This is a genomic window from Sphingomonas sp. TDK1 (assembly GCF_001650735.1).
In the GTDB taxonomy this organism is placed as follows: domain Bacteria; phylum Pseudomonadota; class Alphaproteobacteria; order Sphingomonadales; family Sphingomonadaceae; genus Sphingomonas.
Genome location: NZ_LXVY01000048.1, coordinates 1 through 225,766 on the forward strand (window position 1 = coordinate 1; position 225,766 = coordinate 225,766).

Annotated in this window: 215 protein-coding genes, 6 tRNA genes, 3 other RNA genes, 1 pseudogene and 2 other annotated features (1 of these 227 cut by a window edge); of the genes and pseudogenes, 93 read left to right on the forward strand and 132 right to left on the reverse strand. The window is 66.2% G+C overall.

What is annotated here, in order from left to right:
* Positions 1-221 precede the first annotated feature (221 nt).
* Positions 222-920: a thiamine phosphate synthase gene (gene thiE, locus A7X12_RS22905; RefSeq protein WP_064313768.1), complete on the reverse strand. Its 699-nt coding sequence runs from the start codon at positions 918-920 to the stop codon at positions 222-224.
* A 149-nt stretch (positions 921-1,069) separates the two neighbouring features.
* Complete coding sequence (locus A7X12_RS22910; protein WP_064313769.1) at positions 1,070-1,987, reverse strand: class I fructose-bisphosphate aldolase; 918 nt, start codon at positions 1,985-1,987, stop codon at positions 1,070-1,072.
* A 227-nt stretch (positions 1,988-2,214) separates the two neighbouring features.
* On the opposite strand from A7X12_RS22910, the gene A7X12_RS22915 reads away from it, so the two are divergent.
* Positions 2,215-2,721: a TlpA family protein disulfide reductase gene (locus A7X12_RS22915; protein ID WP_064313770.1), complete on the forward strand. Its 507-nt coding sequence runs from the start codon at positions 2,215-2,217 to the stop codon at positions 2,719-2,721.
* A gap of 148 nt (positions 2,722-2,869) precedes the next feature.
* Here the strand turns inward: A7X12_RS22915 and A7X12_RS22920 are convergent, their stop codons facing one another.
* The 3 genes from A7X12_RS22920 to tkt form a co-directional block, all read right to left on the reverse strand.
* Positions 2,870-4,060 (reverse strand): phosphoglycerate kinase, encoded by a 1,191-nt coding sequence (locus tag A7X12_RS22920; protein ID WP_064314093.1) that lies wholly within the window; start codon positions 4,058-4,060, stop codon positions 2,870-2,872.
* Positions 4,061-4,272: 212 nt separating this feature from the next.
* Complete coding sequence (gap, locus tag A7X12_RS22925; protein ID WP_064313771.1) at positions 4,273-5,277, reverse strand: type I glyceraldehyde-3-phosphate dehydrogenase; 1,005 nt, start codon at positions 5,275-5,277, stop codon at positions 4,273-4,275.
* Entirely contained in the window at positions 5,274-7,241 is a 1,968-nt protein-coding gene (gene tkt / locus A7X12_RS22930) for a transketolase (RefSeq protein WP_064313772.1), read from the reverse strand. The genes gap and tkt overlap by 4 nt, the downstream gene beginning before the upstream one ends.
* On the opposite strand from tkt, the gene A7X12_RS26520 reads away from it, so the two are divergent.
* The 5 genes from A7X12_RS26520 (at position 7,232) to A7X12_RS22955 (ending at position 8,880) form a co-directional block, all read left to right on the forward strand.
* Positions 7,232-7,597, forward strand: coding sequence for a hypothetical protein (locus A7X12_RS26520; RefSeq protein WP_232318661.1), 366 nt, complete (start codon positions 7,232-7,234; stop codon positions 7,595-7,597). The genes tkt and A7X12_RS26520 overlap by 10 nt on opposite strands.
* The gene (locus A7X12_RS22940; protein WP_064313773.1) at positions 7,597-7,926 is read left to right on the forward strand and encodes a cell division protein ZapA; all 330 of its coding nucleotides are present in this window, start codon (positions 7,597-7,599) and stop codon (positions 7,924-7,926) included. Before A7X12_RS26520 ends, A7X12_RS22940 begins: the two co-directional genes overlap by 1 nt.
* A 12-nt stretch (positions 7,927-7,938) precedes the next feature.
* Positions 7,939-8,098: non-coding RNA, 6S RNA (gene ssrS, locus A7X12_RS22945), on the forward strand.
* A gap of 21 nt (positions 8,099-8,119) precedes the next feature.
* Positions 8,120-8,674 carry a 5-formyltetrahydrofolate cyclo-ligase gene (locus tag A7X12_RS22950; protein ID WP_064313774.1) on the forward strand — a complete coding sequence of 185 codons (555 nt, stop codon included), beginning with the start codon at positions 8,120-8,122 and terminating at the stop codon, positions 8,672-8,674.
* Positions 8,671-8,880, forward strand: a complete 210-nt coding sequence (locus tag A7X12_RS22955; RefSeq protein WP_064313775.1) for a DUF2842 domain-containing protein — start codon at positions 8,671-8,673, stop codon at positions 8,878-8,880. Before A7X12_RS22950 ends, A7X12_RS22955 begins: the two co-directional genes overlap by 4 nt.
* 190 nt (positions 8,881-9,070) lie before the next feature.
* Here the strand turns inward: A7X12_RS22955 and A7X12_RS22960 are convergent, their stop codons facing one another.
* The 4 genes from A7X12_RS22960 to A7X12_RS22975 form a co-directional block, all read right to left on the reverse strand.
* Complete coding sequence (locus A7X12_RS22960; RefSeq protein WP_064313776.1) at positions 9,071-10,738, reverse strand: M28 family metallopeptidase; 1,668 nt, start codon at positions 10,736-10,738, stop codon at positions 9,071-9,073.
* Positions 10,739-10,821: 83 nt separating this feature from the next.
* A tRNA-Asp gene (locus A7X12_RS22965) sits at positions 10,822-10,898 on the reverse strand.
* A 70-nt stretch (positions 10,899-10,968) separates the two neighbouring features.
* A tRNA-Asp gene (locus A7X12_RS22970) sits at positions 10,969-11,045 on the reverse strand.
* Positions 11,046-11,091: 46 nt separating this feature from the next.
* A complete protein-coding gene (locus A7X12_RS22975) occupies positions 11,092-12,312 on the reverse strand; it encodes an AI-2E family transporter (RefSeq protein ID WP_443029321.1) in 1,221 nt (406 codons plus the stop codon).
* Positions 12,313-12,441: 129 nt separating this feature from the next.
* Here A7X12_RS22975 and A7X12_RS22980 point away from each other — a divergent pair, with 129 nt between their 5' ends.
* The 4 genes from A7X12_RS22980 to A7X12_RS22995 all read left to right on the forward strand — a co-directional run bounded on the left by A7X12_RS22980 (position 12,442) and on the right by A7X12_RS22995 (position 16,943).
* Positions 12,442-13,908 carry an FGGY family carbohydrate kinase gene (locus A7X12_RS22980; protein WP_064313778.1) on the forward strand — a complete coding sequence of 489 codons (1,467 nt, stop codon included), beginning with the start codon at positions 12,442-12,444 and terminating at the stop codon, positions 13,906-13,908.
* An 11-nt stretch (positions 13,909-13,919) separates the two neighbouring features.
* On the forward strand, positions 13,920-14,654 hold the full coding sequence (locus tag A7X12_RS22985) for a carbon-nitrogen hydrolase family protein (RefSeq protein ID WP_064313779.1): 735 nt from the start codon (positions 13,920-13,922) through the stop codon (positions 14,652-14,654).
* Between the two features lie 120 nt (positions 14,655-14,774).
* The gene (locus tag A7X12_RS25755) at positions 14,775-15,248 is read left to right on the forward strand and encodes a hypothetical protein (RefSeq protein ID WP_157105699.1); all 474 of its coding nucleotides are present in this window, start codon (positions 14,775-14,777) and stop codon (positions 15,246-15,248) included.
* A 466-nt stretch (positions 15,249-15,714) separates the two neighbouring features.
* A protein-coding gene (locus tag A7X12_RS22995; RefSeq protein ID WP_157105700.1) for an IS3 family transposase occupies positions 15,715-16,943 on the forward strand; the annotation gives its coding sequence in 2 pieces (ribosomal slippage) (positions 15,715-16,003 and positions 16,003-16,943; 1,230 coding nt in all).
* Positions 15,996-16,112: a sequence feature (AL1L pseudoknot), on the forward strand. Its footprint overlaps the gene before it by 117 nt.
* A 534-nt stretch (positions 16,944-17,477) precedes the next feature.
* Here A7X12_RS22995 and A7X12_RS23000 read toward each other — a convergent pair.
* The 3 genes from A7X12_RS23000 to A7X12_RS23010 form a co-directional block, all read right to left on the reverse strand.
* Entirely contained in the window at positions 17,478-18,308 is an 831-nt protein-coding gene (locus A7X12_RS23000; RefSeq protein ID WP_064313781.1) for a 23S rRNA (adenine(2030)-N(6))-methyltransferase RlmJ, read from the reverse strand.
* A 221-nt stretch (positions 18,309-18,529) separates the two neighbouring features.
* Positions 18,530-19,111 carry a pseudouridine synthase gene (locus A7X12_RS23005; protein ID WP_064314095.1) on the reverse strand — a complete coding sequence of 194 codons (582 nt, stop codon included), beginning with the start codon at positions 19,109-19,111 and terminating at the stop codon, positions 18,530-18,532.
* Between the two features lie 224 nt (positions 19,112-19,335).
* Positions 19,336-22,035, reverse strand: a complete 2,700-nt coding sequence (locus tag A7X12_RS23010; RefSeq protein ID WP_064313782.1) for a TonB-dependent receptor — start codon at positions 22,033-22,035, stop codon at positions 19,336-19,338.
* Positions 22,036-22,267: 232 nt separating this feature from the next.
* Here A7X12_RS23010 and A7X12_RS23015 point away from each other — a divergent pair, with 232 nt between their 5' ends.
* Complete coding sequence (locus A7X12_RS23015; protein WP_064314096.1) at positions 22,268-23,002, forward strand: DeoR/GlpR family DNA-binding transcription regulator; 735 nt, start codon at positions 22,268-22,270, stop codon at positions 23,000-23,002.
* Positions 23,003-23,118: 116 nt separating this feature from the next.
* Here A7X12_RS23015 and A7X12_RS23020 read toward each other — a convergent pair whose 3' ends face one another.
* Positions 23,119-24,867 (reverse strand): class I adenylate-forming enzyme family protein, encoded by a 1,749-nt coding sequence (locus A7X12_RS23020; protein WP_232318662.1) that lies wholly within the window; start codon positions 24,865-24,867, stop codon positions 23,119-23,121.
* A gap of 158 nt (positions 24,868-25,025) precedes the next feature.
* Between A7X12_RS23020 and A7X12_RS23025 the strand changes: the two genes are divergently transcribed.
* The 6 genes from A7X12_RS23025 to A7X12_RS23050 all read left to right on the forward strand — a co-directional run bounded on the left by A7X12_RS23025 (position 25,026) and on the right by A7X12_RS23050 (position 32,517).
* Entirely contained in the window at positions 25,026-26,249 is a 1,224-nt protein-coding gene (locus tag A7X12_RS23025) for a serine hydrolase domain-containing protein (RefSeq protein WP_157105701.1), read from the forward strand.
* A 56-nt stretch (positions 26,250-26,305) separates the two neighbouring features.
* A complete protein-coding gene (locus A7X12_RS23030) occupies positions 26,306-28,330 on the forward strand; it encodes a 3-hydroxyacyl-CoA dehydrogenase NAD-binding domain-containing protein (protein ID WP_064313785.1) in 2,025 nt (674 codons plus the stop codon).
* A 91-nt stretch (positions 28,331-28,421) separates the two neighbouring features.
* On the forward strand, positions 28,422-29,606 hold the full coding sequence (locus tag A7X12_RS23035; RefSeq protein ID WP_443029322.1) for an acyl-CoA dehydrogenase family protein: 1,185 nt from the start codon (positions 28,422-28,424) through the stop codon (positions 29,604-29,606).
* Between the two features lie 163 nt (positions 29,607-29,769).
* A complete protein-coding gene (locus tag A7X12_RS23040; RefSeq protein ID WP_064313787.1) occupies positions 29,770-30,894 on the forward strand; it encodes an acyl-CoA dehydrogenase family protein in 1,125 nt (374 codons plus the stop codon).
* On the forward strand, positions 30,894-31,781 hold the full coding sequence (locus tag A7X12_RS23045) for an acyl-CoA thioesterase (RefSeq protein ID WP_064313788.1): 888 nt from the start codon (positions 30,894-30,896) through the stop codon (positions 31,779-31,781). Before A7X12_RS23040 ends, A7X12_RS23045 begins: the two co-directional genes overlap by 1 nt.
* A 94-nt stretch (positions 31,782-31,875) precedes the next feature.
* Positions 31,876-32,517, forward strand: a complete 642-nt coding sequence (locus A7X12_RS23050; RefSeq protein ID WP_064313789.1) for a CAP domain-containing protein — start codon at positions 31,876-31,878, stop codon at positions 32,515-32,517.
* 5 nt (positions 32,518-32,522) lie between these two features.
* Here the strand turns inward: A7X12_RS23050 and mutL are convergent, their stop codons facing one another.
* Positions 32,523-34,364 carry a DNA mismatch repair endonuclease MutL gene (gene mutL, locus A7X12_RS23055; RefSeq protein WP_064313790.1) on the reverse strand — a complete coding sequence of 614 codons (1,842 nt, stop codon included), beginning with the start codon at positions 34,362-34,364 and terminating at the stop codon, positions 32,523-32,525.
* Between the two features lie 151 nt (positions 34,365-34,515).
* On the opposite strand from mutL, the gene A7X12_RS23060 reads away from it, so the two are divergent.
* From A7X12_RS23060 to A7X12_RS23090, 7 genes are all read left to right on the forward strand, one after another.
* Positions 34,516-35,556, forward strand: a complete 1,041-nt coding sequence (locus tag A7X12_RS23060) for a rod shape-determining protein (RefSeq protein WP_064313791.1) — start codon at positions 34,516-34,518, stop codon at positions 35,554-35,556.
* Between the two features lie 16 nt (positions 35,557-35,572).
* Positions 35,573-36,472, forward strand: a complete 900-nt coding sequence (gene mreC / locus A7X12_RS23065; protein ID WP_064313792.1) for a rod shape-determining protein MreC — start codon at positions 35,573-35,575, stop codon at positions 36,470-36,472.
* A complete protein-coding gene (gene mreD, locus A7X12_RS23070; RefSeq protein ID WP_064313793.1) occupies positions 36,472-36,981 on the forward strand; it encodes a rod shape-determining protein MreD in 510 nt (169 codons plus the stop codon). The genes mreC and mreD overlap by 1 nt, the downstream gene beginning before the upstream one ends.
* 3 nt (positions 36,982-36,984) lie before the next feature.
* Positions 36,985-39,012, forward strand: coding sequence for a penicillin-binding protein 2 (gene mrdA, locus A7X12_RS23075; protein ID WP_064313794.1), 2,028 nt, complete (start codon positions 36,985-36,987; stop codon positions 39,010-39,012).
* Positions 39,012-40,130: a rod shape-determining protein RodA gene (gene rodA / locus A7X12_RS23080; RefSeq protein WP_064313795.1), complete on the forward strand. Its 1,119-nt coding sequence runs from the start codon at positions 39,012-39,014 to the stop codon at positions 40,128-40,130. Before mrdA ends, rodA begins: the two co-directional genes overlap by 1 nt.
* Positions 40,131-40,229: 99 nt before the next feature.
* Positions 40,230-40,305, forward strand: a tRNA-Lys gene (locus A7X12_RS23085).
* 30 nt (positions 40,306-40,335) lie between these two features.
* Positions 40,336-40,411, forward strand: a tRNA-Lys gene (locus tag A7X12_RS23090).
* 30 nt (positions 40,412-40,441) lie between these two features.
* On the opposite strand, the gene A7X12_RS23095 is transcribed toward A7X12_RS23090, so the two are convergent.
* Entirely contained in the window at positions 40,442-41,317 is an 876-nt protein-coding gene (locus A7X12_RS23095; protein WP_064313796.1) for a LysR family transcriptional regulator, read from the reverse strand.
* Positions 41,318-41,425: 108 nt separating this feature from the next.
* On the opposite strand from A7X12_RS23095, the gene A7X12_RS23100 reads away from it, so the two are divergent.
* The gene (locus A7X12_RS23100) at positions 41,426-43,531 is read left to right on the forward strand and encodes a malate synthase G (RefSeq protein ID WP_064313797.1); all 2,106 of its coding nucleotides are present in this window, start codon (positions 41,426-41,428) and stop codon (positions 43,529-43,531) included.
* Positions 43,532-43,664: 133 nt separating this feature from the next.
* Here the strand turns inward: A7X12_RS23100 and A7X12_RS23105 are convergent.
* A tRNA-Ser gene (locus A7X12_RS23105) sits at positions 43,665-43,754 on the reverse strand.
* Positions 43,755-43,971: 217 nt separating this feature from the next.
* Here A7X12_RS23105 and hspQ point away from each other — a divergent pair.
* From hspQ to A7X12_RS23130, 5 genes are all read left to right on the forward strand, one after another.
* On the forward strand, positions 43,972-44,352 hold the full coding sequence (gene hspQ / locus A7X12_RS23110; RefSeq protein WP_064313798.1) for a heat shock protein HspQ: 381 nt from the start codon (positions 43,972-43,974) through the stop codon (positions 44,350-44,352).
* A 136-nt stretch (positions 44,353-44,488) separates the two neighbouring features.
* Positions 44,489-44,794, forward strand: a complete 306-nt coding sequence (gene rplU, locus A7X12_RS23115) for a 50S ribosomal protein L21 (protein WP_064313799.1) — start codon at positions 44,489-44,491, stop codon at positions 44,792-44,794.
* 30 nt (positions 44,795-44,824) lie between these two features.
* Positions 44,825-45,094, forward strand: a complete 270-nt coding sequence (gene rpmA / locus A7X12_RS23120) for a 50S ribosomal protein L27 (RefSeq protein WP_064313800.1) — start codon at positions 44,825-44,827, stop codon at positions 45,092-45,094.
* 174 nt (positions 45,095-45,268) lie between these two features.
* Positions 45,269-45,814: a GNAT family N-acetyltransferase gene (locus A7X12_RS23125; RefSeq protein ID WP_064313801.1), complete on the forward strand. Its 546-nt coding sequence runs from the start codon at positions 45,269-45,271 to the stop codon at positions 45,812-45,814.
* A gap of 99 nt (positions 45,815-45,913) precedes the next feature.
* Positions 45,914-46,501 (forward strand): TetR/AcrR family transcriptional regulator, encoded by a 588-nt coding sequence (locus A7X12_RS23130; RefSeq protein WP_232318663.1) that lies wholly within the window; start codon positions 45,914-45,916, stop codon positions 46,499-46,501.
* Positions 46,502-46,523: 22 nt separating this feature from the next.
* Here A7X12_RS23130 and A7X12_RS23135 read toward each other — a convergent pair whose 3' ends face one another.
* The 8 genes from A7X12_RS23135 to obgE form a co-directional block, all read right to left on the reverse strand.
* Positions 46,524-48,020, reverse strand: coding sequence for a SulP family inorganic anion transporter (locus A7X12_RS23135; RefSeq protein ID WP_064313802.1), 1,497 nt, complete (start codon positions 48,018-48,020; stop codon positions 46,524-46,526).
* 57 nt (positions 48,021-48,077) lie between these two features.
* Positions 48,078-48,133 (reverse strand) — a sequence feature (sul1 is cis-regulatory element that is thought to sense ions involved in sulfur or methionine metabolism; They are found in Alphaproteobacteria).
* A gap of 49 nt (positions 48,134-48,182) precedes the next feature.
* Entirely contained in the window at positions 48,183-50,147 is a 1,965-nt protein-coding gene (locus tag A7X12_RS23140) for an ATP-binding protein (RefSeq protein ID WP_064313803.1), read from the reverse strand.
* A 44-nt stretch (positions 50,148-50,191) separates the two neighbouring features.
* Positions 50,192-51,394 (reverse strand): serine palmitoyltransferase, encoded by a 1,203-nt coding sequence (gene spt / locus A7X12_RS23145; RefSeq protein ID WP_084445998.1) that lies wholly within the window; start codon positions 51,392-51,394, stop codon positions 50,192-50,194.
* 5 nt (positions 51,395-51,399) lie between these two features.
* A complete protein-coding gene (locus tag A7X12_RS23150; protein ID WP_010545906.1) occupies positions 51,400-51,642 on the reverse strand; it encodes an acyl carrier protein in 243 nt (80 codons plus the stop codon).
* 100 nt (positions 51,643-51,742) lie between these two features.
* Positions 51,743-52,648 (reverse strand): NAD-dependent epimerase/dehydratase family protein, encoded by a 906-nt coding sequence (locus tag A7X12_RS23155; protein ID WP_064313804.1) that lies wholly within the window; start codon positions 52,646-52,648, stop codon positions 51,743-51,745.
* Entirely contained in the window at positions 52,645-53,790 is a 1,146-nt protein-coding gene (gene proB, locus A7X12_RS23160; RefSeq protein WP_064314099.1) for a glutamate 5-kinase, read from the reverse strand. Before proB ends, A7X12_RS23155 begins: the two co-directional genes overlap by 4 nt.
* 42 nt (positions 53,791-53,832) lie before the next feature.
* Positions 53,833-54,573, reverse strand: a complete 741-nt coding sequence (locus A7X12_RS23165) for a suppressor of fused domain protein (RefSeq protein ID WP_064313805.1) — start codon at positions 54,571-54,573, stop codon at positions 53,833-53,835.
* Between the two features lie 51 nt (positions 54,574-54,624).
* A complete protein-coding gene (gene obgE, locus A7X12_RS23170; protein WP_064313806.1) occupies positions 54,625-55,680 on the reverse strand; it encodes a GTPase ObgE in 1,056 nt (351 codons plus the stop codon).
* 189 nt (positions 55,681-55,869) lie between these two features.
* On the opposite strand from obgE, the gene lptF reads away from it, so the two are divergent.
* From lptF to A7X12_RS23185, 3 genes are read left to right on the forward strand one after another with little or no spacing between them, the layout of a single operon-like run.
* Positions 55,870-57,084 carry an LPS export ABC transporter permease LptF gene (gene lptF, locus A7X12_RS23175; RefSeq protein WP_198162158.1) on the forward strand — a complete coding sequence of 405 codons (1,215 nt, stop codon included), beginning with the start codon at positions 55,870-55,872 and terminating at the stop codon, positions 57,082-57,084.
* On the forward strand, positions 57,081-58,178 hold the full coding sequence (gene lptG, locus A7X12_RS23180) for an LPS export ABC transporter permease LptG (RefSeq protein ID WP_064313807.1): 1,098 nt from the start codon (positions 57,081-57,083) through the stop codon (positions 58,176-58,178). Before lptF ends, lptG begins: the two co-directional genes overlap by 4 nt.
* Positions 58,179-58,216: 38 nt before the next feature.
* On the forward strand, positions 58,217-59,311 hold the full coding sequence (locus A7X12_RS23185) for a hypothetical protein (RefSeq protein WP_157105702.1): 1,095 nt from the start codon (positions 58,217-58,219) through the stop codon (positions 59,309-59,311).
* A 6-nt stretch (positions 59,312-59,317) separates the two neighbouring features.
* On the opposite strand, the gene A7X12_RS23190 is transcribed toward A7X12_RS23185, so the two are convergent.
* Together A7X12_RS23190 and A7X12_RS23195 are read right to left on the reverse strand one after the other, a co-directional pair.
* A complete protein-coding gene (locus A7X12_RS23190) occupies positions 59,318-60,109 on the reverse strand; it encodes a polysaccharide deacetylase family protein (protein ID WP_064313809.1) in 792 nt (263 codons plus the stop codon).
* Between the two features lie 121 nt (positions 60,110-60,230).
* Positions 60,231-61,337: a fatty acid desaturase family protein gene (locus tag A7X12_RS23195; RefSeq protein ID WP_064313810.1), complete on the reverse strand. Its 1,107-nt coding sequence runs from the start codon at positions 61,335-61,337 to the stop codon at positions 60,231-60,233.
* Between the two features lie 151 nt (positions 61,338-61,488).
* Between A7X12_RS23195 and A7X12_RS23200 the strand changes: the two genes are divergently transcribed.
* Positions 61,489-62,646 carry a hypothetical protein gene (locus A7X12_RS23200; RefSeq protein WP_064313811.1) on the forward strand — a complete coding sequence of 386 codons (1,158 nt, stop codon included), beginning with the start codon at positions 61,489-61,491 and terminating at the stop codon, positions 62,644-62,646.
* Between the two features lie 49 nt (positions 62,647-62,695).
* On the opposite strand, the gene A7X12_RS23205 is transcribed toward A7X12_RS23200, so the two are convergent.
* From A7X12_RS23205 to A7X12_RS23240, 8 genes are all read right to left on the reverse strand, one after another.
* Complete coding sequence (locus A7X12_RS23205; RefSeq protein WP_064313812.1) at positions 62,696-62,959, reverse strand: hypothetical protein; 264 nt, start codon at positions 62,957-62,959, stop codon at positions 62,696-62,698.
* 95 nt (positions 62,960-63,054) lie between these two features.
* A complete protein-coding gene (locus tag A7X12_RS23210) occupies positions 63,055-63,336 on the reverse strand; it encodes a hypothetical protein (protein ID WP_064313813.1) in 282 nt (93 codons plus the stop codon).
* 218 nt (positions 63,337-63,554) lie between these two features.
* Positions 63,555-64,325: an exodeoxyribonuclease III gene (gene xth, locus A7X12_RS23215; RefSeq protein ID WP_064313814.1), complete on the reverse strand. Its 771-nt coding sequence runs from the start codon at positions 64,323-64,325 to the stop codon at positions 63,555-63,557.
* A gap of 9 nt (positions 64,326-64,334) precedes the next feature.
* A complete protein-coding gene (gene erpA, locus A7X12_RS23220) occupies positions 64,335-64,679 on the reverse strand; it encodes an iron-sulfur cluster insertion protein ErpA (RefSeq protein ID WP_064313815.1) in 345 nt (114 codons plus the stop codon).
* Positions 64,680-64,719: 40 nt separating this feature from the next.
* The gene (locus A7X12_RS23225; RefSeq protein WP_064313816.1) at positions 64,720-65,898 is read right to left on the reverse strand and encodes a M23 family metallopeptidase; all 1,179 of its coding nucleotides are present in this window, start codon (positions 65,896-65,898) and stop codon (positions 64,720-64,722) included.
* 122 nt (positions 65,899-66,020) lie between these two features.
* The gene (locus tag A7X12_RS23230) at positions 66,021-66,824 is read right to left on the reverse strand and encodes a ferritin-like domain-containing protein (protein WP_198162159.1); all 804 of its coding nucleotides are present in this window, start codon (positions 66,822-66,824) and stop codon (positions 66,021-66,023) included.
* A complete protein-coding gene (locus A7X12_RS23235) occupies positions 66,821-67,291 on the reverse strand; it encodes a peroxiredoxin (RefSeq protein ID WP_064313817.1) in 471 nt (156 codons plus the stop codon). Before A7X12_RS23235 ends, A7X12_RS23230 begins: the two co-directional genes overlap by 4 nt.
* On the reverse strand, positions 67,288-69,978 hold the full coding sequence (locus A7X12_RS23240) for a bifunctional [glutamine synthetase] adenylyltransferase/[glutamine synthetase]-adenylyl-L-tyrosine phosphorylase (RefSeq protein ID WP_064313818.1): 2,691 nt from the start codon (positions 69,976-69,978) through the stop codon (positions 67,288-67,290). The genes A7X12_RS23235 and A7X12_RS23240 overlap by 4 nt, the downstream gene beginning before the upstream one ends.
* Before the next feature lie 131 nt (positions 69,979-70,109).
* Here A7X12_RS23240 and A7X12_RS25760 point away from each other — a divergent pair, with 131 nt between their 5' ends.
* Positions 70,110-70,262, forward strand: a complete 153-nt coding sequence (locus A7X12_RS25760) for a hypothetical protein (protein WP_157105703.1) — start codon at positions 70,110-70,112, stop codon at positions 70,260-70,262.
* A gap of 3 nt (positions 70,263-70,265) precedes the next feature.
* On the opposite strand, the gene A7X12_RS23245 is transcribed toward A7X12_RS25760, so the two are convergent.
* From A7X12_RS23245 to A7X12_RS23255, 3 genes are read right to left on the reverse strand one after another with little or no spacing between them, the layout of a single operon-like run.
* Positions 70,266-70,601, reverse strand: coding sequence for a 2Fe-2S iron-sulfur cluster-binding protein (locus A7X12_RS23245; protein WP_064313819.1), 336 nt, complete (start codon positions 70,599-70,601; stop codon positions 70,266-70,268).
* Positions 70,598-71,680: a cysteine desulfurase family protein gene (locus tag A7X12_RS23250; protein ID WP_064313820.1), complete on the reverse strand. Its 1,083-nt coding sequence runs from the start codon at positions 71,678-71,680 to the stop codon at positions 70,598-70,600. The genes A7X12_RS23245 and A7X12_RS23250 overlap by 4 nt, the downstream gene beginning before the upstream one ends.
* Entirely contained in the window at positions 71,677-72,753 is a 1,077-nt protein-coding gene (locus A7X12_RS23255; RefSeq protein WP_157105704.1) for a cysteine desulfurase family protein, read from the reverse strand. Before A7X12_RS23255 ends, A7X12_RS23250 begins: the two co-directional genes overlap by 4 nt.
* A 92-nt stretch (positions 72,754-72,845) precedes the next feature.
* Between A7X12_RS23255 and A7X12_RS23260 the strand changes: the two genes are divergently transcribed.
* Complete coding sequence (locus A7X12_RS23260; protein WP_064313821.1) at positions 72,846-73,502, forward strand: alpha/beta hydrolase; 657 nt, start codon at positions 72,846-72,848, stop codon at positions 73,500-73,502.
* Positions 73,503-73,537: 35 nt separating this feature from the next.
* Here the strand turns inward: A7X12_RS23260 and A7X12_RS23265 are convergent, their stop codons facing one another.
* The 3 genes from A7X12_RS23265 to A7X12_RS23275 are packed head-to-tail and all read right to left on the reverse strand — an operon-like array spanning position 73,538 to position 74,860.
* On the reverse strand, positions 73,538-73,726 hold the full coding sequence (locus A7X12_RS23265) for a hypothetical protein (RefSeq protein ID WP_064313822.1): 189 nt from the start codon (positions 73,724-73,726) through the stop codon (positions 73,538-73,540).
* Complete coding sequence (locus A7X12_RS23270; RefSeq protein WP_064313823.1) at positions 73,708-73,920, reverse strand: hypothetical protein; 213 nt, start codon at positions 73,918-73,920, stop codon at positions 73,708-73,710. Before A7X12_RS23270 ends, A7X12_RS23265 begins: the two co-directional genes overlap by 19 nt.
* Positions 73,892-74,860, reverse strand: coding sequence for a threonine ammonia-lyase (locus A7X12_RS23275; RefSeq protein ID WP_064313824.1), 969 nt, complete (start codon positions 74,858-74,860; stop codon positions 73,892-73,894). Before A7X12_RS23275 ends, A7X12_RS23270 begins: the two co-directional genes overlap by 29 nt.
* 154 nt (positions 74,861-75,014) lie before the next feature.
* On the opposite strand from A7X12_RS23275, the gene A7X12_RS23280 reads away from it, so the two are divergent.
* Both A7X12_RS23280 and A7X12_RS23285 read left to right on the forward strand, forming a co-directional pair.
* A complete protein-coding gene (locus A7X12_RS23280) occupies positions 75,015-76,241 on the forward strand; it encodes a type III PLP-dependent enzyme (RefSeq protein WP_064313825.1) in 1,227 nt (408 codons plus the stop codon).
* A 185-nt stretch (positions 76,242-76,426) separates the two neighbouring features.
* Positions 76,427-77,506 carry a 1,9-bis(guanidino)-5-aza-nonane synthase gene (locus A7X12_RS23285; RefSeq protein WP_064313826.1) on the forward strand — a complete coding sequence of 360 codons (1,080 nt, stop codon included), beginning with the start codon at positions 76,427-76,429 and terminating at the stop codon, positions 77,504-77,506.
* A gap of 299 nt (positions 77,507-77,805) precedes the next feature.
* Here the strand turns inward: A7X12_RS23285 and A7X12_RS23290 are convergent, their stop codons facing one another.
* Positions 77,806-78,582, reverse strand: a complete 777-nt coding sequence (locus A7X12_RS23290) for an SDR family oxidoreductase (RefSeq protein ID WP_064313827.1) — start codon at positions 78,580-78,582, stop codon at positions 77,806-77,808.
* Between the two features lie 102 nt (positions 78,583-78,684).
* Here A7X12_RS23290 and A7X12_RS23295 point away from each other — a divergent pair, with 102 nt between their 5' ends.
* Complete coding sequence (locus tag A7X12_RS23295) at positions 78,685-79,086, forward strand: winged helix-turn-helix transcriptional regulator (RefSeq protein ID WP_064313828.1); 402 nt, start codon at positions 78,685-78,687, stop codon at positions 79,084-79,086.
* Positions 79,087-79,190: 104 nt separating this feature from the next.
* On the opposite strand, the gene A7X12_RS26065 is transcribed toward A7X12_RS23295, so the two are convergent.
* Positions 79,191-80,498: an extracellular catalytic domain type 2 short-chain-length polyhydroxyalkanoate depolymerase gene (locus A7X12_RS26065; protein WP_443029320.1), complete on the reverse strand. Its 1,308-nt coding sequence runs from the start codon at positions 80,496-80,498 to the stop codon at positions 79,191-79,193.
* On the opposite strand from A7X12_RS26065, the gene A7X12_RS23305 reads away from it, so the two are divergent.
* Positions 80,400-81,275 carry an alpha/beta hydrolase family protein gene (locus A7X12_RS23305; RefSeq protein WP_198162160.1) on the forward strand — a complete coding sequence of 292 codons (876 nt, stop codon included), beginning with the start codon at positions 80,400-80,402 and terminating at the stop codon, positions 81,273-81,275. The genes A7X12_RS26065 and A7X12_RS23305 overlap by 99 nt on opposite strands.
* Positions 81,276-81,341: 66 nt before the next feature.
* On the opposite strand, the gene pspF is transcribed toward A7X12_RS23305, so the two are convergent.
* Complete coding sequence (gene pspF, locus A7X12_RS23310) at positions 81,342-82,391, reverse strand: phage shock protein operon transcriptional activator (RefSeq protein WP_064313830.1); 1,050 nt, start codon at positions 82,389-82,391, stop codon at positions 81,342-81,344.
* Between the two features lie 403 nt (positions 82,392-82,794).
* Here pspF and pspA point away from each other — a divergent pair, with 403 nt between their 5' ends.
* The 9 genes from pspA (at position 82,795) to A7X12_RS23355 (ending at position 86,359) form a co-directional block, all read left to right on the forward strand.
* Positions 82,795-83,463 carry a phage shock protein PspA gene (gene pspA, locus A7X12_RS23315; protein WP_064313831.1) on the forward strand — a complete coding sequence of 223 codons (669 nt, stop codon included), beginning with the start codon at positions 82,795-82,797 and terminating at the stop codon, positions 83,461-83,463.
* A gap of 3 nt (positions 83,464-83,466) precedes the next feature.
* Positions 83,467-83,739: an envelope stress response membrane protein PspB gene (pspB, locus tag A7X12_RS23320; protein WP_064313832.1), complete on the forward strand. Its 273-nt coding sequence runs from the start codon at positions 83,467-83,469 to the stop codon at positions 83,737-83,739.
* A gap of 1 nt (position 83,740) precedes the next feature.
* Positions 83,741-84,112, forward strand: coding sequence for an envelope stress response membrane protein PspC (pspC, locus tag A7X12_RS23325; RefSeq protein WP_064313833.1), 372 nt, complete (start codon positions 83,741-83,743; stop codon positions 84,110-84,112).
* Between the two features lie 29 nt (positions 84,113-84,141).
* Positions 84,142-84,432, forward strand: coding sequence for a hypothetical protein (locus A7X12_RS23330; protein WP_064313834.1), 291 nt, complete (start codon positions 84,142-84,144; stop codon positions 84,430-84,432).
* A gap of 17 nt (positions 84,433-84,449) precedes the next feature.
* Positions 84,450-84,779 carry a hypothetical protein gene (locus tag A7X12_RS23335; protein ID WP_064313835.1) on the forward strand — a complete coding sequence of 110 codons (330 nt, stop codon included), beginning with the start codon at positions 84,450-84,452 and terminating at the stop codon, positions 84,777-84,779.
* A gap of 14 nt (positions 84,780-84,793) precedes the next feature.
* Positions 84,794-85,060 carry a hypothetical protein gene (locus A7X12_RS23340; RefSeq protein ID WP_064313836.1) on the forward strand — a complete coding sequence of 89 codons (267 nt, stop codon included), beginning with the start codon at positions 84,794-84,796 and terminating at the stop codon, positions 85,058-85,060.
* Between the two features lie 196 nt (positions 85,061-85,256).
* Positions 85,257-85,532, forward strand: a complete 276-nt coding sequence (locus A7X12_RS23345) for a hypothetical protein (RefSeq protein ID WP_064313837.1) — start codon at positions 85,257-85,259, stop codon at positions 85,530-85,532.
* A 24-nt stretch (positions 85,533-85,556) separates the two neighbouring features.
* The gene (locus A7X12_RS23350) at positions 85,557-85,805 is read left to right on the forward strand and encodes a hypothetical protein (protein ID WP_064313838.1); all 249 of its coding nucleotides are present in this window, start codon (positions 85,557-85,559) and stop codon (positions 85,803-85,805) included.
* 149 nt (positions 85,806-85,954) lie between these two features.
* Positions 85,955-86,359 (forward strand): SufE family protein, encoded by a 405-nt coding sequence (locus tag A7X12_RS23355; RefSeq protein WP_064313839.1) that lies wholly within the window; start codon positions 85,955-85,957, stop codon positions 86,357-86,359.
* A 109-nt stretch (positions 86,360-86,468) separates the two neighbouring features.
* Here the strand turns inward: A7X12_RS23355 and A7X12_RS23360 are convergent, their stop codons facing one another.
* The 12 genes from A7X12_RS23360 to A7X12_RS25775 form a co-directional block, all read right to left on the reverse strand.
* Positions 86,469-86,768 (reverse strand): hypothetical protein, encoded by a 300-nt coding sequence (locus A7X12_RS23360; protein ID WP_064313840.1) that lies wholly within the window; start codon positions 86,766-86,768, stop codon positions 86,469-86,471.
* Positions 86,765-87,301, reverse strand: coding sequence for a J domain-containing protein (locus tag A7X12_RS23365; protein WP_064313841.1), 537 nt, complete (start codon positions 87,299-87,301; stop codon positions 86,765-86,767). The genes A7X12_RS23360 and A7X12_RS23365 overlap by 4 nt, the downstream gene beginning before the upstream one ends.
* 58 nt (positions 87,302-87,359) lie before the next feature.
* An RNA gene (rnpB, locus tag A7X12_RS23370) (RNase P RNA component class A) lies at positions 87,360-87,740 on the reverse strand.
* A gap of 41 nt (positions 87,741-87,781) precedes the next feature.
* Positions 87,782-88,297: a hypothetical protein gene (locus tag A7X12_RS26525; protein WP_084446010.1), complete on the reverse strand. Its 516-nt coding sequence runs from the start codon at positions 88,295-88,297 to the stop codon at positions 87,782-87,784.
* 133 nt (positions 88,298-88,430) lie between these two features.
* Positions 88,431-89,132 (reverse strand): N-acetylmuramoyl-L-alanine amidase, encoded by a 702-nt coding sequence (locus A7X12_RS23380; RefSeq protein ID WP_064313843.1) that lies wholly within the window; start codon positions 89,130-89,132, stop codon positions 88,431-88,433.
* Positions 89,133-89,173: 41 nt separating this feature from the next.
* On the reverse strand, positions 89,174-90,025 hold the full coding sequence (locus A7X12_RS23385) for a CheR family methyltransferase (RefSeq protein ID WP_232318664.1): 852 nt from the start codon (positions 90,023-90,025) through the stop codon (positions 89,174-89,176).
* Positions 90,022-91,113, reverse strand: a complete 1,092-nt coding sequence (gene cheB, locus A7X12_RS23390; RefSeq protein WP_084446013.1) for a chemotaxis-specific protein-glutamate methyltransferase CheB — start codon at positions 91,111-91,113, stop codon at positions 90,022-90,024. Before cheB ends, A7X12_RS23385 begins: the two co-directional genes overlap by 4 nt.
* A 25-nt stretch (positions 91,114-91,138) precedes the next feature.
* Entirely contained in the window at positions 91,139-91,504 is a 366-nt protein-coding gene (locus A7X12_RS23395; RefSeq protein WP_064313844.1) for a response regulator, read from the reverse strand.
* Positions 91,505-91,580: 76 nt separating this feature from the next.
* On the reverse strand, positions 91,581-92,009 hold the full coding sequence (locus A7X12_RS23400; protein ID WP_064313845.1) for a chemotaxis protein CheW: 429 nt from the start codon (positions 92,007-92,009) through the stop codon (positions 91,581-91,583).
* A complete protein-coding gene (locus A7X12_RS23405; RefSeq protein ID WP_064313846.1) occupies positions 92,009-94,327 on the reverse strand; it encodes a chemotaxis protein CheA in 2,319 nt (772 codons plus the stop codon). The genes A7X12_RS23400 and A7X12_RS23405 overlap by 1 nt, the downstream gene beginning before the upstream one ends.
* A gap of 76 nt (positions 94,328-94,403) precedes the next feature.
* Positions 94,404-95,048: a histidine phosphotransferase family protein gene (locus A7X12_RS23410; protein ID WP_064313847.1), complete on the reverse strand. Its 645-nt coding sequence runs from the start codon at positions 95,046-95,048 to the stop codon at positions 94,404-94,406.
* Between the two features lie 266 nt (positions 95,049-95,314).
* Positions 95,315-95,458: a lmo0937 family membrane protein gene (locus A7X12_RS25775; RefSeq protein ID WP_121078233.1), complete on the reverse strand. Its 144-nt coding sequence runs from the start codon at positions 95,456-95,458 to the stop codon at positions 95,315-95,317.
* A gap of 133 nt (positions 95,459-95,591) precedes the next feature.
* Between A7X12_RS25775 and A7X12_RS23415 the strand changes: the two genes are divergently transcribed.
* Positions 95,592-96,245, forward strand: a complete 654-nt coding sequence (locus A7X12_RS23415) for a DsbA family oxidoreductase (protein ID WP_064314106.1) — start codon at positions 95,592-95,594, stop codon at positions 96,243-96,245.
* Between the two features lie 99 nt (positions 96,246-96,344).
* A complete protein-coding gene (locus tag A7X12_RS23420) occupies positions 96,345-97,226 on the forward strand; it encodes a hypothetical protein (protein WP_064313848.1) in 882 nt (293 codons plus the stop codon).
* 16 nt (positions 97,227-97,242) lie between these two features.
* Here A7X12_RS23420 and A7X12_RS23425 read toward each other — a convergent pair whose 3' ends face one another.
* Positions 97,243-97,644 carry a Mov34/MPN/PAD-1 family protein gene (locus A7X12_RS23425; protein ID WP_064314107.1) on the reverse strand — a complete coding sequence of 134 codons (402 nt, stop codon included), beginning with the start codon at positions 97,642-97,644 and terminating at the stop codon, positions 97,243-97,245.
* An 18-nt stretch (positions 97,645-97,662) separates the two neighbouring features.
* Between A7X12_RS23425 and A7X12_RS23430 the strand changes: the two genes are divergently transcribed.
* The 4 genes from A7X12_RS23430 to A7X12_RS23445 all read left to right on the forward strand — a co-directional run bounded on the left by A7X12_RS23430 (position 97,663) and on the right by A7X12_RS23445 (position 100,791).
* Positions 97,663-98,619 carry an RluA family pseudouridine synthase gene (locus tag A7X12_RS23430; protein WP_064313849.1) on the forward strand — a complete coding sequence of 319 codons (957 nt, stop codon included), beginning with the start codon at positions 97,663-97,665 and terminating at the stop codon, positions 98,617-98,619.
* Between the two features lie 59 nt (positions 98,620-98,678).
* Positions 98,679-99,584, forward strand: a complete 906-nt coding sequence (rpoH, locus tag A7X12_RS23435; RefSeq protein ID WP_064313850.1) for an RNA polymerase sigma factor RpoH — start codon at positions 98,679-98,681, stop codon at positions 99,582-99,584.
* Between the two features lie 62 nt (positions 99,585-99,646).
* On the forward strand, positions 99,647-100,390 hold the full coding sequence (mtgA, locus tag A7X12_RS23440; protein WP_084446019.1) for a monofunctional biosynthetic peptidoglycan transglycosylase: 744 nt from the start codon (positions 99,647-99,649) through the stop codon (positions 100,388-100,390).
* Positions 100,387-100,791 (forward strand): NUDIX hydrolase, encoded by a 405-nt coding sequence (locus A7X12_RS23445; protein ID WP_198162170.1) that lies wholly within the window; start codon positions 100,387-100,389, stop codon positions 100,789-100,791. The genes mtgA and A7X12_RS23445 overlap by 4 nt, the downstream gene beginning before the upstream one ends.
* Here the strand turns inward: A7X12_RS23445 and A7X12_RS23450 are convergent.
* From A7X12_RS23450 to A7X12_RS23475, 7 genes are all read right to left on the reverse strand, one after another.
* Complete coding sequence (locus A7X12_RS23450; protein WP_064313852.1) at positions 100,781-101,041, reverse strand: hypothetical protein; 261 nt, start codon at positions 101,039-101,041, stop codon at positions 100,781-100,783. The two genes, A7X12_RS23445 and A7X12_RS23450, sit on opposite strands and share 11 nt — an antisense overlap.
* 71 nt (positions 101,042-101,112) lie before the next feature.
* Positions 101,113-101,436, reverse strand: a complete 324-nt coding sequence (locus A7X12_RS23455; RefSeq protein ID WP_064313853.1) for a YbaB/EbfC family nucleoid-associated protein — start codon at positions 101,434-101,436, stop codon at positions 101,113-101,115.
* A complete protein-coding gene (locus tag A7X12_RS23460) occupies positions 101,433-103,091 on the reverse strand; it encodes a DNA polymerase III subunit gamma/tau (protein WP_064313854.1) in 1,659 nt (552 codons plus the stop codon). The genes A7X12_RS23455 and A7X12_RS23460 overlap by 4 nt, the downstream gene beginning before the upstream one ends.
* A gap of 73 nt (positions 103,092-103,164) precedes the next feature.
* Positions 103,165-103,262: signal recognition particle sRNA small type (gene ffs, locus A7X12_RS23465), an RNA gene on the reverse strand.
* A gap of 76 nt (positions 103,263-103,338) precedes the next feature.
* On the reverse strand, positions 103,339-103,467 hold the full coding sequence (locus tag A7X12_RS26660; protein WP_269747843.1) for a hypothetical protein: 129 nt from the start codon (positions 103,465-103,467) through the stop codon (positions 103,339-103,341).
* Positions 103,468-103,561: 94 nt separating this feature from the next.
* Positions 103,562-104,212 (reverse strand): sigma-70 family RNA polymerase sigma factor, encoded by a 651-nt coding sequence (locus A7X12_RS23470; RefSeq protein WP_064313855.1) that lies wholly within the window; start codon positions 104,210-104,212, stop codon positions 103,562-103,564.
* Between the two features lie 297 nt (positions 104,213-104,509).
* Complete coding sequence (locus A7X12_RS23475) at positions 104,510-105,307, reverse strand: response regulator (RefSeq protein WP_064313856.1); 798 nt, start codon at positions 105,305-105,307, stop codon at positions 104,510-104,512.
* A gap of 272 nt (positions 105,308-105,579) precedes the next feature.
* On the opposite strand from A7X12_RS23475, the gene A7X12_RS26530 reads away from it, so the two are divergent.
* From A7X12_RS26530 to A7X12_RS23485, 3 genes are all read left to right on the forward strand, one after another.
* Complete coding sequence (locus tag A7X12_RS26530) at positions 105,580-105,750, forward strand: NepR family anti-sigma factor (protein WP_232318687.1); 171 nt, start codon at positions 105,580-105,582, stop codon at positions 105,748-105,750.
* Between the two features lie 12 nt (positions 105,751-105,762).
* Complete coding sequence (locus A7X12_RS23480; RefSeq protein WP_064313857.1) at positions 105,763-107,331, forward strand: sensor histidine kinase; 1,569 nt, start codon at positions 105,763-105,765, stop codon at positions 107,329-107,331.
* Between the two features lie 265 nt (positions 107,332-107,596).
* Positions 107,597-107,731 (forward strand): entericidin A/B family lipoprotein, encoded by a 135-nt coding sequence (locus A7X12_RS23485; protein ID WP_064313858.1) that lies wholly within the window; start codon positions 107,597-107,599, stop codon positions 107,729-107,731.
* Positions 107,732-107,844: 113 nt separating this feature from the next.
* Here A7X12_RS23485 and tatC read toward each other — a convergent pair whose 3' ends face one another.
* From tatC to A7X12_RS23550, 13 genes are all read right to left on the reverse strand, one after another.
* A complete protein-coding gene (tatC, locus tag A7X12_RS23490; RefSeq protein ID WP_064313859.1) occupies positions 107,845-108,627 on the reverse strand; it encodes a twin-arginine translocase subunit TatC in 783 nt (260 codons plus the stop codon).
* Complete coding sequence (gene tatB, locus A7X12_RS23495; protein ID WP_064313860.1) at positions 108,624-109,085, reverse strand: Sec-independent protein translocase protein TatB; 462 nt, start codon at positions 109,083-109,085, stop codon at positions 108,624-108,626. The genes tatC and tatB overlap by 4 nt, the downstream gene beginning before the upstream one ends.
* Before the next feature lie 98 nt (positions 109,086-109,183).
* Complete coding sequence (locus A7X12_RS23500) at positions 109,184-109,420, reverse strand: twin-arginine translocase TatA/TatE family subunit (protein ID WP_064313861.1); 237 nt, start codon at positions 109,418-109,420, stop codon at positions 109,184-109,186.
* 106 nt (positions 109,421-109,526) lie between these two features.
* A complete protein-coding gene (gene scpB / locus A7X12_RS23505; protein WP_157105707.1) occupies positions 109,527-110,126 on the reverse strand; it encodes an SMC-Scp complex subunit ScpB in 600 nt (199 codons plus the stop codon).
* Complete coding sequence (locus A7X12_RS23510; protein ID WP_064313862.1) at positions 110,123-110,857, reverse strand: segregation and condensation protein A; 735 nt, start codon at positions 110,855-110,857, stop codon at positions 110,123-110,125. Before A7X12_RS23510 ends, scpB begins: the two co-directional genes overlap by 4 nt.
* Before the next feature lie 154 nt (positions 110,858-111,011).
* Complete coding sequence (gene nagZ / locus A7X12_RS23515; protein ID WP_064313863.1) at positions 111,012-112,016, reverse strand: beta-N-acetylhexosaminidase; 1,005 nt, start codon at positions 112,014-112,016, stop codon at positions 111,012-111,014.
* 42 nt (positions 112,017-112,058) lie between these two features.
* Positions 112,059-112,772 (reverse strand): SPOR domain-containing protein, encoded by a 714-nt coding sequence (locus A7X12_RS23520; protein WP_064313864.1) that lies wholly within the window; start codon positions 112,770-112,772, stop codon positions 112,059-112,061.
* A 5-nt stretch (positions 112,773-112,777) separates the two neighbouring features.
* Positions 112,778-114,502, reverse strand: coding sequence for an arginine--tRNA ligase (argS, locus tag A7X12_RS23525; RefSeq protein ID WP_064313865.1), 1,725 nt, complete (start codon positions 114,500-114,502; stop codon positions 112,778-112,780).
* 240 nt (positions 114,503-114,742) lie between these two features.
* The gene (locus A7X12_RS23530; protein ID WP_232318665.1) at positions 114,743-115,228 is read right to left on the reverse strand and encodes a hypothetical protein; all 486 of its coding nucleotides are present in this window, start codon (positions 115,226-115,228) and stop codon (positions 114,743-114,745) included.
* Complete coding sequence (locus A7X12_RS23535) at positions 115,197-115,613, reverse strand: hypothetical protein (RefSeq protein ID WP_064314111.1); 417 nt, start codon at positions 115,611-115,613, stop codon at positions 115,197-115,199. The genes A7X12_RS23530 and A7X12_RS23535 overlap by 32 nt, the downstream gene beginning before the upstream one ends.
* Entirely contained in the window at positions 115,603-116,664 is a 1,062-nt protein-coding gene (locus A7X12_RS26665; RefSeq protein WP_332308579.1) for a DNA/RNA non-specific endonuclease, read from the reverse strand. The genes A7X12_RS23535 and A7X12_RS26665 overlap by 11 nt, the downstream gene beginning before the upstream one ends.
* A 109-nt stretch (positions 116,665-116,773) precedes the next feature.
* Complete coding sequence (locus tag A7X12_RS23545; RefSeq protein WP_198162162.1) at positions 116,774-117,928, reverse strand: DUF1501 domain-containing protein; 1,155 nt, start codon at positions 117,926-117,928, stop codon at positions 116,774-116,776.
* A gap of 4 nt (positions 117,929-117,932) precedes the next feature.
* Positions 117,933-119,438 (reverse strand): DUF1800 domain-containing protein, encoded by a 1,506-nt coding sequence (locus A7X12_RS23550; protein ID WP_084446024.1) that lies wholly within the window; start codon positions 119,436-119,438, stop codon positions 117,933-117,935.
* Between the two features lie 239 nt (positions 119,439-119,677).
* Here A7X12_RS23550 and A7X12_RS23555 point away from each other — a divergent pair, with 239 nt between their 5' ends.
* On the forward strand, positions 119,678-119,962 hold the full coding sequence (locus tag A7X12_RS23555; RefSeq protein WP_064313867.1) for a hypothetical protein: 285 nt from the start codon (positions 119,678-119,680) through the stop codon (positions 119,960-119,962).
* 90 nt (positions 119,963-120,052) lie between these two features.
* Here A7X12_RS23555 and A7X12_RS23560 read toward each other — a convergent pair whose 3' ends face one another.
* On the reverse strand, positions 120,053-120,331 hold the full coding sequence (locus A7X12_RS23560; protein ID WP_064313868.1) for a hypothetical protein: 279 nt from the start codon (positions 120,329-120,331) through the stop codon (positions 120,053-120,055).
* Positions 120,332-120,573: 242 nt separating this feature from the next.
* On the opposite strand from A7X12_RS23560, the gene A7X12_RS23565 reads away from it, so the two are divergent.
* The gene (locus A7X12_RS23565; RefSeq protein ID WP_064313869.1) at positions 120,574-121,389 is read left to right on the forward strand and encodes a TorF family putative porin; all 816 of its coding nucleotides are present in this window, start codon (positions 120,574-120,576) and stop codon (positions 121,387-121,389) included.
* Between the two features lie 96 nt (positions 121,390-121,485).
* Positions 121,486-122,400, forward strand: coding sequence for a hypothetical protein (locus A7X12_RS23570; protein WP_064313870.1), 915 nt, complete (start codon positions 121,486-121,488; stop codon positions 122,398-122,400).
* Positions 122,401-122,434: 34 nt separating this feature from the next.
* Here A7X12_RS23570 and A7X12_RS23575 read toward each other — a convergent pair whose 3' ends face one another.
* The 21 genes from A7X12_RS23575 to A7X12_RS23675 form a co-directional block, all read right to left on the reverse strand.
* A complete protein-coding gene (locus tag A7X12_RS23575) occupies positions 122,435-123,601 on the reverse strand; it encodes a deoxyguanosinetriphosphate triphosphohydrolase (protein ID WP_084446027.1) in 1,167 nt (388 codons plus the stop codon).
* A gap of 38 nt (positions 123,602-123,639) precedes the next feature.
* Positions 123,640-125,469 carry an SPOR domain-containing protein gene (locus tag A7X12_RS23580; RefSeq protein WP_064313872.1) on the reverse strand — a complete coding sequence of 610 codons (1,830 nt, stop codon included), beginning with the start codon at positions 125,467-125,469 and terminating at the stop codon, positions 123,640-123,642.
* A gap of 83 nt (positions 125,470-125,552) precedes the next feature.
* Complete coding sequence (gene ftsZ / locus A7X12_RS23585) at positions 125,553-127,031, reverse strand: cell division protein FtsZ (protein WP_064313873.1); 1,479 nt, start codon at positions 127,029-127,031, stop codon at positions 125,553-125,555.
* A gap of 113 nt (positions 127,032-127,144) precedes the next feature.
* Positions 127,145-128,407, reverse strand: coding sequence for a cell division protein FtsA (gene ftsA / locus A7X12_RS23590; RefSeq protein ID WP_064313874.1), 1,263 nt, complete (start codon positions 128,405-128,407; stop codon positions 127,145-127,147).
* Complete coding sequence (locus A7X12_RS23595; RefSeq protein ID WP_064313875.1) at positions 128,407-129,375, reverse strand: cell division protein FtsQ/DivIB; 969 nt, start codon at positions 129,373-129,375, stop codon at positions 128,407-128,409. Before A7X12_RS23595 ends, ftsA begins: the two co-directional genes overlap by 1 nt.
* Positions 129,372-130,286, reverse strand: coding sequence for a D-alanine--D-alanine ligase (locus tag A7X12_RS23600; protein WP_064313876.1), 915 nt, complete (start codon positions 130,284-130,286; stop codon positions 129,372-129,374). The genes A7X12_RS23595 and A7X12_RS23600 overlap by 4 nt, the downstream gene beginning before the upstream one ends.
* A gap of 139 nt (positions 130,287-130,425) precedes the next feature.
* Positions 130,426-131,313 carry a UDP-N-acetylmuramate dehydrogenase gene (gene murB / locus A7X12_RS23605; protein WP_198162164.1) on the reverse strand — a complete coding sequence of 296 codons (888 nt, stop codon included), beginning with the start codon at positions 131,311-131,313 and terminating at the stop codon, positions 130,426-130,428.
* 133 nt (positions 131,314-131,446) lie between these two features.
* Positions 131,447-132,859: a UDP-N-acetylmuramate--L-alanine ligase gene (murC, locus tag A7X12_RS23610; RefSeq protein ID WP_064313877.1), complete on the reverse strand. Its 1,413-nt coding sequence runs from the start codon at positions 132,857-132,859 to the stop codon at positions 131,447-131,449.
* A gap of 12 nt (positions 132,860-132,871) precedes the next feature.
* On the reverse strand, positions 132,872-134,023 hold the full coding sequence (gene murG, locus A7X12_RS23615; RefSeq protein WP_064313878.1) for an undecaprenyldiphospho-muramoylpentapeptide beta-N-acetylglucosaminyltransferase: 1,152 nt from the start codon (positions 134,021-134,023) through the stop codon (positions 132,872-132,874).
* On the reverse strand, positions 134,020-135,252 hold the full coding sequence (locus A7X12_RS23620) for an FtsW/RodA/SpoVE family cell cycle protein (RefSeq protein WP_064313879.1): 1,233 nt from the start codon (positions 135,250-135,252) through the stop codon (positions 134,020-134,022). Before A7X12_RS23620 ends, murG begins: the two co-directional genes overlap by 4 nt.
* Positions 135,249-136,646 carry a UDP-N-acetylmuramoyl-L-alanine--D-glutamate ligase gene (gene murD / locus A7X12_RS23625; RefSeq protein WP_084446030.1) on the reverse strand — a complete coding sequence of 466 codons (1,398 nt, stop codon included), beginning with the start codon at positions 136,644-136,646 and terminating at the stop codon, positions 135,249-135,251. Before murD ends, A7X12_RS23620 begins: the two co-directional genes overlap by 4 nt.
* Positions 136,643-137,716, reverse strand: a complete 1,074-nt coding sequence (gene mraY / locus A7X12_RS23630) for a phospho-N-acetylmuramoyl-pentapeptide-transferase (protein WP_064313881.1) — start codon at positions 137,714-137,716, stop codon at positions 136,643-136,645. The genes murD and mraY overlap by 4 nt, the downstream gene beginning before the upstream one ends.
* Positions 137,704-139,089 (reverse strand): UDP-N-acetylmuramoyl-tripeptide--D-alanyl-D-alanine ligase, encoded by a 1,386-nt coding sequence (locus A7X12_RS23635; protein ID WP_064314115.1) that lies wholly within the window; start codon positions 139,087-139,089, stop codon positions 137,704-137,706. Before A7X12_RS23635 ends, mraY begins: the two co-directional genes overlap by 13 nt.
* 11 nt (positions 139,090-139,100) lie before the next feature.
* Complete coding sequence (locus A7X12_RS23640) at positions 139,101-140,516, reverse strand: UDP-N-acetylmuramoyl-L-alanyl-D-glutamate--2,6-diaminopimelate ligase (RefSeq protein WP_064313882.1); 1,416 nt, start codon at positions 140,514-140,516, stop codon at positions 139,101-139,103.
* Positions 140,513-142,216 carry a peptidoglycan D,D-transpeptidase FtsI family protein gene (locus A7X12_RS23645; RefSeq protein ID WP_064313883.1) on the reverse strand — a complete coding sequence of 568 codons (1,704 nt, stop codon included), beginning with the start codon at positions 142,214-142,216 and terminating at the stop codon, positions 140,513-140,515. Before A7X12_RS23645 ends, A7X12_RS23640 begins: the two co-directional genes overlap by 4 nt.
* Positions 142,213-142,908 carry a hypothetical protein gene (locus tag A7X12_RS23650; protein WP_064313884.1) on the reverse strand — a complete coding sequence of 232 codons (696 nt, stop codon included), beginning with the start codon at positions 142,906-142,908 and terminating at the stop codon, positions 142,213-142,215. The genes A7X12_RS23645 and A7X12_RS23650 overlap by 4 nt, the downstream gene beginning before the upstream one ends.
* On the reverse strand, positions 142,908-143,855 hold the full coding sequence (rsmH, locus tag A7X12_RS23655; protein WP_084446033.1) for a 16S rRNA (cytosine(1402)-N(4))-methyltransferase RsmH: 948 nt from the start codon (positions 143,853-143,855) through the stop codon (positions 142,908-142,910). The genes A7X12_RS23650 and rsmH overlap by 1 nt, the downstream gene beginning before the upstream one ends.
* Positions 143,852-144,334, reverse strand: coding sequence for a division/cell wall cluster transcriptional repressor MraZ (locus A7X12_RS23660; protein WP_064313886.1), 483 nt, complete (start codon positions 144,332-144,334; stop codon positions 143,852-143,854). The genes rsmH and A7X12_RS23660 overlap by 4 nt, the downstream gene beginning before the upstream one ends.
* Before the next feature lie 482 nt (positions 144,335-144,816).
* Positions 144,817-145,107 carry a hypothetical protein gene (locus A7X12_RS23665; protein ID WP_084446105.1) on the reverse strand — a complete coding sequence of 97 codons (291 nt, stop codon included), beginning with the start codon at positions 145,105-145,107 and terminating at the stop codon, positions 144,817-144,819.
* Between the two features lie 85 nt (positions 145,108-145,192).
* A complete protein-coding gene (locus A7X12_RS23670) occupies positions 145,193-146,185 on the reverse strand; it encodes a cysteine synthase A (protein WP_064313888.1) in 993 nt (330 codons plus the stop codon).
* A gap of 46 nt (positions 146,186-146,231) precedes the next feature.
* Entirely contained in the window at positions 146,232-146,561 is a 330-nt protein-coding gene (locus tag A7X12_RS23675; protein WP_064313889.1) for a DUF962 domain-containing protein, read from the reverse strand.
* Between the two features lie 80 nt (positions 146,562-146,641).
* Between A7X12_RS23675 and A7X12_RS23680 the strand changes: the two genes are divergently transcribed.
* Complete coding sequence (locus tag A7X12_RS23680) at positions 146,642-147,130, forward strand: hypothetical protein (protein ID WP_064313890.1); 489 nt, start codon at positions 146,642-146,644, stop codon at positions 147,128-147,130.
* Positions 147,131-147,181: 51 nt separating this feature from the next.
* Here the strand turns inward: A7X12_RS23680 and hcp are convergent, their stop codons facing one another.
* On the reverse strand, positions 147,182-148,822 hold the full coding sequence (hcp, locus tag A7X12_RS23685) for a hydroxylamine reductase (RefSeq protein WP_064313891.1): 1,641 nt from the start codon (positions 148,820-148,822) through the stop codon (positions 147,182-147,184).
* 132 nt (positions 148,823-148,954) lie between these two features.
* Between hcp and A7X12_RS23690 the strand changes: the two genes are divergently transcribed.
* Positions 148,955-149,401, forward strand: a complete 447-nt coding sequence (locus A7X12_RS23690; RefSeq protein WP_064313892.1) for an RrF2 family transcriptional regulator — start codon at positions 148,955-148,957, stop codon at positions 149,399-149,401.
* 25 nt (positions 149,402-149,426) lie between these two features.
* On the opposite strand, the gene A7X12_RS23695 is transcribed toward A7X12_RS23690, so the two are convergent.
* Together A7X12_RS23695 and A7X12_RS26080 are read right to left on the reverse strand one after the other, a co-directional pair.
* Positions 149,427-150,092: a DUF6624 domain-containing protein gene (locus tag A7X12_RS23695; protein WP_064313893.1), complete on the reverse strand. Its 666-nt coding sequence runs from the start codon at positions 150,090-150,092 to the stop codon at positions 149,427-149,429.
* Positions 150,089-150,655 (reverse strand): PEPxxWA-CTERM sorting domain-containing protein, encoded by a 567-nt coding sequence (locus A7X12_RS26080; RefSeq protein WP_232318666.1) that lies wholly within the window; start codon positions 150,653-150,655, stop codon positions 150,089-150,091. Before A7X12_RS26080 ends, A7X12_RS23695 begins: the two co-directional genes overlap by 4 nt.
* Before the next feature lie 336 nt (positions 150,656-150,991).
* On the opposite strand from A7X12_RS26080, the gene A7X12_RS23705 reads away from it, so the two are divergent.
* On the forward strand, positions 150,992-151,525 hold the full coding sequence (locus tag A7X12_RS23705; protein ID WP_064313895.1) for a DNA-deoxyinosine glycosylase: 534 nt from the start codon (positions 150,992-150,994) through the stop codon (positions 151,523-151,525).
* 95 nt (positions 151,526-151,620) lie between these two features.
* On the forward strand, positions 151,621-152,952 hold the full coding sequence (locus A7X12_RS23710) for a sensor histidine kinase (RefSeq protein WP_064313896.1): 1,332 nt from the start codon (positions 151,621-151,623) through the stop codon (positions 152,950-152,952).
* On the opposite strand, the gene A7X12_RS23715 is transcribed toward A7X12_RS23710, so the two are convergent.
* A complete protein-coding gene (locus A7X12_RS23715; RefSeq protein WP_064313897.1) occupies positions 152,949-153,455 on the reverse strand; it encodes a hypothetical protein in 507 nt (168 codons plus the stop codon). The genes A7X12_RS23710 and A7X12_RS23715 overlap by 4 nt on opposite strands.
* A gap of 219 nt (positions 153,456-153,674) precedes the next feature.
* Here A7X12_RS23715 and A7X12_RS23720 point away from each other — a divergent pair, with 219 nt between their 5' ends.
* The 3 genes from A7X12_RS23720 (at position 153,675) to aat (ending at position 155,618) form a co-directional block, all read left to right on the forward strand.
* Positions 153,675-154,064, forward strand: coding sequence for a hypothetical protein (locus A7X12_RS23720; RefSeq protein ID WP_064313898.1), 390 nt, complete (start codon positions 153,675-153,677; stop codon positions 154,062-154,064).
* Between the two features lie 79 nt (positions 154,065-154,143).
* Complete coding sequence (locus tag A7X12_RS23725; protein ID WP_064313899.1) at positions 154,144-154,881, forward strand: ParA family protein; 738 nt, start codon at positions 154,144-154,146, stop codon at positions 154,879-154,881.
* On the forward strand, positions 154,881-155,618 hold the full coding sequence (aat, locus tag A7X12_RS23730; protein ID WP_064313900.1) for a leucyl/phenylalanyl-tRNA--protein transferase: 738 nt from the start codon (positions 154,881-154,883) through the stop codon (positions 155,616-155,618). The genes A7X12_RS23725 and aat overlap by 1 nt, the downstream gene beginning before the upstream one ends.
* A 35-nt stretch (positions 155,619-155,653) precedes the next feature.
* Here aat and A7X12_RS26840 read toward each other — a convergent pair.
* The 4 genes and pseudogenes from A7X12_RS26840 to A7X12_RS23750 form a co-directional block, all read right to left on the reverse strand.
* Positions 155,654-156,079: pseudogene (locus A7X12_RS26840) on the reverse strand (DUF2155 domain-containing protein); the annotation flags it as partial.
* Positions 156,076-156,468 carry an NADH:ubiquinone oxidoreductase subunit NDUFA12 gene (locus A7X12_RS23740; RefSeq protein WP_064313902.1) on the reverse strand — a complete coding sequence of 131 codons (393 nt, stop codon included), beginning with the start codon at positions 156,466-156,468 and terminating at the stop codon, positions 156,076-156,078. The pseudogene A7X12_RS26840 and the gene A7X12_RS23740, both read right to left, overlap by 4 nt.
* A 51-nt stretch (positions 156,469-156,519) precedes the next feature.
* Positions 156,520-157,104 (reverse strand): cold-shock protein, encoded by a 585-nt coding sequence (locus tag A7X12_RS23745; RefSeq protein WP_064313903.1) that lies wholly within the window; start codon positions 157,102-157,104, stop codon positions 156,520-156,522.
* 66 nt (positions 157,105-157,170) lie between these two features.
* On the reverse strand, positions 157,171-157,713 hold the full coding sequence (locus A7X12_RS23750; protein WP_084446039.1) for a regulatory protein RecX: 543 nt from the start codon (positions 157,711-157,713) through the stop codon (positions 157,171-157,173).
* Between the two features lie 140 nt (positions 157,714-157,853).
* Here A7X12_RS23750 and A7X12_RS23755 point away from each other — a divergent pair, with 140 nt between their 5' ends.
* The 3 genes from A7X12_RS23755 to A7X12_RS23765 all read left to right on the forward strand — a co-directional run bounded on the left by A7X12_RS23755 (position 157,854) and on the right by A7X12_RS23765 (position 162,366).
* The gene (locus A7X12_RS23755) at positions 157,854-159,620 is read left to right on the forward strand and encodes a fatty acyl-AMP ligase (RefSeq protein WP_064313905.1); all 1,767 of its coding nucleotides are present in this window, start codon (positions 157,854-157,856) and stop codon (positions 159,618-159,620) included.
* 226 nt (positions 159,621-159,846) lie between these two features.
* Positions 159,847-162,126 carry a putative bifunctional diguanylate cyclase/phosphodiesterase gene (locus A7X12_RS23760; RefSeq protein WP_084446042.1) on the forward strand — a complete coding sequence of 760 codons (2,280 nt, stop codon included), beginning with the start codon at positions 159,847-159,849 and terminating at the stop codon, positions 162,124-162,126.
* Positions 162,127-162,289: 163 nt separating this feature from the next.
* Positions 162,290-162,366: transfer RNA gene (locus tag A7X12_RS23765), tRNA-Trp, on the forward strand.
* Between the two features lie 36 nt (positions 162,367-162,402).
* Here A7X12_RS23765 and A7X12_RS23770 read toward each other — a convergent pair.
* A complete protein-coding gene (locus tag A7X12_RS23770; protein WP_064313907.1) occupies positions 162,403-164,340 on the reverse strand; it encodes a glycoside hydrolase family 127 protein in 1,938 nt (645 codons plus the stop codon).
* A gap of 138 nt (positions 164,341-164,478) precedes the next feature.
* Here A7X12_RS23770 and A7X12_RS23775 point away from each other — a divergent pair, with 138 nt between their 5' ends.
* The 5 genes from A7X12_RS23775 (at position 164,479) to A7X12_RS23795 (ending at position 168,588) form a co-directional block, all read left to right on the forward strand.
* On the forward strand, positions 164,479-165,108 hold the full coding sequence (locus A7X12_RS23775; protein WP_064313908.1) for a DedA family protein: 630 nt from the start codon (positions 164,479-164,481) through the stop codon (positions 165,106-165,108).
* 214 nt (positions 165,109-165,322) lie between these two features.
* Positions 165,323-165,520, forward strand: a complete 198-nt coding sequence (gene secE / locus A7X12_RS23780; RefSeq protein WP_064313909.1) for a preprotein translocase subunit SecE — start codon at positions 165,323-165,325, stop codon at positions 165,518-165,520.
* A gap of 16 nt (positions 165,521-165,536) precedes the next feature.
* Positions 165,537-166,076 carry a transcription termination/antitermination protein NusG gene (gene nusG / locus A7X12_RS23785; protein ID WP_064313910.1) on the forward strand — a complete coding sequence of 180 codons (540 nt, stop codon included), beginning with the start codon at positions 165,537-165,539 and terminating at the stop codon, positions 166,074-166,076.
* Positions 166,077-166,386: 310 nt separating this feature from the next.
* A complete protein-coding gene (locus tag A7X12_RS23790; protein ID WP_064313911.1) occupies positions 166,387-166,995 on the forward strand; it encodes a TIGR02594 family protein in 609 nt (202 codons plus the stop codon).
* Between the two features lie 114 nt (positions 166,996-167,109).
* Positions 167,110-168,588, forward strand: a complete 1,479-nt coding sequence (locus tag A7X12_RS23795) for a hypothetical protein (protein WP_064313912.1) — start codon at positions 167,110-167,112, stop codon at positions 168,586-168,588.
* Between the two features lie 108 nt (positions 168,589-168,696).
* On the opposite strand, the gene A7X12_RS23800 is transcribed toward A7X12_RS23795, so the two are convergent.
* Together A7X12_RS23800 and A7X12_RS23805 are read right to left on the reverse strand one after the other, a co-directional pair.
* A complete protein-coding gene (locus tag A7X12_RS23800) occupies positions 168,697-169,305 on the reverse strand; it encodes a general stress protein (protein WP_064313913.1) in 609 nt (202 codons plus the stop codon).
* A gap of 27 nt (positions 169,306-169,332) precedes the next feature.
* Positions 169,333-169,644 (reverse strand): hypothetical protein, encoded by a 312-nt coding sequence (locus tag A7X12_RS23805; protein WP_064314116.1) that lies wholly within the window; start codon positions 169,642-169,644, stop codon positions 169,333-169,335.
* 172 nt (positions 169,645-169,816) lie between these two features.
* On the opposite strand from A7X12_RS23805, the gene A7X12_RS23810 reads away from it, so the two are divergent.
* The gene (locus A7X12_RS23810; RefSeq protein WP_064313914.1) at positions 169,817-170,902 is read left to right on the forward strand and encodes an AI-2E family transporter; all 1,086 of its coding nucleotides are present in this window, start codon (positions 169,817-169,819) and stop codon (positions 170,900-170,902) included.
* Between the two features lie 90 nt (positions 170,903-170,992).
* Here A7X12_RS23810 and A7X12_RS23815 read toward each other — a convergent pair whose 3' ends face one another.
* On the reverse strand, positions 170,993-172,162 hold the full coding sequence (locus A7X12_RS23815) for a hypothetical protein (RefSeq protein ID WP_157105708.1): 1,170 nt from the start codon (positions 172,160-172,162) through the stop codon (positions 170,993-170,995).
* Between the two features lie 512 nt (positions 172,163-172,674).
* Between A7X12_RS23815 and rplK the strand changes: the two genes are divergently transcribed.
* From rplK to A7X12_RS23835, 4 genes are all read left to right on the forward strand, one after another.
* Complete coding sequence (gene rplK, locus A7X12_RS23820; RefSeq protein ID WP_064313916.1) at positions 172,675-173,106, forward strand: 50S ribosomal protein L11; 432 nt, start codon at positions 172,675-172,677, stop codon at positions 173,104-173,106.
* Between the two features lie 4 nt (positions 173,107-173,110).
* Positions 173,111-173,803, forward strand: a complete 693-nt coding sequence (rplA, locus tag A7X12_RS23825; RefSeq protein ID WP_064313917.1) for a 50S ribosomal protein L1 — start codon at positions 173,111-173,113, stop codon at positions 173,801-173,803.
* 320 nt (positions 173,804-174,123) lie between these two features.
* A complete protein-coding gene (locus A7X12_RS23830; protein WP_064313918.1) occupies positions 174,124-176,763 on the forward strand; it encodes a TonB-dependent receptor in 2,640 nt (879 codons plus the stop codon).
* 228 nt (positions 176,764-176,991) lie between these two features.
* Positions 176,992-177,705: a hypothetical protein gene (locus A7X12_RS23835; protein ID WP_157105709.1), complete on the forward strand. Its 714-nt coding sequence runs from the start codon at positions 176,992-176,994 to the stop codon at positions 177,703-177,705.
* 45 nt (positions 177,706-177,750) lie between these two features.
* Here the strand turns inward: A7X12_RS23835 and A7X12_RS23840 are convergent, their stop codons facing one another.
* The 6 genes from A7X12_RS23840 to A7X12_RS23860 form a co-directional block, all read right to left on the reverse strand.
* On the reverse strand, positions 177,751-180,537 hold the full coding sequence (locus A7X12_RS23840; RefSeq protein ID WP_443029323.1) for a TonB-dependent receptor domain-containing protein: 2,787 nt from the start codon (positions 180,535-180,537) through the stop codon (positions 177,751-177,753).
* A gap of 212 nt (positions 180,538-180,749) precedes the next feature.
* On the reverse strand, positions 180,750-180,986 hold the full coding sequence (locus A7X12_RS23845) for a hypothetical protein (RefSeq protein WP_064313921.1): 237 nt from the start codon (positions 180,984-180,986) through the stop codon (positions 180,750-180,752).
* A 10-nt stretch (positions 180,987-180,996) separates the two neighbouring features.
* Positions 180,997-182,010 carry an inorganic phosphate transporter gene (locus A7X12_RS23850; protein WP_064313922.1) on the reverse strand — a complete coding sequence of 338 codons (1,014 nt, stop codon included), beginning with the start codon at positions 182,008-182,010 and terminating at the stop codon, positions 180,997-180,999.
* Positions 182,011-182,018: 8 nt separating this feature from the next.
* Positions 182,019-183,119, reverse strand: a complete 1,101-nt coding sequence (locus A7X12_RS23855; RefSeq protein WP_198162165.1) for a DUF47 family protein — start codon at positions 183,117-183,119, stop codon at positions 182,019-182,021.
* A 177-nt stretch (positions 183,120-183,296) separates the two neighbouring features.
* Positions 183,297-184,493 carry a hypothetical protein gene (locus tag A7X12_RS25325; protein WP_084446050.1) on the reverse strand — a complete coding sequence of 399 codons (1,197 nt, stop codon included), beginning with the start codon at positions 184,491-184,493 and terminating at the stop codon, positions 183,297-183,299.
* A complete protein-coding gene (locus A7X12_RS23860; protein WP_064313923.1) occupies positions 184,490-185,743 on the reverse strand; it encodes a hypothetical protein in 1,254 nt (417 codons plus the stop codon). Before A7X12_RS23860 ends, A7X12_RS25325 begins: the two co-directional genes overlap by 4 nt.
* 564 nt (positions 185,744-186,307) lie before the next feature.
* Here A7X12_RS23860 and rplJ point away from each other — a divergent pair.
* Complete coding sequence (rplJ, locus tag A7X12_RS23865) at positions 186,308-186,823, forward strand: 50S ribosomal protein L10 (RefSeq protein WP_064314118.1); 516 nt, start codon at positions 186,308-186,310, stop codon at positions 186,821-186,823.
* Between the two features lie 59 nt (positions 186,824-186,882).
* On the forward strand, positions 186,883-187,260 hold the full coding sequence (rplL, locus tag A7X12_RS23870; protein ID WP_064313924.1) for a 50S ribosomal protein L7/L12: 378 nt from the start codon (positions 186,883-186,885) through the stop codon (positions 187,258-187,260).
* A gap of 84 nt (positions 187,261-187,344) precedes the next feature.
* On the opposite strand, the gene A7X12_RS23875 is transcribed toward rplL, so the two are convergent.
* From A7X12_RS23875 to A7X12_RS23905, 7 genes are all read right to left on the reverse strand, one after another.
* Positions 187,345-188,397: a hypothetical protein gene (locus A7X12_RS23875; RefSeq protein ID WP_064313925.1), complete on the reverse strand. Its 1,053-nt coding sequence runs from the start codon at positions 188,395-188,397 to the stop codon at positions 187,345-187,347.
* Positions 188,398-188,521: 124 nt separating this feature from the next.
* Positions 188,522-189,043: a hypothetical protein gene (locus A7X12_RS23880; RefSeq protein WP_064313926.1), complete on the reverse strand. Its 522-nt coding sequence runs from the start codon at positions 189,041-189,043 to the stop codon at positions 188,522-188,524.
* A gap of 119 nt (positions 189,044-189,162) precedes the next feature.
* Positions 189,163-189,714 carry a hypothetical protein gene (locus A7X12_RS23885; protein WP_064313927.1) on the reverse strand — a complete coding sequence of 184 codons (552 nt, stop codon included), beginning with the start codon at positions 189,712-189,714 and terminating at the stop codon, positions 189,163-189,165.
* Between the two features lie 189 nt (positions 189,715-189,903).
* Positions 189,904-191,811 carry a CocE/NonD family hydrolase gene (locus A7X12_RS23890; RefSeq protein WP_064313928.1) on the reverse strand — a complete coding sequence of 636 codons (1,908 nt, stop codon included), beginning with the start codon at positions 191,809-191,811 and terminating at the stop codon, positions 189,904-189,906.
* Positions 191,812-191,934: 123 nt separating this feature from the next.
* A complete protein-coding gene (locus A7X12_RS23895) occupies positions 191,935-193,278 on the reverse strand; it encodes a hypothetical protein (RefSeq protein WP_157105710.1) in 1,344 nt (447 codons plus the stop codon).
* 212 nt (positions 193,279-193,490) lie between these two features.
* On the reverse strand, positions 193,491-195,785 hold the full coding sequence (locus A7X12_RS23900; RefSeq protein ID WP_064313930.1) for a TonB-dependent receptor: 2,295 nt from the start codon (positions 195,783-195,785) through the stop codon (positions 193,491-193,493).
* A gap of 109 nt (positions 195,786-195,894) precedes the next feature.
* Positions 195,895-196,989, reverse strand: coding sequence for an acyltransferase family protein (locus tag A7X12_RS23905; RefSeq protein ID WP_064313931.1), 1,095 nt, complete (start codon positions 196,987-196,989; stop codon positions 195,895-195,897).
* Between the two features lie 489 nt (positions 196,990-197,478).
* On the opposite strand from A7X12_RS23905, the gene rpoB reads away from it, so the two are divergent.
* Together rpoB and rpoC are read left to right on the forward strand one after the other, a co-directional pair.
* Positions 197,479-201,633, forward strand: coding sequence for a DNA-directed RNA polymerase subunit beta (gene rpoB / locus A7X12_RS23910; protein WP_064313932.1), 4,155 nt, complete (start codon positions 197,479-197,481; stop codon positions 201,631-201,633).
* Positions 201,634-201,746: 113 nt separating this feature from the next.
* Entirely contained in the window at positions 201,747-206,030 is a 4,284-nt protein-coding gene (gene rpoC / locus A7X12_RS23915; protein WP_064313933.1) for a DNA-directed RNA polymerase subunit beta', read from the forward strand.
* Positions 206,031-206,134: 104 nt separating this feature from the next.
* Here the strand turns inward: rpoC and A7X12_RS23920 are convergent, their stop codons facing one another.
* Positions 206,135-207,220, reverse strand: coding sequence for a carbohydrate porin (locus A7X12_RS23920; RefSeq protein WP_232318667.1), 1,086 nt, complete (start codon positions 207,218-207,220; stop codon positions 206,135-206,137).
* A 195-nt stretch (positions 207,221-207,415) separates the two neighbouring features.
* On the opposite strand from A7X12_RS23920, the gene A7X12_RS23925 reads away from it, so the two are divergent.
* Positions 207,416-209,203, forward strand: a complete 1,788-nt coding sequence (locus tag A7X12_RS23925) for a methyl-accepting chemotaxis protein (protein WP_232318668.1) — start codon at positions 207,416-207,418, stop codon at positions 209,201-209,203.
* Here A7X12_RS23925 and A7X12_RS23930 read toward each other — a convergent pair.
* The 3 genes from A7X12_RS23930 to modA are packed head-to-tail and all read right to left on the reverse strand — an operon-like array spanning position 209,200 to position 211,280.
* Positions 209,200-209,814: an ATP-binding cassette domain-containing protein gene (locus A7X12_RS23930; RefSeq protein ID WP_064313934.1), complete on the reverse strand. Its 615-nt coding sequence runs from the start codon at positions 209,812-209,814 to the stop codon at positions 209,200-209,202. The two genes, A7X12_RS23925 and A7X12_RS23930, sit on opposite strands and share 4 nt — an antisense overlap.
* Positions 209,804-210,493 (reverse strand): molybdate ABC transporter permease subunit, encoded by a 690-nt coding sequence (gene modB, locus A7X12_RS23935; RefSeq protein ID WP_064313935.1) that lies wholly within the window; start codon positions 210,491-210,493, stop codon positions 209,804-209,806. Before modB ends, A7X12_RS23930 begins: the two co-directional genes overlap by 11 nt.
* Before the next feature lie 10 nt (positions 210,494-210,503).
* Positions 210,504-211,280 (reverse strand): molybdate ABC transporter substrate-binding protein, encoded by a 777-nt coding sequence (gene modA / locus A7X12_RS23940; RefSeq protein ID WP_064313936.1) that lies wholly within the window; start codon positions 211,278-211,280, stop codon positions 210,504-210,506.
* A 248-nt stretch (positions 211,281-211,528) separates the two neighbouring features.
* On the opposite strand from modA, the gene A7X12_RS23945 reads away from it, so the two are divergent.
* From A7X12_RS23945 to A7X12_RS23955, 3 genes are read left to right on the forward strand one after another with little or no spacing between them, the layout of a single operon-like run.
* The gene (locus A7X12_RS23945; protein ID WP_064313937.1) at positions 211,529-212,293 is read left to right on the forward strand and encodes a hypothetical protein; all 765 of its coding nucleotides are present in this window, start codon (positions 211,529-211,531) and stop codon (positions 212,291-212,293) included.
* On the forward strand, positions 212,290-213,489 hold the full coding sequence (locus A7X12_RS23950) for a M48 family metallopeptidase (protein ID WP_084446056.1): 1,200 nt from the start codon (positions 212,290-212,292) through the stop codon (positions 213,487-213,489). Before A7X12_RS23945 ends, A7X12_RS23950 begins: the two co-directional genes overlap by 4 nt.
* Positions 213,486-214,082 (forward strand): hypothetical protein, encoded by a 597-nt coding sequence (locus A7X12_RS23955; RefSeq protein WP_064313938.1) that lies wholly within the window; start codon positions 213,486-213,488, stop codon positions 214,080-214,082. The genes A7X12_RS23950 and A7X12_RS23955 overlap by 4 nt, the downstream gene beginning before the upstream one ends.
* Before the next feature lie 22 nt (positions 214,083-214,104).
* On the opposite strand, the gene A7X12_RS23960 is transcribed toward A7X12_RS23955, so the two are convergent.
* Both A7X12_RS23960 and A7X12_RS23965 read right to left on the reverse strand, forming a co-directional pair.
* Positions 214,105-215,148 (reverse strand): glycosyltransferase family 2 protein, encoded by a 1,044-nt coding sequence (locus A7X12_RS23960; RefSeq protein ID WP_232318669.1) that lies wholly within the window; start codon positions 215,146-215,148, stop codon positions 214,105-214,107.
* Positions 215,145-217,655 carry a DegT/DnrJ/EryC1/StrS family aminotransferase gene (locus A7X12_RS23965; RefSeq protein WP_064314122.1) on the reverse strand — a complete coding sequence of 837 codons (2,511 nt, stop codon included), beginning with the start codon at positions 217,653-217,655 and terminating at the stop codon, positions 215,145-215,147. Before A7X12_RS23965 ends, A7X12_RS23960 begins: the two co-directional genes overlap by 4 nt.
* 347 nt (positions 217,656-218,002) lie before the next feature.
* Between A7X12_RS23965 and A7X12_RS23970 the strand changes: the two genes are divergently transcribed.
* On the forward strand, positions 218,003-220,477 hold the full coding sequence (locus A7X12_RS23970; protein WP_064313939.1) for a TonB-dependent receptor domain-containing protein: 2,475 nt from the start codon (positions 218,003-218,005) through the stop codon (positions 220,475-220,477).
* Between the two features lie 63 nt (positions 220,478-220,540).
* Here A7X12_RS23970 and A7X12_RS23975 read toward each other — a convergent pair whose 3' ends face one another.
* The 3 genes from A7X12_RS23975 to A7X12_RS23985 form a co-directional block, all read right to left on the reverse strand.
* The gene (locus tag A7X12_RS23975; protein ID WP_064313940.1) at positions 220,541-221,305 is read right to left on the reverse strand and encodes a hypothetical protein; all 765 of its coding nucleotides are present in this window, start codon (positions 221,303-221,305) and stop codon (positions 220,541-220,543) included.
* An 89-nt stretch (positions 221,306-221,394) separates the two neighbouring features.
* Positions 221,395-221,712 (reverse strand): hypothetical protein, encoded by a 318-nt coding sequence (locus A7X12_RS23980; RefSeq protein ID WP_198162173.1) that lies wholly within the window; start codon positions 221,710-221,712, stop codon positions 221,395-221,397.
* A 151-nt stretch (positions 221,713-221,863) separates the two neighbouring features.
* Positions 221,864-222,490, reverse strand: coding sequence for a hypothetical protein (locus A7X12_RS23985; protein ID WP_157105711.1), 627 nt, complete (start codon positions 222,488-222,490; stop codon positions 221,864-221,866).
* Between the two features lie 361 nt (positions 222,491-222,851).
* On the opposite strand from A7X12_RS23985, the gene A7X12_RS23990 reads away from it, so the two are divergent.
* From A7X12_RS23990 to A7X12_RS26670, 3 genes are all read left to right on the forward strand, one after another.
* Positions 222,852-223,622, forward strand: coding sequence for a bacteriorhodopsin-like (locus A7X12_RS23990; RefSeq protein WP_064313942.1), 771 nt, complete (start codon positions 222,852-222,854; stop codon positions 223,620-223,622).
* Between the two features lie 6 nt (positions 223,623-223,628).
* Positions 223,629-224,558 (forward strand): beta-carotene 15,15'-dioxygenase, Brp/Blh family, encoded by a 930-nt coding sequence (locus A7X12_RS23995; protein WP_157105712.1) that lies wholly within the window; start codon positions 223,629-223,631, stop codon positions 224,556-224,558.
* Between the two features lie 191 nt (positions 224,559-224,749).
* Positions 224,750-225,766 carry the 5' portion of a transferrin-binding protein-like solute binding protein gene (locus A7X12_RS26670; RefSeq protein WP_157105713.1) on the forward strand. Its footprint extends 798 nt past the window's final position, so 1,017 of the gene's 1,815 nt are visible here — the first part of the coding sequence; its start codon is at positions 224,750-224,752; its stop codon lies beyond the right edge, outside the window.

Here is a 225,766-nt window from a genome sequence, read left to right on the forward strand (position 1 = left end):
TCGGTGACCGTCGCTGCGTTCCGTTGAAGAGCACCGCGTCGGTGGAGTGGCTTCTATGCGGGAGCTTCCCACCCGTCAACGAGAAAATGAAACTTTCTGTCTTTTTCGTGACAGCGGCCCGGAAAATGGCGGAAATTCGTGGGTTTTGATCGTAGAGGACCGCGGCGGGAATGACCGTTTGATGACCATTCCCGCCGAATCAGCGGCAAATCTCGCCAGAATCAGCCCTGCATCCCCTGAATCGCAGCGAAGGCACGCACCGCTTCGGCTTCATCCCTGCCCCAGACGGCATGGCTGACCGCAAGGAAGTCCGCACCCGCCTGCACCAGCGGGCTTGCATTGGCCGGGGTGATGCCGCCGATCGCCACGCAGGGAATCTCGAACAGCGCCGACCACCAGGACAGGATCACCGGCTCCGGGCGATGCTCGGTCGTCTTGGTGCTGGTCGGATAGAAGGCGCCGAACGCGACATAGTCGGCCCCCGCTTCCCCGGCTTCCATCGCGAGGTGCCGGCTGTCGTGGCAGGTCACGCCGATCTGGACGTTGGGCCCGAGGATCACGCGCGCCTCGCGGGCGTCGCCATCCCCCTGCCCCAGATGCACGCCGTCCGCACCGAGACGCTTGGCGAGACTGACGCTGTCGTTGACGAGGAAGGCGACCTCGGCATCCGCGCAGATGCGCTGCAATGGCTCGGCGAGCTTGGCGGCCTGGTGCTGGTCGACATCCTTTACCCGGAACTGGAAGGCGGCAACGGGGCCGGCATCCAGAGCGCGGCGCAAGCGATCGGCAAAGCCGCCGGTCACGTCGAGCGGCGAGATCAGATAGAGCTGGCAGGGCGGGCGACGATCGTCACGGACGAATTTCTCGGCAAAGCCTTCGAGGTTCGCTTCGTCTTCGAGATCATCGAAGGGGTCGGACATGGAATACTCCGCTGCTGAATGTGGGCGGAACTCTACCGCCTTTGCCGGCGGGCCTTCCACCCCCTGTCCTCCGGGGTCAAGCAGCGGGTGCAGCCGTTATACGGCGGCGCCGTGCGGGACGAACCCCGCCAGCGCCGCCGGGGCAGGTTTCAGGCTTCCTCGCCCTTGTAGATCGCGACCAGCTTGTCGAGCATCGCCAGCGCTTCGGCGCGCGGCCGCTGGAAGGTGTTGCGGCCGATGATTGAACCTTGCCCCCCGCCGGCGAGAATGTCGCGGGCGTCCTGGTACACGGCATCGGCGCCCTTGGCGGCCCCGCCCGAGAAGACGACGATGCGGCGGCCGGCGAAGCAGCTCTGCACGACATGGCGCACCCGATCGCCCTGGTTCGACCAGTCGGTGCCCTCATAGAGCTTCTTGGCCTCGGCCTGTTCGATATTGGCGCTGGGCAGCTTCACCTTGATGATGTGCGCGCCGAGCAGCGCCGCCATGTGCGCGGCATAGGCACCGACGTCGAGCGCCAGTTCGCCGTCCTTGGTCAGCTTGCCGCCGCGCGGATAGGACCAGATCACCGTCGCGATACCGACAGAGGCGGCCTGAGCGCGCATTTCCTTGATCTCTTCCATCATCTCGAACACGCCGTCGGCGCCGGGATAGATGGTGAAACCGATCGCCGAGCAGCCGAGGCGCAGCGCGTCGTCGACGCCACCGGTCACCGCCTGGTCGATGCCCGTCGCCCAGCTGTTCGAGCTGTTCACCTTGAGGATCGTCGGGATCTGGCCGGCGAAGGTGTCGGCACCCGCTTCGATCATGCCAAGCGGTGCGGCATAGGCCGAGAGACCGGCGTCGATCGCAAGCTGGAAATGGTAGTGCGGATCATAGGCGTCAGGGTTCACCGCGAAACTACGCGCCGGGCCATGTTCGAAACCCTGATCGACCGGCAGGATGATCAGCTTGCCGGTGCCGCCGAGCTTGCCCTGCATCAGGATGCGCGCGAGGTTCGCCTTCACGCCCGGATTGTCGGAGCCGTAATTGTCGAGGATCGCTTTGACGGCCGGTGTGATGCCCATGATGTCCCTCTGAATGGTGATACCGAGGGGTCCGTATCGCGCCCCTTCCCTTACGAAAAGGCTGACAACGTTGCCGAGTTGCTGCGGAGCAAAACTATTTCCGCAGCTGCGTAACAGCTCCGTTACCTGCCGAGCGATTGGTATCCCATTGGTAGGATGGCAGGCCCTGATTGACGCGCTGTGCGGCGGCAGTAGCCTGCGGACGGGGCAATAAGGGGGATCGACTCGTGTGGAATAGACGTCGCGTGCTGCAGGGGAGTGCAGCACTGCTATTGCCGGCGGGCCCGGCGCTCGCGGGTCCGCGCCCGAAGCTGGGCGAAGCCGCGCCCGAAGCCGAGCTGACGCTGCTCGACGGGAGCAAGGTGAAGCTGTCCGACATGCGCGGCGATGTCGTGGTGTTCAACATCTGGGCGACGTGGTGCGCACCGTGCCGCCGCGAACTACCGCTGTTGGACACCTATTACGCGATCAACCGCCGACATGGCATGCGGGTCTATGCGCTGAGCACCGAGGACTCGGTACCGCTCTATAAACTGAAGCCGCTGTTCGAGAAGCTGACGATCCAGCCGACGAAGAAGATCAGGGGGCCGTACGGCGCGATCGATGGCGCGGTGCCCTCCAACTATGTGATCGATCGCGCAGGGGTGCTGCGCTACGCCAAGGCCGCGGCGTTCGATCTCGACGACCTGAACCGCGAACTGGTGCCGCTGCTGCGGGAACCGCGACCGGCTTGAGAGCGATCTGATCCTCCCCCGCCAGGGGGAGGTGGCGCCGTAGGCGACGGAGGGGGGGGAGGTCGGCGACCAACTGGCAGGCGTGCCTCCTCCCCCTCCGTCAGGCTGCGCCTGACACCTCCCCCTAAGCGGGGGAGGATTTGGCTGGTCAGCGCGCCAGTGCGGCGACGCCGGGTAGTTCCTTGCCTTCCATCCATTCGAGGAAGGCGCCGCCGGCGGTCGAGACGAAGCTGAACTCACCGCCCACGCCTGCCTGATTCAGCGCGGCCACCGTGTCGCCGCCGCCGGCGACCGAGACGAGCTGGCCTTCCTTGGTAAGCGCGGCCGCGGTGCGGGCGAGCGAGACGGTCGCCGCATCGAACGGCGGGATCTCGAACGCGCCAAGCGGACCGTTCCAAACCAGCGTCTTGCAGGTCTTTAGCACATCAGCGAGCGCCTCGGTGGCGGCGGGGCCGACATCGAGGATCATCTCGTCCGCGGCGACTTCATGGACGTTGACCGTGCGGACCGGCGGGTTGGCGCGGAACTCCTTGGCCACCACCACGTCGTACGGCAGGTGGACGGTGCAGCCTGCGGCATCAGCGGCGTCCAGGATCTCCTCGGCGGTGCCGGTCAGGTCATGCTCGCACAGGCTCTTGCCGACATCGACGCCGCGCGCGGCGAGGAAGGTATTGGCCATGCCGCCGCCGATAATCAGGTGATCGACCTTGGCGACAAGGTGCTTGAGCACGTCGAGCTTGGTCGAAACCTTGGCACCGCCGACCACCGCGGCGACCGGATGCTCGGGCGTACCGAGCGCTTTTTCGAGCGCGTCGAGCTCGGCTTCCATCTGGCGACCGGCGAAAGCGGGAAGCTTGTGCGCGAGGCCTTCGGTCGAGGCATGCGCTCGGTGCGCGGCCGAGAAGGCGTCGTTGACATAGAGGTCACCGAGCGACGCGAAGCGATCGACCACGGCGGGATCGTTCTTCTCTTCCCCACCGAAGAAGCGGGTGTTTTCGAGGAGCGCGATGTCGCCGTCGTTGAGCGTCGCGACCGACGCAGCATCGCCTTCCCAGTCGATATAGCGGACGGGGCGGCCGAGCACCTGCTCGAACGGCTTGACGACCTGCGCGAGCGACAGTTCGGCGCTGGGATTGCCCTTGGGCCGACCGAAATGCGCGAGAACGAGAACCTTGGCGCCCTTGTCTGCGAGTTCGGCAACCGTCTGGATCGCGGCGCGCAGACGCGTATCGTCGGTCACCTTGCCGTCGGCCATCGGCACGTTGAGGTCCTCGCGGACCAGCACCCGCTTGCCGGTGATATCGCCCATGTCGTCGAGCGTCTTGAAAGTGCGCGCCATGCTGAACCCCTCGCGTTTGAATTGCGGCGCGAGCGGCATCCTGATGGCAGAGCGCTCGCAACCTGCGCCCCCCTCCCGCTAGCGGGAGGGGTCGGGGGAGGCGCTGATCCTCGGGCCGATCGCCCGTGCAGCCGTCCTCCCCTCCCCTAATCCCTCCCGCTAGCGGGAGGGATATTTAGAAGCGCCCTCCGCTTACGCGAAGGGCCTTTAGATCAGAACCCCGCCATCACGGTCGCGGTGTCGACCATGCGGTTGGAGAAGCCCCATTCATTGTCGTACCAGCTCACCACGCGGACCAGCTTGCCGTCGATCACCGCGGTTTCCAGGCTGTCGACGGTCGACGAGGCCGGGGTGTGCACGATGTCTGCCGATACGATCGGATCGGCGGTGTAGACCAGCACGCCCTTGAGCGGACCACTCTCCGACGCAGCCTTCAGCACCGCGTTGACTTCCTCGACCGAGGTGTCCCGCTTCGGCATGAAGGTGAGGTCGACGAGGCTGCCGTCCGGCACCGGCACGCGGACGGCCGAACCGTCGAGCTTGCCCTTGAGCTCCGGCAGCACTTCGCCAACGGCGCGAGCGGCACCCGTCGTGGTCGGGATGATCGACATGGCAGCGGCGCGCGCACGGCGCAGGTCCGGGTGGATCTGGTCGAGGATCTTCTGGTCGTTGGTATAGGCGTGGACCGTGGTCATCAGGCCGCGCTCGATGCCGATCGCGTCGTTGAGGACCTTGGCGACCGGCGCCAGGCAGTTGGTTGTGCACGATGCGTTGGAGACGATCGTGTGCTCGGCGGTCAGCTTGTCGTGATTCACGCCGTAGACGACGGTAAGGTCGACATTCTTGCCCGGCGCCGAAATCAGCACCTTCTTGGCGCCGGCGTCGATGTGCTTCTGGGCCGATGCGCGATCGGTGAAGAAGCCGGTGCACTCCAGCACGATGTCGACGCCGTTCTCGGCATGCGGCAGGTTGGCCGGGTCGCGCTCGGCGGTCACCTTGATGCGCTTGCCGTCGACGACGATGTCGTTGCCGTCCGCTTCGACCGTGCCCGGATACTTGCCGTGGACGCTGTCACGCGAGAACAGCCAAGCGTTCGACTTGGCGTCCGAGAGGTCGTTGATCGTGACCAGCTCAAGGCCGCTTTCCGGGCGCTCGAGGATCGCACGTGCCACCAGACGGCCGATACGTCCGAAACCGTTGATCGCAACCTTCGTCATGCCTGTTCTCCGTTCAGCTTAGCGAGGATCTGCGGAACGATGGCGTCCGCAGTGAGTCCGAAATGTTCGTAGAGCTTTAGATAGGGGCCCGAGGCGCCGAAGCTATCGACACCGAAGCGCAAACCATCGTTTCCGGTATAGCGCTCCCACCCGAAGGTGGTGCCCGCCTCGATCGACACCTTGAGCGCATCCGTCGGGAGGATGTCGCGCTTGTAGCTGGCATCCTGCGCATCGAAACGCTCGAAACACGGTACTGAGACGACGTCGGCGCCGATGCCCTGGGCTTCCAAGGCCTCACGCACGGCAACCGCGATCTCGACTTCCGAGCCAGTGGCATACAGCACCACCTTGCGGGGCGCTTCCGCCTCCAGCAGCGCATAGGCACCACGCGCCGAACGGTTCTCGGCCGCTTCGGTGCGCAACTGCGGCAGGTTCTGGCGGCTGAGCGCGATCAGTGCGGGGCCGTCGGTCTTGGCGAGCGCGGCTTCCCAGGCCTCGGCCGTTTCGACGACGTCGCACGGGCGCCACACATCGAGATTGGGGATGACACGCAGGCTCATCAGATGCTCGACCGGCTGGTGCGTGGGGCCATCTTCGCCGAGACCGATGGAATCATGCGTCATCACATAGACGACGCGAGCATGCTGGAGCGCGGAGAGGCGGATCGCGGCGCGGGCGTAGTCGGCGAAGACCAGGAAGGTGCCCCCGTAGGGGATCACGCCGCCGTGCAGCGCCATGCCGTTCATCGCCGCGGCCATGCCGAATTCGCGGATACCGTAATTGAGGTAGCGGCCGCCGTAATTGTCGGCGTCGAGCCGCTGCAGCCCCTTGGTCAGCGTGTTGTTCGAGCCGGTGAGATCGGCCGAGCCGCCGATCGTCTCGTCGAGGATCGCGTTGACCGCCTCCAGCGCCAGCTCGGACGCCTTGCGGGTGGCGACCTTCTGCGGGTTGGCGAGCAGGCTCTGGACATGCGGCTCGAGCAGGTTCGGCTGCACGTCGCCGCGGCGTTCCCAGCCGAGACGATCCGGGTGGGCTGCGAGGCGCTCGGCCCAGGCGGCGTGCGGCGCGGCGCCACGGGCACCGGCGGCGAGCCAGGCGTCGCGGATGTCCTGCGGGATCTCGAACGCCGGGTGATTCCAGCCGAGCGCGGCGCGCGCGGCGGCGACTTCGTCCTTGCCGAGCGGCGAGCCGTGGACCTTGGACGTGCCCTGCTTGTTGGGCGCGCCCCGGCCGATCACGGTGCGGCACTTGACCAGCACCGGCTTGTCGCTGGCGACCGCCTCGTCGAGCGCCCGGACGATGTCCGCCTCGTCATGGCCGTCGCATTCGACGACATGCCAGCCGGTCGCCCGGTAGCGCGCCGGGATGTCCTCGACTGAGGAGAGCGACACCGCGCCGTCGATCGTGATCTTGTTGTCGTCCCACAGCACGATCAGGCGGTTCAGCTTCAGGTGACCCGCGATGCCGATCGCTTCGTGGTTGATGCCTTCCATCAGGCAGCCGTCGCCGGCGATCACCCAGGTCTTGTGGTTGACCAAATCGTCGCCGAACACCGCGTTGAGGTGCCGCTCGGCGATCGCCATGCCCACCGCCATCGCGAGGCCCTGGCCCAGCGGGCCGGTGGTGCACTCGACGCCCGCCAGCTCGAAATTCTCCGGGTGGCCGGCGCAGGGGCTGCCGATCTGGCGGAAGTTCTTGATGTCCTCCAGCGTCGGGCGGGCATAGCCGGTCAGATGCAGCAACGAGTAGAGCAGCATCGAGCCATGGCCGGCCGACAGCACGAAACGGTCCCGATCAGGCCAGGCGGGATCGGCGGGATCGAACTTCAGATAGCGCTGGAAGAGGACGGTCGCGACATCGGCCATGCCCATCGGCATGCCGGGGTGACCCGAATTGGCGGCCTCGACCGCGTCCATGGAAAGCGCGCGGATGGCGTTGGCGCAATCGGCGAAGGATGCTGTCACGTGATATTCCCCGTTTGGTCGCGCACGCCTTTGGAAGCGCCGGGCCGCCACGTCAACCGTCCGGCTGCCCGGTTCCTGCGATGCATTATACCGCGTCGGCCTTGCCGCTGCGGCGATCCATGCTATCCGACGAGACGATGTCCGACCTAGTAGCAGATCGTATCGAACGGGCTCTGAAGCGTATCGAAGTCGCCGCGGCGACCCAGGCCCACGCGCATAACCGGCTCGAGGAGCGAAACGCATTGTTGCGAAGCCGAATCGAGTCGGCGATCTTCGAGCTGGACGCCCTGATCGCGCAGGAGCGCGATGCCGAGCACGAGCCGGAGCCGACCGGGGACGAAGAGGACGAAGCCTGATGGCCGACATTACGCTGCAGGTGGCCGGGCGCAGCTACACGGTCTCCGCGCGCGAAGAAGACATGCCGCACCTTCGCGAACTGGAAGCGCGGATCGCAAGCCATGCCGATGCCGCGATGCGCGCCGGTGGCAGCCAGGGCGGCGAACGCACCCTGCTCTACCTCGCGCTGATCCTGGCCGATGCGCTGGACGAGGCCGAGCGCGCGCCGCCGCCGCCCGCTCCGGCCCCCGTGGCCGCGCCTGCCGTTTCCGACGAATTGCTCGTGCGGGTCGCCGATCGGCTGGAAGCCGTTGCGGCAGCCCTTGAGGAACGCAGCGAACCATCCTAAATAGAGGCGTGACGGGAACTGCCCGGTGCGAGCCTTAGCAATTATCCCTGAGGCTATAATCTTCATCCATGGGAGCTGTCCCTGTGCAGATCCTGGTCTGCAACACATGGTTCCCACCTGACGTTCTGTGCGTCGGTGGATATTCAGGCCAACGGCCCATGGTGGTTCCCGTCACACCGATGCTGCCAACCCGATGCTGAATGAAAAGCCCGCCCTCCGCGCCAGACTGCGTGCAGAGCGCGATCTGTTCGCCTCGCAATCGAGCACCGCGATCCGCGCGCCGGAAGCGTTCGTCGAACGGCTGACACCCGGGATGATCGTGGCGACCTATTGCCCCGTGGGGAGCGAGGCGGACCCGACCCAGCTCGCCGCCGCCGCTGCCGAACGCGGCTGTGCGCTGGCCCTGCCCCATGTGATCGACCGCGCGACGCCGATCCGCTTCCTCGCCTGGCAAATGGGCGCCCCGCTGGTTGCCGGGCCGTTCGGATTGCGGCAGCCGGACCCGTCCAGCCCGGAAATCGCACCTGACGTGATCCTGACGCCGCTGATCGGCTTCGATCCGCGGTTCAACCGGCTCGGCCAAGGCGCCGGCCATTACGACCGCGCCTTTGCCCGCTTCGAGGCTGCATGGCGGGTGGGCGTGGCGTGGTCCGCGCAGGAAGTGCCCGCCCTCCCCGCCGACATCTGGGACGTGCCGCTCCACGCGATCGTGACCGAGCAGGGCATGCGCTGGCACGCCGAACCATGAGCCCGAGCTGGCGCAAGCCTGCCGGCGCGCTGGCGATCGTCGCGCTGATCCTGGTGTGGGTGGTGCTGGTCGCAAGCTTTTCGGGGCAGATCGGGCGCCTGCCGATCCTGGTGCAAACCTTGGTGTATCTGGCGCTGGGGATCGTGTGGATCCTGCCGCTCAAGCCGCTGCTGCGCTGGATGGAGACGGGGCGCTGGCGCCGATGAGCCAGCGCGCCTTTCTCCGAATAAAAAGAGGTATTTCTTAACCTTCTAAAGCGCTTGCTGGATGAATGGCTCCAACGATGATCGACTGATCACGTTCTGGTACGACATCCACTGCCCACGCACTTTGCAGCTGAATGAGAACGACGACATTCTGACTGGTGGTTGATTGCACTAATGGCGCTCAAGCGAATCACCTTGCCGCCCCGTTTCGCTCCCGAATCGCCTTGAACTCGGATCCCGCCTTCCACGTCGGCCAGGCCGACTCATTCGCCAGTTCCGCACCGATCGTGCCGATCAGATCGATATCCTGCACCGCGCCGGCGAGGTTCCAGTCCGGCCCCCAGGCGTCGCACGCCTGATGATAGCACTGGCCGGTATAGGCATCGATCCAAGCCTGTCCGGCCGCGACGCCGCCCTGCTTCAGGTCCGACGCACCCGCGATGCCCATCAGCAGCAGCGTCGGCACGCCCTGCTTGGCAAAGGAGAAATGGTCCGCGCGGTAGAACAGGCCGCGCTCGGGCAGCCCCTCCGGCGTTACCCGACGGCCCTGCGTCGCGGCGACGCGCCCCATGTCGTCCTCCAGCGTGTTCTGGCCCTTGCCGACTAGCACCACGTCGTTGGCGAGGCCCGCCGTCTGCAGGATATCGATGGTGAGGTTCACGACCGTCTTGGCCATCGGTACCACCGGATGCTGGGTATAATAAAGCGAGCCCAGCAATCCGCGTTCCTCGGCCGTCCAGGCCGCGAAGACGATGCTGCGCTTGGGCGGCGGGGCAGCCTTCAGCGCGCGGGCGATCTCCAGCAGGCCGGCGATGCCGAGCGCATCGTCATTGGCGCCCGCACGGTAGATGCGCCCCTTCGCATCGGGCTTCCCGACGCCGTACGCGTCCCAGTGCGCGCCGAACATCACCGCTTCGTCGGGCCGTTCGCTGCCGGGGATCTTGGCGAGGACATTGTAGCTGTCGACCTGCTCGGCCGTCACCGGAACGTCGGCGGTGAAGCGGACGCCTTCGAGCGGCACCGGCCGGAAGCTTGCCTTGCGCGCTTCGATCCGCAGCTTGGCCAGATTGAGTCCGGCGGCGGCGAACAGCCGCGTGGCAGCCCCGCCCTCCAGCCAGCCCTGCAGCGCCACGCTCGTCAGGTCCTCGGGCTTGCGGACGATGTCGTAATTCTCGCCGCCGCTGCTCACCACGACGTTCCAGCCATAGCCGGCACCGGGCGTATCATGGACGATCAGCGCGCCTACGGCGCCGCGCCGCGCCGCTTCTTCGAACTTGTAGGTCCATCGCCCATAATAGGTCATCGTCCGGCCGCCGAACCTGCCGGCGACGGCCTCACCCTTTGCTGCCGCGAAATCCGGATCGTTGACGAGGAACACCGCGACCTTGCCCTTCAGGTCCAGCCCCTTGAAATCGTCCCACTGCCGCTCAGGTGCTGTGACGCCATAGCCGACAAACACCACCGGCGCGTTGGTGATTCGCGCCGCAGCGTCGGGGCGAATCGTGGACACGTAAAGATCCTTGGACTGCTCGACCGGGATCGCGCCTTTCGGGCCGTCAAACTGCAGGGTCTGCGGCATACCAAGGCGGGTGTGCAGCAGCGGGACCTTCTGAAGCCACTGGCCGTCCGGACCGGCAGGCTCCAGCCCCAGCGCCTCGAAGCGCGCGACCAGATAGCCGAGCGTGCGGTCCTCCCCGCGGGTGCCGGGCGCGCGGCCCTCGAACGAATCGGAGGCGAGCGTGCGAACGGTCTGCTCGATTCGCGCCGGGTCGGCAGCGATCTGGGCCGAGGCGGGAAAGGCGGTGGTGGCGAGGAGAAGTGCGGAAAGCGCGAGCGCGCGAGCAGAAGTGCGGATCATCGCAGCGGCTTAGCGCAAATATTGGTGAGGCTGCAAAGGCCAAGGCCAGCGGGCATTCCCTCGTTTCGGGGACATGCACCGCGTGGCGCGAGTGACGGGGCTCGAACCCGCGACCTCCGGCGTGACAGGCCGGCGCTCTAACCAACTGAGCTACACCCGCTTGAAACCAAGCGAGGAAATCTTGGACGGCCAATCGCCGCCGGATTCCATCTGGAGTCCCGCAAGGCGAGTGGCGCGAGTGACGGGGCTCGAACCCGCGACCTCCGGCGTGACAGGCCGGCGCTCTAACCAACTGAGCTACACCCGCTTGAGCCAAGCGAGGAGGCGGGACCTAGCCGCGTGTTTTCGGGCTGTCAACCGGATTGATCGAGGTTCGCGCGACGACGCGAACGATTGTCCGTCGGATCGCGCACCAACGTCCCCTGCTCGAACAGGAATCCGGCGATGTCCGGCTTGCCGGCGGCGTTAAGCACGGTCTGGATGATGATCAGCAGCGGCACCGCCAGCAGCGCGCCGGTGGTACCCCAGACCCAGCCCCAGAAGCTGAGCGAAATCAGGATCATGATCGGGTTGATGGTGAGCCGGTGGCCGACGATCAGCGGGGTAACGACGTTCGCCTCGACGAGGTGGGCAGCGATCATGATCGCCGGCGGCACCATCGCCGTGCCGATATCGGCATAGGACATCAGCCCACCGACCGCGAGCAACAGCGCGGCGATCACCGGGCCGATATACGGGATATAGTTGAGCAGCGCGACGAGGCCGCCCCACATCAGCGGCGTCGGCATGCCCATCAGCCACAATGCGCCCGCGACGATCAGGCCGAGGGTGAAGTTGATCAGCGTGATCGTGCCCAGATAGGCGGAAGTATCGTCCACCACGTCCTGGATCACCCGCGCCGTCGCCATTGCCCCGCCGAAGCTGGAGCGGCTGGTGATCGCGCGGCGGCGCAGCCGGGTCCAGCCGGAAAGGAAGAAGTAGATGACGAGAATCGCGAAAAACATCTCGATGAGCGCCGAAGGAGCTGAGGTGGTGAACAGGTCCATCAGCGACGTCGGCGGCTGGGCGGCTTGCACAACCGGCTGGCGCACGGGCGCCGAGGCGAAGTTGTTCAGCGTCTTGTTCACGAACCGTTCGAGGTTCGAATAGAAGCGGATCAGCGGTTCCAGATTATGCTGAATCTTGGGAATGCTCTCCGGCAACCGCCGGATCCACTGCCAGGCCGGCACGACGATCGAAGCAAGCGCGACGTTCGCCGCGGTGAGGAACAGCAGCACGCAGATGAACGCCGCGATCGGCGCGGGCAACCGGTGCCGCTCCAGCCATTCGAGCAGCGGCACCAGCGCGATCGCGATGACGAGCGATGCGGTCACCGGCAGGAAAAAGCGGGCGCCCGCCTGCAGCGCGAAAGGCAGCGCAAGCACCAGTCCCATGCCGGCAATCAGCACCATCGCGGCCATCAGCCGATCGCGGCGCAGGCTGGGTTCCGGTTCTTCGCCCTCCCATTGCTCGGGCAGATCGCCGGCCAGCAGCGGGTCGGGAAGGTCCCCATCCCCATCTCTATCACCGCCCATCAAGCCCGTACGCTGGTCCACGCGAAATCCCTTTCTGGTACAGTGTAGAGACGCGAGCATGTCGCGGCAATGCGCGGCCCTAACACGGCGCAATTGCGGCGACATCTGTTGCCAGCTAGCCTCATTCTCATGGCCGAATTGCTTCTGGTGATCGACGAGGGAACCACCTCGACCCGAGCGATGCTCTTCACGCCATCCGGCCAATGCGTTGCAAGCAGATCTGCAGAACTGACCCGGCACTATCCGGGACCCGGCCTGGTCGAGCATGATGCAGGCGAGATCTGGCGGCAGAGCCATGCCTGCGCTGCGGCGATGGTCAATCTGGCGGGCGGCCCCAAGCGAATCGCGGCGATCGGCATCACCAACCAGCGCGAGACGGTGGTATTCTGGGACAAGGCGACCGGCGAACCATTGGCCCCCGCGATCAGCTGGCAGGATCGCCGTACGGCCCCCTTGTGCCTGAAGCTGCGCGAAGCGGGCGAGGAACCCGGCATCCAGGCGCGTACCGGCCTGCTGCTCGATCCCTATTTTTCCGGCACCAAGATCGCCTGGGCGATGGAGAACTGGCCACAGCTCAAGGCCGCGGGTGACCGTCTGGCGATCGGCACGGTGGAGAGCTGGCTGGTGTGGAAGCTCACCGACGGACTGCACATCACCGATGCCACCAACGCCTCCCGCACGCTGCTGATGGGATTGGGCAGCGGCGGCTGGAGCGACGGCCTTGTCGACCAGTTTGAAGCGCCGCGCGCCGCGCTGCCGGAAATCGTCGATTGCGCCGGGCGTTTCGGGATGACGCGCATATTCGGCGGCGCGATCCCGATCTGCGGCCTGGCGGGCGACCAGCAATCGGCGACGATCGGCCAGGCCTGCTTTACCCCGGGCGACACGAAGGCGACCTTCGGCACGGGTGCCTTCGTGCTGACCAACGCCGGCACGCTGCAACCGCGCTCGCGGCATCGGCTGCTGGCCACCGTGCTATGGCAGCTCGGCGGACGGCGGACCTATGCGCTGGAAGGATCGGTCTTCGTTGCCGGCAGCCTGGTGCAGTGGCTGCGCGATTCGCTGCAGCTGATCGCCAGCGCCCCCGAGACCGAGACGCTGGCGCGCTCGGTGCCGGACAATGGCGGCGTCTATTGCGTGCCGGCACTGACCGGCTTGGGTGCGCCCTGGTGGGAGCCGGAGGCGCGCGCCGCAATCTCCGGTCTCAGCTTCTCGGTCGGACGGGCGCATATCGTGCGCGCGGCGCTGGAAGCGATGGCGCATCAGAGCCATGATCTCGAGACCGCCTTCGCCGCGGACGGCGCGCAATGGGCTCGGTTGCGGATCGACGGCGGCATGGTGGCCAACGACTGGATCGCGCAAGACCTTGCCGACGTGCTCGCCCTCCCTGTCGACCGCCCGGATTTCGCCGAAACGACGGCGCTGGGCGCGGCGATGCTCGCAGGCTTGGGCTGCGGCATGTTCAACAGCCTGGACGATGCGGTGATGATGCGCGGCACCACACGCACCTTCGAACCGCAGATGGAAGCGGAGGTGCGGACCGCGCGCCTCGCGAGCTGGCACGATGCGATCCGACGCGTGGTTGCCGGCGACTGAACGCTCGGCTCATGCGCATCGCTGCCGTCCAATGCCCCCCGCTGTTCGACGATGCCGAACGCGCGATCGCCACCATCGTCGATCGGCTGCGCTGGGCTGCGGCAGAGGGAGTCGGGCTGGTGCTGTTCCCCGAAGCCTGGCTGCTCGGACATTCCTATGACGCCGCGGTGATCCGGGCGCGGGCTTTGGAAGCACCGCGCGCCTTGGCCCTTCTGCGTGCCCAGGTGCGGGATCTACGCCCCACGTTGGTGATCGGCGCGTTCGAAAGCGTGGGCCGCCGCCTGTTCAACCATGCCCTGGTGATCGAGCGCGGGCAGATCATCGGGCGCTATGCCAAGGCGCATCCCAACGAACCGTCCATCACGCCCGGCACCGCCTTCCCCGTGTTTTCCACAGCCGGCATGCGCTACGGGATCAACATCTGCAATGACGCCAACCATCCGGACGCCGCGGCGCGGCTGGCCGAGCAAGGCGCGGCACTCCTCCTGTATCCGCTAAACAACCTGCTCCGATCGCAGACCGCCGATCGCTGGCGGGAAAAGAGCCTGGCGAATCTCGTTGCCCGCGCGCGGCAGACCGGGTGCTGGGTCGCGTCCGCCGATGTGACCGGAACGGTCGCGGACCACCGAAGCTATGGATGTACCGCCATCGTATCACCGAGCGGCGACGTCGTTGCCCGCATGCCGGAATGGGAGGAGGGCGGCATCATCGCGGACTTGGCAACGGCGCAAGCGGCAAGGACGTGACGGTTTGCGCTTGCTGGCAAACCCCAAAGAAGAACAAACGACGTTTCAAGGTACGCGGGAAGGTTGCGCTTGTCGGCAGACGTTCATGGGCTGGTTGCGGATAGCGGGTACCAATCCCCAATGATCGATACCTATCATGGCACTGCCCGTCTGCTCGATTTCTTGCCTGACGTCGCGCTGCCCCCCGTTTCGCTCTCCGACCTCACCGGCGATACAAGCAAGGGCGGGATTGGCGCCTCTTGGTCGGGGTTGTCACGTCGCGTAGCCGAAGCTTGGGTCGGCCCCGCAAGGGACCTAAGCTGCGGGCAATGCCGTATGCTTGTAGGACAACGCCTCGGATTGCGGTGGCTAGCGCTTCCTGTAGCGACCTTCGCCGCAAGGTACCCGCAGGCTGAATGCGACCTCTACCCGGGAGATTTGACCGTAAGCGCGCTGTTGGCTTGGCGTGATCTCGTCGTCTTCGCGCCGGATGCGACCCGTGTCATGCTCAAATGCGATTTCGGGTGGCTGCGCAATCAGGCGCAAGAGGATGTGTCTGCTGGCAGCATCCTCGCGCATGCGGTTCAAGCCCTGGATGGCGCGGCGCGTGCGTAGTTGTCCGCTGGCGCGGCCGGAAGCAGGCTGGCACCGCTCTTCCCGAACGAAGGGGGAGCTTCGACTACCCCGTTGCATCGAACGGCCGAGAATATGTGAGGATCGGACAGTGTGCTTTAGGCTCCACCTCAGACGACAATATGTTGAATTAGCACCTCCAACGTATCAATCTTTTTCATCGGCGGATCCTTCTATCTCCAGATAATGGCAGGCATCATCGGTTGATAACCGTTGGCTAAGTGAAATTCCGTGGTAACATCTGCCCCAGCGCATCTTTTCGAAGGACATCCCTATGATAACGGTCCTCACGAATCTATTGTTTCCTATCATACCTCTCGAAGATTATCCGCATTGGGATATTGCAGGAATGACCCCGAGCCGACCTGCAATCAGCTATTACGAGCAAGGTAAACTGAACCGCGCCGGGTTTGCCGGAGGCTCCAACTCCTGAGAAGGTGGAGCCAGTATGAGCAAGACGACGAACAAATTTGCGCCCGAGGTCCGCGAGCGCGCGGTGCGTATGGTGCTGGATCACGAGGCCGATCATCCGTCACGCTGGGCTGCTATCGTTTCGATCTCGGAGAAGATCGGCTGCGTTCCGCAGACGTTGTTTGAGTGGGTGAAGAAGGCCGAGGTCGATAGCGGTAGGCGTGCCGGTGTCCCGACCGAGGTCGCCGACAAGGTGAAGGCGCTGGAGCGCGAAGTCCGCGAGCTGCGGCAGGCCAACGAGATTCTCCGCAAGGCGTCGGCATATTTTGCCCAGGCGGAGCTCGACCGCCCGTTCCGGCGATGATCGCGTTTATCGATGATCACCGCGATGCTTATGGGGTCGAGCCGATCTGCCGCGTCCTGCCGATCGCCCCATCCACCTATCACGAGCGCGTCGCGCAGCGACGGGACATGACACGTCTGTCGACACGGACGCAGCAGGATGTCGCCCTGAAGCCTGAGATCGCACGCGTGTTTGCCGAGAATTTCGCGGTCTACGGCGTGCGCAAGGTCTGGCGGCAGATGATGCGGGAGGGCTTCCCGATAGCGCGCTGCACCGTGCAACGACTGATGCGGGAGATGGGTTTGGCGGGCGTGATCCGGGGCAAGCCTGTTCGCACGACGGTCAGCGACAAGGCTGCGCCGTGCCCGCTCGATCACGTCAACCGCCGGTTCTACGCGCCAGCGCCGAACATGCTGTGGGTGTCGGATTTCACCTACGTCGCGACCTGGGCGGGGTTCGTCTATGTCGCGTTCGTCATCGATACCTACGCCAGGCGGATCGTTGGCTGGCGAGCAAGCAGGACGGCGCATGCCAGCTTCGTTCTCGATGCGCTTGAGCAGGCACTTCATGACCGCCGGCCGGCCCATCGAGGCGGCCTCATCCATCATAGCGACCGCGGGTCGCAATACGTGTCCATCAAGTACACCGAGCGCCTCGCCGAAGCCGGTATCGAGCCATCGGTTGGCAGCGTCGGAGACAGTTACGACAACGCTTTAGCCGAGACCATCAACGGTCTCTACAAGGCCGAGGTGATCCACAGGCGTGGACCGTGGCGCAGTTTCGAAGCCGTCGAATATGCCACGCTCGAATGGGTCGACTGGTTCAACCATCGTCGGCTGCTGGAGCCGATTGGCAACATCCCGCCTGCCGAAGCCGAAGAGCAATATTATGCTGCCGCAAGAAACCTCGATATGGCAGTGTGACTCACAACCCAAGGCCTCCGGCAGACCCGGTGCGGTTCAAACCGCGCTTGGTGATGACCTGTAGCGGCACTGAAACTACCGTCCAGGTGAGAGGGTGGACGGCGGTTCAGAAGTGGCCGCAGCCTTCACTTTCGGTGAGATTCGGCACTGTCGTACGTTCTGGCAATCCCGATCTACTCGGGATCGGGAATCAAACGGCTTTCGAGTTCAAATTTTCGATCAGTGATCCCGTGCTAGCCGCTTTGAGGGAGGGGGCTCCGCTCGTTGCAACGTACAACCGAACATCATATGATTTCCCCATCGCACCCGCCGCGCTTCGGCAGGAGTTTGCAGACAAGTGTTCCGCCCTGGTCCCGCCCGGAATGCGCGTCAGCTAACACCAAACGAACGTCCACTCCTGAAGCTCGGCCAAGCAGACCTGAATGGCGAACATTGCCCGCCATACGATGAATCTCGCGATGCAAGCCGATCCTCTGAAAGCGGACCAACGATACCATTTAGTCCGGAGGGACAGAACCGCGACAAGCCGCGCGGTCAATCGTTCAACCAATCCGCCGTGATCTCGCTTCTATGTCCTTCCGGCGCCAGTGCGGCCCGGAGAGCTTCCAGCACTGGAGACAGCGCCTGTATGAAAGCGTAAGGCGGATTGACGATGAAAAGACCCGCGCCGTTATAGATGCCGGGCTGATCGGCATCATACAACCAATGCTCCACCGACAGGAATTTTGGGATGCCGAGCCTGCGCAACTTGCTCTTCCACTGCTGGTGAGTCGCACGATCTTTCAGCGGATACCACATCACCGTCACGCCATGCGCCCATTTGCGGTGCGCCGCGGCGAGCGTGGCGGTGATGCGGGCGCGCTCGTCGGTCTGCTCATAGGGTGGATCCACAACCACCACGCCACGCGCCGTGCGCGTCGGCAGCATCGCCAGCCACAGCTCATAGGCATCACGCTCGTGGATGGCAGCAGGCATGCCGCGCATTGCGCCGCGCAGGGCCTGCGCGTCTTCGGGATGCTTTTCATTGAGGATGAGCAGATCCTGCGGGCGCAGGAGCTGCGCCAAAAACTGCGGCGAGCCTGGGTAAAGCTGCGGCTCGGACCCGACATTCACCGCCCGTACGGCAGCGCGATACTCGTCCAGCAAGGGGTTCGCGTCTGCAAAGGCCCGTAACACGCCGTGTGCGGCTTCGCCGGTGCGCTGGGCCTCGTCGCTGCCAAGGTCGTAGAGCCCGCATCCGGCATGGGTGTCGATCAGGGTCAACGCGCCCGGTTTCTGCTGCAAGGCCCGGACAAGGGCGATCAGCAAGCTGTGCTTCACGACATCGGCGCTGTTGCCGGCATGGAAGGCGTGACGATAATTCATTGAATCCAAAACCCTGCCGATTGGCCTTGTCCGCGTGAGGGGCAAGCAGCTCGATCGCGAGACACTGGAAGCACCCCATCCAGCCCTTGCAAGCGCCGGGCGTAGGCCGTCCTGGTCCCGCTGCAATGCCTCAAATCAGCTTTCGCGCTCGGCGGCAACCGCCTGCAGCGTCGCGGTGCTTCGCAATCCCAGCCGGTTTCCAGCACCCTCGCCGCGCTGCATCACTGGCCCGTTGTGCCGCCCTTCCCCACGCCCGGGCTGGAAACCTCTTCGAACCGGCCCGGCGCGATGCCGGCGACCGACCAGGCGCCGATCGACCACCGGACCAGCCTCAGGGTGGGCAACCCGACCGCCGCCGTCATCCGCCGCACCTGCCGGTTGCGCCCTTCGCGAATAGTGATTTTCAGCCAGCTGTCGGGGATGAACTTGCGCTGGCGTATCGGCGGATCGCGCAGCCAGAGCTCCGGCGCGTCGATACGCACAACCTCGGCAGGCAGGGTCATGCCGTCCTTGAGCCGGACGCCCCGCCGCAGCCCATCCAGGTCCCGCTCTTGCGGATCCCCTTCAACCTGCACGAAATAGGTCTTGGGCATCTTGAAACGTGGATCGGCGATGCGTGCCTGCAGCCGCCCGTCATCGCACAGCAGCAGCAGACCCTCGCTGTCCCGATCGAGCCGCCCCGCGGGATAGACGCCCTTCACATCGATGAAGTCCGACAATGTCGACCGGAGGGTCGGTGATCCGCGGTCGGTGAATTGGGACAGGACCCCGAAGGGTTTGTTGAACAGAAGCAGCCGGGACATGCGGGGCTCATAGCGTTCGGCTGCGGCCATGTCTCCCGGCCCATGCCGCGCCGGCCAGGCTGCACGCGACCGGCCCGGAAGGCGGGTGTGAACCACTCCTTGAAGTTGCCGATCATCCGACCGAACGCCTGCGGTTCAGATCCGTGTGCGGCAAGCGCGCCTGCAAAAAAACCGGCCCGGGGCAAAGCCCGGGCCGGTCAGGTGGATCCTCGGGGAGAGGAAACTCAGAACTTCACGCCGATGCCCGCAAACACGGTGGTGCCGCTGCGCGTCTCGTTGTGGAGACGGTGGTAGATGCTGTTGAACTGTACCTCGGTCTCGTTGGTAAGGTTGATCGCGTCGAGCGTCAGCCGCACGCGATCGGTCACGTTGAAGAACGCCGCCGCATCGACATAGATCGTGCCGTCGAACCCATCCTTGCTGGTCGGATCCTTGCCGTCATAGGCGGTGCGCAGATAGGAGGACCGATAGTTCATCGAGCCGCGGATGCCCCAGCGGCCGGTCTCGTAATAGAGGGTCGCATTGGCATTGGTGTTCGACAGACCGGGGATCGGATTATCGACGCCGTTGTTCGGAGCGTTCGAATCGAGCAGCGTCAGGTTCGCCGCCATGCCCAGCTTGTCGAACGGCGCGGGCAGAAAGGTGAAGTTGCCCTGCGCGGCGAGCTCGACGCCCGTGACATAGGCCTTGGCCTGGTTCACCGGCCGCGTAAACTCATCGACATTGGTGGTCGCCGTCACGCCCGGCAGCGTCGAGAGCGGCAGACCCGTGGTGCTGAACGGCACGTTCTTCAGCGTCTGCGAGATGACAAGGTTGCGGATGTCCTTGTGGAACACGCCCACCGAGACGAAGCCGACCTTGCCGAAATACCATTCAGCCGACGCCTCGATCGCGTTGTCCTTATACGGCTTCAGATAGGGATTGCCGACGCTCGCGGTGATCTTGCCGCTGTCCGCATTGGCGCTGCCCGCCGCCGCGACAGAGCTGAGGCCCGGACGGTTGATGTTCTTCGCCGCCGCGACGCGGATCAGGAAGCTCGGCGTCACTTCCAGCGTGGCGTTGAGCGTCGGCAGCACGCCTGAATAATGCGAGCTGGTGACGTTGCCGCCGATCGGCGTGTCATTGCTGTTGGTGATCAGACCGTTGCTGTCCAGATTGGTGAAATAGGCGCGAAGCCCCAGATTGCCGCGCAGGCGCATGCCGCCCAGCGGGGCGTTCCACTCGAGCTGGCCATAGCCTGCTGCGGTGGACTCGGTCACCTTGTAGGTGTTCTCGATGTCGGTGGCACCGGCAACGGTGTGGGCGGCGTTGTAGGTCGCGAACGCCTTGGCATAGTCGCCGGTGACCCAGCTCGCCGCCTTGTTCTGGCTGAACACCACCGCATAGGGTGTCACCGGCGTGCCGGTAACCGCATGGAACTGGCCGTCGTTATACACTTCCGAGCCGGAGGTTTCGTACCGGCGATGGCTGCCGCCAGCGCGCAGCGTGAATATGTCGTCCAGCTTCAGCGCCGCGTTGCCAACGGCTTCCTTCAGGCTGGTCTTGTTCCAGAATTCACGGAAATAGAATTCCTTGAACGTGTATTTGGAAGGATCCGTGGTGTTCCAGCGATAGGTGTTGGTGGCCCCGGCACCATCGGCGTCGTAGGTGGTGGTCATGCCGCCCTGCGCGCGCAGGTACAGCTTGTCGTCGTACGGCGTGGTGTACTTCGAATCCTCATAGCCGACATGGCCGTCGAACGTGAGGCTGTCGCTGGCCTCCCATTTGCCGGTCAGCGCAATCTGGTTGAACTTGTTCTTGTTGAGCGAACGACGGTGCTCGCTGGCATAGGTGGCGTTGTCGACGCTGATCGCATCGACGAAGTTCGTGCGGTCCCAATGGATCGAATTGATCTTCGATCCGGTGTCGAAGATCACCGAGCCCGAGGTGTTATCGGGCCGCGTCGCGAGGTGATATTCATCGCGGCGCGTGGTGAACTCGCCATGCAGGCCGTCCAGGGTGAACAGCAGATTGTCGGCCGGCCGCCACTGGGTGGCGAGCGTCAGGCCCAGACGCTCCTGCCTGGCGTCCCAGACGGAGAGGCGATTGCCCGACGCAAACACGAGGTCGCCGGACTTGAACTTGGCCTGCTGCTCGGCGGAGAGCGCCGAGATGTCGAGCCCCTTGCCCAGATAGCCGGCGATCTTGCTCGCGCTCAACTGGCTCGGCGAATAGGTGTTGTAGCCCTGCTCCTCGGTCTTGCGCTTGGAATAGGCGACCGAGACGAGGATGCCGAAGCGATCGCCCCAATTCTGGCCGAGCATCGCGGCGACGCGCGGCTGGGCGTCCTTCGTGAAGCTGTTGGTGCCGAGCTTGGCTGAGATCGCGCCGGTCAGGCCCTGCTTCTGCTCGAGCGGCTTGGCGGTGAACAGACCGACGGTGCCGGCCATGCCGCCTTCGGCTTGCGACGCCTGGTAGCTCTTCTCCACTTCGACGCGCGAAAACAGCTCGGAGGCGAAGATATTGAAGTCGAAGGCGCGGTCGCGCGAACGCTGGCCGCGACTGTCCATCGCGGAATCGACATTGCCCAGCACTTCCATCCCGTTCAGCTGGACGCGGGTGAAATCGGGACCGAGGCCGCGCAGCGTGATGCGGCGGCCCTCCCCGGCCTCGCGGTTGATCGCGACGCCCGGGAGGCGCTGGATCGACTCGGCGAGGTTGAGTTCCGGGAACTTCGCCATGTCCTCGGCGACGATCACGTCCTTCATGATGTTCGACTGACGCTTCAACTCGCGAGCCTTGGCGAGCGAGGCAATGTAACCGTTCACAACGATCTCGCCGCCATCCTGGTCCTGTGCCGGCGCGTCTTGCGCAGCGGCGGCCATCGAGATGCAGCTTGCGCCAACGGCCAGCGCGGCAAGCGCCGCGCGGTAGGTGAATCCCATTTTGCCCTCCCTTGAGATGTGGGCGCGCCTGCCCCGGCTGCCCCGGAGCGGCGCCTAGGCGGGGTTGATGACGGCGTTGTGACATTCGATGTTGTTTCGTGTGGTTTTGAACGTTCACCTGTGGGTTTTCACCGCCCAACCCCGCTGATACACAGGCCCCATCATGGAAAAGCCGGATATTGCGACCAGAGTCCCGAATGGCCGCGCGACACAGAATGCGCGCTTGACGGCGATGCTCGAATTGCTCGGGCAGCGCGGCCATTGGTCGATCGGCGAGCTGGCCGACCGCTTCGAGGTATCCGAGGAGACCATTCGCCGCGACGTGCGCCAGCTGGAGCAGACCGGCCGGGTACGGAAGATCCATGGCGGCGTGTGCCTGCCCGGTGGCGTGCTCGAGCCTCCCTATCGGCAGCGCCTGCGCGACCAAGCCGACGCAAAGCAGCGCATCGCCGAGCGGGCAGTAGCACTGGTGCAGCCCGGCATGACGCTCATGCTCGATTCGGGCACGACAACGTTATGGCTGGCGCGTGCACTGGGCCAGATGCGCGACCTCACCGTGATCACCAACAGCATCGAGATCGCCGCGCAGGTACTCGGCCATCCCGGCCAGCGGCTGTTCGTCGCAGGCGGCGCGGTCGACCTCGACTATCATGCCGCTTTCGGCAGCGAGCCGATCGACTATTGCCGTCAGTTCGCCCCGGACCTTACGGTGCTGTCGATGGGCGCGGTGGACGCGGCGCGGGGCTTCCTCGATTTCGACGCCGGCGAGGCGACGTTCAAGCGCAGCCTGCTGCCCCGGGCGCGGCGCGTGGCGGTGCTATGCGACGCCACCAAGTTCAACAAGCCGGGCTTTGTCCACGTAGCCCAGTTCGGCGATGTGCAGGATCTGGTGACCGATCGGGCTCCGCCGGAAGACATCGCGGCAGCGGCTGCGGCGGCGGGGACGGCGATCCACCTCGTGGACTGACTTCGCGTCAGTTTCACCTGCAATGCGCGCCCCTTCCGCTTGCAATAGGGGGACTGGAAGCTGAACAGGAAAAGAAAGGACCAATCCTCCCCCGCCGGGGGAGGATAGGAGATTTCTCACGCCGCCTGGTGGGTTAGGAACAGCGCCTTCAGATCCTTCTTCAGGATCTTGCCGTTGGCGTTGCGAGGCAGCGTCTCCGCCGAGAAGCGGATTGCCACGGGCACCTTGAATGCCGCGATCCGCTCGCGAACAAAGGCCTGCAGCTCCGCTTCGGTGACACTCGTCCCCGGTGCCAGGTGAACCACCGCGACCGGCTCCTCGCCCAGCGTACGATGCGGAATGCCGATCAGCGCAGCATCGGTGACCGCGGGATGGGCATAGAGGACATCCTCCACCTCGGACGAGTAGATGTTTTCGCCGCCGCGGATGATGATGTCCTTGGCCCGGTCGACAATGTAAAGAAAGCCTTCCTCGTCCAGCCGCGCGAGGTCGCCGGTGCGCACCCAGCCGTCGCGGAAAGTTTCCGCCGTCGCCTCGGGCTTGTTCCAATAGCCCTTCACGATCATCGGTCCCTTCGCCCAGAGCTCGCCGACCTCGCCCAGCGGTAGTTCGCGCGTGCCTTCGAGATCCATGATCTTGAGCTCGGCCACCGGCACCGGCGGACCGGCGCTGGTCGGGCGGGCGAGATAGTCCTCGCCAATATGATGGGTAACGGTCGCCATCGTCTCGGTCATGCCCCAGCCGTTGCCGGGGAGCGCGCCGAACTCTTGAAAGATACGCTTCACCAATTCCGGTGCGGAAGGCGCACCGCCATAGGAGATGCTCTCCAGGCTCGACAGGTCGTACTTCTTCCGCTCGGGATGCTCGAGCAACTGCCAGGCGATCGTGGGCACGCCGCCGGTCTGGTTGACCTTCTCGCGCTGGATGATCTCCATCGCCTCGATCGGCTCCCAGCGGCGCATGAACACCACCGTGCCGCCCGCCGCGATCAGCGCCATCAGTCCGGCGCTGCAGGCGGTGACGTGGAACAGCGGGATCACCAATAGCCCTACCTTGTAGGGCGGCGCGGTTGGCGGCACCTCGCCCCGCCGCAGCATCGATCGCGCCACCGAATAGCCGGCGGTGAGAATGTTGGTCATCAAATTGCGGTGCGTGCCCACCGCGCCCTTCGGATTGCCCGTGGTGCCGCTGGTATAGAAGAGCGTGACGTCGTCGTCGGGCGCTATGCCCACTTCCGGGAAGGCGATGTCGGGCAGCGCCGCCCAGCTGTTGCAGGGCCCCAGGATCGACTCCAGCGCGACCGCATCGCCCTCCAGCGGCGAGCAGGCACGGCTCACCACGACCTGCTCCAGATCGGACAGCACATGATAGCAGTTCTTCAGCCGCTCGTGCCGCTCGCCATCGACGAACAGCAGCTTGGCGCCCGAATCCTGCATGCCGTATTCGAGCTCGGCACCCGTCCACCACGCGTTGAGCGGCACCAGGATCGCACCGATGCTCACCGCGGCGAAGAAGATTGTCGGCCATTCGGGCAGGTTGCGCATCGCCAGCGCGACGCGGTCGCCCTTGGCCACGCCCTTGGCCTGCATCCAGGATGCCAGGTGGCAGGTCGCACGATAATTGGCCTCGTAGCTGACCCGCTCGTCCTGATAGATGGTGAACGGCCGATCGCCATAGCCGCGCGCCAGCCGCGCGAGGATGGCGGCCGTGGGCGGCGCATTCTTCCACACGCGCGTCGGCACGCCGCGGATCTCCACGGTTTCCATTTCAAACTTCGCGCCGGGTGCGGTGAGCATCGCATCCACGGCAGCAAGCGGAGCTTTGGGCCAGTCTGGGGGCAAGGGCACGATCGCTTCGAGGGTCAAGGCAGCTCTCTCCATCGAATTCTGAACTTTGGGTTTGGCGCGCGCGCCAACCGAACTCCACGTTAGTGTTGATTTGCTACGCGCTCAAGGCAATAGAAAGCAGGCGCCCGCCAGAAGGCGCATTGAACCGGATTCGAACGAGAGGTATGCTGCCAGCAATGCAAGTCGAGGACCCGATCGCCCATGGATTCGATGCCGCGCGGCTGGCGCGGATCGATGCCTTTGTGAACGCGCGCTATCTCGATTCCGGCAAGCTGCCCCATGCCCAGCTCCTGCTCGCCCGCGACGGGCACGTCATCCATTTCTCGCATCAGGGTGCGGCCCGCGAGGGCGGCGCGCCTGTGAACGAGTCGACGCTGTTCCGCATCGCCTCGATGACCAAGCCGATCACCAGCCTCGCCTTCATGCTGCTGCTGGAGGAAGGGCTGGTCGCACTGGATACGCCCGTCCACCACATCCTGCCCGAACTCAAGGGCCTTGGCGTCTATGCGGCCGGCGGCGATGGCGATCCGTTCGTCACCTCCCCGGCAGCGCAACCGATGCGCATGGTGGACCTGCTGCGCCACACCGCCGGCTTCACCTATGGCTTCCAGGAGCGCACTCCGGTGGACGCCGCCTATCGCACCGGGCGGATCGAAAGCTGGCATGGAAATCTGACACTCGACTCGTTTGTCGCAGCACTCGGTACATTGCCGCTGGAGTTCTCGCCGGGCGAGGCCTGGACCTATTCGGTCGCTACCGACGTGCTGGGCGCGGTGATCGAGCGACTCTCAGGCAAGACGCTCGATCGCTTCTTCGCCGAGCGGATCTTCGCACCGCTGGGCATGCACGACACCTTCTTTCAGGTGCCCGCCGACAAGGTCCACCGCCTTGCCGACTGCTGGACGATGCAGGAAGGCACAGGCAGGGTGCTGTACGATCGCGGCGAGGCATCGGCCTGGTCGCGCTTTCCCCGGCTGCTCTCGGGCGGCGGCGGACTGGTGTCGACGGCGCTCGACTATCACCGCTTCAACACGCTGATGCTGAACGGCGGCGTGCTGGACGGGGTGCGGCTGGTCTCGCCCAAGACCGTGCAGCTGATGACAATGAATCACCTGCCGGGCGGCCGCGACCTCGCCAACCTGTCGCGCGGGCTGTTTAACGAGACGACCAATGCCGGCGTCGGATTCGGCCTGGGCTTCGCCATCACCATGGACGTCGCCAAAACGATGATCCCCGGCTCGGCCGGCGAATTTTACTGGGGCGGCATGTTCTCGACCGCCTTCTTCGTCGATCCCGTCGAGCGCATCTCGATGGTGTTCATGACGCAATTCTCGCCTTCGATGCTCTATCCGATCCGGCGTGAGCTGAAGACGCTGATCTATTCGGCGCTCACCCGATGAGTGCCCCTCACCCCCTCCCGGCCCCGGCCGGAACTGCGAACTAGGAGTTCGAACGCATGTCCGTGATTACCACCAGCCGTCAGGGCGATGTCCTGGTCCTGACCTCCGACAATCCGCCGGTCAACGCGCTCGGCGCGGCGGTGCGGCAGGGGCTGCAGGCCGGCATCGAAGAAGCCAAGGGAGACGACAGCATCCAGGCGGTCGTCATCCTCTGCGCCGGCAAGACCTTCTTCGCAGGGGCCGACATCACCGAGTTCGGCAAGGCGATGGCCGAGCCGTCGCTGCCGGTGCTGGTCGACCAGATCGAGGCGCTCGACAAGCCGGTGATCGCCGCGGTCCACGGCACCGCGCTCGGCGGCGGGTGCGAGGTGGCGCTGGCGTCGCACTATCGCATCGCCGTGCCCTCGGCGAAGTTCGGCCTGCCCGAAGTGAAGCTGGGCATCCTCCCCGGCGCGGGCGGCACCCAGCGGATGCCGCGCGTCGCCGGCGTCGAAGTGGCGCTGGAAATGGCGACCAAGGGCGATCCGATCTCCGCCACCCAGGCCAAGGAAGCCGGCCTCGTCGACCGCCTCGCCGGCGAGGACAGCCTGCTCGCCGATGCCGTCGCCTTCGCGAACGAGGTGATCGGCAAGCCGGTCTCGCGCTCCAGCGAGCGGCCGGTCACCGTCGAAGCGGAGACCTTCGCCAAGTTCCGCGCCGCCAACGCCAGGCGCTTCCGCGGGCTCGACGCGCCGAACACGATCATCGACATCATCGAGCAGACCGCCGGCAAGCCCTATGCCGAAGGCGTCCAGGCCGAGCGCATGGGCTTCATGAAGCTGATCATGGGCCAGCAGTCGGCAGCGCTCCGCCACATCTTCTTCGCCGAGCGCAAGGCCGCCAAGATCGACGGCATCGCCGACGACATCCAGCTGCGCGACATCAAGCGCGTGGGCGTGATCGGCGCCGGCACGATGGGCGGCGGGATCAGCATGAACTTCCTCTCGGCGGGCGTGCCGGTGACCATCGTCGAGATGGCGCAGGACGCGCTCGATCGCGGCACGGGCGTCATGCGCAAGAACTACGAGGCGACCTCCGCCAAGGGCCGGATGACCGCCGAACAGGTCGAGAAGGCGATGGGCCTGCTCAAGCCCACGCTCAACTTCGACGATCTCGCCGAGTGCGACCTGATCATCGAGGCCGTCTATGAGAGCATGGACGTGAAGAAGGACGTGTTCGGCCGGCTCGACACAATCGCCAAGCCGGGCGCGATTCTCGCTTCCAATACCAGCTATCTCAACATCGACGAGATCGCGGCCGCCACCAGCCGCCCGCAGGACGTGGTGGGGCTGCACTTCTTCTCGCCCGCCAATGTCATGAAGCTGCTCGAGATCGTCCGCGGCGCCAAGACCGCCGACGATGTGCTGGCGACCGCGATGGCGCTCTCGAAGAAGATCAAGAAGGTCGCGGTGATCGCAGGCGTCTGCTACGGCTTCATCGGCAACCGCATGCTGATGCCGCGCCAGGTGGAAGCCACCAAGATGCTGCTCGAAGGTGCCACGCCCGAGCAGATCGACAAGGTCCATGTCGCTTTCGGCATGCCGATGGGACCGTTCCAGATGGCCGACCTCGCCGGCGTCGACATCGGCTGGCACCGCGATTCCAACCGCATCGAGAATATCCGCGACGCGCTCGCCGCCGAGGGTCGCTGGGGCCAGAAAAAGGGCGCCGGCTTCTACGACTATGACGAGAAGCGGCAGCCCTCGAACAGCCCGCGCGTCGCCGAGCTGATCGAGGAATGGCGCGGCAAGCTGAACGTGCCGAGCCATGAGATCACCGAGGAGGAGATCGTCGTCCGCACGCTCTACACCATGGTCAACGAAGGCGCGCTGATCCTGGCAGAAGGCATGGCGCAGCGGGCGAGCGATATCGATGTGGTGTGGGTCTATGGCTATGGCTGGCCCCCGTATCGGGGCGGACCGATGTTCTGGGCGGACACCGAGGGCCTCAAGAAGATCGTCGAGGGCCTGGATAAGTACGGCTTCGAAGTCGCACCCTTGCTCCGCGAGAAGGCGGAGAAGGGCGAGAAGTTCAACCGCTAAACAGCGCCGTCGGGCGCGGGCGGGAACCAGGCGGGCAAACCGTCGCCCCGCCCGCCCTCTCCGCAAAGGAGAGGATCGAGAGGAGAGGATGATGACGCAGGACCTCGATACCTTCCGTAGCGAAACCCGCGCCTGGCTGGAGGCGAACTGCCCGGCCTCCATGCGCGAACCGATCCGGTCCGAGAAGGATATCGTCTGGGGCGGGCGCAACCCCGACTGGGCGCATCCGGATCAGAAGCTCTGGATGGATCGCATGGCCGAGCGCGGCTGGACCGTGCCCGACTGGCCGACCCAATATGGCGGCGGCGGGCTTTCCCCGGCCGAGACCAAGATCCTGCGCGAGGAAATGAAGCGGATGGGCGCGCGCACGCCGCTCAACAGCTTCGGCATCTCGATGCTCGGACCGGCGCTGCTCAAATACGGTACCGAGGAACAGAAACTCGAACACCTGCCCAAGATCGCCCGCGGCGAGATCCGCTGGTGCCAGGGCTATTCCGAACCCAATGCCGGCTCCGACCTCGCAGGCCTCCAGACCTGGGCCGAGGATGCCGGCGATCATTATGTCGTCAGCGGCCAGAAGGTGTGGACCAGCTATGCCGACAAGGCCGACTGGATCTTCTGCCTGGTGCGCACCTCCAAGGAGGCCAAGCAGGGCGGGATCAGCTTCGTGCTGTTCGACATGGCCTCGCCCGGCGTCTCGACCAAACCGATCCTGCTGATCTCGGGCTATTCGCCGTTCTGCGAGACCTTCTTCGACAATGTGCGCGTGCCGAAATCCCAGCGCGTGCACGAGGAGAACAAGGGCTGGGACGTCGCCAAATATCTGCTCGGCCATGAGCGCGAGATGATCTCGGGCATGGGCCTCGATCGGGCAGGCAGCAATCCGCTGATCGAAGGCGCGATCGCGACGATCGGGCTCGACGACCAGGGCCGGCTCGCCGATCCGATCCTCCGCGCGCAGATCGCGCTGTTCGAGGTGCGGATGCGCGCCTTCTCGGCGATGTCCGAAAGCTTCCTCGACGAGCTCAAGGCCGGCCGCGCCCACCCTGCCCAGCCGAGCATGATGAAATATGTCGGCACCGAGCTGAACAAGCAGCGCCACGAGCTGATCATGGCCGCCGGCGGCTCGGATGCGCTGGAATGGGAGAGCGAAGCCTCGGCCAAGGGCGCCAGGCCCCGCGCCTGGCTGCGCACCAAGGCCAATTCGATCGAGGGCGGGACGAGCGAAATCCAGCTCAACATCATCGCCAAACGGATCCTCGAACTGCCGGGCTGAGGCTGGGCATTCCCTCTCCCGCCTGCGGGAGAGGGAGGGAGCCGCCGACTGGCGGCGGAAGGGTGAGAGTGTGGGGCGACGGATGGCCCCGCCCTTCGCCCTACTCACCCTCACCCCGGCCCTCTCCCGCAAGCGGGAGAGGGAGCTTCTGAAGGGAAGATCGATGCCGCTCTACCTCAACGACGAACAGACGATGCTCCGCGATACCGCCCGCGCGTTCGTCGCCGAACATGCCCCGGTTCGCCACCTGCGCGCACTTCGCGACGCCAAGGATCCCACCGGCTTCAGCCGCGACCTGTGGAAGCAGTTCGCCGAGATGGGCCTCACCGGCATCCTGATCCCCGAAGCATCGGGCGGCCTCGGCCTCGGCCATGTCGAGGCCGGCGTGGTGCTGGAGGAGATCGGCCGCAACCTCACCCCCTCCCCCTTCCTCTCCACCGCCGTCGCCGCAGTCGAGGCGCTGAAGGGCACCGCCCATGCCGATCGCTGGTTCCCCGGCATCGCCGCCGGCGAGGCGGTGATCGCGATCGCGCATGACGAGAAGCCCAAGTTCGGCCGCGCCGTGGCGCTCAAGGCCGAGCGCGCCGGCAACGGCTTCCGGCTGACCGGCACCAAACGCTTCGCCCACCACGCCCATGCCGCCGACCTGATCCTCGTCACCGCACGCACCGCCGGCAGCGACACCGACGCAGCAGGCATCACCCTGTTCGCAATCGACCCCAAGGCCACCGGGCTGGATCTCCGCCCCGAACGCCTCGCCGATTCCAGCCTCGCCGCGCATGCCGGCTTCGACGGCGTCGAAGTCACCGCCGATGCGGTCGTCGGCGAGATCGATGCGGGCGCCGACCCGCTCGGCCGGCTGCTGCGTGCCGCGGGAGCCGGTGCCTCGGCCGAGCTGCTCGGCGTCGGTGCGGGCGCGAGCGACATGACGCTTGGGTACCTCAAGGAGCGCAAGCAGTTCGGCACGCTGATTGGCAGCTTCCAGGCGCTCCAGCATCGCGCCGCGCATCTCTACAGCGAGATGGAAGTCGCCCGCGCCGCCACGCTCAAGGCCCAGCAATTGCTCGACGCAGGCGAACCCGCCGACGAGGCGGTCGCGATCGCCAAGGCGATGACCGGGCTTGCCACGACGCTCGCGGTGCAGGAGGGTATCCAGATGCACGGCGGCATCGGCATGACCGACGAATATGACATCGGCTTTTATATGAAGCGCGCCCGGGTACTCGCCGAGATGTTCGGCGATTCCAACTACCATGCAAACGTGCTTGCGGAGGCAGCCGGCTACTGATGATCGAACCGACATCCCCCGAAGATCTGGTTGCCGGCCTTACCGCGCTGCTCGACGTCGAGACACTCGACACCGATCTGTATCGCGGCGCCCGCCAGCCCGGCGGCGTCGGCCGGGTCTTTGGCGGCCAGGTGATCGCGCAGGCGCTGCAGGCGGCGCAGCGCTCGGTCGAGGACGGAAAGGTCGCCCATTCGCTCCACGCCTATTTCATGCGGCCGGGGGACGAGGACTACCCCATCCTCTACCGCGTGGTGCGCGATTTCGAGGGGCGCAGCTTTGCCAATCGCCGCGTGATCGCGATGCAGAAGGGCAGGCCGATCCTCAACATGGCCGCCTCCTTCCACCTGCCCGAAGAAGGGCTGCACCACCAGGATGCGATGCCCGACGTACCGGCGCCGGAGGATCTCCGCTCCGAGGCCGAACTGCGTGAGGAAATCCGCGACCATATCCCCGAAAAGTTCAAGCGTTTTTTCCTGCGCGCCCGGCCGATCGAGATCCGCCCGGTCAACCCGCGCAACTGGTTCAAGCCCGTAGCTCGCGAGCCACGCCAGGCGAGCTGGTTCCGCGTCGTCGCCCCCCTGCCCGACGAGCCCGCCCTCCACCGCGCGATGCTCGCCTATGCCAGCGACATGACGTTGCTCGGCACCTGCATGTTGCCGCACGGCGTCAGCTGGATGAGCGGGCAGATACAGACTGCCAGCCTCGACCATGCGCTGTGGCTGCACGAACCGTTTCGCTTCGACGACTGGCTGCTCTATGCGACGGACAGCCCCTGGGCCGGGCACAGCCGAGGGTTCAATCGCGGCAGCATCTTCGCGCGCGACGGCCGGCTGGTGGCGAGCGTCACCCAGGAGGGGCTGATCCGTCCGGTCCAACGCACCGACTGAACGGCTCGTCGCCCACGTTACCGTATCGTAAGGATTTCGCTTGTACCTTGCCGTTGCGCAACGGAAACGAAGCGCGGGTCGAGGTTGGAGTTCGATGCGTCGCTGGTTCTGCGCGTTGTTCGCGTTGTCGCTTACCATGGGTGCCGCCAAGGCACAGACGCTCGAGGATGCGGTGCTGGAACGCATCAACTTCGCGCGGCAGCATCCGCAGCTATATGCGCAACGCCTGCGCGACTATCGCCTTCAGTTTGACGGCTATGTCGTCCATGCGCCCGGCGACCCTGTGGGCACCGAAACCTTCGAAGGCGTGTCGGCGGTCGACGAAGCCATCGCCTTCCTGGAGCATCAGGTGCCGCTCGCGCCGCTTGGCCGGGGAGAGGTTCTCGGCCGCGCTGCCGGCGACTATGCGCAGGACCAAGGCAATCGCGGCGCGCGCGGCCATGTCGGGTGGGACGGAACGTCTCCGGGCGAACGGGTGCGTCGGCATGGCGGCGGGATCCATGTCGGCGAAGGCATTGCGTACGGCTATGCCGATCCGGATGCCGTGGTGCGGCAACTGATCGTCGACGATGGCGTCTCCAATCGCGGGCACCGCGCGCTGCTGTTCGATCCCGGCTTCCGCTTCGCGGGCGTGGGCTGCGCCCGCCACCGCGCGCTCGCCCATATCTGCGTGGTGGACATCGCAAGCACGGCGGACGGTCGGTGGGAAAGCCCGCGTTTCGCCGATCGCCGCTGACGCCGCTACTTCCGGCCGAAGAGCTTCTCGATATCGCCATGCGCCAGCTTCACCCAGGTGGGGCGGCCATGGTTGCACTGGCCCGAATGGGGCGTGACCTCCATCTCGCGCAGCAGTGCGTTCATCTCGGCGACCGACAGGATACGTCCCGCCCGAACCGAGCCGTGGCACGCCATGGTCGCGGCGACATGGTCCAGCCTTTCCTTCAGACTCAGCGCCTCGTCGAAACTGGCGAGTTCGTCGGCCAGATCCGTGACGAGGCCGTGGACATCGCCCGTGCCGAGCGCCGCCGGCACCGCCCGCACCAGCATCGCACGCGGGCCGAAGCGTTCGAGTTCGAGCCCGAAGGCGCGCAGTTCCTCGATCCGGGCTTCGAGGCGGTCGCAGCCGGGTTCATCGAGCTCGACCACCTCGGCGAGCAAGAGCGCCTGGCTCGGCACGGTGCCGCCGGCCATGGCGCGGCGCATCCGCTCCAGCACCAGCCGCTCATGGGCGGCATGCTGGTCGACCAGGACGAGGCCGTCCTGCGCTTCCGCGACGATATAGGTCTTGGCGACCTGCCCACGGGCGACGCCGAGGGGGAAGTCGGTTGCGAGCGGGGCTTCGTGCCGGGCGGGCTCGGCGCGGGCCAAGGGCGGCGGGGCGAAGAAGGTGCCGGAATCGCGCACGGCGCCGGAATAGCTTCTAAGCCCCTCCCCTTCAGGGGAGGGGTTGGGGTGGGGCTGTGTCTCACCGAGACCAACAAATGGTCTGGAATCCCTCCACCCCACCCCCTCCTCCAAGGAGGAGGGGCTTAGACTTGCCCCCCCGCCCCCCGGCTGCCACAGCCCCAGCGCCGCTTCGCTGGGCCGCTGGACGCTGCGGTGCCCTGCCGCATCCAGTGCGCGGCGCAATCCGCTGACGATCAGGCCGCGCGCCAGTGCCGGGTCGCGGAAGCGCACTTCGGTCTTGGCAGGATGGACGTTCACGTCCACCACCTCGGGCGGCACGTCGAGGAACAATGCCACCACCGGGTGACGATCGCGCGCGAGCATCTCCGCATAGGCACCACGCACCGCGCCGACTAGCAGCCGGTCCTTCACCGGCCGGCCGTTGACGAACAGATATTGGTGATCCGCCACGCCGCGATTGAAGGTTGGGATACTCGCAACGCCGCCGAGCACCAGCCCTTCGCGCTCGAAATCGATCGCGACGCTGTTCTCCTGCAGCGCGCGATCGGTGAGAGCCGCCACCCGCGCGGGCCGGCTCTCACCGCCCTGCACGCTCAGCACCCGCCGGCCGTCATGCTCGACCGAGAAGGCGATGTCCGGGCGCGCCATGGCCAGCCGCTTCATCCCGTCAAGGCAGGCGGCATATTCGGCGCGGGTCGAACGGAGGAACTTGCGCCGCGCCGGTACCCGTCCGAACAGCGCCTCCACCCGGACCCGCGTGCCGGGCGGCAGGGCCGCCGGCCCCTCGGCGGCCCGAACACCATTGTCTACGGTCAGGGACCAGCCTTCGGCGCCCCGTACCCGGCTTTCGAGCGTCAGCAGCGCGACGCTCGCGATCGAGGGCAGCGCCTCGCCGCGAAAACCCAACGTCGCGACGTGCTCGATATCGTCGGTCGGCAGCTTGGAAGTGGCGTGCCGTTCCAACGCGAGCGCCATTTCGGCCGGCGTCATGCCGCAGCCGTCGTCGATCACCTCGATCAATTCAATGCCGCCGCCGGCCAGCTTCACGGCAATCCGTGTAGCGCCTGCGTCGATTGCGTTTTCGACCAGTTCCTTGAGCGCGCTGCCGGGGCGTTCGACCACCTCTCCGGCTGCAATACGATTGACAAGATGTTCGGGCAGGCGGCGTATTGACATGGCATTCGCTGTAGCCCAAGCGACGGCCTCCCGCGACCCGCATCCGCATGGCTCCAGGCCGGATTTAACTCCGTCCCGGAAAGGGTTCGGGCAAAACACTTTGTGCGAGCAGCCGGACGGGGGGCGCCCAACCGGCAGGACGGATCAATAGATGGCTTTCTCCCGCATTTTCAAATTCATGTCGCACGACATGGCGATCGATCTGGGTACTGCGAATACCGTCGTATATCTGCGCGGACGCGGCATCGTGCTGAACGAGCCGTCCGTCGTGGCGGTCGAGACGCTGAACGGCGTGAAGAAGGTCAAGGCCGTCGGTGACGACGCCAAGCTGATGATGGGCAAGACTCCGGGCTCGATCGAGGCGATTCGCCCGCTGCGCGATGGTGTCATCGCCGACATTGATGTCGCCGAAGAGATGATCAAGCACTTCATCCGCAAGGTGCACGGGCAGCGCCGCTTCATGCGCTGGCCGGAGATCGTGATCTGCGTGCCGTCGGGCTCCACCTCGGTCGAACGCCGCGCGATCCGCGACGCCGCGTCGAACGCGGGCGCCAGCCAGGTCTGGCTGATCGAGGAGCCGATGGCCGCCGCGATCGGCGCCGACATGCCCGTCACCGAGCCGATCGGATCGATGGTCGTCGATATCGGCGGCGGCACCACCGAAGTTGCGGTGCTCAGCCTGCGCGGCCTCGCCTATTCCACCAGCGTACGCGTCGGTGGCGACAAGATGGACGAAGCGATCGTCTCGTACGTCCGCCGCAACCATAACCTGCTGATCGGCGAAGCTACCGCCGAGCGGATCAAGCAGGAAGTCGGCGTCGCCAAGCCGCCGGTCGACGGCATCGGCAAGACGATCCACATCAAGGGTCGCGATCTCGTCAACGGCGTGCCCAAGGAGATCCAGATCAACCAGGGCCAGATCGCGGAGGCGCTGTCCGAACCGGTCAACACCATCGTCGAAGGCGTCCGCATCGCGCTGGAAAACACCGCACCGGAACTGGCCGCCGACATCGTCGACCAGGGCATCGTCCTTACCGGCGGCGGCGCGCTGCTGCACGGGCTGGACGAAGTGCTGCGCGACGAGACCGGCCTGCCCGTCACCGTCGCCGACGATCCGCTGACCTGCGTGGCGCTGGGCACCGGCCGTGCGCTCGAGGATCCGATGTTCCGCGGCGTTCTCCTCCAGGTCTGACGAAAGGCCAACGGCGATGGCGCCGCCACGGAATCGGCGCCCGGGGTTTTCGCGACGGGCGCAATATGGGCTGTTCTTCAGCTATGTGGCGGCGATCGGCCTGTTGCTGATCGGCGGCGGGCTGGTGCTGGTCTCGCGCTATAACCCGCATCTGTTCGGTCCGCTGCGCAGCGCGCTTGCGGAGGTGACCACGCCGGTCTCGGCAGGGCTCGACACGGTGCGCCGCGGCGTGGGCAGCGTGCCGGAAGCAATCGGCAGCTATTTCGGCGTGCGGAGCGAGAATGCGCGCCTCAAGCGTCAGATCGAGGCAGATCATGCCGCGCTACAACGCGCGCTTGGCCTGGAACGCGAGAACCAGCGGCTGCGGCTGCTCCTGAAGGCGCGTGACGCCACGCCGGAGACGATCGTCGTCGCCCGGCTGGTCAATTCGTCGGCTTCGAGCACGCGCCGCTACGCCACGCTCAATGCAGGCAGTTGGCAGCGCGTGGCGCAGGGGCAGCCGGTGCGGGACGGTGCCGGGCTGATCGGACAGGTTGTCGAGGCCGGGCCCAACGCGTCGCGTGTGCTGCTCGTCACCGATCCGGACAGCACTATCCCCGTCCGCCGCGCGAGCGACGGGCTGCCGGCGATCGTCACCGGGAAGGGCGACGGTACGCTCGACGTCCGCGCCGCCAACGCCGCCGCCAATCCGTTCCGCGCCGGTGACCTGCTGGTTACATCGGGTACCGGCGGCGTATTCCCGCCAAACATCCCCTTGGGCCGCATCACCCAGACCGGCCGCGACAGCGCTACCGCCGCGCCCGCCAGCAATCCGGACATGGCCGATTTTGTGATGGTGCTGCGCGTGTTCCTGCCGGAACCGGCGCCGCCTCCCCAGCCCTTCCCCACCGCCACGCCCAAGCCCAAGGGCAAGTGATGGCGCTCGACCTGCAGCCACTGGGTGTGCAGCCGCCGCGCCCCCGGGCGCGCTGGCTCGCGCCGCTGTCGATTGCGCTTGCTTCGCTGATCACGATATTGCCGGTGGTTGCGACGGTGCCGTTCCTGCCGCCGTTCGGGCTGCTGATGCTGCTCGGCTGGCGCCTCTTGCGCCCGGACGCGTTGCGGGTCTGGGTCGCTGCCCCGCTCGGACTGTTCGACGACCTGGTGAGCGGACAGCCTTTCGGCTCCGCAATGTTCCTCTGGATGGCATGCATGTTGATCATCGATGTGCTAGAGACGCGCATCGTGTGGCGTAATTTCTGGCAGGACTGGCTGATTGCAGCGGGCGCGACGGGTTTCGTGCTGATCGCGGGGCGTTTCATCGCCTCGCCTATCTCGGCGAAGGTGGATGCGGCACTGCTGGTGCAGGCCGGTGCTTCGTCAATGCTATTTCCGCTGGCGTCGCGGCTGTGCGCGTGGCTCGACCGCGACGTGGTGAAGGCCTGAGCCATGGTGCGCATTACCGAGGCAGCACAGACGTACAGCTTCTCGCGCCGCGCTGTGGTGCTGGGTGCGGCGCAGGGCGCCGTGGGCATGGTGCTCGCCGGCCGGATGGCGTGGCTCTCCGTGGTCGAAAATGAACAGTACAAGCTCAAGGCCGAGAGCAACCGCGTCAACAACACGCTGATCCCGCCGCGGCGCGGCTGGCTGCTGGATCGCAGCGGCAAGCCGCTCGCCAGCAACCGCACCGACTTCCGTGTCGACCTGATCCCCGATCGCATCGTCGACAAGGACAAGCTGCTGGCCGAGCTGACCCGGCTGCTCAACCTTGCCCCCGAGGATCTCGCCCGCATCGAGACCGACCTGAAGCGCGCCGGCGGCTTCCGCCCGGTCCAGGTGGCGGAGAATCTCGACTGGGACCGCTTCGCCGCGGTGCTGGTCCGGCAACCCGAGCTGCCCGGCGTCGCGCCGACGCGGGGCTATGCCCGCCATTATCCGCTCGGCGCCGGCGTCGGCCACTTGATTGGCTATGTCGGCACCGCGTCCGCCGAGCAGTTCAAGGCGGACAAGGATCCGCTGCTCGTCACTCCCGGCTTCAAGCTGGGCAAGGACGGGCTGGAGAAGACGCTCGACAAGCGCCTGCGCGGCAAACCGGGCGCCAAGCGCGTCGAGGTGACCGCCCATGGCCGCCCGGTCCGCGAGCTCGAGACGCGCGCGGATACGCCGGGTGAAAGCATCAAGCTCACCATCGATGCGGGCCTTCAGGAATATGTCGCGCGGCGGCTGGGCACCAATTCGGGCTCTGCGATCGTCATCGACGTGGCGTCCGGCGATATCCTCGCCATGGCGTCGATGCCCGCATACGATCCGAACAGCTTTTCCGACGGCATCAGCCAAACCGAATGGAAGATGCTGTCCGAAGACGACCATGTGCCCTTGATGAACAAGGTGCTGCAGGGTTTGTATCCGCCGGGCTCCACGGTGAAGCCGATGAACGGTCTCGCGCTGATGGCGGCGGGCGTGAGCGCGCATGACCGGGTGGTTTGCTCGGGCGCGCTGCGCGTCGGCAATGGCGTGTTCCACTGCCACAAGAAGGGCGGGCATGGGCCGCTCGATCTCAAGAACGCGATCATGCAGAGCTGCGACATCTATTTCTACGAAATGGTGCGCCGCGTCGGCTATGACGCGATCGCGCCGATGGCCCGGATGCTGGGTCTCGGCCAGAAATTCGACATGCCCTTCACCACCCAGCGCTACGGCACTGTCCCGGACAGCGCCTGGAAGCTGAAGAAATACCATCATCCCTGGACGGTGGCGGATTCGCTCAACGCCTCGATCGGCCAGGGCTATGTGCTGGCGAACCCGCTGCAGCTTGCGGTGATGGCCAGCCGCCTCGGGTCGGGCAAGATCCTGCTGCCGCGCCTGCTCGCCAACGGCCCCTCGGGGGCCCAGCCGCTGCCGGTGAGCCAGGAGGATCTCGCGATCGTGCGCGACGCGATGTACGGCGTGGTCAATGGCGGCGGCACCGGCGGCGCGGCGCGCATGTACGTGCCGGGCGTCGCGCTTGCGGCGAAGACCGGCACCGCGCAGGTGCGCCGCATCACCATGGCGGAGCGCCGCACCGGCGTGCTCAAGAACGGCTCGCTGCCGTTCAAGATGCGCGACCACGCGCTGCTGGTGTGCTTCGCGCCCCATGACAATCCGAAATATGCCGCGGCGATCGTGCTCGAGCATAACGGCCACACCGTCCGCAACCTTGACGCGCCGCTGATCGGCCGGGACATCATGACCTATCTGTTCGACCGCGACCTCGCGATGAAGACGCTGGCCGAAGTGGAGCCCACCTGGGGCGGCGACTATACGACGCGGATGGCCGCCCAGTCCGCCGCTTTCCGCGCCGCGCAGAACATCCCGGCGCCGCCGACGCCCGAAGACACCGAGGAAGCGGCAAGCAGCCTTGCCGATGCCGCGGCGAACAGCACCGCGGATTCGACCAAGCGCGACGTCGCACCCACCGGCAGCGTGGAGGGCGACTGATGGCCCGTCCCGGCGACGGCATCGTCCCCACCCAGGTCGCGCAGCTTCCCTGGAAGGTGCTGTTCCTCGTCATCGCGATCGGCGGGTTCGGGCTGGTCGTGCTTTATTCCGCAGCCGGCGGCAGCATCCGGCCCTGGGCGATCAACCAAGGCACGCGTTTCCTGCTGTTCCTGGCGGTAGCGATCGGCATGTCACGCGTGCCGGTGCGATTCTGGTCGCAATGGTCGCTCCCCATCTACGGCGCACTGGTGGTCGCGCTGCTGGGCGTGGAGGCGCTGGGCAAGGTGGCCGGCGGCAGCCAGCGCTGGATCAGCCTGGGCGGCTTCCAGTTCCAGCCTTCCGAGCTGATGAAGCCGATGATCGTGCTCGCACTCGCCCGCTTCTACGAGATGCTGCCCGCCAGCGAGACGCGCAAGTTCGTCGCGATCTGGCCCGCCTGCGTGCTGATCGGGGTGCCGGCGCTGCTCGTCATCATGCAGCCCGATCTCGGCACCGGGCTGATGATTACCGGTTGCGGCGTCATGGTGGTGTTCCTGGCGGGCGTGCCGCTGCGGCTGTTCATCGCCGGGGCGCTGGCGGTGGCGGTGGCCGCCCCCCTCGCCTTCAACTTCGTGCTCCACGATTATCAGCGCAACCGCGTACTGATCTTCCTCGATCCCGAGCGGGATCCGCTGGGCACCGGCTATCACATCACTCAGTCGAAGATCGCGATCGGCTCCGGCGGCATCTTCGGCAAGGGCTTCCTACAGGGCACGCAGAGCCATCTCGACTATCTCCCCGAGGGCCAGACCGACTTCGCGCTGGCCACGATGATGGAGGAATGGGGCCTGGCCGGCGGCGTGTTCCTGATCGTCGCGTTCGGTGCGCTGATCGCTTGGGGCATCGGCGTGGGCATGCGCGCCAAGACGCGTTTCGGCCGGCTGACAGCGGCTGGGCTCTCCGGCACGATGTTCCTCTACTGCTCGATCAACATGGCGATGGTCATCGGCCTCGCGCCGGTGGTGGGCGTGCCGCTGCCGCTGATCAGCTTCGGCGGCACCGCGGTGATGACCTTCATGCTGTGCCTGGGCATTCTGCTGTCGATCGACCGCGACAGCCGCACCAAGACGCGCTGGTGATTTTTTCATTTTTGGGGTTTACAAGCCGCGAGATGCGACGCTAAAGGCGCGCCTCCGAAGCGGCGGTGCCCCACCAAGGGCGCCATGCAGAAGCCGGATGGACACATAGCTCAGTTGGTAGAGCAGCTGACTCTTAATCAGCGGGTCCTTGGTTCGAGCCCAAGTGTGTCCACCACCTTCCTTCTGCCGAAACGCCTTCCGGTATGGACACATAGCTCAGTTGGTAGAGCAGCTGACTCTTAATCAGCGGGTCCTTGGTTCGAGCCCAAGTGTGTCCACCATCTCCTCCCCGATCGTAAAAAGCCGATGCCTCACGGCGGCAGCATGATCGTGCGCCGCAGATGCTCCACCAGCGCCGACACGCGTGCGGGAGGATCCGGCGCGTGGACCGCAAAGACACCGATCCCTTCCGAGCCTGCATAATCGGGCAGCACCCGCCGCAACACACCGTCCGCGAGTGCCTGCGATACGTCCCAGAGCGACCGCAGTGCGATCCCGCAGCCCGCGATGGCGAGTTCGCGCACCACTTCGCTCGAATTGGTCCCGACGACTCGCTGCCCCTGGTGGCTGACCGGTCCGTCCGGTCCGTCCAGCTGCCAGGGCAACTGGCTGTCGGTGGCGAGAAGCCGGTGCTGCGCCAGCTCCGCCAGGGTTCGCGGTTCGCCATGCGCCACAAGATAGGCAGGGGAAGCGCACAGAACGCGCCGGCTGGTGCCAAGGCGATGGCCGACCAGCCCGGCCCCCGCATTTGCCGCGATGCGGATCGCCACGTCATAGCCGCCGCCCAGCAGATCCACGAAACTGTCCGACAGGTCGATTGACAGGTCGACGTCCGGGTACGCTGCCAGAAACGTGGGGAGGGTAGGCACTACGTGCATGCGCCCGAACGACGTCGGCGCCGTCACGCGCAAGGGTCCGCGGACCAGCGCGTGACGGCCGGCGATCCGCCCTTCGGCGGCCGCAAGCGCGAAGCGGATCGGTGACAGCGTCTCGAGCAGTTCCCGACCGGCCGACGTCAACACCAGCCGGCGGGTGGTCCGCTGGAGCAGCCGCGTCCCCAGCCGCTGCTCCAGCCGCGCCAGACGCTTCGACAATGCGGGCGGCGAGAGTCCGCGCTGGCGCGCCGCGGCGGATATCGACTCCGCGCCGACAATATCGAGGAACAGATCATAGTCGGGATCAAACATTTTAAACCCTGCGGAACAGGTGTTGTGAATTGTTTCCTTCTACCGGCATGCACGTCGATGCGCTACTATCCCCCGGACTCCAGACCGACGTAGCGAAGAGGATGCGCCATGGTCGACTATCGCGAAAAGGCAGGCCTTCAGGTTGCAGCGAGCCTCGCGACCTTCGTCGAGGATCGGGTACTGCCCGGCACAGGCCTCGGCGCCGAGGTCTTCTGGACGGGGATGGCCGATGTGTTCGGGCGGCTCGCCCCGCGCAACCGGGCGCTGCTGGATCGGCGCGATGCGCTCCAGGTGGCGATTGACGACTGGCACCGCGCGCGCGCCGGCCAGCCGCATGATTCCATGGCCTATGCGGCGTTCCTGCGCGAGGTCGGCTATCTCGCACCGGAGCCTGGCGCCTTCCACGTCGCCCCCGGCAATGTCGATGCGGAGCTTGCGACCATGGCAGGTCCGCAGCTGGTCGTGCCGGTGCTGAACGCCCGTTTCCTGCTAAACGCGGCCAATGCACGCTGGGGCAGTCTGTACGACGCCCTGTACGGCACGGATGCGATTCCAGGGAAAGCGGCGAGCCCCGGCTATGACCCCGCACGCGGCGCGCGGGTGATCGGCTGGGCAAAGGCCTTTCTCGACCAGGCGGTTCCGCTCGCCATGGGGCGCTGGGCCGATTGGGACGGAATCGCGCTGGCGCTCGCAGATCCGGCACAGCTGGTGGGCCATGCCGGGGACAATTTGCTGTTCGTCCACAACGGGCTGCACATCGAAGTGGTGATAGACCCGACGCACCCGATCGGCCGGTCGGACCCCGCCGGCATCGCCGATGTCCTGCTCGAATCCGCGCTTTCGACCATCTGTGACTTCGAGGACTCGGTCGCGGCGGTCGACGCCCAAGACAAGGTGGAGGCGTACGCCAATTGGCTGGGGCTGATGCGCGGCGACCTGGAAGCGACGTTCGACAAGGGCGGCGCTTCGCAGACTCGGCGGCTCGCGCCCGATCGCGCCTATGTCGCACCCGACGGCACGCGCTTCACGCTGCCTGGGCGGTCGCTGCTGCTGGTCCGCAATGTCGGCCATCTGATGACGACGCCTGCGGTATTGCTGGCCGATGGGACACCGGCGCCGGAAGGCATTCTGGACGGCATCGTCTCCGCCGCGATCGCGCTGCACGACCTGAAGGGCACCGGACCGCTGCGCAACAGCAGGACGGGCTCCATCTACATCGTCAAGCCGAAGATGCATGGGCCGGACGAGGCGGCGTTCGCAAACGAGCTGTTCGACGCGATCGAAGACATGCTGGGCCTTAGCCGCCACACGCTCAAGATCGGCGTGATGGACGAGGAACGCCGCACCAGCGCCAATCTGGCGGCCTGCATCGCGGCGGTGAAGGATCGCATCGTCTTCATCAACACCGGCTTCCTGGATCGTACCGGCGACGAGATCCACACGTCGATGCAGGCCGGCGCCATGCTCCGCAAGGGCGACATGAAGACCAGCGCCTGGATCCAGGCCTATGAGAATCGCAACGTCCAGATCGGGCTCGCCTGCGGGCTTTCGGGCAAGGCGCAGATCGGCAAGGGGATGTGGGCGATGCCCGATCGCATGGCCGACATGCTCGCCCAGAAGATCGGCCATCCTCAATCCGGCGCAACCACGGCGTGGGTGCCCTCCCCCACCGCGGCGACGCTGCACGCCACCCATTACCATCAGGTCGACGTGTTCGCCCGCCAGGCCGAGCGCGCACGCGAACCGATCGCATCGCTGGACGCCTTGCTGACTATTCCGCTGGCCCAAGGCCAGAACTGGTCGGAAGATGCGATCCGCGAGGAGATCGACAACAATGCCCAGGGCATTCTTGGCTATGTTGTGCGCTGGGTCGATCAGGGTGTCGGCTGCTCGAAGGTTCCCGACATTCACGATGTCGGCCTGATGGAGGACCGCGCTACACTGCGAATCTCCAGCCAGCACCTCGCCAACTGGCTGCTGCATGGTGTGGTCGATCCGGCGCAGGTAGATGCGGCGCTGCTGCGCATGGCCGCGAAGGTCGACGCGCAGAATGACGGCGATCCGCTATATCGGCCGATGGCAACCGATCCGAAGGGCAGCCTCGCTCTTCAGGCGGCCCGGGCGCTGGTGTTCGAGGGGGTTTCCCAGCCGAGCGGCTACACCGAACCGCTGCTCCACGCCTTCCGGGCACGCGCCAAGGCTGGCGCCGGGTAACCATGTCGATGCCCCGGCCGCGCCACTGGAAACGGCGCTCGGCGCGGGGGAGCCGCGGCCCCGCCGATGCTCCTTATCTCGATGTCCTGGAACGCCGCCGCGCGGCCTGTCCTGATCCGTCAGGAACGCCCAATGGCGGAGAGGGAGGGATTCGAACCCTCGGTACGGTTACCCGCACAACGGTTTTCGAGACCGCCCCGATCGACCACTCCGGCACCTCTCCGCATGGGAGGATACGCACCTTTGGGGAAGCCCCTGTCTGCGTACCGGTCGCTGTGAGGCGCGGCCACTAGCGCAAAGTTTTGAGGGCCGCAAGCAGGCTTTTCCAAGTTTTTTGGCTACACGGGAGCCGCCGCAGCGCCCACCGATGCTTCCCGGAACGGGAACGCGTACCACCTCCACCGTTGCCGTGGCACCTGCGCGACCCTAGATTGGTTCGCATGTCAGAAACCAGTGGTTCGCTTCTTTCCATCGACTCCGGCACCCCGATGCCCCCGATCGCCAGCGCGCGCTTCGCCATCGGTGACGTTGTGCGGCACCGCCTCCTCGATTTTCGGGGCGTGATCTTCGACGTCGACCCGGTCTTCGCGAACACCGACGAATGGTATGATTCGATCCCGGTCGACATGCGGCCGGCCAAGGATCAACCCTTCTACCATCTGCTCGCCGAGAACGCCGATTCGACCTATATCGCCTATGTAAGCCAGCAGAATCTGGTGGCGGACGATAGCGACGAGCCGGTCGACCATCCCGGAATCAGCGGGCTTTTCGACAGCTTCGACGCGGGACGGTATCGGCTGAAACCGAATCATCGCCATTAAGGCGCGGTGACTCGGAAAATCGCAGTTTCGTCTTGCCGAACGGTTGACAATCCCGCCCCCATCGCATAGCTGCGCCCTTCCTCCTGCCGAGGTGCAACCTTGGCGGGCACATGCATTTGAACCAGAGAAGAGACCGATGTTCGCTATCGTGCGCACGGGCGGCAAGCAGTATCGCGTTGCCGCAGGAGACAAGATCGTCGTCGAGAAGCTCGACGGCGAAGCCGGTTCGTCGGTGACGCTGGGCGACGTCCTGCTGGCCGGCGAAGGCGGCGAGCTGAAGGCTACCGACGGCCTGACCGTTTCTGCCGAAATCGTCGCGCAGGCGAAGGGCGAGAAGGTCATCGTCTTCAAGAAGCGTCGTCGTCACAACTATCGCCGCAAGAACGGCCATCGCCAGCAGCATACGATCCTCAAGATCACTGCTATCGGCGCGGCCAAGTAAGCGACTGACGAGACACGAGGAGTATAGACAATGGCACATAAGAAGGCAGGCGGCTCGTCCCGCAACGGTCGCGACTCTGCTGGCCGCCGTCTTGGCGTGAAGAAGTTCGGCGGCGAGACGGTTCTCGCCGGCAACATCCTCGTGCGTCAGCGCGGCACCAAATTTTACCCGGGTGTGAACGTGGGCATGGGCAAGGACCATACCCTTTTCGCGCTCGTCGAAGGCCGCGTGTCGTTCAAGGAAGGCAAGCTTGGTCGCAAGTTCTGCTCCGTAGACATGATTGCCGAGGCGGCCGAGTAACATCGGGCGACCGTACGGGTTGCCCACCAGGGCGACCCGGGTTCGGATGAACCAACGCGAAAAGGGAGACGGGTCGCCCCGGTCTCCCTTTTTTATTGCTCCCCTGACACCGCGGCGAAACAGCGATGCCATATCGGCATGCGCAGAGAAGCCGCAGGACCGAGGAGAGTGGTCATGTTCGTGCGGACCCAGAGATTGACGTTACGTCCCGGCTGGCCCGAGGACGCCCCTGCCCTTGCCCGGGCGATCGACCATGAGGCCGTCGTGCGCAACCTGTCGCGCGCGCCCTGGCCCTATTCGATCGAAGCGGCCGAAACCTTCCTCTCGCATTGGACCGAGACACGCTTCCTGGCGTTCGAGCATCAGGCGGGCGCCGTGGCACTGGTCGGCTGCATCGGGATCGATCCGGCCGGGGACGAAGCGCATGAGCTCGGCTACTGGTTCACGCCCGCAGCCTGGGGCAAGGGCTATGCGACCGAAGCAGGGCGCGGCGTGCTGGCGGCAGCACGCGCGGCCGGCATCCGCCGCGTGACCTCCGGCCACTTCGTCGACAATCCCGCCTCCGGCCGCGTGCTGCGTAAGCTCGGCTTCCGATCCACCGGCCGCGTCGAGCCGATGTGGTCCAAGGGCCGCAACTGCGAAGTCGCCTGCGCCCGCTTCGAGCGGGAGCTGGACGCCGACGACTGCAATCCCGGATCGGAACCGCGCTTGGCGGCGTGATCGGTCTTCGTGCCTCCTCGGGACTGCCCCCGGGGAGGCCGCTTCCCCCCGCCCGAAAGCTCGACTAAGCCGTCATCGAATGGACACAAGGCCCAACCGTTGACGAGCAAGGTGGTGCGCCGGCGCCTCTCCCCGGAAGAATCGCGCGACGCCGCCCTGGAGGCCGCGCGCGCGCTGCTGATCGAAGACGGTCCCCAAGCGGTGACCCTGAAGGCGGTCGCCGCGCGCATCGGGCGTACCCACGCCAATCTCCTGCACCATTTCGGATCGGCGGCCGGGCTGCAGAAGGCACTCGCAGCCAGCATCGCCGACTCCGTGACGGCGAAGGTGGGCGAGGCCGTGCTGCGCGCGCGCAGCGGCGACCATAATCTGCGCGAAGTCGTCGACATGACGTTCGACGCGTTCGGGCGCGAAGGCGCCGGCGCGCTGGCCAGCTGGATGATCCTCACCGGCAACCAGGATGCCCTGGACCCGATTCTGGAAGCGATCCACCGTCTGGTCGACCGGATCAGCGAAGGGCAGGACGCACGAACGCCCCTGCGCGAGGAAACACTGCAGCTGACGTTGATGGCACTGGGCGATGCCCTGCTGGGTGCCCCCATGGCCCGTGCGCTGGGGCTCCCACGGGACAAGGCGCGGGAGCTTGCAGCGGCGATGCTGCGCGAGCGGATCGAGGCGAGCGGCTGAGCGCCCGCCCCTGCACGCGCGTCTAGTGCGGCACCACACCCAGCTCGACGCCGGTCTTGTCGTGCAGGGCGAAGCGATCGATCAGGTCGGCACTGGCATGATTGGCCCCAACGACGTCGACGCTCCGGCCCTCCCGACGCAATCGGGCGACGATCTTGTCGAGCGCAGCGACGCCGGAAATATCCCAGAAGTGCGCGGCGGTAACGTCGATGCGGATGTGCCGGGCGCTGCGTTCGGCCTGGAACGCCGCCGTAAACCGCTCGACCGAGGCGAAGAAGATCTCGCCGCGCACCCGATAGGTGGCTGAAGTTCCGTCCGTCCCGTCGATCCGTTCCACCGCGAACATCCGCTGCACCTTGCCGGCGAAAAAGATGCCGGAGAGCAGCACCCCCGCCAGCACGCCCATGGAGAGGTCGCGGGTCGCGACGACGACGGCGACGGTGGTGAGCATCACCAGTGAAGAGGCCGGCGGGTGCCGGCGCAGATTGGCGATGGAGTTCCAGCTGAACGTGCCGATCGACACCATGATCATCACCGCCACCAGCGCGGGCATGGGCACTCGGCCGACCCAGGGGCCGAGCACCGCAAGCAGGAACAGCAGAAAGGCTCCGGCGACGAAAGTGGACAGCCGGCTGCGGCCACCCGAGGTGACGTTGATCACCGACTGGCCGATCATCGCGCAGCCGCCCATGCCGCCGAACAGCGCAGCGACGATGTTCGCCCCGCCCTGCCCCGCGCATTCCTGGCGCTTGTCGCTCTCCGTATCGGTCATGTCATCGACGATCTGGGCCGTCAGGAGCGATTCGAGCAGACCGACCGCGGCCATGGTAAGGGCGTACGGGAGAATGATCCGCAGCGTCTCCAGCGTCAGCGGGACCTGCGGCAGGGCGAGGCTGGGCAAGCCTTCGGGCAGCTTCCCCATGTCCCCCACGGTGTGGACCGGCAGGCCCATGCCGATGCTGATCGCACTCAGCACCAGGATCGCGACCAGCGGTGACGGGATAGCCCTGGTCAGCCGGGGAAAGCCGTAGATGACCGCCAGCCCGCCGACGACCATGGCATAGGTCTGCCAGCCGACATGGAGCAGCTGCGGCAGCTGCGCCAGGAAGATGAGGATGGCGAGGGCATTGACGAAGCCGGTGATAACCGAGCGCGAGACGAACTGCATCACCAGATGCACGCGCAACAGGCCGGCCAGGATCTGAATCAGGCCCATCAGGATTGTCGCGGCGAAGAGATATTGCACGCCATGTTCCCGCACCAGCGGGCCGATCAGCACCGCGACTGCGGCGGTGGCGGCAGAGATCATGCCGGGCCGCCCGCCGATGAGCGCGATCGTCATGGCGATGGCGACCGAAGCATAGAGCCCCACCCGCGGATCCACGCCGGCGATGACAGAAAAGCCGATCGCTTCCGGGATAAGGGCGAGCGCCACAACGATACCGGCGAGCACGTCGCGATGCGCGGCGGTGCCGTCCGTACGCCATTGGCGAAGGTAAGCAGAAAAATCGAAGATCATTGAAAATCCACAACAAGGCACGTGGCGCCCAAGCGGCGCATGAGGGACAGTGCGTGTTGTTGTCCGGCGGATCGGCGGCCGGAATAGCCACCCGGAATTTCACCGGGTCCTTGCGAATGGCTGCGGCTTAGCGGGAACGCGCCAATCGCGCAACCGGCTGCCCTATTCCGCTGCCTGCGCCACCCGACGCGACCCGCTCGTCACCGCCTCGCGCACCGCACGGGAAAGCGCCGCTACGGTGAAGGGCTTGCGCAGTACCGGTCGATCGCGAAGCTTCTCAGGGCTTGCCTCGCCGGTAAAGCCCGTCACGAACAATACCGCGGCACCACGCAACTGGGCTTCGACGGCGGCGATCATCTCCGGTCCCGTCTGCCCGGGCATCAGGACATCGGTCATGATCAGGTCGAGCGCCGCCATCGCATCGATCGCGGCGGGTGCCGCGAGCGGATCGGCACAGCCCACGGCGCGGTGCCCAAGTTCCTGCAGTGCGGCAAGCGTGGCCGCCAGCACGCGCGGATCGTCCTCCACGACGAGGATGTCGTAGGTCTCGCCCGCCTTCTCCTCGGTCGCTTCGACCGTCACCGGCGCAGTCGATGCGCCGACCATCGCGCCGCGATAGCGCGGCAGGTACAGCGTCACCGTCGTCCCGGCATCGGGAGCCGTCTCGATCGCGATGCCGCCGCCCGACTGGCGCACGAAGCCGAAGATCTGGCTCAGGCCAAGGCCCGTCCCCTTGCCCACCGGCTTGGTGGTGAAGAAGGGCTCGAACACGCGTTCCAGCACCTCGGGCGTCATGCCGCAGCCGGTATCGCGCACCGCGACCGACACGTAATCGCCCGCCGCACAATGCCCCACCTCATTGGCGGAGAGGCGCGACTCGCCGGTGGTAATGACCAGCGTGCCACGCCCGTTCATCGCATCGCGCGCATTCACCGCCAGATTGAGGACCGCATTTTCCAGCTGGTGCCGATCCACCCAGATCCGCCAGCCCATGCCGCGATCCTGCGCCTCTACGCGAATGGCGTCGCCCAGCGTGCGATCGAGCAGGTCGCGCATGCCGCGGATCAGCGTACCGGCGTCCACCGGCTCGGGCGCGAGCGACTCGGAGCGGGAGAAGGCCAGCAGCTGACGGGTGAGTGCGGCGGCGCGATGGGCACCCTCCATCGCATTGTCGAGGTGCCGCGCGGCCTCCTTCGGATCGCTATCGATCTGGCGCCGGGCTAGTTCGACACCACCCAGAACAACCGCCAGCATATTGTTGAAATCATGCGCGATACCGCCGGTAAGCTGACCAACCGCATCCATTTTCTGCGCCTGACGCAGCTTGGCTTCCGCGCCTTCGCGCTCGCGGGCTTCCTCGCGCAGCTGGGCGGTGGCGGCGGCAACGGCCTCACGCAGCTGCCCGGCGCGCTCCCGCTCCCAGGCTGCGTCCGCATCGGCGAGCGCGCGGTCGCCCTGCGCCTCGATCGCCAGCCAGCCCAGCACCACCGCGCCCAGCGCAATGACCAGACCGAATCCGCTCAGCACGCGCGAGGCGTAGCTGCTGTTTTCGATCAACTGGGCTGCGGCGCTGGTGCGGTCCTCGAGAAGACCGCGCTCCTGCTCGACGATCCTTTCCAGAATCGCTTCCAGCTGCTTGCGCGCACCGCTCTCGCGTACCTGATAATAGGCGCCCCAGGCGTCACGGTCGCGCTTGTAGGTGGTGTAGAGCGCGGTTTCGTCCAGTTCTCGGCCGCGTTGCGCGAAGGCCTGCAGCAGGCTGCGAATCTCGCCTCGTTGCTCGCGATTGTCGGCGGTGAGCTGGCGCAGCTTCTGCAGCTGCTCGCCCGCCTGCCGCCATTGCTCGGCATATTGCTGGCCAAGATTGCGGTCCGCGCTCACCACATAGCGGCCAAGCGCGGCCTCCGCTGCGGCGATACGGCCGGAGACCTGGTTGGCGCGCAAGATCACGTCGAAGCTGTGCTGGCGAAGCGCGATGGCGCGATCGCGCTCCAGATCGGTCCGCTGCTGGATCAGGATCAGCGCGCCGAGCACAAGCACGCCGGCCACCGCCAGCGCGCCCAGCAACAGCAGGCGCCAGTTCTTCGCGTGAACCGAACGCTCCAGAGACGGGATCGCTTCGCTCATCCGGGCCCGACTCTAGGCGTTTGGAACGAAAGTGGAAAGACCGGTTAGGCGATCACCCCGACAGCCTGGCCGGCCGCGCGGAACATACCCAGCACCCGCTCGATCTGCTCGGGGCGATGCTCCGCGCAGAGCGAGCAGCGCAGCAGGAAGGTGCCCGCCGGAGTCGCCGGCGGCCGTGCCATGTTGACGTACAGGCCGTTCTCCAGCAGCGCCTGCCACATCACCACCGCCTGCTCCTGGTCCTCCAGGATCACGGCGACGATCGCGCTTTCCGGCGTCGAGGTTCCGAGCTTGAAGCCCATCTCGGTGAGGCCGCCGTGCAATGCGCGGGCGTTCTCCCACAGCCGGGCACGCTTCGCGTGCGCGGTCGCCAGCTTGCGGATCGAGGTGGCCGCGGTCGCCACCACGCTGGGCGGCAGCGACGCGGTGAAGATATAGGCGCGGCAGGCGAGCCGGATCGCCTCGAACTTCGGGTGGTTCGAGATGCAGAAGCCGCCGACCGTGCCGACCGACTTGGAGAAGGTGCCGACAACGAAATCGACGTCCGCCTCCAGCCCCTGGTCCTCGTACACGCCGCGGCCGTTGGGGCCGAAAAAGCCCATCGAATGCGCTTCGTCGACCAGCACCATCGCGCCGTGCTTCTTGGCGACGGCGACCATTTCCTTGAGCGGGGCGATGTCGCCGAGCATCGAATAGACGCCCTCCAGCACCACCAGCTTGCCGGCCTCGGCCGGCAAGCGGCCCAGGCGCTTGTCGAGATCGGCGACGTCATTGTGGCGGAACCGGACGATCTCCGCATTGCCCTGCTTGCAGCCGTCATAGATCGAGGCGTGGCTGTCGGCGTCGAGGATGATGTACTCGCCCTTGCCCGCCAGCGTCGAGATCATGCCCAGATTGGCCATGTAGCCGGTGGAGAACACGATCGCGCCGGACACGCCGTAGAAGTCGCGCAGCGCCTGCTCGACTTCCATATGGTCGCGGAAGGTCCCGTTGAGCATGCGGCTGCCATTGGTGCCCGAACCGAACTGGTCGAGCGCATCCTTGCCGGCCTGGATCACGTCCGGATCGAACGTCATGCCCATGTAGTTGTAGGTGCCGAGCAGGATGGTGTCCTTGCCCTTGATCACCGCCTCGGTCGGCGACTTGACCTGCTCCATCACGATCGCGAACGGATCGATCACGCCGCTGTCGAGCAGCGCCTGCCGCTCGGCGATCAGGCCGTCGAACTTGCTCATCAGGTCGGTCATGGCGGTCAGCCCTTGAGCTTCTGCACGGCGTCGACCAGCTGGCCGACATTCTCGATCTCGGCCTGCATGTTCATGGTGATGACGATGTCGAACTCGTCCTCGATCGCGGCGACGAAATCCATCACCGTCAGGCTGTCCCATTCGAGATCGCCGGCGAAGGTGGTGGTGTCCGAAAGCGCGACGCCCTTCTTGTTGAAGGGTTCGATCTGCGCGGCGACGATGTCGAAGATTTCTGCACGGTCAGTCATGCGGCCGGTCCTTAGTGTGATCGGTCGCAGGTGCCAAGCGAATGCGGCGAAACCGGGCCCATCGCGGGGCAGTGCCCGAAAGGGAAGTCTCTGTCCGCAGCTAGAGCACCCCCTTGGACCGGTACCACCGCGCGGTTTCGGCCAGCCCCGCCTCGGTGTCCACTTGCGACCTCCACAAATTGGCGGGTGCACGGTACGCCGGGTCGCTCACCCAGTCCGGGTGACAGAAATAGGATACGCGGTCGGGCGTCAGCTTGGCCCGCTTGCCGCGCAACAGCCGGTCGACCCGCGCACCGGCCATCAGCACCGCCTTGGGCAGCGACAGCGCCAGCACCCGGCGGCCGACCGCCAGCCCGATCGCGTGCGCGAACTCGGGATGGCTCCAGCCGCCGGCACGACCATCGTCGGGATCGATCTCGCCGGGGAACCGGTCCGCCGCCGCGAGTGCGAGCAGCAGCCGGCCGAGGTCGCTCACTTCGATGACCGAGATCCGACCGCCCGGCGGCAGCAATGCCAGGCCGAATCGCGCGACGCGGAACAGCTCCAGCATCTCCATGTCGCCCGGCCCGTAGATCGCCGGCGGCCGCACGATCGTCCAATCGAGCTCGGAAGCACGGACCAGCTTGTCCGCCTCCCCCTTCGACCAACCATAGGCCGAAAGCTCCGGCTCCCGGCTCGCGAGCGAGGAGACATGAACATATCGGCGCACGCCGGCATGCTTGGTCGCGGCGAGCATGTTGGACGTGCCGGCGATGTTGCCCTGCGCAAATCCGTCCCGGTCGGGGGCGTTCACCACGCCGGCGACGTGGATCACCGCGTCTGCACCCGTGCAAAGCGCCTCCAGCGCGGCGGTCGCGTCGAGGTCACCGCGGATCCAGGTTACGCCGTCGCGCGGCGGTTGCTCGCGCCGGGTAAGTGCGCGAACCTGATGCCCCGCTTCCAACGCCAGATCGATCAGCCGCGACCCTACGAAGCCCGTGCCGCCGGTAACGGCGAACACACTCACAGCAGCGCCATGTGGCTACGGTGGACGAGCGCCGAACGGGGAGCATAACCGAGGATCTCGACCAGCTCCTCGCTCCGCCGCCCGACGATGCGCGAGGCGTCGACATGGCCATATTCCGCCAATCCGCGCGCCAGATGCTTGCCCTCGGGTCCCACCACGACGACCAGGTCGCCACGTGCGAACCGGCCCTCGACGCGAATCGCACCTGCCGCGAGCAGACTGCGCCCCTCGCGCAGGGCCTGTGCCGCCCCTTCGTCGATATGAATCGCACCCTTGGCGGTCAGTCCACCACGCAGCCATGCCTTGCGTGCCGCCCCACCCTTCTGGCCGAAGAACAACGTGCCCCGCCGCGTCGCCGCCAGACGCGCCAGCGGATGCTCCACGCGGCCATCGGCGATGGCGAGATGCGCGCCTGCACTGGTCGCGATCCGCGCTGCCTCGATCTTCGAGACCATGCCGCCCGAACCCATGCCCGAAGTCGATCCACGATCGGCCATGGCCTCGATTCGCTCGTCGATGATGTCGACGGTTTGGATCAGCTGTGCATCGGGATTGGTGTTGGGATTGGCGGTGTAGAGGCCGTCCACGTCCGACAGCAGCACCACGCCGTCGGCATTGGCGGCGCTTGCCACCCGGGCGGCAAGGCGATCATTGTCACCGAACCGGATCTCCTCGGTGGCAACGGAGTCATTCTCGTTGATCACCGGCACCACGCCCAGACGCAGTAGCCGATCAAGCGTCGCCGAGACGTTAAGATAGCGCCGGCGGTCCTCGAGATCGTCGAGTGTCACCAGCATCTGCGCCGCGGTCATGCCCTGGTCGTGGAGCAGCTCCGCCCAGATGCTGGAAAGCGCGATCTGGCCGGTAGCAGCGGCTGCCTGGGCATCCTCCAGGCTCGCGCGGCCGCCCTTGGGTAGCTTCAGCCGTCGCGCGCCGAGCGCGATCGCGCCCGATGATACGATGACAAGCTGCTGCCCCTCGCGTGCACGGGATCCGAGATCGGCGGCGAGCGCGGCCAGCCAGTCGCGGCGGATCTGCCCTTCCGGGTCGACAAGCAGCGACGATCCCACCTTCACGACCAGCCGGCCGCAGGTCGAGGGGCTGAAACCGATGGCGTCGGCAGAGCGTGCGAGCGCAGTCATGCCGGCGCTCTTAGCGGTGCGGTTCGGCATATGCCAAGCAGATCAGACGATCGATTCGCGCTGCAGGTCGCTGCAATGGCCGACGCCCGTCGCCTGCAGCCGCGCGATCACCGCGTCGCGCGTGTCGCTGTCCCCAGCGCGGATCTCGCCCAGTTCCGCAGCGGTGAGCAGCACCACCGGTACCACGCGTACCGGAGAGAGCGGCATGTCCTCGATCCGCGTCGCAAAGTCCGGCTCCGGCCCGCCGATCATCACCCCCAGAACATCGTCCGCCGTGAGGAAATGGGAGGGCAGCCGCGCCGCGATCGCGGCCGAGCTCGAGACATTGGTCAACTCCAGCGGGATCGGGCCATGGCGATCGAGTGGGCGCAGGATGCCCTGCTCTTCCGCGACGATGACCGCGACTCGCCGCAGCACCTCCAGCATCCAGCCATCACCCGCCACCTGCGCAGGCGCGCCTTCGCCCGGCCCCTCGACGAACAGTTCTATCTCGAAGCCGTTGGTGCTCGCGCTTTCATCGAGGGGGTCGGAAAGACCGTCGGTGGCCAGCAGGATCGCGTTGCCCCGGTGGATCAGCCGATAGGCCTCGTGCCCGCCTGGCCAGAGCGATCCGGCCGGCGCGGAGGACAGGATTCGATCGCTGGCCGGTCCCAGCGCCGACCAGAAGCTCGCACGCGCTTCGGCGGAACGCTCGGCAAGCGTGGTGATTCGGGGCGGGGCGGCGGTGCTAACCGCCTGCGTCTTCGCACCAAACAGCCCACGCAACCAACCGAAGGCACCCATCCGCATCTCTCCCGAAAGAAATCAGAGGCGGATCGATGCCCTAGAAATGCGTCAGACCGGCGACCATTCCACCGGTTCTTCACCATCTTCGAAGGTTTCTTCGGCCGCACGGTTCTCATTCGGGCCGATGACCTCAAGCAACTGGTCGAGCACCCAGTCAACACCGGTGCCCGCGGCACCGGACAACGGAATGACTTGCGCCCCGCTCGCTTCTTCCAGCTCGGCCGACAACGCAGCGATCAATTCATCGTCAAGCGTGTCGATCTTGTTGAGCGCGATCACGACCGGCTTCTCCGAAAGGCCCCCGCCATAGGCCTCCAATTCGTCGCGCACGATGCGATAACTGGTCGCGACGTCTTCGTCGTTCGCGTCGATCAGGTGGAGCAGCACGCGGCAGCGCTCGATATGGCCGAGAAAGCGATCGCCGATGCCGGCACCATCGGCCGCGCCTTCGATCAGGCCGGGGATGTCGGCGATCACGAACTCGCGCTGCTTGTGGCGCACCACGCCCAGCTGCGGTCGCGTGGTGGTGAAGGCATACTCGCCCACCTTGGCCTGGGCGTTGGTCACCGCATTGATAAAGGTCGACTTGCCGGCATTGGGCAGCCCGACCAGGCCCGCATCGGCAAGCAGCTTCAGCCGCAGCCATACCCAGGCTTCCTCGCTCGGCCAGCCGGTGCCGTGCTGGCGGGGCGCGCGGTTGGTCGAGGTCTTGTAGGTTGCATTCCCACGGCCGCCGTCGCCGCCACGCAGGAAGACGACGCGCTGGCCTTCCTTGGTGAGGTCGGCCAGCAGCGTGCGCTCGTCGTCGTCGGCCAGGATCTGGGTGCCGATCGGCACCTTGATCACCAGGTCTTCGCCGCCTGCGCCGGTACGGTTCGAGCCCGACCCGCCGCTGCCGCGCGGGGCGCGGAAATGCTGGGTGTAGCGGAAGTCGATCAGCGTATTCAGGCCCGCGACCGCCTCGAAGATGATATCGCCGCCCTTGCCGCCGTTGCCGCCGTCGGGACCGCCATATTCGATGAACTTTTCGCGCCGGAAGCTGACGGCACCGGGTCCGCCCGCGCCGGAGCGGACGAAAATCTTGGCTTGATCGAGGAAATGCATCGCGGGGCCATATACGTTCGCCGCGATTCCGTCACCCCCGGCGGTGTCCTTGCCAGAAAAGCCGTTACCCGGATGACACTTTCCGGGTGGCATCGGCGTTCAGCACGGCTATACGCGACCGGATCGTTTCCGCCCGTTTACCGTTTCGTAGGCGCAAGGATCAAAGCTCTAAGGACGTTCAGCGACAGCATGAATTCGATCGATCGCTACATGGCGCGGCTGATCGCGGTGCCGCTGATCTCGACCCTGATCATCTCCGCGATGCTGCTGGTGCTCGATCGCATGCTGCGGCTGTTCGAGTTCGTCGCGACCGAAGGCGGTCCTGTGAGCGTGGTCTGGCGCATGCTCGCCAACCTGCTGCCCGAATATCTGGGCCTGGGCATTCCCATCGGCCTGATGCTGGGCGTGCTGCTCGCATTCCGCCGCCTCGCGACCACGTCGGAGCTTGACGTGCTGCGCGCCGTCGGCGTCAGCTACACCCGGTTGCTGCGGGTGCCGTATATGTATGCGATCGTGCTCGCGGCGGTGAACTTCGCGATCGTCGGATTCGTGCAGCCAACCTCGCGCTACAATTATGAGCAGCTCCGCTTCGAACTGCGCTCGGGGGCGCTGGGCGCTTCGATCAAGGTCGGCGAGTTTACCAATTTCGGCTCGAAGATGACGCTGCGCATCGAATCGAGCCAGGACGAAGGGCGCGACCTGCGCGGGATCTTCGTGGAGATGAAATCGGCCGACGGCACCCCGTTGGCCGTTACCGCACAGAAGGGCCAGTTCCTCCGGTCGGACGATCCGGACACGATCATCTTCCGCCTGTCGAACGGCACGCTGGTCCACAAGGACAAGAGTTCGCCGGTGCCGCGCGTGCTGACGTTCACCTCGCACAACCTGCCGATCCCGCTCCCCAAGTACGAGCAGTTCCGCAAGCGCGGCGACAGCAACATCGAGCGGACGCTGCCCGAGCTGGCGGTGATCGGCCGCAACCGCTCGGCGCCCGAGATCGACCGCGAGACGAGCCGATCGGCCTTCCACTATCGCATGGCGGAAGTGACGACGATGTTCCTGCTGCCGATGCTGGCCGTCGCCCTGGCGATTCCGCCCAAGCGCTCCACCTCGATGCTCGGCGTGTTCCTGTCGATCCTGATGATCGTGACCTATCACAAGATCAACGAATATGCGCAGGGCGTGGGCAGCCTGGGGCTGATCGACCCGATCATCGCGCTATGGGTGCCCTTCTCGATCTTCGCGGGGCTGACCTTCTGGATGTACTACACCGTCGCCTATGTGCCCGGCGGGCAGCCGATCGGCGCGCTGGAACGCGTCTTCGCCAAGATCGGCAAGCTGATCGGGCGCCTGATGCCGGGTAGCCGCCGGCGCCGCCGCCGTGCAGCGGAGGCCGCACGATGAGCCTGCGCGGACTGTTCCCCTCGCCCACCATCTCGCTCTACATGGCGCGGCTGTTCGTGCTGCGCACCTTCGCGCTGCTCGGCGCCTTGGTGCTGGTGCTCACCTCGCTGGACCTGCTGACCGAGAGCGCGGCGATTCTCGCCCATCCCGGAAACGGCAATGCGGAAATCCTGCGCTACGTGACGCTGCGCGTGCCGCAGATCATTTCCACCTTCCTGCCCTATTCGGTGCTGGGCGGCGCGATCTTCACGCTCGCGCAGCTGAACCAGAACAGCGAAATCATCGCGCTGAAATCCGGCGGGCTTTCCGCGCACCAGGTGCTGGCGCCCCTGATGCTTTCCGGCCTCGTCGTCGCGGGCCTGTCCTTCACATTCAACGACCGGATCGTCAGCCGCGCGACGGCAACGCTGGAACAGTGGAAGAAGGTGGAGTTCGCGCCCCTGCCCATCGACCGAGGCGATCGCGCCAATGTGTGGGTGCAGGCGAACGGCAACCTTATCAACGTCCAGCAGATCAAGGGCAAGGGCGAGGCCGCCCAGCTCTATGACATCACCGTCTACCAGCGCGAAAAGGGTTCGCTGACCGCGATCCTGAGCGCCAAGCACGGCGTGCGCGCCGGGGACGCCTGGCGGGTCGATGGAGTGAAGCGCTTCGACATTGCCAGCGGCACCCTGTCCCCGATCGGCGACACCGTCATCGCCCAGGGTGTGCGGCCGGACCAGTTCACCCTCGCCCATGTCGATCCCGACTCCAATTCCTTCGCGGACCTGAGCGTCGCGATCGGGGAACTGAAGGCCGCAGGGCGCCCGACCAAGGCACTGGAAGGCTCGCTGTGGCACAAGCTGTCCGGCCCGCTGTCCGCGTTCCTGATGCCGCTGCTGGGCGCGGTTTCGGCGTTCGGCCTCGCCCGCTCCGGCAAGCTGTTCGTCCGCGTCGTGATCGGGATGGCGTTAGGCTTCCTCTACTTTGTGGCGGACAATTTCGCGCTGGCGATGGGCAATCTGGGCGCCTACCCGCCCTTCCTCGCCGCCTGGGCGCCGTTCCTGCTGTTCCTGATGATCGGCGAAGCGGTGCTGCTGCGGACCGAAGAATAGGCTATCCAGGCAGCGACAACCGCCTGAGGCCACTCTTGATGCACCCATCCAGCGCCCGCCTCCTTGCCGCCACCGCCCTGGCCTTGGCTCCTTCGAGTGCGCGTGCAGCCCCGGAGCAGCTTTACGAGGGCATCGTCGGCACGGCGCGCGTCGTGATGACGCTTGCCGTGGACAAGGCCGACGCATCGGGCCAGTATTTCTACCTGCGCTCGCGGCTAGACATCGATCTCTCCGGCAGAATCCGTGGACAGACGCTCGACCTCGAGTCCCGGGTAACCGGGGACAAGCTGCATCTTACCCGCAGCGGCGCGACGCTCAGCGGCACGCTGACCACGGCCAAGGCGCAGCGCCTGCCGGTCAGCCTGCGCCCGGCCGGCGCGCCCGAGAAACTTCCGGCGGACCTGCCGCCCAAGCTGAGCGTCTATGAGCGCTGGCACCTTGCCGGCCTCCAGTTCACCGCGCAGCAGACGGAGACGATCAACGGCAAGACGATCCGCTGGTACCGCGAGCCCCTGTCCGGCATCCGCCTGTTCCGGATCGAAAGCGGGTATCCCGCGCCGGCGCTGACCGCGGTGAACCATGCGCTCGCCCGCAACCAGTGGCAGGACGTGTCGGCTTGGTTCGCCTGCACGGGCTATGAAGGCGGCCCCGGTACCGACACCGCGGAGGCCAAGCGGCCCTGGCTGGGCACGCGCCATGTCAGCTATGTTTGGAATGCAAGCTGGAGCTGCGCCGGCGCGGCGCATCCGGACTTCGGCACGACCGGCTACAGCTTCGACATGCGAACCGGCCGCATCCTCAAGCTCGACGATCTGCTGCGTTTCGGCACCGGGCCGGTCCCGGCGGAAGAGAGCGACGCCTGGTACAGCTATCGCGGCAAGCGCTTCGCGCCCGGCGTGGTAGCGCTGTTGAAGCGCTATCATCCCCAGGAGATGCTGAAGCCGGCCGAGGGAGATGACGACGGCTGCGATTATTCCGACCCGGACGTGTGGGACTTCCCCGGGTGGGCGCTGTCCGAGAAGGGCCTCTGGCTCGGCGCCTATTTCGCCCGCGTACAGCGCGCCTGCGACGCGCCCGACTGGGCGGTCATCCCCTGGTCGGCGCTTGGCCTGAAACCGGGCGAGCGGCCCTAGCGCCGATCACGGATGCGCCTTGGCCCAGTCGAGCGCGCCCTGCAGCGTCGTTACCCACACGTCCTTGCGATGCTCCGCCAGCCAGCGGACGAATGCGCGGTGCTCCGCGTCCGGCACCGTCAGATAGTCGCCGCCGACGCCGTGGAACAGGAAGACGGCCCAGCCGCCACCTTGCTCCGCCTCCCGAACATAGGCGATCATCTTCGCCGCGGTGGCCCCCTCCCCGAAGCCGCGGGAAGGAATATGCATGGGATCCGCCTGCGCGACATTGGCACGCGCGTCCGCAGGCGTGTCGACGACGCCGCGGACATAGGTCACGATCCCCGCCTTGCGCAGATCCTCCAGATAGTCCTGCCCACCCGCCAGACTCTGTCCGCAGGGCGTCGCGAAACCGTGACGCTGCTTGCCGTCCAGCGAACGCAGCAGCACCTCCTGCTGGGCGATCTCCCGGATCATGCTCGCCGACGTATAGGCTTCGCTCACATAGCGCGGATCGGCAGGAAAGCTGGCCTTGGTGCAGGGATGGAAGATGGTGTGGTTCGCCAGTTCATGCCCTTGCTTTGCGACGGCGCGCCAGCGTTCGACATGCTCCGCATGGACATTGGCCAGGAAGAAGGTGCCCTTCAGCCCGGCTGCATCCAGCTCGGGAACGACGTGGTCCAGCTGGGAGGCCAGGGCATCGTCATAGGTGAGGACCACCGCCGCCTTGGCTCCATTCGGCCACCGCGTCTGCGCCGCCGCCGGACACACCGCCATAAACAGACCGGCCAGCGCAGCCATGCCAAAAATCGCCCGCATCTTCCTCTCCCGCCGCTTGGCCGGAGAGCCTAACGGCGTCGCGACACTGCGCAAGGCGCGCAAAAGAAAAGGGCCGGCGCAACCCTGGTGCCCGGCCCCATTCTATCCGCGTCGAGTGCGATCAGCGCTGGCGCATCGTGCCCTGCGCCAGCTTCACCACCAGCCCCGACAAGGTCGGGTAATTGGCCTTGTGATACACCGAGTCCGCGGAGAGCGCGGCTAGCAGGCGGCGATGCGCCTCGCCCAGCGAATGGTAGGGCACTGCCGGCAGCAGGTGGTGCAGCGCGTGATAGCGCAGGCCGACCGGCGCCCACAGATAGGGTAGGAAGCCCGGCTCCGGGACATTGACGCTGTCGAGATACTGCGCCGTCACGGTCAGCGGCTCGCCCTCATTCTCCCACAGGTGCGCGACCAGGGTACGGACCTGGTTGATCACCGCCGAGCAGGCGACGATCGCAACATAGGCGAGGAAGGCACGCAGCGGGAGGATCCCCGCGACCGTGATGCCGATCAGCGTGATGGCAAACAGGCTGGCGCCCAGTTCCTGCCAGAACCACTGCCGGCGAAACTCGCCTTCGGGCATGCGACGCTCGAACGACGGGTTGATCTGCAGGCCCGAATAGCGCGCGACCACCAGCCGCCGCAGCTTCGCGGAAAAGAGCGACAGCGGGGTGAGCACCGCGAAGCGGAGCAGCAAGCCGATCGGCATCAGCACCGAGACGAGCAGGAAGAGCGGCAGCGTCCACGGCTTCATCAGCGCGAGCGGCAGATACTCGGGATCCTGATCGGTGCCGTAGCGGGTGCGGGCGTGATGGATCGTGTGGATGCCTTCGTACATGAACGAGGGCAGCAGCAGCGGCACCCCGACGAAGGCATTCCACGCCGTGCGGAAGCCGGGCAGCAGCGAATGCTTGAGATGGGTGATCTCGTGGATGAAAAGCTCCGCACGATACAGCGCGAGCACCGCGATTACGCCGCCGATCACCGCCACCCAGGGCGACGCCGCGAACATCGCCGTCGCCATGCCGGCATAGCCGATTGCCGCCGAGAGGAAGCAGTCTGCCCAGTAAAGCGCCTTGTTCGGCGTGTGGAGGTCGCGGGTCAGTTCCGCGGCGGCGCGCAGCATCGCCCGGTCGTCGGGAACGCCCGAGAGCCGGATGCGCGCGATCGTCGCCGAGATTTCGGCGTCCGGCGCGTCCGGATGATCGAAGGCTAGCGATTGGGTCATGGGTAGTGCCATTGGCCTTAGATAGTGGCTACAAGGTGGCATTACAGGGCCCGGAAAGGGCACGTCGCTGCACTGCCGCGTATAGCTTGACAGGCGCCTCCCGACGCAAGACTGCATTGCGCCACATCAAGTTTTTCTGGGGATACTGCACGTGGCAAGCGCCGATCTCAGGGTCCGGCCCGTTTCGGGCAAGGCGGATACCAAGGCTTTCATTGAACTCGCCTACCGCCTGAACGGCGATGATCCGCACTGGGTCGCGCCGCTCCGCGAGGAAGTGGCGGCGACGATCAGCCCGAAGAAGAATGGCTGGTTCAGCCATGCGGAGGGTCAGCTGTTCCTCGCGGAACGCGGCGGCAAGGTCGTCGGCCGCATCTCGGCGCATATCGACACGCTTGCGCTGCAGATGCCGCCCGAGCAGGGCTTCGGCCCCGGCACCGGCTTCTGGGGACTGTTCGAGGCCGAGGACCAGGACGTCGCCGCCGCCGTGATCGCCCAGGCCGAGGACTGGCTGCGCGCCAAGGGCATGACCAAGGCGCTGGGGCCGGTGAGCCTGTCGATCTGGGAAGAGCCAGGCCTGCTGGTGAAGGGCCATGACCATTCGCCGACCGTTCTGATGGGCCATCATCCGGCGCGCTACCAGGGCTGGATCGAGGCACAGGGCTATGGCCCGGCAAAGAAGATCGTCACTTATGAGCTGGACATCAGCAAGGAGTTCCCGCCGATCGTGCAGCGCATCGTCGCCGCCGGCGAGAAGAACGCCCGCATCCGCGTCCGCGAGGTGAACAAGGCAAAGTTCGCTGAGGAAGCGGCGATCATCCTCGCCATCCTCAACGATGCCTGGGGCGACAACTGGGGCTTCGTGCCACTCACCCAGCCCGAGATCGACGATGTCGGCAAGAAGCTGAAGCCGTTGGTGTTCAACGACCTGATCCGCATCGCGGAATATGATGGCGAGCCGGTGGCCTTCATGGTCACCCTGCCCGACCTCAACGAGCCGCTGAAGCCGCTCAAGGGATCGCTGCTGCCGTTCGGCTGGGCGAAGCTGCTGCTCTGGCTGCGACGCCCGAAGGCGCGCACGATGCGGGTGCCGTTGATGGGCGTGGTGAAGCGCCTGCAAAGCTCGCGCATGGCGAGCCAGCTAGCCTTCATGATGATCGAATATATCCGCCGCGCGTCGGTCGCCAACTACGGCGCGAGCCGGGGAGAGATCGGCTGGATTCTGGACGATAACCAGGGGATGATCGCCATCGCCGATGCGATCGAAAGCAAGATCAACCGCGAATATCTGATCTACCAGAAGTCGCTGTGATCCAGGCCAGGGCAGCGGGCGGCCGTTCCGCCCGCTGCCGGCCGTGTCTTCAGCGGGTTGCCAGCGGATCGACGCCGGTTTCCTTGATCCACTGATCGCGGGTCTTGCACTTGCGCGGCGGTGCGATGCGGCTGCCGGTCGGGGCCTCGGACTGAACGCACACCCGGACCGACCCGGATTCCATCTTGGCGGCGCTTTCAACGCGCTTTTCCTTGTCCGAAGCGGCGCTGGCCGGCACGGCGGCGACAGCGACCAGGGCGCAAGCGCCGAACAGGGTGGCGCCGATACGAGCGGTACGAGCGAACTTGGTCATGTCTCTTCTCCTGAAAAAGGCGTGCGGGATCGTTCCGCCGCACGCGATGCGGGGGTTGGCAGGCTTGGTGAAATGTCAGAGGTGGTTGTGGGCGATCAGTATTCGCGGAGGGGATCGTTGCCCTCGCGGATCCAGGCTTCGCGGGTTTTGCACTGCTTGGTCTTCTTGTCGGTACCGTCTTCCGCCTTGCGCTCGATGCACCAGATCAAGCCGCGCGCCCTACGGTCGAGCGACCGGAAATCCTTCTTCGCGGCGGGGGTCGGCGTAGCTTCCGGGTCGGCCGCCGCTTGGGCAGGGGCAGCCGCGACCAGCGTCGTCGCGAGCACCGCAGCGACAGGGATCAAGCCTAGAAATTTGCGCGTGCGATACGTGGTCATGTCAGGCTCCTGTGGACTTTGGGATCCGACGCTCCTTCGTTTCCGCCGGTATCCAAGTCTTTGCAGGACGCGTGCCAGTTTCACTTAAATTGCAAAATCAAATACTTAGCAAATTTCATTGAAGTGTAATAACGCCACAACACAGCAAGTTACGCCAAAGCTTGGCGCATGACACCACTTCGCTTGCTACGTTAGAGAAGGTAACGGGCTGCGCCGAGTCAGCGCAGCGTTACCCAGGTCGGCGCGTGATCGCTGGCCTTTTCCCGACCGCGATATTCCTTGTCGACGCCGGCGCCGGTAAAGCGATCCGCCGCTTGCGGGCTGAGCAGGAGATGATCGATGCGGAAGCCCGCGTCGCGCTGCCAGGCCCCGGCCTGGTAGTCCCAAAAGGTCCAGACCCCGCCTTTGGGAAAGCGCGTGCGCAAGGCGTCGGTCCAGCCCTGCGCGAGCAGCATCCGGTACCGCTCGCGCGATTCCGGCTGCATCAGCGCGTCCTCCGCCATGGCGCGGACGGAGAAGGTGTCGTCGTCATTGGGAATGACGTTGAAATCTCCCGCCAGAATCGTCGGGCGCTCCTCCGCGAGCAGCTGCGCCGCGCGATCGTAGAGCCGCTCCATCCAACGCAGCTTGTAGTCGAACTTGGGGCCCGGCTGCGGGTTGCCGTTGGGCAGATACAGACCGCCGATGATCAGGTCGCCGACTTCCGCCTCGATATAGCGGCTATGCACATCCTCGGGATCGCCCGCCAAGCCGCGCTGCCGTTCGATCGGCTGCTGGCCCTTGGCGAGGATCGCGACGCCGTTGAAACCCTTCTGGCCGTGCCACACCGCACCGTACCCAGCCGCCTCGATCGCCGCGACGGGAAGCGTGTCGTCGGAACTCTTCAATTCCTGCAGGCAGACGATGTCCGGCTGCTGCTCGGTGAGATATTCGACCAGGCGATCGATACGCGCCTTGATGCCGTTGACGTTGTAGCTGACGATTTTCAACGGCCGCGCTCAGATCGAGAAGCTGGTGCCGCATCCGCAACCGGATGCCGCATTGGGATTGGTCACCGCAAAATGCGCGCCGCCCAGATTGTCGATGAAATCCACCTGCGCGCCACTCACCAGATCCAAGCTTATGGGATCGACCACCAGCCGCACGCCGTCGACTTCGGCGACGCTGTCACCCGCTTCCACGCTATCGGCCAAGCCGAAGCGATACTGGAAGCCCGAACAGCCGCCGCCTTCCACCGAGAGCCGCAGGATCGCGGGCTTGGACTGCTTGGTGGCGATCACGGCCACGCGTGCCGCAGCGGCGGGGGTAAGCGCGATGGCGGGCTGTTCCAGGGTCGTCGTCATGGGCGTCAGATAATGCGCCGACGCCCGTCCGGCAATGCGGTCAGCGCTGGCCGCGCGGACCGCCCACCCCGCCGGCGCTCACCGGGGCCTGCGCGATATATTCGCCCGACTGGATGAAAGGGATCGGATTGATCGCGCGACCATCGAGGCGAACCTCATAGTGCAGGTGCGTGCCGGTCGATCGACCGGTCGAACCCATCAGGCCAATGATCTGGCCGCGATGGACGCGGGTGTTGTCGGCGACGAGGATTTTGGAGAGGTGGCCGTAGCGGGTCTCCATGCCATGGCCGTGGTTGATCTCGACCAGGTTGCCATAGCCGCCCTGGCGACCGGCGTGCGAGACGATACCATCCGCCGTCGCATAGATCGGCGTGCCCATTTCGCCCGGAATGTCGACACCGGCGTGCATCGCGGCAGTGCCGCGGAACGGATCCGAGCGGACGCCATAATGCGAGGTGAAGCTGACATGCTGCACCGGCTGCATCGACGGGATCGAGATGGTGCTCGATTCGATCGAGTCGAGCTTCTTCCACGTCTCGAACAGCGAACGGAACTGCGCATCGGCATCCGCACCGGTCGCCGCCGCTGCGTCTTCGTCGCTGACCGGCTCGTAGGGACCGCCCATCGCGACATTGACCTTCACGAAGCGGTTCGGCGCGAGGCCGAGATGCTGGATACGGGCGGACGCTTGACGCACCCGCGCCTCGCCGACCTTCTGGGCCTGCGCGGCGAGCGCGATCTGGCGCGCCTCCACCTTGCGCAGCGGCGCGGCGATCTCCTCCGTCAGCGCGCTGGTCTGCTGCGGGACGGCCTTGAGATCCGCCTCGAGCACCGAACGATCGGCCTTGCCCGAGACGACGGCGTTCAGCACCGCCTGGCGCTGCTCGATCTTGGCGGCCTGCAGCTTGGCGGCTTCCTTCGCAGCGGCGACTTCGGCGCGCATGCGGGCAACCTCGGCGCGCATCGCCGCGACTTGCGCCTCCGGCGATCCCGCTACCGGCGCGGTGTAGGCGATCGCGCCGGCCATCGCCTGCGACATGCCATAGCCGGAAAAGAGCACGGTGAGCGTCGCGGCGGTGGCGAACAGTGCCTGCGAACGGCCGCCGACACTGAACCGGCGCAGCTTGCCGCCTTCGTGGAGGATCACATCGCGGGTGGTGAAGAAGTCCCGGAACTTGCGTGCGATTTCGTCGTTCTTGCGTTCAGACGGTACAGCCATGAGTCCCCGGCACATTCGTGGAAGCGATCAGGGAAACCCCGGCACTTCAGTTCAGGATGAAGCGGACGGATTGGGCAGCCCCTGACCTCGCCGTCCCGCTTGGGGACTCTTTTGGAGGATAATCAGCCGGCGACAAGCGCTTGGTAGTAATCCCGCGTCAAACCGGCTGACTCGCGCGCCGAGTCGTTGAACGGAGGCTTAACGGCGCCTCGAAAGTGGGTGCGGACCAGCGCCTGCCACGTCGTTTCGGGCGTGCAACCAGCGGCCTTGCAGGCCGACTCAAACCACTCCGTACCAGCCCTTACATGGCGTACTTCATCTTTCACGATGCGCGTCAAAATCTTCGCGGTGACGCTGTCCCCGGCCGCGTCGAATCGCTCGATCGTGGCAGGCGTGACGTCGAGCCCGCGCGCTTCCAGCACCATGGGAACGATGGCCAGCCGGGCCTTGGCATCATAGGCGGTTTCGGTCGCCGCATCCCAAAGGCCGTCATGCGCGGGCAGCGCGCCATATTCGCTGCCGAGACTGCGCAGGCGCCGGTCGAGCAACGCGAAATGCATCGCCTCGTCCGCACCGACGCGCATCCAGTCGTCAGTGAAGCCGGTCGGGAACTGCGCGCCGAACCGCCCGATCAGATCAAATGCGAGGTCGATCGCGACGAATTCGATATGGGCGAGCGCATGGATCAGCGCGATCCGCCCCCGCTCGGAACCGCCGCGGCCGCGCTTGGGCATGCGGTTGGGCGGCAGCAACACCGGCGCACACGGGCGCGCGGGACGCTCGGGCATGGCGACGTCGAAGCGGAAGTCGAGCCGCCCCAGACGCCAGTCGCGCGCGGCGGCGCGAGCCTTCATCACCTTGTCGGTCGGCTCGGCGGCGTCGAGCACCGCCCGAACCGCCGCCGCCACGCTGCGTGCTTCGCTCACCCGAGCGCCTTTGCGGCGTCGAGCACCTCGGCGGCATGGCCGGGCACCTTCACCTTGCGCCAGGCGCGAACCAGCTTGGCCGAAGCGTCGAACAGGAAGGTCGAGCGTTCGATGCCCATATATTTCTTCCCGTACATCGACTTCTCGACCCACACGCCGAGCGTTTCCATCAGCGCGCCGTCCTCGTCAGTGGCGAGCGGCACGGTCAAATCGTATTTGGCGGTGAACTTCTGGTGCTTGGCGGGCGGGTCCTTCGAGATGCCGAGAAGCTGCACGCCCAGCGCTGCGAATTCCGGCATCAGCGCGGTGAAGTCCTGTGCCTCCCGGGTGCAGCCCGTGGTGTCGTCCTTGGGATAGAAATAAAGGACAAACGGCGCGCCCGCGCCCCATTCCGGCAGCGCGATCGCACTGCCGTCCGCCGCCACCAGCGCGCCCTTGGGAAGCGCGTCGCCTTGCTCGATGCTCATTGCCCGGTCTCCGTCACCTCGCCGGCCTGCATATCGGCCCAGCATTGGCGCACCTCCTGCCGCGTCGCGTCGAGCGTCGCAACCACCGCTTTCCAATCGGACAGGCCCAGGGCACGGGCAATCAGCGCGCGGGTGCGCTCCCCGGGCGGCTGCGCATCGGGTGCGACCAGCCGCAACGTCACCAGCAGCCGGGTGAGGAAATCGTGCGCCGGTCGCAGCGCCGCCGGCACGATGCCCTTCGCCGCCAGCGCGTCGATCGCCTTGCCCAGCTGCGGCTCGAAGCCGGTGCGGTGGGAGAGCTGCTGGACGTGTACCGCGAACTCCAGGTCGACCAGACCGCCGTCGAGCAGCTTGGCGTCGAGCGGCCCCGCCGGCGGCTTGTGCGCGGCCATGTCGGCCCGCATCTTGGCCGCGTCGGCAAGGATGTCGCGCTCCGGCCTTGCGCCGTGGAGGACGCGGGTGATGATGTTCTGCACCTGCGCCCGGGCGTCGGGCGAGCCGAACACCGGCCGCGCGCGGGTGAGCGCCATATGCTCCCAGGTCCACGCATCCTTCTCCTGGTAGCTCGCGAAGCCTTGGAGCGAGACCGACAACGGCCCTTGCGTTCCGGAGGGGCGCAGTCGGGTGTCCACTTCGTAGAGTGGGCCGGCCGCCGTCGGGACGGAGAGCGCCGCGGTCACGCGCTGCGCCAGCCGATTGTAATAGGTGACCGCACCCAGCGGTCGCCGCCCATCGGACTCCGCCGCATAGTCGCCCGTGAACAGATAGATCAGGTCCAGGTCGGACGCATGGGTCAGTGCCCCGCCCCCCATCCGACCCAGCGCCAGAATCACCAGCTCGCTGCCCGGCACCCGTCCATGCTGGCCGGCGAACTCCTCGACCGTGGCAGCCGCCAGCACCTCGATCGCCGCTGCTGCGACCCGCGCATAGCCGGCCGACACGTCGAGCGGATCGCTCGCCCCCGCGACGATCTGTGCGCCAAGCGCGAACCGCTTCTCGTTGACGATGCGGCGGACATGTTCGAGCAGCCACTGATAGTCAGCGCCGCGCTCGGCCGCCGCCATCGTCGCCATCAGCTCGGACACGTCCCCCACGGGGGCCAGGGCGCTGGCATCGATCAGGCCGTCGAGCAGTTCGGCACGGCGCCCCAGCTGCTCCGCGAGCGTCGGCGCATGGCTGAGGATCGCGCTCAGCAGGCGGGTGAGCGCCGGCTGCGCCTCCAGCAACCGGAAGATGTTGACCGCGCTCGGCAGCCGCTTGAGCATCGCGTCGAAGCGGGTGATCGCATGCTGTGGGTCGGGCGCACCGCCAAAGCCGGCCATCAGCGTCGGCAGCACGGCCTCCAGCGCACTCTGCGCGGCCGGGCTGCGCAGCGCCGGATAGGTCGCGCCGCGCCATCCCTCCACCACGCGGCGGGCGACCTCGGCATCGGGGAAGCCGGCCTCCCCCAGCCGCTCGCCCAGCAGGTCCGGATCGGTGGGCAGGCCACTGCCCCCCGCCTCCGCCAGCGCGTCGTAGATGCGCCCCACCCGCTCGACATGGGGCTGGAGCAGCGCGATCAACGCCGCACCATCCTCCAGACCATGCAGCCGCGCGACATTGTCGAGCGCAGCGGCATCGCTGGGCAGCGTGTGGGTCTGACGATCGTCGATCATCTGCAGGCGATGCTCGATCGTCCGCAGCAGAACATAGGCTTCGTCCAGCGCCGCCGCCTCGCCCGCATCGATCCGGCCAGCCGCCGCCAGCGCCGCCAGCGCGTCGCGGGTGGCCGGCACGCGCAGCGCCGGATCGCGACCGCCGTGAATCAGCTGGTGGATCTGCGCGAAGAACTCCACCTCGCGGATTCCGCCGCGCCCGCGCTTCAGATCATAGCCGGGGCCGAAGCGCTGCCCCTTGTGGTGATGATCGCGGATCCGCCTGGAGATTTCCTGGATCTCGCGGATCGTCCCATAGTCGAGCGCGCGCCGCCAGACGAAGGGGCGGATCGCATCGAGGAACCGCTGCCCAAGGCCAAGATCGCCGCCAACCGCGCGCGCGCGAATGAACGCCGCGCGCTCCCATGGCAGCGCCTGGCTTTCATAATAGCTGATCGCCGCTTCCACCGGCAGCGCGATCGGCGTGACTTCGGGCGAGGGCCGCAACCGCAGATCGACCCGCAGCACATAGCCGTCGCCGTCGCGCGCCTGGAGGATCTCCAGCACGCGTCGGCCGATCCGCACCGCCGCCTCCTCCGGCACCTCGCGGGGACGGCAGGGCAGCGTTGCGGGATCGAAGATCAGGATCGGATCGATGTCGGACGAATAGTTGAGCTCGCGGCTGCCCTGCTTGCCCAGCGCGATCGCCGCGAACCCCTGCGGCTCCGCGTCGGGGGTACGCTCGCGGATCGCGGCGCGAATGGCGCGGTCCAGCGCCATGTCGGCGAAATCGCTGAGCAGCCGCGTGATGCGGCCAAAATCATAGGTGCCAGACAGGTCGCCCAGCGCAGCGATCAGGGCCAGCCGCCGCCGCTGAATGCGCAGCGCCTTCGGTTCCGGCATCTCCTTCGTAGGGGCGCTTGCCACCCCGATAGGGTCGGCGAGTGCCGCTGCCGGGTCGTCCGTCACATCGGGCTCGCGCCCCGAAACAAGCGTAAGGAATGGAGAATATTGGGAAATGCGCAGCAAGGCAGCGTCAAACGAAGGTTCCATCAGACCGCCAATCTATCGTCCAAAAACCGTACAGTTGCGATGAATCGCATCTTTTGCAGGCAACGAATGCAATAGATGACCGTTTTGAGACCGTGGTTCATACGGCATCCTCCAAGGCCCAAGAGGCAAGCGTGGCGACACCTTATCGCATCGAGGCGCCGCGTGCAGGCGACGGCATCGGTCGCGCGCTGGCAAATGCCTATGAGCGCGACCTGGGCCTGCCGCAGGACATGGCGACGTTGCTCGCCAAGCTGAACGACCGCGATCCGCGCTGCTACTGGTAGGCCTCACCGGCCCTGCATGTCCCGGTGCGTGCTGGGCATGCGGACCGTCAGGCCGTCCAGCGCGTCCGTAAGCACGATCTGACAGGCGAGCCGGCTGGTCCGCACCGCACCGATCGCCAGATCCAGCATGTCCTCCTCGTCCTCGCTGGCGGCAGGCAGGCGATCGAAATCGGAGGGTGCGACGATCACATGGCAGGTCGAGCAGGCCATCTGCCCTTCGCACGTCCCTTCCAGCGGCTGGCCGGCATTCTGCGCCACTTCGAGCAGCCGGCTGCCGGGCGCGGCCTGCACTTCCTGCACCGGCCCACTACCCGCACCTTCAAATCGTACCCGGATCATGCCGCCACTCGCTGGGCGTTCGCGGCAGCGCTGATTCGGTCGAGTGCGGTCATCAGTTCCTCCTCGGTGGTCATGCGGCCGAAGCCGATACGAATACTGGAACGCGCATCGGCATCGGAAAGGCCCAGCGCGCGCAGTACGTGGCTGGGTCTCCCGGATCCGCTGGCACAGGCCGAACCCGCGGAAAACGCGATGTCGCGGAGGTCTGCCATGAGGCGAGCGACGTCGAGCCCCGCGCGCCGGACATTGAGATTGCCATGGTAGCGCCGCGTCGCGATGCCGTTCAGATTCCAATCCTGCCCCAAACGGGCACGGCCCCGCTGGAACAACCGCGCCACATGCGCCGCATCCGCCTCGGCATAGGTCGCGGCCGCTTTCGCCGCCGCACCGAACCCGGCGCAGAGCGCTGGCGACAGCGTCCCGGATCGGCCGAGTCCTTCCTGCCCCCCGCCATGCAGCAGCGGCGCAAGCGACACGCCGTCGCGCGCCCAAAGCGCGCCGACGCCCTTGGGCCCGTAGATCTTGTGCGCGGAGATGGCCACCAGGTCGCATGTCGCGGGGATCGGGACGCGGCCATACCCCTGCACCGCGTCGCACAGGAACAGCGCGCCAGCCCCATGGGCGATTTCCGCCAGGTCGGCGATCGGCTGAATCACCCCGATCTCGTTATTCACCAGCATCGCTGCAACAAGACCTGTACCCGGCACGATTGCCGCCCGCGCAGCCTCCAGATCGACAACGCCATCCTCGCCGACCGGCAGCACCGTCACGGCGCGACCGCTTGCCGCAGCGCTGTCCAGCACCGCCGCATGCTCGGTAGCCAGGGTCACGATCGGGCCGTGCGTACCCTTGATCGCCCAGTTGAGCGCCTCGGTCGCACCGCTGGTAAAGGCCAGTGTGCCGCCGGGCGGCAGCAGCGCACCCACCTGCCCGCGCGCCACCTCCACGGCCGCCTTCGCCGCCCTGCCCGGCGCATGCGGCGCGTGCGGATTGGCGTGCTGCGATTCCAGCCAGGGCAGCATCGCGGCCAGCGCCTCGGGGGCAAGCGGCGTGGTCGCCTGATAGTCGAGGTAGATCACGCGGCCCGCGCCCGTGCGTCAACGAAAGTGGTCCGCCACAGCTCGGCGAAACGATCAACCTCCGCCTCGGTGGTGCTGCGACCGAAACTCACGCGAACGACTTCGCGCAGGGCTGGCTCGGCCCAGCCCATGGCGGTCAACACATGGCTTGGCCGCATGCTTCCCGAGGAACAGGCACTTCCCGCCGACACCGCCACGCCCGCCAGATCGAAGCGGATCAGTTGCGCCGCCGACGATACGCCCGGCATTCGGTACGCCCCGATCAGCGGACTGCGCGGGCTCTCGGCTGCGACAACCTCGCCGCCGATGTCCACGATCGTCGCCTCCAGCCGTGACCGCAATAGGGCCATCGCCGCCAGATCCTCCGGCGTATCCAAGGCCGCCGCATAGCCGAGCGCGCCGGGCAGATTCTCCGTTCCCGGGCGATAGCCCTTTTCCTGGCCGCCGGTCGGCAGCAATATGCCGAGGTCGCGCACCAGCAATGCGCCGACGCCGGGTGGCCCACCACGCTTGTGCGCCGATACCGCCACCAGGTCCGCATGTCGCAGCACGTCGGAATCGGCATGCGCGGGCATCTGCGCGGCATCGACGAGCAGCACCCCGCCAGCGCCGTGCACCACCGCCGCGATCGTCGCGATCGGCTGGCGCACGCCGGTTTCGCTGTTTGCCCATTGCACGCACACCAGCGTCCGCCCCCCGCCGGCCAGCGCAGCCGCGAGCGCATCGAGACCGAGCACCCCGCCCGTCGTCACCGGCAGCACGGCGGCCCCCTCGCCCAGGCGCAACACCGCGTCATGCTCCACTGCCGTGATGAGGCGCCGGTCGGCCACGCAGCGCCCCATTGCGATCGCCAGCGATTCGCTCGCCCCGCTGGTCAGCAGCAGCTCGTACGGCCAGCCATAGGCCGCTGCGATCCGCCGCCGCGCATCCTCCAGCGCCGCCCGCGCCGCCCGCCCGTCGCCATGGGGCGACGAAGGGTTGGCCCAGCGTTGCATGCCTTCCATCACCGCCGCCACCGCCTGTGGCAGCATCGGCGTCGTCGCAGCATGATCCAGATAGAGTCGAGCGGCCAATGGCGTTCCAATTGCGTGAAGGGACCGGCTGCCTATATAGCGGCGATGTTCCTGCGCTCCACCGCGCATCTCCCTATTGAACAGGATCAGCCTTGCCCGAAGTCATTTTCCCCGGACCCGAAGGCCGCCTCGAGGGCCGCTTTGCCCCCGCTCCGCGCCCGCGCGCGCCGGTCGCGATGATCCTCCACCCGCATCCGAATGCGGGCGGCACGATGAACAACCGCATCGTGCAGGATCTCTACAAGACCTTCCAGCGCCGGGGTTTCGCCACGCTGCGCTTCAATTTCCGCGGCGTCGGCAAGAGCCAGGGCACCTTCGACAACGGCATCGGTGAGCTTTCCGACGCGGCGAGCGCGCTCGATTGGGTGCAGAGCTTCCATCCCGAGGCTTCGTCCACCTGGGTCGCTGGCTTCGGCTTCGGCGCCTGGATCGGCATGCAGCTGCTGATGCGCCGACCGGAAATTCGCGGCTTCATCTCGGTCGCGCCGCCGGCGAACATGTTCGACTTCACCTTCCTCGCGCCCTGCCCCAGCTCGGGCATCATCATCCAGGGCGAGCAGGACGAGGTGGTCACGCCCGGCGCGGTGCAGAAGCTGGTCGACAAGCTGCGCACCCAGAAGCACATCACCATCCACCACGACACCATCCCGGGCGCGAACCATTTCTTCGAGCACGAGATGGACCAGCTGATGGGCTCGGTCGACCGCTATCTCGACATGCGGCTCGACCCCAACTGCCCGATCCGCTGATGCGTTTGGCCCGGCGCGGCAGCGGTCGCGCCGGGTTAGACCGCCCAGATCAGAACATTGCCCAATATGACCAGCGCGCAGACGAGCATCAACACGCCGCGCTGACGATCCCCCCGCCGCACCACGGTAACGCCGCCCCAGGCAAGCGCCAGCACCGCCAGCACGGCGATGCTCATCATCAGCGGGTACAGGCCGGAGAGGCCGCTCAGGTTACCACCACCCATAACGTCACGCCCGTGACCAGGCAGACGCAGGCGCATGCCGCAGCCGCCGCCAGCCGCGGTTCGCCGCGATAAGCGATGCGCAGGACGAACCAGAGGACGTGCCCCAGCGCGAGCGTGCCGATGCTGGCGATGCGGGCAATGATGCCGCCGATCGGATTGCCGAGATCATTCCGTGCCCCCGAGCGCGCGCGCATAGTCCTCCTGGTCGACGTTGCCGCCCGAAACGATCACGAGCGTTCCCGGTTCCGCCGCGACCTTGCCTGCCAGCAGCGCAGCGATTCCCGCAGCGCCGCCCGGCTCCACCACCAGCCGCAGCTTCGCGGCCGCCCAGCGCTGCGCCGTCCGGATCTCCGCCTCGCTGACCGCGATGCCGGTGGCGCCGCGACGAGAGAGCACGTCGAAGGTAAGCGAGGAAACGCGCTGCGTCTGTAGCGAATCGCACGCCGTCGCCGGAGGATTGTCCCCCACCGGCTCGATCCAGCCGGCGTCCAGGCTGCGGCGCATGTCGTCCCAACCTTCGGGCTCGACGGGAAATACGCCCGACTCGGGCAGTGCCAGCGCGATTCCGGCGGACAGCCCGCCGCCGCCGCACGGCACCAGCACCCGCGCGGGGGCTTCCAGTCCCGCCTCGGTCATCTGCTTCAGGGCTTCGATGCCGGCACTGCCCTGCCCCTCGATGATCCAGGGGTCGTCGAAGCTGGGCACCAGCGCGGCACCGCGAGCATGGGCAAGCTGCTCAGCGATCTTCTCGCGGCTTTCGCTGCGACGGTCGTAGCGGACGACTTCCGCACCCAGCGCGAGCGTCGCATCCAGCTTCACCTTCGGCGCATCGGCGGGCATCACGATCACCGCCGGGATGCCGAGCCGCTTGGCCGCCCAGGCGACGCCCTGCGCATGGTTGCCCGAGGAGAAGGCGACAACGCCCTTGTCGCGCACCCGTTCGTCCAGCGCGGTCAGCCGGTGCCACGCGCCGCGGATCTTGAACGCGCCGATCGGCTGCAGGCTTTCCGCCTTGAACGCGACGGTCACGCCGCGCACGTCCTGCACCAAAAGAGGCGTCGGCGGGAGGATCGCCGCCACCTTCGCCGCGGCATCGCGGACCCCCGCGCGGGTGGGCTGTCGCAAAATCGTCACAGAGCATCCCTCGCCGTAGAAAAACGGACCCCAGAATCACTTTACACGGGGGTCCGACGCGCATATGTGCGCTCCTCCGCTGCCCCATGGGACTTCCAACCGCAAGGCAGCTTTTCGTCAATGTTTGCCTCACGGCATTTGGAGGTCCCTTGAGTTGCACAAGCATCATCGCGCGCTGGGGTTAGCGACCACCCGTATCGGCAACCGCGTTGCCGACATCGCTAAGCTTCGTCCGGTCCAGCCGGTAACGCTCGTCCGCCCGCACGCCGCATCGCGTGCGGCCCGGTTCTTCGCAGAGAAGTTCCCGGGTCGCTCGATGTATGCCGTGAAGGCCAATCCCTCGCCGGATCTAATCAAGATCCTGTGGGAGAGCGGAATCACGCATTTCGACGTCGCATCGATCGCCGAGGTTCGCCTCGTCGCCGGTGTCGCGCCGGAAGCAACCCTGTGCTTCATGCACCCGGTAAAGGCTGAAGAAGCCATTGCCGAGGCGTATTTCGAGTATGGTGTTCGCGTCTTCAGCCTGGACAGCATGGAAGAGCTGGACAAGATCGTTCGCGCCACCAAGGGCGCCACGGATCTCACGCTGTGCGTACGCCTCCGCGTTTCGTCGGATCACTCGAAGCTCAGCCTGGCGTCGAAGTTCGGCGTCGGCCCGGGCGAGAGCAAGGAACTGCTGATCGCGGTTCGCCAGGTGGCGGATGCCCTGGGCATCTGCTTCCATGTCGGCAGCCAGGCGATGTCGCCGGAAGCCTATGCCAATGCGATGGAGCGCGCCCGCGCCGCCATCGTCGAGGCGGGCGTCACCGTGGACGTCGTGGATGTCGGCGGCGGGTTCCCGTCCAGCTATCCCGGCATGGAGCCGCCGCCGCTCGAGCGCTATTTCGCGACGATCCACCGCGCCTTTGAAAGCCTGCCGATTTCCTACTCGGCGGAGCTGTGGGCCGAGCCGGGCCGCGCGCTGTGCGCCGAATACAGCTCGCTGATCGTGCGCGTCGAGCGTCGTCGCGGCGACGAGCTGTACATCAACGACGGCGCGTACGGCGCGCTGTTCGATGCGGCGCATATCGGCTGGCGCTTCCCGGTCCGTCTCCTCCGCGAGCCGGATTCGAACGCCAAGGACATGGGCTTCAGCTTTTACGGCCCCACCTGTGACGACATGGATCGCATGGCGGGCCCGTTCGAGCTGCCGGCCGACATCCAGGCGGGCGACTATATCGAGATCGGCATGCTCGGCGCCTATGGTGCGGCGATGCGTACCGGTTTCAACGGCTTCACCGCCGGCGATACGGTGATCGTCGACGACGAGCCGATGGTCTCGCTCTACACCGGCGAAGACGAGGCGGCGGCCGCCACCCCGTCGAACGTCGTCAAGCTGTAATCAGCACGTCTTATCCGACCTCGCTCCCCTCCCGCTTGCGGGAGGGGTCGGGGGAGGGCATGGCGTGTTCCCGATCGGGAGCGGCTGAACAGCCCCTCCCCTGACCCCTCCCGCAAGCGGGAGGGGATATATGGGTTTCCGCGTCCCCTTTGAATGACGGCGGCCATGTGAAAATGGGAGTTCCCATGACCGACAGCCTCACCAAGACCGCGGCGGCCAACGCCCCGATCAACGACAACCGCAAGGCAGAGCTGCTTTCGAAGCAGGTCAAGCACATCGACATCAAGAGCTTCGACGCACGTCCGATCGTCGACGCGATGAGCGACATGAGCTTCACCAGCCGCGACCTCGGCCGCGCGACCAAGATCTACAACGACATGCTGGCCGACAAGGACTGCACGGTCTGCCTCGTGATCGCGGGCTCGACCTCGGCCGGCGGCTGCATGGACCTCTATGCGGACCTGGTGCGCAACAACATGGTCGACGTGATCGTCGCTACCGGCGCCACCATCGTCGACATGGATTTCTTCGAGGGCCTGGGCCACAAGCACTATCAGGCGCTCGAGATCCCCGACGACGACACGCTGCGTTCGCTCTACATCGACCGCATCTACGACACGTACATCGACGAGGAGCAGCTCCAGGACTGCGACTTCACGATCAACAAGATCGCGAACGAGCTGGAGCCGCGCGCCTATTCGAGCCGCGCCTTCATCCGTGAGATGGGCAAGTACCTCTCGGAGCACGGCAAGAAGGAAAACAGCCTGGTCAAGCTCGCCTATGAGCATGACGTGCCGATCTTCTGCCCGGCGTTCGTCGACAGCTCGGCCGGCTTCGGCCTCGTCAAGCACCAGGTCGACCAGATGAAGGCCGGCAAGCCGTACCTGATGATCGACGCGGTCGCGGACTTCCGCGAGCTGACCGAGATCAAGATCCAGGCGGGCACCACCGGCCTGCTGATGATCGGCGGCGGCGTGCCGAAGAACTTCATCCAGGACACCGTCGTCTGCGCCGAAATCCTCGGCCATGAGGATGTGGAAGTGCACAAGTATGCAGTGCAGATCACCGTCGCCGACGTTCGCGACGGCGCCTGCTCGTCCTCGACGCTGCAGGAAGCCGCCAGCTGGGGCAAGGTGAACACCGGCATCGAGCAGATGGTGTTCGCGGAAGCCGGTTCGGTGATGCCGCTGCTGGCGTCCGACGCCTACCACCGTGGCTACTGGAAGGACCGCGCCAAGCGCGGCTGGGCGAAGCTGTTCGCCTGAGCCTGAGCCGCACGGGGCGAGCCATGCTCGTCCCGAGACGGAGAAGGCCGGCCGGCGCGGCCCTGCCGCGTCGGACGTCGCGGGATTAACTCCCGCGACGGCCCATCCGGAAAAACGAAACGGCCGGGGAGCGATCCCCGGCCGTTTTGCTGTTGTCGCTGTAAAAGAATGCGAACGGCGTTCGCACTTCCTAGCCCCTCCCCTTCAGGGGAGGGGTTGGGGTGGGGCAGTGTCTCACCGAGACCAACCGACGTTCTGGCATCCCTCCACCCCCTCCCCCTCCTCCCAGGAGGAGGGGCTTACGAGGCGTCCACCGCTTCCCGCGCCGCCTTCGCCATCGCGGTCAGTTGCGCCAGGGTTTCCTCGAACCGCCCCTCGCGCTCGGCGTCGCGGAGGAACTTCACGCGCTCGACCAGCACCTCGCTCGGCGTCGGCGTAAGTCCGAACAGCGCAATCACCTCGTCGGCAAACGCCTCGAGCGGCTGATACCCAGGCCGCTGGCTCTGCCCCGGGGTGAGCTCGGTCTGCACCGCGGGCGGCGCGAGCTCGATCACCTCGACCTTGCCCTCCAGCACCGCGCGCAGCGACACCGTGTAGCTGTGCATCGCTGCCTTGGTGGCGTTGTAGGTCGGCGTCGTCACCAGCGGCACGAAGGCAAGCCCCGAGGTGACGTTGACGATCGCCGCGTCGGGCGTTGCCGCGAGATGCTCGACCAGCGCGTCGATCAGCCGGATCGGGCCGAGCAAATTGGTCGCGATGGTCGCCTGGGCATCGGCCAGGTCGCGCTTCGCATCGAGCGCCTCGAAGCGCATGATCCCTGCATTGTTGATCAGCACGTTGACGCCGGGATGCGCCGCGAGCAGCCGCTCGGCGAAGTCCGCCACGCCCTCGGCGCTTTCCACGTCGAGCGTCATCGCGTGCATGTTGGTCCGGCCCTCGCAGGCCGCCTCAAGCGCCTCCAGCCGACGCCCCGCCACGATCACGCTATTGCCCGCATCGTGAAACCGGTGCGCGAGCGCCGCGCCGATACCCGAGCCGCCGCCGGTGATAAGGATCGTGTTGCCGCTGGTCTTCATCCTAGCCTCCAGTGCTGATTGCTGGCGGCGATGTACGCCGCTACTTTTCCAACGAAAGAAGGCACCGGAAAGATTTATACGCACCCAAAAGAGAGTGACTTCATGCCCTTGCCCGCCGCCGCATCCCATGCCGATTATCCCGATCTCGACCCGCGCGTCGAAGCACTGGTCACCGAGGTGATCGGCCGCGTCGCCGACAAATGGACGATGCTGATCCTCGAAACGCTGATCGAGCGGGGCGAGCTGCGCTTCACGCAGATCGGCAAGGCGGTGCCCGGGATCAGCCAGAAGATGCTCACCCAGACGCTGCGCCAAATGGAACGGGACGGTCTGTTGACCCGCACGGTGCATGCCGTGGTCCCGCCGCGCGTCGACTACCGCCTGACGGATCTCGGCGGCAGTCTCGCAGAGGCATTTTGCGGGGTATGGCTCTGGGCTGCGGCGAATCTGGAGCGGATCGATGCGGCGCGCGCAGCCTTCGATGAACGCCGGCAGGACCGCTAGGACATTTCCGCGCGATGGCAATGGAAGGCCGGGAAAGAAGTCGACGCGCTGCCGCACCGGGCGGAAACGCGCCGACCCCCTCTCCCCCTACCGGATCTGGCCGGTCAGGATCCCTGCAACAGCCTTTTCACCATCTGGTGAACTGCGTCGATCTGCGGTCCGTGGCGTAGCTGGAAGTTTAGCCCGGAATAGCCCCACCAGTCCCAGCAGCCCATCGGGTTCATCGCGCTCGCATTCACCTGCGGATAGAGCATGACGATGCCGTTGCTCTCGGCCCAGCGGTTGTACCCGAGCTTGGCATAGATGGCATCGCTGCCGATCGTATCGGCGCTCTGCTTGCAGCCGTGGAACACCACATGGACCGCGCAGCGCGCAGCGGCGACGCGGCACGCGGTCGGCACATAGGCATAGCCCTTGCCGGCCATCAGCGCCGAACCGCCGCCATAGCGCGCTTGGTCGAAGGCGATCGGCGTCGTCGACAAGCTGGCCGCCGGCTTGAATTTCAGCCCGTAGATATGATTGAGGATGGCCCCCGGCTGATCGTACAATGCGGTGCCCAGGGGGCATTCCACCACGAAAATGCCGCCGTTTTCGCCGCACGACTCGCCGATTTCCGCCGATACGAAGGCGTGGCCCGCAGGCATCGTCCGGACGAAGGCGAGCGCATCCGGCGCCACCTTGGCCTTGCCGTAAAAGTCATGGACCGCAGCCATCACGCTGGGCAGGACCACCGAATCCTTGGTGCCGCTGAACAGATAGACGCGCTGCCGGGCGATGCCGGCGACCGGATCGATCACGCCGTCGCGCGCGAAATCCTGCGCCGCTCTCCAGCTGCGCTCGGCAGGCGGGCTCCCGCGCATGCAAACGTTGATGAAACCGAGGCCGTTCGGCGGCGCGCAGTTGTACGGGCCGCCGGCGACGACGCCCACGCCCATCACTTCGCTTGACCAGGCGACCGAATATTGCACCGCCATGAAGGCTCCGGAGGAAAGTCCCGATACGGAGACTTTGGCCGGATCCGCCCCTACGGCAGGAAGTTCCTGCGCGGTGACAACCGATGCCCAGCACCACGCAAGCATCGACAGCAGAATGGAAAAGGCTCGCATATTCACCCCCCGGTGACCCCGACCATTCGCGCCTCGGCTGCTGCTCGGCAACCGCTCGACGCTTATGCGACCTGGCAGGGAGAATAACATGCTTCGCTGCGGTCGCGAAGTGGAAAGCGAAGGGCGTCGCCGCGCTCGTGAGCAGCGAGGAAATGCGCTACAGAACCTATGGTGCGCGCCGCGCAAGGCGCAGGAATGGGAAGCGATATGCTGCGCTCTATAGTTTCGCTCGCGCTGTTGGCCGCTGCGTTGCCCGCCGGCGCGCAGACCGGCGCGCGCGCCGTACTGAACGCCGCGAAGACGCATGTCTCCGCGCCCAGCCTCGTCGCCCGCTATGGCATTGACCCGCTGCACAAGGGCGAACTCCGCCTGCCCAAGGGCAAGGGCCCCTTCCCGGTCGCCGTGGTGATCCATGGCGGCTGCTGGGATTCGAGGATGGAGGACTGGCAAGGCACCGCCCCGCTCGCCGATGCGCTGACGGCGCGCGGCATCGCCACCTGGAACATCGAATATCGCCGCACGGGCGATACCGGGGGCGGCTATCCAGGCACGTTCGAGGACATCGCCGCCGCGACGGACTATCTCGCCACGCTGGCCAGAACCCAGCCGCTGGACCTGCGCCGCGTCGCAGTCGTCGGTCACAGCTCGGGCGCGCATCTCGCCCTGTGGGTCGCGTCTCGCCCGAAGCTGAACGACCCGATCGCCGGCGCCATGACGGTGAAGCCGGTCACGGTGGTCGCGATCGACGGCCCGGGCACGCTGGCCTCCTTTGTCGGGATCGACGCCGAAATCTGCGGCGCACCCGCGATCGTACCGTTCATGGGCGGCACCCCGGCGGAAAAGCCGGCCGCCTATGCACTGGCCAGCCCGCAGGACCATCTGCCGCTCGGCGTCCACCAACTGATTGTCCTCGGCGCGCTCGAGGCGATGACGACGCCCTATGTCCAGGCCGCGCTCGCCTCCGGCGACACGGTGGTTAAGCTCGCCCCCGGCGGCGCGAACCATTTCAACATCATCACGCCCGAAACCCCACAGGGGAAGCAGGTGGCAGACTTCATCGCCGCGCAGGCCTTTACAGAGTAGCGAACAGCCTCACTAGCCTGGTATTGCTACGCATTCGCAGAAATATCCGCAAATCGTTCGCAACAACTACCCGCCCGCGCCGAGAAGATCGTGCCGCCGCAAGGCATGGCGCAGCTGGTCATAGGTAAGCCCCAGCGCCTCCGCCGTCGCGCGCTGGTTGAAGCGATGCTCGGCCAGCGCCTGCGACAGCAGCTGCCGCTCGAAGCGGGACACGCGGGTCTTGAAGTCGCCGCCCAGTTCGGCCGGTTCCGGCGGCGCTGCCGCCACCGGGGCGGCCGGGGCCGGCGTGGAACTCTCGGCGGGCTTCTCCACCGGACTCATCGACGAGGCCATCGGCCGCGGCCGATAGGGCGAGGCGAAGGGGTCGATTTCGATCCGGTCGATCGGCCCGCCCCGGTCCCAACGATATACCGCACGCTCCACCACGTTGCGCAGCTCGCGGACATTGCCCGGCCAGTCATAGGAGAGCAGCGCATCCAGCGCGTGCGGCCCCCAGCCCGGCCAGTCCTGCCAGCCCAGTTCGGAGGCCATGCGCCGGCCGTAGAACTCCGCCAGCACCTCCACATCGCCGCCGCGGTGTCGCAACGGCGGCAGGGTCACCACCTCGAAGCTGAGCCGGTCGAGCAGGTCGGCGCGGAAAGTGCCCTTGTCCACCCGGCCCGGCAGATGCTCGTTGGTCGCGGCGACGATGCGCACATCCACCCGCACCGGCCGCGACGAACCGATCCGCGTGATCTCGCCATATTCCACCGCGCGCAGCAGCCGCTCCTGCGCCCCCATCGAAAGCGTCCCCAGCTCGTCCAGGAAAAGCGTGCCCCCATCCGCTTCCTCGAAGCGCCCGGTGCGCGCCTTGGTCGCACCGGTGAAGGCACCCGCCTCATGCCCGAACAATTCGGCCTCGATCAGCGTCTCGGGCAGCGCGGCGCAGTTCATCGTGACCAGCGGTTGGTCCCAACGCGGGCTCAGGCGGTGAAGACGCTCGGCGACCAGTTCCTTGCCGGTGCCGCGCTCGCCGATCACCAACACCGGGCGATCGAGGGCGGCCGCCCGGCTCGCCTGTTCCAGCGCGTCGAGAAAGGCCGAGGACTGGCCGATGACCTGGGTGATCCGCTCCATTCCCCAAGCTTGGCGAATTTTCCCAACTGTTAGCAAGCACAATTTAGCAAACTACACTTGTAGTCAAACCGGAAATGGCGGTTTTCCGCCATTTTCGAAAACTGGCACGCCTCCTGCAAAGATGGAAGCAAGCCCGATGACGGGCACCAACTTCAACCTACCAAGGTTCAGGAACACGATCATGACCAACCAGATCACCACCCTCCGCAACGCCTTCGTGGCGGTTTCCTTCGCCTTCCTCGCCAGCGTGGTTCTCACCGCCGGCGCGGTGGCCCCGGCGATCGCCTGACGGGCAGACGAGGTCTCCCCGGCACCGCCTTCCCTCGGAGGTGCCGGGGCCGCCGGAAGGGCCCCCATCCCTTCCGGCGGCACCCCCAAAGAACATACGAAGGAGCGCAATATCATGGGTATCTTCTCGCGAACCCGCGACATCATCGCCGCCAACGTTACCGACCTGCTCGATAAGGCCGAAGATCCGGCGAAGATGATCCGCATGATCATCCTCGAGATGGAGGAAACGTTGGTCGAGGTTCGCGCCAGCGCCGCCCGGACGATCGCCGATCAGAAGGAAATGCGCCGCCACATCGCGAAGCTCGAAAAGCTCCAGGAAAGCTGGACCGAGAAGGCCGAGCTGGCCCTGTCGAAGGACCGCGAGGACCTTGCCAAGGCCGCCCTGGTCGAACGGCAGAAGGCCGCCGACATGTGCGACCAGCTGCAGCAGGAAATTGCCGTGCTCGACGACGCGCTCCGCGCCTCGGAAGAGGACATCAACAAGCTGCAGAACAAGCTGCGCGAGGCCCGCACCCGGCAGAACTCGATCGTCGCCCGCCTGGAAAGCGCCAACAACCGCGCCCGCTTGCGGGAAATGACCAACGGGTCGAAGATGCAGGACGCCTTCTCGCGCTTCGACATTCTGGAACGCCGCGTCGATCTGGCCGAAGGCCGCGCCGATGCGATGGGCCTGGGTGGCAACCCGAAAACGCTCGAAGAGGAAATCGCCGAACTCCGCTCGTCGGAAAAGGTCGATGCCGAACTCGAGGCGCTGAAGGCACGGCTGAACAAGGGAGCATAATCTGTGGACGAAATCATCATTCCGGTCTTCGTCTGCGCGATACTCTTCCTCGGTCTTCCCTGGATCGTCTTCCACTACGTCACGAAGTGGAAGCAGGCAGGAACGATGACCCGGGAAGACGAGAACCTTCTCGACGACCTCTACCGCACGGCGCGCATGCTCGAAGACCGGCTGATGACGGTCGAACGCATCATCGCCGCCGACAACCCCGACTATCGCCCGCTCTCGGCCCAGCGCCCTGAACCGGGCCAATATGATCCTTCACGGAGGAACTGAGATGTCCGCTCGCACCAAATTCTACCTCGACAAGCAGAACGGCAAGTTCATGGGCGTCTGCGCCGGCCTGGCGGATTACACCGGGATCGACGTGACCTGGGTGCGAGTGGCCACCGTGCTGCTCACCGTCGCCACCGGCTGGGTAGCCTTGGGGTATTTCGTGATCGCCTGGATCGCGAACCCCAAGCCGGCGGGCCTCTACGACACGCCCGAGGACGAACGCTTCTGGCAGGGCGTCCGGTCGAGCCCCAAGCGTTCGACCGCCGAGGTTCGCTCGAAGTTTCGCGACATCGATCGCCGGCTCGCCGACATCGAGATGTTCTATACGAGCCGCAACACCCGGCTCGCCGACGAGATCGAGAGCCTGCGCTAAGGCGCAGGCTGTCAACAGGGAGACGCACGATGAACTGGGGTGGTCCTGAATTCGTGATCGCGCTGATGGCGCTTTCCACCTTCGGGTGGCTGGCCAACAACTGGATCCGCGCCAAGCACGGATATTCGATCAGCGACGACCATGGCGAGAATATCCACAAGACCGATCCCGACGCCGCCCGCAAGATCGACCTGCTCGCAGCCGACAATGAACGGCTCGCAGGTCAGATCGGCCGGCTGGAAGACCGGATTTCGGTGCTCGAACGGATCGCCACCGATCCCGCCGAGCGCACCGCCCGCGCCATCGACGCGCTACGCTGAGACGGAGGAGAATACCGATGATCGAAGTAGCGCTCGCACCGTTCCTGCCCTGGATCATTCTTTCGGGCATTTCGCTGGGGTTCTTCGGGATCGCCGCGGGGATCTTCAGCCACTGGCTCCGCATCAAGCACGGCTATCCGCTGGAAAATGCCTGGGGCAAGTCGGTCTACCCGCAGCGCAATGACGAGACGGTCGAGCGGGTCAAGCTGCTCAGCCAGGAGAATGGCCAGCTGCGCGCCGAGCTCAGCGCGGTGAAGGACCGTCTCGCCAATGTCGAGCGCATCGTCACCGACGGGGCACACCAGCTCGATCGCGAGATCGACGCGCTCCGCAATCGCTCGAACTGAAGGGTACCCGGCCCATGGACCCCGCGCTCATCATCCCCGTCCTCGGCATCAGCTGCGGCCTGCTGGCGATCATTGGCGGCGTGTTCATCAAGCCCTTCCTGCGGCTGCAGGAGCGACGGATGGAGATCGAGGCCCAGATGACTGCGGAAAAGGCCGCCCAATACGCCGCCCGGACCGAACGGCTGGAGCAGCGGGTCCAGGTCCTCGAACGGATCATCACCGACCGGGGCATGGGTCTGGCCGAAGAAATCGAGAAGCTGCGCGACGCGCCGCTGAACTGAAGAAACGCTTCCACCTTCTTCTAAGCAAGGATATTTCGATGATTATCATGCTCGCAGTGCTTGCCGCACTGTGCGGGGGAGCTATTGCCCTCGCCGAAAGCCGCGATCGACCCCGCCGCCGCGCCCTCCGCGCCGCCGAGGCATCGCAAGCCGCAAATTGAGGCGCCACGTGCGCCGACTAGGGGAGTAAGGTGCAATGAACCCGTTCGAAATGGTCGTGGCCATCATCGTCGTGATCACGATCGGCAAGGTCCTGCAGGCGCGCTACGGCGTCGTGAAGGGCCGGGACGGCAGGCTGGAAGGGCTTGCGAGCCGAGACCCGGCCGAGAAGCTCGAAGCCGAGCGCCTTCGCGACGAGATCCGCGCCCTCAAGGAGCGCGTCCAGGTGCTCGAGCGCGTCATCACCGACAATGAAAACAGCCTGCGGCTCGATCATGAGATCGAGAAGCTGCGCGACAAGAACCGGATCTGAGCCATGTTTCTGGGAGCGAACCCCATGACCGTCGACCCACAGACCACTCTCACCCTCGCCGTCTCCGGCCTGGCCGGGCTGGGCATGATCACCGCCGCAGCGCTGTCCGGCTGGCGCGGCTGGCTCGCGCTGAAGCACCGCGAACTGGTCGAACTCCGCCGGCCCGAGCCGACCGCCGCGACGATGCCCAGCCCCGCCTCGCGGATCGAGCTGGCCGACCTCAAGGAACGCATCCGCAAGCTGGAAGCGATCGCCGCCGGGGTGGATCTGTGAGCCAGACGAACCCGCCGGTGGCAGAGGCCAAGCCCGCGCCGGCGCCGGAGCGGGCACCCCGCCCCCGGCTCGGCCTGCGCTACGGCGCGTCTTCGGACAAGTAACCGCGAGGCTGGAAAAAGCCGTGGCGCGCGGCTAGCGCGGTATCCATGACCAGCCTTGCAGATCTCCAGGAAGAATACGGGTTTCTCGATGCCGACGATCGCTATCGCTTGCTGATCGATCTCGGCAAGGCACTTGAGCCGATGCCCGACCCGCTCAAGACCGATGCGACGCTGGTACGCGGCTGTTCGGCATCGGTCTGGGTCTACCCGACCCGGACGGAGGATGGCCGGCTCCATTTCCTGGCGGATTCCAACGCCGCGATCACCAAGGGCATCATCGCCCTTGTACTGCTGACGGTGCAGGATCGCAGCCCGGCCGAGATCCAGGCGACGGACATCGAAGGCGGGCTGGCACCGTTCGACCTGAAGAACCAGCTCAGCTCGAACCGGACCCAGGGCATACCCAACATGATCGCGCTGATCCGCGAAACCGCGGGACGATACGCCTGATCCGGCGCAAGGAGCGCCACGCCCTGAAACCGTCATCCCGGCCTCCGCCTGGGTGACGCGGAAAAAGGACAGCGCCCCTGCCGCTAGGTCGACCGGGAAAGGGAAGGCCTCAGGAAAGTCCCAGTTCCCTGCCGACCTCCTCGAGATCCGCGCCCTTCTTCACGATCAGCCATTCGCGCGCCTGGGCGCCGTTGACCACCGTCACCGCGCCGCCGGGGCATACCCCCAGGCATTTGGTCTCGACCACCCCGACATCGGCCTTGCGCCCCTTGCCGAGTCCGAATTCCTTGCGCAGCGCCTTGGCGAGCGAGGATTTTCCCTTGGGACCGAAGCCGCCGCCGAGCTTCTTCGAGCACTTCCCGCAGACCAACACTGCATTGCCCCAGTTGGACGCGACCAGCTGGCTCATTGCGGCTTCCACTGGCGCCGATCCTCGGCGGTCTTGAGCACGTCGTACGCGGCCTGGATCGCCTGGAACTGCCTGGCGGCAGCGGCGTCGTTCGGCCGCACGTCCGGGTGATACTCCTTGGCAAGTCGGCGCCAAGCGCCGCGCACCGCCTCGAACGTGGCGTCCACGTCCAGCTCCAGCACTTCCAGCGCTTTCATCTCGTCGCGCGAGCGGCTGCCGTCGCCGGGCCCGGCCCAGCTGTTCGTGGCCGAATGCGCATAGCCGTTCGCGGTGCGGCGTTCGTTCGCTTCGCGCTTCGCCGCCTCTTCCGCGGTCAGGCCGGCGAAATAGTCCCAGTTGCGATTATACTCCGCGGCGTGTTCCTCGCAGAAATACCAGCGGTCCGGATTGTTCGGGGACTTGGGCGCCGGCCGGTCTCCGGGCTTGTCGCAGCCGTCGCGGTCGCACAGCCGCACGCGCGCGGCCTCGCGTTCGGAGCCGTACTCGCGCCAGCGGGGGAAACCCCAGTCCATCGATCGCGTATGTCGCGCCATAGCCGGCCCAGATAGGCGCGGCGCCGGCCAAAGGCCAGAGCCACGCGCGCACAAGTATAATGCCAGAGGGCCTGTAAGCCGGGTTCTGTCCACCCCGTAAGGGGATAGGCGACCATTCCTCTAGGCGACGGATTGCTCCGCCGCTCCAGCAACCAACCCGGACGACGCGCCGGAACGAGGCGCATGTGCCGTCCCTATTCGGTCTTGCTCCCGGTGGGGTTTACCAAGCCGCTTCCGTTACCGGTCGCGCGGTGCGCTCTTGCCGCACCCTTTCACCCTTGCCCTTACCTCGGCGAACCGAGGCAGTGGGCGGTCTGCTCTCTGTGGCACTTTCCCTGGGGTCGCCCCCGGCGGGCATTACCCGCCACCGTCGTTCCGTGGAGCCCGGACTTTCCTCCCCCTGCTTTTGCAAGCAGGCGGCGGCCGCCCGGCCCTCTGGCGCGGACCGCTCTAGCGACTCGGCGCGGCGGTGCAAGCGGTTCAGTGCGCGGCGGGCGGCGGCGGTGCGGATCGCGTGACCGGCGCGGGGCCGACATCGGACGCCTTGACCGGTGCGGGCGTGGGCTCCGGCGGCGCGATCGGCGCAGGTGCCGGCGCGGGAGCGGGCGCAGCAGCCTTGGCCTTCACCTCGGCGGTTTCCTTGCCACCCTGATCGTTTTCCGGCCTGGCGCGCTCCGCCTGTTCGGCCTGCGCCTTCTTGGCGTCCTCCGCCTCGCGCGCCTTCTCGGCATCGGCCTCCCCGGCCTCGCGTTCGGCAGGCGAGATCTTCGGATGGCCCATCGCGGTGCCCCAGGCCTGGACCTCGATCCGCCACTGGGTGCTGGCCGTGCCGCCCGCGATCGCCGCGCGGCGATAATCGGCGGCGACGCTCACGACATTCTCCGCGCCCGAGACGCGCGCGACGCGGTGCAGCTCCGCCGTGGCCTCCGCCGCGGTGGGTGCGTTGACGATACCCACGCCGGGCCCCTTGTCGTCGCCCCGAACGACAGAGCTCATGCGAACATGTACAGGCCCCATCGGGGTCATGGCAGGTCGAATCGACATGGTCACCGTCAGTACCTCCGGTGTCCACCCCAACAGAATGCGCTTAGAAATCCGTAACCAATCATGGTTACCGCAGGCGATTCCCTTAGTCGTCGCCTTGTGGACGGGGAAGCAGCAGCGCGAGCAGGATGCAGCGGCATTCCATGTCGATCTCGCCGTCGATCAGCTCCGGCCGGAACCGACGCTGGAAGGCGGTGACCGCCGCGACGGGATCGGTCACGTCATAGCCGAACCGCTCCAGCGCCAGCATGAAACCGCCCTCCGGCCAGCCCGGATCGACCAGGTTGCGCGTCGGTCGCGGCAGCGCCAGCCGCAGCCGCGCCAGCGCATGCCAGTTGAACAGCTCGCCCGGATCCTGCTTGCGCGCCGGCGCCACATCCGAATGGCCGACCACGTTGCCGCGGGTGATGCCGTGCCGTGCCTTGATGTCGGCGACGAGCGGGATCAGCGAGCTCATCTGCGCGCTCGTGAACGGCCGGTAGCCGAGTTCATGGCCGGGATTGACGATCTCGATCCCGATCGACGCTGAGTTCACATCGTCGATGCCCCGCCAATGGGCGCGCCCCGCGTGCCAGGCACGCTTGTCCTCCTCCACCAGGCGGAAGATGCGGCCATCCTCCTCGATCAGATAATGCGCCGAGACCTGCGCCTCCGGATCGCGCAGCCGCGCCAGCGCCGCCTCCCCGCTCTCCATGCCCGTGTAATGGAGGACGATCATCGAGACGGGAGAGAGGCGTGCGCCGAAGTTCGGCGACGGTGCGTCAAGAATTTCAAGGCCGCTGGTCATGCATTCTTCTACTGCGCGCAACGGCGCTGACAATCCGTCCGTCAGTTCGCCGCTGCCAGCGGCGCCGACTGCACCTCGGCCGTGCGATAGAAGCCGCGAAACGCCTCGCTCGGCGTAAAATGCTCGGTCAGCCCGATCACCGTCTCGCCCGCACCCAGGATCAGCAATCCGCCCGGCTGGATCGCGGTCGCCAGCCGGTCGAACACCTGGCGGCGCAGCGGCAGCGAGAAATAGAGCATCACGTTGCGGCACAGAATGATGTCGAACTTGCCCGGCGGCGGCGCGTCGGCGGTCAGGTTCTGCTGGCGGAACTGGACCCGGCGCACCAGATCCTGCTTGGCCACCCATTCACCGCCGTCGCACTCGAACCATTCGACCATCCGGCGCACCGGCAGGCCGCGCTGGATCTCGAACTGCGAATAGCGCCCTGCCCGCGCCCGGCCGAGCGCCGCTGCCGATACGTCGGTAGCGACGATCTCCGGCGGCATCGGAAAGGCGGCCGCCTTTTCCGCGAACAGCATCGCCAGCGACAGCGGCTCCTGCCCCGTGGAGCAGCCCGCGGACCAGAGCCGCAGCCGGCGATTGCCGATCTCCGCCTGGATCGCCGTCGCCGCCGCGGCCACCTGCTCCAGCACCGCCACGTCGCGAAAAAAGCTGGTCTCCTGGTTCAGCAGCACGTCCACCACCTGGTCGGCCAACGCGCCGGAACGCGCCCCAAGCAGCTGCCCCACCAGCGCGTCGAGGCTGGGCAGCCCCCGCTCGCGCAGCACCGGCTTCAGCGCCGTTTCGATCCGCCATGCCCGATTGGCCGCGATCTGCTGGCCGGTCCGCTGCTCCAGCAGCGATCCGATCAGTTGCATCGCTCCACCGCTAGGCGCCATATTCTCGATCATCGCGCGCCTCCCCTGCCGATCAGTCGGCCAATCTCTTCCGGCGGCAGCACGGCGCTAGCCCGCCCCGCCGTCGCCACCGCACCGGGCATGCCCCACACCACGGACGTCGCCTGGTCCTGCACCAGCACCTTGGCACCCATCTCGACCATCCGGCCGGCACCCTCGCACCCGTCGCGCCCCATGCCGCTCAGCACCACGCCAAGCGCGCGATTGCCGAAGACCTCCGCGACGCTGTCGAACATCGGGTCGACCGAGGGCATGCAGCCGCTGCGCACCCATTCGGTGCTCAGCCGGATCGCCGCGCCGTCGGACGTACGCACCACGCGGATATGTGCCTCGCCGGGCGCGATGATGATCCGGCCGGGCCGGATCCGCAGCCGGTCCGTCGCCACCTCGCAGGGGCGGCTGCCGAGCACCGCGAGCTGGGTCGCGAAATAGCTCATGAAGCTGGGCGGCAGATGCTGCGTCACCAGGATGGGATGCTGGAAGCCTGCCGGAATTTGCCGGAACAGCTGGCTCAGCGCGTGGATGCCCCCGGTGGAGGCGCCGATCGCGACGATCTGGAACGGGTCGAGCTGCACCGCGGCGGCGGCAGGGCGCGGCGGCGGCGGTGCCGTCACCGGGCAGACCGTCACCGGCTCGCCCGGCATGTCGAACAGCTTGGCGAGCCGCTCCTCCAGCACTTCGGCGAACCGCCCCCCGAACGCCCCGACGCCGGGTTTCACCAGCGTGTCGGCCGCACCCAGCGCAAGCGCCTGCAGCGTGGTGGCGGCGCCTTCGTCGGCCGAGGAGGAAACGATCAGCACCTTGGCGCCTCTGCCCGCAGCGACCACGTCGGGCAGTGCGGTGAGCCCGTCGATACCGGGCATCGCGATGTCGAGCAGGACGATATCCACCGTCTCGCGGCGGAGGAAGTCCAGGGCGGCACGCGCGTCGCTCAGCGCCGCCGTCACCCGGAACCGCCGCGTACCCTCGATCATGCGGCTCAGCACCGACCGCGCGACGACCGAATCGTCGACGATCAGTACGCGTCCCTGGAGAGGCGCGCCGGCCGGCTCGTGCGGTTGCGGGGATGGCAGGCTCGTCACGCGGGTGCGCTCCGGCGGGATAGGGTCAGGCGACGCCGACGATCTGCAACTTGCTTTCCAGCGTCTCGCGATCAAACGGCTTCATCACATATTCGTCGGCACCCGCCTCGATGGCGGCGCGGATATAGGCCATGCCGTTCTCGGTGGTGCAGAACACCACCTTGGGACGCTGCTCCAGACCCGAATTCTTCAGTGCGCGCAGGAAGTCCATTCCGCTCATTACCGGCATGTTCCAGTCGAGCAGCACAACGTCGGGCGGCGTCGCCAGGCACGCATCCAGCGCCTCGCGGCCATCACTGGCCTCCCGAACTTCGAAGTCGAGGGTTTCGAGGATGTGCCGGGCGACTTTCCGGATCACTTTCGAATCGTCCACGACGAGGCACGTCTTCATGGGTCCCTGTTCCCCTGGCAGGTGTCTTTGAATTTCCACTTTACCTGCAAGGTGTAAGCTTCGCGTTAATTGCTGTTCATGAAAGCAGTGCCGATGCCGGCACCAACGCCGCGAGATCGACGACCAGGATCGGCTCGCCGTCGCGCTCCACCAGGCCGCGCGCGGCGTTGCGCCAGTTTCCTTCCAGCGCGATGCCGCTGGCGAGCGGCCGCAGTTCGAAAGGCGCCACGTCATCCAGCGTGTCGACCAGCATCGCATAATGATGCCCGTCGATCTGCGTGATGACCGCCCGCCGTGCGAGCGTGCACCCTTCCAGTCCCAGGGCAGCCTCGGTATCGACGACGGTCACCACCCGGCTGCGCAGGGCCGCCAGACCGCGAACCGCCTTGGCGGCACGCGGTACCGCGGTCACTTCGCCGATGTCGACCACCGATTCGACCTGGTCGGAATCGATCGCGACCGTCCGCCCCGCCACTTCGGCGATCAGATAGAGCTGCTGTGCCATCAGCGGGATCCTCGCGCACCGACGCGCGCCTCGAGTGCGAACAGCAACCCTGCCCGGTCATAGCGATATACGCTGTCGTCGCCCGGCTCGGCCTGGCGCTTGCGGCGCAGGCGGACCACCGGCGCCGAGGGTGTCGGCGGCTCGGCCGCATCGGCGGCAAGGACCACCGCAGGAACCTCGCCGGGGGAAAGGCTCGCAGATACGCGATAGCCGGCCGTTTCCAGCAGCGGCCGCACGAACGTCGCCAGCCAGCCGTCGCGATCGCCTGCCAGCAGGCACAGCGGCGCATCGGCAGCGGCGATGCGATCGACATGCATATCGAACACCCAGAGCACGTCGAGGACCTCGATCTGCGCGCCGTCGAGCAGCGCCACGCCCGCGGCCGGCCCAGGGGAGCGGGCCGGTGCGATGTGGGCCGGCAAGGTCACGATCTCGATTGCCTCGTCGATGGCATAGGCGACCTCGGCGTCCTCGTCCTTCAGCCGCAGCACGCTCAGGCGCTCGCGACCATCCAGCGATCCCTGCATCGCGAGGGGCACGATGCGGCCGTCGATCGCCAGCCGGTGACTTCCGGCCGCAAGCTGGACCTGGGCTGCGGCGACCTTCTCGACCCGGTCCACCGCCGCCAGCGGTACCGCGCGACGGACACCGTCCAGATCGTCGAACAGCAGCGCGGGCAGGCCCGGCGCGGCCTCGTCCTCGCCATCGCCGCCAAACGCTGCGTTCAGATCGCGGCTGAAATCGAGCCCGCCCACCCGCGCCATCCCGGCACAGTCGAGCAGCAGCATCGGCAGCCCGGAATCGGGCAGCGTCTGGCCGGCATAGATGCCCGTCGCCATCACCGCCGGGGAAGCCGGCTTGATCACCAGTTCCTCATTGTCGAGCACGGTATCGACGGCGAGGGCATAGCTGCCCGCCCCCGCCCCCACGATGACCAGCATCGGCGGGGCATCCATCGCCCGATCCGGACGGAGGTCGAGCAGCTTGCCCATATCCAGCAGCGGCATCCGGCGCTCGCGCACGGTGGCGATCGGGGTGCCGCCCAGCGTGTCGATGCGGATCGCTTCGCCCCGCACGCTCACGATCTCCTCGATCGACTGGCGCGGAATTGCGAAGCGCTGCCGGCCCGTCCCGACGATGATCGCGGAGATGATCGAAAGCGTCAGCGGCACATGGATGGCGATCCGCAGACCCTTGCCGGGCGCATTGTCCAGTTCCACCCGACCGCCGATCTGGTCGATGCTGGCCTTCACCACATCCATGCCGACGCCGCGGCCGCTGATCTCGGAAACCACGTCCTTGCTGGACAGGCCGGGGTGGAACATCAGCTCCAGCTTGGCCGCCTCGGGCAGCGCGCGCAGTTCGCGTTCGGAGCGCACGCCGATCACCGCGAGCTTCTGGATCAGACGGTCGACGTTCACGCCCCGCCCGTCATCGGCGATGTCGATGATGATCTGGTTGCCCGATTGCCGCGCCGAAACGCACAGCCGGCCCACGTCGCGCTTGCCCGCTGCGCGGCGCTCCGCGGGGGTCTCGATGCCATGGTCGATCGCGTTGCGGATGATGTGCACCAGCGGATCGCGCATCACCTCGATCATCTCGCGATCGAGCTCGACATCGGATCCGTCGACCTGGAGCGCAACCGACTTGCCCAGCCCCGCCGCGGTATCGCGCACCATCCGCGGCAACGGGGAGAAGAGCGCGTCGATCTTTTGCATGCGGGTACGGGTGACGGTGTCGCGCATCTCGCCGACGGTGAGCGACAGCCGCTCCAGTGCCGCCTCGATGGAAGGGTCGAGTTCGCCCATCCGCAGCCGGCGGGCGAGCTCGTTGCGCGCCAGCACCATCTCGGACATGCCGCTCATCATGCGATCGAGCAGCTCGACGCCCAGCCGAACGCTGCGCGAGGGAGCGCGCTGCGCCACCGGGCTCGGCAGCACGATCTCTTCGGAGCCTTCGGCCAGCGCCGCGATCAGCAGTTCCTCGCCGCTGTCGTCCAGCGCCGCGCCGGCGTCGATCGCCTCGACGATCTCGCCGATCCGGTCGACGATCGCCAGCACTGCGTTGACCAGCGCCCGATCCGGCACCCGCGCCCCGTCGCGCACTTGCGCCAGCACGTCCTCGGCGGCGTGGGCCAGCCGCTCCAGGCGCGGCAGGTCGAGAAAGCCGCAGCTTCCCTTCACGGTGTGCACGAAACGGAAAATGGCGTCGAGCCGCGCCCGGTCGTCGGGCTGCGACTCCCAGGCGACGATCTCGCCAGAAAGCGCCTCGAGCGTTTCGCGCGTCTCGGCGATGAAGTCCTGCAGCAGGTCGTCCATGGGGCCCCGGTGGAAATTTCCAGCGACCACCATGGCGACCGAGGGTTAATACCCGGTTATGGAGCGTGTCGGCCGCTCAGCCGACCGGGAAGGATGCCCCGAACAGCAGTACTTCGGATTCCGGCGGGCTCACCTGCAGCTGGCCGCCATGCTGGACGACCAGTTCGTGGGCGAGGAACGCCGCCGCCGCGCGCGGGGTGATCGGCACTTCCTCGCGGCCGCCGGCCAGCGCGCCGCGCAGCTCGGGGTCGAGCACGATGCGCGGACCGTCGGCGCGGATGACGATTTCGATCGTCCCGTCCGTGGTTTCCGCGCCGATATCCAGCTGTCCGCCGCGGATCAGCGCATCCCCGCCGATCAGCGCCAGGTTGAGCAACACCTTGATAGCCTGCTTGGCCATCACCGGCTCCTCCACCATCCAGCCGATCTTGACTCGATGGTTATCACCGAAAAGCCCTTCCAGCGCAGCCTGGGCCTCACGCGTATCCACCGTCTCGCCGAACCCACCAGCGGCCCCGAATGCCAAGCGGAAGAACTTGAGCTTGTTGGCGCTGGCCCGCGCGCTTTCCGCAAGCAGTTCCAGGCAACGCGCGCGCATTTCAGGATCATGTTCGTCGGCAAGCAGTTCCAGGCCATTGTTGAGCGCGCCGACGGGGCTCAGCAAATCATGGCACAGGCGCGAACATAGAAGACTCGCGAATTCGGTAGGGCTGATATTCAAGATGTTCGGCTCCAGCTGTGGATCCCCTTTGGCGCAGCGGACACAAAGCTGCAAGCATCGTAACAGCATCCCCGCAAGCGCCAAAGCTCGGGCCGGATGTTCCGGCGGCGGGGGCGGCGCCCGTAACAGACGGCGCCAAATAGCTGCGTTTGCTGGAGGGGCAGAAAACTTCGCGAGATAATGTCTCATCCCTGCACGACAACATCGCCGCGCTCGCGTCATGGCAGCGTCCGACGGGCCTCATTCAGACCCGCCGGACGCCCGATTCAAACTCTGCGGCCAGTGAAAAGCTGGATCAGACCGATCACCAGCGCGATCACGAGCAGAATGTGGATGATCCCGCCGGCGATGTGGAACGAAAAGCCCAGCAGCCACAGGATGACCAGAATTACGACCAGTGTCCAAAGCATTGCGTCACTCCCTGAAAGTTGGTCCGGTCAACGACAGGGCAGGCCGGAACGTTCCGGACACGCAGGACGCGTCGCGACTTTTCAGATGCTTCGGGCTGCGCTAGCGACCAGCCCCGCCTGCAAGGAGTTCCCGATGCCGCGTCCGCTGACGATTGATTTCGTGTCCGACATTGTCTGCCCCTGGTGTGTCATCGGACTGAAAGGCTTGGAAGAAGCCCTGGCCCGCGCGGGCGACGCCGTAACAGCAGAGATTCGCTTCCATCCATTCGAACTCAACCCTGCCATGGCACCGGAAGGCGAAAACATCGTGGAGCATATCGGCCGCAAATACGGTGCCACGCCCGAACAGTCAGGCGCAACGCGCGCGATGATTCGGGAGCGCGCCGCCGCGCTCGGTTTTACCATGGCGATGGGCGACGAGAGCCGCATCTACAACACATTCGATGCGCATCGGCTGCTGCATTGGGCGGGCCTGGTGGGAGACCAGCGGGCGCTCAAGATGGCGCTGTTCACGGCTTATTTCAGCGATGGCAAGAATCCCGGCGATCGCACTGTGTTGCTCGCTGCAGCGGAGCAGGCCGGGCTCAACGTCGCAGACGCAGCCAAGGTGCTCAACGACGGCCTCTATGCGGAAGAAGTGCGCGCGGAGGAAGCCGCCTGGCAGTCGCGCGGCATCCAGTCGGTTCCGGCCATCGTGATCGACCAACGCTATCTCATCTCAGGCGGGCAGCCCGCGGAAATCTTCGAGCAGGCGCTGCGCCGGATCGCCGCGCAAGACGCCGCGTAGATCGAATTCCGTTTCGGAAGCGAACTGTTCCCGCTGTGATTGCCATGCTATGCGCGTCGGCCGTACAGGATCGAGGACCGGGTGCTTCAGGCTTCAACAATGGATCCGGGGGCCCTGCCTCCCAGTTGGATTGCGATCGCGGAACACCCCGCTTTTGGCGCCGCGGCGAGACGTCTCGCTACCAATATCCTCGCCCTTTCCGATGCGGACCGGACGCTGGCGGCTGTGTTCAAAGACGCGGGACACTACATCACCGCCATGTCTGCGGCCTATTTGGATACGCGCGGCGGCCTCACGCCGACGCTGCTCCGCCAAGTCTGCGCGTCCACGGGCTTGCTTACCGCCAATCGCGCCGCAGCCCTTATCGACTTCATGCTGCACATCGGCGTGCTTCGGCACGGTGAGGGAAATGGGTATCGCATCACGGCCGGCTTCCAGCAGTCCTGGCGCCAGCACCTGCAATCCGCGCTTGCAGCGGCGGAAGTGCTGGACCCCACGCTCGCAGAGGTTCGCACTGCGCTCGAAGCACCACAGGTGTATCACGCGTTCCTCGGCACGCAGGTTAATCGGCTCTACAGCCTCGCACGCACCGTCGACCCTTTCCCGAACCTGCGTGCATCGTTCCTCCACCCTCTCGCTGGATGCTCCATCCTGCATACGCTGACGCTGGCGTGCACCGACGCGACGTTCACGCCGATCGAATCCGCACATTTGCCGCTCGCCTGGCTGGCGGAGCGCTTTGGCGTTTCCCAACCCCATGTCCGCCGCCTTCTAAAGCGCGCCGAGGCGAACCGATTCCTTGTACATCTCGGGCCGAGCCGGCGGGCGCTGCATCCGGAGGGATTTCCGTCCATTCGCTATCATTATGCCGCCCAGCTTGCCGAGCTGGTGGAATGCGGTCGGATCATTCGAGCGGAGCAAGCAAGCCTTCTGGGCAAGAATGACACCCTGGAGGCTTACCCTATTCTCGCACCCGCCTGAGGCAAATCCACCCGCGCTAGACGATCAGCAAGGCTTCGGACTCGAACCGATCCCACAATCCCGTTTCGTGAGTTCGCCAGCACGTTACGGAGTCGCCTCCCAGAATCACCCACAATTTGCCGTCCGGCGCGGCCATTGCCGCATCCGTGCGCGAGGGGGTGGCATCGCCGCTCGGGTGCGAATGCCAGTATCCAAGCACCAGGGGGCCGCCTGCCCGCTCGTCCCGCAGCGCCGCGAACAGAGCCGTCGGATCGATCTCAAACCGGATCTCCGGCATGTCAGAAACGTTTGCACACTCCGTGAACTGCTCGACCACGCCTCTCGCGCCCAGCAAAAGCCCGCATGCCTCCAGCGGGGCAGCCGCCGCCGAAGCTTTTTTCATACCGGCCAGTATAGATCTTGAAATCGTAACGCCCATGCCCATTTCCGGTAAAACATGAATCAGGGGGTTTCCATCTTAGAAGCGCGGATCGCGGACGAGGCGCATGGCTGGCGGCTCGATCGTGCCTTGACCGAAGCGCTGCCGACGCTCTCCCGAGAGCGCGTGAAGGCGCTGATCTCCTCCGGCGCCGTCAAAGGCCCCGATGGCAACCTTGCCCGGGATCCCGCCCGCAAGGCGGTTGGCGGTGCGGTTTTCCAGGTCGTCGTGCCGGATCCGGCGCCCCCGCATAACGAAGCACAGGATATTCCGCTCACCGTGGTGTTCGAGGATGAGCATCTCATCGTGATCGACAAGCCGGCCGGACTCGTTGTCCACCCGGCAGCCGGCAATCTCGACGGGACGTTGGTCAACGCGCTCCTTCACCATTGCGCCGGCCAGCTTTCGGGCATCGGCGGCGTCGCGCGGCCAGGTATCGTCCATCGAATCGACAAGGACACGTCGGGTCTGATGGTCGCGGCCAAGACGGATCGCGCCCATGTCGGCCTGGCTGCGCAGTTCAAGGCACATAGCATCGACCGGCGCTACAAGGCGATTGCGAGCGGCCGCGTGCTGGCGGCTACCGGAACGGTCAACGCACCGCTCGCCCGGTCGCCGAGCAACCGCAAGAAGATTGCGGTCTGTGCGCCGGGTCATGGCAAGCATGCGATCACCCACTGGACAAGATTGAACCAGCTTCGCGATGCGTCGTTGATCGAATGCAGGCTCGAAACCGGACGCACCCATCAGGTGCGGGTACACATGGCGTCGATCGGCCACCCGCTGGTGGGTGATCCTCTATATGGAAGTATGCGTTCCACGCATCGCGGACTTCTGGCAAGTCTGGGCTTCCAGCGTCAGGCCTTGCATGCGGCACGTCTCGGGTTCATCCACCCGATCAATAGCAACGCTTTGGCGTTCGATAGCGAAATGCCTGCAGACATGCAGGAACTGTTCAACCAGCTTCTCGTATGAGGTTTGCGGCGCCTGAGTCCGTCGATGGACCGGCGCCGGATGGAAAGGGAGAAACGATCATGGCTAGCGGCAGCAACGTCCCCGCGACGATCCCCGCGCTCGGCGGCGAGGCGAGCCTCAATCGCTATCTGGCCGAGATCAAGAAATTTCCGATCCTGAGCCCCGAGCAGGAATATATGCTCGCCAAGCGGTTCCAGGAACATGGCGACACCGATGCGGCCGCGCAGCTCGTCACCTCGCACCTTCGCCTCGTGGCGAAGATCGCCATGGGCTATCGCGGCTACGGCCTGCCGGTGTCGGAGCTGATCTCCGAGGGCAATATCGGCCTGATGCAGGGCGTGAAGAAGTTCGAGCCCGATCGCGGCTTCCGCCTCGCCACCTATGCGATGTGGTGGATCCGCGCCTCGATCCAGGAATTCATCCTGCGCAGCTGGTCGCTCGTGAAGATGGGCACCACCGCCGCGCAGAAGAAGCTGTTCTTCAACCTGCGCCGGATGAAGGCCAAGCTTGACGCGTTCGAGGATGGTGACCTCTCTCCGGAGAATCTCGCCAAGATCGCCACCGATCTGGGCGTGACGGAGGAAGAGGTTACCTCGATGAACCGCCGCATGGCGATGGGCGGGGATACCTCGCTCAACGTGCCGATGCGCGAGGACGGCGAGAGCCAGTGGCAGGACTGGCTGGCCGATGAAGGCCCGCTTCAGGACGAATCGGTCGCCGAAGCGCAAGAAGCGGACGTTCGCCACGACATGCTCGTCTCCGCGATGGAAGACCTGAATGAGCGCGAGAAGCATATCCTCACCGAGCGTCGCCTGACCGACGACCCCAAGACGCTCGAGGAGTTGAGCCAGGTCTATGGCGTGTCGCGTGAGCGCGTCCGACAGATCGAGGTACGCGCGTTCGAGAAGCTGCAGAAGGCGATGATGCGCCTCGCGGGTGATCGTCACCTGCTCGCCGCGCACTGATCGGGCACGCGGTTCCTGCCGGGTGATTGCAGGAACCGCCCCGGCTGGGGCATGGCGGGCGCGTGACGAAGAATCGCGCCCGCGCCTCCGCCCCCCGCCGCTCCTCCGCCAAGCCGCGCAAGCCTTGGTGGCGCCGGTTGATCGTGCTGGGGGTCCAAGTCGTTCTCGGCTTCCTTCTGCTGTCGCTGCTGATGGTGACGGTGTACCGCTTCGTGCCCCCTCCCATCACCTGGACGATGATCGGGGATGTGCTTGCCGGGCATGGCGCGACCAAGGACTGGATGCCGCTCCGTGAGATCGACCCGAGCATGGCCCGTGCGGTGATCGCTGCGGAGGATTCGCGCTTCTGCCAGCACAACGGCTTCGACTTCGCGGCGATCGAAAAGGCCTATCAGCGCAACGCGCAGGGGAATCACAAGATTCGCGGCGGCTCGACGATCAGCCAGCAGACCGCCAAGAACGTATTCCTGTGGCAGGGCGGCGGCTATTTCCGAAAGGGCCTGGAAGCCTATTTCACGGTGCTGATCGAGAATATCTGGGGCAAGCGGCGGATCATGGAGGTGTACCTCAACGTCGCCGAGACCGGCATCGGCACCTACGGAGTCAACGCCGGGGCGATGCGCTACTTCCACCACGATGCGTCGCACCTCTCGGACCGCGAGGCCGCGCTGATCGCCGCGGTGCTGCCGCTGCCCAAGAAGCGCGCGGCGATCGACCCCCGCGGGTTCACGCGGAAGTACGGCAACAAGATCAATGCGCGGATCAATGTTGTGGCGGGCAACGGGCTCGATCGTTGCCTGAAGTGATGGCGATCCAAGTAGCAGCCGCGCTTATCGACAACGGCGCGGGCAGAATCCTGCTCGTCCGAAAAGCTGAAACGACCAGCTTCATGCTGCCCGGCGGCAAAATCGAGCAATCGGAGACGGCCCTCGACGCGCTGGCCCGCGAACTTGAAGAAGAGATCGGCCTGCTACCACCCGTCGCTGCCGTGCCGCTCGGGCGATTTGAGGCGGAGGCGGCGAATGAACCCGGACACACCGTCGCTGCGGCGCTGTTCCACATTACCCGTCCGTTCACACCCCGGCCTGCCGCGGAGATCGCCGAAGCGCGGTGGGTGGACATGCGTCAGGCAGAGCGACTGCCCCTCGCGCCGCTCGTGCGAACGCATGTCCTGCCCTTGTTCGACCGACTGGGCCTTACTTCGTAGCGTCTTTCGCCGCGTCGCCTACGTCCTTCGCCGCCGATCCGACGTCCTTCGCGACGCTCGTCACCGCATCGGTCTTGCGGTTCTCGCGGGCATTCTGGTTGAACAGGTAGAAGGCGCCGATCACCACTGCGATCAGCACCGCCAGCCCGATCAGCGTCATGCCGGCACCGCCGCCGCTGCGGCGCTCGATCACCGTCGTATGGGTAGCGCGTTCAGTCGCCACGCCGTCTTCAACGATACGTTCCGCCATGATCGTCTCTCCTCGGTTACACTGGCGTGAGCAACCGAGGGGACGAGCGTCTGGTTCCCTAACCTATTGTCTCAGAAAGGGAGCTTGAAGCCCGGCGGCAGCGGCAGGCCGCTGGTCATCTTGCTCATCGCCTCAGATGAGGCCGCATCGGCCTTGACCCGCGCATCGTTGAACGCCGCGACCAGCAGGTCCTCGAGCATCGCCTTCTCGGCGACGTTGACCAGCGAATCGTCGATCGCGATGCCGATGATCCGGCCCTTGGCGCTGGCGGTCACCTTGACCAGCCCGCCGCCGGAAACGCCCTCGACCTCGACCGTGTCGAGATTGGCCTGCGCCTTGGTCAGTTCAGCCTGGACGTTCTGCGCCATGGCCATGATTTCTTCGAGACTCTTCATCCATCACTCCCGGTCTTGGTCCAGCCGATCAACTCGGCATCTGGAAAAGCTTGTATCGCAGCCGCGACGATCGGCGAGGCGAGTACCGCCTCGCGCTCGGCTGCTTCCTTGGCCGCCTGTTCCTCGCGCAGCGTCATCGCGGTGGCGCCCTCGACGAGGGTAATCTTCCAATGCACACCGGTGCTGTCCTTGAGCGCGCCGCCCAGCTCGCGCACGAAATCCTGCGGCAGCGGACGCGCCGCCCCGAAATCGATCTCGCTGCCCTCGAACCGCACCGGCCGCATGTAATCGCGGACGAACATCGCGAGCTGGAGCCGGCGATGCTCCTCCAGATGCTCGGCGAGCTCGGTGAGGTTGGTCGGCAGCACCGGCCCGGTTTCCTGCACGGTGGCGGGCGCCGGCGCGGTCGGCGCCGCAGCAACTGCGGCGGGCGCCCCCGAAGGCACCGCGATGCTGCCGCTCAGGATCTGCCTCGCCAGATCGCCCGGATCGGGGAGCTGTGCGGCGTGGATCACCCGCAGCAGCGCCATCTCGGTCGCCTCGATCGGCAGCGCCGCCTTGGCGACTTCGTCATGCCCGCGCAGCAGCAGCTGCCACAGCCGGTGGAGCGCCGGGAAGGACAGCCGGCTCGCCCAGCCCTCCATCGCCTCGCGCTCCTCGGTCGACTGGCCGGATAGCCGATGCGTACCCAACTTGACCAGAGTCACGCCGTGGACGGTCTCCAGCAGCGCCCGCAGCACCGCCAGCGGATCTACGCCGAGATCATATTGCGCCCGCAGCCCCGCGAGCGCCTGTTGCGCCTGACCTTCGACCAGCGTGCCGAACAGCGCGCGATTGGCGCCGCGATCGGACAGGCCAAGCATCTGGCGCACGGCTTCCGCCTTCACCCCCTCGCCTTCCAGGCCCGCATGCGCGATCGCCTGGTCAAGGATCGACAGCCCGTCGCGCGCCGAGCCTTCCGCCGCCCGCGCGACCAGGGCCAGCGCCTCTGGCTCCGCCTCCACCTGTTCGGCCGCGCACACCTTCGCGAAATGCTCGGCGAGCAGTTCAGCCGGGATGCGGCGCAGGTCGAAGCGCTGACAGCGCGACAGCACCGTCACGGGCACCTTGTTCACCTCCGTGGTGGCGAACAGGAACTTCACATGTCCGGGCGGCTCCTCCAGCGTCTTCAAGAGCGCGTTAAACGCGTTCTTCGACAGCATGTGGACTTCGTCGATGATGTAGATCTTGTAGCGCGCCGAGACCGCGGCGTAGCGCGATGCCTCGATGATCTCGCGCACGTCGTCGACGCCCGTGTGGCTGGCGGCGTCCATCTCGATGACGTCGATATGGCGCCCTTCCGCGATCGCGCGGCAGGGTTCGCAGACGCCGCACGGGTCGATCGTCGGGCCGCCCTGCCCGTCCGGGCCGATGCAGTTGAGCGCCTTGGCGATCAGGCGGGCGGTGGAGGTCTTGCCCACGCCGCGCACGCCGGTCAGCAGAAAGGCGTGCGCCAGCCGGTCGCGGCGGATCGCGTTGCCCAGCGTGGTGACCATCGCATCCTGCCCGATCAGCGCGCTGAACGTCTGCGGCCGGTATTTGCGGGCCAGCACGCGATAGGCTTCGGCCTTCGCAGGCTGGGGCGGTTCTTCGAGGCCAAGCAGGGAATCGGACATCGCTGCCTATCTAGGCATCCGCAGACGATTTGTCGAAGCGCGAGACGCGAGCGGCTGTGGATAGCGATGTGAGATGGGTGGGAGCCGGAACGACCCGGGACGAAATCGTTACGGCTGCTTCCTTCCGGACCTGACCGGGTTGGCGACGATCCCGTCCGCCCGACTCCCGCGGCGCATATGGGCGAAGCCGCAGCAGGTGGCAAGAGCCTTGCGTCGCTACAAGCAACTTGGGCGTTGTTTTGACGCCTTAGCGCAGCAACTCCGCAAAACGGGCGAGAACGCCCCCGACAAGTGCGCCCAGTCCCGCCAGCGCGATCATGGTCGCAACGCAAGGGCCGAACCCGGTCTGGTGATCATCGAAGCGGTCGAGTCGCATAAAAGCCTCCGTGTGACATCAAATTGTCACGCGGAGGCTCTTATGAAAATCCGTAGGCTTCCTTACCGGTTTACCACAATTCCGGGCTACCGGATCAGCGCTCGCGGCTGAGATCCTCGACTTCGCCCATGATAGTGTCGAGCGCGGTGCGCCCGTCTTCGTTAAGCGAGGTCGAGCGGCGCGAGGGAAGCTGGCCTTCCGACATCAACGCTTCGAGTGCGACACGGCCACGGGCGACGCGGCTCTTGATGGTGCCGACGGCGACCTGGCAGATCTCCGCTGCCTCTTCATAGGCAAAGCCACCCGCGCCCACCAGGATGAGCGCTTCGCGCTGCGGCTGCGGAAGATGGAGCAACGCACGCTGCATATCAGCCAGCTCGACGTGCCGATCCTGGCTCGCAGGTGCCGCAAGCAGGCGATCGGCGACCAGATCGTCCCATTCGCCCTTGAAGCGGGCGCGACGCATCTGGCTGAGATAGAGGTTGCGAAGGATGATGAAGGTCCAGGCGCGCATGTTGGTGCCAGCCTGAAACCGCTTGCGTGCGGCCCATGCCTTCAGCAACGTCTCCTGCACCAGATCATCAGCGAGATCCCTGCTGCCCGACAACGAACGGCCGAATGCACGCAGGTGCGGAATCACCTGTGCCAGCTGCGTCTTGAACTCGGGGTCCGACAGCGAAACATGTTCCACCGGGGCCGCAGGTGCGTCCGGTTCGTCGTGATCCGTGTGGGTAGCGTCCGTCATGCAATCCCGATCGTTAGCGCGCAGGGCGTCGCGGTTCGTTGTCAAGCTGGGGTCTGACCGCTCGATTACAAGCGACATGCTTCCGAGCATTTCTCGTCAAACCAACAAGATAACAGCAAATATCACTATGACCAGCAGCGTGCCGATGATCAGCACATAGCGCGTCACTCCCGGGGTCGTCCCCGCGCGGGCACGATCCGTGGAGATGGAGGCGGGTTCATCTTGCTCAGCCATACATGCTAAACACATGAAAACCGTTTAGGGTCCGTACCGGGTGGAACCCGCCTCAATTTCCCTTCAGGCAGGCACGGTCGCTTCGTCGAAGAACAGCGCCTGGCTAATCGTCGCCTTCACCGTTTCACGCTGGAACGGCTTGGTGATCAGGAAGGTCGGCTCGGGCCGCTCGCCGGTTAGCAGACGCTCCGGGAAGGCAGTGATGAAAATCACCGGCACAGCAAACTCGGCGAGGATGTCCTTCACAGCGTCGATGCCCGAGCTGTCGTCCGCGAGCTGGATGTCCGCAAGCACCAGGCCAGGACGGTCTTCCATTGCCAGCGCGACGGCCTCGTCGCGGGTGACGGCAACGCCGGTCACATCGTGGCCCAGATCGCGGACGATCTGCTCAAGGTCCATCGCGATCAGCGGCTCGTCCTCGATGATCATCACGCGCGTCCGCGTCTGCCGCTCGATTTCGCTCACCGCCTCGGCGACCAGTTCGGAAACCCGCGCGGGCTCTTCGCCGATCAAATAGGCCGCGTCTTCTGGCGGAAATCCCTCCACTGTCGTCAGCAGCAGCGCCTGGCGGGACAGCGGCGTCAGTCGCGCCAGCCGCTTGCGTGCGATCGCCTCCGCATCGGTGCCCTGCTCGACCGCATCGATGCTGTCGTCCCACTGGCTTGACTGCCAGATGACCTGAAAAGTGCGATACAGACCGAGACGGGCATCAACGTCGCGCGGGAACTGATCCGGGGCTTCGACGATCGCCTCCAGGGCGGCGCGGACATAGCGATCGCCCTCGGCCTGGTTGCCGGTAAGCGCACGGGCATAGCGCCGCAGGAGCGGAAGGTGCGGCGCGAGTTGCTGACCAAGCGACATGAGCAGTTGTTTCTCCATCGAGTGCGGGAGCCGTTGTCGCCCCCGGCGAGCTTGAATTCAATCGATTCCGTCACCCGAAGAAGCCCCTCCCCGGATTTCGCATCGACAGTGGAACAATCGAGGCGCTCTTTGGTTTCATCGACCAGACCGTGGGAATGGCCGCCGCCGCACCGGGTGCTTGCACTCGGCGTGGTTGGCACTATTCGCGTTACCGGTCACATCGTTCATTCGTCCGGGTGTCCGGACATTTCCGGGCCCTTAGGGGGGAATTGGTGCATTCCGCTAAAGATGATCAGGGCAAGCAACCGCAGCCGGCACAGGGAGGCGACAAGAAGCCGCGTCCCAATGCCGACGTTGGAGATGTATTGCGCCGCGCATATGACGAAACGCTGAACGAATCCGTGCCGGATGATCTGCTCGACCTGCTGAAGAAGCTCGATTAAACGAATCCGCCCATGAACGGCTTGGATTCGTTGGCCCGCAGCCGGGGTCTCTCGGCGGCGCTCGGGCGTCTGCCCACTGGCGCCAAGGTTTTCCTGATTCTGGTCGGTGCGCTGCTGCCGTTGGCGCTCATCGCCCTGTTTACCACGTTACAGACAACGCGCAGTGCCGACGACGAGGCGCGCGAGCGACTGAGCGTCACCGCGCAGGAGAGCGCCGGCAATCTCGAAAACCTGCTGGCGAATCACGTCGCCCAGCTTGGCGAAGCGCTTGCGGCGCTTGAACGCAATCCGGACGACGCGCCCAGCTGCACCCGGCTCGCGGGTACCTATGCGGGCCAGGCCCAAGCGCACTTCGTCGTGCAGGACGGGCAAGGGCGCGCGCTGTGCGGCCGCCCCTTCGACCAGGCGCGCATGATCAATTCGCCGCGCGGTGATGTCGCCGCCCGGATCGTGCCTGGCGGGCTGGTCCTTCGAGTGAGCGGCGGCGCAGGCGCCTCGGCGACAGCCTATTATCCGCGCGATCTGCTTGCCGGGCTCGCGCGTCCGAGCGGCTTCGTGCCCGAATATGGCGCAGCTCTCATTGGCCATGGCGACCGGCTGACACTCCGCGCGCTCAAGGACAATGGTCCCCTCGATCGCGGCAAGAGCCTGCGCAGCAACCTGGGCGTCGACGATCTCGCGCTCGAAACGACCATGCCCGGCGCGCCGATCACCTCCCCGCTGGTGATCGCCACGGTCCTGCTGGTGCTTATGTGGATCGCCGCTGCCGGTATCGGTTGGCTGGTCGTCGACATCCTGCTGATCCGCCCGCTGCGCAGCCTGCGCAGCAGCGTGGCCAACTACCAGCCCGGCGACGTGATCGACACGGCGCGGCTGGGCCCCATTCCCGCGCAGGAAATCCGCGAACTGGGCGATACGTTCAGCGACATCAGCCGCACCGTGCAGGCGCACGAGGCCGATCTCGCCAAGGGCCTTGTCCAGCAGACCCGCCTCACCCGCGAAGTGCACCATCGGGTGAAGAACAACCTTCAGGTCATCTCCAGCCTGATCAACTTCCACGCGCGCGCCGCCAAGGGCCGCGAGGCGGCGGACGCCTATGCCTCGATCCAGCGCCGCGTCGACGCGCTCGCCGTGGTGCACCGCCACCATTATGCCGAGATGGAGGAAAATCGCGGCCTGGAGCTGCGCTCGGTCATCGGCGAGTTGGCGGCCAATCTGCGGGCCACCGCACCAGAGCAGGCCCGCGGCATCGGAATCACGCTCGAAATCGAATCGCTGCTTGTTACCCAGGACGTTGCGATCGCCGTCGCCTTCCTGCTCACCGAGATTGTCGAGCTGGCGATTACCTGCAACGAGGCGGCGCAGATCCGGCTATCGATCAAGGCCCCGGAAGGCGCCGAGCGCGCAGTCTTGCGTGTCTCTTCGCCGGCGCTGGTCAGCAGCCCTGAATTCGAGGCGCTGGTCGAAAAGCGTTACGGTCGCGTACTGATGGGCCTCGCGCGGCAGCTCCGCACCCAATTGCATCACGATCCGCTGGTCGGCGCCTACGAGACCACCATCGCGATCAACGGCCGCCCCTAAAAAATCAGAAATGGCGGGGAACCGACCTACGAGCATCGCGTTCTGATGTTCGGATAGTGACCTTTTGCCCCCCCGCTCTCGCTATCCACGACATGGGCCCGGAAGCGTCTACCCTCCCCCCCCCGGTGGCGCTTCCGGGCCTACTTCCATCCACACATCGTGATATTGAACCAGAGCGCGGCTGGTGCGGCCTGCCGTAGGAACGTTTCCACGCGCGCAGCATTGAAACGTCGTCCCGGCACACGGGGAATGAAGGAGATTTTCGATGCGTAAACTCATCACCGCCGCCGCGCTTGCTGGCACCCTGCTGATCGCCGCCTGCAACACCGTCGAAGGCGCCGGCAAGGACGTCGCATCGGCGGGCGACACCGTCGCGAACGCCGCTGAAAAGTCGAAGTAAGCGGCGCCGCTTCCGTCAACCTTCGCCCGCGCGCACGGCAGGGTCGAGGCGATGGAAGCTCTACCCGTATATCGAAGCAAGCCCCCGCCGCGGCCCCGCGGCGGGGGCTTCGCTCATTCGGCGGTCTGCGTTTCCGCTTCCGCCTCGTTGGCCGCCGTACGCTCGCGCCGCCGCCGGGTGAAGTAGATCGCCACCAGCGACAGGAAATACAGGCCCACCAGCGGACCCGCCAACAGCAGCTGCGATCCGATGTCCGGCGGCGTGAGCACTGCCGCGATCGCCACCGAAGCTACGATGGCATAGCGCCACGCGCCCTTCAGCTGTTCGAAGGTGACGATACCGGCATGTTCGAGCAGCATCAGGAGCACCGGCAGCAGGAACGAGATCCCGAAGCCGAAAATGAACTGCATGACGAACTTCAGATAGCTGTTCACGTCGGGCAGCGCCTGCTGCTCCACGCCGCCCAGATTGCCCTGAAAGCCAAGCAGAAACTTCAGCGCTACCGGGATGGCGACGAAATAGGCCATCGCCGCGCCTGCGATGAACAGCACCGGAGTCGCGAGGAGGAAGGGCAGAAGCGCCTGCTTCTCACGGCGATAGAGGCCCGGCGCCACGAATTGCCAGAGCTGATTCGCGATGATCGGAAATGCGATCATCAGGCCGGCAAAGAATGCGACCTTCACTTCGACGAGGAAGCCGCCGAAAATATCGGTGTTGATGATCCTCGCCTGTCCGGCAGCCTTCAAGGGCGCCACCAGGAACGAGAGGATTCCGCGGGCGAAGTAGAGGCACCCGCCGAACGCTGCGAGAAGCGCCAGGATCGACCAGATCAGCCGACGGCGCAGCTCGATCAGATGGTCGAGCAATGGGGCCTGGGTGTCGTCGATCTCGCTCACGGCTGCACTTCACTGGCGGGAGGAACAGGCTTCACCTCGGTCGCGGCGGCTGGCTTGGGCGCCGAAACTTCCACCGGCAGCGGATCTGAATGGATATGGGGCTGCGGCGTCATTACCGGCGCATCCCCCTCCGGATGCCCATGGTCATGGGTAGAAGGATCATGGGGCACATGTTCGATTGCCGCCGGCCCAACATGCGCCTCGGGCGCAGCGAGCGGCTGCGGCGGATATTGCCGCATGATCCGCTCATTCTCGGCCGCCCACTGCTTTTCCAGTTCGGCGAGTTCAGCCTCGCGCACCATCGAATCGAGGCCGGAGCGAAATTGACGGGCGACACCGCGCGCGCGTCCCACCCATTTGCCGACGAAATGCATCGCCCGCGGCAAGTCTTTCGGGCCGATGAACACCAAGGCTACGATGGCCACGAGCAGAAACTCGCTGGGCGCGATATCGAACATTCTTTCGGCGTATCCACTCGCACGGCATGCGCCGGTCCAACCGGCGCGCTGCGTTCAAAGTCCCGGGCCGCCCGCCAAGCGCGCGTCCCGGACGGGGCTCAGCGATGCTCTTCGCGAGCGCGCTCGGCTTCCGGGGTATAGCCCGGCTCCGGCGCGGCCTTGCCCTCGATGCGGGTCGGCGGCGCCGGCGTGGTATCGTCTTCCGCCATACCCTTCTTGAAGCTCTTGATGCCCTTGGCAACGTCGCCCATCATGTTGGAGAAACGGCCGCCGCCCAGCAGCAGGATGGCGATGATGCCGACGACCAGCCAGTGCATCAGGCTGAAGCTACCCATGAGAATTCTCCTTGATATCGTGACCTATCTAGGGCCCACGGACCCCCACGGCAACGGTTGATAACCCTGTACGATGGTTGCACCGGCCGAATCGAAGATGATCCGCCTATTCCTCGTCCGTGACAGTTTCGCTTTCGGCCGCCGCCTCCGCCGCATCTAGCTGTTCCAAGGCAAGGTCGACCGGGTCGAGCAGGCCCGCCGCCTTCAAGTCCTCGATCCCCGGCAGATCGCGGCGGCTGGCCAGCCCGAAATGGCTGAGAAACCCCGCCGTTGTCGCATACATCAGCGGCCGTCCCGGCACTTCGCGCCGACCTGCGGGACGTATCCAGCCCGCCTCCATCAGCACATCGATGGTACCCTTCGAAATCTGCACGCCGCGGATGGCCTCGATCTCGGCGCGTGTCACCGGTTCGTGATAGGCGATGATCGCCAGCGTCTCGATGCCGGCACGGCTGAGCTTGCGGCTGTCCTCGCGGTCGCGGCGGAGCAGGTGCGCAAGGTCGGCGGCGGTCTGGAAATGCCAGCGATCACCGCGGCGGACCAGCTCGATACCACGCCCCGCGTAGAAGTCGCCGAGCGCGGCCAGCGCCGCCCGCACATCGACCTTCGCGCCGACATAGGCGCGGATCTCGTCCACGCCGAGCGGCACCTCGGAGGCGAACAGCACCGCTTCCACCGCCCGCACCGGATCCCTCGCATCGATCATTGCGGGATCGCCTTGAGGTAAAGCGGCGCGAAGGGCGCCTCCTGGCGAAGCTCCAGCCGTCCCTGCCGTGCGAGTTCCAAGGCCGCGACGAAGGACGAGGCCAGCGCCGAGCGCCGATAGAGGTCGCTGGCACCTCCTGGCAGAAAGCTTTCGATCACGCTCCAGTCGATCCGGGTGTCGAGCTGGGTAGAGAGCCGCTCCAGCGCGGCTTCCAGCGTCATCACGTCCCGGTGGGCGACGACATGCATGACCGGCAGCGCGCGGGCGCTGATCCGGCCATAAGCGGCGATCAGGTCGTAGATCTCGACTTCCCACTTTGCCTGGCGACGGAGGCGCAGCCCTTCGGGGGCACCGCGCGGGAACACGTCGCGCCCCATCCGGTCGCGCGCGACCAGCCGCGCGCCCGCCTCCCGCATCGCGCTCAGGCGCTCAAGGCGCAGCTGCAGGCGCAGCGCCAGCTCCTCCGGGCTGGGACTCTCGGCGGGGTTGCGCGGCAGCAGCAGCGCGGATTTCAGATAGGCCAGCCACGCCGCCATAACGAGATAATCTGCCGCCAGCTCCAGCCGCAGTTCGCGCGCGGCATGGACATAGGCGAGATATTGCTCGACCAGTTCGAGGATCGAGATCTGGCGCAGATCCACCTTCTGCGTGCGCGAAAGCGCCAGCAGCAAGTCGAGTGGCCCTTCCCAGCCCTCGATCTCGATCTTCAGGATGTCGTCGCCCCCGTCCACCGGGTGGTCATAGGAGGGGGGAGCGGACCGGGCAACAATAAGCCCCTCCCCTTCAGGGGAGGGGTTGGGGTGGGGCAGTGTCTCGCAGAAACCAACCCGCGTTCTGGAATCCCTCCACCCCCACCCCCTCCTCCAAGGAGGGGCTTAAGTGGTGTCAGCGCACCCCCAGCAGCGCATCCCGCTTGGCCAGCAGCTCGGCGAGCGGCACATCCTCCGCCTCGCCTACGGAGCCCATCGCCCGCGCGAGCCGCTCGAGGCACATCGCCGGTGCATCCGGGATTCGGGATACGATCTCCACCATCTCCGGCATCCGTGCCCAGCAATCGAGCACCACGTCGCAGCCCGCTGCCAGTGCCCGTTCCGCTTTCTCGCCCGCGGTTCCGGAGAGCGCCTTCATGTCGATATCGTCGGTGAACAACAGCCCGTCGAAGCCGATCCGCCCCCGGATGACCTCGCGAATCACCGTCGGCGACAATGTTGCCGGCAGTTCGGTGTCCCAGGCCTCGAACACGATATGCGCGGTCATCCCGATGGGCGCGGAGGCCAGCCGCTGGAACGGCAGCAAATCCGCCTCCAGTTCCGCCGCCGACGCCTTGACCCGCGGCAATTCCAGATGGCTGTCGACCATCGCCCGGCCATGCCCTGGCATGTGCTTGATTACGCCGATAACGCCGCCCCGATGCAGTCCATCGAGCAGCGCCCGGCCAAGCGCCGCCACCCGCAACGGATCGCGCCCGAACGCACGGTCGCCGATCGCCGGGGTGCCGCCCTCCACCGCCACGTCAAGCATCGGCGCTAGGTTCACGTTCACACCGGCCTCGCGCAGAATATGCGCCAGCGCCTGGCCGTTGGCCCGCGCCGCCTCGATCGCTGAAATCGGCGCGCGTTCGTACAGCGTATCGAACGCCGCCCCGGTCGGGAAAGCCGGCCAGACCGGCGGCTGCATTCGCGCGACGCGGCCGCCCTCCTGGTCGATGGTGATCGGCAGGTCGTCGCGCCCGTGCAGCGCGCGGAGATCGTCGGTCAGTGCGCGCATCTGCTCGGGGCTCTCGCAATTGCGCTTGAACAGGATGTAGCCGAGCGGTTCCGCCTCGCGGAAAAAGGCGCGTTCGTCATCGGTGAGCGAAAGGCCGGAAAGGCCGAAGATCACGGGCTTCATGCGGGGCAGGCCTAACCGATCCGGCTGGCCCCGCAACCCCCTTCAACTCGCGACGAAGCAGTTCTCGCCGGCGACCTTCAGCTTGCCGCAGATCTCACGCGCCTGGCCATTGCTGCCGGCATTCACCCGCAGGCGGTACACGGTCTTCCCTTCGGGCAGAGCGAACGGCACCACCAGCTTGCCCAGGGGCGCGAGATATGCAAATCGCTTGGACATCCGCGTCCAGGCAATGTTCGCCGCGCCTTCGCTGGGGAACGCCCCCAGCTGTACCAGCGCACCCGATCCCTCGCCCGATCCGCTCGCCGTTGCGACCTTCGGCTTGGGCGTCGACCGGATCAGCGTGGGCGCGGGCAGCGCGATCGTGGCGCTGCTGCTCGCCTTCGGACCATTGGTTGCAGTCTGGCGTGGCTTCTGACCCTCCACCGGCGCCTCGGGGATCGCGCCGACATTGATGCCGGCCTCGCTCGGCCCGCCCTGGCTGGTGCGGAAGACGATGTCGCCCTCCCCGTCCACGCGCATCCCGCCCGGCTGGTCCGGCCGTACCTTGTACGGTTCGGCCGGTGCCGCGATCAACGCGCCATTGCCGTCGCGCGACGCCCGGTGCTTGAGCCAATAATAGACGCCGCCCGCCGCCCCCAGCACGAGCAGCGCGAGCAGCACCGTGACGAACACGCGGCCCCGCCGCGGCTCCTCATAGGCCTCCTCCACCGTCTCCAGCCAGGGGAGCCGTTCGCTGTCGTCATACCGGCCGCGCATCGCCGTCACATCTCCTCGACCGCCTCCACGCCCATCAGCGCGAGGCCGTTGCGGATGACCTGCTGGATCGAGCGGCCGAGGAACAGCCGCGCGCGGGTCAGCGCCGGCTGTTCGACCATCAGGAAACGTCGATCGGCAGAGTCGTTGCCCATATTGTAGAGCGCGTGGAATTCCGCCGCCAGATCATAGAGGTAGAAGGCGATGCGATGCGGCTCGCGCGCGCTCGCCGCCGCTTCCACGACGCGCGGGAACTGCGCGGCGAGCTTGGCCACGGCCAGCTCGCGGCCGTCGAGCAGCGACAGGTCGGCGTCCTCGGCCAGGCTGATCCCGGCCTCGGCCGCGCGGCGATGCACCGATGCCACGCGCGCATGGGCATATTGCACGTAGAAGACGGGGTTTTCCTTGGACGTCTCCAGCACCTTGGCGAAGTCGAAGTCCATCTGGGCATCGGCTTTGCGGGTGAGCATGGTGAAGCGCACCACGTCCTTGCCCACTTCGCGCACGACGTCCGCCAGCGTGACGAAATTGCCCGCGCGCTTGGACATCTTCACCGGCTCGCCGGCGCGCAGCAGGCGGACCATCTGGACGAGCTTGACGTCGAAGCGCGTTTCGCCGCCGGTCAGCGCCTGCACGGCTGCTACGATCCGCTTGACCGTGCCGGCATGGTCGGCGCCCCAGATGTCGATCAGCTGGTCGGCCGACTGCGCCTTCTGGAAGTGATAGGCGAGATCGGCACCGAAATAGGTCCACTGGCCGTTCGACTTCTTGATCGGGCGGTCCTGGTCGTCGCCGAACTGGGTCGAGCGGAACAGCGGCAGCTCCACCGGCTCCCAGTCTTCGGGCGTCTCGCCCTTGGGGGCCTCGAGCACGCCGTCATAGACGAGCCCGCGTTCGCGCAGCCACGCCTCGGCCTGTTCGGGCTTGCCGGCAGCCTGCAGCTCGGCCTCGGACGAAAACAGGTCGTGATGGATGCCGAGCAGCGCCAGATCGTCCTTGATCATGACGAGCATGGCCGCGACTGCGGTCTTGCGGAACAGCGCCAGCCATTCGCTCTCGGGCGCGTCGACATATTTGTCGCCATAATCTGCGGCGAGCTGCTGGCCGACCGGCTTGAGATAGTCGCCCGGATAGAGGCCCTCGGGGATCTCGATCGTTTCGCCCAGCGCCTCGCGGTAGCGCAGGTGCGCCGAGCGCGCGAGCACGTCGACCTGGCCGCCCGCGTCGTTGACATAATACTCGCGGATGACCTTGTGGCCGACATACTCCAGCAGGCTCGCCAGCGCATCGCCCACCACCGCGCCGCGGCAATGGCCCATGTGCATCGGGCCCGTCGGGTTGGCCGAGACGTACTCGACGTTGACGGTCGTCCCCGCGCCCAGCGACGAGCGGCCATAATCGGCGCCGGCCTGCAGGATCGCGGCGACTTCGCCGCGCCAGCTGTCCTCCTGGAGCGTCAGGTTGATGAAGCCGGGGCCGGCGACCGACACGGCCGCGACCTCGTCCAGCTTCTCCAGCTCGCCGACCAGCTTTTCCGCGAGCGCGCGCGGATTGGTGCCGGCGGGCTTGGCGAGCACCATCGCGGCATTGGTGGCGAGATCGCCATGGCTCGGATCGCGCGGCGGCTCGACCGTGATCGCGCGTCGCTCCAGCCCCGCAGGCAGATCGCCGGCGAGGACGAGCGCATCCAGGGCCAGATTCAGATGCGCGGCGAAACGAGCATAGAGCGTCATTGAGCAATCCAATGGGGAATGGGAGCGGCGGCTGTAGCGCAGTGGCGAGGCGCCGTCATCCCTATTGGGAGTGCCGATCCTCCCCTGCAAGGGGAGGTGGCAGGCCGGAGGCCTGACGGAGGGGTGTCACCGGTCGAGGCAGGGCCCCGTCACACCAGCCTCGACACCCCTCCGTCACGCTCCTCGCGCCACCTCCCCTTGCAGGGGAGGACCGGGCGCGCGTGCATCAACTCTGGATGCTCAGAGCGTATAGGACGGCGCATCATCGTCCCAAGGTGGATACCGTACCGGCTTGTCGTCATAATAACGACGTAGCGCCTGCTCGCGCCGCTCCATCATGTCCTCGCTCCGGCCCGGATCATCCGGATAGACGTAGGCAACCTCGAACCGCCCGTCGCGGACGAAGTATTCGATTTCCGACCATCGCGCAGGCCCCTCTTGCGCGTGCCAAAGTTCCAGCAGAACGTCGCTCCAGCGATCCAGATCCGGCCACCGATACATGACGTGATCGCCACCATCCTTGTAGATCGAGGGCGAAATCATCCCTGGATCGACTTCGGCCTGAAGCAGGCTGTTTTCAATCGGATAAAGGGGGTCCGCCGCCAGCATCTGCCCGATCTGCGCCAGCAGACGCTCCGTCTCCTGATCGGCAAAGATGTATCCGGCCCGAGCGCCTCCCGGATCCTCGGGACTTTCACAAGTCATATTTCGGGTAACCACCGCCATCCCAGGATGGATAACGGACCGGCTTGTCACCATAGTAACGACGCAGCGCTTGTTCACGCCGCTCCTTCATGCTGTCGCTGCGATCAACATCATCAGGATAGATATAGGCAACCTCGAACCTGCCATCCCGAATGAAATACTCGATCTCCGACCAACGCGATTTTCCGCTCTGAGCGTACCAAAGCTCAAGAAGAATGTCGCTCCATCGGTCGAGGTCCGGCGATCGATACATGATGTGGTCGCCTGCGTCCTTGTACACCGAGGGCGATATCATCTCAGGGTCCACCTCCGCCTGAAGGAGGCTATTCTCGACGGGATACTCAGGATCGGCGGCAAGCATCTGGCCAATCTCCGCCAGAATCTGCTCCGTTGTCCTACCTTGCATGATGGCTCCCCCATCGCTCATTGGGCAACTTCACGCTGCGTACGTCTCCATCGACCGTAAAAATGACATCGATTGTTTTCGGCCGCTGCGAGGTTGCGCGAAAATGCGGCACGATCGTCACCGTAACCTGATGTCCGGCCCGCTTCTCCCGCGCCCACTCGTCCTCCATCATCCGATACCTGCCCCGATTGACGCTGGCGTCCTGAGCGAAGTGATTAAACGCTTCCTTCGGACCGTTGAAGCGCGGTGCGAGGTAATGCCCGCCATCGTCCTTCGGCAGGCGATCGGGACCACCGGCACTGCGTTGAAGACGTCTCGATCGAGCCTGCGGTGGCGCAAGAACCAAGACACCAGAAACTCGACGAGTTCGCTCGCGCTCGTCGATCTCATAGTCATAACCGTTGCGAAACACGTGCCGCCACGTTGACTGATCGGATTGGTTGCCGAGGTCGGTGACGGCGCGATCTCTGTGGGTATCGGCGGAGCGTTTATCGACAGAGGGCGCCTCCCAACTCCCGCTAGCTCCTCCACCGCCGAAGCTTCCACCTCCGCCTAAACCTCCTAGGCTCGTATCCTTCGCGATCGGCGGTCCTTCCCAGCCACTGCTAGATCCTCCGCCACCGAAGCTCCCTCCCTTATGCGAAGGAGGTAAGGAGGGCGGAGGAGGTGACGGTGGAGGAGGAAGGGGACGGAAATGATTTTGATAGTATCGGTATCGAGTTTCGATCGCTTCTCGCCAGTCCGGATCCCCCGGATGTTTGGCCAATTCGGTGGCCCTCCATGCGTCTGCCTCTTCAAGCGACGCGATGGGCTTGAGCTTCGGATCGTCTCCATACCGCGGAACACGCTTCCGCTTCCCCTGCCCGGCGACGCCCGCCCCTCCCTTCGCGGTACTACCGGTGCCTGCAAAGGTGAAACGACCATCAGACGGATCATGCCATGGGTTGAACTTGACCTCGATGACGTCGCCTTCATCGCGGCGCACGTGTCGTCCCGTCCGCAGCCAAATTGCAAAAGCTCGTCGTTGCTCCGTTGCTGTCTGCATGCGCATTCCCCCGCGTCTGCCGCTGAGGGACAGCTAGAACAAAACGGGAACTTTGTCAAGGTAGCGTAACGATCTCGCAGGGAGTTGCTCCCCCATTCCGGAGTAATCCAACACCCTACCCCCGCACCAACCCCTCCATCCCCGCCGCCGTCGTCATCGCCGGGAACAGCGCCTTCGCCGTCTGCGCCGGCGCCAGCACGAAATGCCGCGACACCGCGCTCGCGATCAGCACGTCGAGCGCGGTGGTGGGCTTGAGATCCCGCCCCTCGTACAGCGCCGCGTCGCCCAGTCCCGGCCAGTCGGCCTGCACCCGGCCGCCCTGCACCGCGCCGCCGAGCAGCATCGCGACCGAGCCGGTGCCGTGATCGGTGCCGCCGGTGCCGTTGGCCTTCACCGTCCGGCCGAACTCGGTCGCCACCACCACCAGCGTATTGTCCCAGTGCGGCCCCAGCCCGGCCTTGAGCGCCGCGACCATCGCGTCGAGGCCCTTGAGCTGCCCGCCCAGCCGTCCGCGCTGGCCCGAATGCGTGTCCCAGCCGCCGGTCTCGATCATCGCGATCCGCGCGCCGCCGGGGGCCGAGAGCAGCTTGGCCGCCAGCGTGCCGGTGTCCGCCGCGCGTCTGCCCCCATCGCTGCCGAGGTCGCCGGTGAGCATCCGCGTCGCCATCGCCTCCTGCCACAGCGGATGGAGCTGCCGGTCGCCTTCGTACATCGCCGTCACCCGCACGAGCAGGTCGTCCGAGGCCTGGGGCAGCGAGGACGGCGCGTAGCTGGCCACCTCCACCGGGCCGCGCAGCGCCATCGGCACCGCGGCGGCGAGCGCGATCGCCTTGTCGCCTTCGGGCAGCAGGCGGAGCAGCCGGTTCATCCAGCCGTCCTTGAGCTGATAGGCCGAGACGCCGCCGGTCTCGAGCACGTTCTGCCCGTCGAAATGCGAGCGGTCGCGGTACGGCGAGGCCACCGCATGGACGAACAGCGCCTGCTTGGCTTGGTAGAGCCCCAGCGTGTTCGGCATCGCCGGGTGCAGCGCGAACATGCCATCGAGCCTGGGCGCGCTGGCGAAGTCGGCGGCGAGGTCGCCGCGCGCGCCGGCATAGGCCGGGTCGCCCACCGGCGCGACGATGCCCAGTCCGTCGGCCGCGCCGCGCTGGATGAGGAAAACGAAGCGGCGCTCGGTAGGCGCGGCGGCGAAGGCCATGCGCGCGCCCAAGGGGGAGACCAGCAGCGCGGTGGCGCCGGCAGCGAGCAATTGGCGACGGTGGAGCATCATGACGCTATCTCCGCAGGAACTCGGGCGCGACCAGCATGAGCGCGACCCCCTGGCTGTTGCTTTCCGCCCGCGCGATCGCCTGGGCGGTGGCGGGGCTGAGCGCCGCCGGGAACATCGCGGCGGCGCGGGCGCGCGGATCGATCTGGTCGCGGGTCCGCTGCGCCATGCGTTCGGCGGCCTCCACCCGGCGCAGCACCGCATCCGGCCCGGCCCAGGCCCCGGCGACATCGTCCCACCCCGCCGGCGAGCCCGGCTTCCACACCGGCTGGCCGAGCTGATACATCAGCCCCGGCACCGCATTGGGCTGAAGCTGCTGGGTGCCGACCGCGCGCATCGCCGAGATCGACCATTCCCAGGGCGACTTGAACTTCACCGTCCCCGGCGCCCAGCATTCGGGCGAGGCGATCAGCGTGCGATAGAGGCTCGGCAGGTTGCCGCCGGTCTTGACGAAGTTCGCCCCGAGCCGCGCGACCAGCCTGGGCGGCGGATCGTCGCCGGCGAAATGACGGGCGAGCTTAGTCGCGATATGCCGGGCGGTCGCCGGATGCGTGGCGAGATGGTCGAGCACCGCCGTCGCCTGCGCCTCGCCCGCCTGCGGCCATTGCTGGCCGAGGATGGTACGGGTGCCCGGTTCATGCATCGCATCGGCGAAGACGAAGTCGCCCGGACGACCGGTGGCGCCGGTGAACTTCGCGACCGGTCCGCGGCCGAAACCGGCGACCGTCCAGCCGGTCAGCGCTCGGGCGAACTCGGTCACGTCCGCCTGGCTATAGCCGGTGCGGACCCCGAGGGTGTGCAGTTCCATGATCTCGCGCGCAAGATTTTCGTTCAGGCCGAGATTACGGCGCACATTAAGCCGGTTGCCCGCGCGCACCGCCAGCGGGCTGTTTGGCCCGACCGAGACCGCCTGATCGAGAAAAAGGAGCATTGCCGGGTGCCGTTCCACCGCGAACAGCATGTCGCGGAAGCTGCCCATCAGGTGCGGCCGGATCGCCTCGAACTCGAAGGCGCCCGCAAGATTGGTTACCTCCATCTTGTCGCCGGAGATGGCGAAGTGATTGGCCCAGAAATGCACCAGCCGTTCGGCAAACGGTGCCGGCGCCTGGATGGCCGCGAGCGCACGCGCGGTAACCGCGCCATTATACAAGTCGCGGCTCTGCTGGCCGAATTGCTTGCGAAGCGCCTCGGCGGGATCATCGCCCGCCTGCACGACCGGTGGCGGCGCGACGAGCGGCGCCATCGCGCCCGCCGGCTTGGGCGATAGCAAGGGTGTTCCGGAAGCTGGTGCCGGGGAGGGCCCCGCCGCCTTGCGCAATCGTCCGATCTGCTCGCGATAGTCGGCGAATTGTGCGACCAGCGTGCCGCTTGCCGGCTGCCCCGCCAGCGGTGGCGGCGCGATCGCATAGCGTGCCAGTTGCTGCTCCAGCCAGGCGCGGGGATCGCCACCTGGGTCCTCGCCCGGACGCGCGCCCAGGCCGAAGCGATTCAACGCGATACTCATACTCGCCATCGGCAACACTCCGCTGACCGATGCATCGTTTACCCGCCGATTGTCGCAGAAATTTGCCAGTCACAAACGGCTCGTCGCATCGGGCAACCGTTCGTCCCGGCAATGCACGATTGCGCGGGATGCAACCAAGACCCCCGCGCTTTGCGATTGTAGAATCTGCTGCAGCGCAACATTTTGTCTATCAAGAACACAAGAAGGATGCCGATCTGGCTCTTTTGGACCCACGAAGGAGAAAGATCGTGACCCGTTTCACCATCGCACTCGCCGCTACCCTGTTCGCCGCCGCTCCCGCTTTCGCAGCGAACAACGCCGACTCGCGCAGCTTCACCCGTGACGGCGTGACCTATGTCTACACCTCCACCACCACCAAGGGTGGCGCGCAGGTTCTCGAAGGGGTTGCCAAGCCGGGCAACCAGAGCTTCCGCCTCGTTGTGCGCAACGGCTGGGTCGACGGCAACGCAGCCGGCACCCGCGTGTCGTTCCGCGTACCGAAGGTGAGCAAGGTGCAGGTCGCTTCGCGCTAAGCGACGGCCTTTCCCTGGCTCCCAATACGAATTGCCCCGCGATCCCGAGGGAGGATCGCGGGGCTTTCCGTTCTGGGGGGACGGAAATCGTTAGTCGCTGGCGCCGACGGTACCGCTGGCCTGCGGGCGGCTAGCTTCCTCGACGGGCGCCTTGCGGGTCGGCAGGTACTGGTGCTTGCCGGCCTGATGATGGGCCTGCACGGCCGCAGGCTTATGGTCCTTCATCCGCCACGTAACGATGTGGCTCTTGCCTGCGGGCATCCACACCCGCTCATGGGTTTCGTGGAGCGACTGGGCAGCCGCCGGTGCGGCGACCAGGGTCGCAGAGATCAGTGCGATGGTTGCGAGCTTCACGGTGGCGTTCCTCATGGTTTGGGCATCTCTCCTGCCGCCATGATCTACGCCTTCGCCATTGCCTCACACTTGCGCGGCTGTAACGAAAAGTTTCTCCCACCGCACCGCGCGAAGCGAAACACTTTCTTACAATCGCGCCAAGAAGCGGCAATGCTGCAGCGCGAAGATGCGTGTCAGGCACGATAGTCCCGTCCTTGAGAATGGGGCACCGCGCCGACGCAGGCTGGAACTTTCACTCACCCGAGGGGGAATGTTCCATGAAGATTCGTCTTGCCGCCGCAGCCCTGCTCGGCCTTTCCGCTCCAGCCTACGCGCAGGAGAGCGAGCCGCCCAAGCCCGTCACCGTTTCCGGGAGCGTCGCGCTCGTCTCGGACTATCGCTTCCGCGGCGTCTCACAGACCGACAAGCAAATGGCCGTTCAGGGCGGCCTTACCGTTTCCCACGAAAGCGGCCTCTACGCCTCGCTCTGGGGGTCGAACCTGTCCGGCTGGGGCACGTTCGGCGGTGCCAATATGGAACTGGATGTCGTGGGCGGCTACAAATTGCCGATCGGCGGCGGTGCCGCGCTCGACGTGGGCGTCACCTGGTACATGTATCCGGGCGGCGCCTCCAAGACCGACTTCGCCGAGCCCTATGCAAAGCTTAGCGGCAGCATCGGCCCCGTCTCCGCCCTTGCCGGCGTCGCCTACGCCCCGCCACAGCAGGCCCTCGGCAACTGGAGCAACACCCCCGAGAGCAAGGCGGGCGACAAGGAGCATAATCTCTATCTCTGGGGCGATGTCAGCACCGCGGTGCCGAAGACCCCGATCACCCTCAAGGCGCATCTCGGCTATTCGGACGGCAACCCCGGCCTTGGCCCCAACGGGACCAGCGTCGCCCCGACCGGCAGCTATGCCGATTGGCTGATCGGCGCAGATCTCGCGCTCGGCAAGGTGGTCCTCGGCGTCGCCTATGTGGATACCAGCATCACCAAGCGCGACAGCGCCTATCTGCTGCCGAACTTCTCGAGCACCAAGGACGGCTCGACGATCGCCGGTAGCCAAGTGGTGTTCTCGGTCAGCGCGGCATTCTGAGACGCGACGGGACTCTCCCTTGGCCGGGAGAGTCCCGCCACGATGACAAAGCCCGGCACGCTTTACCGCGGATCGCGCAACCGGTAGATCGGCGGCATGCGCCTTTCCGGCCCCGCTCTCGTCCTCGCCCTAGCGCTTGCCGGCTGCGGAAACCCCGCGGCCGAGCCGACCGCCAACAATGCGGCGCGGCAAGCAACCGCCGCTCCGGCGCGCAAAGGCTCCGACGACGCCTATGCCGCATGCAGAGACCGCGCCGCCGGGGCTGCGGCGGGGCTGATTGCCTGTGCCGATGCCGCCGTCGCAGCTGCAGGACAGGCCATCGACTCTCGCGAAGCTGCCACCGCGTTTCGCGCCGCGCTCCGGCAACTTGGCGACCAAACAATACAGTTCGGCGGCGAGGCGGCGCGCGTGACCTTCGCCCACGCCGCGGTGCACGTGGCGCAGCAACGAGCGGCGCTCTTGTCCGGTGACGCTCGGGGCATGCCGACGACTGCGGCGCCCGCCAGCATTACCGCCGCTTGGGCTGAAAGCCGCGCCATCAGCTGTCTGGAGCATCCGGTGCAGCACTGCGCCGAACGCTACGACGCGTTGCTTCCGGCACTGGTATCTCCGCAGGTCGTGCAGGCCGCAACGGCGGGCACTTCGCCTGGTCAGGGCCTGCCCCTGCCCAGCTGCGAAGACCTGCAGGCCGACGGGGAAGTGGGCAGCGCGCTGGTGGACGCCTTCTACACGCGTTATCCCAAAGCGTTGGCGAGCAGCGACAGCGTCGAGGCCGTCGCACTTGATCCAGCGGCGCTCGACAATGTGGTGCGCTATCTCGTCTGCGTCGCAGGCGCGACCGGATACGACCCTACCATCGCAGAGAACGGCCTGGCGCTGTTTGCCAGCAAACGCCACGGCTCCGCCGCTCGCGGGTCGCTCGCGGCGCTGGCGCGGGGCCAGGATCCTGCCGCGGGCGCCGCGCGGCGCTTCCAGGCGCAGATTGCCGGCTATCTGCAGGGGGCTCGCTGAGCGTCCTGCCCGCGGCAGCCTTGGGGGGGACCTTCTAGAATCCGTCCGGCAGATCGATGGTGCCGCAGACCTCCCGGTACCGCGCGATGGCATAGCGGTCGGTCATTCCGGCGATGAAATCGCCGATGTGGCGGCTGCGCCATGGCTCCTCCGCCGGCAGCGCCTCGCGCCATTCCGCCGGCATCAGCGCCGGATCCGCGACATAGCCCGCGAACAGGCCGGCCACGACCTGCCGTGCCGACGCCGCCGCCGCCAGCTGGCTCGGGTGATGATAGAGGTTGGCGTACATGAACCGCTTCAGCCCGCGCTCGGCATCGCGCATCGTCGGCGAAAAACCGGCCAGGCACCGCCCTGCGTGCCGCACATCCTCCACCGTCTCCACGCCCGAATCCGCAATCCGCGCCCTGGTCTCGGTGATGAAGTCATTGACCATCCGCCCGATCTGCGAGCGAATCAGTTCGCCGGTAAGCCGCTTGGCGCTCACCCCTGGAAAGCGCGCCTGAACGTCGTCCCAGGCCGCGGCGACCATCGGCACGTCCATGATCTGATCCAGCGTCAACAGCCCCGCGCGGAGGCCATCGTCGATGTCGTGATTATCATACGCGATGTCGTCGGCAATCGCAGCGACCTGCGCTTCCAGCGAGGGCCAGCTGTCGAGCTCCAGTGGGAACTCGGCGTCCGCGGCCGCCAGCGCCCATTGCGGCTCGTGAATCGGACCATTGTGCTTGGCGAGTCCCTCCAGCGTGTCCCAGGTCAGGTTCAGCCCGTTCCACAAGGGATAGGGGCTGTCGAGCCGGGTCAGCGTGCGCAGCGTGTGGCCGTTGTGATCGAACCCGCCCTTGCCAGACAGCGCCGACTCCAACGCATCCTCGCCGGCATGGCCGAACGGCGGGTGGCCGATGTCATGCGCGAGGCACAAGGCTTCGGTCAGATCCTCGTTCAGGCCGAGCGCGCGGGCGATGGCGCGGCCGATCTGCGCCACTTCGAGGCTGTGCGTCAGCCGCACCCGGAAGTGATCGCCGTCCGGCGCCAGAAACACCTGTGTCTTGTGCCGCAATCGGCGGAAGCTGATCGAATGGATGATCCGGTCGCGGTCCCGCTGGAACGCGTCGCGCGGTCCGCGGGCGCCCCCACCGGCTTCGGGATGCAGGCGCCCGCGGGTCTGGCCGGGCATACAGGCCCAGGAGGAAAGCTGTTTCACCGCCGCGCCCTAGCCCAGCCGAAAGGCCTTGCGAAGGGTCAAGGCGCGATCTTGGTCACCTTCTGCCCCGCCTCGCTGGTAACGACGAAGGCGGAAACCCCCTCCCCCGCCAGCTTGTTGACGAAGGCCTGAGCCTCGCCGCTGGTCTTGAACGGGCCGGTGACGATGCGGTTGGTCGCCTTGAACGGCATCCACCAGCCGCCGCGCGCCTTGAGCAGCTTGGGAGACTTGGCCGCGACGCCCTTCCAGGCGCGATCGACGGTCGATTCGTTGGCGCCGCTCGCCACCTGCACCCAGACGCGCTCCGGATCAGTCTTTTTCGGATCCGGCTTCTTGGGCTCGGGCTTCTTGCCCTTTACCGGCTTTGCGTCCTCGTCGTCCGCGGGCTTCGCACCTTTTCTGGCGCCCGGCTTGATGGGCTTGGCGTCCGCCTCGTCCTCCGCCTTCGCGCCCTTGCGCGTGCCGGGCTTCACCGGCTTGGTATCGGCCTCCTCCTCGACCTTCGCGCCTTTCCGCGCGACAGGTCGGGCGGGCTTGGCGTCTTCCTCCTCGACCACCGACGCACGTTTCGGCTCCGGCTTGGGCCGCACGGTGACGACCGGCTTGGCCGCCACGACGGGCTTGGGTGCCGGCGCGGCAATGACCGGGCGCGTCGCGGGCGCACGCTCGCTGGCGGGCACATCGATATGGGCGATGATGGACGCCAACGCCGAATCCTCGGCGCCGACACGACGAACCTCGGGCTGTGGCGTGGTCGTAGGCTGGACGATCGGCCGCGGCGCGGGACTCGGTTGCGGGACCGGCGTCGACGGCGTGTAGCTGCGGGTGATCGGTGCTGGTTGCGGTAGTGCCGGCTGCTGCGACATCGGCGGCTGCGGCGCCGTGGTCATAGCCTGTGGCGCAGCCTGGCTCGGCACCGTGCGGGCGACCGGTGCCACCTCGGCCCGCGCCATCTGGACGGGCGCCGGCTTCGGCGTGGACGCGCTCCGGCGTCTCTGCGTGTCGATACGCTGCGGGGGCGCGGCGGGCGTCACCGGCTGTGCCTGGGCGATCTGCACAGGGGCGGGCCCGGTATAGGCCGGGAGCGACGGCGCCATCCGCGCATCTGCCAGCCGAGCCGGCGTGGGCGAAAGCGCGCCGAAATGCACCGCGAAGGCGCGGTCCGCCGGACCCAGCGCGGCGATCCGCCGGAAGAAGGGCAACAGGTTCTTCCCCGCTGCACCCGGCAGCACCGTGGCCGCGATTTTCTCGGCGCCCGGCACGTCCCCGTTCATTGCCAGGATGAACGCGCGGTCGCGCCACGCGGCGCGATCCTGGGCACGCAGCAGCGAATCGAGCTCGCGCTCCGCCTCTGCCCGATTGCCGCTGATGCCGAGGGACAGCGCATAGCGCCGTACCACGTCGTTCTCACGCTTGGTTGCCAAGGCCAGCCTATAGTCCCGCTGGGCGAGCAGCGGCTGGCCGAGCAGATCATAAGCGAAACCGCGATCGGCGGCGAACTCGCGCGGATCCACGCCGCGCGATTCGGCCTGCTGGAACAGCTTCAATGCCTCGCCGGGCCGTTCCTGTCGCACGAGCACCGCCGCGCGGTTGCTTGCGATGCGCGGATTGGTCAGCTCGATGCTTTCGGCTCGCTGCAACAGCGCAAGCGCGCCGGACAGGTCTCCCAGCCGCGTGCTCAATCGTGCTGCGGCCAGCAGCGCCTCGATGTCCCGCGGGTTCTCGGCAAGCACGCGCATCTGCGTGGCGAGCGCATCGGCATCAGGATTGTGCGCCTGCACTACTTCGCTTTGTGCGAGCGCCGGCTGCACGCCAAGGAGCAGCGCCGACGCGAACGCGCCGATGCCGAGATGTTTCTTGCTGATCATGGTAAGCTAACCGCTAGTGCAGCGGCGCTGAACCGCCGCTGACAGGGAATGGGTGGCCCGGCGAACCGTGCCACCCATGCGCCTTACTGGTTGTTCTGGCTGCGCAGGAACCGCGGGATATCCAGCGGATCCTTGTCCTCTTCCTCGGCGGCCTTGGTGCCGCGCGACGCGGAGGCCATGCGTTCGAACAGCGTGCCGCCGGTCTTGGGACGCGCCCGCGTATCGGTATCGTCATCGCCACCGGTCAGCCAGCGGCGACGCCCTGCCGGCGCCTCCGGTGCAGGTGCAGCCGTCGGAGCGGGAGCAGGCGCGGGCGACGGCACCATCGCCTCGGCGCCGAGCAGCAACTCGTCCGAAGCGGGGGCCGGCGGGGTCGGCTCAGGAGCCGGTGCGGCAGCCACGGGCTCCGGCGCGATCGGCGCGGGGGCCGGCGCTTCCTCGACGACCGGTGCAGGCGCGACCGGCTCAGGCGCCGCAGCAACCGGCGCTGGCGCCGCTACCGGCTCGGGCGCTGCCGTGGCAGCGGTGGTGCGACGCGGAGTCGAGAAGGAGAAGACACGCGGCTGTTCCGCCGGGGCCGCGGGACGATTTTCGACATTCGCGTCGATACCGGTGGCGACCACCGAGACGCGGATGCGGCCTTCCAGCTCCGGATTGAACGCCGAACCCCAGATGATGTTCGCGTCCGGATCGACGAGCTCGCGGATGTGGTTCGCGGCTTCGTCCACCTCGAGCAGGCGCATGTCCTCGCCGCCGGTGATCGAGACGATCACGCCCTTGGCGCCGTTCATCGACACGCCGTCGAGCAGCGGATTGGCGATCGCCTTCTGGGCGGCGATCAGCGCGCGGTCGTCGCCGTCCGCTTCGCCGGTGCCCATCATGGCCTTGCCCATCTCCTGCATCACCGAACGGACGTCGGCGAAGTCGAGGTTGATCAGGCCGGGCATCACCATCAGGTCGGTGATGCCGCGCACGCCCTGCTGCAGCACCTCGTCGGCCATCTCGAACGCTTCCTTGAAGGTCGTGTTCGCATTGGCGATCAGGAACAGGTTCTGGTTCGGAATGACGATCAGCGTATCGACGTACTTCTGCAGTTCCTCGATGCCCGCCTCGGCCGATTGCGCGCGGCGCTTGCCTTCGAACGCGAACGGCTTGGTCACGACGCCGACGGTCAGGATGCCCATCTCGCGCGCCGCCTTGGCGATCACCGGGGCCGCACCGGTCCCGGTGCCGCCGCCCATGCCGGCGGCGATGAAGCACATATGCGCGCCTTCGAGCGACTGCTGGACCTGCTCGATCGTCTCTTCCGCCGCCGCACGGCCGATCTCGGGCCGCGAGCCCGCGCCGAGGCCTTGCGTGATCTTCGCGCCCAGCTGGATACGCTGCGGGGCGACCGACTGCTTGAGTGCCTGCGCGTCGGTGTTGGCGACCAGGAACTCGACGCCCTGCACCTCGGCGCGGATCATGTTGGCGATGGCGTTACCGCCAGCGCCGCCAACCCCGATCACCGCGATCTTCGGCGTCAGTTCGTCCACGTCGGGCGGAAGGAAATCGATACTCATTCTATGGTCTCCCGTGGCAGCGCCTCGCGCGCGCTGCGCAACCTGATATTCTCTGATGCACGAACCGAAGCGTCGACTCTAGTCACCACTAGCACCCCGGCGGACGCTTTTCCTTAATAATTCGCGCGGAACGCCGCGATCAACCGCTGGAACAGCGCGCCCGGGCTCGCCCGGGTGACGAGCTGGTGCCGGCTTGGCTCCAGCGTGCGCAGGTCGATCGGGTCGGCTGCCGCGAACTGGGTGAGGCCGGCCAGCGTCGAGAAGGCCGGTCCCGCATGCGCGTTCGGCATGGCAAGCAACCCGCGCGGTCGCCCCACGCGTACCGCATTGCCCAACGCCTGCTGCGCGTAATCGGCGATCCCGGCCAGCTCCGCACCGCCCCCCGTGAGCACGATCTGCCGCCCCACCGGCTCCTGAAAATTGAGCTTCTTCAGCTCCTTCTGGATTTCCGCGACGATGCGCTCCAGGCGCTGGCGAATGACCGTGTTGAGCGCCGCCTTGGTGATGCGCGGCCCCTCGATGCCCTCGTCGGCCGTGGCGGGTGCGACGTCGATCGTCTCGCGATTGTCACGCGGGGAAAGATTGGCCGAGCCGTGGAAGCATTTGGTCCGCTCCGCCCAGGCACGCGCGGTACCGAAGGCGGCGGCGATGTCGTCGGTGATGTCTGCCGACCCCATCGGGATCGATGCCAGCCCCGCCAGCACGCCCTGCGCGAACACCGAGACGTTGGTCACCCCCGCCCCGATCTCGACCAGTGCGACGCCCAGCTCGCGCTCTTCCTCGGTCAGGCAGGCAAGGCCGGTCGCGACCGGCGCGGCGATGATCGAGCGCACCTCGAGATGCGCCGAGCGCACACACAGGTCGAGGTTGCGGACCGGTGAGCCGTCGGTGGTGACGACATGCACGTCGACGCCGAGCCGATCGGCATGCAACCCCAGCGGCCGCTTGACGCCGCCGAGCCCGTCCACCGTGTAGCGTGTCGGCTGCGCATGCAGCACCATCCGCCCTTGCGGATCGATCGCCCCGCGCCCGGCCTTGAGCAGATCGTCAATATCGGCCTGCTCGACCCGATGGCCGCCCAGATCCGCCTCGACCTTGACGACGCTGGAGACCAACCCGCCCGCCGAGAAGCTCACCCACACATCCTCGATGTTGAACCCGGCGATCCGCTCCGCCTGCTCGACCGCCTCGCGGATCGCGATTTCGGTGGCATGCATATCGGCGACATAGCCGCGCTTCACGCCCCGGCTTTCGCGCTGGCCGGTGCCGAGCACGATCAGATTGCCTTCGTCGGTCCGCTGGGCGATCAGCGCCGAGACCTTTGACGATCCCACGTCCAGCGCGGTGATCAACCCTTCGGGTGCTACCTTCGCCATCAGCCTTCCCCCTTGCCGGTGCCCGCCGGCGGCGTTGTTGTCGTCGTTGGAGCGATCGGGGCCACCGTCGGCGCGCTCGGCGTCGGCTGCGGCGGCTCGATTACGCCCTGCCGACGCACAACCAACTTGTTTGCGTCGCGCATGTCAAATCCGAGATAGCCGCGGCCCAGCAGCCGCTGCGTTCCGTCGATCTGCACGAACTTCTTCAGTGCCGCGATCGCTTCGTCCTCGCCCTCGGGCAGCTGCAACTTCTCGCCCGAGGTGAAGAAGATGTCCCAACGGCGATTGCCCACCCAGCTCGTCGCCTTCACCAGCGGCTTCAGGCCCGGCTGCGTCTCCAGCAGGTGCTTGCGCGCCGCTTCCTGGGTGTTCGCGCCCTCGCCGATCAGCAGCGGCAGATCGGGCATGGCCTCCGGCGACACCGCCTCCAGCGGCACGCCCGACGGATCGATCAGCATCAGCTGGCCATGGTTCTGCCAGACGGCGGCAGGTATGCGCTCCTCGATCGCGATGTGCAGCGTGGACGGCAGCCGGCGCGAGACGCGCGCGTCCTTCACCCAGGGGAATTGCAGCAGCCGCGCACGCACATCCGCCAGGTTGACCAGCGGCATCGCACGGGAATTCTGGTCGAGCACCTGATCATAGACCGTCTCGCGATCCATCCGCTTCAAGCCGTCGATCTGGATCTCGTCGACCTTCAGGCCCGCATCGCCCACCGCCTGCGCGAACCCGATGCCGATCATCTGCGGCACCCCGGCAAGGATGCCGATCGTCAGCACCACCGCGCCGACCGCGCCGACGATGCTCCAGGTCACCAGCTTGTGCAGCGTCTCCGGGCTTACCGGCAGGCCGGCGATCGCCTGGTCGAGCACACCCGCCCGCTGCGGCCGACGCGCGGTGCTGCGCGGCTTCGGCTTGTCGCCGCGCCGCGTGGTCGCGCGCTGCGCTTGGGCGGGCCTGCGGCTCACAATGCCTCCTCGACGATCCGTTGGACCAGGCTAGCATAGTCGATGCCCAGATGGCGCGCCTGTTCGGGCACCAGGCTGAGCGGGGTCATGCCGGGCTGGGTGTTGACCTCGAGCAGGAACAGACCTTCCACGCCCTGATTGTCGTCCCAGCGGAAATCGGCGCGCGAGGCGCCCTTGCAGCCGAGCAGCCGGTGCGCATCGAGCGCGATCCGCTTGCACGCCTCGGCCACGTCGTCCGGGATCTGTGCCGGGAAGACGTGCTCGGTCAGCCCATCGGTGTATTTGGACTCATAGTCGTAGAAGCCGCTCTTGGGCTTCAATTCGGTGACGCCCAGCGCCTGGTCGCCCAGCACCGCCGTGGTCAGTTCCCGCCCGCGGATGAACGGCTCCGCGAGCAGCTCGTCGAATTCCTGCCAGGGGCCGCGCGCGTCCGGGTGGATCGGGTTGCCGACATTGCTCTCGGCGGTGACGATCGCCACGCCCACCGACGAGCCCTCGTTGACTGGCTTCAGCACATAGGGACGCGGCAGCGGGTCCTGCCGATACAGTTCCTCGCGCGACACCATCCGCCCGCCGGGCATCGGGATGCCTTGCGGCACCAGCGCCTGCTTGGTCAGCTGCTTGTCGATCGCGATCACCGAGGTCACCATACCCGAGTGGGTATAGCGGATACCCATCAGGTCGAGCATGCCCTGCACGCTGCCATCCTCGCCCGGCGTGCCGTGGAGAGCGTTGAACACCACGTCCGGCTTGGCTTCGGCGAGCTTGGCGGCGACGTCGCGATCCAGGTCGATCCGGGTGACGCGGTGGCCCAGGCCTTCCAGCGCATCCGCGACGCCATTGCCCGACATCAGCGACACCTCGCGCTCGGCCGACCAGCCGCCCATCAGCACGGCGATGTGGAGGCTCATGCGATCCTCCCCCGCCAGGGGGAGGTGGCGCCGAAGGCGACGGAGGGGGCGGACGCACGACGGGCGGCGGGAGTTCCTCCCCCTCCGTCACGCTGCGCGTGCCACCTCCCCCTGGCGGGGGAGGATTGATACACCACACTCACTTCGCCACTCCCACGCGCTGAATCTCCCATTCCAGTTCCACGCCCGACTGCGCCTTCACCCGCGCGCGGACGTCCTCGCCCAGCGCCTCGATGTCGGCGCTGGTCGCTTCCCCCAAGTTGAGGAGGAAGTTGCAATGCTTCTCGCTGACCTGCGCGTCGCCGCGGCGCAGGCCCCGGCAGCCGGCGGCGTCGACCAGCACCCAGGCCTTGTGTCCCTCCGGGTTCTTGAAGGTCGAGCCGCCGGTCTTCGAGCGCAGCGGCTGCGATTCCTCGCGTGCGGCGGCGATGCGGTCCATCTCGGCCTGGATCTCGTCCGAAGGCTTGGCGAAGCCGCGGAAGGTGGCGCTGACCACGATCGCGCCTTCGGGCAGGCTGCTGTGGCGATAGGTGTAGCCGAGATCGGCATTGGCCAGCACGCGCCGCTCGCCCGAGCGGAGCACGATGTCGCACTCAACCAGGATATCGCAGGTCTCGCGGCCATAGGCGCCGCCGTTCATCCGCACGAAACCGCCGACCGTGCCCGGGATCGAGCGCAGGAACTCGATGCCGCCGATGCCCCAGTCGCGCGCCTTGGACGAGACGAGGATGCCCGAGGCGCCGCCGCCGCAGCGCAGGGTGGTTTCGTCCAGTTGCTCGACGGCGGCGAACGCCTTGCCGAGGCGGATCACCACGCCCGGTACCCCGCCGTCGCGGACTATCATGTTCGAGCCGAGGCCGAGGCCCATCACCGGGGTGGCGGGGTCGAGCGCGGCGAGGAAGGATGCGAGGTCGTCGGCATCGGCCGGCTCGAACAGCCACTCCGCCGCGCCGCCGCTCTTGAACCATACGAGCGGCGCAAGCGGGGCGTTCGGCGTGAGTTTGCCGCGCGTCTCAGGCAAATTCATAGCCCCTCCCCTTCAGGGGAGGGGTTGGGGTGGGGCAGTGTCTCACCGAGACCAACCTCTGGTCTGGCATCCCTCCACCCCCAAACCCCTCCTCCCAGGAGGAGGGGCTTAAGAAAAGAAACGGCGTTCTGGCTCACGCATCCCCCCGCGCAGCCGCAATCGCCGGCGCCAGACCCGCCGCCCATTTCGTGATGTCACCCGCCCCCAGGCACACGACCATGTCGCCTTCGCGCACCACCCCGCTTAGCGCCCCCGCCAGCGCCGTCGCATCGGTGATCGCCGCCGCCGCCCGGTGGCCGCGATGCGAGATCTGCTCGACCAGCGCATCGGCATGGATGCCCTCGATCGGCACCTCGCCCGCCGGATAGACCGGTGCCACATACACCATGTCGGCATCGTTGAAGGCCTGGGCGAACTCGTCCATCAGGTTGGCGAGTCGCGAATAACGGTGCGGCTGCACCACCGCGATCACCCTGCCCCGCGTGCTCTCGCGCGCCGCCGCCAGCACCGCGCGGATTTCCACCGGGTGGTGACCATAATCGTCGATGATCGCCGCGCCGGCCACTTCGCCCACCTTGGTGAAGCGCCGCTTCACGCCGCCGAACTTGGCGAAGCCCTGCTGGATCGTCGCATCCGGGATGCCCAGCTCCAGCGCCACGCCGATCGCGGCGAGCGCGTTCTGGACATTGTGGCGGCCGGGCATCGGCAGCTCGATATGCTCGATCGAGCGAGTCGAGCCGTCGCGATTGCGGATGATCGCCTCGAAGCGATTGCCCCCGGCATGCGGCGTCACGTTCACGCCGCGCACGTCCGCGCTGGCCGCGAAGCCATAGGTGACGATCCGCCGGTCGCGAACACGCGGGATGATCGCCTGCACTTCCGGATGATCGAGGCACAGCAGCGCCGCGCCGTAGAAGGGCACATTCTCGACGAACTCGACGAACGCCGCCTTCACCTTCTCGAACGAGCCATAATGGTCGAGATGCTCGGGATCGATGTTGGTGACGATCGCATAGGTGCCGTCGAGCCGCAGGAAGCTGCCGTCGCTCTCGTCGGCCTCGACCACCATCCAGTCGCTGTCGCCCAGCCGGGCGTTCGAGCCATACTGGTTGATGATCCCGCCGTTGATCACAGTCGGGTCCACTCCGCCCGCATCGAGCAGCGCCGCGACCATCGAGGTCGTCGTCGTCTTGCCGTGCGTGCCCGCCACCGCAATGGTGGACTTCAGGCGCATCAGCTCGGCGAGCATCTCGGCCCGGCGCACCACGGGGATGCGGTTCTGATAGGCGGCTTCGACCTCGGGGTTGGTCCGCACGATCGCGGTGGAGACCACCACCACTGCCGCCTCGCCCAGATTCTCGGCGGCATGGCCGATGGTGACGGGAATCCCGCGGTCGCGCAGGCCCTGCACGACATAGCTGTCCGCAACGTCCGAGCCCTGCACCTTGTAGCCGAGATTGTGCATCACCTCGGCAATGCCCGACATGCCGATGCCGCCGATGCCGACGAAGTGAATGGTACCGATGTCGGTCGCGACGCCCTTCATGCGCCAAAATCCTTACGCAAAAGCAGGCCTTCCGTTGATGATCTTTGCCGGGCGACCGGCAGGCGCCTTTGGCGCGTGGATGGATTCGACGAGATCGGCCAGGTCGCGCACCGCGTCGGGCCGGCCGACGCCGCGCGCGCGCGCCGCCGCATTCTCCAGCGCCTTGGTATCGAGCCCCAGTTTCTGCATCTGCTTGGCGAGCTCGGGCGCGGTAAAGGCGCGCTGCGGGATGGTCCGCGCGCCGCCTGCCTCGGTGATCTCGCGCGCGTTCGCCGTCTGGTGATCGTCGGTGGCGCTGGGCAACGGCACCAGGATCGCCGGGCGACCGGCGGCAGTCAGTTCGGCGATGGTCGAGGCCCCTGCCCGCGCGATCACCAGATGCGCCCAGGCCAACCGCTCGGGCATGTCGGGCAGATAGGTCGCGACCTCGGCGGGGATCTCGTGTTGCTGATATTTGGCGCGGACCATCTCGATGTCCTCGATGCGCGCCTGGTGCGTCACCTGCAGCCGCCGGCGGAAATGCACCGGCAGCAGCGCGAGCCCATCGGGCACCACTTGGCTGAGGATCGAGGCGCCCTGGCTGCCGCCGGTCACCAGCACGCGGAACAGCCCGTCTTCCTCCAGCATCGGATAGGGCTTGGCGCGCAGCGCCAGCACCGCCTCGCGCACCGGATTGCCGGTGAGATGGGTCTTGGCCTCCCAGCCGGGCTTCATCCGCTCGACCTTGTCATAGGAGGTGGCGATCGCCGCCACCCGTCCTGCGACCAGCCGGTTGACCCGTCCCAGCACCGCATTCTGCTCGTGGATCACGGTGGGAATACGCGCGCTGAACGCCGCCAGCAGCGCCGGGAAGGCGGGATAGCCGCCAAAGCCGATCACCGCGGCGGGGCGCAGCTGCTTGTAGAGCTTTCGCGCCATCGCCCGGCCCGCCATCATCTGCCGCGCCGCCTTGAGATAGCCGATCGGCCCGCCGCCCAGCCGTCCGGCAGGCAGCACATGCGTCTCGACGCCCTCGAACAGGCCGGGAAAACGCACGCCGCGCTCGTCGCTGACCAGCGCCACCTGATGCCCGCGCCGTGCGAGCTCCACCGCCAGCGCGGCCGCGGGCACCATGTGCCCGCCGGTGCCCCCGGCGGCGAGGACGTAACTACGGCGTTCGGTCATGCGGCTTTGCTCCAGCGGCCGGTATAGGGAGACCGCTTCAGATACGGGTTTCGGCGCGTGAAAGCGAGCAGCAGCCCATAGCCGATCGAAAGCGCAATCATGGAGGAGCCGCCATAGCTGATGAACGGCAGCGTCATGCCCTTGGACGGCGCAATGCCGGTGTTTACCGCCATGTTGATCAGCGCCTGCACGCCGAACTGCGAGGCGAGCCCCGCCGCCGCGAGCAGCCGGAACGGATCCTCCTCATCGAGCAGCTTCATCAGCACGCGGACGACGATGGCGAGATAGAGCAGCACGATCACCGCGCAGGCGATCAACCCGAACTCCTCGCCGATCACCGAGAAGATGTAATCGGTATGCGCCTCGGGCAGGCGGAACTTGATCTGGCCGCTGCCCGGCCCGGCGCCGAACAGCCCCCCGGCGGTGAGCGTGTCATGCGCCATCTCCACCTGGTAGCGATCGGCGAGCGCGGCTTCCTTGGTGGGGAACAGGAAATTGTCGATGCGGGTGCGCGCGGTACCGTAGAAGAGGTAGGCCGCGACCACGCCGCCGACCGCCACCCCGCCCAGCCCGGCGATCGCGGCAGGCGAGATGCCGGAAAGCATCAGCAGGATCACCCACACCGTGCCGAACAGGATCGTCTGGCCGAAATCGGGCTGGAGCATCAGCAGCACTGCGATCAGCGCAGTGATCGCACCGGTGACGATCATCACCGGCAGCTCGGGATCCTTGGCGCGAAACGACAGGATCCAGGCGGTCGACACGATGAACAGCGGCTTGAGAAACTCGGATGGCTGGAGATCGGAGATGCCGAGGCTGATCCAGCGCTTGGCGCCGTTCACCTCGTGCCCGATGATCGGCAGCAACATCATGAGGCCGAGAAATACCACCGCCCCGGCAAGCGACAGCCGACGCGCCGCCGAGGTCGGGAGCATCGAGACGATGATCAGCACCGGCACGCAGATGCACACCCACATCAGCTGCCGCCAGAAATAATACATCGGCTGGACGATATGCGCCGCATCCGAATAGCGCCGCGCGGTCGCGGGCGAGGCGGCGGCGACCGCCACCAGCCCGATCGCGATCAGCAACAGCGGGAGGAACAGCAGCACGCGGTCCACTTCCCAGAACCACATGCCCGCGCGCGACTTGCTGGCGCGGCTGAGCTGGTTCGAGATGCGCGGTAGGCCGGCGTGTTTCTCTTCCACGTCCCCGGACTGGCGGCTCACCCGAGCGCCTCCACCGCCGCACGGAAGGCATCGCCGCGCGCCTCGAAATCGCGAAACTGGTCGAACGAGGCGCAGGCCGGCGAGAGCAGCACCGCCTCGCCCGGCTGGGCATGGGCGGCGGCGGCGCGGACGGCGGCGTCCAGCGTGCCGGATTGCTCGACGGCCATGTCGCCCTCCAGCAGGCCAGCGAACAGCGGCCCGGCCTCGCCGATCGTATAGGCGCGGACGACATGGCCGAAGCCGGGTCGGCACGCCTCCAGGCTGTCGGTCTTGGCGACGCCGCCGAGGATCCAGTGGATGCGCGGGAAGGCCGACAGCGCGGGCGCGGTCGATTCCGGGTTGGTCGCCTTGCTGTCGTTGACGAACAGCACGCCGCCCCGCGTCGCGATCCGCTCCATGCGGTGCGGCAGGCCGGGGAAGGTTTCGAGCCCCTTGTCGATCGCGGTACGGTCGATGCCGAGCGCCTCGCAGGCAGCGATCGCGGCGAGCGCGTTCTGGGCGTTGTGCGGGCCCTGCAGCGCGGGCCATCGCGACTGGTCCATGCACACGCCCGGCGCGATCTTGGTCACGTCCTCGCTGCGGCCGGACAGCGCGACCTGGCGGGCGATGGTCGCCGAGGCGGCGTCGCCGATGCCGATAATCGCCGCATGGCCCTTGCTCTGCATCGCGAACAGCCGCGCCTTGGACGCGGCATAGCCCTCGAAGCCTTCATAGCGGTCGAGATGGTCGGGGGTGATGTTGAGCAGCACCGCGACGTCGCAGTCGAGGCTGTGGGTCAGGTCGATCTGGTAGCTGGAGAGTTCGAGGACGTAGACGCCGCCGTCCGGGAGCGGCTCCTGCCCCAGGATCGGCAGCCCGATATTGCCGCCGAGGCGCGTCGGGATGCCCGCTGTTTCGATAATGTGGTGGATCAGCGCGGTGGTGGTCGACTTGCCGTTGGTGCCGGTGATGCCGACCACATGGTGCGCCGGCAGAGTGGCGCGCGCCTGTGCGAACAGCTCGATGTCACCGATCAGCGGCACGCCGGCCGCGCGGGCATGCGGCGCGATCGGGTGCCGGTTGAGCGGCACGCCGGGGGAGACGACCATGCCCGCGAAACCGGTGAGATCAGCTTCCAGCGGGTCGGCGAACGCGAATAGCCCCTCCTCCTTGGAGGAGGGGTTGGGGTGGAGGGATTCCAGAACGTCGGTTGGTCTCGGTGAGACACTGCCCCACCCCAAACCCCTCCCCTCAAGGGGAGGGGCTTTAGCGAGCGCATCCCGCGCCGCTTCGTTCGAATCCCACGCCAGCACTTCCGCCCCACTCGCCAGCAACGCGCGCACGGTCGCAGCACCCGAGCGTGCGAGCCCGAGCACCGCGAAGCGTTTGCCGCGCCAGGCGGGGCTGGTGATCACCGCAGCTTGAGCGTCGCGAGGCCGGCCAGCGCCAGCACGAAGGCGATGATCCAGAAGCGGATCACGACCGTCGGCTCCGACCAGCCCAGCTGTTCGAAATGGTGGTGGATCGGCGCCATGCGGAACACCCGCTTGCCGGTGCGCTTGAAGAAGAACACCTGGATGATGACGCTCAGCGCCTCCATCACGAACAGGCCGCCGATGATGCCGAGCACCAGCTCATGGTGGGTGGTGACGGCGATCGTGCCGATCGCCCCGCCCAGCGCCAGGCTGCCGGTATCGCCCATGAACACCGCCGCCGGGGGCGCATTGAACCACAGGAAGGCGAGCCCCGCCCCGATCATCGCGCCGCAGAAGATGGCGAGGTCGCCCGCCCCCGGAACATGCGGGATGCCGAGATAGGTCGCGTAGATCTTGTTGCCCGCGAGGTACGCGATCAACATGAACGCCATGCCCGCGATCACCACCGGCATCGTCGCCAGGCCGTCGAGCCCGTCGGTGAGGTTCACCGCATTGCCGAACGCCACGATCGTGAACGCCGCGAAGGCGATGTAGAAATAGCCGAGGTCCGGATGCACCCAGCTGAAGAAGGGCACGTAAAGCTGGGTATTGCCCTCGGCGAACAGGATGATAGCGCTGGCGATTCCGGCGATCAGGAACTCGCCGATCAGCCGCACCTTGCCCGAGACGCCCGCGGTCTTCTGCTTCCGCACCTTGTCGTAATCGTCAAGGAAGCCGATCACGCCGAAGCCGAGCGTGACGAACATGCACGCCCAGACATAGGCGTTGCGCAGGTCCATCCAGATCAGCAGCGCCAGCGTCAGGCTGGTCAGGATCATCAGTCCGCCCATCGTCGGCGTGCCGCGCTTGGCGAGGTGGCTCTGCGGTCCGTCGGTACGGATCGGCTGCCCCTTGCCCTGGCGCAGGCGCAGCCAGCCGATGAACTTCGGCCCGATCAGCAATCCGATCAGCAGCGCGGTCGCCACCGCACCGCCGGTGCGGAACGAGAGGTACCGGAAGAGATTGAGGACGCCGGGAAAACCCAGCTGCTCCGCGATCAGATAGAGCATGATTGCCTTTCCGCCAGCGCCGCGACGATCGTCGCCAGCCGCACGCCGTTCGACCCTTTGATGAGAACCGCGTCGCCGGGCGCGAGCATCGATTCGAGCGCGCCCTTCGCGGCCGCAGCATCGGCCACATGGACGAAATCCAGCTGCCCCTCAAGCGCGGCGGCCAGCGGTGCCATCGCTTCGCCCACCAAAATGGCTCGGCTCACCCCGGCCTCCGCGATCGGATCGGCCAGTTCGGCGTGCAGCGCATCTGCGTGATCGCCCAGCTCGCGCATCTCGCCCAGCACGGCGATGTGGCGGCCCGGCTCCGCGGCCAGCACCTTCAGCGTCGCGCGCATCGAACTGGGATTGGCGTTGTAGCTTTCATCGATCACCAGCGCGGTGCCGTCGCCCACCGGCACGCGCATCCGCGCACCCCGCCCGGCGAGCCCGCCAAGCTCGGCCAGCGCCAGCCCCGCGACCTCCAGATCGCCGCCGACGGCGTCGACGGCGGCGAGGATCGCCATGGCGTTGGAGACCCAATGTTCGCCCGGCTGGGAGATGGTGAAGCTCAGCTCGCGGTCGCCGAAACGGGCCATGACGAAGGTGCCGCCGCTCCGCGCCCGCATCGTCTCGACCGCGCGATAGTCGGCGCCCGCCCCGAACCCGAAGGTGACGACCTTGCCGGCATGGGGCCTTGCTGCGTCCAGCAACCGCGCGCGATACGGGCTGTCGAACGGCACGATCGCGGTGCCGCCCGGCTCCAGTCCCCGGAAGATCTCGCCCTTGGCGTCGGCAATGGCTTCCACGCTGTCGAAAAAGCCGAGATGCGCGGGCGCGATCGCGGTGACGATGGCGACGTGCGGCCGCACCAGCCGGGTCAGCTGCGCCAGTTCACCGGCGTGGTTCATGCCCATTTCGAACACGCCGTAGCGCGTCTCGCGCGGCATGCGGGCCAGACTCAGCGGCACGCCGGTATGGTTGTTGTAGCTCTTGACCGAGCGGTGCGCGCAGCCGGGATCGATCCGGTCGAGCGCGGCGAACAGCGCCTCCTTGGTGCCCGTCTTGCCGACCGAGCCGGTGACGCCGATGATCTTGGCCGAGGAGCGCTCGCGGGAAGCGGCGCCCAGCGCGTTCAGCGCGGCGGTGGTATCGGCGACGCGGACACTCGGATGGTCGGTCGCATCCGATACCACCGCACCCGCCGCGCCTTGCGCGAAGGCCTGATCGAGAAAGCGGTGCCCGTCGGTGCTCTCGCCCTTCAGCGCAAGGAACAGATCGCCCGGGCCGACCTCACGGGAGTCGAACGCCACGCCGGAAACGGCAAAGTCCGCCGATGCGGTGCCCTGCGCGGCGGTGGCGATTTCCCCGGAGGTCCAAAGCTGACGGCTCATCGCTCCCGCGCTCACGCCGCGCACTCCCGCGCAACGGCGACGTCGTCGAACGGCAGCACCATCTCGCCGACGATCTGCCCCTGCTCATGCCCCTTGCCGGCGACCAGCACGATGTCGTGCGGTTCGGCCATCGCGATCGCCGCGGCAATCGCCGCGCGGCGGTCGCCGATTTCCATCGCGTCCGGGGCGCCCGTGAGGATCGCACGGCGGATCTCGGCCGGATCCTCGGTGCGCGGATTGTCATCCGTGACGATCGCTACGTCGGCCCCCGAAGCCGCCACCTGCCCCATCAGCTGGCGCTTGCCGGGATCGCGGTCGCCGCCAGCACCGAGCACCAGGATCAGCCGACCATCGGTATGCGGCTTCAGCGCCGCGATCGCCGCCTCCAACGCATCGGGCGTGTGCGCATAATCGACATAGACCGGTGCGCCATTGGCAGCGATCACCGCCCGCTCCAGCCGCCCGTGCACCGGCTGCAGCCGCGCGCAGTTGGCGAGGGTCGCGCCGACATCGCCGCCGGTTGCGATCACCAGGCCCGCCGCGGTCAGCGCGTTTGCTGCCTGATAGGCGCCGATCAGCGGCAGCCGCACGATATGCAGCTTGTCCTCCGCTTCGATCTCCAGCGTCTGGCCGAGCAGCGAGGGCGTGCGCGAGGCCAGCCGCAGCGTCTTGCCATGCTCGCCCACCGTGATCAGCCGGTTGCCCCGCATCCGCGCGAGGTCCTCGACCCGCGGCGCATGCGGATCGTCCGCCCACACCACGGCGGTGCCGTCCTCCGCCAGCACCTCGGCGAAGAGGCGCATCTTGGCGGTGAAATAGGTGGCCATGTCGCCATGGTAATCGAGGTGATCGCGGCTGAGATTGGTGAAGGCCGCCGCGCGCACCGGCAGCCCCTCGGTGCGGTATTGCGAAAGCCCGTGCGACGAGGCCTCGAACGCGACGTGCGTCACGCCCTCGCGCGCCAGCCCGGCGACGTTGGACAGAAAGGTCACGACATCCGGCGTGGTCAGCCCGGTGGAGACGCGCTCGTCCGCCGTCGTAACCCCCAGCGTGCCGATCGAGGCGGCATGGAAACCGGCCATCCGCCAAAGCTGGCGGGTCATCTCGACAGTGGAGGTCTTGCCGTTGGTGCCGGTCACTGCCGCAGTGACGGCCGGGAACGGCGCGAAGAACTGCGACGCCAGACTTGCGAAGCGCTGGCGCGGGTTGGCGTCGGCGATGTGCACCGCACCTGTCACCTTCGCCTCCGGCCGGGCCACCACGGCGATGGCGCCGGCCTGCACGGCGGCCTCGATGAAGTCCTCGCCGTTCACCCGCGCGCCTTCGAACGCACCGAAGATCGTCCCCGGCGCGACCTTGCGGTGATCGATCGCGAATCCGGTTACGACCGCGCCTTCCGCGCCGCCGATCAATGGTCCCAGTTTCATTCGGCTGTCGCTTTCGGCTCCGGGGAACGATCGACCAGCGGCAGCAGCTCGCTCTCGTCGATGTCCTTGGCATTGTCGGGCGCGATGCCCAGAATGGCGCCGGTGCGCGAAATCACGCGCGAGACGACCGGCGCGACGGTCCAGGCCGCGGTGGTGCGCGGCGTATTGGCATTGGCCTTGGGCGAGTCGAGCATGGCGACCACCACATAGCGCGGTGCGTCGACGGGGAAAGCCGCCGCGAAGGTGGAGACGTTGCGGTGGTGGTCGTAGCCGCCCTCGCTCGCCGCCTCGGCGGTGCCGGTCTTGCCTGCGACGCGGTAGCCCGGCGACTCACCCTTGCGGCCGGTGCCCTTCAGCACGATCAGCCGCAGCAGCTGTCGCATCCGGTAGCTGGTCGATTCCTGGAGCACGCGGCGGCCCTGCGCGGGATGCTCGGCATCTACCTTCATCAGCGTAGCGGGATGCCAGACGCCGCCATTGACCATGGCGGCATAGGCGGCGGCGAGATGGAGCGGGGTCACCGCGATGCCATGGCCATAGGCGGTGGTCATCACCGTGATGCGCCCCCAATTCGCCGGCCAGAGCGGGCGCACGGCGCCGATCTCGATGCTCGGCCGCTGATCGAAACCGAGGCGGTGGAACATCGCCTGCATCTTCTCCGCCCCCAGTTCGTCGGCGATCCGGGCAGTGGCGATGTTGGATGAATAGATCAGCGTCTCCGGGATATTGAGCCAGCGAAACTGCTCGTCGCCGCGATCGTCATGGATGGTGAAGCGCCCGACCTTCATCGGCGCGGTCGCATCGAAGCGGCGCGACATCGAGGTGATCGTGCCGGAATCGATCGCCGCCGCCACCGCAATCGGCTTGAAGGTCGAACCCAGCTCGTACACGCTCTGGGTCACGTTGTTGCGCGGCGGCGGCCCGTTCAGCTGGTTGGGATTGAAGCTCGGCAGCGAGGTCATCGCGACGACCTCGCCGGTGTGCACGTCCAGCACCACGCCGGCGGCGCCGCGCGCCTGCAGGTCCACCATGGCGCGGCCAAGCTCGCTCTCCAGCGCCGCCTGCACGCGCGCGTCGAGCGACAGCGTCACCGGCTTTCCCCGCAGCGCGGGGTCGGTCAGGCGCTTCTCGAGCACCTTCTCCATGCCAGTGACGCCGTGGCCCTTGTCGTCGAGATAGCCGAGCACGTGCGCCGCCATGTCCGACTGCGGATACAGCCGGTCGTTCTCGCGCTGGAATTCGATCGCCGGCTCGCCCAGCGCATTCACCTGGTTGACCAGCTCCGGCAGTGCCCGACGCTTCAGGAAGGCGAAGCCGCCGCCGCTCTTCAGCAGCGCATAATATTGCGGCTCGCTGCGCTCCGGCATCAGCTGCGCCAGCTTCTGGGCCAGCGCGACCTTGTCGCCGATCACCTGGTTGGGGTGGATGGCGATCGTCCACGCATCGATGCTGCGGGCAAGCGGCGTGCCGTTGCGATCGACGATGTCGCCCCGCGCCGGTACCAGGGCGTTGGACAGGTCGCGCGAGGTCGCCGGCCCCGCCGACAATGCCAGGAAGGCGAGCTTCACCAGGATCGCCAGCACCCCCGCGCCGAACAGGATCGAGAGGATCATCAGGCGCAGCTGCGCCACCGCGACGAGCGCCTCGCGCCCACCGCCCGATCCCCGCGCACGCGCCGGAGGGGCGACGACGACGATCATCGCTGCGCCGTTTGCTCGCGCTTCGCCACCCGCCGCAGGTCGCTGATCGTCGCGGCGCTCAGCAACGGCCGATCCGGCTGCGCCAGCCGCGCCTTGTCGATCTTCTGGATCAGGCGACCGAGATCCTGCGCCGGCTTGGTATCCGACTGCGCCACGCGCACGACGGTGGAGGCTGCCGGCTTGGCGGTCGGCGCCTTGACGACCGGCACCTTCGCGGGGGCGAGAGCGGCCATCGCCACCGGCTTGGCCGGGACAGGCTTGGTCGACACCGCCGCCGCGGTTGCTACCGGTTGCGCCGCCGGTGCCACCGCCGCCGTCTCCACTGGCCGCTGGCCGGTCGGTATCACGAGCGCGGCGGTCTGCACCTTGGCGTCACCGCCCGGAGACGGCACGGCCGTGGCCGGCTGGTCGAGCGCGGCCAGGCCGCTCGCGCTGGCGAGGTATTGCTGCGGCTGCGGCGCATTCATCGCCAGCACGTCGCCGTTCCAGCGCTCGATCTGGGCCATGTTGGCGCGGGTGTCGAATTCGGTCTCCAGGCCACGAATGTCCTTGTGCGCCTGGACGATGGCGGAGTCCATCGCGCGCAGCTTCGCCCGTTCCGCCGCGCCGTGCGACGTCACCATGTAGCAGGTCGGCGCAACGATGACGCCGCACAGGAACCAGCCAAGCCCCCTGAAGCCATGCACTGCCATCACACCTTATCCTCACCCGACCACGGCGCCGCCTCGGTCCGCCGCGCCGCGCGCAGCGTTGCCGATCGGGCGCGTGGGTTACGCACCAACTCCGCCTCGCCAGGGCGCACGGCCTTGGCGGGCGTTTCAAAACTCGGTTCCGCCCGCGGCCCCACCGCCGGGCGATGCCGCGACCCCGCCGGCGTGCTGCCGCTGCGTTCGCGGAAGAAACGCTTGACCAGCCGGTCCTCCAGGCTGTGGAAACTCACCACCACCAGCCGCCCGCCGGGCTTCAGCACGCGCTCGGCGGCCGTCAGCACATCGGTCAGCTCGTCCAGCTCGCGGTTGATGTGGATGCGCACCGCCTGGAAGGTCCGCGTCGCCGGATCCTTCTTGTCGTGCGGCCGGTAGCCGAGCGCGCGACGCACCACGGCCGCGAGTTCGGACGTGCGGGTCAGCGGCCGCGCTTCCACGATGAACTTGGCCACGCGGCGCGCGCGCGGCTCCTCGCCATAGTGAAACAGCACATCGGCGATCTCGCCTTCGTCGGCGCTGTTGAGCCAGTCGGCCGCGCTCATCCCTTCCCCCGCCATGCGCATGTCGAGCGGCCCGTCCTGCTGGAACGAGAAGCCGCGCTCGGCCTGGTCGAGCTGCATCGAAGAGACCCCGATATCGAGCACCACGCCATCCACCGGGGCCAGGCCGAGCGCCTCCAGCTCTTCCGCCAGGCAGCTGAACGGCGCATGGATCAGGGTGAGCTTGCCCTCGCTCTCCGCGACCAGAGCCGCGCCGTTCGCGATCGCAGTCGGATCGCGGTCGAACGCTGCCACCGCCGCGCCGGCACCGAGCATGGCACGCGTGTAGCCGCCGGCGCCGAACGTGCCGTCGACATGGCGTTCGCCGGGCACGATGGCGAGGGCTGCAAGCACCTCGTCGAGCAGCACCGGAATGTGTGGGACGTCGGTCACATCGCCCCCTTTTGCTGCATCAGGAACGCGCAGATTTCCTTGAGTTCGGGGTCGGCCTTTTCGTCGGCGAGCAGCACGTCGGGCGCCCAGATGTCGAACGTGTCGCCGCTGCCGACGAAGAATGCCCATTTCTGGATCTTGGCCTTGGCGCGGAAGAAGGGCGGCAGCACGAACCGGCCGCTGTCGTCATACGGCGCCTTTTCGACCATGCCGAAGGCGCGCCGCTTGGGCGCGGCGCTGGGCTGTTCGCCCCGGTCGAGCGCCTGCTGGTCGAGCTTGTCGATGCGATCATACTTTTTCTGCGACCAGCCGGTATCGTGCGCGGAGAGGCACGAATCCTCCGCATGCACGCCGACGACGATCTGGCGGACGTCCGAATTGCGCTCGGCGGCAGCGCGCAGGTCTGCGGGTATGGCGACGCGACCTTTCTGGTCGACCGCCTGGAGCGCAAATCCTTCGAAGAGCTCCCTGTCTGCCACGCCAAACCCCAAGCCGGGCACGACTCTCCCGCCGCCGGAATCACGCGGATCGTGCCCCAGCTGGAGATGTTCGGGAGAAAAGGGTTCGTGCCCCCCTTTAGTGTGCCCTTTTAATCACAATATAGGACGGGAAACAACGGGAGAGTTGGGGATAGCAGGGGAATTTGACCCACCGAGCGCCACAGCTGGCCGCTTTTCGCATATTGATCCCCATTCGTTCACCTTTCTCCCCTGCCGGGCGCGGGCGCGTGGTGGGAAAATGCTTAATTTCCAGGAGATCGATGCGCGCGGGTCAGCCGGGCTGGCGACCACCACTTTTCTGCGGTGAAGCGCTCAACCTTCTGGGATATGGGCAGTTTTCAATTTTGGATGGATTTCGGCACGCGGCGCCGCCCATGGGATCCCCAAAAGTGGGGCCGTTTCCCCGGCTATCCCGGGAGCGCCTCGAAAGTGGCGGCGAATCCCCCCACGCCCCCGTCGAGTCAGTGGCCGGCAGCTTCCTGGCGGTGAGTCTGTTCCCGCGCCTGGGCTGCGCCGGTGGGATCCGCGGGATCCGTGCTCGGCGCGACGCCGAGTTCGGCAAGCGGCTCGTCATGGGTGCGATCGGCGGCCGCGTTGTCGACACCGGTCAGATTGGCCACCACCGCGGCGTTGGAGGCACCCGCCGCGCTCACCGGCGCCTCGCGGTTCACCGAGGAGAAGACCGCGAAGGCGAGCACCATCAGCAGCACGACGGCCGCGAGTCCGGTCATGCCGACGCGGATGCGTTGCATGGCCTGGGCGTGATCCTGAGGCGAACCGAGTTTCATGACTGTGGCATAAATGTAACGCGCAAGTGCACGCTTGTCGAGCCAAGCCTCAGCGTGCCGCCAAATCCACAGGTTCGGACAGACCTTTCGCCTCCAGCCAGGCCGGATTGTACAGCGTGGAAAGGTAGCGGAAGCCGGTATCGCACAAGATCGTCGCCACCCGCTTGCCCGGCCCCAACGCCTTGGCGAGCCGCACCGCGCCGGCGACGTTAATGCCGGAGGACAGGCCCAGACACAGCCCCTCCTCCTTCAGCAACCGGCGCACCCACACCATGCCTTCGTCGTCGGAGATGCGGAACTGCGTGTCGATCGGCGCGCCTTCGAGATTGCCGGTGATCCGCCCCTGGCCGATTCCTTCGGCCACCGACGAACCTTCCGCCCGCAGCTCGCCACAGGCATAATATTCGTAGAGTGCCGCGCCATGCGGGTCGCTGAGCGCGATGGTGACGTTCTCGTCCTTCGCCTTCAGCCCCATCCCCACGCCGGCCAGGGTGCCGCCGGTGCCTGCCGCGCAGGTGAAGCCGTCGATCCGCCCGTCCATCTGGGTCCAGATCTCCTCGGCGGTCCCGCAGATATGGGCCTTGCGGTTGGCGATGTTGTCGAACTGGTTCGCCCAGATCGCGTTCGGAGTCTCCTCGGCGATGCGGCGGCTGGTGTGGACGAAATGGCCGGGATTCGAATAGGGCGCCGCCGGCACCAGCACCAGTTCGGCACCGAGTGCGCGCAACGTGTCCATCTTCTCGCGCGATTGGGTCTCGGGCATCACGATGATCGTGCGATACCCCTTGGCGTTCGCCACCAGCGCGAGGCCGATGCCGGTATTGCCGGCCGTGCCCTCGACGATCGTGCCGCCCGGCGCGAGCAGGCCCCGCTCCTCGGCATCGTTGACGATGTACAGCGCCGCGCGATCCTTCACCGATGCACCGGGATTGGCGAATTCGCACTTGGCGAAGATGTCGCAGCCGGTTTCGTCGCTGGGGCCCTTCAGCCGGACGAGCGGGGTGTTACCGATGAGCGCGAGCGTGTTCTGGGAAACGTGCATGCCGCGTAGATAGGAGCCCGCCCCCGGCCCACGCAAGCAACGCAATCTATCGGGCGACGCCCGCCTGCTTCAGATGCGGCCCAAGCCGCCCGCCGATCCACAGGAAGAACATCCGGTAATCGGAAAACAGCGACCAAAGCGGATAGGTGAAGGTCGCCGGGCGGTTGCGCTCCACCCCGAAATGCGCACCCCAGGCAAAGCCGTAGCCGGCAAGCGGAATGGCGATCAACCACCAGGCATTCAGCAGCAGTCCCGCTGCCAGCGCGGCAAAGGTCAGGGCGGTGCCGATATAATGCAGCCTGCGCGTCGCGGGCTTGGCGTGCTCGCGTAGATAATGGGGCCAAAAGTCCCGATAGCGCGTGATCGTGCGGGCCATGGACGAATGCTACGCCCTTTTCGCGCGATGGAGAATATCCACCGGTCCTCCCCGGCGGAATTTCTGCTACCTGCTGGCAGATGACTCGCCTGCCCGTCCTCGCCGTGCCGCTCCTGCTCCTCGCCGCCGCCGCTCCGGCGCCGCCCCGCGGCATCTACACCCCCGCCCCCGGCAGCGCCGAGCGCCGGGCGATCGTCGCGACGCTGCATGGTGCTGACGATCGCCCGGCGGCGCGCTTCACCTTCCGCAGCGTTCGCCTGTTTCACAAGGGCCCGCGCGCGATCGCCTATGTGCGGGGCACGGGCGCGGTGGGCGACTTCCAGGCGCTGCTCGAACGGACGGGCAAAACGCCCTGGCGCAAGGTTTGGAGCGTGAGCGACGGGGGCAGCAACAGCTGCGAGGCCGGCGCGCGCCATTATGGCTGGGCCGTCCGCCGGATCCGGAGCTATGGCCTCGCGCCGGATTCGCTCCTGCCCGGCATCACCCGACAAGCCCGCGACCTCGCTCACAGGGCGGCGACCGAACCCGATCTGCAATGCGTCGGCGATCTCGACGGCGGCCCGGCATGAACAATGCCCGCCCGGTGCGCCCGAGGAACGGCGTACCGGGCGGGCGCGCCCTCATGCCGCCTGCAGCATCTGCTCCAGGTCGGCGCGGGCATCGCCGGTCGGGCGGATGTCGAACGCGTCGATCAGGATGCCGAGCAGTTCGGGGGTGAGGAACTGCGGCAGCGTCGGCCCCAGATGGATCCGCCGCAGCCCCAGATGCAGCATGGTCAGCAGCACCGCGGTCGCCTTCTGCTCGAACCAGCTGATCGCATAATGGAGCGGCAGGTCGTTGACGCCGACGTTCAGCGCCTCGGCAACGGCGGTGGCGATACGGATCGCCGAATAGGCATCGTTGCACTGGCCGATGTCCAGCACGCGCGGCACGCCGTTGACCGTACCGAGTTCCTCGCGATTGAAGCGGAACTTGCCGCAGCCGAGCGTCAGCACCAGGCTGTCCTGCGGGGTCGCGATGGCAAGGTCGTGGAAATAGTTGCGGCCCGGTCGCGCACCGTCGCAGCCGCCGATCAGGAACAGGTTCTTCACCTCGCCCCTTTCGATCATGCCGAGCAGCGTGTCCGCCACGCCCATCACCGTATTGCGGGCGAAGCCGATGGTGATGGCCTGTTCCGGCGCATCCCCGGCGAAGCCGGGCTGGGCCAGCGCGCAGGCGATGGCCGGCGCGAAATCCTGGCCGGTCAGGTGCGGCAACCCGCTCCAGCCCACCGGCCCCGCCGTGAAGATCCGGCCCGCATAGCCCTTCAGGTTCGGGTTGATCAGGCAGTTGGAGGTCATCACGATGGCCCCGGGAAAGGCGTCGAAGTCCTTTTGCTGGTCCTGCCAGGCGCCGCCATAATTGCCCGCGAGGTGCGCATATTTCTTCAGGCCAGGATAGGCATTGGCGGGCAACAGCTCGCCATGGGTGTAAACCCGCACGCCGGTGCCCTCGCTCTGCTGGAGGATCGCCTCCAGATCGCCCATGTCATGGCCGGAGACGAGCAGGCACTTGCCCGCACGGGGCGTCATCCGCACCACGGTCGGCTCGGGGTGGCCGAAGCGGCCGGTGTTGGCCGCATCGAGCAGCTCCATCACCTTCAGGTTGAGCGCGCCGATCGCCAGCGCATTGCCCAGCAACGCCTCCATGTCGGTCGGGTCGGTGGCGAGGAAGGCGGCAATGCGGTGAAACTCGGCGCTGATCGCGCAATCCTCGAAGCCGAGCACGCGGGCGTGCTCGCCATAGGCCGCGGTGCCCTTCAGCCCATAGAGGATCAGGTTGCGAAGGCCGACGATGCTGGGCCCGTCGCGATCCATGAAGCGCTGGATCGCCGCGAGGGGCGCGGCCGCCGCCAGGTCCGACGGGGTCGTGCCCGGATTCCAGCCGGCGGGCTCGGGCAGCGACGAGAGATCGGCCTCCACCGCCTCCGCGAGCAGCCGTGCCCGTTCCCGCATCGAAAGCGCGCGGGCAATCAGCGGCATGAAGCGCGTTTCGTCGAAATTGACGTTGGTCAGCGTGGTGAACCAGGCATGGGGCGTGAAGGCGTCCACCGCCTCGTCCCGCGCGCCCTTCGCCGCCGCGCGATCGGCATAGACCGAAACACCCTGCATCACGCGCAACAACACGTCCTGAAGATCGGCGACCTGCCCCGTCTTGCCGCAAGACCCTATCTTCGCAGCACAGCCGCCCTTGTTCGATTGTTCGCACTGGACGCAGTACATCGCCGGTCTCCAAGTAAAGCTGAATTATGGATTCCGGTTATGAAGGCCATGCAGCGGCTACCTTGACGCATGTCAAATCTAGGTAATTTCCCCAGTGCATCTGCATGCTTGGAAAGGTAAGACCGCCCAAGCATGCAACTGACCCGCCATTCCGACTATGCGTTGCGCCTGCTCATTCACCTGGGCAGCACGGGAGACGGGCGCGTTTCCATCGCCTCGGTGGCGGAGGAGCAGGACATCTCCGCCACGCACCTGATGAAGATCGCCAACAATCTCGCCCATGCCGGCTTCATCGAGGCGGTGCGCGGGCGCGGCGGCGGCATCCGCCTGGCGCGCGACCCGGCGGAGATCAATCTGGGCGCCGTGCTCGACGTGACCGAACCGCGCTGCCCGATGGTCGATTGCACCGGCTGTCGGCTGGCACGCGGCTGTAACCTCCCCGGCGTGCTGGACGAGGCGCGCCGCGCCTTCATGGACGTGATCCGTCGCTACACCCTGGCCGACGTGCTGCGCGGCCGGGGCGGACTGCTCTGGGCCGGCCGCGCCGTGCCTGCCACACCCGCCACCACCGCGCACTAGGCGCCGGCAGCGGCCCCCGAACGTCTTACCCGTCGCACGGCCTGCCCACTTCCAGATCGCCCTTGGTCTCCTCCAAGGTCTGCGCCCATCCGATCGAATCGCGCGCTTGATTGACGGCCCTCTCGTCTTGCAGCGGGAACAACGCCCTGCGCCCGTCCACACATCTGGTCTGACTGCCATAGCGCTGCGGAAGGCCTTTATGGACCCGCACCCGGTCGAACGTTAACGCATAATCCTTGGCATCCACATCGCCCGACTTCACGAGCAGTGCCATTTTCTCGAGGGCGTATTCTCGAAAGCTGTCGTCGGGAGAGTGCTGCGCGATCAACCATGCGCCGTGCGTGACTTGCCGCCCGTGCACGCGGTTTGAGAACCACCCGGTCTTGGGAAGCAGGCGCCTCAATGCCGTTGTGGTTCTCGCATCGATCCGGCGAAGATCCTGGCCGATCAACTCGCCGACGGCACGCCGTTGTGCGCCGTCGAGCGACGGATCGTCCACCATCCAGAGGTTCTGCCGGGTCACCTCATCCAGCCGGACCAGATAAAGCATCTGTTCTCGCAGGGGCGCTGTGGGAGCCGGCGCTCCGCGCTCGGCCTCGTCCAACGCGCTACACCACCGGGCGAGGACAGGCGCGATTTTTGCGTCGGGGGAGCTGCACGCGGCGGCCAGCAGCATCAGTGGACCGATCATGATACCGCTTTGACATCGATCGCGGCGGCAGGCGCGGTCCGCCTTGCGCGACGGCGGCGCAGTGCGCCGCCAGCGAGGCTGAGACCGCCGACCATCATGCCCCAAGCGGACGGTTCCGGCACGCCAGCCGGCGTGAGGACGAAATCGGGACGCTCGATCCCTGTGCCATAAGACGCGACGAAACCGGCCATGACGAATTGCGGTATGTGGAAATAGACGAGAAAATCGTTCGTGTTGTCGTCGATTTCCCCGAGCCCGCCCGCAGCACCGCCGATCATCAACGCGTCTTGTCGAAAGCTGTAGCCCCAGAGCACATTCGACATATCATACGCATAGCCCTGATATGACCCACTGAAATCCAGAACTTCATACGCGCAGTTGCCAATATCCTGACAAATGCCGAATGCCACCTTTATCGAACCGGAAAAGTCGCCGATGTAAGGGGCATCCGGGTCATGCACGTACCCTACAAAATTATATCTTGCGATCGTGGGGGTCGCGGAAGCCTGAAGCGCCATCAAGGAAGCTGATACCGCTACAGCAAGACCGATGATTTTCTTCATGCCCCCCCCAGCTGCCGGGTATCGATTGCCACCGGGCTAGAGGATCACATCCTCACCGTTCGAACAATACATCACCCGCAAAAACCAGCATCGCGACAGCCGACACCATCTCACGCCCACCCGGATCCGACAGGAATCAAGAGGATCCACACCACGGCCATGTGCAAGAAACACCTGTTCGCGCACAGGTTTCTGATCCCTCGCATTCGGGAATGACTGCCTTCGCGAGGCCGATCCGTGAACGTCGACCAGTGGCAGCCTTCGGGACTATCGCCATCGCGCAAACGGAGCCCGCACCCTTCCCCCGACCACCCCTTTTGCCTATCGCCATCCCGCATGGCCGATCGCAAGTTCAGCTTCCCGCCCATTGTCGCGCCCGACACGCGGCTGCTCGTGCTCGGCTCGCTGCCCGGGGAGCGTTCGCTGGCGGCCGCGCGCTATTACGCGCATCCGCAGAACCAGTTCTGGCAGCTGCTTTCGCCCGCCGCGGGCCGCGATCTTGCCGCCCTCGACTATCCGGAGCGCCTGGAGGCGCTGCGCGCCGCCGCCATCGGCCTTTGGGACGTGGTCGCCAGCGCCACCAGGCCCGGCAGCACGGATGCCGCCTTGCGCGACGTCGAGCCGCACGACATCGTCGCCCTCGCGGACTCGCTGCCGGCGCTGCGCGCGATCGCTTTCAATGGCGCCACCGCCTATCGCCACGGCCTGCGTCAGCTCGGCGCGGCGGCCGCGCGCTACACCGTGGTTGCACTGCCGTCCTCCAGCCCGCTGCACACCATCGGCTTCGCCGCCAAGGCACCGGCCTGGGCTGCGCTCGCCGCCTTCTCCCGCCCCGAACAGCTGCAAACGCTTAGCAATAGCGCACCATGACGCGAACCATTCGCAACACGCATGTTAAGAGTTAGTAGCAATACGGAATGGCCCGGAGACGCGCGTAAGCCTAGCGCTGGCAACGCGAATTTGTCATGGTCAATAGCCGAAGCGCCCTTTTCCGCCCCAGCGACCAGGCCCCCGGCGCGGCAACCGAAGACGCACCCTCCTATCGCTTTCTCGAGCTGCTGTCCGCCAGCGCAACCGATCTGCTGCAGTCCGAGGATCTCGCTCCGACGCTGGATCGCATCTTCGATCTCATCCGCAGCGAAGTGGAGCTCGACGTGCTGTTCCACTACGCTTTCGACACCCAGGCCCAGGGGCTCAACTTGCACGCCTGGGCAGGCCTGACCGAAAACCAGGCGACAGACTGGGAGCGCGTACCGCTCGGGGTGGCCCTTTGCGGCAGCGTCGCAGCGACATTGGAACCGATCGTCGCGGACAACATCCAGCAGTCCGAAGAACCCCGTCTCGCCTATGCGCGCGCCATGGGCCTAGATGCCTGCATCTGCATGCCGCTGCTTCACAAGGGCGTGCTGCTCGGGACCTTGGCCTTCGGCAGGCGGCGGCCGGGCGGCTTCACCGACGCGGAACTCCAGTTCCTCCAGACGCTGGCGAGCTATGTGACGCTGGCCAAGCACCGCATCGGGGTCGACCGGGAACTGCGCGCCCGGCTGCAGGAACGCGATCGCATGCTGGCCGAGCGCGTCACGATCGAGCGGCAGATGATCGAGCTCACTCGCGCCAGCGCGCTCGGCTCGATCGCCGCCACCGTCGCGCACGAGCTCAACCAACCCTTGTCGGCCGCGGTGAACTACCTTGCCGCGATCCGCTTGTCCCCGTCCAGTGACGACCGGATCCGCGATCTCGGCAGCGCCGCCGAGCAGCAGTTGCAGCGCGCCGGGGAGATCATCCGCCGCATCCGTCGCATGGTCCGCCACGACGACCTGGTACTGGAAACGCGCGCCATCACCACCGCGATCGAGGAGGCCATCCACCTCGTCCGCGCCGCCGCACCGCGCCTGTTGCCGCCGCTGACGATCGAGGTCGGCGCCGAGGCGCAGCAGGCCCGTTTCGATAATGTCCAGATCGTCCAGGTGCTCGCCAACCTACTCCGCAACGCCGGCGAGGCATGCCACCTTCACGGCGACGCCCGCATCCATGTCACCGCCGAGCGACATTCGCCGGACGAAGTCACCATCCGGGTAATTGATACCGGCCCCGGTGTGCCGGCCGAGCAGCGCGGCATCTTGTTCCAGCCGGGCCTGGGCGACGGCCGGTGCTCCACCGGCAGCGGGCTGGGCCTCGGCCTCGCCATCTCCCTTCATCTGGTGGAGGCGCATGGCGGGCGGATCTGGGCAGAAGAAACACAAGGCGGCGGCGCGACCTTCGCCTTCACCCTTCCCGCCGCGCGTGCTGCCGACTAGTCGCTGCTGTTATTCCCCGCGTCGTAAGGCACGGCAAGCGCTTCGTTGTACATCTCGCGATGCACCTGCTCGACGGTCATCGCGAAGGCGCAGCCCTGCAATAGCCGCGTGCCGATCTTGACCTCGGCGGCCAGCGCCGATCCTTCCGCGCAGCGCGCGGGCTTCAGCGTGATCGTCACCGCCGCGCCGTCCGGCGTCTGGGTGGGATACACGGCAGCGTTGCCCTGCATCCGCGGCGAAACGGGATAGAAGGGAACGTCCTTCGCACCCTCCTGCTGGAACAGGATACGGCCCGGGGCGAGATCGAGCGCCCAGTCCCGGCCCTCGACGGGGCGCAATTGCAGCGGTGCCGACAGGTCCACATCGCCGAGCATCGGGCCGCGCTGCACCGCCGCGTTGGCGGGATCGTCGGCCGCATTCTCGGTCGACGCGCCGCCGCAGCCGGCAAGCAGCACCAGCGGTGCCAGGGCCAGGCCCGGTTTCCAGCAGATGCTCGGCTTCATGCGCATTCTCCTCGGCCTTTCTCCCTGCGCAGTCGCGGCCGCGTGGTCAAGCACGGTAAACGGCCCCTTTCGCGTGCCCCCTGCATCCTCCACGACTGTGCGAGATGTCTGAAAGAGCGCACCATTGCGTCTGTTTCATTGCGCCGCACCATTTCGTGTGACTCTGTCTCCCCTTTTCACTTGACGATGATTACCACCTAAGGAAAAGCACCGTACGCTATGAAAAACCCCTCCCCGATCGCACTCTCCGCCGTGGCGCTGCTTTCGCTCGCCGCTTGCAACAACAAGCCCGAAGTGGTCGACAGCCGCGCGCCGGACCCCATGGCTTCGCAGCTTGCGAACGCCGCGCCGGTGGAAACGCCGCCGACCATCGAAAGCTCGGTGAGCTTCCGCTGCCAGCCGGGCAACACCCTGCTGTTCGTGGACTTCTTCAAGGAAGGCAAGATGGCCTCGCTGCGCGAGAAGAAGGACTCGATGAAGTCGGTCCTGCTGCGCGCGCCGGAAGCCGGCAAGCCCTTCACCGCGGATGGCGGCTACAAGATCGAAGGCAACGCCAAGGCGGCCAAGATCACCCTGGCCGACGGCTCCGTCCATACCTGCAAGGCCTGAGCCTGCAGCCTCTCCCAAACACGAAGCCCGGCGGCTATTTCCGCCGGGCTTTTTTCATGCCAGCAAGGGCGCGGAGGTGATGCGCGTGGCAACGATCGCAGTGTACAGCCTGAAGGGCGGCGTGGGCAAAACCACGCTGACGATCAATCTGGCCTGGGCGTCCGCCGTCCGCTCCGCCCGCCGCACCCTGCTCTGGGATCTGGATCCCCAGGCCGCGTCCACCTTCCTGCTCGGCGGCGATAGCGGGCGTCATCAGGCCCAGTCCATCTTCTCCAAGGATGTCGCCGCCGCCAAGCTCATCCAGGCCACCGCGATCGATCGGCTGGCGCTGCTGCCCGCGGATGCCTCGCTCCGCCAGCTCGATCACCTGTTCCACGCGCTGGACAAGAAGAAGCGGCTGAGCAAGCTGCTGGACGACCTTGCCGAGGATTTCGACCGCATCCTGCTCGATTGCCCGCCGGGGCTCACCGAGACGAGCGAGCAGGTGATGCGCGCCGCCGACCTGATCGTCGTGCCGGTCGTGCCGTCGCCGCTCTCGCAGCGCGCCTTTCAGGAAGTGGCGACGCATCTTGCCCAGCGCGGCGCCAAGGTGCCGCTGATGCCGGTCCACGCCATGGTCGACCGCCGCCGAAAGCTGCATGTCGAGGCGCTCGAGCGCCAGCCGGACTGGCCGGTAATTCCGATGGCGAGCATCATCGAATCCGTGGCGGTCCAACGCGCGCCGGTGGGCGCCTTCGCGCCGCGCAGCGCGGGCGCGCGCGCCTTCAACGATTTGTGGCAGGCGATCGAACGGACGCTCGCCGAACGGCTTACGTGATGGTGTCTCACCGCCGAACGCCGCCCAAGGAGCTGGATCCCGCCCTGGTGCTGCGCGCCTATGCCATGGGGGTATTCCCCATGGCCGATTCCCGCGACGCCGGTTCGGTCTACTGGGTCGAGCCAAAGCTGCGCGGCGTGCTGCCGCTCGACGGCTTCCATCTCTCCCGCTCGCTGCGCAAGGTGGTGCTCTCCGATCGCTTCGAGGTCACCGTGAACCGCGATTTCCCGGCCATGATCCGGCTCTGCGCCGAATCCGCGCAGGATCGCCCGGACACCTGGATCAACGGCCCGATCGAACGCGCCTTTATCGAGCTGCACCATCGCGGCTATGCCCATTCGATCGAAGTCTGGGACGGCGGGCGGCTGGCCGGCGGCCTGTATGGCCTGGCACTGGGCCGCGCGTTCTTCGGCGAATCGATGGTCACCCGCGTCCGCGATGCGTCGAAAGTCGCGCTGGCCCACCTCGTCGCACGGCTACAGGCAGGCGGCTTTCGCCTGCTCGACTGCCAGTTCATCACCGATCATCTCGCCTCGCTCGGCGCGATCGAGATCCCCCGGGACGATTATGTGGCGTTGCTCGGCGCCGCGCTCGGCGATTCGACCGGCGCGGTGGCGTTGCCGCCCTCGGCATCGGGCGACCTCTTCGCGCTCGATGCGCCGGGGGAGGATGCCGGGACCGTGTCCGGCCCGCTTTCGCGGAAGGTCATCGCGCAGCTCTTGGGCCACACATCATAGATCGGGTGCTGCACCACGTTGAGCGCCGGCTGCTCCTTGTAGAGCCAGCCGGAGAAGACGCGGTGCCAGCGCTGGTCCTCGCGGCGCACGTCCATCTGCACGAAAGCACCGGTCAGGTGATCCTGCTCCCAGGGTGCGGTACGTTCGCACGCCCGCAGGCGCACGGTCACCTGCCCGTCGATCCTGGCGGCCTGGCCCGGCTTCAGCGTGATCTCGCGCTCGACGCCGTTACGCTTGTTCAGCACGCCCAGCACTGCGACACGATCGCGCATCGGCGTCGCCGCCGCATCCACGGTGGCGGCATCGGGCCCCACGGAAACGGTGTCGACGCCCTGATTGTCGCCGGCGCCGGTAATCACCAGCTCGTCGCCGGCATTGTCGCCGCCGGCAGCACCGTTGCCGCTTCCGCTACCCGAACAACCGGCCAGCGCGAGCGCGAGCAGCGCCGCCGCAGCCTTCATGCGTCGGGGGTCCAGGCCTCGTAATCGCCGGTGGCCTTGGCGCGATGCGCACCCTTTTCGAGCGCGCCCGGCGGACGATAGGCCAGCTCGGTGCCGGTGTGATTCGGCTCGGCGGGCTTCTCCCAGGCGCGGACCGGCGGCAGCGACTCATCGGGCGTACCGTCGATCTGGTGCGACAGCCAGCTGAACCATTCCGGCGGAATGCGGCTGGCGTCGTTGGATCCCTTGTAGATCACCCAGCGGCGCGGAATGCCGTTGGGATCGACGCCACCCTCGAAATAGAGGTTACCGAGCGAATCCTCGCCGACGCGCTTCTTGCCGCGCAGTCCCATGCGAGTGCCGAACGTGGCGCCGTTCCACCAGGTGAAGATCGGAAAAGGAAGTCCCATGGCTCTGCCCGATACCGCCAAGCGCAGCGCTCGGCAACTCCCCTCAGCGGATCAGAGCGGTCTTTCGACCGCGACCGCGAGCGGGCCCTTTTCCCCGTCGACGATGCGGGCGCGCAGCGCCTGGCCAGGCTCCACTTCCTCCACGCCGGCGCGGCGCAGCGTCTCCATATGGACGAAGATGTCAGCGGTGTCGCTCGTCCGGACGAGGAAGCCATAGCCTTTCAGCCGATTGAACCACTTCACCGAAACCGGCTCGAACGGCCCCGCCTCACCGATCAGCTTCAGCCGCTCCACCCGCTCGGTCGGGCGCTTCACCGGCTCGACGGCGGTGCTCAGGTCGATCGAAAGAACCGTCTTGGCCTGCAGCCCCCGCTGCCGCTCGACGGCCACGCATTCGATCCGCGCCCCTTCCGGAACGCTGCGTCGGCCATGGTCCTGCAAGACCGAGAAATGGACAAGAATATCCCCGACGCTCGCGTCGTCGGCGACCATGAACCCAAAGCCTCGCGTTACGTCAAACCACTTTATGACGCCGCGATAGATCCGTTCGTCCACACCGGATCCCCCATCAGCCAGAAGTTCGTCGCCGGCGAGACCCGGATAGTGTTCAGACGCCAGCTGTTGCTCAGCACGCATTATCGTTATCCCCCAAGCCAGCAACATTAACACAGCATTACCGATGAGGGGAATCGCTTTATGCGATCAGGAATGTCCCGCTTCGGGCGATCCATCCGGCTCCTCTCCCGGCGCCATGCGCAATATCTTATGCGCAATCTCAGGGGCGTGCCCCGCCCGTAAAAATGCAGCGACTTGCTTTTTGTGAAGATCGCGGTCCGCAGGGGTCGCGGAGAAAGGTCCGAATCGGCGGCGACGTGCAAAAACAAGGGCACTGGCCCAGGCATCTGCTGCGATTGCCTCCTCCAGTTCAGCGGTATCGGCGGCATCGATGCCGTCGTGACGCAGCGTCATCGCCACGCGCCGTGCCCCCAGCCCGCGCCGCCCCATCGCCCGCACCCGCGCCTCCGCAAAGCTGCGATCGTCGACATAGCCGCGCTCGGCCATGCGCTCGGCCACGGCCTCCGGGTCCGGCGCGCCTTCCCCGGCCCAGCCGCGCTCGCGCAGTTTGCGCGTGAGATAGGCGGCCAGCCGCGCGCGCGTGGTGGCGAAACGCTCGACATAGCGAAGTGCCAGACGATCCAGATCGGCGGCGACGAGCGGTGGCTTGGATTGGGACGGATGAGGCATGCGCCTTGATTGTGCCACACTGCCAACCGATTTTGAACGATACTGCGTAGCAGAGCCACTGCGGAATTCTGCCCTCTGCGGAAATCTGCGTTGTGGGGGCACAACGACCTGCTACCTCACAGGGGCACGAGAAAAAGAATATGGTATTGGACGAAACGGGATCGCTCGAAACGGTGGATATGGCAGCGCTGACGCCCACGCCCACGGAAGACACGCTCCCGCGCCGTTTCGCTGACTTCGAAACACTGGGTGCCGCGCTCGATTACGCGGCCCAGGGTGCGCGCGGTTTCAACTTTCACGATGCGCGGGGCAAGCTGGTGCGGCCCTATCGCTTCGCCGAACTGCGTGCGGACGCGGTGGAACAGGCGCGCCGCCTGATCGCCGCCGGCATCCAGCCGCAGGATCGCATCGCGCTGATTGCGGAAACCGGGCCGGAATTCGCCTCGCTGTTCTTCGGCGTGATCTATGCGGGCGCCTGGCCGGTGCCGCTGCCGCTGCCGACCAGCTTCGGCGGTGCGCAATCCTATATCGACCAGCTGCGCGTCCAGCTCGAAAGCTGCGCCCCGACGCTGCTGATCTACCCGCCCGAGATCGGTGCGATGTGCGCCGAAGCCGCGCGGTTGACGAAGGTCGACGCGACCGACTGGCAGGCCTTTGCCGAACGGGCCGCCCCCGAGGTCGCCCTGCCCCAGGCCGAGCCGGACGATATTGCCTATCTGCAATATTCGAGCGGCTCGACCCGCTTCCCGCACGGCGTCGCGATCACGCACCACGCGCTGCTCAACAATCTCGCGGCGCACAGCCACGGGATGGAGCTGGTCGATGCGGATCGCTGCATCTCCTGGCTGCCCTGGTACCATGACATGGGCCTGGTCGGCTGCTTCCTGTCGCCGGTCGCGAACCAGGTCTCGACCGATTACATGAAGACCGAGGATTTCGCCCGGCGCCCGCTCGCTTGGCTGGACCTCATCAGCCGCAATCCCGGCACGAGCATCTCCTATTCGCCCACCTTCGGCTACGACATCTGCGCCCGCCGCATGTCCAGCCAGACCAAGGCGAGCGAGCGGTTCGACCTCGCCCGCTGGCGCATCGCCGGCAACGGCGCCGACATGATCCGCCCGGACGTGATGCAGCGCTTCGTCGACGCGTTCGCCGATGCCGGCTTCCACGCCACCGCCTTCATGCCGAGCTATGGCCTGGCCGAGGCGACGCTGGCGGTGTCGATCATGCCGCCGGGGGAAGGCATCGTCGTGGAGCTGGTCGAGGAGACGCAGCTCTCCGGCGGCGTCGCCCGTGCCGATCGCCCGCAACGCTACCGCGCCGTCGTCAATTGCGGCAAGCCGGTGCGCGACATGGAGATCGAGGTCCGCGAGGAAGACGGCACGCCGCTGCCCGAAAAGGCGATCGGCAAGGTCTGGTGCAAGGGCCCGTCGGTGATGGTCGGCTATTTCCGCGACGAGGCGGCGACCGAGGCATGCATGTCGGACGGGTGGCTGGATACCGGCGACATGGGCTATATGTCGGACGGCTATATCTACATCGTCGGCCGCGCCAAGGACATGATCATCGTCAACGGCAAGAACCACTGGCCGCAGGACATCGAATGGGCGGTGGAGCAGCTGCCGGGCTTCAAGCAGGGCGACATCGCCGCCTTCGCGATCACCACCCCCGGTGGCGAAGAGACGCCGGCCGTGCTGGTCCAGTGCCGTACCTCGGACGAGCAGGAGCGGCTGCGCCTGCGCGACGAGATCCGCGAGCGCGTTCGCTCGGTCACCGGCATGAACTGCGTGGTCGAGCTCGTGCCGCCGCGTACGCTGCCCCGCACCAGCTCGGGCAAGCTGAGCCGCGCCAAGGCGCGCAATCTCTATCTGAACGGCGAGATCAAGCCCTACGCGGTCGCCGCTTGACATGCACGTCCGGCCGGGCGCCTTGCCCGGCCGGCAGCCCGCCTTCCGGGCGGGCGCTGCTACCCACCATAAATGGACGTAATCACCTCCATTTTCGCAGCACCCTAACCTCTCGCTAACCTGGACTCGCTACAGCAGCGGCGTGAGCAGCTCCTCTCCGTCTTCTCCGAAGGCCGCGCGCATCGATGCGCGTGCGCTGCTCGGACTCACCGATCCTTCCGACGCGATGGATTGGCCGCGCCTTCGTGCCGCGCAGCTCCATGTCGCGCGCCGCTCGGCAGTGCTCTTCTTCGCAGCGCAGATCTTCGGCTCCGCGCTTGCCGTGCTGGCGCTCGCGCCCATGGCGCCGCACGACAAACTGCTTTGCTGGATGCTCCTTACGCTCGGCACCTCCGGCTGGGTGACGATGCGCCGGCTCGGCTGGCGCGACGAGGATGCCCTGACCGCCACCCTGGCCGATGTGCGCCGCGGCGGGGTCGAGGGAATAGCGATGGGGCTGGTCTGGGCCATCCTGCCGCTGGCGTTCGGCATGCTCGTCACGGCGCGTGCCGGCATCGATCTCTGGGCAGCGACGACCCTGGTGATGATCACCTCGGCCCTGACGAGCGGCCTGCTGCCGCTGGCCAGCCTGGCGTTCATCGCCATCTTCGGCAGCATCTGCGTCGCCACGCTGTTGTTCGTCGGCGCGCCGTTGCTCGCCGGCACCGCGAGCTTCATGGTGCTGCTGATGGCGACGGCGAGCTATGGCCGCGCGCACGCGCACGCGCTGCTGCGCGCCAACCAGATCGCGCTGGACGAGCGCGACCAGACCGTCAGCCTGTTGTTGCGCGAGTTCGAGGATGCCGGTTCGGACTGGCTGTGGGAGGTCGACGCGCAGCGCCGAGTCGTCCGCGCCAGCCCGCGCCTCGCCGCGTCGCTCGGCCTGGAGCCGAGCACGCTCGGCGGCATGCCGCTGCTGCAACTGCTGGCAGGCCCCGCCTGGCAGACCGGCCAGTTCCCGTCCGAATTGCACGACCTTGCCGACAAGCTGAAGAGCCGCGAGCCCTTTGCCGATCTCGCGATTCCGATGGACATCGAAGGCGATCGCCGCTGGTGGCAGATGTCGGCCAGCCCGAAATATGACGAGCGCGGCGCCTTTGCCGGCTTCCGCGGCGTCAGCTCCGATGTCACCGATCAGCGACGCGCTACCGAGCAAATCTATCGGATGGCCCGGTTCGATGCGCTCACCGGACTGCCCAACCGCCTGCACATCAACGAGGCACTGGCAACCGCGCTATCGGAAGCCGACAAATGGGGCGCGCGCTGCGCCTTCATGATGATCGACCTCGATCGCTTCAAGGCCGTGAACGACACGCTCGGCCACCCGGTCGGCGATCGCCTGCTCCAGCGCGTCGCGCGGCGGCTGCGGGGACTGGTCAGCGACAACGAGATGATCGGGCGGCTGGGCGGCGACGAATTCGCCGTGGTGGTGCGCGATGCCCGCGACACCGCCCGCGTCGAGGCGCTCGCCCAGTCGATTATCGATACCGTTTCGCGTCCCTACGAGCTGGACCAGCACACCCTCTATATCGGCGCATCGGTCGGCCTCGCCCTCGCCCCGCGCGACGGCCGCACCGCCGAGACGCTGGTCCGCTCGGCCGATCTCGCGCTCTATCGCTCCAAGGACAAGGGCGGCGGGGTCTTCCATGCCTATGAGCCGCAGCTGCACGTCGCCGCCGAAGAGCGCCGGGTGCTGGAAATCGCGCTGCGCGGCGCAGTCGAACAGGGGCAGATGCAGCTCGCCTACCAGCCGGTGGTCAATGCCCGCACCGGCGGCCTGCTCGGCTTCGAGGCGCTGCTGCGCTGGACGCATCCCGAGCTCGGCGTCATCCCGCCCGCCAAGTTCATCCCGCTCGCCGAGGAAGCGCGGCTGATCGGCGGAATCGGCGAATGGGTGCTGCGCACCGCCTGCCACGAGGCCGCCCGCTGGGACGAGCCGGCGCGCATCGCGATCAACGTCAGCGCCGAACAACTGCACAACCCCGCCTTCGCGACGCTTGTTGCCCAGACGCTCGCCGCTTCCGGCCTCGCGCCGGACCGGCTCGAGCTGGAAGTCACCGAAAGCGTGTTCCTGCGCGAAGGCACGGCCGCGACCTCGGTGCTCGAGCAGCTCCTCGATCTCGGCGTCCGCCTCAGCCTCGATGATTTCGGCACCGGCTATTCCTCCCTCGGCTATCTCACCCACACCCGGTTCAGCTCGATCAAGATCGATCGCAGCTTCATCCAGTCCGCGGCGCGCGGCACGCGCGAGGCGATCGCCGTGATCCGCGCGGTGGTCGCGCTGGCCGAAAGCCTTGGCATGGCGACCACGGCCGAGGGGGTGGAAACCGAGCAGGAGCATGCGATGGTGCAGTCGCTCGGTTGCAGCCGCGTGCAGGGCTTCTACTTCGGACGGCCACTACCGGTCGAGGAAGCGCGTGCCATCGTCTCGCACAACGCACCTGAAACAACCCGCGCGCGCGCATAGAAAACGGCGCGCCTGTGCCGCGGCTCCAGCGCCGCAGCTTCGCAGGAAAAGGCATCGCGGGGAGCGACAGCGGCGACGCTTCGCTTTCGCGCGCAATTTGGCACCCCGCCGCATCTTCGCTCTTGCCCGAAGCAGAATCGGCCGATAAAGGGGCGGACCGCACAGGGGTGTAGCTCAGCTGGTTAGAGCGTCGGTCTCCAAAACCGAAGGCCCTCGGTTCGAATCCGAGCTCCCCTGCCACTTCTTCCCATCATCGTTCGATTCGCCCGCCCGCCGTCAGGCCTGCGCGGGCGCCAGCTTCCAATAGGTCGCGTAGCGCTCGTGCGCGATGCGGTGATAGGGCACCAGCCGCACCGTTCCGCCCGTCGCCGAGGCCAGGGTGAACTCCAGCGGCTTCGCCCCCGGCCGGATCGTCGCCGCCAGCTTGGCAGGATCGCCCGCCAGTACCGGCACCTGCACGGGCATGTCGTTGTAGCGCCCATATTCCCGCTCGTTGACGACGATGTCCGCACCCGGCGCCAGTCCCTCGCGCCCCAGCGCGCCCGCCAGCACCAGCGGCCCATAGGTGAAGGCGACCACGTCCGGCGCAGCAGGGGCGCTCTCGAAGCCGGGTTCCATCACCAGCTGCAGTTCCACCGCATCGCCGTCGCGCCAGCTGCGCGTGACCGCGACCCGGCTGCCCGGCGCAACCGACCGTGCCGCCACCTTGCCGTTGACCCGCACGATCGCAGTGCGGCTCCAGCGCGGATGGCGCAGGCTCAGCGTCAGCTCGGCGGGCTTCTCCAGCTTCCAGCGCAGCGTCGTCGTCGGCACTTCCGGGAAGCGGGTTTCCTGGACCAGCGTTGCCCCCTTGTCCCGCCAGCGCACCGTGGAGGGGAGGAAGAGGTTCACATAGAGCGTGTCCTGTTCATGGAAGTAGATCGAATCCCGATACTTCACATGATTTTCCATGCCCGTGCCGGTGCAGCACCAGAAGCTGTGCTCGGGCGTGTGGTACAGCTTCATGTACCCGGGGCGGGCGCCCTGAAAATAGGTCGCCATCCCGCTGTCCGGATCCTGCGAGGCAAGGATGCCGTTGAACAGCGTGCGCTCGTAATAATCGGCGTATTCGGGGCGCGGCTCGTGCAGGAACAGGCTGCGCGTCAGCTTCAGCATATTGTGCTGGCAGCAGGTCTCCGACCCCTTGGCGGAGAATACGTGCTTCTCGAAATCGGCCATGGCGAAGAAATGCTCGCCATCGCCGTGGCCGCCGGTGGCGAAGGAGCGCGTTTCCGCCACCGTCTTCCAGAAAAACGCGGCCGCGTCACGATAGGCGGCGTCGCCGGTCGCCTCATAGACACGCTGGAAGCCGACCACCTTGGGCACCTGCGTATTGGCATGGAGCCCATCGAGATGGTCCCGCCCCTTGGCCAGCGGCGTCAGCAACGCCTTGTGCGAGAAGCGCTCGGAAAGCGTGCGGTATTCGGGCTTGCCGGTGAGGAAATAGAGGTCGGCATAGACCTCGTTCATGCCGCCATGTTCGGTTTCCAGCATCGCCTCGAACGCGGCGTCGGACAGCGGCTTGGTCGCCACCACGCCCCAGTCGGCAAGCCGCAGCAGCACGTCGCGCGCCTGGCTGCTGTCCGCCAGCGTCCAGCCGTCGCGCAGGCCGGCATAGACCTTGTGCAGCGTGTACCAGGGCACGCCGGTGATCTTCTCGCCGCGGAGATGCGCGGCGACGACGGATGCCCCTTCCGGGAAGGCGGTGACCAGCCCGCTCTTCGCCGCATCCTGGCAGGCAGCCAGCTCGCTCGCGATATAGTCGACGCGCGCACGATATTGGACGTCCCCGGTCGAGCGCCAGGCAAGTGCGCAGGCCGAAAGGTAATGGCCCAGCGTATGCCCCTGGCAATGGATGTCCGCCCAGAGCGGATCGGACTCCCACCCGCCATAGATCGGCGCCTTGGGACTGAGCCCGGCATTGACGCGGAACTGGTGGAGCAGACGATCGGGCTCCAGTCGGAGCAGATAGGCCTCGGTCGCGCGCTGTGCGTGGAGGAACGGCCCCTCTCCCAGCGTGACGTCCGCCATGTCGAAGGGCTGCAGCTTCAGCGGCGCCGCCAGTGCAGGCGCTGCCTGCGCCGCAGCCGGCACCGGCACGCCCACCCCGCCGATCGCCACCGCACCGCCGGCCGTGCCGGCAAGAAACGCCCGGCGTGAAGTTCTGATCGTCATAGGGCGCAACCCTCTCCGTTCGCTCGATTTACTCCGGGTTATCAGACCGCCCCGGCTGCGCCAAGCCGGATCATCTTCGCTGCACCGCGGAAAAAAAGCGGCTTCCCAAATGGATCGGCCTGCCCCAACCAAGCGCCCATGGTCGAAAAGATTCTGGGCATTCTTGCCACCTTCACCATCGGCGTCATCTCCAGCGGCGGCTATCTCGGCATCGCCCTGCTGATGGCGATCGAATCCGCGTGCATCCCGCTGCCGTCGGAAATCATCATGCCGTTTGCCGGCTATCTGGTCTCCACCGGCCGGTTCGATCTGTACCTGGCGGCGACCGCCGGCGCGATCGGCTGCAACCTGGGCTCGATCGTCGCCTATGAAGTCGGCAAGCGCGGCGGGCGTCCGCTGGCGCTGCGCTGGGGCAAGTATCTGCTGATCGGCCCGGGCGAGATCGACGCGGCGGACCGGTTCTTCGCGCGCTGGGGCAGCCTGGCAGTGCTGATCGGCCGCCTGCTGCCGGTGATCCGCTCGTTCATCGCCTTCCCGGCCGGCGTCGCGCGGATGAAGCTGGTGCCGTTTCACGTCTACACTTTCCTCGGCAGCTGGCCGTGGTGCTTCGGCCTCGCCTGGGTGGGCATGACGCTCGGCGAGAAATGGGACAGCGATCCCCGCATGAAGGCCGCCTTCCACAGCGCCGACGCGCTGATCGGCGTGGTGCTGATCGGGCTGGTGGCATTCTATATCTGGCACCGCGTACGGGGCATGAAGCAGCGCTGAGGTCCATCGGATCCTCCCCCGCCGGCGGGAGGGGGGCCGCGCAGCGCGCTCGGAGGGGGAGGAAGCGCGTTGCCAACCCGACTTGCGCTGCGCGACACGATCCTCTAGATACGGCCCCCTAGCCGAAAGCGTGGGTGGATTGCACCGGTTCCTGGGAAGGACCGGGCAGCGGCCCCATGCCCGAAGCACCAACGTTCACACGAGGATAGCCCCAGTGGCGAAGACCAGCCCCGTCGAATTCGTGAAGCAGGTCCAGACCGAGACCCGCAAGATCGCCTGGCCGACCCGCCGCGAGACGATCATGACCGGCGTGATGGTGATGATCATGACGACGCTGCTCGGCAGCTTCTTCCTCGGCATCGATTCGCTGTTCGATCTGATCGTCAACGCCCTCCTCCGCCTCGCGCAGTAAGGAAAGACCAACAAGCATGTCGCGCTGGTACATCATCCACGCCTATTCCGGTTTCGAGGGCAAGGTCCGCGACCAGATCCTGGCCGACGCCACCCGCCTGGGTCTGGATCGCCTCGTCGAAGCCGTCGAAGTGCCGACCGAGACCGTCACCGAGGTGCGCCGCGGCAAGAAGATCCAGTCCGAGCGGAAGTTCTTCCCGGGCTATGTGCTCGCCAAGCTCGAGATGAACGACGACGTCTATCACCTGGTGAAGAACACGCCGAAGGTGACCGGCTTCCTCGGCAGCTCGGGCAAGCCCCAGCCGATCAGCGAGGCGGAAGCCGCGCGCATCCTGAACACCAAGGAAGAAGCGGCCACCGCGGCGCCGAAGGCGAAGCTCAAGGTCGATTTCGACATCGGCGACACGGTCAAGGTCATCAGCGGCAACTTCGCCACCTTCTCGGGCGTGGTGGAAGAGCTGGATTACGACAAGAACCGCGTGAAGGTCTCGATCTCGATCTTCGGTCGCGCAACCCCGCTGGAGCTGGGTTTCGAGGACGTCGAACGGATCAAGTAAGCCGCCCTCTTCGGGCGACACCTGCGAAATCGAAGAAGCCGGGGTATATCGCCCCGGCTTTTTTGTTGTGGCAGGGCCGCGGACCGTCGCAGATCGCCTCCCTGCCGGCATGCCGGCGCCTGCCCCCGCTTCCGGTGCCAATTCAGCCACTTCCGCGGCAAATCAGCGACAAACCAGTGACAATGCTTCTCGCTCGCCTTCCATGCGTTATCGGAATCTTTCGGCGAATAGTATCCGATTTTAACCAGATTCGACTATTCTGCATTCCTTGTTATACTTTCGAATCTTCGACTGATTCGGAGTATACACCATGTGGAATCTACCGAGCCGCTTCGCCTTTTTGCGGGACGAAGCAGAATTGCCGGCAATGGTGCACACCGCACTCGATCTACTGGGTACCAAGGAACTTGCCGGCACCGCCAACAACCCCGGCATCTTGGAGTGGGCGAAGGAGATCAACGAGATCTGCAAGCGCCCCTATGACAATTGGGCGGAAGACTTCTTCAATGCGGACTCGATCCCCTGGTGCGGGCTGTTCCTCGGCGTCGTCGCCGCCCGGACCTGCCAGAACCGGCCCGAACGCATGCCGCCGAACAAATATCTGAGCGCCCTTGCCTGGGCCGACTGGGGCACGCCGGGCTCGACCCACACACCGCCCTCGATCGACGATATCTGCCTGGGCGACGTGATCGTGCTGCGGCGGGACGGCGGCGGCCATGTGTTCCTCGCGCTGGGCGTCAGCCGCGACGGCAAGCGGATCTTCGGGATCGGCGGCAACCAGTCCGACGCGGTGACCATCGCCGATTTCGACGCCGAACGGCTGAAGGCCGTCCGCCGCCCGGTCTATAATCGCCGCCCCGCCGGTGCGCGCCACATTGTTCTCGCCGAAAAGGGCGTGCTCTCCGTCGACGAAGCCTGATCGACTGCCCGGGCGGCAGCACGTCGCGCCGCCGCCCCACTACCGATCGACACGCAGAACGCCGCCCTCAACGCGGCGCGGTCTCCGCAGCGGAGCAGTGGGAGGAGGAAATCGATGAACTGGCACATCCTTCTGGCGGCCGCGTTCGCCGCCCTGGTGCCACTGGCGCTGATCGTGACCGGCGTGGAATTGCGCAAGGTGCGGCTGCGGATCGTCCAGGACCTCAAGAACTCGGTGTTCAGCAAGGTCGACCGGGACCTGCCGCAACTCGCGCTCGCCCAGGCCCGCTACGATCAGGCGAAGGACAATGGCAGGACGCTCGGCGGGCGGCAGGACCAGCTGAAGCAATATCTGGGCGGCAGCTTCTACTTCGCCGTCTCCTTTGCCGGCTTCCTCCTCCTCTTCGATCCGATCAGCGCGCTTCTCAGCGCCAGCGGCCCGGCGCTCGGCGTGGTCCCTGCGATTTTCTGGCTGCCCCTCCCCCGCGCCACGCCCCTGCTGGAGCTGGAAGCGATGCGCAAAAGCGCGGCGATCGCGGGCTTTGCCTTTCTCGGCGGCTATGTGTTCAATCTGCGCTACCTGATCCGCCAGACGCTGAACCAGGAACTGAGCGCACTGGCCTTTGTCCGCGCAGGGCTGCGCCTGCTGCAGGGCGTGGTGCTGGCGGAGGTCCTGTACCATATCGGCGCCGCCACCGCCGTCGGCGCAACGGCGAGCGGCACCGCCGTCGGTGCCGGTGCCTTCGCGACCGCCTTGGGCGCTGCCTTCGTGCTCGGCTATTATCCCGATGTCGGCCTGGGGCGGATCGCGCGCTTCGTGTCGATCCAGGTGAAGCAGATCGACGAGGATGCCCTGCGCCACTGCAAGTCGATCCCGCTCGAGGTCATCGACGGGATCGACCAGGAAATCAGCTTCCGCCTGCAGGAAAGCAATCTGTACGACGTGCAGAATCTCGCCGTCGCCAACCCGATCGAACTCTATGCCGAATCCCCCTATACGCTGATCCAGGCGTTCGACTGGGTGCTTCAGGCGCAGCTCTGCCTCGTCGTCGGGATCAACCCGTTCTTCGCGCTGAAGCGACACGGCATCCGCACCATCTTCGATCTCGAGCGCGCGATCCTGTCCACCGGCGCGCCGCCCAGTTATGTGCGCGGCGTGCTGACGGTCGTGCTGTCGGAGGCGGATGACGATTTCAAGAACATGGTCGGCGTACCCGCCGCCAACGGATCGCTGGCGACGCTTGCCGACGAGGAGGTAGTGAAGATCGCCCGGCATATCGTCGCGATCGTTGCCGACGACCTGCACGTCCATCGCCTCCGGGCGTTGTGGACGGCGATCAAGAACAGCACCGCCGGCTCGCACGACGACAGCCCCGTCTGGCTGTTCGATGTGGGATGGCTCCCGGGCGACCAGCCCCATTCGCGGGAAGGTTGCGGGCCGGACCGTCCCCGCGACGGCGGTGCCGAAGGCTCGCCGGAGGATGCCGCCGCCGAGCGACCGACGGGCCCCAGGCCCGATGCGCCGACCAGCGGACGCCCCGCGCGTGCACGCCCTGCCCATGCGGCGCAGGACCAGCCGGCACCGGCGGACTGATCCGCCCGCAACCGCGACCATCAAGGACGGACGGTCGCGTCCGCGCGATGCCGGGTTCGGCCGGGCGAGAGCCGGAACCTGCGTCCCGCCCCCACCCGTCCGGACCGATCAGAGTACCGTCGGCTCGCGATAGGCGGCGCGTTCGCGCTCGATCTCGTCGCGCGTATAGGCCGGTGCCTTGTCGTCGAACGCGGTCCAGCCGGACTGGCGATAGGCCGCACCGCGCGTCGCGGCATCGACGCCACGACCGTTCAGCACCGATTCCGCCCGGGGCGCCAGCTCGTCGGACACGCGGGCGCTCACCAGCGTCCCACCGCGGCGCACGCCCTCGGAATAGACATGCGCATCCGCCTCGCTCTCGCCGGCATTCTTGAGCGCACCGACGATGCCGCCCGTGGCCGCGCCGCCGATGCCGCCGATTGCGGCACCCGCCGCGGTCGAGGCGAGCCAGCCGGCCGCCACGATCGGGCCGAGCCCCGGGATCGCCAGCAGGCCGAGTCCGGCGAGCAGGCCGCCCACGCCGCCCAGCGCCGCGCCGGTCGAGGCACCGCGCGTCACATCGCCATGTTCGTTGACGTCAGTGACGTCATGGTCGCCATGCGTATTGTTGGCGACGATGCTGAGATCGCTGTGCGGCACGCCGAGGCGCTCCAGCTCGCTCACCGCGGCCTTGGCATCGGAATAATCGTCGAACAGACGGGTAATGGTCCGGCTCATGGCATTTCTCCTGCAGAAATCGGGGGGTTAGCGCGCGGTGATGTTGCCCTTGTAGTCGAGCGTCACGGTCACCTTCTTGCCGTTCTTCATCGCCATGCCCTGCCAGGCGCCGTTCTCGGTGCCCTTCAGCCCGGCGATGTCGGTATAGCCCGCCTTGGCGAGCCGGCCCTTGGCCTGGCTTTCGGTGAAGGAGCTGTGGCCCTTGGCGGGTGCTGCGACATGGTGCGCGGTGCCGTCCTTGACGACCGGGTTGTGCGAGCCCGACTGGCCGCTGCTCTGCGCAGCCGCCCCCGTCGTCGCGAGCCCAAGCGCCGCGACGGCCATGATGATGCGTTTCATGCCCATTCCTCTCATTATCGAAGCTGTCCCCGCCCCGCCGAACCTCCCGGCGATGTGGAGAATTTCCTAAACCTCCGAACCACTTGATAAGTTCATCGGCCCGGATCATTGGCCGCCGCTTGCCAGCGACGCCACGCGCCGCCACTGTTCCCGTCGAACATCGGGGAAGCCAATGCCGCAGACCACTAAAGCCCAGACCCGCGCGCGCGTGGTGCTCGCCGCCGCCATTGCCGCCGCCGCCTTGTGGATCGGGATGGCATTCGTGCCGGCGGTGCTCTGGGCGGGGGTGCTCGCGATCGGGGTGGAGCCGGTCCGGGTTTGGCTGAGCGCACGGATGCCCGGCCGTCCGACGGTGGTCGCCGCGCTGCTCACCCTCGCCATCCTGCTCGTCGTGCTGATCCCGCTGTCGATCGCGATCAGCCAGGCGCTGGTCGAGGCGCAGTCCGTCGCCGCCTGGATTTCGGATGCCCGCGCGCACGGCGTGCCGCTGCCCGACTGGGTCGCCCGGCTGCCCTGGGGCCGCGAGCAGGTCACCGCCTGGTGGAATCTCCACCTGGTCACCCCGGAAGCCGCCGCCGCCGAGTTCGGCCGCCTGGATCAGTCGCTGTGGCGCAGCCATTCGCAGGCCTTCACCCACAGCCTGATCCGCCGGGTGGTGGTGTTCGCCTTCACCCTCGTCGTGCTGTTCTTCCTGCTGCGCGACCGCGACAATATCGTCCGCCAGCTCGAGCGCGGCGCGACCCGCGCGTTCGGCGACGCCGGCGATCGGCTGGGTCGCCAGATCTTCGCGGCGGTGCGCGGCGCGGTGGACGGCATGGTGCTGCTGGGGCTGGCGCAGGGCATCCTGATGGCGATCCTGTTCGCGATCGGCGGCGTGCCGCACCCGATCCTGCTCGGGCTGTTCTCGGGGCTGGCCTCGATCATCCCGTTCGGGCTGGCGGTGGTGCTGGTGCTGGCGCTGCTGCTGCTGCTCGCCAAGGGCGCGGTGATGGCGGCAATCGTGGTCGGCGCGATCGGCTATGCGCTCAACTTCGTGATCGACCATTTCCTGCGCCCGAGCCTGATCGGCGGCACCACCCGCCTGCCGTTCGTCTGGGTACTGATCGGCATCCTGGGCGGCGTGGAGACGATCGGGCTGCTCGGCCTGTTCGTCGGCCCGGCGGTGATGGCGGCGCTGGTGCTGCTGTGGCGGGAGTGGGTGGCCGAGGGCGATATCGGCGGTGCCGAGGCCGGGCATACGGCGGAACTGCGGCCGTGAGGTTCAGGGCGCGGGCTGCCGCGCTTGCCACGGGCCTCTTGCGAGCTCGCTCCGGGATGGAGCCCTGCCGTCTGCCCCCTGCCCCTCAGTCTATTCGTCTGCCATCAGCACATACGCACGCGACGTGCCGCTGATTCCCTGCCGGTCTCGGGCATCATAGTCGAACCATATCAGCCGTCGCCCGGAGGCCAGTCTCCTCAGGGTGAGGGTGCCGTCGGCCGCCTGCGTGACGGAAAGATAACTGGCGAACTGCGCCGGAACCCGTACGGCGGTCAGCTGGACGGCTTGAACGTTCAGGGGGCCTCCCACCGTCAGATCGATATCGTTGCACGTCGGAGAATCCGTGCCCGTAGCGCATTGACTTGCCAGCATCGTCTGGCTGATCGCGACAATCTTGAAGTAATCGACCACCGGCGCAAAGGTCGCGGATGCAACGGCTATTGGCTGAATGCTGCCGAACTCCAGAAATCCGGCGACTAGATCGTCAGACGTGATTGCGGAAATGCGAGAAATTTGCGCGGCGGTGGGTGCGCTGGTGTTGAATAGTATGTCCAGCTCGGGCAGCACCAGCAACCGCAAGCCATACTCGATGTCGGCGATCCGCGCCGCCGTCGTCAGATGCCGATCGACGGCCTCGCCGAAGCGGGCGAGCAATTGCGCAGCAGTGCGGCGGCCCGCATCGTTGGTAAACGCGGCGCGCCTTGAGCGGTTGAGGATTTGCAGAACCGAATCGGGCGCGTTGAAGTTGACCGGACCGGCGAGAAGCTGCGCCCGCACGGCGTCGAGATTCGGCTTCACCTCGATCGCTCCGGTGGCCGTCGGGTTGCCCGTCGTTTCGAGGCCGGCCTGCGCCAGCAGCTTCAGGTTGAGTGCCGTGACCTGCCGGCCCCGCACCTGCGTTGCAATGTCAGGCCTGGCCAAGGCGGCGAAGCCGTCGAAGTTTCCGAGCTCAAGCCCGGTGAGATCCAGGCCCATGTTGGTCGCGAGGACGCGTTCGTCCGTCGTTCCGAACAGGCTGGTAACGGGCGAATAGATCGCCGCCCGCAGCGGCGCGCCGATTTTGGTGTAGACGAAGCCAGTGAGCGCGCTAGCGCCGGACAACTGTCCGATGAAGCTGGCCTCCGCCGGCGGCGTGGTCGGGCTTTGCCGCCCAACAGCGTCACGGCCGAACTCGCCGGATCGATTGCTCACGACCCCAACATCGGCGTTGCCCTGAACGGAATCGCCAAAGAGGCCGCTGCCGTTCGTGTCGAAGATCACCTGACTCACCATCGGCGCAGCGGCGACGGCCCGGAAGGGCACGTTGGCGGACGGGCTCGAGGTGGGCGTTGGCGTCGGGGCTGGCGTCGGCGTGGGGGCCGGTGCGGGTACCGACGGCGCTCCGCCCGAACCTCCACCTCCCCCGCCGCCGCATCCACTCACCGCAAGTGCCAACAGCATCGCCGGAAACGTCAGAGCGCGCATATTTTCCCCTCGCCCGCCATCGTAGAGTAGCGAACCACGCTCGTCCATGGGCCTAGCGGTAGCATGGCTGGAACGCTGACGGACGGATTCCCCGGCCGCAGGACTGGCCAGCGGTCCCGGTGGCACCGCGCGCTGTCGCGCCTCGCCCGCCATCCATGCTTGCAAGGACGGAAAGCGGGCCTCCTCGCCCCCTTGCCTCCCGCCCCCCTTTCCGCTAAGGCCGCGCGCTTCCAAGCACACAGCTCGGGAACCATGCGGGAGGCGGCCTCTGGTCGTCGCTTGTACCGCTCGACTTGAAAGAGAGTGACATGGCTAAGAAGATTACCGGCTATATCAAGCTGCAGGTGGCCGCCGGCGCCGCAAACCCCTCGCCGCCGATCGGCCCTGCCCTGGGTCAGCGCGGCGTGAACATCATGGAATTCTGCAAGGCGTTCAACGCCGCGACCGGTGACGTCGAGAAGGGCACGCCCCTCCCCACCGTCATCACCGTCTATGCGGACCGTAGCTTCTCGTTCGAGACCAAGACGCCCCCGGCGACCTATCTCCTGAAGAAGGCGATCAACCTGAAGTCGGGCTCGAAGGAGCCGGGCAAGGCTGTCGCGGGCAAGATCAAGCGCTCGCAGCTGGCCGAAATCGCCCAGGTGAAGATGAAGGATCTGAACGCCAACGACATCGACGCGGCGACCAAGATCATCGAAGGTTCGGCCCGCGCGATGGGCCTCGAAGTGGTGGAGGGCTGATTCCATGGCAAAGCTGACCAAGAAGCAGAAGACCTGGACCGTCGACCCCGTGAAGCTGCACGGCGTGGATGAAGCGATCGCGCTGGTGAAGCAGTATGCGACCGCCAAGTTCGACGAGTCGATCGAAGTCGCGCTGAACCTCGGCGTCGATCCGCGCCACGCCGACCAGATGGTCCGCGGCGTCGTCACGCTGCCGGCCGGCACCGGCAAGACCGTGCGCGTGGGCGTGTTCGCCCGCGGCGCCAAGGCCGAGGAAGCCCTGGCTGCCGGCGCGGACGTCGTCGGCGCCGAAGACCTGATGGAAGCCATCCAGGGCGGCAAGATCGATTTCGATCGCTGCATCGCCACCCCGGACATGATGGGCCTGGTCGGCCGTCTCGGTAAGGTGCTGGGTCCGAAGGGCCTGATGCCGAACCCGAAGCTCGGCACCGTGACCATGAACGTCGCCGAAGCGGTGAAGGCCGCCAAGGGCGGTCAGGTGGAATACCGCGTCGAAAAGGCCGGCATCATCCACTCGGGCATCGGCAAGGTGAGCTTCTCGAACGAAGACCTGCGCCGCAACTTCGACGCGCTGGTCGACGCGGTCGTCAAGGCCAAGCCGGCGGGTGCCAAGGGCAAGTACCTCCAGAAGGTCGCGCTCTCCTCGTCGATGGGCCCGGGCGTGAAGGTGGATACCGCGGAAGTCGCCGCGGCCTGATCCTTCGGGAAACCAGACAAACGAAAAGGGCCGGGAGCGATCCCGGCCCTTTTTGCATGCGCGGCCGTATCCGCCGGGGACACCGGGCGAATCATCGGATCGGCCGGCGCGCTCGGTCGCCACGCCCCCACGCGCCCCGCACGACGCGCCCGCGAACATCTGCAACAATTTGCAAACGTCGCCACTTTTTTTGTAACCTCACCGAAACAAATTGCGCGGCGCCTGTCATGGATGTGACGCGGATCCGACGCCGAGACGTTCGACACCCCGATTAGGGGGCGCCCTTAAGACCAATAAGGGTCCAAAGGGAGATTCCATCCATGCAACCTTGTTCCGCGCTGCTTCGCGCGTCGTCGGCGCTCGCCCTCGCGATGGGCACGCTCGCGCCTGCCTATGCCCAGACCACCCCGCCGCAGGACGATGCGGGCGCGCAGGAGATCGTGGTCAACGGCAGCTATGCCCGCAGCCTCGCCGCCGCGACCGAAGAGAAGCGCCGCGCCGAATATGGTCTGGATTCGATCAGCTCCACCGACATCGGCAAGTTCCCGACCCAGAACGTCGCCGAGGCGCTCCAGCTCGTCACCGGCGTCGCGATCACGCGCCCGCGCGGCGAGGGCCTCTATGTCAGCGTCCGCGGCCTCGGCCCGCAGTTCCAGAGCACCTTGCTCAACGGCCGCCCGGTCGCGCTCAACGACCTGATCGAGAATGGCGGCGCCAACGGTCGCCAGTTCCGCTTCGAGATGCTGCCCGCCGAATTCGTGTCGAACATCGACGTGGTGAAGACCCCCACCTCGGACATGACCGAGGGCGCGCTGGGCGGCAATATCGACGTGCGCACCTTCCGCCCGTTCGACGTGGGCAACAAGGTCACCGCCAACCTGCGCGGTACCTACACCTCGCAGACCAAGAAGGTGAAGCCCAACGCCACGCTGATCGGCAGCCACACCTTCGGCGACACCTTCGGCATCCTCGTCGGCGCGCAATATTGGGGCAAGTCGGTCCGCAACGACCGCTTCATGAACTTCGGCTGGAACCTCGACAAGTTCACCAAGCCCGCCCAGGGCGGCCTCCCGTCGGGTCTCTACGCCCCCACCCGCACCCGTCCGACGATCGAGACCGAGGATCGCAAGCGCATCTCCGGCCTCGTCTCCGCCCAGTGGCGCCCGACCCCCGAGCTGGAAACCACGCTCGACGTGCTCGCGACGCGCCTCGACGTCGCCTATGACGAGTTCGGCCTCGACATCTACCCGGACGACACCAGCGTCGCCGGGCACACGCCGAAGATCGATCCGACCACGGTCAAGCTCCAGGGCAACACGATCGTCGGCGCGACGATCAACGATGTCCGCTTCATGGCCAGCCGCGAATACAGCCTCAACCGCCACGACCTGCTGACCATCGGCCTCAAGCAGAGCTGGAACCACGATCGCTTCCACGTCACCGCCAACCTCAACTGGTCGTCGGCCCACAGCTTCCACCCGAGCAACGCCGAAGGCACCGTGCGCAGCCGCGCGATGTTCTTCGCGCCGCTCACCTATGACGCCTCGGGCGGCTACAAGGTGCTGCCGACGATCACCACCCCGGTCGACGCCAACAACCCCGCCAACTACCAGCTCTACACCTTCAACATCGCGCCGAAGAACAGCAAGGACTGGGACAAGTTCGCCCGCCTCGACGGTGCGTATGACGTGGGCGGCTTCCTCCGCAAGATCGCGGTGGGCGCCGAATATCACTGGCGCAAGCGCGACTATTGGCGCCGCGACTTCACCGTCAACCCGGCCGCCAACACCCCGCTCAGCTCGCTCGGCACCGGTGCCTATCAGCCGCTGCCCTATGACGACTTCCTGAAGGACGTATCCGGCAACGTCCCGCGTACCTGGCTCGCGCCGGTCACTTCGGCCTATTACAACGCCTTCTTCACCAGCGCCGTCGCCAACAGCCCGCTCACCGCGAGCGATCTGGCATCGACGTTCAAGACGACCGAGAAGACCGCTTCCGCCTATGCGCGTCTCGACTATGGCACCATGCTGGGCGGCGTGGACATCACCGGCAATGTCGGCATCCGCTATGTCCACACCGACCAGAACGCCACGGGCTATCTGCGCACCGGCAACAACACCACGCCGGTCGCCTTCCCCAAGACCTTCAACGACTGGCTGCCCAGCTTCAACCTGAAGGCGGACCTGACCAAGACGCTGGTCGCCCGCTTCGCCGCCAGCCGCGTGCTGACCCGCCCGAACGTGACGGACAGCGCGCCGAAGATCACCCTTTCCACCGACGCGCCGACCGCGAGCGGCGGCAACCCGCAGCTGCTGCCCTTCCTCGCCACCCAGCTCGACGGTGCGCTGGAATGGTATTTCAATCCGCGCGGCGCGCTCACCGGTGCGGTGTTCTACAAGGCGATGGACAACTACATCACCGCGCAGAACGTCAACATCGACATCCCGGGCCGCGGCACCGTGCTCCTGTCCACCCAGGTCAACGGCGGCAAGGCGAAGGTGTACGGCGTCGAGGCCGGCTACAACCAGGTGTTCACCTTCCTCCCCGCGCCGTTCGACGGCCTGGGCATGCAGGCGAGCTACACCCACACCTCGGTCAAGGCGAACTACACCGCCGGTGCGCGTCCGATCGTGGACCAGATGATCGGCCTGTCGAAGAACAGCTTCAACGTGGTCGGCTTCTACGAAAAGGGCCCGATCTCGACCCGCCTCTCCTATGTGTGGCGCGACCGGTATCTGTCGGGCATCGGCAGCACCACCCAGGCACCGACCTATACCGCGCCGTTCGGCACGCTGGACGGCAGCATCGGGTACAAGCTGCTGCCGAACGTCCAGCTCAGCGTCGAGGCGATCAATCTCTCGGGGGCCAAGCTGTACACCTATAACGACGACCCCAAGCGCTTCGGCGAGATCAACTATTGGGGCCGCACCATCCTGTTCGGGGTCCGCGCCGAGTTCTGATCCGAACCCGTCGAAACCTACGGAAAAGGCCGGGAGCGATCCCGGCCTTTTTTGTGCACGGAAGCAAAGCATCCTTCCCGCGGGGGCAGGCTGCCGTGCCTGTAGCCACCATTTACCACGATGGTTTACACGTTCTTTATGGTTGTTCGTGTTTTGTTCACATGCGGCGCGACGTGCGAGGCATGCAGGCCTCCAAGGTCGTACGTACGTGAAACATCAAGAGGAAGAATGACCGACAACGCCACCGAGTCCGAAGCGCCGTCCATCGGCGGTTCGTATATTGCTATGCCAGCTGCGGGATCCCCTCCTGCACTCCGCCCCGGCGAGAGGGGTGCCGCCTCGTCTTTTCGACCGTGGACCGACACGACTCTGCTAATGGGCGGCATAGGCGGACTATTCTACTTTGCTGGATGGTCGTACGAGCAAGCATATTACATGCGCTTCGCGATCGATCCCTCGATCATCTCCACATCCTCCCTCACGCTGGCACTGGATGGGGTGCGTGCTCTGATCTTCTCTATCGCCACCATGGCCCCGTGGATGATGATCGGAGCAGTCCTACTGATGCTGCTTGCGGTTAGCGCAGAATGGCTAGACAGGCGCTATTTCCCCGCCCGTTCGACGCGCAACCTCACGTCGTTTGGCATCACCCTATTTTTGTCGTTGCTCGGCATCACGGGCCTGATGCTGCTCCTTGGCAGCAATAGTGCCGGTGCACGCACCGCCGGAGACCGCATTCGCAACGTTCGCGAGGGCAATGTCTGGAACTATCATCTCGATAGCGAGACGCTCTCCGGTGTGGCGATCGGTCAAAATGCTCAGGCTAGCTGGATTCTGACCAAAGCTGGCGTTCGTCAGATAAAGACCGACGCAATCCGCACGATCGACGGCCCGTTGCTAAAGCGTGTGGCGGAGAGCGCGGGACAGCTGGAGAAACACTAACCGCGAAGAAGAAGGGCCGGGTTGCCCCCGGCCCTTCCCCCCTCCTCAGAAGCCGTAGGACAGCCGCAGATAGCCGAACTGGCCCGGCAGATCGTAGGTCGTCGGATCGAAGTTCGCGCTCTGGCAGGTGAAGCAGGGCGGCGGCGAGCGGTCGAACAGGTTGTTCACGCCGATCGTCAGCCGCGCGCGGTGGTTCATCCAGGCCGGGGAGAAATAGGCCTGCAAATCGCCATAGAATACCGCGCCCAGACGGTGGACGCCGTCGCGCTCGTCCACGCCGCTGATGTAGCGCCCGGTGAAGGAGATGCCGTAGCCCGGCGTCGACCAGTCGGCCGTCGCATTGGCCTTGAAGCGCGGATAGGCCTGGTCCGGGCTGCCCCGCTCGGTGCCCGCGAAGCGCAGCGCAGGCGCGCCGAGGTCCGCCGGCGGCAGCACGTCGTAGCGCAGCAGATAGGCGGCATTGGCGTTCACGCCCACCGTCCCCTCGCCGATCTTGTGCGATCGGAAGGTGAAGGTGCCGTCCAGCCCGTCGGTCTTGATCCCGTTAAGGTTGAGCAGACGCCCGCTGATCCCGGCGATGGTGCCGTTGCCGTTGCGCTGGATCGCGGCGCAGCTGATCGGGTCGGCGTTGAACGCGCAGCGCCGCAGCGTCAGCGTGCCCGGCACCGAGTCGATCGCGTTCGTCAGCTTGATGTTGTAATAGTTCACCTCGAGGCTCAGCGCGCTCGCCCAGCCCCTGGCCCAGCTCGGGCTGTAGACGCCGCCGGCCGTCCAGGTCTTCGCCGTTTCGGGCTTCAGCGCGGTGTTGCCTTGCGAGAAGATGCCGATCTGTCCGCCGGTCGGCTCCTTGTAGCTGCCGTTCGCCGGCACACCGTTGGCGATGCAGTTCGCCCGCACCGTCGCGTTGGTCTGGAAGAAGCCGCCCGCCGCGCTGGTGCAGGGATCGTCGATGCCCGCATCGGTGCGCGACAGCCCCGCATAGAGTTCGCCGATGCTCGGCGCGCGCAGGCTCTCGGCATAGCCGCCGCGCAGCAGCAGGTCGGCCACCGGCTTCCACAGGCCGGAGGCGGTGAAGGTGGTGTTGCTGCCGAACGACGAATAGTTGGAGTGGCGTACCGCGCCGTCCAGCTCCAGCTTGTTGAAGAAGGGGGTGTTGGCCAGCAGCGGCACGCGCAGCTCGCCATAGACTTCGTCGACCCGGAAGCCGCCGCGCGACGGGCTCGTCGGCACGTCGGCGCCAAGGCCGGCGACGATCACCGGATCGGGATCATAGCTGGCGAACTGGTCGCGATGTTCATAGCCGATGGCCACGCCCACCGGGCCCGCCGGCAGGTCGAACAAGGTGCCCGACAGGTTGGCCGTGGTGTCCCACAGCCGCTGCGAGCTGCGGTCGCGCTCGTCGAATGCGACAAAGCTCAGCATCGCCGGCGTGATCGAGCCGAGGCCGCCGAAGAGGTTGAACGGCACGCAAGCGCCCGTGCACGCGCCCACCGGGCCCAGCGCCTGCGCCAGCTTCCCGGCGTTGATGTTGCCGGTGAACAGCTGCTTGGCGTCGTTGAAGCCGAACGTGCCGTTCACGTCCCAATACCATTTGCGGCCCGCGACATCGAACGATCCGTCCAGGGTCAGCGTGCCCGACATGGTGTCGACATTCTGGGTGAAGACGCGCTGCCCCGCCTCCACCATGCGCCGCGCGATGAAGGAGAAGTTGCCGTTCGCCTGCGACAGTGTCTGGCCGAAGGGATTGTACGGGTTGGTCGCGTCGATCGAGATGGTGTCGAGCAGGTTGCCGTTGCCCGCGTCCGGCCCCACGAACAGCGGCAGGAAGGCCGCCTGGGTGCGCGAGTAGCGGTGGTTGTACAGCAGCTTGACGCGCATGTTGATGCTGTCGGTCAGCGCCTGCTTGAAATTGAGGAAGCCGCCATAGCGCTCGGAGGGGGTGAGCAGATAGTTGTAGGGCGCGAAGTTGAACCGGTCTGCGGTGGTGAAATCCTTGAAGTCGGTCGGATAGTTCACCGCGCGTCCGGTCACCGGCGCCTTCAGCGTCAGGTCCTGCCCCAGCACGTCGAAGCGGCCATTGGGGGTCGCGCCGCTGCAGCCGCCGACCGGGTCGGAGCAGCTGGTCTGGCCGGGATTGGGAAACTGCGAGATGGCGCGGTCGCGCGTGAACATCTCGCCCTGCTTCACATAGCTCGCGCCGACCACCAGCGACGTGCCGGTCTCGCGCGACTGGATGCCGTAGCTCGCCTCATATTGCTGGGTGGTACCGTCGCCCTGGCGATAGGTGCCATATTGCGCCGAGGCGCGCAGCCCTTCCTGGCTCTGCTTGGTGATGATGTTGATCACCCCGGCCACGGCGTCCGAGCCGTAGAGCGGCGACGCGCCGGATTGCAGCACCTCCACCCGCTCGATCAGGTTGACCGGCAGGGTGTTCAGGTCGACCGAGGCCGGAATGCCGCCCGCCGCCGATCCGTTGACGAAGCGCAGGCCGTCCACGAGGATCAGCGTGCGCTTGGCGGCGAGATAGCGCAGGTCCACCTCGGCCGAACCCGAGCTGACGCCCGTGCCGTCCGGCGGCCCGCCGACATTGCCGGCATTGTTGACCTTGGTGTTCAGCCCGCCCGCCGCGCTCGGCAGGCGCTGGAGCACGTCGGCGATGGCGGTGAGGCCGGTGCGCGCGATCTCCTCCTGCCCGACGGTGACGACCGGCTTGTCCTGATCGAGGGGGCTCCGCCGGATGCGCGAGCCGGTGACGACGATGTCGTCCTGGGGTGCGCCGGCGCCGGTGGTGGCGCTGTCCTGCGCGAAGGCCGGCGTCGCCGCCATCCCCATGGCGAGTGCGAGTGCTGCAAGACTGCAGGTAGTACGTCGGTACGATGCGTGCATGTGGGTCCCCTCGATCCAAGCCGTTCGTTGCGACACCCTCTCTTGGTCTGTTTGTAACAAAACAGACGCACGGACGGGGGTTTGGCAAGAGGGGATTGCGCAAATGGGTTAATGATTGAAATAGTGTTGCCCAAGCGCCACGCTGGGCAGACGCCGCTTCACCCCGCGCCCTCGCCGCGCACGTCGCTCCACACGAGCAGCCCGCCGCCCAGCGTGGTGAAGACGCAGAGCATCGCCGCGCTCCACCGGAACGCGCCGCCCATCAGCAGGATCAGAATCGGGAGCGAGCCGAGCAGCGCCAGCAGCGCGCCCAGCGCAGCCTCCCAGCGCCGCGATGCGAGAGTCCAGAACAGCGCCCCGAGCCACAGCAGATCGAGGGCGAAGAGCAGTTCCAATCCGCCTGCCTCAGAACAGCCTGGTCAGCGCGTAGAACAGGGCACCCACCGCGGCCGACGCCGGCAGCGTCACCACCCAGGCGACGACCACGTCGCTCGCCACGCCCCAGCGCACCGCCGAAGCCCGCCGCGCCGTACCCGCGCCGATCACCGCCCCGGTGATGGTATGCGTGGTCGACACCGGGATCCCCAGCCACGACGCGCCGAACAGGATGATCGACCCGCCCAGCGACGCGCTGAACCCCTGGTGCTGCGACAGCTTGGTGATCCGCGAGCCCATCGTCTCGATGATCTTCCACCCGCCGGTCATCGTCCCCAGCGCGATCGCCACATAGCAGCTGATCGCCACCCAGTGCGGCACCTCGAACTTGCCGTGCAGATAGCCGGTCGAATAGAGCAGCACGGTGATGATCCCCATGGTCTTCTGCGCGTCGTTCAGCCCGTGGCTGAGCGAATAGGCGCCGGAGGAGATGAGGTGCAGCACCCGGAAGCTGCGCTCCGCCCCGCTCGCCGTGGCGCGGCGGAACAGCCAGCTCGTCGCCAGCATGATCGTCATCGCCAGGATCATGCCCAGCGTCGGCGAGAGCACGATGGCGAGCAGCGTCTTGTCCAGCCCGCTCCACTGGATGCCCTCGAACCCGGCATGCGCCACGCCCGCGCCGATCATGCCCCCCACCAGCGCGTGGCTGGACGAGGACGGGATGCCCTTCAGCCAGGTCACGATGTTCCAGAACATCGCCCCCACCAGCGCGCCGAACACCACGCCCGGCGTGATCAGGTCCTTGTCGATCAGCCCCTGCCCGATCGTCTCGGCCACCTTGTGCAGGCTCGGCACCGCGATCGTCACGAAATAGGCGGCGAAGTTGAAGAACGCCGCGAAGGCGACCGCGTGCACCGGCTTCAGCAGCCGCGTCGCGACCACGGTGGCGATCGCGTTGGCGGCATCGTGCAGGCCGTTCAGAAAGTCGAACAGCAGCGCGACGATGATAAGCCCGATGAGCAGCGGCAGGGCGAGTTCATGCATGGGATGGATCAGGCGTGATCGATGACGATGCCGTCGATCTCGTTCGCCACGTCCTCGAACGCGTCGACGATCCGCTCGAGATGCTTGTACAGCTCCCGCTGCACCGCGAACTGCAGCGGATCGCGCGGCCCCAGCTCCTTGTAGCCGCGCTTCAGCCCCGCCGCATGGATATCGTCGGCATGGCTTTCCATCCGCACCAGCCGTTCGGTCAGCTCGTGCAGCCGCGCGCCGTTGCGGGCGACGTCGCGCAGCAGCGGCATCGCCTCCAGCGTCAGCCGCGCGGCATCGACGACGATCCCCGCCATGTCCTTCATCTCGGGCTCGAAGGCGTCGATCTCGTACAGGTCGATGGCGCGCACCGTGGCCTGCATCTCGTCGATCGCATCGTCCATCGATCCGATCAGCGCGGTGATCGCGCCGCGATCGAACGGCGTGAGGAAGGTCACCCGCACCGTCTGGAGCACCTGGCGGGTGATCTCGTCGGCATCATGCTCGCGCTCGATCACTTCGCGGATATGGTCCCTGCCGCCATCCTGGAGCAGCCGCGCCAGCGCATCCGCCCCCGCCACCACCGTTGCCGCATGCGCTTCGAACATCTCGAAGAAATTGCCCGTGCGGGGCAGCAGCCGTTGGAACCACGCAAACATTCGATTGACCTTTGATTTCTGGACGACGGTGTCGAGCACGCCCCGCCGCCTTGTGGCCGCGCGAAACTCTTCCGGGCCGAAGGAGCGGATCAGGTCGCGCAGATCGGGCTCGTCGACGGAATCGGCGGCCTCGGCAAGGCTGAACCATTTCCGCTGGCGTTCCGCCTGCTCCTTCCAGGAGTCCAGCTCACGGGTGACCGAGAAGGGAAACACCTCGACATCGACCATCAGCGACGCGCCGTTGCCGCGCTTCTTGCGATAGCGATAGGAGCCGAGCGGCGTGGGGCAGATGACCCCCTGCACGCCCGCTTCCTCCTCTGCCTCCAGCGTCGCGGCGGCATGGCTGCTGAGCCCGGAGCCGGGATTGCCCTTGGGCACCACCCACCGCCCGCTGCCGCGCGAGGTGACCAGCAGCACCTGGGTAGGCGCGTCGGCACCGGAACCGAGGGTGCGATACGGCAAGGCGGCAATCTGGCGAATGGGATGTGCTCCGGAGACGAAGCGCGGTGTTACAATTTTGGGGTGGGATGGCAAGGGAGGGGGGCAAACGGGAGACGGCCGCGTGGTATCCACATGTTCACGACGCATCCCCTGCATCGCAATATAAATCTATAATATCTAAAATATCAAACACGTTTTTTATAAGAGCTTTCCATCTTCGGTGCCAATATCCGAACTCTTCGCTACTCCATTTTCGTCAGACATAAGTTCGTCTACAGTCGAGGCAACATTATCGCCCCCGTCTGCTGTAGCAATTTTCGGACGCCAAATAGCCGAAAACACCACTCTTTCGACCCCTACGAAATCCAGAACCGCACCCAAGTATGTCTTGGCATCTAAAGACAAAGAGTCGAAATGGGGACACTCAATTTGATAGGCCGCTTCTTCTAAGTCACGAGCAGCATTAAAGAGCCTGTCTGAGTTTGCCATCTTGGCAGCAACCTCTGCCAGCCCCTCAGCAGGAACCCGCCGAAGCGCGTCAGCAAACCCCTGCTTCACAACCTCTGCCAAACCGATACCATTTGGAGCAAACTCACGAATGGCCGCTTCTGTCCATCTCAGTTTCTCCGCCGTTCCTTTTGGATCGTCTCCGAAACGGATCGCATCCGTCAAGGCATTCAGCCGCTCTTGGAGCGGACGTAATGCAGACTCACCCGACGCGAAATCCAAAGCCGCCGCCGAAATAGCCGCACTAAAATATGTTAGCCTTGTGAGCACCTCAGCACTATCTGCATTAGGATGAACCTGCAACGCAGCCTTAGCAAAGAACTGCGCGCCCTCTACTGCCGTATTAGCACATGACGGACCAAATCGGTCAGCTACTGAAGATTTAATTGTAACAAACGCATCTCGAAGCTTTTTAGAAGATCTCGCCTCATCAATCGCTTCAATCTTCTCATCTAATTGCTCATTAGACAACCGACAGGAAATAGTTAAGCGATGACTTGACTTAAGGCGCTGCAGATCACCATTATCAATCCAGAGAACGTTATGCTTGCGAGCAAGTTCACGAAGTGGGCGGCGGGAATCACTTGTCGCCACACCAGCAGCCTCAACTTGTATTAAATCAGCAAGCCCTTTTACAAAGAAAAGCCTTTCTGCAGCCTTCGGATGCCCATTATCCTTGATATCTATAATGATCCGGCGCCTAGCGAGCGTCGCTGAGCGCTCATACACCCAAAGATCAATGTCGGTCAGTTCATCCCCGCCGTGCCTCAGCTTAACACCGCGGACAACAAAGAACCCTGCACCAAGGAAGTAGGACCGCAACAGCTCTTCGGTTTCGAAGCCCTTCTTCCCGGTCTTCTTTTGTGGAGCACCAGCCTTTCCGCTCACAAGCCACTCCCACCACGAACTGCGCTAAGAAGAGTCCGGGTTTGAGCCCGACTGGCCTGAGACTGATGTTTCCTCAATCCGACTCTCGCCGCTTCGGGAGCCGTATAGCTTCTCATACCAGCGCTAGGGAGCATTTCCAGGGCCGCAGCCGCTGCATTCCGACCCTTCAATACCTCCAAGGCAATGACTCCAACCTCGCGCTTTAACAACCGCATTCTGAAGCCATCCCCCTCAGGCTCCGTCTGAACAACGCGCTCAAGCTCCAGGGCACGGTAATCGTTGCCGATAGCAGTGGCAGGCCCCACACTCCCCCCTTTTATAAGCTTACTCAGCAACAACTCGACCCCCCAAATGCGCCCCCTCTCAGTTGGACTTTGCGTCATGCCGTAGGTTAGCGCGGCAACGAGAGCCTTAGCATGATCGAAAGTGTCCTCCGTCAACGGATCACTAAACTTGTGAAAGGCCCCAGGAGATGTCATTAAAATGTGATCCCCCTCTTCATTTGACACAATATTCATATCATATAGTGCCGCTGCACGAATCTTTGAAAACACACTTTCACCTAGCAACGAAATAGCCAAGTCAGCAGCAACTGCACCCGATGCCTTTATCCTTGCATCAAACTCGTTGATTTTATTTGCTTCATCAGAACTAAGAGAGTCGATAACTCTCTTCGCTTTTAACGCCGTATCTCTACGAAATAAGTTTCCGTTGAAAATTAGCCGATCCTCCCCGACCCCCTCCGAATCAACAAATCCGATTTGAAAAGCTTGATCCAGAAATTCTTTGGCATCGGAGGTTGCCATCTTGTGCAAATCCCCAATGTATTCAAGGGCCCCCCTCGCAGTGACTGGAGCCTGCGATGACACGTCCGCCAAGGTGACAGCAGCCCGCTCAGCGGTCGTCGGCTCGTTATCCTCAAACAAGTCAGCCGCATGAGTAAGCGCAGTTCCGCTAGTTACACCCAAAATGGATACGGAACCAGAAGCCGAGACATCTATCAGCTTTCTATTCTTTAGATGAACCAAGCAAGCAGCCAGTTCCGTTTTCGGGTTAAGATTTCCAATTTTGGCCGCTGCTGTAACCTGATCTGCTGTGAGGGTTGCTTCACTGCTTTCTCCGAGTCTTGCCAGAAGCCCTGCAGACTTCGCTGCTAAGTCAATAGCACTAAACTCAGCAGCGCCTCTGAGGTCAGCAGCAATCTTCCGCCCATGATGCACAACCCACGCACCAATTGTTTTCTTTTCCATATCCCCCTCATGATGATAGATACCTTGGGGAGGGTATTGCGATAGGACGTTAAAGTAAAATGAAGCAGGTCCTTGAAATTGATACCACCTCTTGGTCGCGAGGCGCTCAGCCGTGCTGCTAAGTCAAAAAAGATGTGCTCGCATGAAGTTACTCCCACTTCAGCCGCAACTCCATCTTCTTTGCCCCCCCGCAAGCGCTAGGGACCCGCTGCCTGGCCGCTGCACGGCGCGCTCCTGCCCCCCCCCCCCCTTGACTCCCCACACGAATCCGCTATTGGCCGCGCTCCTTCTTCGGAAGGAATCCGTCCGAGACAGCGAGGGGCCGGGATTTGCCGGTCTTGAAAATACTCGCCTAGACGGGGACAGAATTTACCGGGCTTCGCCGGTCCTGCGCCACAGGCGCGCGGTCTGAAGCGTTCCGGGTCACGCCCCAGGGATAGCATCCCCGGCTTCGTGACGATCCTTCCCCTCGGACATTTGCGCTGGCCCGCGTTCGCGCGCGGGTCGTAACCGGGGCCGCCCTTTCGTTCGCGCGGGGGCAGCCTCATGTATGAGGAGACCGGCATGGATCGTTCCCAGAAGGCCGACGCCGTTGCCGAGCTGAATCGCACCTTCAACGAGGTTGGCGTGGTGGTTGTCACCCGCAATCTCGGCATGACCGTCAAGCAGTCGACGGACCTGCGCAACAAGATGCGTGCAGCCGGCGCGACCTATAAGGTCTCGAAGAACAAGCTCGCCAAGATTGCCACCCAGGGCACCGATTATGCGGTGCTCGCGGACCTGCTGACGGGTCCGACGGCACTGTCCACCTCCGTCGATCCCGTGGCTGCGGCCAAGGTGGTCTCGGACTTCGCCAAGACGAACGACAAGCTCGAAATCGTCGGCGGGGCCATGGGCAATGTGCTGCTGGATGCGGCTGGCGTGCAGGCACTCGCCTCGCTGCCGTCGCTGGACGAGCTGCGCGGCAAGCTCGTGGGGCTCATCGCAGCGCCCGCGACCAAGCTCGCAACCATCACCCAGGCACCGGCGGCGCAGATCGCCCGCGTGCTTGCGGCGTACAGCGAAAAGCAGGCTGCCTGAGCTTCGGCTTCAAGCGACCTTTTTATTATCCCGAAACTTTGAACTGATTGGAGTTTATCATGGCTGACCTCAACGCAATCGTCGACCAGCTTTCCGCGCTGACCGTTCTCGAAGCCGCCGAGCTGTCGAAGATGCTCGAAGAGAAGTGGGGCGTTTCGGCCGCCGCTGCCGTCGCCGTTGCCGGCCCGGCCGCTGGTGGCGCCGCTGCCCCGGCTGCTGAAGAGCAGACCGAGTTCGACGTGATCCTCACCGGTGACGGTGGCAAGAAGATCAACGTCATTAAGGAAGTCCGCGCGATCACCTCGCTCGGCCTGACCGAAGCCAAGGCGCTGGTCGAAGGCGCTCCGAAGCCGGTCAAGGAAGGCGTGTCGAAGGACGAAGCCGAGAAGATCAAGAAGCAGCTTGAAGAAGCCGGCGCGACCGTCGAAATCAAGTAAGCTTTTTCCGGCCTTTCTGAAGGCTGGGAATGCAAAGGGAGGCGGCTCGGCGACGGGCCGCCTCTTTTTTTTGTGCGCGGGATCTTAGCTGCCGGGCGGCGTGTAGCGAATGGCCGCGAGCGCCCGCGGCGCGGGACGATCCAGCCAGATCGGGCCGGGTCTCGCGCCTTGCCCTGCCGTGCCGAGCAGGAAGTCCGCGCCGACGCGGCGGATGCCGAGCCCGGCGCGCCAGCGCAGATCGCACAGCAGCATCGCGGCGAACATCGGCCTGCCCCGCACCGTCACGACGTGCACCTGCTCCCGCCGCAGCGTCATGCGCACGGTTCTGCGCGTGGTCCCGCCTGGCGGCAGATCGACAGCGTCGCTCGGGTCCGTCGAGGGGGCGGAATGAAAGGCCGCGCGCCACCGGTCCTGTTCGGGGCTGGCGCTGATCAACGCGCAGGTCGCGCGCAGGCCGTCGGCCATGACCGATTGCAGATTGATCACGTCGATGTCGACGACGAACGCGATGCTGTCCGCTGCAAACAGCACGTCCGCCTTCGCCACGCGGACCTCGAACGGCTCGGCGGGAGCGCTTGGGGGCAGAAGGGGCGCGGGGGGAGCCGTCACCGCCACCGGCGGGGCAGTCGCTTCCGGCTGCGGCGGCTCGCCCGTCGGCAGCGGCCGGCGGGCACGCGTGCGCCCCGCAAGGCCGCCTGCGACCGCAATCCCCCCTGCGCCGGCGAGGAACCACCACCACGGGAACTGGCCCGGCGGCGGCGGATGCTTCGGCCGCGCGACGTGCGGGGGTATTGGCCGGACCGGCGTCGCAGCCGGCGCGGTCACCTGCGGCGCGGAGGAGGCGCGCGACCGTGGCGGCGGAGCGGCAGGCGCATCGCGTTCGGCGACGGACATCCGCGGCGGCTGCGCCACGGGGGTTGCTGTCGGCCGAGGCCTGGCGAGCGGCACGACGATCGGCTGGACGACCGGCACCGCCGCCGGCTCGGGGCTAGGGGTCGGCGTGGGCGTCGGGCTGGGACCGGCGAGGCGGAAGCGTTCCGGCAGCACGCCGGGGATCGCCTGCGGGGCAGCAGCGCCGGCGCCCCGATCCTGGCCCGATACCGGCGAGGCAAGCGCACCGAGCGCCACCCCCGCCACGATCTGTCTGTATCTACCCCAAGGCACCTGCCGGGGATGGCCGCGGCTAGGTGAACGCTGGCTGCATCGGCTGCCCGCCGGGCGCGACCCGTAGACGACCCGTTGAAGCGACGCGATGACCTGCTCAGGTCTTGCTGCGCGTCTTGCGCTCGGCTTCTTCGCGAATGCGTTCCGAGCGCGCGCGCTCCACCCGTTCGATCCGGTCGCGCTCGATGCGCTCGCGATCGGCTTTCGCCAGTTCGTCCCGCTCGCGATCCTCGCGCGCCATGCGCTCGGCGATGCGCAGGCGGATCGCCTGCAACTCCGGCGACGCATCCTCCCCCGACAGGCGCTCCCGCAGGCTGGCTTGGCGCCGCACGGTTTCCTCCGCCGCTATACGATCGGACCAATGCCGTGTCGGCTGCGGCTTCTTGGCGCGCTGCTGAAGCCGCAGCAGCGCGATCCGATACATGCGGAACATCTTGCCGGCGTGGAGCCCGGTGAGCAGCGCCGCCATCAGCGCCACCGCGATATAGACCCCGCTATTGGGCTGCGGCGCGCGCATGACGAGCAGCACCATCAAATAGCTGAGCAGCGTCATCAAGACGCAATATGCGCCGAATTCCAATGACATCATCAGATAGTGACGAACGGAACCCGACTTCATGAACGCAACCCCCATTGCACGGATCATCGTCGCATACAGCGCGCCGACGCCGCTCTTTGGCAGTGCATCATGAAGGAGCCGCGTTAACGAATCCTAACCGAAGGTGAAACGATCGGCAGTCAGCTGCGGAAAATGGGAGGCTGTTCGCCCGCGTCTTCTTCGTCCTCGCGGTGCAAACGATCGGCAATTCTTTCGCGAATTGCCTCCAGCGACATGTTGGGGTCGATGGTAAACGCTTCGGCCTCTTTGGGATCTACGCCGAGCACCGCACAGCGCTCCCGATAGGCGCGCTCCAGCGCTTCGAGCCGATCCAGCAGCCGCACCCGCTCGGCATCCCCCCCGCGCGCCTCCAGTCGCTCCGCCGCGATGCGTTCGGACCAGCGCAACGTGCGCTTTTCCTCTTCGGACATCACATGCGCCGTCGGGACGACATCCTCCCGCAAGAGCGCAAACCGCCGCATGGCGCGCCGATAGCGACGAAACATGCGGATGGCGTAGATGCCGCTGAACAGCGCCATGACGATGCAGGTGTTGATGTACCAGCGGGAGTTGGCTTGGGGAGCATAGTTGACCAGCACGTACATCGCGGCGCCCAGCACGGTCATGAACACGAAGTAGACGAAAAACTCGACCGTCTCTCGTAGGTATGTCCGAATGGCCGCGACGCGCATGGCTTTGCTCCCGAAACCGTTTACGGCCTGGCCGCTTGTTCCGGAAACGACTCAACCCGAAGAAGCTTAAAGAATAATGCAAATACGCAGACGCGGCTTCCGGTTTTCTACCTAGCCCGAGACACCCGCACTTGCGCCCGACCCCGCCCAGGCCCGCCCGCCCCCGCAGCCGCGAGGGCGGGCCGCCGTTCAACGCACCTTCGCGGCGCTCTGGTCGACCGGCACCACCGGCAGCAGCACCGCGCTGGACTGCTTGCCGCCATACAGGATCGTCACGGTAGCCTTCTGATAGTCGCCAGGCTTCGCGAAGAAGATGTTCTCCACATATTTCTGCGGATTGCGGTCATAGACCGGGAACAGGCTGGACTGGATCTGCACCATGATGCGGTGCCCCGGCAGGAAAACATGGTTCACCGTCGGCAGCCGGAACTTGTATTCCTGCACCTTGCCCGCCGGGATGGGCGTGGGATGCTCGAACGAGTTGCGGTAGCGGCCGCGGAAGATGTCCATCGCGATCGGCAGCTGGAACCCGCCCATTTCCTTCGCCGAGGCGATCTCGTCCGGATAGACGTCGATGACCTTGACGACGAAGTCGCCGTCCGTGCCCGTCGTCTTTGCGAAGATGTCCGCCAGCGGCGCACCCGAAAGGCGAACCGGTGCCGACAGGGCGGGCGTGGAATAGGTCAGCACATCGGGCCGGCCATCCACGAAGCGCTGGTCGGTAACCAGATAGGTGCTCCAGCGACCGTCGTCGAAATTGATCGGACGCGGCAGATAGGGGACCGGCTTGGCCGGATCGGAGACATAGCTGTCCTCCCCTGCCCCGGGCTTGTCGAACCCGGCGCCCTCCTGCGCTGCCAGATACAGCGGCGTCAGCTTTGCGGCGAGCGGCCATTTGTTCAGGAAATCCCAGTGGTTCTCGCCGGTGTTGTAGATGCTCGCGACCGGCGGGGTATAGGCCGGGGCGCCGTCCTTCAGATGCGCGTTGAAGAAGGGCAGCAGGATGTCACGCCTTGCCTGCAGCGCCGTGTCGCCATCGAAATTGAGCTGGCCAAGCTTCGAGCCGTTATAGTTGAAGCCGGAATGGCGCCACGGTCCCATCAGCAGGAAGTTGTTGCCGGCCTGCGACGTCTTCTGCAGCGCCTCCCAGCTGTGGATCGCGCCGTACATGTCTTCATGGTCCCACAGGCCCTGCTCCCACAGCGTCGGCACATTGGCCGGATTGGCTGCGAGGATCTTGTCGAGTGCCTGGCCCTGCCAGAACGCATCATAGGCCGGGTGCTCGGTCAGCTTGCGCCAGAAGGGCAGCTGGTCGTAGCCGAATTGCTTGGCCCAGTCCCCCGCCGATCCGATCTTGCGGAAGGTGTCGTAATCGTCCCATCCGCCATTGGGCGGGGTCGGCCCGCCCGCCTTGTAGCCGGTGATGCCGGAAATCCAGCCGATGTTCGGCAGGCGGAAGGCGCCGTAATGGAACCAGTCGTCGCCCATCCAGCCGTCGATCATCGGGCTTTCGGGCGCGGTGACCTTCAGCGCGGGATGGGGATGCAGCAGCGCCATCACCACCGTCCATCCTTCGTAGGACGAGCCGAGCATGCCAACCTTGCCGTTCGATTCCGGCAGGTTCTTCACCAGCCAGTCGATCGTGTCCCAGGCGTCGGTCGTATCATCGACCTTGGTCGGGTTGAGCGGCCCCACCGGCGCCCGGGTGACGACGAAATCGCCCTCGGAGCGATATTTGCCGCGAATGTCCTGGAAGACGCGGATGTAACCCGCCTCGGTAAACACCTCGTCGCCCTGGGCCAGCACGGACAGCATCTTGTTGCTGTCGGTACGGCGGACGCGATTATACGCATCATAGGGCGTGCGGGTCAGCAGGATCGGGGCGTTCTTGGCGCCCTTGGGAATCACGATGGTGGTGAACAGCTTGGTGCCGTCGCGCATCGGCACCATCACCTCGCGACGGATATAGTCCTTCGCACCCTCCGGCAGCACGAACTTGGCCGGAATATCGTTGAAAGGCTGCGCCTGCTGCGCATTGGATGCCGGAACGAGTGCCGTCGTCGCGAGCGCGGCCAGAACAAGAGTGCGAAGCTGCATGATGTCTCCCCAGAGAACGGAAGCCTGGGGTGATAGTGTCACATCCCGGCGATGGGAAGCCGGGGCATGAAAAGGCCCGCGCTCCCTTGGAAGCGCGGGCCCATCGACCATCGGAAGCGGATGTCAGGCGTGGGCGGGGGTGCCCAGCAGCTCGGCCTCAAGGTCCTCCACCAGGTGCGGGCGGGTCGCACCGATCGGACCGACACCTGCCGCCGCCGGCGCCGAGCGACCGATGCGGAACGCGGCGCTGGTCCGGCCCTCACGGCCATCCGGCAGGCGATAGCGCGCCTCGGCGACGACGACCGGGGTAAAGGTCCGGCCAAGCTCACCCTTCGGTACCGCGAGATGGGCATCGACACGGGTACCGTCACCGGCGTCGATCGTCACCGGCGGCACGTCCGCGGCAGGACCATGGTTGAGCAGCAGCTGCTCCATCTCGTTCTGCTCCGCATCGGCGAGCAGGAAGGTCGAGATGCGCACATCGCGAGCCGCCGTATCGCCGGCATTGCCGACAGTCAGTTCGATGTCGACCAGCGCCTCTTCCTCGCTGGTGCCCGCACGCACCGGGCGCAGGCCCAGTTCCAGCCACGGGCGATTGGCGACCGGGGCCGGCGTATCGACGACATGCTCGAGCACCGCTTCGTCGGCCTCGGCCAAGGTGGCTTCGACATGCGCTTCCGTAACCGGCTCGGCAGCAGGCGCCGAAGCGACCGTCGGCGCGACCATCACGGGCGCGGCAGCGGCAGCGGCGATGCCGATGTCACTGCGCGGTGCGATCGGCTGCGCTTCGGTACGATACGCAGGCGGTTCGGTCGTCGTTGCCGTTTCACGCACCAGCAGATCGTCGTCCGGACGACGGCGACGCATCAGGAACATCGCCGCGCCGATGGCGAGCAGAACGGCGACCCCGCCAAGGATCCAGGGCCATAGCGAGGTGGAACGGGTTTGCTCGGTGGTGGTCTCCGTCGACTCCGTGACCTGCGCGGCGGGCGCGGCGGACTGGGCAACCGGGGCGGCAACCTCGGGCTGTGCGATTTGCGGCTGTGCGGGCTGCGGCGCGGAAGACGGCACCGGGCGCGCGTCCTGTTGCGTGGTCGCGATGGGCGCGGCGGCACTGGCCTGGCTGGGCTGTGCCTTCGCCTGCGGCCGGGGCTCGACGCGGGGCGTACCGCGCTCGGCGCGGGCGGCGCGCGGCGCAGGCGCGGCATCGGCCGCCGAAGGGGCCTGGTTGGCGCTGCCGGCCATCTGCTGCTCGACAGAGGGCACAGGCTGCACCACGGGCGAGGCGGGCGCGATGCGCACTTCGGGCGCCGGTGCGGCGGCCTGCGGCGCAGGCGCTTCTACGGCTGGCGGCGGGGATACCGTCTGCTGGGGCGCTGCCTCCTGGGCGAAGGCAGGGGTGGCAAGGAACGCGGCACTGATCAACAGTGCGGCGCGGGGGCGGAGCGGGGTCTGACACTGTTTCATGACGCCCATTCAACGGACGGAACCGCGGAATCGGCCCCGCCCCCTGCGACGAGGTGAAAGAAGTTGCAGGTGAATGGAGCCGTTCACCCGCTATTCAGGCACGGTTCTTGCCTCTCAACTGACAGAAACTTCGTAGAAAAACACTGAAAAGAAAGGGACTTACCGTGCCCAGACACGGTAAGTCCTTCCCCTTTGCACCCAGGCCGGAACGATCAGAAGCGGCCGGTCAACTGCACGCCGTAGAAGCGCGGCTCGCCCGGGATATAGGTCGGATCGTTGAAGCCGCCGCCGGTATTGCCGGCGTCCAGCAGATAGCGTTCGTTGGTCGCGTTCCGCATATAGCCCGCGATCTCATAGCGCCCGTTGGCGAAGCTCAGGCCCGCCTTGACGTTCACCAGCGTGACCTTGTCCTGCGAGATGGCTTCCTTGTTCGGGATCTCGAAGAAGATCTTGCTGCGATACGTCACGCTGGGCGTGGCGAAGACGCGGATCCCGTTGCCGACCGGCGCATCGATCGTGAACCCCGCCGACCATTGCAGGCGCGGCTGCAGGCGGAAGCGGTTGTTGGCGTAGATGCCGTTCGACTTGGTATTGTCGATGCCCCCGTCGATGAAACCGGCATTGCCGAACAGCATCAGCCAGTCGGTCGGGCGCAGCTGGCCCTCTGCTTCGAAGCCGAGGTTGCTGGCGGTGCCGGCGCTTTCGGTGATGCTGGTACCGACAGGCTTGCCGGACGGATCGTTGGCGTCGGTGATGGTGCGGCTGATCTGGAAGTTGCGATACTTCTGGTAATAGACGCCGATCGAGCCGTTGAACATGCCGCGCGACAGCTTGGCGCCGCCCTCATAGTTCCACACCGTTTCCTCCGGGATGACCGGCGCGATCGCCGCGACACCCTGGTTCACCACTGGCGAGCGGCGGCCCTTCGAGATGGTGGCGTAGAGGTTGAGCGCGTCGTTCACGCGGAACAGCGCGTTGAAGCGCGGCAGGAGGGCCTGGAAGCTGTCCTGGCTCCACAGGGTGCCCTTGGTGGTGGTCTGTCCCGGGATCAGCGGGGCGCCGCTCAGCACCGATTTGGGCGCGATGGAGACATAGCCCGATTTGCGCTGCTCGATCAGGGCGCGGATGCCGGCGGTCAGCTCGAGCTGATGCACCGGGACCCAGGTCACCTCGCCGAACATCGAATATTGGTCGTTGATCCCCTTGTTGGTGAAGATCGAGCTGTACGGGATCTGGGTCGCCGCGCCCCTGGTGAGCAGCGCCGTCGCCTGCGCGGCGGTCACCACGCCGGTGGGCGAGATGCATCCCAGGGTCGGGATCAGGTTCGCGGCGCACTGCAGATAGATGCCCTCCTCCGTCGAGAAGGGGACGACCTGGCGGTTGTTCTCGTGGAACACGTTCCAGCCGAAGCTGGTGCGCACATGGTCGCCGACATAGGCGAAGCGCGATTCATGGCTGATCTGCGAGCCATAGGCGCCCTCGGCGAATTCGAGCCACCATGCCGCCGAACCGTCCGCGTCGAACACTTCGAGGGAGTCGAAGGAGCGATAGCCGTTGACGGTGGTGAAGCTCCAGCCCTCGCCCAGATCGTACGTCGCGGTCAGGTTCGCGTCGTAGACGTCGCGGGTGAGGCCCAGCTTGTCCTTGCCCAGAACCTGCCTGGAGAAGGGCGAACCGGAAAGATTGGCCGAGCCGAATGGATTGCCCGGCCCCTCGGACGTCGCAAAACGCTTGGAAATGAACGGCGTACCGCTATTTCGCTGACGATCGTAGGTGACAATCAGGTCGACAGTCAGCGCCGAACCCGGCCTATACCGCACCGACGCGCGTAGGCCGAGCTGGTTCTGCGCGTACAGGTCACCCTGCACTGTCGATAGGTTGTGGACATACCCGTCGCGCTTCTTCCATTCGCCGGCCACGCGCGCCGCGATCACATCGTTGCCGACATTGAGGTGCCCGCCTACCAGATAGGCGTTGTAGTTACCGTAGCCCGCAGTGACTTCGCCCGAGACACCAGGCTTCGGACGCGCGGAGATGATGCTGACCGCGCCGATTGTTGAAGCGGTGCCGAACAGCGTCGCTTGCGGGCCTTTCACCACTTCGATCCGGTCGACATCGTAAATCGCCTGATAGGCGCCGCGCGACCGCGAGATGTCGACGCCGTTATAGTAGAGCGTGACGCGCGCCGCCTGCTGCGCCGAACCGCTGTCCGAGGTGATGCCGCGGATAACGATACCTGGATTATTGGCGCTTTGTTCCTGAATGTTGAGACCGGGTACATATGCAGCCATCTCGTCGAGGTCGTCGACGCCGAGACGCTTCATCTGCTCCTGCGTCACGGCTGTGATCGTAATTGGCACGTCGCGCAGCTTCTGCTCAAACTTCTGCGCGGTGACGATGATGTCGCCGCCCGTTCCGCCTTCTTGCACAATCTGCTGCGCGTGGACCGCCGTGGCCGAGACCGTGGCGAGCAACAGCGTGATAAGACCCGTTTTCTTGTAGTGCATAATTTGCCTCCCTGGTTGGGGAAGCGGTTGGCCGGCGACTGTTAAGGCGTCACTGCATTACGACCACAAATTTGTGGCACGCCGATGATAGCTGCGTGACCGACCCACGTCAGTTGAAGCGGCTCTGCCATGGGCGCCGCGCCAAAAGGATTCGCCGGAACGCCTGCGCAGGTTTCTCCACGAAGTGCCACGAGAAGGCTGCGAACGGCACGGCGGTAAAAAAGGTCGCGACCGCCAGGACATGCGGTTCGATATGCGGGACCGTCGTACGATACAGCTGCATAATCGGCATGCCATAGATGTACATGCCAAAAGAGTAGTCCGGGAGCACATGTGCGTCCGGCAGAGCGCGCACGCCCAAGAAACCGATGCACAGGACCAAGTAGAAAACGGCAAATGCCCGAACCACGTCACCAAAGAAATATGTGCGACTTACGTAAACCAACACCAACGCCACCACCGCGCCCCACCAGGAGAGCCGGATACGATCACGATTGGCGTAGGCGGCAGCTCCGATAAAAAAGGCCGTCCAAAGCCGCAGCACCTGCTCCGGAAAATAGACATGAGCGTTCCTGCTAACCTCGAACCAATGGTGAACCGAAGGATATTTGAACACCAACGCACTCGTAACTAATAATGGCAATATAATAACCTTCATTATACGCCGCGTTAATAATTGCATCCCTGCTAACATCGTAATAGCAATGTAACAACTCACCTCCCATCGAATGGTCCATAGTGAACCATTTATCACGCAAGGAGCTCCTGAATCAATATCCGAACAATATACACCACTTAGATAATAGCTAGGCATCAGCAACTGGTTACCAAACACAAAGGAAATCGTCGCATGACCGCACACATATTCTACTAGTGAAAAAATGGTGAAGGGGAAGAAGATTGCGGTGACTATCAAGCACATACTCAACATGCCGGGCCAGATGCGCAGGAAGCGCGCGAGCGCGAAGGCGCCGATCGACGGATTACGCTCCAGGCTGCGGTACATCAGGAAGCCCGATAGAGAGAAGAACCCATTCACCGCGAGCCACGAAATCTGCTTGCCGAACAGCGCCGCCGTCTCGTCCACCGCGCCCATGGACTCAACCGCGTGCGTGTAAATGACCGCACTCGCCAATAAAAGGCGCACCAATGTCAGGTTGTTACGATCCGCCCGAAGCAGATCGTCCGTTATATACAAGGCCATTGAGAGTCCCCCCGAACACTCGTCGACCAACCAAACCCGAGTCGACAGGCTCAGTACATACCCAGCAGTTCTATACCTGACCAGTACTACCCGAACGTACTCGACATCTTCACCGCCGAAGAACAGCCGGCCACCCAACTGAAAACGTTTCCAGTCCCATCTTCCGATCCACACAACCCTGAACGCCGCCGGCAGAAAACACCTCCTCCACTACCACTGGATAGCCACCCACCGCCGCCGGCCACACGACCCCGCGTGCCCCTTTGACATCCCCCGCCCCCTTCCCTATATCCCCGCTCTGGCCCTCCGATCGGGAAATGACGCGCCGTCGCGCAGCGCATCGTACGAATGGATCGGAACGGCTTGTCAGACGCCTGTAGAGCTGCCGAATCCCGAACATGGGGTCGCGCGGCTTTTCGGCGTCGCTTTGCACGTCCTGGCTCCCGGACAGGGGCACCGAGTTTACGGCTGACGAGGCAACACACACCTATGGCTACCAAGGCAATCGAGGGCGGCACGCTGAAGCGCCGCATCCGCAAGGTGTTCGGCGACATCCACGAAGTGGTGCAGATGCCGAACCTGATCGAGGTTCAGCGCGAATCCTACGAACAGTTCCTGCGGTCGGACCCCTCGATCGGCTATGTCTCCGGCCTCGAGAAGACGCTCCGCAGCGTGTTCCCGATCCGCGACTTCGCCGGCACCGCCGAGCTCGACTTCGTGACCTACGAGCTCGAGGATCCGAAGTTCGACGTGGACGAGTGCCGCCAGCGCGGCATCACCTATGCGGCGCCGATGCGCGTTACCCTCCGCCTCATCGTGTTCGAGGTCGATCCCGATACGGAAGCCCGGTCGGTGCTCGATATCAAGGAGCAGGACGTGTACATGGGCGACATGCCGCTCATGACCGAGAACGGCACGTTCTTCATCAACGGCACCGAGCGCGTCATCGTCAGCCAGATGCACCGCTCGCCGGGCGTGCTGTTCGACCATGACCGCGGCAAGACCCACGCTTCGGGCAAGTATCTCTTCGCCGCGCGCGTGATCCCGTATCGCGGTTCGTGGCTGGACTTCGAGTTCGACGCCAAGGACATCGTCAACGTCCGTATCGACCGCAAGCGCAAGCTGCCGGTCACCAGCCTGCTGTATGCGCTGGGTCTGACGTCGGAAGAGATCCTCAACTATTTCTACAACCGCGTCACCTTCCTGCGCGGTCCGAACGGCTGGCAGATCCCCTTCCAGGTGGAGAACTGGCGCGGTTCGAAGCCGATGTTCGACATCGTCGACGCCAAGTCGGGCGAGGTCGTGTTCCCGGCCGGCCAGAAGATCAGCCCCCGCGCTGCCAACAAGGCGGCGAAGGACGGTCTCGAGACGCTGCTGATCCCGACCGAGGAAATCTTCGGCCGCTACAGCGCCTATGACCTGATCAACGAGGCGACCGGCGAGATCTACATCGAAGCCGGCGACGAAGTCTCGGCCGAGAATCTCGAGAAGCTCGACAAGGCGGGCATCGACCGGATCGAGCTGCTCGACATCGATCACATCGCCACCGGTCCGTGGATCCGCAACACGCTCAAGGTCGACAAGGCCGAAGAGCGCCAGCAGGCGCTGTCCGATATCTACCGCGTCATGCGCCCCGGCGAGCCGCCGACGCTCGAGACCGCGGAATCGCTGTTCGCCGGCCTGTTCTTCGACCCCGAGCGCTACGACCTCTCAGCCGTGGGCCGCGTGAAGCTCAACATGCGCCTGGGCCTCGACACGCCGGACACGGTGACCACGCTGCGCACCGAGGACATTCTCGAGGTCGTCAAGACGCTCGTGAACCTCAAGGACGGCAAGGGCGAAGTCGACGACATCGACAATCTCGGCAATCGCCGCGTGCGCTCGGTGGGCGAGCTGCTCGAGAACCAGTACCGCGTCGGCCTGCTCCGCATGGAGCGTGCCGTGAAGGAGCGCATGTCGTCGGTCGACGTGTCGACGGTGATGCCGAACGACCTGATCAACGCCAAGCCCGCGGTCGCCGCGGTGCGCGAGTTCTTCGGTTCGTCGCAGCTGTCGCAGTTCATGGACCAGACCAACCCGCTCTCCGAAGTGACGCACAAGCGTCGCGTCTCGGCGCTCGGGCCGGGCGGTCTGACGCGTGAGCGCGCAGGCTTCGAAGTCCGCGACGTTCACCCGACCCACTATGGCCGTATCTGCCCGATCGAAACGCCGGAAGGCCCGAACATCGGTCTGATCAACTCGCTGGCGACGTTCAGCCGCGTCAACAAGTACGGCTTCATCGAGACGCCGTACCGCAAGATCATTGACGGCAAGGTGACCAACGACGTGGTCTACCTGTCGGCGATGGAAGAGCAGAAGCACACGATCGCGCAGGCATCGGCCGAGCTCGACGAGAATGGCGGCTTCGTCGACGATCTCGTCTCGGCCCGCCAGGCCGGCGAATTCCTGATGGCGCTGCGCGATCAGGTGACGCTGATGGACGTGTCGCCGAAGCAGCTCGTCTCGGTCGCCGCTTCGCTGATCCCCTTCCTCGAGAAGGACGACGCGAACCGCGCGCTGATGGGCTCGAACATGCAGCGCCAGGCCGTGCCGCTGGTGAAGGCGGAAGCGCCCTTCGTCGGCACCGGCATGGAGTCGACCGTGGCCCGGGATTCCGGCGCCGCGATCGCCGCCAAGCGTTCGGGCGTGGTCGACCAGGTCGACGCGACCCGTATCGTGGTCCGCGCAACGGGTGACGTCGATGCCAGCGAGAGCGGCGTCGACATCTACACGCTGATGAAGTTCCAGCGCTCGAACCAGTCGACCTGCATCAACCAGCGTCCGCTGGTGAAGGTGGGCGACATCGTGCAGGCCGGCGACGTGATCGCCGACGGCCCGTCGACCGAGTTCGGCGAGCTGGCGCTGGGCCGCAACGTGCTCGTCGCGTTCATGCCGTGGAACGGCTACAACTACGAGGACTCGATCCTGATCAACGAGCGCATCGTGAAGGACGACGTGTTCACGTCGATCCATATCGATGAGTTCGAAGTGATGGCGCGCGACACCAAGCTCGGGCCGGAAGACATCACCCGCGACATCCCGAACGTCGGCGAGGAAGCGCTCCGCAACCTCGACGAAGCGGGCATCGTGTATGTCGGCGCCGAAGTGGAGCCGGGCGACATCCTGGTCGGCAAGATCACCCCGAAGGGCGAAAGCCCGATGACGCCGGAAGAGAAGCTCCTCCGCGCCATCTTCGGTGAAAAGGCCAGCGACGTGCGCGACACCTCGCTGCGTCTGCCCCCGGGCGTGGCCGGCACGATCGTCGACGTCCGCGTGTTCAACCGCCACGGCATCGACAAGGACGAGCGTGCCCTGGCGATCGAGCGCGAGGAAATCGAGCGCCTGCGCAAGGACGCCGACGACGAGCGCAACATCCTCAACCGCGCGACCTGGTCGCGTCTGCGCGAGATGCTGCTGGGTCAGGTGGCGACCGCTGCGCCGAAGGGCCTCAAGAAGGGCGTCACCATCGACGAGGACCTGCTCGACAGCATCGACCGCCACGAGTGGTGGAAGTTCGCGGTGCAGGACGACACCATGCAGGGCAACCTGGAAGCGGTGAAGGGCCAGTATGACGAGGCCGTGAAGCGCATCAAGGACAAGTTCGAGGACCGCCGCGAGAAGCTGGAGCGGGGCGACGAGCTGCCGCCGGGCGTGCTGAAGATGGTCAAGGTGTTCGTCGCGGTGAAGCGCAAGCTGCAGCCGGGCGACAAGATGGCCGGCCGCCACGGCAACAAGGGCATCATCAGCCGCATCCTGCCGCAGGAAGACATGCCGTTCCTCGAGGACGGCACGCCGGTCGACTTCGTGCTGAACCCGCTGGGCGTGCCGTCGCGCATGAATGTCGGGCAGATCTTCGAGACCCATCTGGGCTGGGCCGCGCGCGGCCTGGGCCGGAAGATCGGCGACGCGCTCGATGCATGGCGTGCAGCCAATCCGAACCCGCAGGCCGGCGAGCCGCCGGAAGCGGTCAAGGAACTGCTCGGTACCGTCTATGGCGACAACTACAAGGACGAGCTGAACCAGCGCACGACCGAGCAGCTGGTGGACCTGGCGCAGAACGTCCGCTCGGGCGTGCCGATGGCCACCCCGGTGTTCGACGGCGCCGTGGAAGCTGACGTCTCGGCGATGCTGCGCATGGCGGGCCTCGACGAGTCCGGCCAGGTGACGCTGTTCGACGGCCGCACGGGCGATGCGTTCGACCGCAAGGTGACCGTCGGCTACAAGTATGTGCTCAAGCTGCACCACCTTGTGGACGACAAGATCCACGCGCGTTCGATCGGGCCGTACAGCCTCGTCACCCAGCAGCCGCTGGGCGGTAAGGCGCAGTTCGGCGGCCAGCGCTTCGGTGAAATGGAAGTGTGGGCGCTCCAGGCATATGGCGCGGCGTACACGCTCCAGGAAATGCTGACGGTGAAGTCGGACGACGTGGTCGGCCGCACCAAGGTCTACGAAGCGATCGTCAAGGGCGACGACACCTTCGAGGCCGGCATTCCGGAGAGCTTCAACGTGCTCGTCAAGGAAATGCGCTCGCTGGGTCTCAACGTCGAGTTGAAGAATGCCGAACTCGGCTTCGACGACGACGGCGTGCAGATCGCCGCGGAGTAAGGGACCGGCGCCCTTCCTTCCCCCCGGGAAGGAGGGGCCGCCAGCCGCCTGCCGACGAAAGACATCCCCTCCCCTAGCCCCTTCCGTACGCGGAAGGGCGATGGAGTGAAGAAATGAACGAACTTACCAACTTCGCGAACCCGCTCGCCAAGCCGGAAACCTTCGACCAGATCCAGATCGGGATCGCGTCGCCGGACCGTATCCGCAGCTGGTCGTTCGGCGAGATCAAGAAGCCCGAGACGATCAACTACCGCACGTTCAAGCCCGAGCGCGACGGTCTGTTCTGCGCGCGCATCTTCGGTCCGATCAAGGACTATGAGTGCCTGTGCGGCAAGTACAAGCGGATGAAGTACAAGGGCATCGTCTGCGAAAAGTGCGGCGTGGAAGTGACCGTCTCGAAGGTCCGCCGCGAGCGCATGGGCCATATCGAACTGGCCGCCCCTGTCGCCCACATCTGGTTCCTGAAGTCGCTGCCGAGCCGCATCGGCCTGCTGCTCGACATGCAGCTCAAGCAGCTCGAGCGCGTGCTGTACTTCGAGAGCTACATCGTCACCGAGCCGGGCCTCACCCCGCTCGAGAAGTTCCAGCTCCTCACCGAGGACGAGCTGCTCGACGCGCAGGATGAATATGGCGAGGACGCCTTCTCCGCCGGCATCGGCGCCGAAGCGGTCAAGATCATGCTCATGGATCTCGACCTCGAGGGCGAGCGCAAGGAGCTTCTGGAAGAGCTGGCGACGACCAAGTCGGAGCTGAAGCCCAAGAAGATCATCAAGCGCCTCAAGGTCGTCGAGAGCTTCATCGATTCGGGCAACCGCCCGGAATGGATGATCCTGGACGTCGTGCCGGTGATCCCGCCCGAGCTGCGTCCGCTGGTGCCGCTGGACGGCGGTCGCTTCGCGACCTCGGATCTCAACGATCTGTATCGCCGCGTGATCAACCGTAACAACCGTCTGAAGCGGCTGATGGAGCTGCGCGCGCCGGACATCATCGTCCGCAACGAAAAGCGCATGCTGCAGGAAGCCGTCGACGCGCTGTTCGACAATGGCCGCCGCGGCCGCACCATCACCGGTGCGAACAAGCGCCCGCTCAAGTCGCTGTCCGACATGCTCAAGGGCAAGCAGGGCCGCTTCCGTCAGAACCTGCTCGGCAAGCGCGTCGACTATTCGGGCCGTTCGGTCATCGTGACCGGTCCGGAGCTCAAGCTGCACCAGTGCGGCCTGCCGAAGAAGATGGCGCTCGAGCTGTTCAAGCCGTTCATCTACGCCCGTCTCGACGCCAAGGGTCTCTCCATGACCCTCAAGCAGGCGAAGAAGTGGGTTGAGAAGGAGCGCAAGGAAGTCTGGGACATCCTGGACGAGGTGATCCGCGAGCACCCGGTGCTGCTGAACCGCGCGCCGACGCTCCACCGTCTGGGCATCCAGGCGTTTGAGCCGGTGCTGATCGAAGGCAAGGCGATCCAGCTCCACCCGCTGGTCTGCTCGGCGTTCAACGCCGACTTCGACGGTGACCAGATGGCCGTCCACGTTCCGCTGAGCCTCGAGGCCCAGCTGGAAGCGCGCGTCCTGATGATGTCGACCAACAACATCCTGTCCCCCGCCAACGGCAAGCCGATCATCGTGCCGTCGCAGGACATGGTGCTGGGTCTCTATTACATCACGATGGAGAAGGAAGGCGAGCCGGGCGAAGGCATGCTGCTGGCCGACATGGCGGAGGTCCACCAGGCCCTCAACGCCGGTGCGGTGACGCTGCACTCGAAGATCACCAGCCGCGTGCCGCAGACGGACGAGGACGGCAAGTCGTACCTCAAGCGCTACCAGACCACCCCGGGCCGCATGCTGCTCGGCGAGTGCCTGCCGCACAGCCACAAGGTGCCGTTCGACGTCGTCAATCGCCTGCTCACCAAGAAGGACGTGGGCGACGTGATCGACGAGGTCTATCGTCACACCGGCCAGAAGGAGACCGTGCTGTTCGCCGATGCGATCATGTCGCTGGGCTTCCGCCACGCGTTCAAGGCCGGCATCTCGTTCGGCAAGGACGACATGATCATTCCGGAAGCCAAGGTCGGTCTGGTCGACGAGACCAAGGCGCTGGTGAAGGACTTCGAGCAGCAGTATCAGGACGGCCTGATCACGCAGCAGGAGAAGTACAACAAGGTGATCGACGCCTGGAGCCGTTGCGGTGACCAGGTGGCCGCGGCGATGATGGACGAGATCAAGGCGGTCAAGAAGGACCCCGTGACCGGCCGCCAGATGCCCGACAACGCCATCTACATCATGGCGCACTCCGGTGCCCGTGGTTCGGCGGCGCAGATCAAGCAGCTGGCCGGCATGCGCGGCCTGATGGCCAAGCCGTCGGGCGAGATCATCGAAACGCCGATCATCTCGAACTTCAAGGAAGGTCTGACCGTTCTTGAATACTTCAACTCGACCCACGGCGCTCGTAAGGGCCTCGCGGACACCGCGTTGAAGACGGCGAACTCGGGCTACCTCACCCGTCGTCTGGTCGACGTGTCGCAGGACTGCGTCGTCCTCGAGGACGATTGCGGCACCGAGCGCGCGCTGGAGATGAAGGCGATCGTGCAGGGCGGTTCGGTGATCGCCTCGCTCGGCGAGCGCATCCTGGGCCGCACCACGGCCGAGGACATCATCGATCCGAAGACCAACCAGGTCGTGATCCCGATCGGCACCCTGCTCGACGAAGCGATGATCGCGCAGATCGAGGCGCTCAGCACCCCGGCGGTGAAGATCCGTTCGCCGCTGGTCTGCGAAGCCAAGCTCGGCGTGTGCGCCAAGTGCTACGGGCGTGACCTTGCCCGCGGTACCCCGGTGAACATCGGCGAAGCGGTGGGCGTCATCGCGGCGCAGTCGATCGGTGAGCCGGGCACGCAGCTGACCATGCGTACCTTCCACATCGGCGGCGCGGCGCAGCTCAACGAGCAGTCGAACCTCGAAGCCCCCGTGGACGGCAAGGCCGAGTTCCGCGACCTGCGCCTGATCGAGGATCAGCGCGGCCGTCGCGTGGTGCTCAGCCGCTCGGGCGAGATCGCGATCATGGACATGGATGGCCGCGAGCTGGCCGTGCACAAGATCCCGTACGGCGCCTATGTGATGTTCGACGACGGCCATCTGGTCAGCGCCGGCGATCGCATGGCCGAGTGGGATCCGTTCACCATGCCGGTGATTACGGAAACCGGCGGTACCGTGAAGTATCAGGACATCATCGAAGGCAAGACCATGACGGAGCAGGTCGACGAAGCGACGGGCATCGCCCAGCGCGTCGTCACCGAGTTCCGCGGTGCGGGCAAGAAGGAGGACCTGCGTCCTCGCATGACCCTCACCGGCGAGAATGCCGCCGAAGCCGCCCGCTACATGCTGGCGCCGGGCGCGGTGATCTCGGTCGAGGATGGCGCCACGGTGCAGGGCGGTGACGTGCTTGCCCGTGTGGCCCGCGAGTCCGCCAAGACCCGCGACATCACCGGTGGTCTGCCGCGCGTCGCCGAGCTGTTCGAAGCGCGCAAGCCCAAGGAAAATGCCATCATCGCGAAGGTCTCGGGCCGCGTGGTGTTCGGCAAGGACTACAAGGCCAAGCGCAAGATCGGCATCCAGCCCGAGGACGGCGGCGAGGTCGTGGAGTATCTGGTCCCGAAGTCGAAGGTGATCGACGTTCAGGAAGGCGACTACGTCAAGCGTGGCGACAACCTGATCGGCGGTTCGCCGGATCCGCACGACATCCTGGAAGTGCTCGGCATCGAGCCGCTGGCCGAATATCTGGTCAGCGAAATCCAGGAAGTCTATCGACTGCAGGGCGTGAAGATCAACGACAAGCACATCGAGGTGATCGTTCGCCAGATGCTGCAGAAGGTCGAGATCACCGACGGCGGCGACACCACGCTGCTGGCGGGCGAACAGGTCGATCGCGACGAGATGGACGAGCATAACGAGAAGCTCCAGCCGGGCCAGCAGCCCGCGATGGGCAAGCCGATCCTGCTCGGCATCACCAAGGCGTCGCTGCAGACCCGCAGCTTCATCTCGGCCGCGTCGTTCCAGGAGACCACCCGCGTGCTCACCGAAGCCGCGGTGCAGGGCAAGAAGGACACGTTGCAGGGCCTGAAGGAGAATGTGATCGTCGGCCGCCTGATCCCCGCCGGTACCGGTGCGGGCATGGGTCGCCTGCGGGTTGCCGCCACCTCTCGCGATGCGGCGCTGCGCGTCGCCCAGCGCAAGATGCAGGAAGCCTCGCTCATCGCTCCGGCGAGCGCGGCGGAAGAGCATGCGGCGGAACTCGCCCGCAGCACGCGGGATGCAGGCGGCACCGGGGATGATCCCCTGGCGTCGGTGACCCCGTCGGGCCACGGCACCGATGCGGATGCCGGCGAGTATTTGAACGAGGCGGAGTGATCCGCTCCGTTCGGGGGCTCCCAGCCTGACCGAGCGTGACACGAACAGAGCCGCCGTCCGGGATACCGGGCGGCGGCTTTTTCATGGCTGCTATTCCACCCGCGTCAGAAACTGATGGTAAGCCGCAACATGCTCACCAAGACACCGCGAGCCTTTTCCACGCCCCCGCGATCGGTGATGAACTGAAGGTCAGGCTGAACTGTCAGCCACTTGGCAAGCTTGTCCGAATAGGTCAGCTCGAACGTGGTTTCCGCCCGGGCGGGCCGCACGCCCTGATCGAGCAACATCGTCCGGAACCCGCGGGTGGTCGTACCTCGGCTCACGCCGAGCGACGCCTGGGAATCGGGTCGCCCGGCGAAGAGATGTTCCGCCAGAACGCCCACTTGCCATCCGCCTTGGAACGGCGTGGTTGACCCGCCCGAAAGGCCCGCGCGCCCGAAGGCGGTTACGGTGGGCCTGCCCTCCCCACCCAGCAACTGCACGTCGCCGATCACATAGCCGCCGTGATCGCGGCGCTGGATCGCCGCACCGTCCATGTCGACCGCGGTATAGTCGTCATGCATCTTGCTGTAGCGCCAGTAGCCCGCGCCTAGCTTGAATCCCGGCCGCTCGACCCCTGCCTCCCCGATCAGCAGCACGCCGTCCCGGAAGCTGAAATCGACGCCCTCCGGATCGCCAAGGCAGCCGGCCGATCCGTTGAGTACGGCGGCACGCAGATAGGCCACCTCACCAAACCGATGTTCCACTCGCACCGTCAGGGCAGTGGACGGGAAGATCGAAGGGCCGTTCGGTCCCGAGGCCGCCAGTTCGGACCCTGCACCAAAAGACGGCGAGATCAGCAGCCCCGCCGACGCATTCGTGTAGAATTCGCTGTTGAGATCATACACACCGCTGCGCACCGTGGTGTTCGTGCCGACGCGTTGCTCTATCCACGCCTCGAACAGACGCAAATGGTGGCTCGCGACCTCGATATTGTCGACGCCCTGCAGCGTCCCGGCAGCGTCATTGGGCCGGCCGCCCATGGTGCTCATGACGTGCACATGCGCCCGGGCCCCCTTCCAGCCGACGAGCCGCGCAAGATCGGCATCCGCGGTCAGGTCCGTATCGTCCAGCACGAAGGCACGATCGCGATCCGGGCCCCGCGCAACACTGGCGATGTCGATCGTCTCTACCAAATGCACGTCGATCACGCTCTGGGAATATACGTATGTCGGCCATGTACACGCTGCCACAATGGCGCAAATAAGTCGCTTCATACCAACAGTCCCGCTACTCCCCTCGAGAAGGTTTTAGGATGAATGACTCTACTTCATGAAATCTTGTCTATAATTTTTCTGGAGAGGACACAGCATTTCGGGGCCGTGTCGGGTGCTTGGAGCAATCGCGTGCAGTCGATAGCAAATTCAACCAGAAAACTGACAACCGCCATCATTCTGCTGTTCCTGCTTTGTGGGGGCACCGGGATCGTTTCCTCCTGGCTGCTCAGTAGCGCGCTGGAACGGCAGTCGGTGGCGTCGGGCTTGCTCCGCAACCATATGGAAGCGGACATGATGCACGATGCCGTGCGCAGCGACGTGCTGGCCATTCTGGCCGCGAGCGACTCCGCCATCGGCATCAAGCAGGAGGAGGTGCGCAAGGATCTTGAGGAGCATCTGGGCACCCTGCGCACGCGCATCGCGGAAGATGTCGCGTTCAAGGGAAATCCAGCGATCGAAGCCGCTGCGGCGAAGGTCGGCGGACCAATGGTCGCGTATGCCGATGCCGCCAAGCAGATCGCCGCGACGGCGACGGGCAACCTGGGAACTGCGAAGCAGATGCTGCCGGCCTTCTTCAAGCAATTCTCCGTTCTGGAAGAGTCGATGGCTGCCGCATCAGACGCGATCGAGAAGCATTCCGACGCAACCGCGCGCGCGGGCCTCACCCTCGAATGGATCACCATTGGCCTGCTGGTCGCGACATTGGCCGCCGCGGTAGGCGGGGCGCTCTACGCGGGCCGGCTTGCCAATCGTCGGCTCGTCCATCCGCTGATCGCGCTCTCCGACACGGTAGGCCGGCTGCTCACCGCTCCCGGCACCCCCCTGCCGGAAACGGATCGGCAAGATGAACTGGGCGCCCTTGCCCGCGCGATCGCCGCGTTCAGCCAGCAGGTGGATTCCGCCAACGCCGAAAAGCAGGCGACGACCGAGCTGATCGTGGACACCGTCGGCTCGGGCCTGCGTAGCCTCGCGGGGGGCGACCTGACGACTCGCGTGGACGCCCAGCTGCAAGGTCCGTTCGCGCGGCTGAAGCAGGACTTCAACACTGCTGTCGACAGCCTGCGCGCGCTGATCACGTCAGTACATGGCGGCGCCGGATCGCTGCGTCGCGCGTCGACCGAGATCACCGCCGCGGCGGAGGATCTGGCACGGCGCACCGAAGCGAATGCCGCGAGCCTGGAGACAACGACGGCGGAGGTCACCCAGATCGACGAGCGGCTGAAGACGTCGGTTCGCGCGGCCAGCGAAACGGTGGGTCGCGCCGATCAGACGATCGAGGCGGTCAGCTCCGGCCGCGCGCGCGTCAGCAGCGCGGTGACGGCGATGAGCCGCGTCTCCGAGAGCGCCAAGGGCATCGATGCGGTGATCGAGGGGCTCGACAAGATCGCGTTCCAGACTCGTGTTCTCGCCATGAACGCCGCCGTCGAGGCGGGCCGCGCCGGGGAAGCAGGACGCGGCTTCGCCGTGGTCGCCGACCTCGTCTCGGCGCTGGCGATGCGGGCCGAGGAAGAAGCCGGCCGCGCACGCGACCAGCTCACCGTGACGCAGGTGGAGATCGGCACTGCCGTCGCGGCCGTCGAGGATGTCGACGGCGCGTTCACCTCCATCTCCGAAAACGCCCAGTCCGTGCACAAGCTGCTCGGTCAGGTGGCCGCGGATAACCGGGTGCAGTCGGAGTCGATCTCCCGCCTCAGCGAAACGATCCGGGTGATGGACCATTCGACCCAGCAGAACGCCGCAATGGTGGAGCAGACCTCCGCTGCCGCACGCAACCTGATGGCGGAGATCGGGCAGCTGGTCGAGCAGGCCGGCCAGTTCCGCATCGATGCCGGCATGGCCCGGGCGCTCCCCCGTGCGGCTGACGCCGCGCTCCCCGTCGCCAGCGTTGCGGCGGTGGACGAGGCGGAGTGGGTCTAGTCGCCGAACAATATGATACGGTCGCCCAGCCGCTCCGCCTCGTCGCGATCATGGGTGACGAGCAGGATCGGCAGTCCGACCCCGTCGCGCAGCCGCTCGAGCAGGGCCAGGATCTCCTCGCGCCGCGGGCGGTCCAGCGCGGCGAGGGGCTCGTCCAATAGCAGGAAAGCGGGGTCGGTAAGCAGCGCGCGGCCGATCGCGACGCGCTTGGCCTCGCCGCCGGACAGCGTTCGCGGCCAGCGATCAAGCAGATGGGCGATGCCTAGCAGCGCGATCACGCCGTCGACATCGACCGCCGCATCCTTTCGCCAGCCATAGAGAAGATTGGCGCGCGCGCGCAGGTGCGGGAACAGCCGCGGCTCCTGAAACACATAGCCGGCCCGTCGCGCCTCCGGCTTCAGGTCCACGCCGCTGGCCGAATCGAACAGCGTGCGATCGCAGATGCGGATATGCCCGGCATCCGGCCGCAACAGCCCCGCGACCATGTTGAGGACGCTGCTCTTGCCCGCGCCGGACGGGCCGAACAGCACGGTGACGCCCGCCCGCGGCTCGATCCGGCAGGCGATCTCGGTTTCACCGAGTCGGCGGCGCACGTCGATGTCAAAGGACATGCGTGCCCCGCCCCGTCCGTCGCGCTACCAGTTCCGATCCCACCAGCGCGACCAGCGCGAGCAGCACCGATACGGCGGCCAGCCGAAGCACCTGCCCCTCGCCGCCCGGCACCTGCAGCGCCGAATAGATGGCGAGCGGCAACGTCTGCGTTTCCCCCGGCACGTTGGAAACGAAGGAAATGGTGGCGCCGAACTCTCCCAGCGCCCGCGCGAAGCCGAGCACCAGCCCAGCCAGTACGCCGGGCAGCGCCAGCGGCAGCGTCACGGTGGCGAAGGTCCGCCACGGCCCTGCGCCGAGGCTGCGCGCGGCCTGCTCCAGCTGTCGATCCACCGATTCCAGCGACAGCCGGATCGCCCGCACCATCAGCGGCAGCGCCATCACCCCGGCCGCGATCGCCGCGCCGCTCCAGCGGAACAACACGGTGACGCCGAACCAGCGCTCCAGCACCCCACCGATCGGTCCGGCGGGCGCGAAGGCCAGCAACAGAATCCACCCGGTCACTACCGGCGGGACCACCAGCGGCAGATGCACCAGCGCGTCGAGCAGCACCTTGCCGGGGAAGCGCGCGCGCGCGAGCAGCCAGGCAAGCGCGAACGCCACGGGCAGCACCGTGAGCACCGCCACGCCCCCTACCTTCAGCGACAGGAGCACGATGCCCCACTCCTCGCCGCTCAGCACGCGGCGATGCTCATAGCGGGGTGAAACCGTAGCGCGCGAAGATCGCCTTGCCGCGCGCGCTGACGAGGAAGCGCCGGAACGGCTCGGCATCCGGGCTGGCGGCGGTCTTCAGGCGAGCAATCGGGTAGCGAATCGGCGGGTGGCTGTTCGCCGGGAACACGCCCGCGATCCGCACCTTGGCCGAGGCGCGCGCGTCGGTCGCATAGACGATGCCGAACGGCGCAGCGCCACGTTCCACCAGCGCAAGGGCCGCCCGGACATTCTCTGCCCGCGCGACCTGGCGGTTCAGTCGATCCCAGGCACCAATCTTCTGCAACGCGGCCTTGCCGTACAGCCCGGCGGGGACAGCGTCAGGATCGGCCATCGCGAGCCGCCCCCGCCCCAGCGCGGCCAGCAGCGGTCCGGCGCGATCCAGCGGCACGGCCCGCCGGTCGGACACCGGTACCGCGAGGACCAGCTGGGTACCCAGGAACGCCAAGCGGGTGCCGGGCGCCAGCTTGCCGGCCTTGTCCACCGCGTCCATCCAGGGCTCGTCGGCGGACACGAACAGGTCCGCCGGCGCTCCGGACTGGATCTGCCGCGCCAGCGCGGAGGACGCGGCGAAGGACAGCACCGGGCGTGCATGCCCCATCCGCGCCCAGGCATCGGCGGCGGCGTTCATCGATTCCTGCAGACTCGCAGCGGCGAGCACCAGCGGCGGCTGGGCTGCGGCATGTGCGGGGAAGGCGAAGACCGCGACCAGTGCGGCGATCGCCCAGCGACGGGTCGGGGCAAGCGAGACAGGCATGGACACGAAACCTCCGGCAAACCGATGCGCTCCGGTTCGCGGCTCCACCTCGCCATGTCAAGCAACCCACCGGTATGCGTCCGATGCGCTTCCTCGCTTGCCGCGGCGTCGGCGGTTCAACATCGCCGTAGTGCCCAAGCAATGTCCGAAACGGGGCAGCCTTCCCCCAAAAACCAGTTGATACGCACAAGCAACAAAGCATAGATTTTCTTCGACGATCTGGGGAGATCGACGAATAGGGGGAAACGATGAAAGGCTGTGTTCGCACGGTCGCATTAGCGGCCTGGCTGCTGCTGTGCACGACGCCACCCGCTTCTGCGCAGGAACGCTCGGCAACGCGACAGGGATTTGAACTAGCGCCGAACAGCGGCAAAAAAATCCTGGTCTTCCGCCCTTCGATCAGCGTCGGCGCACAATCCACGGGCGGCATGTTCGAACCCAATGGCGAATGGACCGACAAGGCCGTCACCAATCTTCAGGCAGCACTCGCCAAGGCACAGGCAAATCTGGGCAATACGGTGATCGCCGCGCCCGAAGCCTATGGCGACGATGCGCAGAAGCTGCAGGAACATCTGCGGCTGTTCGCCGCCGTGTCGGACGCGGTGATCCAGTACCAGTTCTTCGCCGGCAACCGCCTGCCCACGAAGAAGAACGACAACAAGAACGCGGTGTTCGACTGGTCGCTCGGTACGGGCGTGGCCGAGTTGCCGGGCGCCAAGGACGCGGACTATGGCCTCTTCCTCTTCACGCGCGATGCCTATGGCTCCACCGGCCGCAAAGTGCTGCAGGTGCTTGCGCTGCTCGGGCCGGGACTGGCAGTGAAGTCGGGCCAGCATGAAGGCTATGCGGGACTGGTCGACCTGCGCACCGGCGATCTGCTGTGGCTCAGCGCCGATGCCCAGATGGGCGGCGACGTCCGCGATGCCGAGGGCTCGGACAAGCGAATCCACCAGTTGCTCAAGGATTTTCCGGGCAGCATGCCGCTCAGGCTGCAAGCGCAGCCCAAGCCATGAGGCTGCACGGCATTCGTACGCTTTGCGCCGTTCTCGGCAGCCTCTGCGCATTGCCTGCGACGGCACAGCAGGCGGTGCTGCCGCCACCCTATGCGGGGGTGTATCAGCCCCACGGCGTCGACGAGATCGGGCTTTGGCGCGAAGATGACGAGGAGGAGCGCCGGCTCGCCGCCTCCACGCTCGTCTTGCGGGACGAACGACTTGCCGGGTACGTCAAATCGGTGCTGTGCGACGCGGTGGGCAAGGACCGGTGCGCGGCCGTGCGGGTGTATCTGGTGCGCGTGCCCGTGTTCAACGCGAACATGATGCCCAACGGGACGATGCGGGTCTTCACCGGCCTGCTGCTGCGCGTTCACAACGAGTCCGAGCTGGCGGCGGTGCTCGGCCATGAATTCGGCCATTTCGAGAAGCGGCACAGCCTCGCCGGTTTCAAGGCGCAGCGTTCCGCCACGGATTCCGTCGCCTGGATGGAGGTGTTGACGGCAATGACGCCGCGTCCCCAGGCGATGCAGAACCTGCGGGACTTCGAGGTCGCTACCTATGGCGGCCTGTATCGGCACAGTCGCAACCAGGAGCGCGAGGCCGACTGGCTGGGCATTGCCTATCTCAACCGCAGCCAGCTTCGTCCCCAGGCCGCTACCGCCGTCTGGCAGCATGTGATGGAGGAAGCCGAAGCATCGGCCCGTGTGAAGGGGCTTCGCAAGCCAAATTTCGAAAGGATTGCCTTCGCCGCCTCGCACCCGCCCGACGCCGAGCGGGCGGCCTATCTGGCGGCCCTTGCAGCACCGGAAGGCGCAGGACGTGGAGACGGCACCGATCGCTATCGCGCCGCCCTCGCACCCTACCTCGCACAATTCCTCGACGATCAGATCAAGCTCAACGACTTCGGCGCCAGCGACTATCTGATCAAGAGCCTCGCAAGTGACGGCTGGACCGCTACCTTGTGGGTAAAGCGCGGCGACCTTTATCGCACCCGCGGCAACCCGCGCGACTTGACTGCGGCAGCCGAATTCTACGCTCATGCGGTCGCCCTCGATCCCCTACTGGCGGATGCGCAGCGCGGCCTCGGCCTTTCGCTGATGAAGACGGGGCAACCGAGCGCCGCAATGGTGGCGCTGCGGACCTACTTGCGCCTGCGTCCCGATGCGGTGGATGCCGGCATGATCAAGATGCTGATTCCGGGGGAAAGCCAATGACCAGACATCGTCTATTGCGCGGCGTGTTCGCACTTGCTGCCATAGTCGTCCTTTCCGCGCCAGCCATGGCGCACAAGCTGGCGGAGAAAGGCAAGACGGTCACGGTCGCGGCCTCGATCCTGTCGGTCACGCCCAGCCGCGACTGGAACCGGCTGTCTACGCGCGCAGGCAAGCATGTCGAATGCTGGACGCTGGATGGCGAACAGCTCGACGAGGTCCGCTTCTACGCCGCGATCGAACCCGGCGAACCGCTGATGCACGAGCGCTACAAGCGCAAGGATCCGCTGCCCAAGTTCCGCAAGGAGACGCTGCCGGCCGAGCTGCCGGAACTGCTGGAGCGCACCTATCGCAGCGCCCGCGACGCCCGCGACTTCCAGTTGCAGGGCGCGCGCCCGGCCAAATTCCTGGGCCGCGACGGCATCGCCTTCACCTACATGGCCACCGATGCCGACGGACTGATCCGCAAGGGCGAGGCACGCGCCGCCATTGTCGAGGGCAGGCTCTACATGATCACTTTCGATGCGCCGCGGCTGCATTATTTCGATCTTCTGGCCGACGACGCTCGCGCCTTGATGGCCTCCGCGACGTTGTAGCTGCGGGCGATCTACGACGTCCTTACCACCGCAGCGCGCGGACGGCGCCTATTACGCCGCTCGTCAGGAGATCCGTGAGCCTCGCATCCCCCAGGGCAGCGGTTGCGGGGCGCGCGGCGATCGCATGGTGCAGCGGCATGCTGCCGGAACGCACGCCGGCACGGCAAAGCCGCCACCAGAGGCGTGAAATCTCCCGATCGACGCGCGCGAGCGTTGCGGCCTCCGGCGCCTGCGCGGCGAAATGCGCTCGTAGCACTGCAATCCCGTCGAACAGGCGGTGCAGCACCGCACGGTCACTGATCGGTGCCTTGCCCATCACGTGCCGCACCAGCAGGGCAGCGATATCGGGTGCACCCGCCCCCAGCAGCGTGCGGTGCCGTTCGTGCAGCAGCATCTCGGCATGATCGGTCATCGTGCCATTGAACACCTGCGATGCGCCGCCGGCATGCTGGCGATAAAGCGTCAGCACCACGTCGATCTGGTCGATCCGGCCGAACGTGCGAAGCCGATGGTAGAGATCGAAATCCTCGACATAGCGGCAGTCCGGGCGTTCAAAAGGGTCCAGCCGGCGCGCGGCGTCCGCACGGAACAGCACCGAGGACCAGACCAGCGGATTTTGTACCAGCATCAGCCAGTCGATCAGCCCTGGCGTGAGCGGCCGGATCCACTGGCCCGGGCGCCGCTTGCCGTCGACCAGACAATCCGTCGCGGTACTGATCAGCACGGCGTCCGGGTTCGCGTCCAGCCAGGCGACCTGCCGGGCGAAGCGCTCGGGGAGACAGAGATCATCCTGGTCCAGCCCGGCGATGTAGCGGCCCCGCGCCTCGGCAAAGGCCCTGTTGCGTGCCACCACCGGCCCGCCATTCACCGCGCTTTCGATGACGCGGATCCGCGGATCGCCGAACCCGCGCAGCACCGCGACGGTCTCGTCGCGCGAGCAATCGTCCACGGCCACCAGTTCCCAGTCGGAAAGCGACTGGGCCTGAAGGCTGGCGATCGTCTCGGGCAGCAGCGGGACACCGTTATAGGTCGCCATCACCACCGAGACGATGGGCGCACCGCTCACGCCGCTGCCTGCGCGCGATCGGCAAGGATCTGGTCGACAATCATCCGGCCGATGTCGTTCTGCCACAACCACAGTCCGTTGGCCTTGCCGCTGAAGCTCGCCTCGCCGCCCAGCGGCCCGTCCGGCACATGGCCGGAGGCAAGGCCCAGCCCGTAGACGCCTGGCAAGGGACGCCCCTCCGCATCCAGGACGCGGCATTGCTGGTCGACCAGCCGCGGCCGACCCGGATGGTCCGCCATCAGCGCGATGCGCACGCCTTCCACATCGAAGAGCGGGATGGCACGCGGACGATAGCCAAGCGCGCCGATCACGATGTCGGCCGCCTCCAGTTCGGCACGAGTCGCAGCGTCATCCTCCCCGGTCAGCCGACATAGCGCCATGCGCGGATCGGGCGCGCGCCCGCCGACGCCCAGCATGCGCAGCACCAGCTCGCGCGCCTCCAGCCGGAAGCCGGCCAGGCGATAGACGAAGCCGCTGAGCGGGCAGATGTCGTCCAGGCCGAAATCGGTGAATCCATCGGCATGCGCCTCCTCCGCCGAGCGGTAGAAGGGGCGAAGCGGCCGGCGATGGTAGAGGCGCAGCGCGCCTGCGCCCAGCGGCAGCGCGGGACTCGCCTTGAGCAGCAACACCGCGGCCGCCATCGCGCTCGTTGAGCCGCCGATGATCGCGATCCGCGGTGCACGGACATTCTCCAGCCGCGCGCGAAGCCGGTCGAGACCGCCCAGCCGGAGGAAGTCGTCGCCCAGCACCAGTCGATCGCCGGCGAGGACACCAAGCGCGGCGCCGGCGATGCGCTCGGCGGCGACATGGACGCGGTCCTGATAGCCGCCGGTGGCGATGACGAGATTGTCGGCGCGCATCATGCGCTCGTCGCCGGTAAGCAGATTGCGAACCCGCGCCGCCCAGTCGCCCTGCGGCGTACGGCGTGCGTCGATCACTTCGGAACGGGTGGCAACCACCCCGCCATGCTCCGCGACCAAGGCGGCGAGGCGCGCGCCCGTCGCCTCGAGCAGCGGGGTGGAACGGGAGAGCGGCACGCCCAGCTTGCCCGCATAGAGCGCCACTTCGCGGCCGGCGGGGTGCTCGGTCAGCGCTGCGATGTCCCGGTGCACATTGTCCTTCACGGCGGTGAGGAAGGTTTCCGCCGTGCTGTCCGACGTGATGGCATAGCTGCCGATCTCGCCCCGCCCGAGCACCGCGTCGCGCTCGACGATCGCCAAGCCGGTACGGGCGAGCGGTACCAGCTGGTCCCCCTTGGTCGCGGCGGTCAGCAGCGCGGTGCCGGCAGGGCCTCCGCCGACAATCAGCGCGGAATGCACGGTGCGACCGCGCCGCTCGACCCGCAGTCCGTCCAGTCCAGCGGCGCGACAAGCGTCGATCAGCGCAGTGCAGACGGTGTCGACATCGCCTTCGGTCATCCCGTCGGTGACCGGCAGCGACAGGATGCGGCCGGCGACATCATCGGCCACGGGCAGCGCTCGATCGATCACGCAGCTACTGCGGAACCAGGGCTGCTCGCCCAGGTGCGGACTGAAATAATGGCCGGCGCCGATCCCCTGCTCGGCCAGCGCCGCGATGATCGCCGCACGGTGCCCCGCGAAGGCGCGCGGCAGCAGGAGCGACTGGAACTGCAATGCCGGTCGCGAACCGTGCAGCGTCTGGAATTCGAACCCGTGCGCGCTTGCGAAGCCGCCCAGCCGCGCGCGATAGATCTGGTCCAGCGAGGCCCGGTGTGCGGCGATCCTCTCCAGATCGTGCAGCTTGGCCATGGCGAGCGCGCCCAGCACCTCGGGAAGCTTGCCGTTCAGACCCGGCCCCTCGGCGGAACGCCCGCCGTCAAAGCCGAAATTGGTCATGCAGCGCAGCGCCTCGATCAGCGCGATGTCGCCGCTGTGGATCAGCCCGCCTTCCGCGGTGGCGAACACCTTGGTCGCGTGCATCGAATAGACGATGGGGAAAGGAGCCCCGGCGCCGAATGCCCTGCCCTCGGCATCGATCGCGCCGAGCGACGCCGCCGCATCGATCACCACGCCGACGCCGCGGGCATGATAAGCGTGATAGCGCGCCAGATCGATGCCTGCGCCAAAGGTCGCATAGGGTACCACCACGGCGATGCGATCCCCATAGCGATCGAACGCCGCTGCCTCCGCATCGGCACGCATCGCCCAATTGGCGGGATCGATATCGCACAACACCGGCGTGAGCCCGGCCCATTGGACGGCCTGGGCAGTGGCCGCGAAGGTGAAGGCGGGAACCAGCGCCAGCGCACCGCTGCCGGCACGGGGGCCCGCTGCGTGGCGGATCGCCAGCATCAGCCCGATCGTCGCATTGTTCACCGCCAGGCAAGCGCCCTGCCCGCCGAACAGCCGTTCGGTCGTAGCCGCTTCGAACCCGCGCACCACTGGCCCGCCATTCGAATAGGTACCGCGTGCCTCGATGGCACGAAGTTCGTCGGTCATCGCGCTCAGCCGCGGCGGCTGCGGCGCGATCAGCGGCAGGCGCTGCATGGTCATCTCCCCAGATGCTCCCGCCGGAAGGGCGGCGCGCATCACCATGACAGGCCCGACTTAGAAAACCGTAAAATGCCAAAAGTGCGCGCCCGGCAGCCCGGCATCCGCGCTTCGATGCCTCTCACCGTTCTTTAAAGAGCACCGCAAGCTGCCAACACGCCAAGATTTTCAGGCAAAAGCAGGCATTCACCGCATCGTCCACAGGCTATTCTCCCCACCTCCGGTTAAATACCTAAGCGCCTACAAAGACACACTAAATTGCACGCAAATGCAAACGATAGTGCGCTGCAGCATTCTATAAGTTACGCAGTGGGATCGCATTTGAACCGACAAAGGGTGAAGTTGTGAAGATTTCTGGATTGCTGCTGACGCTGGTCGCAACAACTTCCGTTTCAACTTCGGTATTCGCACAGACGAACGCCGGACAGGAGCATGCGGCACCCCCGCAAATCGCACAACCGGAAGCCGAAAAGGAAGTCTTCTCCACCGGCGTGGCCAAGGGCCGCGACCGACTGGACAGCGCCACCTCCACCAGTTCGCTGAAGGGAAGCGAGGCGCAAAAGCTTGGGCCCGTGGGCCTGTCCGACATCCTGCGCACCATGGCCGGCATCCGCGTCGAAAGCGGCATCAGCGAAGGCAACAACAACTACACCGTGCGCGGCCTGCCGATCGGTTCGGGCGGCTCGAAATATGTCCAGATCGAGGAAGACGGCCTGCCGGTCCTCGAATTCAACGACATCTTCAACATCGCCGGCGACAGCTTCTTCCGTGCCGACTTCTCGCTCGCGCAGATCGAGACGATCCGCGGCGGTTCAGCTTCCACCTTTGCCTCGGGTTCGCCGGGCGGCCTGATCAACCTTATCTCCAAGACGGGGGACACCGAAGGCGGTTCGCTGCAGCTCACCACAGGCCTGGACTATGACCTGAAGCGCGCCGACGTCGAATATGGCGCCAAGCTCAGCGACAGCCTGCGCTTTCATGTCGGCGGCTTCTACCGCTTCGGCGAAGGCCCGCGCGAGACGGGCATGACCTCGTTCAAGGGCGGTCAGGTCAAGCTGAACGTAACCAAGACCTTCTCCAACGGCTATGTCCGCGCCTATGCCAAACTGCTCGACGACCGCGCGCCCAGCTATGCCACCTATCCGGTCACGCTCACGGGCACCAACGACAAGCCCGTGCTGGGCAACATCCCCGGCTTCGACATCCTGAAGGACACGATGCTTTCGCCGAACATCAGCACGATGCTCGGGCTCGACAGCACCAACCGCGTGACCAACTACTCGGTGAAGGACGGACAGCACGCCGAAAGCAAATCCCTGGGCCTGGAAGCCCAGTTCGAACTGGGCGGCTGGACGCTGACCGACCGCATCCGCTACTCCACTGCTTCGGGCCAGTTCCTGCGCGGCTTCCCCAGCACCATCGCGCCGATCGCCACGGTCGCCAATTCGCTCGCCGGTACCGGCGCGGTCGCGACCTACGCCAACGGCCCGAACGCGGGCAAGCTCGTGCCGGCCAACGCAAATGGCAACGGCCTGCTCTCCAACTTCTACGTCAATAACTACAATCTGCGGAACGGCGACCATTTCGCCAATGATTTCCGTGGCACTCGCGTGTGGAAGGTGGGGCGAGGCGACCTTACGGTTACCGGCGGCCTCTACATCGCCAGTCAGACCGTCGCCGCGGACGCGATGCAGGTCTCCATGGTGACCGACGTGGTCGGCGGCGCGCAGGCTTCGCTGGTCAACCTCACCTCGGCCGCGGGCGTCGCCCAGACGCAGGACGGCGTCTATGCCTATGGCCGCAACGGCCCGCGCCTGCGCCGTTCGTTCGACGTGGATTACAGCTTCTTCGCGCCCTATGCCTCGATCAACTACCACTTCGGCAAGATGGCGATCGGCGGCAGCCTGCGCTACGATACCGGCCATGCCCGCGGCACGATGACCGGTTCGGACCTGGGTGGCGGTCGCGTCGGCACGGGATCCGTCGACATGAACGGCGACGGCAAGATCAGCGCGCCGGAAACGCGCACCTCGATCCTGCCGCTCAGTCAGCCGGCGCCGGTGAATTACGACTTCAAGTATCTCAGCTATTCGGCCGGCATCAACTATCGCGTGGCCGAGCCGCTGGCGCTGTTCGCGCGCTACAGCCGCGGCGGGCGCGTCAATGCGGACAAGATCCTGTTCACCAACGCGATAGCTGCGCGCGGCGACATCATCGAGGACCGCCAGGCCTATGATGCAGTGAAGCAGCTCGAAGGCGGCCTGAAGTTCCGGCGGAACGGTATCACCTTCAACGCCACCGGCTTCCTCGCCTATGCCGACGACCACAATCTACTCAACGGCTCGGTGACCTGGACCTATCGCAAGTACCGGACTTATGGCCTGGAGATGGAGGGCGGCATCAAGCGCGGCCCGTTCAGCCTGGCGGCGGGCGCCACCTACACCAAGGCGAAGATCACCAAGGACTTTTTCGATCCCACCCAGACCGGCAAGCAGCCGCGCCACCAGCCCGCCTGGACACTCCAGGCCACCCCGCAGGTCGACACCAAATATGCAACGGTCGGCGCCAGCGTGGTGACGATCACCAGTAGCTACGCGCAGGACGTGAACCAGCTGAAGATGCCTGGCTTCACCACGGTGGGCGGCTTTGTGATCCTGCACCCCACCAGGGCGATCGACGTGGCGCTCACCGGCACCAACCTGTTCAACGCCAAGGGCTTTCTGGACATCAGCCAGGCGAGCATGCCCACCACCGGCATCGGCTGGGCGCGATCGGTGCAGGGCCGCACGCTGGCAGTATCGGCACGCGTCAACTTCTAAGTCTTCGTCCCCCGAAGAACACCTGCCCGGTCGCTACGCAGCGGCCGGGCTTTTCTTTGGTGCTTAGTCCGCGCTGCTGGCCATGGTCTGCACATGCAGCGCCGGAAACACGTCCTCGATGGGATTGGTGTCCGGCAACACGTACACATAGCCGCCCTTCTTCTTGTACATCGGGCTCAGCAGCTGCGTGTAGAATGCGCTAGGCACGTTGATGCAGCCGAAGGTGATGCGATTGTCGTCCGGAGTCGGCGAGGCGAGCCGCTCACGGCGCTTCTCCTTGCGGGCGGCCGTACCGGTGGGCACGGGATGCAACGCGACCGAGGTGTAGTAATCCACCCACAGCACCCGTTCCTTGCCGACCGCGAGCCCGAACTTGGCGAGATAGCGCCCGGCGGGCGTGGTCTTCTCCGCCGGGCCGATCTCGGACAACTGCTTGGCGCCGATCCCCGGCGTCGCATCGTCGCCGGGGGCGATACCGATCAGCACCGGCACCGCGGCGAGCTGCTTGCCGCTCGCATCGAACAAGAACAGCGCCGCATGGGGCTTGTCGACGATCAGGAAGGGCAATCCGTGATTGTCACCGGCTGCCGACACCCAGTCATGTACGCGCATCGTCGCCGCCGAGGGCGCGAGCTTCGGCGCCGCAGGCTTGTCTGCCACCGTCTTGGGCTTGGCGGCGGGGCGCTTGCCCTTGCCGGGGGCCTTCTTGGGCGTAGTCGCCTTGGGCTTGGCCGTTACGGTCTTCGGCTTAGCATCCTGAGGGGAAACGGCGGCGGACGGCGGAACAAGCAGTGCCATGCCGGCCAGCGCGAGAAAGCCTTGGATCATCGATTCAGTCGCTCACGAAAATAGGGTGGCCGCCCCTAAGCGCGGCCACCCGGATGCATCGGCAACACGCCGGTGCGGCAAGGTTCCGCTTAGTTGCGCGGACGCTTGCGGGGCTTGGCGTTCTGCTGCTGCACTTGCTGCGACAGCGCCTGCTGCTGCTGGTCCAGCGTATCGACGCGGCCGTTCAGCTGATCGAGGCGCTGACCGTTCTGCTGCGCCTGGCCAGCAGCCGCCTGGGCCTGCGACAGCGCCTGCTTGGCGGTGCCATCGGTTTCCTGGAGGCGGGTTTCCAGCGCATCGACGCGCTGGCTGACCGGGGCGATCTGCTCACGAACGAACTTCTTCGTCGCGCAACCGCTCAGGCCGACGGCGCCAATCATCAACATCGCAAGGGGAGCAAACTTCATACCAGTACGCATAAACAGACCTTTCACTCGTTAACGAAAAATAAGGCATAGCCACCAAGCCGGAGCAACGGGGCCGCAACAATCCCGATTCGGTCCGACTGTGCTTGTTGTCCGTCAGACCGATCGGGAGACGGGGTGAAACGACCTGACATCATCGACGGCCCTTTCGCTTTGCCCGCTGAGCGAAGGGATCGCGGGGGATCCCATCATCGCTTGCTTCCGCCTTGGCCGGCCCATGCTGGGCCGCGACGCACCGCTTCAGCTCCGCCACCGCCGCTCCGCTGCCATCGAGCGGGAGCCGCTCGACCGGCGTGTCGCCGCGATCAATGTGCAAGGCCTTGGAGCCGGCGAACGAAATCGGAAACTTGGGATCGAACGCCGCGACGAAGCCCTGCTTGCCGTCCGCGACGATGCCGATCGCCTGGTGATTGGGGTAGCCGCCCTGGGTCAGGCGGAAGGTTAGTTTCAGCCGGTCCTGCGGGCGGATCGACCAATTCTCGTTGAGAACGGAGAAATGGTTGCTGCCGTCGCGGTCCATGCCCAACAGCAACGTCGTGTGACCTGGGCGATCAAACGCGCGGCTGATGAAGCAACCCGATCCGTCCTTGCTCGCGGCGATGGTCCACGGACCGAGCTGCTTGGCAGGATATCCCTGCGCCAGGGCTGCTGACGGCAATCCCCCACCGATCGTCAAGACCGCCGCCCACCGCAGGATCGATACGCAACGCTCCTCGGCGCGGCGCGGTACGATGCGGAGGGACGGTAGCACTGCAATCACGATCGGGTTCCCTTAGGTTCGGCTCCATAACGTTCGACCTGCAAAACGGTTCTACGGGTCCGTCCGGGAATCATACCGGAGTTGGAAATCCCCGTTCCGCTCGCAGCCGCCATGTGGACCTGCAATATAATCACGCACGTCCCTAAAGGACGTATCGATTAGCGTCACACATTCTTTACTACATTAATTAGCATGCGAAAGACCTATCGTACCGTCGCGCATAATTTGCACGGCCCCTCGGCATTTGTCTTTTCGATGCACCAAGCAGACAGCGCCGCTCTGGCGTGAAAAAACAAGTAGCCTTCGTATGTTGCTTTCGGAAAGCCATACGGAAGCGATATTCGTCTGAAGGAGGATCCTGATGGAAACCGCGATCGTATCGCCCTTTCAATATTCGCTGATCTACAACGCCTTCTCGTTCACGTTCGCGGCTATGGCGGCAGCGACCCTTTACCTGTGGTTCGGCCGATCCCAGGTTTCCTCCGCTTACAAAAATGCGGTGACGATCTCGGGCCTCGTCACGGCGATCGCGGCCTATCATTACTTCCGGATCTTCGAGAGCTGGGAATCGGCGTATCATTATGTGAACGGCACGGTGACGGCGACCGGGATCGCGTTCAACGACGCCTATCGTTATGTCGACTGGCTGCTGACCGTGCCGCTGCTACTGATCGAACTGGTGCTGGTGATGCGCCTGTCGCGCGAGGAAACGGTGCAGAAGGGCTGGCGGCTCGGCCTCGCCGCGGCGCTGATGATCATCCTCGGCTATCCCGGCGAAATCGCCGCCGACATTCCCACCCGCGCGCTTTGGGGCACGCTCTCTGCGATCCCGTTCGTCTATATCGTGTGGGAGCTGTTCAGCGGCCTGGGCAAGTCGATCGAGCGCCAGCCCGAAGCGGTGCGCGAGCTGGTAAAGCAGGCGCGACTGCTCACCTTCGCATCCTGGGGCTTCTACCCGATCGTCTACATGGCGCCCTATGCGCAGATTACCGGCCCGGACGCCACGACGGTGATCCAGATCGGCTACACGATCGCTGATCTCGTCGCGAAGGCTGGCGTCGGTCTGCTGATCTTCGCGATCGCCCAGCGCAAGTCCGAAGTGGAAGGCAACGGCACGCCGCACGCTGCCTGACCGGTGATGCCCGCCGGCGCATCCTTTCTTTCGCCGATCATCGACGGCACCGCCCGGCCCCGCGCGCTCGCGCAGGACCGGGCGGTGCCTCGTCTCTTCTGGCTCGCCGTGCTGGCGATCGGATCGGCGGCAGCCGCAGGGCTCGACCTCAGCGGAACGTTGGCGACGCAAGCAGGCATGGTGCTGATGCTCGCCGGCGGTCTGCCGCACGGTGGCCATGACCTGCTCGTCGCGCGACAACGGTGGCGCATGCGGGGCAACGCATTGGTGCTGTTCGTCGCCTCCTATATCGCGGTCGCCGCGGCGATGGCGCTGACATGGTGGCTCGCCCCCCTGCTGGCGCTGCTCGCCTTCCTTGGCCTCGCCGCCTGGCACTTCTCCGAAGACTGGGACGCACCGCGCGACCGCCTGCTGCGCAGCGCCGCGGGCCTCGCCCCCATCGCCGCGGCGGTGCTGGGACAGCCGCGCGCGGTATCCACCTTGTTTGCCGCGATGACCGATCCGGCGATCGCCAAGCTCGCCCTCGCACTGGTAACGCTGATTGCCCCCGTCGCGCTGCTCGTCGCGGCGGTGGCAATCGCCATGGCGTGGCAAACCGGCTCGCGCCGCTGGGCCGTCGCACAGGGAACCGCACTGGCGCTGCTCGCCGCCGCACCGCCGACGATCGCCTTCCCGCTCTATTTCGCACTGCTCCATTCGCGGCGCCACATCGTCGCGATTCTCGACGAATTCGGCGCGAGCGCCGTTGGGCACGCCTGGCCATTCCTGCTCGCCGCTATCGCCTGCATCGGCTGGGCCGGGTTCAGCCCGGGCTTCGTCGACCTCGCACGCGGGATCAACCCGGCGCTCGCCTTCCAGCTGCTGTCGGTGGTCGCCGCGCCGCATCTGCTGTGCGAGGCGCTCGGCATGCAGCCAAAACGAACTCCGCCTTCCTAGCGCGAAGGTGGAACGCCTTAGCAGCACGGGCGCGGCAAGCTATACCTCGGTCCGTCAGGGGCGCCCTGCGCCCGGAATGGCACGTGCCACCATTGAACATCGCGTCTCGTCTCCACCGCCCGCCGTACGCCGAAGATCGCGATTGCTCGATCGCTTCATCTTCACTTAAGAAACCAGCAGAGGGGACAATCATGAAGACTATTCATCTCGCTGTTGGAGCTTCCGCGATCGCGCTGCTGGGCGCTTGCAGCGGCGGAGGCGGCAGCAGCGGTGGTATCGCGGTGGGAACGTCACCTCCGCCTGTCGCGCCTGCGCCAACGCCGAGCCCCACCCCCGCGCCCAGCCCCACGCCTGCGCCTACGCCCGCACCGACACCGGCACCGCAGAACGGCTCGCTGTTGGATCTGCGCGTAAGCGAGAGCTTCACGACCCAGGCGACGGCGGCCGCTGCCAATTATCCCGGCAACGGTTCCAGCGCGTCCTCGCCCGGCACCGCCACGCTCACCGTTCAATATGACGCTCCGACCGGCAGCTACACGATCGTCCGCCCCGGGCTTACCACCCAGTTCGGTCCTGCGCAGGGCGATGCCGCTGCCAGCAATGTCGTGTTCGCCGCCTATCACCGCCAAGACGGTTCCACGACCGAGACCCTGCGCCTCACCAATCCCGGCAAGCAAGGCGCGCTGAACCAAGAATATGTTGGCGCAGGCTTCTGGCGAATCCTCGACACGGCCGGCGGTGTGGAACAGAACCGCTTCGGATCCTTCACCTATGGCATCCGCACCGCCGCCGCCGACATGCCAGCGAGCGGAACCGCCAGCTTCGGCATCGGACTGCTGGCGATGGGCGCCACCAAGGACGCGGTGGTCGACATCTATGGGACCGGCACCTTCCAGGTGGATTTCGGTGCCCACACTTTCACGCTACAGGGTGCAACGACCACGCGGCTGCTCAACCAGCTCGGCTCGAAGGGTCCTCCCTATCTCGTCGCGGGGACGTTCAGGGGGGATGGCCTGGTCGCCGCTTCCGCAAATGCCTTCACCGGCGGAATCAAGCTCGATGGGTCCGGCACCTATACGAGTACGCTGCAGGGATTCTTCTACGGCCCCGACCTGGCGGAAGTCGGAGCTACCTTTTCGGGCACCTATGGCAATCTAGGTCTCAGCGGCAGCCTGATCGGTCGCCGCGGCAATACGGCACCGGAATTG

What these genes read in the sequence shown, in the direction of transcription:
- thiE (WP_064313768.1), bottom strand. Translation starts at nt 920, where the DNA reads ATGTCCGACCCCTTCGATGATCTCGAAGACGAAGCGAACCTCGAAGGC.
- A7X12_RS22910 (WP_064313769.1), bottom strand. Translation starts at nt 1,987, where the DNA reads ATGGGCATCACACCGGCCGTCAAAGCGATCCTCGACAATTACGGCTCC.
- A7X12_RS22920 (WP_064314093.1), bottom strand. Translation starts at nt 4,060, where the DNA reads ATGGCGCGCACTTTCAAGACGCTCGACGACATGGGCGATATCACCGGC.
- gap (WP_064313771.1), bottom strand. Translation starts at nt 5,277, where the DNA reads ATGACGAAGGTTGCGATCAACGGTTTCGGACGTATCGGCCGTCTGGTG.
- A7X12_RS26520 (WP_232318661.1), top strand. Translation starts at nt 7,232, where the DNA reads ATGCTGTCACGTGATATTCCCCGTTTGGTCGCGCACGCCTTTGGAAGC.
- A7X12_RS22940 (WP_064313773.1), top strand. Translation starts at nt 7,597, where the DNA reads ATGGCCGACATTACGCTGCAGGTGGCCGGGCGCAGCTACACGGTCTCC.
- A7X12_RS22950 (WP_064313774.1), top strand. Translation starts at nt 8,120, where the DNA reads ATGCTGAATGAAAAGCCCGCCCTCCGCGCCAGACTGCGTGCAGAGCGC.
- A7X12_RS22955 (WP_064313775.1), top strand. Translation starts at nt 8,671, where the DNA reads ATGAGCCCGAGCTGGCGCAAGCCTGCCGGCGCGCTGGCGATCGTCGCG.
- A7X12_RS22960 (WP_064313776.1), bottom strand. Translation starts at nt 10,738, where the DNA reads ATGATCCGCACTTCTGCTCGCGCGCTCGCGCTTTCCGCACTTCTCCTC.
- A7X12_RS22975 (WP_443029321.1), bottom strand. Translation starts at nt 12,312, where the DNA reads ATGGGCGGTGATAGAGATGGGGATGGGGACCTTCCCGACCCGCTGCTG.
- A7X12_RS22980 (WP_064313778.1), top strand. Translation starts at nt 12,442, where the DNA reads ATGGCCGAATTGCTTCTGGTGATCGACGAGGGAACCACCTCGACCCGA.
- A7X12_RS22985 (WP_064313779.1), top strand. Translation starts at nt 13,920, where the DNA reads ATGCGCATCGCTGCCGTCCAATGCCCCCCGCTGTTCGACGATGCCGAA.
- A7X12_RS25755 (WP_157105699.1), top strand. Translation starts at nt 14,775, where the DNA reads ATGATCGATACCTATCATGGCACTGCCCGTCTGCTCGATTTCTTGCCT.
- A7X12_RS23000 (WP_064313781.1), bottom strand. Translation starts at nt 18,308, where the DNA reads ATGAATTATCGTCACGCCTTCCATGCCGGCAACAGCGCCGATGTCGTG.
- A7X12_RS23005 (WP_064314095.1), bottom strand. Translation starts at nt 19,111, where the DNA reads ATGTCCCGGCTGCTTCTGTTCAACAAACCCTTCGGGGTCCTGTCCCAA.
- A7X12_RS23010 (WP_064313782.1), bottom strand. Translation starts at nt 22,035, where the DNA reads ATGGGATTCACCTACCGCGCGGCGCTTGCCGCGCTGGCCGTTGGCGCA.
- A7X12_RS23015 (WP_064314096.1), top strand. Translation starts at nt 22,268, where the DNA reads ATGCTCGAATTGCTCGGGCAGCGCGGCCATTGGTCGATCGGCGAGCTG.
- A7X12_RS23025 (WP_157105701.1), top strand. Translation starts at nt 25,026, where the DNA reads ATGCAAGTCGAGGACCCGATCGCCCATGGATTCGATGCCGCGCGGCTG.
- A7X12_RS23030 (WP_064313785.1), top strand. Translation starts at nt 26,306, where the DNA reads ATGTCCGTGATTACCACCAGCCGTCAGGGCGATGTCCTGGTCCTGACC.
- A7X12_RS23035 (WP_443029322.1), top strand. Translation starts at nt 28,422, where the DNA reads ATGACGCAGGACCTCGATACCTTCCGTAGCGAAACCCGCGCCTGGCTG.
- A7X12_RS23040 (WP_064313787.1), top strand. Translation starts at nt 29,770, where the DNA reads ATGCCGCTCTACCTCAACGACGAACAGACGATGCTCCGCGATACCGCC.
- A7X12_RS23045 (WP_064313788.1), top strand. Translation starts at nt 30,894, where the DNA reads ATGATCGAACCGACATCCCCCGAAGATCTGGTTGCCGGCCTTACCGCG.
- A7X12_RS23050 (WP_064313789.1), top strand. Translation starts at nt 31,876, where the DNA reads ATGCGTCGCTGGTTCTGCGCGTTGTTCGCGTTGTCGCTTACCATGGGT.
- mutL (WP_064313790.1), bottom strand. Translation starts at nt 34,364, where the DNA reads ATGTCAATACGCCGCCTGCCCGAACATCTTGTCAATCGTATTGCAGCC.
- A7X12_RS23060 (WP_064313791.1), top strand. Translation starts at nt 34,516, where the DNA reads ATGGCTTTCTCCCGCATTTTCAAATTCATGTCGCACGACATGGCGATC.
- mreC (WP_064313792.1), top strand. Translation starts at nt 35,573, where the DNA reads ATGGCGCCGCCACGGAATCGGCGCCCGGGGTTTTCGCGACGGGCGCAA.
- mreD (WP_064313793.1), top strand. Translation starts at nt 36,472, where the DNA reads ATGGCGCTCGACCTGCAGCCACTGGGTGTGCAGCCGCCGCGCCCCCGG.
- mrdA (WP_064313794.1), top strand. Translation starts at nt 36,985, where the DNA reads ATGGTGCGCATTACCGAGGCAGCACAGACGTACAGCTTCTCGCGCCGC.
- rodA (WP_064313795.1), top strand. Translation starts at nt 39,012, where the DNA reads ATGGCCCGTCCCGGCGACGGCATCGTCCCCACCCAGGTCGCGCAGCTT.
- A7X12_RS23095 (WP_064313796.1), bottom strand. Translation starts at nt 41,317, where the DNA reads ATGTTTGATCCCGACTATGATCTGTTCCTCGATATTGTCGGCGCGGAG.
- A7X12_RS23100 (WP_064313797.1), top strand. Translation starts at nt 41,426, where the DNA reads ATGGTCGACTATCGCGAAAAGGCAGGCCTTCAGGTTGCAGCGAGCCTC.
- hspQ (WP_064313798.1), top strand. Translation starts at nt 43,972, where the DNA reads ATGTCAGAAACCAGTGGTTCGCTTCTTTCCATCGACTCCGGCACCCCG.
- rplU (WP_064313799.1), top strand. Translation starts at nt 44,489, where the DNA reads ATGTTCGCTATCGTGCGCACGGGCGGCAAGCAGTATCGCGTTGCCGCA.
- rpmA (WP_064313800.1), top strand. Translation starts at nt 44,825, where the DNA reads ATGGCACATAAGAAGGCAGGCGGCTCGTCCCGCAACGGTCGCGACTCT.
- A7X12_RS23125 (WP_064313801.1), top strand. Translation starts at nt 45,269, where the DNA reads ATGTTCGTGCGGACCCAGAGATTGACGTTACGTCCCGGCTGGCCCGAG.
- A7X12_RS23135 (WP_064313802.1), bottom strand. Translation starts at nt 48,020, where the DNA reads ATGATCTTCGATTTTTCTGCTTACCTTCGCCAATGGCGTACGGACGGC.
- A7X12_RS23140 (WP_064313803.1), bottom strand. Translation starts at nt 50,147, where the DNA reads ATGAGCGAAGCGATCCCGTCTCTGGAGCGTTCGGTTCACGCGAAGAAC.
- spt (WP_084445998.1), bottom strand. Translation starts at nt 51,394, where the DNA reads ATGACCGACCTGATGAGCAAGTTCGACGGCCTGATCGCCGAGCGGCAG.
- A7X12_RS23150 (WP_010545906.1), bottom strand. Translation starts at nt 51,642, where the DNA reads ATGACTGACCGTGCAGAAATCTTCGACATCGTCGCCGCGCAGATCGAA.
- proB (WP_064314099.1), bottom strand. Translation starts at nt 53,790, where the DNA reads ATGACTGCGCTCGCACGCTCTGCCGACGCCATCGGTTTCAGCCCCTCG.
- A7X12_RS23165 (WP_064313805.1), bottom strand. Translation starts at nt 54,573, where the DNA reads ATGGGTGCCTTCGGTTGGTTGCGTGGGCTGTTTGGTGCGAAGACGCAG.
- obgE (WP_064313806.1), bottom strand. Translation starts at nt 55,680, where the DNA reads ATGCATTTCCTCGATCAAGCCAAGATTTTCGTCCGCTCCGGCGCGGGC.
- lptF (WP_198162158.1), top strand. Translation starts at nt 55,870, where the DNA reads ATGAATTCGATCGATCGCTACATGGCGCGGCTGATCGCGGTGCCGCTG.
- lptG (WP_064313807.1), top strand. Translation starts at nt 57,081, where the DNA reads ATGAGCCTGCGCGGACTGTTCCCCTCGCCCACCATCTCGCTCTACATG.
- A7X12_RS23185 (WP_157105702.1), top strand. Translation starts at nt 58,217, where the DNA reads ATGCACCCATCCAGCGCCCGCCTCCTTGCCGCCACCGCCCTGGCCTTG.
- A7X12_RS23190 (WP_064313809.1), bottom strand. Translation starts at nt 60,109, where the DNA reads ATGCGGGCGATTTTTGGCATGGCTGCGCTGGCCGGTCTGTTTATGGCG.
- A7X12_RS23195 (WP_064313810.1), bottom strand. Translation starts at nt 61,337, where the DNA reads ATGACCCAATCGCTAGCCTTCGATCATCCGGACGCGCCGGACGCCGAA.
- A7X12_RS23205 (WP_064313812.1), bottom strand. Translation starts at nt 62,959, where the DNA reads ATGACCAAGTTCGCTCGTACCGCTCGTATCGGCGCCACCCTGTTCGGC.
- A7X12_RS23210 (WP_064313813.1), bottom strand. Translation starts at nt 63,336, where the DNA reads ATGACCACGTATCGCACGCGCAAATTTCTAGGCTTGATCCCTGTCGCT.
- erpA (WP_064313815.1), bottom strand. Translation starts at nt 64,679, where the DNA reads ATGACGACGACCCTGGAACAGCCCGCCATCGCGCTTACCCCCGCCGCT.
- A7X12_RS23225 (WP_064313816.1), bottom strand. Translation starts at nt 65,898, where the DNA reads ATGGCTGTACCGTCTGAACGCAAGAACGACGAAATCGCACGCAAGTTC.
- A7X12_RS23235 (WP_064313817.1), bottom strand. Translation starts at nt 67,291, where the DNA reads ATGAGCATCGAGCAAGGCGACGCGCTTCCCAAGGGCGCGCTGGTGGCG.
- A7X12_RS23240 (WP_064313818.1), bottom strand. Translation starts at nt 69,978, where the DNA reads ATGGAACCTTCGTTTGACGCTGCCTTGCTGCGCATTTCCCAATATTCT.
- A7X12_RS23245 (WP_064313819.1), bottom strand. Translation starts at nt 70,601, where the DNA reads ATGATCCGGGTACGATTTGAAGGTGCGGGTAGTGGGCCGGTGCAGGAA.
- A7X12_RS23265 (WP_064313822.1), bottom strand. Translation starts at nt 73,726, where the DNA reads ATGGGTGGTGGTAACCTGAGCGGCCTCTCCGGCCTGTACCCGCTGATG.
- A7X12_RS23270 (WP_064313823.1), bottom strand. Translation starts at nt 73,920, where the DNA reads ATGCGCGCGCGCTCGGGGGCACGGAATGATCTCGGCAATCCGATCGGC.
- A7X12_RS23285 (WP_064313826.1), top strand. Translation starts at nt 76,427, where the DNA reads ATGACCGACAGCCTCACCAAGACCGCGGCGGCCAACGCCCCGATCAAC.
- A7X12_RS23290 (WP_064313827.1), bottom strand. Translation starts at nt 78,582, where the DNA reads ATGAAGACCAGCGGCAACACGATCCTTATCACCGGCGGCGGCTCGGGT.
- A7X12_RS23295 (WP_064313828.1), top strand. Translation starts at nt 78,685, where the DNA reads ATGCCCTTGCCCGCCGCCGCATCCCATGCCGATTATCCCGATCTCGAC.
- A7X12_RS23305 (WP_198162160.1), top strand. Translation starts at nt 80,400, where the DNA reads ATGCTGCGCTCTATAGTTTCGCTCGCGCTGTTGGCCGCTGCGTTGCCC.
- A7X12_RS26065 (WP_443029320.1), bottom strand. Translation starts at nt 80,498, where the DNA reads ATGCGTCTTCGCGGCGTTCAGTACGGCGCGCGCGCCGGTCTGCGCGCC.
- pspF (WP_064313830.1), bottom strand. Translation starts at nt 82,391, where the DNA reads ATGGAGCGGATCACCCAGGTCATCGGCCAGTCCTCGGCCTTTCTCGAC.
- pspA (WP_064313831.1), top strand. Translation starts at nt 82,795, where the DNA reads ATGGGTATCTTCTCGCGAACCCGCGACATCATCGCCGCCAACGTTACC.
- pspC (WP_064313833.1), top strand. Translation starts at nt 83,741, where the DNA reads ATGTCCGCTCGCACCAAATTCTACCTCGACAAGCAGAACGGCAAGTTC.
- A7X12_RS23330 (WP_064313834.1), top strand. Translation starts at nt 84,142, where the DNA reads ATGAACTGGGGTGGTCCTGAATTCGTGATCGCGCTGATGGCGCTTTCC.
- A7X12_RS23335 (WP_064313835.1), top strand. Translation starts at nt 84,450, where the DNA reads ATGATCGAAGTAGCGCTCGCACCGTTCCTGCCCTGGATCATTCTTTCG.
- A7X12_RS23340 (WP_064313836.1), top strand. Translation starts at nt 84,794, where the DNA reads ATGGACCCCGCGCTCATCATCCCCGTCCTCGGCATCAGCTGCGGCCTG.
- A7X12_RS23345 (WP_064313837.1), top strand. Translation starts at nt 85,257, where the DNA reads ATGAACCCGTTCGAAATGGTCGTGGCCATCATCGTCGTGATCACGATC.
- A7X12_RS23350 (WP_064313838.1), top strand. Translation starts at nt 85,557, where the DNA reads ATGACCGTCGACCCACAGACCACTCTCACCCTCGCCGTCTCCGGCCTG.
- A7X12_RS23355 (WP_064313839.1), top strand. Translation starts at nt 85,955, where the DNA reads ATGACCAGCCTTGCAGATCTCCAGGAAGAATACGGGTTTCTCGATGCC.
- A7X12_RS23360 (WP_064313840.1), bottom strand. Translation starts at nt 86,768, where the DNA reads ATGAGCCAGCTGGTCGCGTCCAACTGGGGCAATGCAGTGTTGGTCTGC.
- A7X12_RS23365 (WP_064313841.1), bottom strand. Translation starts at nt 87,301, where the DNA reads ATGGCGCGACATACGCGATCGATGGACTGGGGTTTCCCCCGCTGGCGC.
- A7X12_RS26525 (WP_084446010.1), bottom strand. Translation starts at nt 88,297, where the DNA reads ATGAGCTCTGTCGTTCGGGGCGACGACAAGGGGCCCGGCGTGGGTATC.
- A7X12_RS23380 (WP_064313843.1), bottom strand. Translation starts at nt 89,132, where the DNA reads ATGACCAGCGGCCTTGAAATTCTTGACGCACCGTCGCCGAACTTCGGC.
- A7X12_RS23385 (WP_232318664.1), bottom strand. Translation starts at nt 90,025, where the DNA reads ATGATCGAGAATATGGCGCCTAGCGGTGGAGCGATGCAACTGATCGGA.
- A7X12_RS23395 (WP_064313844.1), bottom strand. Translation starts at nt 91,504, where the DNA reads ATGAAGACGTGCCTCGTCGTGGACGATTCGAAAGTGATCCGGAAAGTC.
- A7X12_RS23400 (WP_064313845.1), bottom strand. Translation starts at nt 92,009, where the DNA reads ATGGCACAGCAGCTCTATCTGATCGCCGAAGTGGCGGGGCGGACGGTC.
- A7X12_RS23405 (WP_064313846.1), bottom strand. Translation starts at nt 94,327, where the DNA reads ATGGACGACCTGCTGCAGGACTTCATCGCCGAGACGCGCGAAACGCTC.
- A7X12_RS25775 (WP_121078233.1), bottom strand. Translation starts at nt 95,458, where the DNA reads ATGCTTTGGACACTGGTCGTAATTCTGGTCATCCTGTGGCTGCTGGGC.
- A7X12_RS23415 (WP_064314106.1), top strand. Translation starts at nt 95,592, where the DNA reads ATGCCGCGTCCGCTGACGATTGATTTCGTGTCCGACATTGTCTGCCCC.
- A7X12_RS23420 (WP_064313848.1), top strand. Translation starts at nt 96,345, where the DNA reads ATGGATCCGGGGGCCCTGCCTCCCAGTTGGATTGCGATCGCGGAACAC.
- A7X12_RS23425 (WP_064314107.1), bottom strand. Translation starts at nt 97,644, where the DNA reads ATGGGCGTTACGATTTCAAGATCTATACTGGCCGGTATGAAAAAAGCT.
- A7X12_RS23430 (WP_064313849.1), top strand. Translation starts at nt 97,663, where the DNA reads ATGAATCAGGGGGTTTCCATCTTAGAAGCGCGGATCGCGGACGAGGCG.
- rpoH (WP_064313850.1), top strand. Translation starts at nt 98,679, where the DNA reads ATGGCTAGCGGCAGCAACGTCCCCGCGACGATCCCCGCGCTCGGCGGC.
- A7X12_RS23450 (WP_064313852.1), bottom strand. Translation starts at nt 101,041, where the DNA reads ATGGCGGAACGTATCGTTGAAGACGGCGTGGCGACTGAACGCGCTACC.
- A7X12_RS23455 (WP_064313853.1), bottom strand. Translation starts at nt 101,436, where the DNA reads ATGAAGAGTCTCGAAGAAATCATGGCCATGGCGCAGAACGTCCAGGCT.
- A7X12_RS23460 (WP_064313854.1), bottom strand. Translation starts at nt 103,091, where the DNA reads ATGTCCGATTCCCTGCTTGGCCTCGAAGAACCGCCCCAGCCTGCGAAG.
- A7X12_RS26660 (WP_269747843.1), bottom strand. Translation starts at nt 103,467, where the DNA reads ATGCGACTCGACCGCTTCGATGATCACCAGACCGGGTTCGGCCCTTGC.
- A7X12_RS23470 (WP_064313855.1), bottom strand. Translation starts at nt 104,212, where the DNA reads ATGACGGACGCTACCCACACGGATCACGACGAACCGGACGCACCTGCG.
- A7X12_RS23475 (WP_064313856.1), bottom strand. Translation starts at nt 105,307, where the DNA reads ATGTCGCTTGGTCAGCAACTCGCGCCGCACCTTCCGCTCCTGCGGCGC.
- A7X12_RS23480 (WP_064313857.1), top strand. Translation starts at nt 105,763, where the DNA reads ATGAACGGCTTGGATTCGTTGGCCCGCAGCCGGGGTCTCTCGGCGGCG.
- A7X12_RS23485 (WP_064313858.1), top strand. Translation starts at nt 107,597, where the DNA reads ATGCGTAAACTCATCACCGCCGCCGCGCTTGCTGGCACCCTGCTGATC.
- tatB (WP_064313860.1), bottom strand. Translation starts at nt 109,085, where the DNA reads ATGTTCGATATCGCGCCCAGCGAGTTTCTGCTCGTGGCCATCGTAGCC.
- A7X12_RS23500 (WP_064313861.1), bottom strand. Translation starts at nt 109,420, where the DNA reads ATGGGTAGCTTCAGCCTGATGCACTGGCTGGTCGTCGGCATCATCGCC.
- scpB (WP_157105707.1), bottom strand. Translation starts at nt 110,126, where the DNA reads ATGATCGATGCGAGGGATCCGGTGCGGGCGGTGGAAGCGGTGCTGTTC.
- nagZ (WP_064313863.1), bottom strand. Translation starts at nt 112,016, where the DNA reads ATGAAGCCCGTGATCTTCGGCCTTTCCGGCCTTTCGCTCACCGATGAC.
- A7X12_RS23520 (WP_064313864.1), bottom strand. Translation starts at nt 112,772, where the DNA reads ATGCGCGGCCGGTATGACGACAGCGAACGGCTCCCCTGGCTGGAGACG.
- argS (WP_064313865.1), bottom strand. Translation starts at nt 114,502, where the DNA reads ATGACGCTCTATGCTCGTTTCGCCGCGCATCTGAATCTGGCCCTGGAT.
- A7X12_RS23530 (WP_232318665.1), bottom strand. Translation starts at nt 115,228, where the DNA reads ATGGCGGTGGTTACCCGAAATATGACTTGTGAAAGTCCCGAGGATCCG.
- A7X12_RS23535 (WP_064314111.1), bottom strand. Translation starts at nt 115,613, where the DNA reads ATGCAAGGTAGGACAACGGAGCAGATTCTGGCGGAGATTGGCCAGATG.
- A7X12_RS26665 (WP_332308579.1), bottom strand. Translation starts at nt 116,664, where the DNA reads ATGCGCATGCAGACAGCAACGGAGCAACGACGAGCTTTTGCAATTTGG.
- A7X12_RS23545 (WP_198162162.1), bottom strand. Translation starts at nt 117,928, where the DNA reads ATGATGCTCCACCGTCGCCAATTGCTCGCTGCCGGCGCCACCGCGCTG.
- A7X12_RS23550 (WP_084446024.1), bottom strand. Translation starts at nt 119,438, where the DNA reads ATGGCGAGTATGAGTATCGCGTTGAATCGCTTCGGCCTGGGCGCGCGT.
- A7X12_RS23560 (WP_064313868.1), bottom strand. Translation starts at nt 120,331, where the DNA reads ATGAGGAACGCCACCGTGAAGCTCGCAACCATCGCACTGATCTCTGCG.
- A7X12_RS23565 (WP_064313869.1), top strand. Translation starts at nt 120,574, where the DNA reads ATGAAGATTCGTCTTGCCGCCGCAGCCCTGCTCGGCCTTTCCGCTCCA.
- A7X12_RS23570 (WP_064313870.1), top strand. Translation starts at nt 121,486, where the DNA reads ATGCGCCTTTCCGGCCCCGCTCTCGTCCTCGCCCTAGCGCTTGCCGGC.
- A7X12_RS23580 (WP_064313872.1), bottom strand. Translation starts at nt 125,469, where the DNA reads ATGATCAGCAAGAAACATCTCGGCATCGGCGCGTTCGCGTCGGCGCTG.
- ftsZ (WP_064313873.1), bottom strand. Translation starts at nt 127,031, where the DNA reads ATGAGTATCGATTTCCTTCCGCCCGACGTGGACGAACTGACGCCGAAG.
- ftsA (WP_064313874.1), bottom strand. Translation starts at nt 128,407, where the DNA reads ATGGCGAAGGTAGCACCCGAAGGGTTGATCACCGCGCTGGACGTGGGA.
- A7X12_RS23600 (WP_064313876.1), bottom strand. Translation starts at nt 130,286, where the DNA reads ATGAGCCTCCACATCGCCGTGCTGATGGGCGGCTGGTCGGCCGAGCGC.
- murB (WP_198162164.1), bottom strand. Translation starts at nt 131,313, where the DNA reads ATGAATTTGCCTGAGACGCGCGGCAAACTCACGCCGAACGCCCCGCTT.
- murC (WP_064313877.1), bottom strand. Translation starts at nt 132,859, where the DNA reads ATGAAGGGCGTCGCGACCGACATCGGTACCATTCACTTCGTCGGCATC.
- murG (WP_064313878.1), bottom strand. Translation starts at nt 134,023, where the DNA reads ATGACCGAACGCCGTAGTTACGTCCTCGCCGCCGGGGGCACCGGCGGG.
- mraY (WP_064313881.1), bottom strand. Translation starts at nt 137,716, where the DNA reads ATGCTCTATCTGATCGCGGAGCAGCTGGGTTTTCCCGGCGTCCTCAAT.
- A7X12_RS23635 (WP_064314115.1), bottom strand. Translation starts at nt 139,089, where the DNA reads ATGAGCCGTCAGCTTTGGACCTCCGGGGAAATCGCCACCGCCGCGCAG.
- A7X12_RS23640 (WP_064313882.1), bottom strand. Translation starts at nt 140,516, where the DNA reads ATGAAACTGGGACCATTGATCGGCGGCGCGGAAGGCGCGGTCGTAACC.
- A7X12_RS23645 (WP_064313883.1), bottom strand. Translation starts at nt 142,216, where the DNA reads ATGATCGTCGTCGTCGCCCCTCCGGCGCGTGCGCGGGGATCGGGCGGT.
- A7X12_RS23650 (WP_064313884.1), bottom strand. Translation starts at nt 142,908, where the DNA reads ATGGCAGTGCATGGCTTCAGGGGGCTTGGCTGGTTCCTGTGCGGCGTC.
- A7X12_RS23665 (WP_084446105.1), bottom strand. Translation starts at nt 145,107, where the DNA reads ATGCAACGCATCCGCGTCGGCATGACCGGACTCGCGGCCGTCGTGCTG.
- A7X12_RS23670 (WP_064313888.1), bottom strand. Translation starts at nt 146,185, where the DNA reads ATGCACGTTTCCCAGAACACGCTCGCGCTCATCGGTAACACCCCGCTC.
- A7X12_RS23675 (WP_064313889.1), bottom strand. Translation starts at nt 146,561, where the DNA reads ATGGCCCGCACGATCACGCGCTATCGGGACTTTTGGCCCCATTATCTA.
- A7X12_RS23680 (WP_064313890.1), top strand. Translation starts at nt 146,642, where the DNA reads ATGACTCGCCTGCCCGTCCTCGCCGTGCCGCTCCTGCTCCTCGCCGCC.
- hcp (WP_064313891.1), bottom strand. Translation starts at nt 148,822, where the DNA reads ATGTACTGCGTCCAGTGCGAACAATCGAACAAGGGCGGCTGTGCTGCG.
- A7X12_RS23690 (WP_064313892.1), top strand. Translation starts at nt 148,955, where the DNA reads ATGCAACTGACCCGCCATTCCGACTATGCGTTGCGCCTGCTCATTCAC.
- A7X12_RS23695 (WP_064313893.1), bottom strand. Translation starts at nt 150,092, where the DNA reads ATGATCGGTCCACTGATGCTGCTGGCCGCCGCGTGCAGCTCCCCCGAC.
- A7X12_RS26080 (WP_232318666.1), bottom strand. Translation starts at nt 150,655, where the DNA reads ATGAAGAAAATCATCGGTCTTGCTGTAGCGGTATCAGCTTCCTTGATG.
- A7X12_RS23705 (WP_064313895.1), top strand. Translation starts at nt 150,992, where the DNA reads ATGGCCGATCGCAAGTTCAGCTTCCCGCCCATTGTCGCGCCCGACACG.
- A7X12_RS23710 (WP_064313896.1), top strand. Translation starts at nt 151,621, where the DNA reads ATGGTCAATAGCCGAAGCGCCCTTTTCCGCCCCAGCGACCAGGCCCCC.
- A7X12_RS23715 (WP_064313897.1), bottom strand. Translation starts at nt 153,455, where the DNA reads ATGAAGCCGAGCATCTGCTGGAAACCGGGCCTGGCCCTGGCACCGCTG.
- A7X12_RS23720 (WP_064313898.1), top strand. Translation starts at nt 153,675, where the DNA reads ATGAAAAACCCCTCCCCGATCGCACTCTCCGCCGTGGCGCTGCTTTCG.
- A7X12_RS23725 (WP_064313899.1), top strand. Translation starts at nt 154,144, where the DNA reads ATGCGCGTGGCAACGATCGCAGTGTACAGCCTGAAGGGCGGCGTGGGC.
- aat (WP_064313900.1), top strand. Translation starts at nt 154,881, where the DNA reads ATGGTGTCTCACCGCCGAACGCCGCCCAAGGAGCTGGATCCCGCCCTG.
- A7X12_RS23740 (WP_064313902.1), bottom strand. Translation starts at nt 156,468, where the DNA reads ATGGGACTTCCTTTTCCGATCTTCACCTGGTGGAACGGCGCCACGTTC.
- A7X12_RS23745 (WP_064313903.1), bottom strand. Translation starts at nt 157,104, where the DNA reads ATGCGTGCTGAGCAACAGCTGGCGTCTGAACACTATCCGGGTCTCGCC.
- A7X12_RS23750 (WP_084446039.1), bottom strand. Translation starts at nt 157,713, where the DNA reads ATGCCTCATCCGTCCCAATCCAAGCCACCGCTCGTCGCCGCCGATCTG.
- A7X12_RS23755 (WP_064313905.1), top strand. Translation starts at nt 157,854, where the DNA reads ATGGTATTGGACGAAACGGGATCGCTCGAAACGGTGGATATGGCAGCG.
- A7X12_RS23760 (WP_084446042.1), top strand. Translation starts at nt 159,847, where the DNA reads ATGGATTGGCCGCGCCTTCGTGCCGCGCAGCTCCATGTCGCGCGCCGC.
- A7X12_RS23770 (WP_064313907.1), bottom strand. Translation starts at nt 164,340, where the DNA reads ATGACGATCAGAACTTCACGCCGGGCGTTTCTTGCCGGCACGGCCGGC.
- A7X12_RS23775 (WP_064313908.1), top strand. Translation starts at nt 164,479, where the DNA reads ATGGTCGAAAAGATTCTGGGCATTCTTGCCACCTTCACCATCGGCGTC.
- nusG (WP_064313910.1), top strand. Translation starts at nt 165,537, where the DNA reads ATGTCGCGCTGGTACATCATCCACGCCTATTCCGGTTTCGAGGGCAAG.
- A7X12_RS23790 (WP_064313911.1), top strand. Translation starts at nt 166,387, where the DNA reads ATGTGGAATCTACCGAGCCGCTTCGCCTTTTTGCGGGACGAAGCAGAA.
- A7X12_RS23795 (WP_064313912.1), top strand. Translation starts at nt 167,110, where the DNA reads ATGAACTGGCACATCCTTCTGGCGGCCGCGTTCGCCGCCCTGGTGCCA.
- A7X12_RS23800 (WP_064313913.1), bottom strand. Translation starts at nt 169,305, where the DNA reads ATGAGCCGGACCATTACCCGTCTGTTCGACGATTATTCCGATGCCAAG.
- A7X12_RS23805 (WP_064314116.1), bottom strand. Translation starts at nt 169,644, where the DNA reads ATGAAACGCATCATCATGGCCGTCGCGGCGCTTGGGCTCGCGACGACG.
- A7X12_RS23810 (WP_064313914.1), top strand. Translation starts at nt 169,817, where the DNA reads ATGCCGCAGACCACTAAAGCCCAGACCCGCGCGCGCGTGGTGCTCGCC.
- rplK (WP_064313916.1), top strand. Translation starts at nt 172,675, where the DNA reads ATGGCTAAGAAGATTACCGGCTATATCAAGCTGCAGGTGGCCGCCGGC.
- rplA (WP_064313917.1), top strand. Translation starts at nt 173,111, where the DNA reads ATGGCAAAGCTGACCAAGAAGCAGAAGACCTGGACCGTCGACCCCGTG.
- A7X12_RS23830 (WP_064313918.1), top strand. Translation starts at nt 174,124, where the DNA reads ATGCAACCTTGTTCCGCGCTGCTTCGCGCGTCGTCGGCGCTCGCCCTC.
- A7X12_RS23835 (WP_157105709.1), top strand. Translation starts at nt 176,992, where the DNA reads ATGACCGACAACGCCACCGAGTCCGAAGCGCCGTCCATCGGCGGTTCG.
- A7X12_RS23840 (WP_443029323.1), bottom strand. Translation starts at nt 180,537, where the DNA reads ATGGGGATGGCGGCGACGCCGGCCTTCGCGCAGGACAGCGCCACCACC.
- A7X12_RS23850 (WP_064313922.1), bottom strand. Translation starts at nt 182,010, where the DNA reads ATGCATGAACTCGCCCTGCCGCTGCTCATCGGGCTTATCATCGTCGCG.
- A7X12_RS23860 (WP_064313923.1), bottom strand. Translation starts at nt 185,743, where the DNA reads ATGGAAAAGAAAACAATTGGTGCGTGGGTTGTGCATCATGGGCGGAAG.
- rplJ (WP_064314118.1), top strand. Translation starts at nt 186,308, where the DNA reads ATGGATCGTTCCCAGAAGGCCGACGCCGTTGCCGAGCTGAATCGCACC.
- rplL (WP_064313924.1), top strand. Translation starts at nt 186,883, where the DNA reads ATGGCTGACCTCAACGCAATCGTCGACCAGCTTTCCGCGCTGACCGTT.
- A7X12_RS23880 (WP_064313926.1), bottom strand. Translation starts at nt 189,043, where the DNA reads ATGAAGTCGGGTTCCGTTCGTCACTATCTGATGATGTCATTGGAATTC.
- A7X12_RS23885 (WP_064313927.1), bottom strand. Translation starts at nt 189,714, where the DNA reads ATGCGCGTCGCGGCCATTCGGACATACCTACGAGAGACGGTCGAGTTT.
- A7X12_RS23890 (WP_064313928.1), bottom strand. Translation starts at nt 191,811, where the DNA reads ATGCAGCTTCGCACTCTTGTTCTGGCCGCGCTCGCGACGACGGCACTC.
- A7X12_RS23895 (WP_157105710.1), bottom strand. Translation starts at nt 193,278, where the DNA reads ATGAAACAGTGTCAGACCCCGCTCCGCCCCCGCGCCGCACTGTTGATC.
- A7X12_RS23900 (WP_064313930.1), bottom strand. Translation starts at nt 195,785, where the DNA reads ATGCACTACAAGAAAACGGGTCTTATCACGCTGTTGCTCGCCACGGTC.
- A7X12_RS23905 (WP_064313931.1), bottom strand. Translation starts at nt 196,989, where the DNA reads ATGGCCTTGTATATAACGGACGATCTGCTTCGGGCGGATCGTAACAAC.
- rpoB (WP_064313932.1), top strand. Translation starts at nt 197,479, where the DNA reads ATGGCTACCAAGGCAATCGAGGGCGGCACGCTGAAGCGCCGCATCCGC.
- rpoC (WP_064313933.1), top strand. Translation starts at nt 201,747, where the DNA reads ATGAACGAACTTACCAACTTCGCGAACCCGCTCGCCAAGCCGGAAACC.
- A7X12_RS23930 (WP_064313934.1), bottom strand. Translation starts at nt 209,814, where the DNA reads ATGTCCTTTGACATCGACGTGCGCCGCCGACTCGGTGAAACCGAGATC.
- modA (WP_064313936.1), bottom strand. Translation starts at nt 211,280, where the DNA reads ATGCCTGTCTCGCTTGCCCCGACCCGTCGCTGGGCGATCGCCGCACTG.
- A7X12_RS23945 (WP_064313937.1), top strand. Translation starts at nt 211,529, where the DNA reads ATGAAAGGCTGTGTTCGCACGGTCGCATTAGCGGCCTGGCTGCTGCTG.
- A7X12_RS23950 (WP_084446056.1), top strand. Translation starts at nt 212,290, where the DNA reads ATGAGGCTGCACGGCATTCGTACGCTTTGCGCCGTTCTCGGCAGCCTC.
- A7X12_RS23955 (WP_064313938.1), top strand. Translation starts at nt 213,486, where the DNA reads ATGACCAGACATCGTCTATTGCGCGGCGTGTTCGCACTTGCTGCCATA.
- A7X12_RS23965 (WP_064314122.1), bottom strand. Translation starts at nt 217,655, where the DNA reads ATGCAGCGCCTGCCGCTGATCGCGCCGCAGCCGCCGCGGCTGAGCGCG.
- A7X12_RS23975 (WP_064313940.1), bottom strand. Translation starts at nt 221,305, where the DNA reads ATGATCCAAGGCTTTCTCGCGCTGGCCGGCATGGCACTGCTTGTTCCG.
- A7X12_RS23980 (WP_198162173.1), bottom strand. Translation starts at nt 221,712, where the DNA reads ATGAAGTTTGCTCCCCTTGCGATGTTGATGATTGGCGCCGTCGGCCTG.
- A7X12_RS23990 (WP_064313942.1), top strand. Translation starts at nt 222,852, where the DNA reads ATGGAAACCGCGATCGTATCGCCCTTTCAATATTCGCTGATCTACAAC.
- A7X12_RS23995 (WP_157105712.1), top strand. Translation starts at nt 223,629, where the DNA reads ATGCCCGCCGGCGCATCCTTTCTTTCGCCGATCATCGACGGCACCGCC.